Here is a 230,686-nt window from a genome sequence, read left to right as displayed (position 1 = left end):
CCCGCTGCCTGGCTTCTCCACAGAAACCCTCGCTGAAGCACAAGCTGAAAGCCTAGCCTGCCTTAATGCCATTAAGCGCGGCGAGAAAGCCGCTCCAACGTTACCTTCAGTGCAGTTTGGTTTCGACTGTGCCCAGCGCCTGTGGCCTGTAAATCTTCCCGCGTCGTTGTCGCCCTACCCACTGCTCCAAGGTGCGCCCGCGGAATTGATGCTTTCGCTGGATACTATCTTGACCGGCTGGGGGGCTTTGCCGCCGCCTAGACTCAAACTCAAGGTAGCACGCTACGCCATGGAAGAGGAGCTGGCGCTGATCGAACAGCTCGCAGCCCGGCTACCCACTACCAAGCTGATTCTGGATGCCAACGGCGGCTGGACGAGGGAAGATGCCCGGCGTTTCTGCGAATGTCTTCCCCTTGATCACATCGATTACCTGGAAGAGCCCTGCGCTGCCTTTGTCGACACCATTGCCGTGGCTGAGGCAACGGGGGTACCTATCGCCCTGGATGAAACGCTATCCCGCAGGGAAGAGTGGTATGGCCACCCCCAGATTAAAGCCCTGGTGATCAAACCCACCTTGATTGGCTCGCTAAATGCCTGCGAAGCGCTCGTTAAAAGGGCGCGAGCGGATAATCTGCGTGTAGTGATCTCCTCCAGCTTTGAATCCGATTTAGGCCTTGTGCAGCTTGCCCGTTTGGCAAGTGAGTGGGCGCCTGATGAGCCGCCTGGGTTGGATACGGGGCATTGGTTAGCTGAGCGAGTTACCTCTGCCTCCGGTGAGGTAATGACTGATAGCTTGAAGTGCCTTTATCATAACGGCTGAGCGTTTCCGCAATTAACTTCCTCCCCCGATAGCATTATCCATTGATTCGAATTCCAAATCCTCAGTTTTATTAATATCAATATTTACTGCACAAGGCCAACCTGATATTTTGAATAACAATCAGTTCAGTTTGGAGCAGATGAACTGAGATTGATGAAGTTGACGTTTCGTTTAGCCAGCTTCTTTCTATGGGTCTAGTTAGGAAAATTATACCGCCATGGAACAAGCCAAGTTGGGCGATCAGGTTGCTTGCTCTTGTAACGGAGGCCCTCACCGTATTGTCAGTGCGGCTTCGACCGCTTTTGTCGACGGCATACCCGTCGCTCGCGTTGGTGACCGTAGCTCCTGCGGTGCCAGCATCGTGACCGGCCTTGATTGGTACCCAGTTGAAGGTGCCGCGGCCGCTATTTACGGCAGCGAGACCTCATGCGGCGGGGTGGTGATTGCGGCTGCTAGTGCGATCACTGGCCAGCCGAGAGGTGGCGTAAGCACCACATCACTCCCTACCGTTCCGCCGCCGCGCTACAACCGTCGAGTGGTGTTTCGTGACGAATTCGGCGCTCCTCTGGCTCATGAACCCTACCGACTGGTGCTCGAAGGTGGTGATACAAAAGAGGGGAAAACCAACGCCCAGGGGGAAGCCGATCTTATGGATTCAGACCTTGCCGCCAAGGTGGTCGATATTCTGATTAGGGGCAACTGAAATGGCCGAGTGGCGACGTATCGCGCAAACAATTACCACCCCAGCAACGCTGGATGACCCCTTTATTGTTACGGTCCCCTGTCCGCATAGAGATCAGGCGTTGGAAGTGGCTGCCTGGATAGTCGAAGAAATACAGACCAATGTTGAATCCGAAGCCGCCCAGCGCATAAAGCAGCAGAATGCTTACAACGCGCAGGAGGCAATGGAACGTTGGCAACGGGAAGGTGAATCACTAAATAGCGTTCAGCGTCTCGCCCGTGGTATGGCAAGGCCGAAGTTTATCCAGATCGAACGACTCTCCCACAGAGCGGCCCTCGCTAGTTGGGCCTTGCTGGTAAGAGAAGGGGGAGTATGGGATCACAAACCAGATTTCCACAAAGGTGGAAAGAAGGGCGATGAGTTCGACTCTAGAGGTGTCTCAGCTTATCCGTGGCATCATAAATACCAAGGCTATGAGTATTTTTATGATATCTGGTCCAATATTCACTATGGTTATGTAGGTCGTTACATCGGCTTTTCTGAACAGACTTTATTAGACGGCGCTGGCTTGGCGCAGTATCTAGTCGATCGTATGAAATCTGATGTATCACCCACTGACCGCAGCGAAGTCAATGGGGAGGGATATCGCCGTTTTGATGATGTTACCGACCATCTTTCTGTCAGTTTAGGCATATCACTGTTCGAACGTTTTACCCCGCAACAGTTAACTGGTTCTCTGTTGATGAGTGAGGTCGCTCAGGTAGACTATCCAGAAGAACGTGGATCCAAGATAAGTCATAGCTGTCAAGGAGCTAGAAAACGTAAAGAAGAATACGAACAGAGCATGCAACGAGAAGCTGAATTGCAAAGTAGACGGAAGGCGACAAACTAATGACATTCTACCGCCGTAAAATCGTAATAATACCACTTACGATCATCTTTAGCTTTTTTGCTTGGCTAATCTATCTTTGGGCTGTAGATAGCTATCGACCCAGCCAGAATCAAACAAAGTTGTTAACAGAAATCTCTAATGAAATTCATGCCGTTATGCTACAAAAAAATTTAGACTGGGTTCAAATAAAAGATGGGCTGGTGTGGCCAGAGTCACTTGAAGGAGAAGATTTCGAAACGATTAAGGCCGATATAAGGAGTGCTGATAAAAAAATCAATGAAGCAACATTTATATATCAATGCCAAGATAAGTGCTACTTTACTGCCTATTTTTATATTGATGGTCAAGAAGATGAGTTTGTTGACGGAACTTCACGGTACTATCAGTATAATCCTGATGGCTATCTAAAGCGTATAATACCGGGTTACCCTCAAAGTGAATTTACTGAACATCTGCAATATAACCAATATGCGATGGTTGAGGAGTTTGTTCCGTCTATATCTCAGGCAGTAAAATCTGACCCTGATGGAAATAGACATTTATATCTATTTTGCGAGCCTTTAGAACAAAAGCAGTGGCACTACTGCAAAGGGTATCAAAGCAGCTGACCTTTTTAGTCGCTATTGTTTGTTAAAAATGTGCCTTGCGTTATATCTGACTTTTTGTGAGCCTTTAGGACAAGAGTGCTGGGCTTTTTGTCGAAGGGAGTATGATTGAGCGCTGTGAGTTTGTACCTCGTTTTACTTGGCAGCATAATGATGGAATCAAATCACCCTATTATGGGTGGATAAAGCATGCTATTCAGGGGGGAATCGTTACGAAGCCTCATTGTTTATACCCCTCAGAATGGGAGTGCCCAGCGTGATAGATACCTGTCCCATTCACTACTGGGCCAAAGAGACCCCTGAGCATATTGCGGTAGAGGCTGGCTCCGTGCGTCTTAGCTACCGAACGCTTAATCGCCGGGTGGCGTCTTTAGCGCAGCAACTGAAGCGGGCAGGTTTTGTGCCCGGTGATCGATTAGTTGTGCCCGCTAAAGCGGCTCTTAAATCCTTGCTGTTGGCGTGGGCCTGCCTACGGGCAGGGATTATTTTTTGTCCGTTTAACCCTGTGTTCCCTATTTCCCAACAGCTCACTCTAGCCAAACGCTTGCAGGCTGGGCGGGTTTGCCAAACGGAAAGCGACCATCATTACCCTGCCGAGCTTACACCGGTTAGCTTCGATTTTTTGACGGAAGCCGATGTGAGAGAGCCACAGGCGCTGGATAGCAACCAGCTGTGCAACACGATTTTTACCTCCGGCTCCAGCGGTACGCCCAAGGCGGTGCTGCACCGCGTGGGGAATCATTTGGCTTCTGCACGCGGTTCGGCGTCGTTTATTCCCGTTGATCAGAACAGTGGCTGGCTACTGTCGCTGCCGCTGTTTCATATTGGCGGCTACGCGATCCCGTTTCGCGTCTTTCTCGCCGGTGGGCGGCTGATCCTCGACGATGCTCCCGATACGCTGGCGGAGCGCCTTGAGCAGCAGGCAATAACCCATCTTTCCCTGGTGCCCACTCAGCTGTGGCGGCTGCTGAAGGCGGGCTTTACGCCCCAGTGCACCCAACTACGTGAGCTGTTACTAGGCGGTGCGGCGATTCCAGCGCCGCTGGTAGCGCAGATGACATCACTAGGCCTGACGCCGAAAGTTAGCTATGGGCTATCCGAGATGGCCAGCCAAGTCTGTACCGGTATCCCCACTGCGCCGGGTGTGGTCGGCAAACCGCTGCCGGGCCGTGAAGTGAGAGTGGTCGATGGTGAAATTCAGTTGCGCGGTGCGACCCTGTTCTGTGGCTATTTGAATGGCAGCGAAGTTGATCCAGCCCTCAACGACGAAGGCTGGTTTGCCGCCCGCGACAAGGGCCACTTCAATGCGGAAGGCGCGCTGGTGGTGGAAGGGCGGCTCGATAATGGCTTTATCTCCGGTGGCGAGAATATCCAGCCAGAAAGCATCGAACAGCGGTTGGTCGACCACCCCCACATCGCCCAGGCGTTGGTTGTAGCAGTGCCCCACCCCGAGTGGGGCGAGCGCCCGGTGGCGTTTATCGATTGGCACGGTGAGGCCGTCCAAGAGCAGGCGCTAAACACCTGGGTGCGTGAGGCACTGCCCGGCTTTATGGTACCCGATGCCTGGCTGGCCTGGCCGCCAGGGGTGGGCTTTAAACCCTCTCGTAAGCAGTTTGCTGAGCTGGCGCGAAAGCAGTTGGTTAATAAGTAGCCAGCTAGTGTGGTTATGCTATTCCTGGTGGTGTCAGTGGCGGCAAGTAGCGTTCAAGTAATTGAGCAGCATGCAATACCTTAAGGTCTTGATATTTGTCTGCTACAAGGTGCAAGCCTACCGGCAGCCCCTGGTTATCCAGCCCGCAAGGCAGTGATGCGGCGGGCTGTTGGGTAAGGTTGAAGGGATAGCTAAACGGCGTCCAGTCCATCCAGTCTTTATAGCGCTCGCCCGGTGGCACGTTGTGGCCCGCGACAAAGGGCGCAATGGGCATCGTAGGCGTGACCAGCAAATCATAGCGCTTATGAAACGCCGCCATCTGCGCCGTTAATTCGCTGCGCTCACGCCGGGCGGCGAGGTAGGCGGAAAGCGATACATCCTGCCCGCGCCGTGCGATATCCAGAAAACCAGGGTCGAGTGCTGCCTGCTGTTGTTCGTTGAGTTTTTCGAGCGCTTGGGTGGCGCCCGCAAACCAGAGCGTATTAAATGTCTTAAGCGGATCACTAAAGCCAGGGTCAATTCGATCTACCGTCGCGCCCAATGCTTCTAAATGGGCCACGGCTTCCTCAACCCGCTGCGCAATATCCGGTGCTACTTCTACATAGCCAAAGTCAGCGCTAAAGGCGATGCGCCAGCCGCGTAGGTCAGCAGGGGGTGGCGTTAGCCAGTCTGGCCCGAGTGGGTTGCCGGAATAGCCATCCCGCACATCCGGCTGCGCTATCACGCTAAGCATAAGCGCGCTGTCAGCGGCGGTGCGGGTCATAGGGCCTAAATGAGAAAGCGTACTCATGGTGCTGGCGGGCCACTGAGGCACCCAGCCAAAGGTGGGTTTAATACCAAAGGTACCAGTGAAGCTGCATGGGATGCGGATAGAGCCCCCAGCGTCGCTACCCTGATGAAGCAGACCTAGGTTAAGCGCAGCGGCAGCCCCCGCGCCACCCGATGAGCCACCCGGCGTGAGTTGCGTATTCCAGGGGTTGCGGGTAATGCCGTGTAGCGGGTTATCGGTGACGCCTTTCCAGCCAAACTCCGGCGAGGTGGTCTTGCCAATCACAATGGCCCCGGCATTGCGCAGATGGCGGCTGATGGGGGCATCCACTTCCCAAGGGCCATCCGGCGAGGTCGTCGTTGACCCAAGGCGTGTAGGCAAACCTTTGGTTAAGGCCAGGTCTTTAATGGTCACAGGGATGCCATCCAGCGGGCCGCAGGGCCTGCCTGCCTGCCAGCGCCGAGCGGATTCTGCTGCTAACCGGCGGGCCTCTTTGCCGTTAATACAGGTGAAGGCATTGACCTTGTGGTTATCCCGTTCAATACGCGCTAAGCAGCCATCTACCAGTGCCTCCGGCGAGAGCGATTCTTCGCCGAAACGAACCAATGCCTGGACGGCCGTTAGTGTTTCAAAGGTATCGGCCATGATTACTCACCCTTCTCAACGCCGGCCGCTTCAAGCATCGCGTGCAGTAGCACGTTACAGCCTGCATGCACGTGCTCAGGTGTCGCGCTTTCGATTTCGTTATGACTAATACCATCCTTGCAGGGAATAAAGATCATCGCGGCGGGGGCAACGCGGCCCACAAACATCGCATCGTGACCGGCACCGCTGATGATATCCATATGCGAGAGATTGAGTTTCGCGGCCCCCTGACGCACTGCATCAACACAGGCTTTGTTGAAGTGCTCAGGTGCAAAATCCGCGGTGGGGGTTAGCTCGTACGTCAGCCCGTGACGTTGGCAAATTTCCTCAACGGCAGCGGCAACAGACTGGCCCATTGCGATAAGCGCTTCTGGCTCCCAGTGGCGCATATCCAGGGTCATTTTGACCTGGCCGGGAATCACATTGCGCGAACCTGGGTGCAGCGTCATACAGCCGACCGTGCCGCGACCGTGGGGCTGATGATCAAAAGCGATTCTGTTGAGTGCTTGGGTGACTTCTGCCGCGCCCATCAGGGCATCGCGGCGTAGATTCATCGGGGTAGGGCCCGCATGGGCTTCAAGCCCGGTCAGGGTTAAATCAAACCACTTCTGGCCAAGACCACCAATGACCACACCAATGGTAGTGTCGGTGTCTTCGAGAATAGGGCCTTGTTCGATATGCGGTTCAAAGTAGGCTTTTATTTCGCTTGGCGAGACCTCATCGCTACCGCGGTAGTGAATGGCGTCCAGGGCATCGCTGACCGTGACGCCATCGGCGTCGGTGCGCGCCATCATAGCGTCAAATTCCAGCTCGCCGCTAAATACTCCGGAACCCATCATGCAAGGGGGAAAGCGGCAACCCTCTTCGTTAGTCCAGGCGACGACCTCAATGGGAGACTGCGTGGTGATGTTGTGCTGGTTCAGTGTACGAATTACCTCCAGACCAGAAAGTACCCCAAAACAGCCATCATACTTACCGCCAGTAGGTTGGCTATCCAGGTGGCTGCCTGCCATGACTGTTTTGGCGTTGGGATCGCTGCCTTCCCGACGGGCAAAAATATTGCCGATATTATCGATCCGAATCGTGCAGCCTTCGGCGCGGCACCACTGGATAAACAGGTCGCGTCCCTGGCGTTCTAAATCGGTAAGCGCTTGACGGTTCACCCCGCCTTTGGGAGTGGCGCCTAGTTTGGCCATCTCCATTAGCGACTCCCATAGACGAGCGCTGTCGGTACGTAGGTCGGTGCTATCTTTGCTTGGCGTAACGTAGGTGTTCATTTCACTCTCCTCGCAAGATTAAACGGATGCATTTTCCGTCGCTAGGTCGTGTAGCTTGGAACGGTGATTCTGAAGGTTGGGAGAATCGTTGCTGATCAGCATTTGCGCGGCCATTTCTGCTTCCAGCGCGCTCATGTGGTGCTCGGCATCGGCCATATGCTCAGCCATGACCTGCCGTACACGCTGGGTATCTTCAGCCCGGTAGGCGTTCACCAACTGGCGATGGTAGTCCTGGTTGGCGTGATCAAACTGCTTACGCTCGGGCACGTACGCTTTTTTGATCACGACCAAATCGCGCAGCATGTCGTTTAAAAACTGGCACATAAAGGCGAGCAAAGGGTTAGGGCATACACGGGCCAGCAGTTGGTGAAACTCCAGCTCTAAAAAGCGCTGGTGCCGGTGATCCTCTTCATCGCTCGCGCAGCAAGCGCAGGCCGATATATTGGCTTCCAACTGCTGGAAGTCGAGCTCGGTGAGCCTTCCCACCACTGATGCCGCCAGCTCTACTTCCAACAGTTTGCGCAACTGGTAAACCTGCCTGCCATCCAACTGCTGAAAATGCAGAAAGTTACGCAGCATGCGGCTGGCGGGTTCCATGCCTGGCTGATTAATTACCGCGCCGCCTTTAGGCCCGGTTTTTAAAGTGACTAGCCCCTCAACCTCAAGAATCTTAAGCGCTTCTCGCACCGTCGCCTTGGCACTACCGTAAAGCTCCATTAGCGCTTTTTCGTTCGGCAGGCGGTCGCCTTCTCCCAAAGACTCGGCGGCAATCCAGCGTTTAATATCATCGCTAATCAGCTCGGCAAGCTTGGGTCGGCGCCTTGAGGCTGGACCAGTGGTTGAACCAGAGGTTGAAATAGGGGCTTGAGTCATCAACACACTCCTTATCTGTGGTTAGCGCTACTGGTCACTTCTTGGGTATAGGCGGGCAAACGCTCAGGGTGGTACTCAGCATCGTAGTCGTAGCGTGCCTGGGTAAACCGTTCCACTACCGCTGTATCGCGACGGTGCAGCGCATGGCTTAGGCCAACAAACAGCACCGCATTCAACAATAGCCCCCAAATACCTGCGTGGTAACCAAAGGGTGCGCTTAGCGGGCCAAAGGTCATTAATAGCACGCAGGCAACGCCAGCCCATAACCCGGCGAGTGCGGCGGTGGGATGGGCTTTTTTCCAGGTGATGGCACCGATGGTGGGAATAACCAACTGTGCGGTGCCCGCCAGTGCAGCAATGCCAATGGTGACCAGTACTCCCGGTACGGTAAGTGCCATGATATAAGCCGCCAGGGAGAAACCCACCAACGATAGACGACCGATATAAACAATACGTGCCTGGCTTGCTTCACGGTTCACATAGCGTTTATAGATATCCATCGTGACCACAGTGGACACCGCGTGAATCTGCGAGTTAGCGGTGGACATGGCGGCCGAAGCGCCAGCCGCCATAATCAGTGAGGCAAGCAGGTAGGGGGCATACTCCATCAGCATGATGGGCAGAATTTGATCGGGATTTTCCACATTGGGCTCGAGCAGCACACCGGAGTAGCCAGACAGCACCGAGCCCACATAGGCAAAGGCTGCCAAGCCGAGTAGAAACGGCATTAAATTAAACAGCTTGCCGTGTTTGACCGAGTACATACGTAGCCAGATTTGCGGGCCCATAAAGGCGCCAATAGCGGTGATGGCAAATAGCGAGAACCACATGGGGTAGCCCATCGTGCCATTGGGCCCAGGCATGGTGAGATGGTCAGGAGAGGTTTGTTGAAGTTGACTAAATAGCGCTGCAGGCCCGCCTACTTGAGTGGAAATATAGTAGCCCGCGTACAGCATGCCGAAGAATAGCAGCGCGCCATAAATAACGTCGGTCCAGGCGATGGCGCGGATGCCACCAATCCATACGTAGATAATAATGATGAAGTAAAACAGCAGCGCGGCGAGCCAGAAAGGGATCAAACCACCGGAGGCCACTTCAATTAAGTAAGCGCCCCCGGTTAGCTGAATCTGTAAATAAGGCACGGTAAAAATTAGCGTAATTGCCGCAACGGTGATGCGCAGCGCCTCACTATTATAAAAGTCGCCTATTAAGTCTGAGGGTGTTAAATAGTTAAATCGTTTGCCTAAAAACCAAACCCGCTTGCCAATCCAGTAGTACATAAAACCAAACAGCAGGTTCCAGGCTAGCGCGGTAAGAAATACCGGCCCATTGGTATAAAAGGTGGCGTTAGAACCAAGGAACGCAAAGGCACTCCACCAGGTTGCCGCCACGGTGAAAAATACCGCGATACTGCCCATGGCGCGGCCTTGAACGAAAAAGTCTTCGCTGGTTTCTTGCGATTGACGTGCCGATAAAATCCCCACCATCAAGGGGATAATCATAAAGGCCGCAATAATTAATAAACTACCGGTCATGATTAATCCCCTTGCGATGGCTGTTGAGTGGCGTGAGCAGTTGTTGGTTCGGGGCTGCCCCAATTGGTGAAATAGGCCACCAAAAACAGTGCCGTTAACGCAAACCACCAAAACAGGTTCCAAACCAACAGAAAGGGGATGCCCATCAACATGGGCTCTATGCGGTTAGCCAGCATAATGATGGGGCTTTCCAGCATAAAGAAACTGAAAAGCATGCCGCCATAAATCGATAGCTTGAGCGGGGTTAAATATTTCATAGCGATTTAGCCCTTGGGTTATATTGAACTGTTTGTATTGAATTTGTGAGCAGTGTTTCCAGCACGCGGTGGCCAATAACGGAGCCTCTTGAAAGCTGTGTTATCGGTGCCGAGCACTGTTTGGGCGTGTTCCACTGATTTGTTGTATTTATTCGTATAAATATAATGATTAGGTGTTTTTTTAACCCACGTCAAGGACGAGGGGAATCAACAGGGGGCCTGTTACGTATGGTTTTTCTAACGTGAACAAAAGAAAAGCGTAATTTTATAAACGTGTTCGGTGGCGCATGCTGAGGCAATGACCTATAGCGATGGAGCTGGACACCATGTTTGGAATAAAAAGCAAAACGAAGCCTCAAGCTTCGCACTCTTCTTCGGACGATACGTCTTCAAAAACGGCTCTTAATCAGCACTACTGGATGCCGTTTAGCGCTAACCGCGACTTTCATGCCAACCCGCGCGTGATTACCGGGGCGGAAGGGCGCTATTACATTGATGATCAAGGCCGTAAGCTGTTCGATTCGCTTTCAGGCCTGTGGACATGCGGCGCGGGCCATAACCGCGAAGAGATTCAAAAAGCCGTGGCGGCACAGCTCGGCACCCTCGACTTTGCTCCCGGTTTTCAGCTTGCCCATCCGTTGGCGTTCAAGCTGGCGGAAAAGGTTGCCAGCCTGACGCCCGCCGGCTTGGATCATGTGTTCTTTACCAACTCGGGCTCAGAAGCGGCGGATACCTCGGTCAAAATGGCCAAGGCTTACTGGCGGCTAAAAGGTAAACCTGAGAAGACCCGCATGATCGGCCGCGCCAAGGGCTATCATGGGGTGAATATTGGCGGTACCAGCCTGGGTGGTATCGGTGGTAATCGTAAACACTACGGCCAGTTGATGGACGTAACACATCTGCCGCATACCCTTCAGGCGGGTCACGCCTACACTCGTGGTCAAGCGGAAACCGGTGCCGAGCTTGCCGATGCATTGCTCGATCAAATCGCTCTCCATGATGCCTCCACCATTGCCGCAGTGATTGTCGAGCCGATGTCCGGTTCGGCGGGCGTGATCGTGCCGCCAAAAGGCTATCTGGATCGGCTGCGCGAGATCTGTACTGCCCACGATATTCTGCTGATCTTTGACGAAGTGATTACCGCCTTTGGGCGCAGCGGCGCGACTACCGGCGCTGAAGCCTTTGGCGTAACGCCGGATATCATGAACGTAGCTAAGCAGATCACTAACGGTGCCATCCCCATGGGTGCTGTGATCGCTTCCAGCGAGATTTTCGACACCTTTATGCATGCAGGCGGCCCCCAGCACGCCGTTGAATTTCCCCATGGCTACACCTACAGCGCCCACCCGGTGGCCTGCGCTGCGGGATTGGCCGCTCTAGAAATGATGGAGCATGAGAACTTCCCCGCCCAGGTTAGCGCTATCGCGCCTACCTTTGAGCAGAAGCTGCACGCTCTAAAAGGTCGCAATCATGTCGTCGATATTCGTAACTACGGCTTGGCCGGGGCGATTCAGCTAACGCCCCGCGATGGCGACCCAACGATTCGTCCCCGCGATGCGCATATGGCGCTCTGGGAAGCGGGCTTTTATGTGCGCTACGGCGGCGACACCCTACAGTTTGGCCCGCCCTTTGGCACCACCGAGGCCGAGCTAGAGCGGCTGTTCGACGCGGTGGCGACCACCTTGGATTCGTTGGCATAAGTGACTGATCTAAACTTCAGAGAGTTTAAATATGAGTAATGTTTCCCACCTGATTAACGGTGAATTAGTTCAAAGCCAGCGCACGCTGGATGTCACCAACCCCTCAACGGGCAAGGTGATTCGCCAAGTGGCTGACGCTGATGCCGCTGACGTAGAGCGTGCAATTGCCGCTGCCCAGGCGGCATTTCCCGCTTGGCGCGATACCCCGCCCGCCAAGCGCGCCCAGGTGATGTACCGCTTTAAGCAGTTGCTCGAAGATAATGCTAACCGCTTGGTGCAACTGGTTAGCGAAGAGCATGGCAAAACTCCGGAAGACGCCATGGGTGAACTCAAGCGTGGCATTGAGAACGTCGAGTATGCCTGCGGCGTACCGGAACTGCTCAAAGGCGAGTACTCACACAACGTAGGTCCAGGTATTGATGCTTGGTCTAACTTTCAGCCGTTAGGCGTAGTGGCGGGCATTACCCCGTTTAACTTCCCCGCTATGGTGCCGCTGTGGATGTACCCCATGGCAATTGCCTGCGGCAACACCTTTATCCTCAAACCTTCAGAGAAAGACCCTTCAGCGGCGATGGCGGTGGCTGAACTGCTGCAAGAAGCCGGGCTACCCAAAGGCGTGATGAATGTGATTCACGGCGGGCGCGAAGCGGTAGAAACGCTGCTGGACGCCAAGGCCGTAAAAGCCATTTCCTTTGTTGGCTCTACGCCGGTAGCGGAAGCGATCTATAGCCGTGGCTCCGCTGCTGGCAAACGGGTTCAGGCCTTGGGCGGGGCGAAAAACCACGCCGTTGTGCTGCCCGATGCCGACCTGGAAAACGCCGCCAATACCTTAATGGGCGCAGCGTTTGGCAGTTGCGGCGAGCGCTGCATGGCGATCTCGGTCGCGGTGTGCGTCGGTGATGAAACGGCCAATCGCCTCGTCGAAACCATGCTGCCTAAAATCGCCCAACTGAAAGTTGGCCCCGGCACCAAAAAAGATCTGGATATGGGCCCGCTGGTGACCGCCGAGCACCGCGCTAAAGTGCTCAGTTTTATCGAAGATGGTGTAAGCGCTGGAGCAACGCTGGTCGCTGATGGTCGTGATCTGCAAGTCGCAGGCTACGAGGAAGGCTACTTTGTGGGTGGCTGCCTGTTCGATAACGTCACCGCTGAGATGCGCATCTACCAGGAAGAGATCTTTGGCCCGGTACTCTGCGTGGTACGGGTTGGCAGCCTTGACGATGCCATGCAACTGATCAACGACCACGAATACGGCAATGGCACCTGCCTGTTTACCCGTGATGGCGAAGCTGCCCGACGCTTTACCGATGGCGTTGAAGTGGGCATGGTCGGTGTCAATGTGCCGCTGCCAGTGCCGGTCGCCTACCACAGCTTTGGTGGTTGGAAGCGCTCGCTGTTCGGTGACCTTCACGCCTACGGCCCGGATTCAGTGCGTTTCTATACCCGCCGCAAAGCGGTTTCCCAGCGCTGGCCATCGGTTAGCGAAGCGACGCGAGCAGAGTTCTCGTTTCCCGCCAATCAAAGTTGACGTTCTAGGGTAAATAGGACATCTTCTCAGCACCGTCGCCCTGCGACGGTGCTTTTTTAGTGCCTATCTTCGACGTAAGGAACGAGTGCAGCGTGGCAAGAACCCAGGACGAAATTCGCCAGACCAACGTTAAGAAGATTCTCTTAGCCGCGGAGCAGCTATTTGCCGAAAAAGGCTACGCCGGTGCCTCTATGGGTGAAATCGCCCAGTTGGCCGATATTCCCAAGTCCAACGTGCACTACTACTTCTCCACCAAAAAAGCCTTGTACCAGGATGTGTTACTGGAGCTTTTAGAAGTATGGAAGCAGGATGCGCTCTGCTTCGAGCTCTACGATGACCCCCGCGTGGTGCTCTCCACTTATATCCGCGCCAAGATGAACCACTCTCGCAATCGCGCTCATGGCTCAAAAATATGGGCAGCCGAGGTGATGCAGGGCGCGCCTATTCTTAAAGAGCGCCTGCGTGACAACCTCTACGAATGGGCCAAGCTTAAAGAGTCAAAAATTCGCGAATGGGTGGAGTCCGGGCAGATCAACCCCGTCGAGCCTTCCTACTTGCTCTATATGATCTGGGCCTCCACCCAGCACTACGCTGACTTTGACTACCAAATCTATCTGCTCAACGACGACCAACCGCTGGATGACCTGCAGTTCGAAAAAGCTGTACAGTCGGTCACCTCGGTGATATTGCGCGGGATTGGGCTGACGGCTTAAGTTACCTATGTGCTCTAGCTGATCTGGAAAAGGGTTAATGATGGACAGTATCGGACAGCCTATTATCGGTGTTGGCGCTATTCTTATCCGGCCTGACGGAGCAGTGCTGCTTGGGTACCGCGATAAGCCCGGTGAATCGCCAAGCTGGTGCTTGCCAGGTGGCCATGTTGATGCGGGGGAGTCATTTGAGATGGCTGCTGTTCGCGAAATTGCAGAAGAAACGGGGATTTCCGAGCTGCAACGTCTGCAGCTGCTGGCAATAACCCAGCACTTGAATAGCGCAGTCTCTGTCGTGACAGGAGCAGTGCTCGCCAAGGTGAAGCAGGAAGCTGAAGCATTCGTGCTTGAGCCTGACGTATTTACTGAATGGCGTTGGTTCAGTCCCGACGCTCTGCCTGCTCCGTTATTTCCGGCAAGCCAGGCGGTACTTGCGCACTGGCTGGGAGATGAGCCGCCAACTGGCTGGCAGAAGTACCCCATCGCCCCAGCAGAGTAAATCTCGTTATGTAGAGAGCAAGCTTCCCATCGGTACCGACGTATCAAACTTATGCCGCTTACGCGACAGAAGCGTGCGGAACTTGCGCAGGTTGTCGTCGCCATAAAGCACGCGATCACAAAAGCTGTCGTATTCATCTAAATCAGCGACTGTCACGATCAATACAAAATCACACTCGCCGGTTACCTGATAGCACTGCTTCACTTCAGGGGCGCTCAGCGCTGTTGTTAAAAAACGCTGGTAGAGTGATTTGTTATCCCTCTCCATGGTGACTTCTACCACCATGTGCAAGCACTGCCCCAAGGCGTCAGGATTGAGTAGTGCTACCTCCTGCTCAATGATTCCAGCGTCGCGTAATCGATTAACGCGCTTTAAGCAGGCGGAGGGTGAAAGCCCTATCTCATCTGCTAGTGCTTGGTTGGTCAGGCTGGAGTTACGCTGAAGCTGATCAAGGATTCGTCGATCAATGGCGTCCATGAAATAAAATGTCCTTCCTGAGCTCATAAAGAACGAATAGTGATTGTTAGTGCGGAATTGAAAAGAAGATTCTGCGTGAGCCCCATTATCATAACCGTTGTTCTAAGGATGGCAACGGAGGCTTGATGCAGATAACAATTCATCATCTATTGGCTTGGATAACCCACCTATTACAAGACGCGCTGCGCGTGTACCTGACGTTGCTCAAAATCATGATTCCGGCGTTGCTTATCGTCAAAGGATTAGAGCTCTTGGGTGTTATCGGCTGGCTGGGAATGGTATTAGCGCCATTAATGAGCATACTCGGCTTGCCCGAGCAGTTGGGCGTTGTGTGGGCGGCGGCGATCTTTACCAACTTGTACACCGCCATTGTGGTATTTCTTCAAGTAGCCGGTGATATGCACTTGAGTACCGAGCAAGTAACGGTGCTGGGTGCGTTGATGCTGGTAGGGCACTCGATTCCTGTTGAAGGGGCCGTCGCCAAGCGCGCTGGCGTACCGTGGTGGGCTACGTTAGTCCTGCGCGTAGGTGGCGCTTTGCTGCTTGCTTGGCTCTTGCACTGCTTCTATTCGTATTTTGGTTTGTTGCAAGCGCCAGTAGCATTGGTATGGCAACCAAGCTTGTCGACAGCTCCAACGCTAAGCAGTTGGGCTATTGCACAGCTTGAAACGCTAGCGCTTATCTTTGTGATTATTTTAGCGCTGATTGTGCTCCTAAAACTTCTGAAAGAGCTCGGCCTGGAGCGCTGGATTCATCTTGGTTTGCTACCGCTACTCAAGCTATTAGGTATTGGCCGTTCGGCAGCTAATGTAACGGTGATTGGTTTTACGTTGGGATTAAGCTACGGCGCAGGGCTGCTGATTCGGGATGTGCAAAACGGAGTTTTGAGTAAGCGTGATAGCACGCTTACACTGTGCTTTCTCGGCCTTTGCCATAGCGTTATAGAAGACACGCTGCTGATTTTGATGCTCGGGGCCGATATAGTGGGCATTTTATGGGCAAGGCTACTCTTTGCCGTTATTGTCACCGCTATGATTGCCCGCTGGCCTGGGCTAGTAGCTCAACTAGGTGAGCCGAGTTCCCAGTAAGCCCCACGCTTTGCTCTACGGGAAATTTGTGATTCTGTAATGGTGTTTTTGTCGGTTTTAAGTGGCGTGCTGAAAAAAAAATCATACATAGCCACTATCAAAGCGGTCTTTTATAAAGTTAATAAAAGCTTTTAGTTGGCTCGTCATATATTTTGACTGGGCGTATTGCGCAATTATTTTTCCTTGATAACTGCCGCTAATATGCCAGTCTTTCAAAAGCTCTGTGACTTCGTTTGACGCTAGATGTGCCGATATGACAAAGTCTGGAAATATAGATACCCCCCTGCCTTTTAATACAGCCTCTCTTCTTATTTCGCTATGATTAACGGTCAGCGTACCTTTGATATTTATAGGAATTTTTTGATTGTTGTTCTTAAAAACCCATACTCTGTCACGAGGAGTCTCTCCAAGGCTTAAACAGTTATGATTCAAGAGGTCTTCGGGTTGACTTGGTACACCAAATTCCTGGATGTAGCTAGTGCTGGCACATAATATGAGACGACAATTTCCAAGGTTTTTGGAAATAAGCCCTTCAATTGGGTTTTCTGTGATATGTATAAATACATCAACGTCATCTCCAACCGGGTCAACTGGATGATCTGTAACTTTAAGCTGAAATGATACCTTGGGATTTGCCTGAGTAAACTCTAGAATCATAGGCATCAATACTTGTTTAGAGAGCGCTTTTGGGGCAGCTACCCTTAAAGATCCCGATATCTCGTTTTTATCAGAATGGGCGGCGGAAACTGCCATTTGGGCTGACTCCAACATATTTCGACAGAGTATGAACACCTTTTGGCCTATAGGTGTTAAACGCATTTTCCTTGTGGTTCTTTCTAAGAGCTTTTCTTCTAAGGCGGCCTCTAGGCGAGTGATGGAACGGCTGATAGATGAGGGCGCTACGCCAAGCACTTTGGCCGTTTTTGAAAAACTGCCAGATTCGACTGTTTTTACGAATACTGCCATCTCAGTCAGTAGCGGTAGTAACTTATTCGTGTCCACAGCGCAATTTTCCTTTGCATTTTTCACGTATTGTTGTTTTTAAGTTACGTACGGATACTTGTCTTGTCAATGGATGAGGTCGGGAAGGGGTCAAAAATGAAAAAAATACAAAGCCTTGGTGATTTGTATGAGATGTCAAATAAAGTTCAGCATATTTTGACTTTGTTTAGTGGCGGTTTAGATAGTACATATGTTTTAGAGTCCTTAAAAGGAGTTAGTGCGAAAGTAACGGCTTTGGTGGTTGATGTTGGCGATACTGTTGATGAAGACGAGTTATATATGATAGCTCGTCATTATGATGTTGAATTGAAAATAGTTGATGCGAAAAAAGATTTTGCTGAACAGAGTTTGGTGCGAGCGATTCAATCACAAGCTTATTACTTTGGGGATTATCCAGTCAGCTCTTCATTGTCCAGGCCTATTTTAATTCAAAAAGCTGTAGAGCTTGCCAATGAATTAGGTTGCGATGCAATCATTCATACAGCTAACCAATCTCAAAACAGCTTGCGACGTTTGAATGGAGCCTTGGGTAAAAGTGATTTTAAAGGCTTTTATGGTTCACCATATCAGTTTAGTGCTTTGTCTAGAGAGAGTAAAAAAAGCGCACTTGTGAAATCAGGATTGAAGGGTTTTGAAAGTAGAGTTGCTAGTGGTGACTCAAACTTATGGTGCAGAGAATTTGAATCGGGAGTTTTGGATGATCCTGAAAATTTTGATGTGCCAGAGTCTTTGTTTATATGGTCTATATGGAATCCAGAGTTTCATTTGTTGAATAATGAAATTAAAGTTTCTTTTGAAAATGGCTGTCCAAAAAGTATAAATGGATTGCCTTTTGATATAGTAGATATGGTTGATTTTATTAACACTCATGTAGGATCTTATGAAATTGGTCGTTACATAGGGTTTGATCATCTTGAAGAAGATGAAAAAGTGCTAGAAGTTCGTGAAGCTCCTGCGGCAACTATTTTAATGAAAGCTTATAAGTTGCTAGAAATTTCTATTCTTCCTACTGATCTTTTGAAAATTAAAGCGATGCATAATGACTTATGGACTCAGGAAGCTGTCGAAGGTCGGTGGGATAGTATGTTGCAAAAAGCTAGTTACGCTTTTATTTCTAGTGCCGCTAAAGAAATAACGGGAAGTGTGAAGTTTAAACTTTCTCGAGGGCAAGCTTTAGCTAATAGTATTGTTGCCGAAAACCCTAAGTATATAAGGGATAGAGATGGTTGGGAGATTATGACTACGGAAGAACGTTGTGTGAATTTTAGTAATAGTGGTTTTAAGTTAACTGATTTTGCCTAAGGTAAATAGCATGCATTTCCTTGAAAATGATAAGAAAGTTGTTGCTGAATTGGCTGGAAGTCTTTCAAATAAAAATTATTCTTTTGTTTCAGGCGGGCAGATAGCTAAAATTGTCGATGCCAAAGAAAAAGAGGTTTTTGAGTTTAAAAGACACTGGGACTACTTAGTCCGTGATCGTTATATGGCGGATGGAGGTCAATATCGCTATCGCCGTTATGGACAATTTTCAAAATTAGCTAAGGAAGGTCTGAATAATTACCGATATTCGTCAACGCTCACTTGAGCTGATAAAAAATTGCAAATTTAGGCACTATTTTCCCGTTCTTTGTGCATTTTTTGCCCGTTAACCGCTCATTAAGCGGAAAACGGGCGCAATAGCCCTATTCCCACAGGTATTTTTCACTGATCAGCAGGTTGCTGAACGCCGCCAGCAGGTGCAGGCGCTGGGTGTTTTTAGCAAGACCACGATAGCGAACCTTGCCATAACCAAAGACTTGCTTGATGTACCGAAAAGGGTGCTCCACCTTGGCTCGGATGCTGGCTTTGATCTTTTCGACTTTCTGTTGCTTGGCATCCAACTTCTTTCGCGTGCCAGGCCGTCTGGCAATATACCAAGAGACGTCGCAGCGGTGATGGAGCTCGTCTCGCTTTTGAATGCCCAGGTAACCGGCATCACCGAAGACGCGCTGCTCTTCACCGTGAAGCAGCTTATCGGCAGGCACAATGTCATGCACATTAGCAGCCGTGGTGTCGATGCTGTGAATCAACCCAAGTTTGTCGTCGACACCTATGTGCATTTTCATACCAAAGTGCCAGGAGCCACCTTTTTTAGTCTGGTGCATCTCCGGATCGCGCTTGCCATGTTTGTTTTTGGTAGAACTAGGCGCAGAAATGATAGTGGCATCAACAATGCTGCCTTCGCGCAACATTAGGCCGTTTTTCGTCAGGTGTTTGTTCACTTCCTGGAACAGCACCTTGCCAAGGCTGTGTCGTTCTAGAAAATGACGAAACTTGAGAATCGTCGTTTCGTCCGGCAATCGGTCTAGCTTCAAACCGGCGAAATGCCTCATGGACTCGATCTCGTAGAGAGCATCTTCCATTGACGGATCGCTCAAGTTGTAGAACAACTGCATACAGTGAACTCGAAGCATGGCAGACAATGGATACGGAGGCCGCCCGCTCTCGCCCTTGGGGTAATAACGGGCTACCTTCTTCTCCAGCTGCGTCCAGGGGATCAGCTTGTCCATCCGCTCCAGAAAGAGTTCGCGGCGAGTCTTTCGCTTTTTGTTCTGGTACTCGGCTTCGGAGAAGGTGATCTGATCCATGGCAGCACTGAACCCTATGCAGTTGACGATGTTCGTATTATCGCTGAAGGCAGAGACTTTTTCAGAGCCTCCCTAATAAAAATTTTCTTTTTAAGTTGCCACATGAAGCTTACGTTCAATCATCAGATGTTAATTCCTTAAATGGTGATGTTGAGCGTAATTTTGAACCATTACAAGATGATTTTATTAACTGTCCTTTGTTGGTTAATATCCTGATTTTATTGGCAGATATTTACGATGCAGTAGAAAAAGAATCTCGAAATTGGAATGTACGTTTGCACCCTTACCGAATCATTGCAAATGAACTTGAGACAGGGCAGCCAACTCCTGAAGGGCTGCATCGAGATGGTGTTACCTTTATTGCATCCTTGATGGTATGTAGACACAACATATCCGGTGGAACTACTAAGATTACCGACCAAAATAAAATTTTTCTCGAAGAGGTTTTGTTAAGTGAGTCATTAGATATTGTTATGGCCGATGATGAAAAAACAATGCATCAAGTTTCATCTATAAAGCCTATTGATTTAGAGGATGTCGCATATCGAGATGTTCTTGTGATCGCATTTAAACGTGAGGAGTAATAGAATGACTACGGTTGTGAGTGCTTTGAATAAGAAATTATTAAAAATTCCATTGACAGAGGTAATGTTGTTGATGGTTGCAATTTTCTGGGGAACCAGTTATGGGTTGACAAAAGATGCATTGATTTATACAAGTGTATTGCTTTTTATATCGATTCGATTTTCGATTACATTTTTATGTATGTTGCCAGTCATTATTAGAGACTTTCGCTGCGGGTTAAACGATGACTGGAAAGTTGCTATTCCGACAGGTACTGTACTATCGGCAATTTTTTTCTGCGAAGTTTATGGTGTCTTCCATACGTCTGCGTCTAATGCCGCTTTTCTAATCAGTTTGTCAGTGATTTTGACTGCTTTTGCGGAGCTAATTATTAACAAGAGACGGATAACGAACGCTCTGTTAGTAATGACACTAGTAAGCGTATTAGGTGTTCTTTTGCTAACAAGTTCAGAGGGATCCACTCTGGATTTAAATAAAGGGGACTACTTTATTTTAATGGCGGCGCTACTGCGGGCTTTGATGGTTACATTGACCAAGCGCATTGTGGAAGGGAAAGCAATAACAACATCCACCTTAACTGCCATTCAGTCATTGGTGGTTGCCACTGTCTCAATTTTGTTAGTGTTTATTTCTCGGCCTTTTTCAGATTTTGCGATACCTACTTCTCTAAGCTTCTGGTTGATAATGGCGTATTTAGTGGTATTTTGTACTCTTTTTGCTTTCTATGTGCAAAATTATGCAGTGCGTAAGACGTCTCCCACAAGAGTATCTCTGTTAATGGGGAGTGAGCCTTTATTCGGAGCTATATTTGCAGTTATATGGCTCAATGAATCTCTCTCAGCGGTACAGATGATTGGTGGTGGATTGATTTTAGTTAGCGTAGTCATCACATCCTTAAAGAAAGAGGGAGAAACGGTTAATCATATAAAGTCAACTATACCGGCTGCCGTAAACGCAAAATAGAGACACCCAATCCGATAAAAGCACTGCCCATAATGCGATTAACCCACTTCACCCGTGATGCACTGCTTAGCCAACGGGAGAGGTGTTTCGCTAGCCCACCATATAGCATTAAAACGGCGAAGGAGAGCGCCATAAAGGTGCCCACCATAATCGAGAATTGGGGAAGCAAGGCACGCTGTTTATCCAAGAATTGCGGAAACAGGGCGGTAAAAAACAGGATCGCTTTTGGGTTGCTCACGGCTACCAATGCGCCTTCACTAACGGTACGCCACCTGGGGGTTGGTTTAGTCGCTATGGTAGCGACCGCAAGGGAGGTCTTGCTCCGCCACTGACGAATGCCCAGGTAGATCAAGTAGGCTGCGCCGCCCAGTTTAAGCAGGTTGAACAGCACTTCCGAGGCGTTCAACACCACCCCCAGCCCCAAGACTGCTGCACTGGCCAGTATGAGTAGGCCAGTAATATTTCCCAGCGACGAAAGCGCTACGCGCTTGGCTCCTCCTGCCATGCCGTTGCGCACCGCGACTAGAAAAGCGGGCCCGGGGCTGGCAATGCTGACCAGTGCCACGGCAACAAAAAGCAACCAGGTGGAAAGCTGCATGGGCGCATCTCCGGACGGGGTTGAAATGACTCATCGCATTAATCCTAATGGATAACACCCGTGTAGACGACTCCTTATCAACCATTGGTAAGTTTATTGCCTCTCATTGCCTACCTGCTCTGCCATCAAACACAGCAGCTCGTACATAACGGTAGCGCCAAGCAGGGCCGTGTTACCGCTGGGGTCGAAGGGTGGGGAGACTTCCACTACATCGGCGCCGATAAGCGGTAAACCTCGAAAGCCGCGCACTAGTTGAAGTGCTTGCAGGCTGGTGAGGCCACCTACTTCAGGGGTGCCGGTGCCAGGGGCGAAGGCGGGGTCGATGCTGTCGATATCGAAGGATAGATATACTGGGCCACTGCCTACAACGCGGCGTGCTTCGGCGACCGTCGCTTCAATGCCAAGCGTATCCACTTCCTCCATAAACATCACCCGCATGCCACTGGCATCGGAGTAGTCCCAGCCTTGGGTGGTGTTTTGGGCGCCGCGAATGCCAATTTGCACCGTGCGTTTGGGGTCGATAAGGCCCTCTTCGCAGGCGAGCCGGAAGGGGCCGCCGTGGTGAAATTTGGAGCCCTGAAACTCGTCCCAGGTGTCGGTATGAGCATCGATATGAATCAAGCCTACCGGGCCATCGGCTGCCAAGCCGCGCAGGATGGGGTAGGTGATGGAGTGGTCGCCCCCGGCGCTTAGCGGAATAATGCCTGCTCGGTGAATGGCTGAGTAATAAGCGGCAATATCATCAGAGACCTGCTTAAGGTCGTAGATCGACGAAAAGCGCACATCCCCAATGTCGGCAATACGTGCCTGGGCAAACGGGTCCAGCCGGGTGACATGGTGCAGGCTGCGCATCATGCTTGACTGGTTGCGAATCTCCCGCGGGCCGTGGCGGGTACCGGGGCGATTACTCACGCCGCCATCAAACGGAATGCCGACCAGGGCAATATCAAGTTCCGCTAAGGAGTCGGCGAGCGGCGCACGCAAAAAGCTGGCTATTTCGCGATAGCGTGGTTCTTGGTGCGGTAGGTAGCTTTCGCCAGTGGCGGCATTGTGGCGAGTGCCGTCGGTGCCCTTGGTCATGTTGCTCTCCTTATCGGGTTAGGCTGGCCAAACTGGCGGCTAACAGTTGCGTGCCTGCCACGGCATCGGCGAGCTCGGTATGCTCATCTGGATGGTGGCTAAGACCGTCGCGGCAGGGCACAAACAGCATCGCCGTTGGGCAGTGGTTGGCAAGGTGAATAGCGTCGTGAAAGGCACCGGATACCAAGTGCGGTGCGCTAATGTCTAACTCCTGGGCGGCGTCATCTAGTAGGGCGGTAAGTGTTTCGGGAAACGCGACCGGCTCAACCCGCGAGAGCGGTGTCAGCGTTGCACGGCAACCTGCCCAGTTCTGCTGAGCGAGCTTATTGAATTCGGCTTCCAGCGCTTTGAGCGTTAGCGCTTCTGGGTGGCGTAAATCAATGCTGAAGGAGACGTGGTCAGGAATGGTGTTCACCGAGCCAGGACTAACGGTGAACTTGCCGATGGTAAAGCGCACCCGGTCTTCGTCATCTCTCGCGGCTTCCCTGAGCGCTGTTGCTAACGCGCAGGCGCCTTCAAATGCATCGCGACGCATGGCACGCGGGGTAGTGCCTGCGTGGTTGGCGCTGCCCGTTATCGTGACTTCAAACCAACTAACGCCCTGAATACCTTCAACCACGCCCACTGCAGCACCTGCACGCTCCAATATTGGGCCTTGCTCAATATGTAGTTCCAGGAAGGCGTGCATGGGCGTTGCCAATGGGCGGCGTGGCACACCTGCGGCGTCAAGCTCCGCCAAGCAGGTGTCTAATGCACTTCCCAGGCTGACGCCGTCGCTATCTTCAATCAAGCGCGTTTCATCCAGGCTGCGTACACCACAAAAGACCGCTGAGCCTGAAGTGCCCGGCGAGAAGCGTGCGCCTTCTTCATTTGTCCAGCTGACCAGTGATAACGGTCGGCGTGGGGTAAAACCAATGTCGTTAAGCGCGCGCAGCGCTTCAAGGCCTGCCAGCACACCCAGCGCACCATCGTACTTTCCCCCCGCGGGTTGGCTATCCAAATGGCTGCCGGTGACGACGGGCTCAAGCTCAGGGTCGCTGCCGGGAATGTCGAGAAACACGTTGCCGATGGCATCAACGCTCGCCTTTGCACCTAAGGCACTGGCCTGCTCAATCAGCCATAGCCTCGCGCGGGTATCGCTGTCATCAAGCGCGAGGCGTGCCACACCGCCATCCGAGCGAGCGCCAAATTGGGCTGCCGTTGCCAAGTCATTAGCTAAACGCGCCGGTTTTACCGCAGCGGCGATTGACGCCAGATCTGTGGGGGATCCATCGGTAGGGTGATTGGTGTGGCTCTGCATCAGGCTCTCCACAGGTGTTTGTTATTCGTAAACTTCGAAATGCAACTCGACAGGCACACAGTCCGCTCCGTTGATAGGGATTATGTCCTGTGGGCAGGCGGACATGACCACAATACAGTCCATCTCGGCGCGTAGTTCAACATAGTCGCCAGCGTTAGACACCGGCGGGCACCAGTCGACTTTCATCTGCTCATTAACGGGAATATTCATCCATAGATTGAGCGGCTGGGGCACCTCGGGGGTGTCAACGCCAATCGCCTTCATGGCTAAGCGCAGGTTGTCGGCGCAGCTATCATGATAGCCCTCGACACCCAGGGTCATATATCGGAACAGGTCGCAGGCCGCCATTAACGTGTCGTGAATACCCGGCGAGGTATCAGCTGTGAGGGTCATGATCGGGCGGCGGCGGTTACTGATTAGCGGATCGCCTACCTGGGGAATCAGCGCGCTCAACCAGGCGCGCCCGTGTTCCCAGGACATGAACTCGTTGGTGTTATCGGTGCTAAACGCCCAGGTGTCGCACACTTGAGTGCCATGGGTGTTAATAATGCGGATGGTTTGCCCTGCTTTTAAGCGTACCGCTCGCCCGCCACGGGCAGCAACTTCGTAGCGCTCGCCGAGCACTGGCGTGCCATCAGGGGAGATGGGGTTGTCTAAGCTGTGGTTGTGACCGCAGGGCTCGCTGTTACTGCGCGGCAGTTGCTCAATGCGAGCGTGGTCAAAGCGTGTGTCAGTACTCATTTGAATCTCCAGGTGTGTTGTCGTGGTGTTAGCTAATCGGTACATGTAAGTCGAATCAGTCAATATGGCGCTCGCGCCAGGTATTCAAAAACTGTTGCAGGCGCTCGCTTTTCGGCTGGCGAAACAGCGTGGCGGGCGGGCCGCTTTCGACTACCCGGCCTTGATCCATAAAGATCACTCGGTCGGCCACTTTGGCGGCGAAGCCCATTTCGTGGGTAACGATCACCATGGTCATGCCGTCGCTGGCCAGCGTTTTCATTACATCAAGCACTTCGCCCACTAGTTCTGGGTCAAGCGCCGAGGTGGGTTCATCAAAGAACATCACTCGGGGTTTCATAGCGAGCGCCCGGGCGATGGCCACACGTTGTTTCTGGCCACCGGAAAGGCTCTCAGGAAAGTGACCCGCGCGATCGGCAAGCCCAACCTGCTCGAGCATAGCCATGCCTTCAATGTCTGCATCTTGGCGTGACAGGCCATTCACCAAGCGCAGCGCTTCGGTGACGTTCTCCAGCGCGGTACGATGGGGCCAGAGATGAAAGTGTTGGAACACCATGCCCACCGGGGCGCGCACTTCATCGACGCGCTTTTCACTGGTACGAACGCGTTTACCGCCGCGGTCTTCATAGCCCAACAGCTGGCCGTCGATGTAGACGCTGCCGTGATCGTAGGGCTCTAAAAATGCCAGGCAGCGCAGCAGCGTTGATTTGCCGGAACCGGAAGGGCCAATGACGCAGACCACCTCGGACGGCGTAAGGCTGAAGTCGATGTTGGTCAGCACTTCCAAGTCGCCGAACTGTTTGCTGATGCCGTGTGCTTCAACCATCGCTTTTTGACGGGAAGAGGATGCGGGCAAGTGTGTTTCAGCCGTTGGCATGGGTCGCTCCTGGTTGGGCAGCTTGGCGCGGTTGACGATTGGCTAAGCGTTTTTCCAGCGCATAGCCTCCCCGGGCGATGAGTTCGATCATTAACCAATAGAGTAGGGCGACCGCCAGATAGGGCTCGATCACCTGAAAGGTTTGGTTAACGATGGTGGTAGCGTTTTTGGTGAGGTCGTCCACTGAGATGATTGAGATCAGGGCGGACTCTTTCACCAAAATAATCAGCTGGTTGGTACTCGGAGGAATGATTAAACGAGCCATTTGGGGAATCTGAATACGAATTAGCGTGTGCCAAGGGGAGATCCCCAGCATGCGTGCTGCCTCAAGTTGGCCTTTAGCAATCGACTTGAAGCCACCACGATAAATTTCCGCAAAGTATCCTGCGCCATACAAGCCAATGCCGGCGACTCCAGCAATCTCGGCATCCAACCGCAGGCCAATACTGGGGCCACCGTAATAAAGTAAAAACAGCAGGATCAGCAGCGGCGTGCCGCGGCAAACCTCCACATAACAGGCCACCGGGTAACCGAAAAGGCGTGGGTTAGCTAAGCGTAGCGCTGCGAGTACCAGACCGAGCGAAAGTGCCAGCAGGCAGCCTAAAAAACAGATCCATAGCGTATTCCACAAGCCTTGCAGAATCAGGCCACGTGCTTCCCATAGCAGGGCAATATCTAACATAGCGGACACTCCCCTATTCGGTGGCTAGGCCGCCGGCCATGCGGCGTTCTAAGTAAGCGCTGATTCGTGCCAGCACAAGATTGACGGCAAGATAAAGCACGGCAGCGGCAAGATAGGTTTCCAGTGGCTGAAAAGTGCGCGAAGCGATTTGCTCGCTCACCCGCATTAGCTCAGTAACCGCAATCACCGAGATCAGCGATGAATTTTTGAGAATGGTAATGATCTCGTTGGTTAACGGCGGCAAGGTAAGACGAAACACCTGGGGCATGATAATGCGCCTGCGGGTTTGCCATGCGGAGATACCCGCCATACGCGCTGCTTCGATTTGCCCAGCGGGAATATGGCTGATGCCACTGCGGAAAATTTCTGCCTGAAAGGCGGTGGTATTCAGCGTTAAGGTCAAAATGGCGGCTGAAATAGGCGCGATCTCAATGCCTATCTCGGGCAGCAAATAGTAGACCAGCAGTAGTTGCAGCAAGATGGGGGTGCCACGCCAAAAGCTGCGGTAAAGCCCACAGGGCCAGCGCACCAGGCGGTAGCGACTGGTTAAGCCAAAGGCCAGCAACACGCCTAATACCAAGCCCAGTGCGATGGCGCAAAGCGAGACCACCAAGGTGGTGGTCAAGCCCTTAAGCAGCACAGGGTAGTGGTTGAGTAAAATCTCAAACATGGTGCACCCTTAGAGAGAAGAGAATCGTCTTAGCGAACTGCGCGGCGTGTTACTCGGCCGCTGGCAGTTCTAAAGGCAGATCCATCGGGCCGCCGAACCATTTCTCTTGTAGCTCTTCCAGAGTGCCGTCTTCATTGAGGCGTTGAATTTGCTCATCCATAAAGGCATTTAGCGAGGCGCTCTCTTCGTCATTACGCCCTGCCCAACTAAAGTAAACCGGGTCACCAAAGGTGCCGACCACTTCAAATACCTCGGGGCGGGTGCGCTCGGCTTCGAGCAAATTGGGCAGGCTGTTAATCACCACATCAACGCGGCCGGTACCCAGCTCGGCGTAGGCTTCGTCAACGCCTGTGTAAGTGCGGATATCTTCAACGGGGGTGCCCGCTTCCTCAAGCTCGGCGGCCAATGCTTCTAGCGCCTCAAGTTGAGCAGAACCCGCTTGAGCGGCGGCTACCTTGCCGGCGATATCCTCAGGTGAGTTGATACCCTCTTCGCCCGCGCGTTTTAGAATTGCCATAGTGGCATCGGCAATCGGTGCGCTGAGGTGATACCGCTCCATGCGCTCAGGTGTGGCGGTGACCGAGGTGATCACGTAATCAAAGCGCTCGCGCTCAAGGCCCGGCAGAATACCTTGCCAGGGAAGATCCATACGGATCAGCTCGACCCCCTCAAGCTCGGGCATGATGTATTCCATGATATCGGCGGAGTAGCCGACAATCTCACCCTCTTCAATGTATTCAAACGGGGCGAAGCGCGCTTCAGTGCCGACAGTAAAAGTGCCGTCTGAGCGAATATCGTCAAGCAAATCACTGTGCGCAGTAGAGGCGAAGCTAACGCCAAGTAAGAGGCCTGCGGTAATCGTCGGGATGCGTTGCATGGGGATGCTCCTCGGGGTGGTGATACTCGAATCAAAAGGCGAAGGCCCGTTGAACAACAACCCCTTGAGTAAAGCAGGCGTTATGCAACAATAAAACTGCTATCTTTCGATGTTCGTACCCGTTTTATTGATGTGAATTGCACTAACGTAGAGCACTCTAATGAAACTCTCAGCTGCTGATCTTAAAAGCCTCTCTGTATTCCTTGCCGTGACTGAGCATCGCGGTTTTGCGGGCGCGCAAACGGCGCTGCATATGAGCCAGTCCGCTGTGAGCTTTCATATCCGGGCACTTGAAGAGCGGGTAGGCTTCACTGTATGCCGACGAGGGCGGCAGGGGTTTGAGCTCACTGAGCGGGGCACAATGGTGTATGAGCGTGCCAAGGTGTTGCTTGCCTCCGTTGATGATTTTGATAGCGAGATGAGCGAGCTGCGCAGCTCCGTTTACGGCACGCTGCGTTTAGGTGTTGTCGATAACACCATTATGGATGTGGATCTTGATCTGCAGGGGGTGATTGGCGAATTTCTGCGCAAGAACCCTAAAGCGCGTCTCAACATTACGGTAGGCAGTCCTGATCGCCTGATTGGTGAGATTGCCAATGGTGAAGTACAGCTCGGCATCTTACCGGAAATGGCACAAATTGAAGGCCTGCAGCATCGTCAGGTTTACACCGAAGTGCATGGAATCTATTGCGCAAAACGGCATCCGTTGTTTGCCCGTGATAGCGATCAGCTAACGATAGAAGAAGTGATCAATCACCCCTTTGTGGTGCGGCCCTATGCCAACCTGCAAGAGCTTAAGAGTTTTCCCAATGCCCAGGTGGGCGCCCATGCCTCCAATATGGAAGCCCAGGCTCTGCTGATATTGAGCGGCCACTTTATCGGTAATTTGCCCCGCTACTATGCCAACCACTGGGTGGAGCGGGGCGAGCTCAAAGCGCTGCTGCCAGATCAGGTCGAAATCGCGTCGCCGTTTTGTGTCGTTACTCGGGCGGGGCGCAGGCCATCCCTTATCGTGCGAACCTTTATTCAGGAACTGGTAGCAAGGCTTTGGCAGCAGTCACATTTGGTTGATGCGTACCAAGGAGATGAGTTGTTAGCAGTGGGTAAATCAATCAACGATAGCTGATAGGCACAGAGTAAGCTATCCCCGGTGCGCATGGCGAGAAAATTGGATTTTGTAAGACATTCGCTATTGGTTTTGTAAGAGATCTCTTAAAAACCGCTGACTGAATTGATTTTGCTAGGAAATACTGTAGGTTTTCTTGGCTTCGCTAACCGCGCTAAAGTCCCGAGCAATAAATAGCGTCGGGTGAAGACTTTTTTTTATATAAGAGCCCTTTCTCAGCAAAATGAAAAAAGGGTGATGACTCATGGCGGCATTCACTATTGATGGCGCTTATGTTTAGCCTTACTGGGTTTCAGGCGCATGCCTCTATTTATTTCGATTATTGCCAGCTTTCCTACCGTCATCTTTACAGTACTGCTAAGTGTCGCCGTTCTTTACTGGTTAGTTTCGCTATCGGGTTTAGTCGATAGCGACGTAGTCGAGGGTGATGTTGGCGAAGGAGGTTCGCTGGCATTGGGCGGTTTACTGGCAACGCTGGGCTTGCACGGCGTTCCCCTGCCGCTAGTGATTACGCTGCTGGCATTAACCGGCTGGCTGTTTAGCTATTTCGCAATGCTGTTGCTAGGAACACACCTAAACCCAGGCCTGTTGCTGTGGGTGTTTAATGGCGTCGTGCTGATATTAGGTTTTGTTGTCGCCACTATTATCACGTCCTTGCTGATTCGCCCTATGCGGCCCCTTTTTCGCCCCGCTCAGCACCTGCCTATTGAACAGCGTTTGACAGGTAAGCAATGCACGGTTCGCTCGGGAGAGGTGACAAAAGAGAAAGGCCGCGCCGATGCGCATATCGATGGTGACCATCTTATTTTGCAAGTGCGAAGCGACTCAGCGCTGGTGCGTGGTGAGCGCGCCATCATTATTCAGTACCTGTTGACTGAAGATGCGTACTGGGTGGTATCTGAAAAAGATTTTGAAGCCGGCTTAGCCGATTAATTGCCTTGGTGCAGGAGATAAAGATGGATTTGTCGTGGATCATGCCACTACTGGTTAGTGTCAGTGTGATTGTTATTGCACTGCTTGCAATACTGGCACTGTTTAAAGCCTTTTATCGAAAAATAGATCAAGGCCAGGCATTAATCGTCAATGACCTTTCCGCAACGCCCAAGGTTTACTTTACCGGGGCTATGGTGCTGCCCGTTGTTCACCGTTCCGAAACCATGAAGGTATCGGTGATCACCCTGGAGCTCAATCGTACCGGGAAAGAGGGGCTGATTTGCCGCGATAATTTGCGTGCCGACATTAGCGTAGCATTCTACCTACGCGTCAATGCCACTGCCGAAGACGTCTTGCGCGTTGCTAAATCCGTTGGCGTAGGCCGCGCCTCCGATCGCGATGCCGTTAATGAGTTATTTAACGCCAAGTTCAGCGAAGCATTGAAGACCGTCGGTAAAAAGATGGACTTCATGCAGCTCTTCGAAGAGCGCCAGCAGTTCCGCGACGCCATTGTTGAGACCATTGGCCAGGATCTTAATGGCTACATTCTCGAAGACGTTGCCATTGATTATTTAGAGCAAACGCCGAAAAGCTCGCTGGATCCGAACAACATCCTGGATTCAGAAGGTATCAAATGTATCACCGAGATTACCGCCCGGCACAATGTTGAGACCAACCGCCTGGAGCGCGACCAAGAGCTGGAAATTCAGCGCAAGAATGTATCCGCACGTGAAGCCGCATTAGAGCTTGAGCGAACTCAGGCCGATGCCGAGGCGCGTCAGCGTCGTGAAATCGAAAGCCTGGAGTCTCGTGAGCAGTCCGAAGCCGAGCAGGTGCTTCAGCAAGAACGTGCGAAAAGCGAAGCCGCGCGGATTAAAACCGATGAAGAGCTGGCGATTGCCGAAGAGAACAAGCAGCGCCAGATTGAAATGGCCACCAAGGCCCGCGAGCGTGCCGTCCAGATCGAAGAGGTGCGCATTCGTCAGGCGAAAGAGCTTGAGGATGTAACCCGTGAGCGTGCGGTAGAAATTGAACGAATCGGTATGGAAAAAGCGCTGGAAGAAGAGCGCAAAGAGATTGCCGACATTACCAGCCAGCGTATTGCGGTTGAACGCAGCGTGGCGGAAGAAGAAGAGAATATTAACGATGTGCGCAACCGCGCCGAGGCGGAGCGCCAGAAGGTCACTCGCTTGACCGCCGCACAAGCCGAAGCGGAAGAGCGCAAGCTCAAAGAGGTGCGCGCCGCGGAAGCTGTCTTCGAGCGCTCCAAGCTGGAAGCGGAAGAGGCGGTTATTCGCGCCCAAGCCGATTTGGATGCGGCTGAGAAGAAATCCGCCGCAGAAGAGAAACAGGCACGTGGCCAGCAGGCGCTTGCCGCGGCAGACGGGCTGGCAGAAGCGCAAGTGCTGGAAGCGCGTGCTCACGCCCAGCGCAGCGAAGGCTTTGCCCTTGCCGAGGTTAAAACGGCCAATGCGAAAGCTGATGAAGATGCCGGACTAGCGGAAGTGCGTATTCTTGAACAGCGCCTTGAAGCCGAGGCCATGGGCGAGGAGAAACTGGGCACCGCAAAAGCACAGGCCCGGGAAGCAATGGCCAAAGCCGAAGCCAATGGCTTGGTCGAGAAGCTGCGCGCTTACGACAATATGTCCGAAGAGGCTCGCCACTTCGAAGAGTTCCGTATGAACCTGGAAGTCCACGAGAAAGAAGTCATGGCGCAAATCGAAGCTCAGCGCATCGGTATGCTCGAAAATGGCAAGGTAATGGCTGCCGCGATGCACAATGCCAAGTTCGAGCTAATTGGTGGCGACAGCGATGTGTTTGAAAAACTCACCGCCGGGCTAGGCTACGGTAAAGCAGTACAAGGTGTGCTCGATAAGTCACCAGCGCTGCAAGCTACCCTGGCGGGCTTGGCGAATCGTGCCCTGAACGCTGACGCTGGCAAAGCCTCCGAATCTGCCTAAAGGGTAGGGTGACTCTCTATGCAGAGAGTCTCGGCCTACGTCGTTACAAGCGGCCGGTGACACCTTTCCAAGACCGCAATCGTCACCCCATTGCGGTCTTTGCTATTTCTAGTGAGCACTTTTCAGGATGAATACCTATGTCGAAGGAGCATGCTTCGGTTGAAAATATCGTCAGAGAAAGCACCGCGTTCGAGACGATACAGCGGCGGTTGAGAACCCAGGGCGGCGAACTGGGCGCGTCGATCAGTAAACTGAATGACGCCCGCGCTGACGTTTTCGGTAGCAGTAGCATGGCGCTTTTGGGTAGGGCCCGTGTTCGAACCGAAAATAACGCCATTGCTCGCGATATGGTACGCATTGGCGAGCAAATTTTGTTTGGCTTTAATGTTCAATTAGGGCTGCGCAAAGAACTGGAAGCGAGCGATATTTTTGCGCTCTACCACCTCAAAGATGATGAAGAGGGGCTTGAGTTAAGTGAAGCGCCAACGGCGAATAGCTTCCTCACCGAGAGCCGCTTTGTTCAGGATTTCAAAGAACTCCAGAAATACTACAGCCATGCCACGCTGGTTCAACTGGTCACCCTTAACAATAAGCTGCTAATTGCTTTTCAAATCGGTGAAAAACTTAGCGACCTGCGCGTCTTCCGTTGGGATTTAGCCGCCAGCGGTGAGGTGAGCCGCTATATCGATAATCGCGGCGAGCGCGACCTGATCTTTCCTGACCGCTTTGCTTTCTCCTGGCAAACCGCAGGCCGGGATATGCAGGAGCAGGGTCGCGCGCCCCATCTGAATATCCTTGATACCGTCTTCGTGGACAACCTGCGCGGACACATTACCTTCAAGATTGAGAACAACACCAGCAGCGGCGAAGGTGTCTTTAGCGACCCAGTGGAGTCAGACTCCCAGTCGCTGGACGATGCCAGCTTTGAATATGCTGATCTTGGTGCGGTGGTGCTGATTCGTATTTTGCCCTTCAATGAGCAACAGTGGCGCTACTACCTTTTCAACCGTGCTGAGCAGCACGTTAAACGTGTCGATGCCATGGCGGGCTCCGTCGTTGAGCTGCCGGAAAACCACGGCCTGATTTTTCCCTCAGGCTACTACTTAAATACGGGTGAGTTGACCACCTACGAAGTACCCGAGGAAGACCTGCGCTTCAAACGTATGGTGCGCTCGCCAAACGGCGAAGATGTTCTCTACACTTTTTATGCGCCGCAAACCGGGCAGGTAGTGCTTTATCGCTACAACTTGATCCGCAAGCAGGTCGATACCCCCATGGTGGGGCACGGGGCGGCGATACTTGAAAACGGTCACCTAGCGATTTTTTACGCTGAAGACGAGCCTACGCTGGTTCATCCTATCCAGGTATGGGCGACGCCCTTTATGTCGGAGCGCTTCCATGCCCAGGATGCGGTGCGTAACGACACGCCACTAGGCCGAATTGGTAACCCGGATCTAGTACGCGGCATTGCCGAGCTCAATAGCATCGTGCAGCTCGCTAACGAGCAGCAGGCATCAGAACGCCACTTTAACGCCATCATCCGGCGGGTTGACCGCACGCTGAACCAGTTCCACTGGATTGGTGAAGCTGACTTTGAAACCATTCACGCCGCGCTTGAACAGCTAAAGCACACCGCTGAACTGATGCTCGATGAGTATGAGAAAGTCCAGGCGATTCGTGCCCAGACAGCCCAGGCGCTAGACGAGGTTGAAAAACAGCAGGCGACGCTGCTGCGGGAGCTCAAGCCCAGTAGTTGGAAAACCCCCGACCTATTCGTTACCTACCTGAAACATTTACGCGACCATCGTGGGCGGCTAATGGCGCTGCGTGAGCGACGCTATCTGGATGAAGAGCGCCTGCAAACGTTAGAGCAAGCGCTGGATAAAGCGGAACAATCGCTGACCCAGCAGACCTTTAGCTTTCTTGCTCAGCCAGAAGCGCTGGATGGCTACCGGGAAACCCTGGCGACGTTGAAAGAGCAGGTGGGTGAGGCAGAGAATCGCCAGCAGTTGGCGGAGTGCGTGGAGCGTTATCGCGAATTAACCGCGGGCCTGGATATGATTCAAGGGCTGCTGTCGTCGATGTCCGGCGGCGATGCTATTGAGCAGACGCGGATTACCGAGAACATCTCCAGCATCTACGCCTCGATTAATCAGCAGCGCTCCGAAGCGGAGATCCGTTTAAGAGAGCAGGGGAGCGCAGAGGCTCAGGCGCAGTTTGCGGCCCAGATTCGCTTGTTTGAGCAGAGCCTGGCTAATGGTGTTGGCGCGCTGCGGGAACCTGATGACTGCGACCAGCTGATGACGCGTATCCTCGATCAACTCCAGGAACTGGAGAGTCAGTTCGGCGAATTTGATGAATTTTTAACCACCATTCTTGAGCAGCGTGAAAGTGCCCACGAGAGCATCGAAGCACGCCGCCAGCAGCTGCAGGATGAGCGTCAACGTCGCGTCTCTACCCTAACGGACGCCAGCCAGCGGATTCTGGCCAATGTGGAGCGCCGCACAGAGCGCTTTGAAACCCTCGAAGAGCTGCATAGCTTCTTCGCGGCGGATGCCATGGTCGGCAAAGTGCGCAGCATGATCGATGAGCTGCGCAATATGGGCGGCAATCTTGAGGCGGACGATATCGCCGGACGCCTGCGCTCCTCCCAAGACGCCGCCATGCGTAGCGTGCGTGACCGTTCCGATATTTATGAATCCGGTGGTGATGTTATACGCCTGGGGCCACGCCACCGCTTCAGCGTCAACCAGCAGCATCTCGACTTAACCCTGGTGCCTCGCCAAGAGCGCATCATGCTGCATCTGACGGGCACGCAGTATTACGAGCCGCTTGAGGATGAGAGGCTGACCGAGCTGCAAGACTACTGGAGTATGCTGCTGCCTTCGGAAAGCCCCGCAGTCTATCGCGCCGAGTATCTTGCTTATCGCTTTATGGACGAGTTGGCGAAGCCCGGTGCTAAGCCGATTAATGTGGAAGATTTCAGCGAGCTTCAGCGTCAGATTGCCAATTTTGCCTCGCCGCGCTACCGCGAAAGCTACGAAAAAGGCATTCACGATCACGACGCTGCACTGATCGTACGCACCTTGTGGCCAGCCCGCCAAAGTGCTGGTTTGCTAGGGTTTGGGCCGCTGCCCCGGGCGCTGGCGATGCTGTTCTGGGCCGATCGCATTCACGATGAAGACGCGACCCGTAACCTGCGCGCTCGCTGTCTATCGGCAGGCATTCTATGCCGCATTATGAATAACGACGATCTGCTAAACGCCTTGATCCAGGAAGTACAGCCGCAGCTTGATGCTTTTGTATCGGCCCAACAGATCAAGTGCTCGGTGAGTCAGATAAGCAGTGCCACTGACTTTCTGGTGCGCCAGTTGGCTGAAGAGGGCGAACGTTTTCCGGTCACCCAGTACGCCGCCAGCCTGGTGGAGAGCTTTACCACCTCCATGCAGCAGCAGGGCCACTACGTACACTTTCAAGAGGCCTTGGCGGTGGTTGCGGGTAACCCCGGCGCCCGCTGGGTGATCACTTCCCACTGGCTGCAGGCCCACGCGGGGCAGGCCAAGCAAGAGGCGCTGCTGCACTACCTGCCTGAAGCGATTGCCATGCTCAACACGGCTGACCGGCTAAGCACCGCCACCCATAATGTTGAGCTAGCCTTCATCATTATCGGCTTGCTGGGCCAGCACGGACGTCTTGAACAGCAAGAGCTCACGCTTCAGCTCGACGACTTTCAGGAGCGGCTGCGCCACCACGAGCAGGTCGTTATACGCGACTGGACGGCGTTACAAGAGCGTCGCCAGCTGATTTTACGCGAGCAGCGGGAGCGGTTGCGGCTCGAAGAGTACCTGCCGAAGCCACTCAACTCGTTTGTGCGCAATAAGCTGATTACCGAAAGCTACTTACCCATCATTGGCGATAACCTAGCCAAACAGATGGGCACGGTAGGTGATACGCGGCGCACGGATAATAGCGGTTTGCTGATGATGATCTCCCCGCCCGGCTACGGTAAAACCACGCTTATGGAGTATGTGGCGAACCGCTTGGGGCTGATCTTTATGAAGATTAACTGCCCCAGCCTTGGTCACGATGTGACCTCGCTGGATCCTGAGGCCGCCACGCACTCCACTGCCCGGGCCGAACTGATCAAGCTGAATCTGGCGTTTGAAATGGGCAACAACGTCATGCTCTATCTGGATGATATCCAGCATACGCATCCGGAGTTTTTGCAGAAGTTTATCTCGCTATGCGACGGCAGCCGGCGGGTTGACGGTATCTGGAACGGGCGCACCAAGACCTACGATATGCGCGGTAAGCGCTTCTGCATCGCCATGGCGGGTAACCCCTACACCGAAAGCGGCGACGTGTTCAAAGTGCCCGATATGCTGGCCAACCGCGCCGATGTTTATAACCTGGGCGATGTGTTGAGTGGCATGGAGGAGGTATTTGCGCTCTCCTACATCGAGAATGCCATGAGTGCCAATACGGTGCTCGCCTCTTTGGCCACACGCGGCATGGACGATTTCTACCGCTTTGTGGATATCGCCATGGGCCGCGAGGTGCCAAGCACCGACTTTGAACACGACTATAGCGCCGCAGAGCGTGAAGAGATCGTCGCGGTGCTGAAGAATATGTTTAAAGCCCGAGAAGTGGTGCTGCGCGTGAATCAGCAGTATATCGCCTCCAGCGCCCAGGCTGACGAGTACCGCACCGAGCCGCCGTTCCGCCTACAGGGCAGCTACCGCAATATGAATCGGTTGGCTGAAAAAATGTCGCCGATACTTAGCAACGACGAGCTTGAAGCCATTATTGACGACCACTATGTCGGCGAAGCGCAACTACTCACCCAGGGTGCCGAAGAGAATCTACTCAAGCTGAAAGAGCTTAGAGGCACCTTGAGCGAGGAAGAAAAACAGCGCTGGGAAGCGATTAAGCGTGAGTTCCAACGTCGGCAACTAACCGGAGGCAATGAAGAGACCGGTGCCCTAGTGGTGCGTCAATTAAGCTTAATTGCGGAGGGGGTTGGTCAATGGGGGAAGGTAAGGTCGGAGGATGGTTAATGTTGCTGGAAGAACTACCCGAACATTAATCATGAGTTATTGATTGGAGATACTTAATTGTTAAAAATCAGCCGCTGGTTATCAGCGGCTGACTAATCATTTATCTAAAAGCACTCACTCAACAGCCGAGTAAGGGTTTTCTGCCATTAAGAAAGCGCGTAAGTCGGCTTTTTGAGAGTGGTTGTGCAGCCACTCACGCACGTCACAGGCCTTTTGGTAGTCAGCATCACCAAACTTGCTGCGATAGAGCTGCTCAAAGGTGTCACTGGTTTTTTCCTGACGTATCCGCTTTTGCCAGGAGTCTGTCAGTATGCTGTTAAGGTTACCCGCAAGCCCTTCGGCGATCAGCATTTCCCACTCGCCTTTATTCAGCCACACACCGCCTACACGAGCGCTATAGTCGATCCGATGAGCATTATCTTTGGCGATTCGAAACTTGCTCATAATGCCGCCGGTCACCGGGCAAATCAGTGCGCCTACCGTATCTTCCGCCTCAACGCTCTCGACACCAGTATCATCAAATACATGTTCGGGGTGACGTTCTTTCCAGCTAATGTAATCTTCAATCAAGATCCAGTTGCCGCCGCAGTTATTGCAAGTATGACTACGGAAAAGGGCATCAAGAAAGCTGGGGACTAAGTTCCCTTGCTGGCATGCGGTACATTTCATCGGCGCGTTCCTAGTGTTAAGTTCATGATATCTTTCTCATATATAAAAGTTGTCACAAAGATTAATTAAGAGCAAGTTGTTGCGCCGAGAAAATAATACTTAAAACCTTACCGACGCTAGAAGGCTAACTTCCAGCGGGTCGCCGACCACTACCCGCGTACTGCCTCCGCTGGAGGGATAGTAAGTAGTGTCGAACAGGTTCTTGGCGTTGAGCTGCAGGTGTAAGTTGTCGCCCAGCCAGGGGGTATCCCAGCCGATAAAGGTATCGGCGACGGTGTAGGCGTCTAACTGGAAGCTGTTGTCAGCGTCGCCTTCGCGCTCACCCACATAACGAACCCCGCCGCCCAGGCGCCAGTTGCCCAGTGCCGGGCTGGTATTCAGGTCGTGAGCCAAATAAAGGCTTGCGGTATGCCGTGCGGCGTTGGTCAGCCGGTTGCCCTGGGTGCCTTCGGTATCTTTGAGCACTTCGGTGTCTGTGTAGGCGTAAGCACCCAGTAGCGAAAGCTGATCGGTCAACTGGCCGGAAACCGTTAGCTCCACACCCTGTGAGCCCGCTTCGCCTACTGTGCGGGTGACGCCGTTGTCGGAAACAGCGACATTCTCTTTACGGATATCAAATAGCGCAGCGGCTAACGAGAACTGGTCGTTCCACAGGTGCTTCACACCAATTTCGCTGCCCATACTGTGCTCGGGATCCAACGTCTTACCGGTATCACTGTCGGCGCCATTGGGCACAAAAGCCTCGCTATAGCTGGCATAAACCGACGTATTCGGAGTCAGGCGATGCAGCAAACTGACCGAAGGCAGAAAAATATCGTCGCTGATATCGGTGGCGGTTACGAAGGGTCGGCCACGGCCACCAAACTGCTCGTAGTGGGTGTAGCGCCCGCCTAGCCCCAGCGTCCAGCGGTCATTGAAGTGCCAGCGGTCATTGAGATAAACGCCGGTCGTATTAATCTCATCCAAGCGGTTGCTTCGCGAGGTGTTAAGGCTATCGCTATCCAGATTTAGACCGCCGTAGCTCATCTCGTATACATTTTGGTCGGTGACCGCTGTACCGCGATACACCTCGGCCAGATAATCCCGCTGGCGTTCATGATCCACACCGATAGTGAGATCGTGGCGCATGCCTGCCAGGGTGGCGGTGCCGGTAGTATCCCAGGCGGTATATTGCACGCGGCGGTCAAAGCCGTAGTTAGCATCGGCACGGCGGGTTAGCGCGCCGGTGTCTTCATTCACACGCAGTACCCGCGGCTGACCATCGCTGTACTGGCGGCGGTTCCAGCCGTAGGTCAATCTTGTTGACCAGTCGTCGTTGATATCCTGTTCCCACCAGGCGGTGACGGCTTCGTCGTGACCGAATACCCGTGACCAGGATTCATCAAGGCGCTGCTTACGGGATATATTGGCGGGTTCGCCGTCAATGATCACCGTGCCGCGATCCAAGTCTAAGTCGTAGTCGCGATACTCATAGGAGATCTGCGCACGACTGTCGCTACCTTCCCAGCGCAGCGAAGGGGCAATAATCGTACGTCGATCATTGCCAAAAGCGCGTGAGGAGTCTTCATCTTCATGATGGACGATAAACCGGAAGGCCAGCCCGGTATCGGCAAGCGGGCCGGTGACATCCACGCTGGCATTGCCGCCGCCCAAGGAGGTGGCTTCGGCGCTGATTTCGCGCTGCCACTCGTACTCAGGGCGTTTGGTGACCAGATTGATCACCCCGCCAGGATCCTGCTGGCCTTGAAAGAGCGAGGCTGGCCCCTTGAGTACTTCGACATGGTCCACCGTTGCCATGGAGAAGGTGCCCCGGGGCTGGCGAATGCCGTCGATCAACGTCGAACCATCGCTGTTGCTGCCGAAACCGCGTTTGATAAAGCCGTCTTCGGTGCCACCCATATTGTTGCCTTCGGTGACCCCTGCGACCATCGCCATCGCCTCAGTGAGGCTGTCGATATTATGATCGGCCATCACCTGGGCGGTGACTGTCTCTACGGTGCGGGCTTCTTCCAGAAACGACACCGGCTGTTTGCTGGCCAAACTAGAACGCTGGGCACGATAACTCTGCGGGGCCACGTCAGTGAGGCGATCCGAAGTGACGATCAGTGTTTCTGAAACTGTTTCTGAAGTGATCTCGTTGGCTTGTTGCGCGAAGGCATAGGGCAGCGGGTTCAGCAGTAGCAGCGGCGAAAACAGTGCAATGGTTCGAGAGCGGAGCATGGGCGGTATCGATCCTTTTTGTCGTCAGTGGGTGGAATGAGCAAGCGTTATTGCGCGTTGAGTGCGCCCCAGAAATGTCCCTCGCGGCTTAGCGCTGGTGGGGCGGGCAGCAGCGCGTCGAAGGTAGCGGCCGGGTCGAGGTCGGCGAAGCGTTCGGGGTAGAGCCATTGGGCAATGCGTTCTAGTGCCACAATGGCAAAGGGGCCTTGGTGGAAGCCGTGCCAGAGCGCGTAGAACTGACCTTGCTGAACGGCGTCGAGATGCTGCCAGCCGGGCAGTTCGTGGCTAAGCGAGCGCAGGTCTTGGGCAATCTCCGCATCGCTAATCCCAAGTCCCACGCTGATGCCATCTCCTGCTGTCCATTGCCCCGCGGTATTGATCACGACCTCGGGCGGGTGGCTCAGTACCCACTCGTTGCTTAGCGTCGCCGATGCGCCAGGGGCTAAGGCATCGGCAATATTATCGCCGCCCGCCCGGGCCACTAAGTCGGCAAGTCCGTTGCGTAGATTGGTGCGGCAGCAGTCAACTTTCACCCCAGGGGCGACATTGATGAGGACGGTGGGTGGGGATGCAGGAAGGTCTGCCAAGCGCCGGTCGATACGCGCCAAGCGCTGCTCAATCAGGGCAATCATCGCGCTGGCCCTGGGCGTTGCGTTTAATACCTGGCCTAAAAGGGCAAGGCTTTTGGGCGTGTTCTCCAGCGGATGACGGTTAAAGTCGATAAACAGGTAGGCAATGCCCAATTCGTCCAGTAACTGCGCCAGGGGCGAGCCTTCCACGCTGCTAGCGCGTGAGAGATCAAACAGCACCAGGTCCGGGGCCAGATTCAGTAACGCTTCGCTATCGAGCAGAGGTGTCGGTGCGCTTGAGAGCGCTGGCAGTCGGTCTAGCGCAGGCCACTGGGAGGCAAAGCGTTGTGCCATGGCGGGGTCAAACACGGTAAGGGGATAAGCCCAGCCCGCCAAGCGTGGGGTCGGGTCATCCAGTAGCGTTGCCAAGGCATACAGCTGGCGCGGTTGGGTAAGAAATAGGCGAGTTGGCGGGGCTGAGAGCGTCACCTGACGGCCTGCTAAATCGGTGACGTGTTTAGGGAAGTTCCCCGGAGGCTCACCTGCCGGGCATGTGGCAGCGCTTAACAAACTCATCCAACACAGCAAATTAATAGCCAAGCGGCGCATGTCGGTCTCCTAGGGGGTGTTCGCAGAGAGATGACTGACGCGATCGCTTAGTACCACCGGACGCCCCAGCGAGCAGCGTTCGACCCGCGCCTCTACGCCATAGGCGGCGTGCAGTACGTCGGGGGTAATCACCGTGTGAGGGTCGCCGGCAGCCAGCAGACCGCCGTTGCCAAACAGCAGCACCTGGTCGCAGAAGCGCAGTGCCAGATTGATATCGTGGATAGCCATCAGGCATACCGCCTGACGCTCTGCAATCACTGCGCGCACGGTATCGATCAGTGCCAGCTGCCAGCGCAGATCCAGCGCGCTGGTGGGCTCATCCAACAGTAATAGCGCGGGCTGGCGGGCAATCGCCTGGGCCAGGCCCACCATCTGGCGCTGGCCACCGGAGAGTTCGCTCAACGGGCGCAGGGCGAGTGAACGAATGGCCAGGGCATCGAAAACGCGCTCGATTAATGCGTCTATTTCTGTACGGCTTAGGTCGGGGCGTACGGCACGGCAGGCGCTTAGCACAGCTTCGTAGGCCACTAACGTGGTGGCCTGAGGGAGCGTTTGCGGTAGATAGCTCACATGGCGCATCCGCGCGGCGCCGCTGAGGGTGGCGAGGTCGATATCATTAAGCTGCATTTGTCCGGTGGCTGGCTGTAAGCCCGCGATGGCCTTTAGCAGGGTCGATTTACCCACCGCATTGGGCCCCAGCACCGCGACCAGCGAACCGGGTGGCAGGGTGGGTAGATTTAGCTGCTCGAAGACGCGTCGTTTGCGGTAGCCCGTCGTGACGTTGCTGAGTGTAAAACCTGCCTTCATCGTGCTCGCCCCTGCAGCATGATCAACGCCATAAAGAAGGGAATGCCCACCAGCGAGGTCACCAGCCCCACCGGCAACACCAGCCCATCGACCAGCGTTTTACTGGCGATAGAAGCAAGTGAAAGCACCAGTGCACCGGCCAGGGCGCTGCCCGGCAGGTAGAAACGGTGATCTTCACCCAGCGCCAGCCGGGCCATATGTGGGCCCACCAGCCCAATAAAGCCAATGGTGCCCACAAACGCCACCGCGGCAGCAGCAAGTAGGCTCACTCTAAGCAGCGAGATAAGGCGCAACCGCTCAACCGCAATGCCGAAGCTGCGGGCGTGTTCATCGCCCGAACGCAGTGCCGTCATTGCCCAGGCGCTGCGCAGCGAGAAGGGCAGGCAAACGGCCAGCACCGCCGCCACAATGGCTACCGTCTCCCAGGAAGCGCGGGATAGGCTGCCCATCGTCCAGAAGACTAGTTGTTGTAAAGCATCAGGGCTGGCGATGAGCTGCAAAAGCGCGACCAGAGCGTTTAGTACAAAGACCAGCGCAATACCGAATAGCACGATAATCTCGCGGCTGGCCCCATAAAGGCGCGACAGCGCATTGATGGTCAAAATCGACGCCGCCGCAAACACAAACGCCATTAAGGCGGTGGCGTAGTGGGCATTTAAACCAAACAGGGTGAGGTTAAAAACAATCACCAGCGATGCCCCGAGCGTGGCCGCTGCGCCAACGCCCAGGGTAAATGGGCTGGCCAAGGGGTTATTCAGTACCGTTTGCATTTCCGCACCGGCCAGGCCCAGGGTGGCGCCTACTAGCACTGCCATTAGCGCCGCAGGCATACGGATTTCCCAGACAATGGCCTGCTGAATGGGCTCTTGGGCATGGGCATCCAACAGCAGCGCGATTAAATCAGTAAGCGGAATATGCGCTGGGCCGCTGGCGATATCAGCGAGCAGCGATATCGCTAACGCTATGGCTAACCCTGCGACAATCAGCAAACGGGTAACAATAAAGCGCCGATAGGTGGATGCCAACGGAGCAGCAAGCGGCGAAGAGGCGGGCATTGTGAAGGTATTTCCAGGTGAGAACGCAAAGTTAACAGGCTTAGTCTTGTTTGCGACTAAAACTCATTCGTGATTGTATTTTCATCCTTTAGTCGTAGTTTTGTCAACCGCAGTGAAACCTAGCGTCGCCTGATTGCTGTGCTGCTTCCTCTATGTTCTATTGAAGGAATAGGGTTCTATTGAAGGGCTAGGGTTCTGCTGAAGGAATAGGTTTTATTTAAGCGATAGACGCTATTGACGCAGTATTTGGCCTACACTTACCTTTTGTTACAGACAAGTATCAAGGAGTTCACCATGACCGATATAGCCGCTCTGCTAGGCAGTGACGCTGATAGTTTGCTTAACCACACTTGCCAGGGTGTTAGTCGTGAGGACTTGCATCTGCCGGGCCCGGATTTTATCGACCGTGTCATGGCTGATAGCGACCGCAGTCCAGCGGTATTACGCAATATGCAGAGCTTTTTTAACCATGGTCGCTTAGCGGGTACTGGCTATCTCAGCCTGTTGCCGGTGGATCAGGGGATTGAGCACTCGGCGGGCGCCTCCTTCGCGCCTAACCCGCGCTACTTCGACCCAGCTAATATCGTTGAACTGGCCCTCGAAGGGGGTTGCAACGGCGTCGCCTCGACGCTTGGAGTTCTCTCTTCCGTGGCGCGACGCTACGCCCACAAAATCCCGATGATGTTGAAGCTGAATCATAACGAGACCCTGAGTTACCCGGCGATATACGACCAGACGCTATTTGCCGATGTGGAGCAAGCCCACGATATGGGCTGCGTGGCGGTGGGGGCGACGATTTACTTTGGCTCCCATGAAAGTCGTCGGCAAATCATGGAGATCAGCGAGGCCTTTGAGCGGGCCCACCAGTTGGGTATGGTCACAGTGCTGTGGGCCTATCTGCGCAACCCGGCCTTCAAGCAGGATGGTACCGATTATCATGCCTCCGCCGACCTCACCAGCCAAGCCAACCACATGGCTGCAACCCTTAAAGCGGATATCGTCAAACAGAAACTGCCTGAGAATAACGGCGGCTACAAAGCGGTCGGTTTCGGGCATACCCACGATAACGTCTATAGCAAGCTGACGACGGATCACCCCATCGATCTGGCCCGCTACCAGGTCGCTAACTGCTTTATGGGTCGCGCGGGTTTGATTAACTCCGGCGGTGGCTCCAAAGGGCACTCCGATCTTGGCGAAGCGGTTCGCACGGCGGTGATCAATAAACGGGCTGGTGGTATGGGCTTGATCTCGGGGCGTAAGGCGTTCCAGAAACCGATACAGGAAGGCGTGGAGCTGCTGCATGCGATTCAGGATGTCTATCTCTCTACCGACGTTACGGTTGCTTGACCGCTGTGAGCATCGGTTTTTAAAGCGGCCTTAATGTGCTGTCCTTGGCAGGTTAAAAAGCCCAAAAAATTTGCCATCCAGGCCCTTGAAAATTGATTGACCGCTCCTATTTTGCAAACTGTAGAGGCTGCTTCGGTGGAGTGGATAAGAGGCCGCCTCTTATCTCAAGTCTCACAGTCTGCTTAACGTAGGAGTGTTCGATATGTTCGATGATCTCAAGCGTTTTGAAACCGGTTCGCCTCGACAGTTTGACTGGTTTAGTCAACTGCTGGACGGCTTCTTCCCCGACGGCAATGCGATGGATATTCGCGCGGTGCCGCGAGGTAGTTTCCCCATGATCAACGTGGCGCGTAGCGATGACACCGTGCGTGTCTACGTGTTTGCGGCAGGGCTGGCACCTTCGGATCTCACTATTGATGTTCAAGATAATGTGCTGACGCTGCGTGGCAAGCGTGATGCTGTAACGGGAAGCAATGAGGATGGCAGCTCGCGCCCGATATTTCGCCGTGAGCGCGCCAGCGGTGAGTTCGTAAGGGCGATTGCGCTCCCCGACGGTTTAGATGCCGAGCGGGCTGAGGCCCGCCATGCCCATGGGGTGTTTGAGATCGTGCTGCCTAAGCGTGAAGAGCTCAAGCCGCGACGTATTGATGTTCAGGCGGCGTAAATCATGTTTGTTAACCTTGAATAAGGAGGAATAAATCATGAATAACGTTGTTCGTTCATCCAACCACTCCCCGCTTTTACAGCGTGGTGAGGAGCAACATTCTCAAGAAACCCTGCTGCCAGCGGTGGATATTATTGAGGAGTCTAACGCGCTCAAACTGGTGGCGGATATGCCCGGCGTGACTAATGAAACGCTGAAAATAGAGCTCGACAACAATGTGCTGAGCTTGGAGGGTGAGATAGCGCTGAGTATGCCCGAAGGGCTGAGCGCGCTGCACGCCGAGGTTCGCGGCCAGCGTTTTGCGCGGCGTTTTAACCTCAGTCACGAAGTGGACAGCGATGCCATTAGCGCCACTCTCGTCAACGGCGTATTGACGCTAACGCTGCCCAAGAAAGATAGCCACCGCACACGCCGTATCGAAGTGCAGGCGGCCTGAGGCCTGGCCTCCGAGTAAAAACTGAGCAAAAAGCCGAGTGTCCGCAAAATGGCGGGCACTCTTTTTTGTGAGGCGGTTGGCTATCGTTCCAGGTAAAACTCGCCTTTGCCCACCACTTTTGCATTACCGCCCACCGTCACAAGGCCGGGCTTGATCTCGCCATTGGCGGCGGTATGGATAACGCTGGGCCGCCCCATTTCAACACCCTGATGAATCTTGCAGTGCAAGGCGTCTGGCTGCAGTGACGCCAGGTAGCCCGTCAACGCTGCGGCGGCGCTACCGGTAGCGGGGTCTTCGCAGATACTGGCGTGCATACAGAACATGCGACTGCGAACCACCGTCTCTGCCCCGTCGTGTTGTTCAATCACATACAGGTAAATCTGCTCTGCACTGCTAGGCACAACAGCACTCGCCCAGGTGGTGGTTGAGATGTGTACGCTCTCTAACGCTGCCACGTCAGTTAATTCAATTAAATGAAAGGGCAGTCCGAAGGAAGCAATTACCGGATCACCCATTACCTGGTGAATGTCTAGTCCAAGTAGTTCAACGGCAGTGATACGGTCAATCGTGCTGTCTTTCAATATTGCGGGCTGGGCGGTGGTAAACGTCGCTCTTCCGTGGTCATAACTAACCGCCAGTTCGCCGATAGGGGGTTGTAGCACAACGCCTTGTTCGCGGTTTACTAGTCTCAGTTCCGCGAGCAAATGCGCGGTACCTACCGTGGGGTGGCCTGCAAAAGGCAGCTCGCGTGTCGGCGTGAAAATCCGCATCGAGTAGTGATTTGGGCCAGTGGCGGCGCTCAAAAACACCGTTTCGGCCAGGTTAAGCTCATTAGCCAGCGCTTGCATGGTACTGGCTGCCAACCCATCAGCCTCTAGAAAAACGGCCAATGGGTTGCCAGTAAACGGCTGGTCGGTAAAGACGTCGAGTAGGTAATACTCAGCGGTTTTCATAAGGCCCCTTATCTAGTGGTGTATGCTTCCAAAACGCTTTATGTCCCTCTTTGAGCGCCTGTGTACGGTCAATGCCGATATCGTCAAGTAGCCTGTCATCAAGCGCCAGTAACTGGCGGCGACTACGGCGGTAGTGACGGTACTGACGCAGTTGAGATCTTAGCTGATAGCGAAGCTGGGTGAGGCTGAAGCGTGGCATGGCTAATCCTCCGTGTTATATGCCCAACCAGATTACTCAGTGCTATCATTTGAATACAGATATAGAGTTTAATGTTTTTAGAATACAGAAGGGCGTGTTATGCCTCTGTATGGCCGATGTGGAGGTCATCTGTATCGTTATCAGGCTGCATTAGGATGAGTGTCATGACGCGCTATGAAGAAGTCGCCAGCATTTTGCGGGAGCGTATCGAGCACGGTATTTACCGTGTGGGCGATCGCCTGCCGTCTATTCGCGCGGTGTGCCAGGAACTGGACGTTAGCATTTCGACGGCCCAGGAGGCTTACCGCCAACTGATGGACGTGGCGTTGATCGAGTCTCGACCAAAATCGGGCTACTTCGTGCTACCTAGCCGCGTACCATCGGTGCTGCCGTCGGTCTCACGCCCCGCACAGCGCCCGCTGGATATTTCCCAATGGGATCAAGTGTTGGAGCTGGTAGCGACACACCGCGATGAGAGTCGACTTCTTTTAGGGCGTGGCGCGCCAAATGTAGAGTATGAATCGCTACGTCCGCTGTCGAAAATTCTTGCAGGCCTACATCGCAGTCATGACCTTGTTGGGTTTAATTACGACAAACTGAGTGGTCGACTTGAGCTTCGTCAACAGGTAGCCCGGTTGGCCATCGCTTCCGGCTGTTTGCTGCACCCAGACGACATCATGGTAACTACGGGCTGCCAGGAAGCGCTATCCATCTCGCTGCGCACGCTAACCCAGCCAGGTGATGTAGTCGCCATTGATTCGCCGAGCTTTTACGGCACCATGCAAATCCTTAAAGCCAACGGCTTAAAAGCACTGGAAATTCCCACCGACCCGCAAACGGGCATCAGCCTGGAAGCCCTGGAACTAGCGTTAGAGCAGTGGCCAATCCGTGCGATACAGGTCACGCCTACCTACAACAATCCGCTAGGCTATACCATGCCAGAAGCGCGCAAGCGGGCGCTGTTTCAGCTCGCCCAACGCTTCGATGTGGCCATTATCGAAGACGATATCTACGGCGATTTATCATTTACCCTGCCCAGGCCGCGCACCATTAAATCCTTCGATGACGATGGGCGCGTGATGCTGTGCAGTGGCTTTTCCAAAACGGTGGGGCCAGGTCTTCGGGTGGGCTGGCTGGCCCCGGGCCGCTATCGTGATCAGGCAATGCATATGAAGTACGTCTCCACCGGCGCCTCGGCGACGTTGCCGCAGCTAGCAGTAGCGGAGTTCGTCGCCAAAGGGCACTACGAGCGTCACCTTCGCTACGCCACCCGCCAGTATCAGCGCCAAAGGGATATCATGATCAGTTGGGTACAGCGCTACTTCCCCAAGGGTGCAGGCATTAGCTACCCACAAGGCAGTTTTTTGCTATGGGTGGAGCTCCCCGCCGCCGTGGACTGTGTGCGCCTCAATGAGCGCTTGGTCCTGCATGCCATTCATGTGGCACCGGGCTCGCTGTTTTCAGCCTCGGGCAAGTTCCGTCAGTGCCTGCGTCTGAGCTATGCCTTTACGTTAACGCCCGCGATTGAAGCGGCTGTACGTACGGTGGGTGAGCTGGCTACTGAGATGGTAGAGGAAGCGCAGGCGCATGAGGTGGGTATCACCTAGTTCATTCTTCATTCGAGGTACTCATGCGTCGTCATGCTCTCACCTATCGATCGTTCGGAAAGCCGCTTGAAAAATTGAGCATGGAGACAACTGACGTTCCAAGCAGGGCCAAAGGCAAGCTCAGGGTGAGGATGTTGTGTGCCCCAGTTAATCCGTCTGATTTGATTCCCATCACAGGTGCCTACTCTCATCGTATAAAGCTCCCCGCTGTCGCTGGGTACGAAGGGGTTGGCCGGGTCATTGAGGCCCCGCGAAAATACGCCTACTTGATCGGAAAGCGAGTTCTCCCATTACGAGGCGATGGCACTTGGCAGACCATTTTGGATTGTGATCCTGCTCTCGCAGTGCCCGTCCCAGATGCCATTCCTGATGTGGTCGCAGCACGTGCCTACATTAACCCTTTAGCTGCCCTAACAATACTTGAGACTTGGCCTGTAAAGGGGAAGCGTGTTCTTCTAAGTGGAGCTGGGTCGAATTGCGCTGATTATCTTGGAGCATGGGCATATCAGCACGGCGCCAGGGAAGTTGCTGGCATATACCGCTCCGAGAGTCGAGTTGCCCGCCTGGAACAGCTCGGTATCAAACCGGTGTCGATTCGAGATGCGTCGAAGATCTCGGATGTTGCGCGGGAGTCTGAGTTGGTATTTGATTCTTTGGGCGGCCCAGTGGCATCGAATATCCTGCAGTTAATGGCGCCTAACGCGATGTTTATTGCCTATGGATTATTGACCGGGCAGGCCATTCAGTTGGATACCAAACCTAGGGCTCACTATAGAAGGTTTCATCTACGCGACAGTTTAGCCAGGATGTCTGCCGAGGCTTGGCAGCATAAGTTCTCCCATATCTGGCGACTTTTGAGCCAGGCAGGTATGCCTAATTATCAAGTATTTCCTAGCCAAGGCTGGCGGCAAGCTGTCGAAAGGGCGCTTTGCCCAAGCGGCCAGAAGGTGCTTCTGGACTTCACTCTACACTTGCATGATTAGCGTCCAACCTTAGCGTTCGCCTTAAAGAGGGTGGGCGCGTCTTTATAGCGTGAGGTTGTCTGGACGCACATCCAACTGCTCTAGACGCTGCTGTAATAGACCTGGGAAACGAGCATACCAGTTCTGGTTGAGCGGAGAGGGGTGAGGAAGCGGATAAAGGGTAAAGGTCTCTGCCTCGCCCCGATCATCCTCCAGCGTCACTTCGATACTGCTTTCAAAGCGATCCTCGCGCTTCCAGAAGGTTTCCAGGCGTGCGCGTTCCTCTTTTGAGCGGCCGATACCAAACCACAGGAAGGCTTCGCGTCCTAACGTAATGAGGGTTCGTCCTTCCCAGCGGGAGATCAGAACCTCGTTCACCAGGCCGTGGAAGTGGCGTTTGACCTTCATCGACCACGCCTTGTTGCCGACGGGCTTGTAGGGCACGGTATTGATCCAGAAAAAGTGCTCGCCTACGGCTTTTGATGCTACGAAATCCGGCATTTTCTCATCATAAAGGTGCTCATACAGCGCCTTTCTGACCAATTGCCCACCAGCGCCGATAAAGGGTTCGCCATGGCGTACCTCATCGCGCCCTGGGTCGCGCCCGAAAAAGCCAATGCGCAGATTGCGTTGCCCAAGACCGATGATCGGCTCTAGGGGACCGCGCTCAAAGCGCTTGTAGACCTCGACATCGATTCCTTCGATTTCTGCCGCCAGTGCTCTGAATTTTTCCTGTTGCCTTGGGGTCAGTGACATCTTCCATGCTCCTTGCTGCAGCCGTTCGGCTGGTTCAATCAAACCACTCTTGCGCCGTACGCCATAGACACATGCCGGCGAAGTAAGCAGAGGCAATGCCCCATCCCCATAGTGCCCAGGCGGCGTGCTCAGGACTGGAAAGTATCAGTGATGCAGCACACACGCACCATAGCAGTGTGACTGCGATATTGAGTGGCATGAACAGGCGCACGCGAAAGGGGTGCAGGAACTTCATTTTAGTCACGGTGAGAATGGCTAAAACGACGATAGCGGCAAAGGTGATAAAAGGCGGTAAATCAAGAATATAAAAATAAGCGGCGGTGATGTTCCAAGCAGCAGGAAAGCCAACGAAGTAGTTGTCTTGGCTTTTCATATCGACGTTGCAGAAACAGAACATTGATGACAGCAGAACAATGAACACTGATGGCAGTGCTAAATAGGGCGGTAGTTCAATAAAGTAGTAGATAAAAAGGGCGGGAATAAAGGCCCAGGTCAGGTAATCAATCACCATATCAAGGGTCGAACCATCGAAATGGGGCAGTATCATTTTTACTTCATACTTGCGCGCCAGCGTGCCATCGATACCATCAATCATCATCGCAGCACCCAGCCATAGGAGGCAGGCGACAGGATTATTGTCGACCAGTGCAAGCAGCGCCATTGTACCGAGCAGCACACCGCTGGCGGTGAATATATGCACACTCCAAGCTTTACATCGTGAGGCGCGGGATTCTGTAGGTGAAGAGAACGATTGAACCACGTTGACCCCATTGGGAACGTGTTGTCCCCTTGCTGTTCGGTTTATTGATAAGTGCTTAAAGAACCATACCTTACTACAGGAAGATGCCCAGATAATACGCAGGTAGGTCATCTGTCTATGGCGTCTTTTGCCAAGCATGCAAGAAGTATAGTGCCTTACCCCTTTTTTGTTACACCGGTCGCTGAAACCGCTGTCTTGCCTGTTCGACCCGATCGCGGGTGATGCAACTTAGCGAGTGATCATTAAGTAGCCCCATTGCCTGCATAAAGGCAAAAGCGGTCGTTGGGCCAACGAATTTCCAGCCGCGCTTTTTCAACTCTTTGGAAAGTGCGATGGATTCAGGCGAGGTGGTCTGGGTTTGCGGCGCGGCGATTGAATCGGCGCCTGGCTCGTAACGCCAGAAGAAGGCGGCCAGCGAGCCTTCCTGTTCCACCATTGCTTGCGCCCGCTGGGCATTATTAATGACGGCTTCGATTTTACCCCGGTGGCGAATAATACCCGCGTCGTGTAGCAAGCGTTGCACGTCATCTTCGCTAAAGTGGGCAACCTGATGAAAATCGAAGTGGTGAAATGCAGTGCGGAAGTTCTCGCGTTTATTGAGAATAGTGCGCCAGCTCAAGCCCGACTGAAAACTCTCTAAGCAAAGCTTCTCAAATAGCCGCTGATCATTGTCTACTGGAAAGCCCCACTCGTTATCGTGGTAGGGAAGAAACTCAGGCGCGCCGCCACACCATTGGCAGCGAGGGTGACTATCGGGGGCAATAAAATCGGGCATTGAGCGCTCCTAAATGTGTGGTCTGAGATGTTGGTGGCTTAAGCTTAACCATGTATCGCAAAGCCACTCGCCTGCAGCTAAAAGCTCGGTTTCTGTTGAGCCCGCATAGCCGAGCACTAACCCTGGGCGCTTGTTCTCGGAAAGGTAATAGCGTGAAAGTGGAGAAAGCGTGATGCCCGCTTCACTGGCGTGTTTAACGAGCATCCCCTCTTCCTCAATAGTATCGAGTTCAGCTAAAAGATGCATACCCGCATGGCCGTCAGAAAGCTTAAGCCCGTTGGCTACCGCAGGTGTTAACGCGGTGCGTAAGCAGGCTTGGCGCTGGCGATAAGCGGCCCGCATACGGGTGATGTGGCGAGTAAAATGCCCGCTGGTAATAAATTCTGCAAGCGCCGATTGGACGGGATAGTTACCTTCACGGTGCAGTCGGGCATGGGCACGTCTGAAGTCGTGGGCAAGTGTATCAGGCAGCACCAAATAGCCTAAGCGTAAGCCGGGATAGAGCACTTTACTAAAGGTACCGACATAAATAACCGATGCCTGTTCGGCAAGACCCTGTAGAGACGGCGTTGGTGGCGTGTCGTAACGAAATTCGCTGTCGTAATCGTCTTCAATGATCCAACTACCAGCGTAAGAAGCATACTCAAGTAACGCCAGTCGCCTGGGGACTGGCATGGTAACGCCGCTGGGATATTGGTGGGAGGGTGTCACGTAAATTAGCCGAGGTGCTGGCGCCTTCTCAGGGGCAAGTGACGGGTTTAACCCTTCTTTATCGACGGGGATGGGCGTTACCGTTAATCCTGACGCCAGAAAACAGGCCTGGGCGCCGCCGTAACCCGGCTCCTCCATCCAAACCGAATCCCCATGATCGGTGAGTAGTTGAGTAATCAGTTCAAACGCCTGCTGGGCGCCTTGGGTAATCACAATCTGTTCTGGTTGGCAGCGCACCGCGCGGGAGAGTCTTAGATAGTCACAAAGAGCCGCTTTGAGTACAGGTAGACCACCGCTGGTTTGATAATCCATCCATGCCATTTCCGCGTGATAATAGTGACGCCGTAAAAGGCGCTGCCACTGCTCGCGGGGAAACAGGTCGAGCGCCGGGACGCCTGGGGCAAAGGCGCGATGGTCGTGGCTCAACGTTCCGCTTAGTGTTAATAGCTTGTTACCCCGGCTTGAGTAGCGAACAGGCAAAGGTGGCGGAAGCTCTGCTCGGGTTAACAGCGCGGGGAGGTTCGCCACATAGAGTCCTGCTCCCTGGCGGGCAATCAGTAACCCTTCCGCCAGTAGCCGATCCATGGTGGCCAGCACCGTATTACGGCTGATACCCAAAGCGCGAGCCAAGTAGCGGGAAGAGGGAAGCGCATCGCCAGCCGTCAGCTCACCGTGCTGAATCCACTCCTTAAGCGAGCAGTAAAGCTGCTGAACCAGCGTGGTGGCATCATGTGGGTTTAGCCTTAGCGCTAGCGCCTCCGCAATCCAGTCGCTGGCAGCGTCACGTCTTTTCACTGGTTCCCTCAATTTGGCGATAAGTGGCTCTTTATCATAGACCACTATAGCGGCAAGCTTTGTTGAATCACCACCCAAATGGAGCAGTCCTTATGGTTAACGTTCGTTCGGCAGTACTCAATGACTTGGAACCACTTAGTGGTTTACTCGATGGCTATCGTCAGTTTTATAAGCAACCGAGTGATATTCAGGCGGCGCGTGATTTTTTCGAGCAGCGCATGGGGCTAGGGGATTCATTCATTCTGGTTAGCGAGAGCAGTGAAGGTGCGCTCACTGGGTTTGTGCAGCTCTACCCTGGGGTTTCCACGGTGGGGTTAAATGCGCGCTGGACGCTAAACGATCTCTTCGTGTTGCCGGAGTGTCGCGATAAAGGCACCGGAAGGGCATTGATGGAAGCCGCCACCCAGCTTGCCCATGATCACGGCGTTGCACGTTTGATATTAATGACGCAGGTAGAGAACGAACGCGCCCAACACCTTTATGAATCACTGGGCTGGCAGCGTAACACCGCTTTTTACGGCTATTTACTGGACGTTAAATAATAAAAGGTTATAGATGCGTGCTTAAGTGGCATTTTCTGGCAACTTACACACATCCACCCACTCGGCATTGACCAGTTCGGCTAGGCGCTTTGGGCTTAGGCGCACGGCGCTGGTGGGTGAGCCTGCGGCGGGTAGCACTTCGTCATAGGCGTGGAGCGATTCATCGCAGTAAACCGGCAGGTCGGTGGCGAGGCCAAAGGGACAAACGCCGCCGATGGGGTGGCTGGTGAGTTCCATCACCGTCTCGGCGTCGAGCATTTTGGCCTTGCCGCCGAAGGTATCGCGAATTTTGCGATTGTCGATACGCGCATCGCCGCTGGCCACAATGAGTAGCGGCTTTTCACCGACTTTGAATGCCAGGGTTTTGGCAATTTGCCCTGGTGCTACGCCATGGGCATCAGCGGCCAATTGCACCGTTGCGGTGCTGGTTTCAAGCTTCTCAATTTTCACATCCGGTGCATGCTCGGCAAAAAACTGGCGAACGGTTTCGATGCCCATCGTGGCCTTCCTTAGTCGGTAACTTTGGTCGATTAAATGATTAATCTAACGTGCTTTTAGTGCTTTAGCCAAGCCACTGTGGCGTAGTGATCTTGCTCGGCTCACGCTGCATGATGATCTCGCCGTGGCGTACGGAAAGCAGCACTTCGCCCTGATTGCGCAGCACGCTGTAATCATCCTCGCCCTCCAACAGGTTGAAGCTGGCGGGTTTGCCGACCTCAATGCCATAACGCTCTTCAATATTGAGCGTGCGGGCGCTGTTATCGGTAATTAGTGAAAGCGCCTGGCTGAAATCTTGGTAGCCCATCATTTGGCAGATATGCAGGCCAAAATCCAGCGTGCGCAGCAGCTTGCCGTTACCCAAGGAGTACCAGGGATCGAAGATGGAGTCCTCGGCAAAGCAGACGTTAATGCCTGCTGCATTTAGCTCCTTAACACGCGTCACGCCGCGCCGCTTGGGGTAAGTGTCAAAGCGCCCCTGCAGGTGGATGCTTTCGGTAGGGCAGGAGACAAAGTTAATACCCGAGCGTTTTAGCAGCAGAAACAGCTTGGAGCAGTAGGCGTTGTCGTAGGAGTGCATCGCCGTGGTGTGGCTGGCGGTAACGCGACTGCCCAGATCGTTGAACAGTGCTTCACAGGCCAACACTTCGAGAAAGCGCGAGTTGGGATCGTCGATTTCATCGCAGTGTACGTCCACCAAACGGTCATACTTGATCGCCAGCTCGATCACCCGCTTCATGGAGGCCACGCCCAGCTCGCGGGTGTATTCAAAGTGAGGAATGCCACCGACCACGTCGGCGCCGATTTCCAGTGCTTCTTCCAGTAGTTTATCGCCACCTGGGTAGGAGAGCAGGCCATCCTGAGGGAAGGCGACCACCTGAATATCTATTTTATCCTTCAATTCATCGCGCAAGGCGCACAGGGTTTTGATGCCGATGAGGCTGGGGTCGCTGGTATCGGCGTGGGTGCGCACAAACTGAACGCCGTTGCCGATTAGCAGGTTTAGGGTTTTAAGCGTGCGCTCGCGAATATCCGCTTCGGTGAGCATGGACTTGCGTTCACCCCAGCGCTCAATGCCTTCAAACAGCGTGCCACTCTGGTTCCAGCTTGGCTCACCTGCCGTAAGGGCGGCGTCCAAATGGATATGGGGCTCAATAAACGGCGCACAAACGAGCTTGGCGCCCGCATCAATCTGGCCATTGCTCGCGGTTAGCGGCGCGTCCTGGGCGGTAATCGCTGTAAATTCGCCGTTCTCAATCTCAATACGGTAAAGCTCGGGGCGTTGGCGTAGGCGGGCGTTGATAATTTGCATGCTCATATAAAACAGGGGCTCACTTATTGTTTGGCAGTTGATGGGAGGCTATCACCCAGCGTAGCGTGCTTTAGGCGCAGCAGCACGGCGTAGCTGCCCGCGGCCACCGCCACGCCCACCAGCGGGGGCAATAACGGTGAAAAATAGGCGGCTCCGGCGCCCAGCGCATAGGCAGCTAAGCCTCGGCGGTTGAAGTCTGGTAGCTGGGCGGTCGCTAGCGCGGGATAACGGCCTTTATGCTTAAGCCAAAAGTCTGCCATGATCACCCCGCCCATGGGGGGTATAAAGGTGCCCAGCAGCACCAGAAAGGGAATCAGTAAGTTATACATGCCACCGACCGCCAGTACGGTACCTATCGCCGCACCACCTACCGTGACTAAACGGCGTTTTTCGGTACGTAGCAAATTGCAGCCCGCCACGGCGAAGTTGTAAATGGTGTTGTCCTGGGTGGTCCAGATGTTTAGAAACAGCATCAGCACGGCGATGGTGACAAAGCCCTGTGCGATCAATACATCAACAATATCCGCCTGCTGGTAGATCATGGTGCCCAGGGCACCGGTAAGCACCATTAAGCCGTTACCCACAAAGAAGGCCGCCATCGTGGCGATCACAGCAATTTTGGGTGACTGGGCGAAGCGACTCCAGTTAGTCGCTTGGGTGCCGCCGCTGATAAAGGTGCCGATAATGACGGTAATCGCCGCTGCCACGCTCATGCTCTCCGTGGGCGTTTGCTGGCTCAACCCCGCAAAGCCGCGCGCATCCACCAGCCCGGTGAAAAGGCTGATCAGGATAAACAGCATCATGGCGGGGACGGCAAAGCGTGAAAGCCAGTCCATTCCCTTGTAGCCGATCATGGCGGTGATGCAGAAACCAAAGCCAAACAGCACCATTAAGGGGATTTCCAGCCATTCAGGCATCCCGGTGGTGCGTACCAATACCAGGGCGATAGTCGCCGTGCCCCAGGCGTACCAGCCGATTTGGGTAAAGCCGAGAATAAAATCGGAGAGCTTGCTGCCTTTTTCGCCGAAGCAAAAGCGCCCCATCAGCACTGAATTGAGTCCGCTTTTACAAGCGATATAAGCAAGTGCTGCCGCGTAAGCCCCCAGTAGCAGGTTGCCAATCAGTATGATCCACAGCAGTTGGCCAATCGAGAAGGCCTGACCCAGCGTGCCGCCCGCCCACATGGTGGCGGTGAAAAACGTAAACCCAAGCAGTACTGCCGAGGTAGAAAGCAGGCCCTTGCGGGCGCTGGTAGGGACTTCACTTAAGGGATAGTCAGAGTGGTGCATGGCAAGCTCCAGGTAATATTCTCCTGTTGATATAAGCAACCCGCGTGCCAAGTCATACTCAACGTTTCACAGCGTGTTTTCCACCAATAAACCACGCATTAACGTTTCCACGATGCCGCTACTCTCATCCGCAAGAGAATGCTGCTGAGGATCCTGCAGCCAGTCGAAACAGACGCCAATCAAAAAGCCGTGAAATTGGCGTCGAGCGCTGGCCGGGGTAAGGTCGGCGCGTAGATTGCCTTCTTGTTGGGCCTGTTCAAACAATTGCTCTACTCGTGCCTCGGCGTTCTCAGAGAGTCGAGTGATCATGCAAATCCGTGGGTGCTCCTCTTCCAGTTTCTCGCAGCGGTGCAGCACGATGGTGGCTGCCCTCTGCAGTGGCAGGTCGTGGGAAATGGCTGCCAGCGAGCGTAGAGCAATCTCGCGTAAGCAGTCTGCCGGTGCTGAGCCTAGGCGTTCCACCACCTCATCGACAATTTCATCCAGAGGGACACGCACGCGTTCCAAGAGTGCATCGAACAATGCAGCTTTGTCTTCAAAGTGCCAATAAATGGCCCCACGTGTCACGCCTGCTGCCTGGGCGATGTGCGCCAAGGTGGTACGCGAAACGCCTTGGGCTAAAAAGGTGGTCTCTGCCGCGTCCAGAATGATTTCTCGGGTACGTTCGGCGTCGGCCTTACGACGGGACATAGCGGCTCCTATTATTAAAATAAGCGGTATTTTGGCAGTGATGGATAGCAAAGTCGCCAGTTGGTGATTATTATACACTTCACTGACATTCATGAATGTCAGTGAAGTGACTATATTATTCAACTCGTGTTCTGAATGCAGGTTTAAAAATCCTCACTGACCGCCATCAAGGAGCCTCTCGTGGCCGTTACTCTTCTACGTTCATTGCCCGTCATACTGGCCCTGCTCGTGCTAACGGGCTGCGAGCAACCCCAGGCGCAGTCAACTGATGCAACTCGGCCAGTAAAGTTGATCACCTTGCAGTCAGCCAATGCCGCCGCCTTGCGGCAGTTTCCGGCGCGGGTGGAAGCCTCTACGCGCAGCAATTTGTCATTTCGTATGGCCGGGGAGCTGCTAGAGCTCAATGTGAGTCCTGGCCAGCGAGTGAGCGAAGGCGAAGTGATCGCACGCATTGATGATCGCAATGTCCAGAGCGAGCTCGATAGCGCTCGCTCGCGCTTGGAGCTAGCTGAGGCAACGCTGGAACGCATGCGCTATACCCTGCAACGCGGGGCGGTGAGTCAATCCCAGTTTGATGAGTCGGAGAGTGAGTGGCGGGCCGCCCGGGCCACTTTTGAGCAGGCCCAAGAACAGGTAGAGCATACCCAACTGCGCGCCCCTTACGATGGCGTGATTGCCCAAGTCCCGGTGGATAACCGCCAGATTGTTCAGGTGCAGGAAACGGTTGCGGTGATCCAGCAGCCAGGGCAGCTAGACGTGGTATTTCATCTTCCCGAGCAGATCGTGCAGCGCATGCCACGCAGCAATGGAGCGCCCTTCGGGGATGCGTTGGCGTTCGAAGTGCGCTTTGGTAATAGCGACAAGCCTTACCTCGCCCAGTTGTCTTCCTACACCACCCAGGCAAGTGCGCAGAGCTTGGCTTACGAAGTCACGCTCACGCTGCCCCAGCCGGACGATATCACTCTGCTAGATGGCATGAGCGCCAATGTACGCTTGGATTTAAGCGCGCTGCAAACCGATCAAGCTGTCCCGCTATGGCGCCTTCCTCCGGACGCCGTAAGCTATTCGGGTGACAACCCCGAACAGGCCCAAGTCTGGCGCTTTATTGAACCCCAAAGCGTAGAGGCGGTGCCGGTTGAGGTAGGCACCTTAACCTCTCAGGGGCTTGAAGTTACGGGTAATTTATCAGCGGGGAACCGTATTGTGGCGGCGGGTGCTCACCGTTTAACCGCGGACACCAAGGTGACGCCGTGGGAAAAAGAGCAGGGGCTTTAATATGGTCGACTACTTCTTACGCCACCGCGCCGCCAGCTATTTAATGACCGTGGTGCTGCTAGCGGGCGGCGCGCTATCGTTTTTAGGCATGGGCCAGCTGGAGTTCCCCGAATTTACCATTCGCAATGCCATTATCACTACACAGTACCCCGGCGCAACGCCTGAAGAAGTCGAGCAGGAAGTCACCTCGACGCTGGAAGAGTCGATCCAGGCGATGTCATCAATCAAGCGTATTAGTTCGGTAAGCTCTGATGGCCTCTCGCAGATTACCGTCGAACTTGAAAGCACGGTACAAAACGAAGAATTGCAGCAACTGTGGGATTCGCTGCGCCGTAAAGTGCAGGATGCCCAGGCCTCGCTACCACCAGGGGCGAGTCAATCCCGCGTTAACGACGACTTTGGCGATGTATTTGGCTTTATGGTCAACCTGACCGGCGATGGTTATAGCATGCCGGATCTGGCTGACCACGCTGACTTTCTCAAGCGCGAACTTGCCCTGGTTAATGGGGTCGCGAAGGTATCGCTGAGCGGGGAGCACGAAGAGCGCATCTATATCGAAGTTGATCGCGAACGCCTGCGTGCGCTCAATATTCCGCTTTCTCGCCTACAGCAACTGCTTGAGACTCAAAATGCAGTGGCGGACTCAGGGCACCTTAAACAGGATGGCCGTCGTTTTCGCATCACGCCCACGGGCAGTGCAGCGAATATTGAAGATCTGCGCGCCCTGATTGTCAGCGAGGGCGATGGCGAGTTGGTACGGCTGAGCGATATTGCCGATGTGAGCCGTGAGCTGGCGGAGCAGCCCCAGCAGCTTTACCGCGATATGGGTCGACCGGCGATCTCGCTGGGTGTCTCTTTTGAAAGTGGTGTAAATGTGGTCGAGGTGGGCGAACGGCTAGAGCAGCGTTTGGATGAACTGCAAAACCGCACACCACTGGGCATGGAGCTAAACGTCGTTTACAACCAACCCCAGGTGGTCGATGACGCGGTATCCGGTTTCCTGGTCAGCTTGATCCAGGCGGTGGCCATCGTCATCGTGGTGCTGATGCTGTTTATGGGATGGCGCAGTGGGCTGTTAATGGGCTTTATCCTACTGATCACCATTATCGGCACCTTTATGTTGATGCGCTTTCACGGGTTACAGCTGGAAAAGATCTCGCTGGGGGCGCTGATTATCGCCCTCGGGATGCTGGTGGATAACGCCATTGTGGTCACCGAAGGTATGCTGGTGGGGTTAAAGCGCGGCAGCACTATTCGTGATTCGGCACACCAAGTGATTCGCCAAAACGCCTGGCCCTTGCTGGCGGCCACGCTAATCGCGATTGCCGCCTTTGCGCCCATCGGTTTATCGCCCGACACCACCGGTGAGTTCATCGGCTCGCTATTTTTCGTGCTGCTCTACTCTCTGCTGCTGAGCTGGATTACGGCGCTGACGTTAACACCCTTCTACTTCAAGCTGTTTTTCCGCAACGTTGCCCCCGGCGATGGTCAGGAGGATCCCTACAAAGGCGTGGTTTACCGTTTCGTAGGCCGCGTCATTATCGCCGGTATTCGTTGGCGCTGGCTAACCTTGGCGCTGATGGTAGCGGTGTTGGCGGGTGCGGTGGTCGGCTTTGGTTCGGTTAAAAATGCCTTTTTCCCGGCCTCGAATACACCGATCTTTTTTGTCGATTACCGCACACCGGAAGGTAGCGATATTCTCGAAACCCAGCGCCGCGTTAGCGAGTTGGAAGAGAGCGTGATGGAGATGCCGGGGGTTCGCCACCTGACCACCACCGTGGGCGGCGGGGCACAGCGCTTTACCCTCACCTATTCGCCGGAAGACCGCTACGCAAGCTATGCGCAGTTGATAGTCGAAACTGATGATAAAGCGACCCAGCATGACCGCATGGCCGACGTTGAGAAAGTGCTTGAGCGCGACCATAGCGATATTGACTATAAAATCGCTCCGTTGGAAGTGGGCCCCGCACCGAAAGCCAAACTAGAGGCACGCTTCTACGGCAGCGACCCGGTGGTGCTACGCCAGTTGGGCGACCAGGTGGAGGCCATGTTCCGCGATACGCCGAATATGACCAGCGTGCGCACCAGTTGGCGTAACCGCGTGCAGGCGATTGAGCCTGTCTTTCTTGAGGATACCGCGCGTAGGCTGGGTGTCTCCCGTGAAGACCTGGCCAGCACCCTTGCGCTGAGTACCAGTGGCAGTCAGGTGGGTGTTTACCGCGACGGCAGCGATCTGATTCCGATAGTGGCGCGGGCAATTCCTGAGCAGCGCCACGATGTGGATAACCTTGGCTCACTTAACGTATGGAGCGCAGAGCAAAGCCGCTACATTACCGCCGATCAAGTCATCAGCGATATCACCACACAGGTGGCGGATCCGCTGATTATGCGCCGCAATCGCGAACGCATGCTGGCGGTATACGGCGAGCCTGATCCGTTAAGCGGGGTGACCGCCGCCAGCGTATTGGCCGAGATTCGCCCAAGGGTGGAAGCGTTAGATCTGCCCTCGGGTTATCGGCTGGAATGGGGCGGTGAGTACGAGACCGCTGGTGAAGCGCAAAGTGGGCTGTTTGCTTCGCTGCCGCTGGGGATAGTGATGATGTTTATTCTCACTGTGGTGCTGTTCAATAACTTCCGTCAGCCGCTGGCTATTTGGTCGCTGGTGCCATTAACCATTATTGGCGTAGTCGGCGCGTTGTTGCTCACCGGTATGCCTTTCTCGTTTATGGCGTTGCTGGGCACACTTAGCTTGATCGGCATGGTGATCAAAAATGCTATCGTGCTGGTGGAAGAGATCAACGTGCAATTGCCGCTGCATCAGGATCGCTACCATGCGGTAGTGCGGGCAGCGGTCAGCAGAGTGAGACCGGTGTCGATGGCCGCGTTGACCACCATGCTGGGAATGATTCCGCTGATTGGCGACGCCTTCTTCGCCAGCATGGCGGTAGCGCTGATTGGTGGTTTGGGTGTGGCCACGCTGTTAACCCTGGTCGTGTTGCCGGTGGTCTACTGCGTGCTTTATCGGATTCGCGTACACCCCGATAAATAATCCTGAGAAGATTCTCTGCATCTTAGCCGTGGGCTTGATCAAGCCACGGCTAAGATATTCTTTTTACCGATATATTTTGCATGATCTCGTTGCTATATCTGCCGATGTTCAATGCTTCCGCCATTTACTCCCGCTCGCAAATAGTTTCTATTCTCATTAGTGAAAATAATTCTCAAATTAGACTAAAGTATATGTCTTTCAGGCCGATAGCAGTATCTCTTAAAAAATAATGGTCGATTTAAGTTAATCTAAAGCCGCTGGAAGTGCTCTAGCTAGATTATATAAATTGCCAAAAGCTAATGGATCTGGCCTGGAGGCATTCCGCACATGAATCGTTTACTTAGTAATCTATCAGTCAAATTGGGTCTAACCCTTGTTTTAGCCATATTTGCATTATTAATAATAATTATTGCGTTTCTCGGTCATCGAGGCGGAGAAGAAGGAAGCTCATCCCTTAGCCTGGATTTCTCATAGTACCTCAGCCAGTACCGCACTCAGGCTGTAACACCGCTAAACACCTACTGGCTCGACTTACATCGGCTACTTTTTAACCACTTTCCGTCCTTCAGACACACTTCCCCCTTTCCCCCATTGCGTCGGGCCGGGGGCGCCCGAGCAGTCAGTTCGGCACCAACCGCCTGACCAGATCGGATAGCGCCGTTTTATAGGGGTAGCTGTCACTCATCAACACCCGGATGCGGCGCGTATTGCGGAGGATGACCGCGCCTACTTTGATGAGCTTGAGCCTCAGGTTGCTTGGACTCATGCGCGCGAAGGGCGTGTGCTTCAGGTAAGTCCGTAACCGCTCGAACAGCGTATAAGCGAAGCCCGACAAGATCAGCCGCCACTGATTGGCCCACCAGTGCGTGCTGGAGGTCCGGTCAGCAAACAGGCTCAGTTGTTGATCCTTGATCCGGTTCTCCATGTCACCCCGGGCACAGTACTGCTCGTAGTAAAGCTTGAAGCCGTCATCGTAACGAGAGCTGATGATAAACCGGGGATTAGAGCCTAACTCACCTTCTTCTAGGCGGGCCACCACCCAGCGTGGGTATTTCCAGGAGCGGGCTTGATACTGGAAGCGGAACGTCCCCGCTACTTTCCCTCCCACCTGCCATTGGGTCTTGCGCACCAGCATCATGGGGACGTCCACTTCCTTGAGCAGCCGGCTGTTCTTTGCGATTCCCACGATGTAGTCGACGTGATGCCGATCACACCAGTTCAGCATCCGGGGACGACAAAAGTGGCTATCACCTCGTAACACGATGCGCGTATCGGGCCAGTATTGACGGATAAAGCGTACCAGTAAGGCGAGGATCGCCCAGCTATGGCGGCTGTCGCTGCGGTCACTGGTGCGCAGATAGCTCACCAGTAAGTGGCGCCCACAGAAGACATACAGTGGGAAGTAGCAGTGGTGATCGTAATAACGGTTAAAGAACTTGCCGGGTTGCTCGCCATGCACGGGGATGTCGGTGCCATCAAAGTCCAGCACGATCTCCTTGGGTGGTTCGTCATGCTGTTCAATGAAGTGATGCCACAGCAACTCATGGGCCTTCACTATTGCTTGCCGATCGGCGTTCTGCTCCACCCGGCACAGCGTCGACTTGCCTGCCAGCGTATCCTCTTCATCGAGCGCTGTCTGAAGGGCCTGATCATAGCGCAGGGCCTCATGGTCGTTGAAATCTTCATAGCCAGCGGCGACACCGAACACCCGCTGACGAACCAACGTGTCGAGCTTATGACGAACCTGTTCCGGTGCGCGGGGATCATGAAGCACGGCGGCCAAGCGGCGTGTTAGGCGATGCTGTTTATCGACTTCACGAAGCAGGAGTAATCCGGCGTCCGACGTAATGTGGCCCCCGGAGAAGTCGGCTTCAATTTGGCGGCGAGAGAGTGGCGAGAAGGTCAGCTTTTCAGGTACCATTTTGGAAGCGGCTGTTGGTGTTGGTTTTTGGTGTAAGGCCCTGAAACGTTAACACTTTCAGCCGCTTTCTTTTATACCCTGTGAGAAATCCGGGTTAGGGACATTTATTTTGTCCTTAAATGGTTTTAAATGGCTTTAAACCTTATGATAGAGCGGTTTTCGGCAAATGCCGCTTCTGGACGTAAGGGTTATTAATGACACGGGAAGGCGTAGGAGATTGTCACAGCCAGCAGCTGGAAGCAGTGACCGTAAGTCTCGGGAAGCGGTACCGCAAGCTAATAGCATGGGCGCACGAGGAGAATTTACTTGATGTTCTCCAGGTCATTTATCACGCCCTAGCCTGGATTTCTCATAGTACCTCAGCCAGTACCGCACTCAGGCTGTAACACCGCTAAACACCTACTGGCTCGACTTACATCGGCTACTTTTTAACCACTTTCCGTCCTTCAGACACACTTCCCCCTTTCCCCCATTGCGTCGGGCCGGGGGCGCCCGAGCAGTCAGTTCGGCACCAACCGCCTGACCAGATCGGATAGCGCCGTTTTATAGGGGTAGCTGTCACTCATCAACACCCGGATGCGGCGCGTATTGCGGAGGATGACCGCGCCTACTTTGATGAGCTTGAGCCTCAGGTTGCTTGGACTCATGCGCGCGAAGGGCGTGTGCTTCAGGTAAGTCCGTAACCGCTCGAACAGCGTATAAGCGAAGCCCGACAAGATCAGCCGCCACTGATTGGCCCACCAGTGCGTGCTGGAGGTCCGGTCAGCAAACAGGCTCAGTTGTTGATCCTTGATCCGGTTCTCCATGTCACCCCGGGCACAGTACTGCTCGTAGTAAAGCTTGAAGCCGTCATCGTAACGAGAGCTGATGATAAACCGGGGATTAGAGCCTAACTCACCTTCTTCTAGGCGGGCCACCACCCAGCGTGGGTATTTCCAGGAGCGGGCTTGATACTGGAAGCGGAACGTCCCCGCTACTTTCCCTCCCACCTGCCATTGGGTCTTGCGCACCAGCATCATGGGGACGTCCACTTCCTTGAGCAGCCGGCTGTTCTTTGCGATTCCCACGATGTAGTCGACGTGATGCCGATCACACCAGTTCAGCATCCGGGGACGACAAAAGTGGCTATCACCTCGTAACACGATGCGCGTATCGGGCCAGTATTGACGGATAAAGCGTACCAGTAAGGCGAGGATCGCCCAGCTATGGCGGCTGTCGCTGCGGTCACTGGTGCGCAGATAGCTCACCAGTAAGTGGCGCCCACAGAAGACATACAGTGGGAAGTAGCAGTGGTGATCGTAATAACGGTTAAAGAACTTGCCGGGTTGCTCGCCATGCACGGGGATGTCGGTGCCATCAAAGTCCAGCACGATCTCCTTGGGTGGTTCGTCATGCTGTTCAATGAAGTGATGCCACAGCAACTCATGGGCCTTCACTATTGCTTGCCGATCGGCGTTCTGCTCCACCCGGCACAGCGTCGACTTGCCTGCCAGCGTATCCTCTTCATCGAGCGCTGTCTGAAGGGCCTGATCATAGCGCAGGGCCTCATGGTCGTTGAAATCTTCATAGCCAGCGGCGACACCGAACACCCGCTGACGAACCAACGTGTCGAGCTTATGACGAACCTGTTCCGGTGCGCGGGGATCATGAAGCACGGCGGCCAAGCGGCGTGTTAGGCGATGCTGTTTATCGACTTCACGAAGCAGGAGTAATCCGGCGTCCGACGTAATGTGGCCCCCGGAGAAGTCGGCTTCAATTTGGCGGCGAGAGAGTGGCGAGAAGGTCAGCTTTTCAGGTACCATTTTGGAAGCGGCTGTTGGTGTTGGTTTTTGGTGTAAGGCCCTGAAACGTTAACACTTTCAGCCGCTTTCTTTTATACCCTGTGAGAAATCCGGGTTAGAGAGGTCGACCGTGCAGCAGACCAAATGCGGTCAGTTAGCCGAGGGCAGCTATCAATTGCGAACGCTCAACTTTTTTACTTGAATAGCTATGTCGCGGCTTATGAAGGTGATACTCGCGCAGCGCGTGATTACCTGACTGAAGCACAGAGCATGCAACAGGATGCTCAGGAGTACTTTTCGAGATTTGAGTCAATCGCTATTCAGACGCCCTTTGTAGAAACTTTAATAGCCAATTTCCAGAGCTTGACGGAACAGGGGTTGAGGCCCCAAGAAGTGGCGTTGGCAGCAGGTGATGAAGCACAGTTTCGCAACGCCAGAGAGACTGCCAGTGATTTAAATCAGCAGTTTATCGATGCGAGCATTGCCTATAACGATTACATGGCTGAACAAAATAAATTAATGGTTGCCGATTATGAAAACGATATGCAATTGATTGCCTATATTGATATCGCCGTACTCATAATTGCAGCATTAATGGTGCTGTTTGTGCGCATCGCTATGGTGGGGTCGATTGTAAAACCACTGAACGAGGCGGTAGGGCACTTCGAACGTATCGCCCAAAATGATCTTTCCGGCAAGGTCAACGCGCGGGGCCGGAATGAAATTGGCAAACTGTTTAGTGCCATGCAACATATGCAGGGCAATTTAGTTAAAACGGTTTCGGAAGTACGTAATAGTAGCGGCTCGATTCATATCGGCGCGCGTGAAATTGCCAGTGGCAATGCCGATCTATCGTCGCGTACCGAGCAGCAGGCCTCGTCGTTGCAGGAGACAGCCGCCAGCATGGAGCAGTTAACCGCGACCGTTAAACAAAACGCCGATAATGCCCGTCAGGCCAGTCAGCTGGCGAACGACGCCTCAAGCACCGCAAGTAACGGTGGCGAAGTGGTTGAGAAAGTTATTACCACCATGCACGGTATTACTGATAGTTCGCAAAAAGTGGCGGATATTATTACCGTTATCGACTCTATCGCCTTCCAAACCAATATCCTGGCGCTTAACGCCTCCGTGGAAGCTGCGCGGGCAGGCGAACAGGGTCGTGGTTTTGCCGTGGTGGCGAGTGAAGTGCGTAACCTGGCAAGCCGCAGTGCCGATGCCGCCAAAGAGATCAAAGCACTGATTGAGGCGTCATCAACCCAGGTGAAAGAGGGCTCGGTATTAGTCGAAAGCGCCGGTGTGACAATGCGAGATGTGGTCTCCTCGGTGCGCCGCGTGACCGATATTATGGATGAAATCTCAGCAGCGTCCCAAGAGCAGAGTTCGGGGATTGAGCAGGTCAACCAAGCGGTTGCCCAGATGGACGAGGTCACCCAGCAGAACGCGGCCCTGGTTCAAGAAGCTTCTTCGGCGGCGAGCTCACTTGAAGATCAGGCAGCGCGACTTGAAAGCGTTGTGTCGGCCTTCCGTTTAGCCGAAGGGGAGAGTCATACGCAGCATGCTCCACTAACCTCGCCGCGTTTATCCTCACAACACTCTTCACAACAGCCTGCGCTTATGCGGCCAGCACTGAGTAGCCAAAAAACGAATAGCGCTGACCAGGATTGGGAAGCTTTTTAAGCCCCAGGCTTTATTTAGCTTTCAATAGCTCAACGGCCGTTCTGCGCAAGAAAAACTGCCAGTCATAAAGATTCGCGCGGGAGAGATATCTCCCGCGCGAATCTTTATAAGTGCTTAATTTATTTAGACAGTAGTCCGCTGGCAAAAAAGTCAATTGTTAAAAAGTATGAACTCTATGTTGTAGGTTAGGTAGGGGTTGTAATATCAGCCAACCCAAAAGGCCGCTGACTCTTACTGGTTAAATAGGTTTAGGTCGGTCTCCTTTATTACCTTAAAGCAAGCCGAGGCATTGACGCATCGGTATCGAGGCTACTTATCTATGAATCGACTACTTAGTAATATCTCAGTGAAAATGAGTTTGACGCTCATACTCGCTATTTTCTCAATAATAATATTAATAATTGCTTTTCTCAGTCACCAATCGGGGAAACAGGGGGGAGAGTCCCTTGACGAACTAGATAATGTCGCCATGCATCAAATGCTGCCTCTCAACCGTACACAACGATCAGTTTCCTATACGCAGCTATTTTATTTGAATAGTTTAGACGCAGAACATGAAGGTAATACTGGCGTAGCGAGTGATTACCTCACTCAAGCGGTAACTTTTCAAACGGCTGCCCAAGAATTCTTTGCAACTTTTGAATCATACGATCCTCATGCAACTCAGCCAGAGCTGGCTGACGCGGTGATCACTGCCTTTAATAACCTTATGCAGCAAGGTCTAATCCCTCAAGGCGAAGCATTACAGGCAGGCAATGAGGCTCGCTTTCGCACTGCACAAGAACTAACCAGTGATTTGAATCAGCAGTTTATGGAGGCGAGTATAGCCTTTAATGAGTACTTGGTTGAGCGCGGCGACCAATTGATTACCAGTTATGAAAGTGAAATGCAGCTCTTTGGTTACATTGAGTTGGCAGCCCTTATTATCGCTGCATTAATGGTTCTATTTGTGCGCATCGCCATGGTCGGCTCAATTGTAAAACCGTTGAACGAGGCGGTAGCGCACTTTGAACGTATTGCCCAAAATGATCTTTCAGGGAAGGTCAGTGATCGTGGACGTAATGAGATTGGTAAGCTGTTTATCGCCATGCAGCATATGCAGAGCGGCTTGGCCAAAACGGTTTCTGAAGTGCGTGATAGCAGCGGATCGATTCATATCGGCGCGCGTGAAATTGCCAGTGGCAACGCAGATCTGTCGTCGCGTACCGAGCAGCAGGCTGCCTCGCTGCAAGAAACCGCCGCGAGCATGGAGCAGTTAACCGCTACCGTTAAACAGAATGCCGATAATGCCCGTCAGGCTAGCCAGTTAGCTAATGATGCATCGAGCACGGCCAGTAACGGCGGTGAAGTGGTTGAGCGAGTGATTTCCACTATGCATGGCATTTCAGGAAGCTCGCAGAAAGTCGCTGATATTATCAGTGTTATTGACTCTATCGCCTTTCAAACCAATATTCTGGCACTCAATGCCTCGGTGGAAGCGGCGCGGGCGGGTGAGCAGGGGCGTGGCTTTGCGGTAGTGGCCAGCGAAGTGCGTAATCTTGCGAGCCGGAGTGCGGATGCCGCCAAAGAGATCAAAGCACTGATTGAGGCGTCATCAACCCAGGTGAAAGAGGGCTCGGCATTAGTCGAAAGCGCCGGTGCAACGATGCGAGAAGTGGTCTCTTCGGTACGCCGCGTGACCGATATTATGGATGAAATTTCTGCGGCGTCTCAGGAGCAGAGCTCGGGCATTGAGCAGGTCAATCAAGCGGTCGCCCAGATGGACGAAGTGACCCAGCAGAATGCGGCCCTGGTTCAGGAGGCCTCTTCGGCGGCGAGTTCACTTGAAGATCAGGCTGCGCGGCTTGAAAGCGTTGTCTCTGCCTTCCGTTTAGCGGAAGGGGACGCGGTTGCCCATCCAGCCCCTTTGGCACCGGCCAAGCCGCAACAAGCATTGCTTCGGCCAGCACCCCGGGTAGCGCAGTCGAAAAGCGCTGCGGATAACGAGTGGGAAGAGTTTTAGGTCAACAATTCTTTCTTGTCTGACTGCTCCCCCTCTTTAGCGGCTGTTGTGAGAGGGGGAGTTTCGCGAAGTCTTAGTTATCTGATGAGCTCAGCGCCGCTGATACTTCATCGATTTGCAAGGCTAAGCTTTGCAAACCGCCCCCGGAGAGATACCACAACGCGGGTGTTAGCATGACAACCCGCGCTTTCTCGGCACCCGCTTCTAAAAGCATTTGCGCTAAGGCATCCGCGTCGGCAGGTTCATCGCCAATCGCAGCGCTGCGGTCGATCACCAGCACGATCTCTGGATTAATTTCGGCAACGGCGTCAGCAGAAAGCGGCGTAAAGGTGCGGGTACCGCGGGTTTCTGATGTCACGCTATCAGGCATCTCAAGTGCAGCTACACCCAGCACACCGTGAACCACCGCGTGCTGGTTTAACATCAGGTTGCCGCCATTATGAGTCACTACCAGAGTGCTGGGAGCGTTGCTCAGAGCTTCTCGCTGGGTTTCAATCCTGTTGTGTAGGATTTCAAGGGCTTCTTCTGCTGCAGCTTCTGCGCCAGTCTGACTGGCTAGTTCGCGCACATTAGCGTCAAAAGCGGCAAGGTAATCGTCGCCTTGCAGGCTAGTGTTTAGTAGAGGGGCGATATCGCCGAGTTCGTCTTCCCAGTCGCCCTGGCGGCCGGTGTAGAGAATCAAGCTGGGCTCGCTTTCGCTTAGGGCCTCCATATCCGGCGAGCGAAGGCCGCCGATATCGCTGTATGTTTCTTCTAAGTACTGTTCCAGATAGTCCGGCAAGCTGGATTTGGGCACACCCACCACCTGCTCGCTTAAACCTAATGCATCTAATGTATCCAGGCTGCCTAAATCAAAGGTGGCGATACGCTGGTCGGCGCTCGCGGCGGCGCTGGCCAGAAGTAGCGTTGCAGTGAGGGTTGTGAGAGCGGTTGTGGTGATAGCAGCGTGCTTCATTGGGCTTCCTTTTATGAGAATATATTCTATATGAGATGACTTCTCATATTGCCAAGGAAGTTGCCTTTTGTCGCTATTGGATCATGGAACAGCATGTTGCGCAGGACGCGACCGCCCTCATTGATTGAGGGCGGAGCACTGTGAGTGATTGTTTAAAATGACGCTTAAGAGGCGACACGGAAAGGGTTACGCGGGTCGTTATCCCAGGCTAGGAAGGGTTGGCCAGTCTCTTGAGGCACCATGGTGATGCAGTTTTCCACTGGGCAGGTGATCTGGCACAAGTTGCAACCCACGCACTCCTCTTCAATCACTTCATAGCGGCGCGCGCCGTCCTGCTCGGTGAGTTTGGCAATCGACTGGTGGGAGGTATCCTCGCAGGCGATATAACAGCGGCCGCACTCGATGCACAAATCCTGGTCGATCTTGGCGATGGTCTTGAAGTTGATATCCAGGTGTTTCCAGTCGGTGGTTTGCGGTATCGCCTTGCGGGAAAACGCCTCAATGGAGTCGTAGCCTTTTTCCGCCATCCAACGAGAAAGACCATCTTTCATCTCTTCCACAATGCGGAAGCCGTTGAGCATTGCTGCAGTGCATACCTGCACACTGCCGGAACCGAGTGCGATAAACTCCGCCGCATCCCGCCAGGTGGAGATGCCGCCAATACCGGAAATAGGCAGCGTAGGCGTCGCCGGGTCGCGGGCGATTTCCGCCACCATGTTCATCGCGATGGGTTTGACGGCGCTGCCGCAGTAGCCGCCGTGAGTACTCTGGTGGCCCACCGTGGGTTTGGCAACCATATTATCCAGGTCGATACTGGTGATCGAGTTGATGGTGTTGATCAACGAGACCGCATCGGCGCCACCCCGCAGCGCTGCCTGTGCGCCTACACGGATATCAGTGATATTGGGCGTCAGTTTCACGATAACCGGCTTGGAGTAGTGCTTTTTACACCAGTAGGTGACTTTTTCTATCAGATCAGGGTTTTGGCCCACTGCTGCGCCCATGCCGCGCTCCGGCATGCCGTGGGGGCAGCCCAGGTTGAGTTCGATGCCGTCCGCTCCGGTGGCTTCCACCAGTGGCAGAATGTACGCCCAAGCCTCTTCATTACAGGGCACCATGATGGAGACGATCAGCGCACGGTCGGGCCAATCCTTCTTCACCTGGGTGATCTCTTTCAGATTGATTTCCAGCGAACGGTCGGTAATCAGCTCAATGTTGTTAAAGCCGATCACCTCGCGGTTCTTACCGTAGTGGGCCGAATAGCGCGACGAAACGTTCACCGCAGGTGGCTCTTCGCCAAGAGTTTTCCATACCACGCCGCCCCAGCCAGCTTCATAGGCGCGTATCACGTTGTAGGCTTTATCGGTGGGCGGCGCTGAGGCTAGCCAGAACGGATTGGGCGCTTTGATTCCGGCAAAGTTAACCGACAGATCAACGCCGTTGACGACGCTGTCGCCGCTGTTTTTCTTACCTGGGAAAGAGAGAGGGGTGGTCTTCATGCGGCCTCCTGCTTAGCGGCGAGCGCTTGATGAATGGCGTGGGCCGCCAACTTGCCGTGTTGCACGGCTTGTACGGTGAGATCCTGGCCGGGTTTTACGCAGTCGCCGCCAGCGTAAACATTGGGTAGTGACGTTTGGAACATCTCATCGACGTGAATGCGTTCGCCGTCGCGAGCCAGCTCGGCGGCGGTAGTGTCGCGGAGGCTTTCGCCCTCGAAGCCTTGGCCGATAGCGGTGAAAATGGCGTCGGCGGCGATCTCGAAGGTTTCCCCGGTGGGCGTTAATCGTCCTGCTTGATCGGCGGTCTTGGCAAAGCGCATACCTGCGACACGGCCCTGATTATCCAGCAGAATCTCGTCGGGCTGCGCCCAAGTGATCATACGCACGCCGTTGGCTTTGGCGATCTCCTGCTCGTGGTCGGTGGCCGACATCGCCTCAACGCCACGGCGATAGACCAGCGTTACCTCGCTCGACCCCAAGCGCGCCATTTGGGTGGCCATATCAATGGCGGTATTGCCCGCGCCAATCACAATGCAGCGCTTAGCCACGGCGAGGTTGCCCAGGTCATCGGCTTGGCGCAGGGTTTTGATGTAGTCCACTGCGGGCATAAGACCTGGCGCATCGTCACCCGTTAGCCCCAACGCGCGGCTGGCACCCAGGCCCAAACCGAGGAATACGCTGTCGTACTGCGTGTGCAGGGTAGCGAGTTCAAGGTTGTCGCCAAGGCGCTGCCCGTACTGGATGTCGATACCGCCAATCTCCAGTAGAAATTCCACCTCTTTATGGGCGAAATCATCGGTCATCTTGTAGCGGGCAATGCCGTACTCATTGAGCCCTCCAGGCTTTTGCTCCGCTTCAAAAATGGTCACCTGGTGGCCGAACATCGCCAACCGATGCGCGCAGGAGAGCCCCGCTGGCCCAGCGCCGACGACGGCTATATGGCGGCCAGTGCTGGCAGCGCGCTTAAAGGGGTGGCTATCGAACTGCATATTGTCGGTGGCGTGACGCTGTAACAGTCCGATTAGCACTGGTTGGCACTCGGCGTCGTGATTACGTACGCAGCTGCGCTCGCAAAGAATTTCGGTGGGGCACACCCGGGCACAGCTACCGCCGAGGATATTGGCTTCCAGAATGGTTTCTGCCGCACCGTTGATATTGTTGTCGCTGATTTGGCGAATAAAGCTCGGAATATCGATATCCGAGGGGCAGGCCTCCACGCAGGGCGCGTCATAGCAGTAAAGGCAGCGCTGGCTTTCGATAATTGCCTGGCGCGAGGTTAATGGCGGGTGAAGATCGCTAAAGTTGCTTTCCAGCGTGTGCGGGTCGTAAGTGCCGACCTCTTTTGCGCTGGGTAGGTGGTTCAGTTGGCTAGTCACGGTAGAGACTCCGCTATTTTTATAGAAACAACAGTTATTAAGCGCCAGTTATCGTTTGACGGCGACGGGGGCATTAAGCTCGGCACGCTTGGCCAGCAGCTCGAACACGCCGGGGTAGGCGGGGCGTTCTAAATAGCGGCCTGCACCGCGCTCGGCGCGTAGGTCTCCGTCACGCCATACCCACTTGCCCTTGCTGATGGTGTGGCGAGCGATACCGCGCACGGTTTTACCCTCGAAGATATTGAAATCGACGTTTTGATGATGGGTTTTGGCAGAAATCGTCCGGGTGCCGTTGGGATCCCAGACCACAATATCGGCATCAGAACCGACCTGAATCGCACCCTTGCGTGGGTAGAGATTAAAAATCTTGGCGGTATTGGTAGATGTAATGGCAACAAATTCCTGGGCCGAGAGCTTGCCGGTATTGACGCCTTCGTCCCAGATGACGGCTAGGCGGTCTTCTACCCCTGCGGTGCCGTTGGGGATCTTGGTAAAGTCATCTTTACCGGCGGCTTTTTGCTCCTCACAAAAGCAGCAGTGGTCGGTGGCGGTGGTCTGCAAGTTGCCGGACTGCAGGCCCTGCCACAGCGCTTCCTGATGGCCTTTGGGGCGAAAGGGGGGGCTCATTACGTGGGCCGCTGCCGTTGCCCAGTCAGGGTGTTGATAGACACTGTCGTCAATCACCAAATGCCCAGCCAAGCACTCGCCAAACACCGGGTGGCCCTGCTGGCGGGCGTAGGCGATCTCATCCACTGCGTCTTTGGTGGAAACATGCACCAGATACACCGGCGCGCCTAGGGTCGTGGCAATGCGAATGGCACGGCTGGCCGCTTCGCCTTCCACCTGGGGCGGACGGGAGAGCGGGTGTGCTTCCGGTCCGGTAATGCCTTGGGCGAGCAGTTTCTGCTGCATGTGGTAGACCAGTTCGCCGTTTTCCGCGTGTACCGTGGGCACCGCGCCCAGCTCCAGGCAGCGCGAAAAGCTCTCCACCAGAATGTCATCGGTGGCCATGATGGCGCCTTTGTAGGCCATAAAGTGCTTAAAGCTGTTAACGCCGTGGTCGCGTACCAGGGTGCCCATCTCCTCTTTAACGCTTTCGTCCCACCAGGTAATGGCCACGTGGAAGGCGAAGTCAGTGGCGGCTTTTTCCGCCCAGCCCTGCCAGGTTTCAAATGCTTCCAGCAACGACTGGCCGGGGCTGGGGATCACGAAGTCGATAATCGTGGTAGTGCCACCCGCCATGGCGGCGGCAGTGCCGGTGTAGAAATCTTCGCTGGCTACTGCGCCCATAAAGGGCATCTGCATATGAGTATGCGGGTCGATGCCGCCGGGCATTACCAGCTGGTCGCTGGCATCGACGATCTCGCAATCAGTGGGGACATCTAAGTCGGTGCCAATAGCGTGAATTTTACCGTCGATACACAGCACGTCAGCGCGATAGGTATCTGCGTGGGTTACCACCGTGCCGCCCTTGATCAATAGGCTCATGGTTCGCTCCTGTTAGCTTGTTTCGTCAACGGAATTATTCGCCGTCTGTCAGGCGGGTGTAGGTTTCCGGACGACGGTCGCGGAAGAACTGCCAGTTGTTGCGTACCTCGCGGACCATATCCAAGTCGATCTCGTGGACCAGTAGCTCGTCTTCGGTCTCGCTGGCCTGGGCTTCGATTTTTCCGCGGGGGTTAACGATGTAACTGGAGCCGTAGAAATCGCCGATATTCCACGGTGCCTCGGTGCCCACGCGGTTGATGGCAGCGATAAAACAGCCGTTGGCGGCGGCCGAGGCGGGCTGTTCAAGTTCCCATAAATATTGGGAAAGCCCTGCCACGGTGGCGGAGGGGTTGAAAATCACCTCGGCACCGTTAAGCGCCAGTGCCCGCCAGCCTTCAGGAAAGTGGCGGTCGTAGCAGATATACACGCCGATTTTGCCGTAGGCGGTATCGAATACCGGCCAGTTGGATTGCCCCGGTTTAAAGAAGAATTTTTCCCAAAAACCGGCCACTTGCGGGATATGGGTTTTATGGTATTTGCCCAGGTAGCTGCCGTCAGCGTCGAACACCGCTGCGGTGTTGTAATAAACACCGGTTTCGGTCTCTTCATACACCGGCACGATAATCACCATGCGATGCTCAGCGGCGAGTTTTTGCATCATCTGACAGGTAGGACCTTCCGGCACCCGCTCCGCGGCGGCGTACCATTTGCCGTCCTGGCTGGGGCAAAAGTAGGGTTGGTTAAACACTTCCTGGAAACACAGTACCTGTACGCCTTGATCAGCTGCTTGCTGAATCATCGGCAGATGCGCTTCGTTCATCGCATCGCGGATGGCTTCGGGTTCCAAATCGGTGCTGGTTTTCAGACCCATTTGAATCAAGCCTATTTTCATCTTCTGCATGAGACACTCCCTCTGATGTTTGATTCTGATTGTTGATTTAAAGCGTGTTCAGGCGTTGAGAATTAATATTATAAAGCTGACTAATCTGACAGCTTTTGTTGAAAGTATCGCTGGCTTGATGGTTTTAGCAAGTCTTAAAATGCGATTTTTACAATCACGTTTAACTCTTTGAGTTTGTTTGTTTTTATTGTTCTGTGCAGGAGTATTCACTTTTTTGGTGAACCCTTGCACCGTTTTGATTGATCTGTTTTTTTATTTTAAATCATGTGGTTAATATATTTTTAATGAATGAATGTCGTGTTTTTTTGTTTAATATTGGTGCAAATATTTTTTTTGACCTAGCTTTGTTTAATTGGTTTTTGTTTGAGGTGGGAAAGACGAAAAGGTAACAAGCTAACAATAATATTGTTGTCTATAAAGACAGCTTTTTAATCAACGAGTTAGTCGCCCTGCTTTTATGGGTAGGCACACTTATTGCTTCGCTTCTAAGAGCCATGATTTCTAAGCGTCTTTTCGAACAGCTCCACTGACCGTGGGAGTGATGGACAACGCAATGCTGAGGAGATAAAAAATGACCGAAACAACCTCTCAGATGGTGGATCGAGACGGACTGATAGAGCTTGATGTAGGGGACGACGTGCGCAGTAGTTCACGTTTTAATGAGGATATTGCCCCTACCCAGGCCAGCGAGCGTACCTGGAGTAAGTGGAATATTGCGGCGCTATGGGTAGGTATGTCGATCTGTGTGCCCACCTATACCTTGGGTGGGGTATTAACCGCTTACTTTGGGTTGAGCGTGAGGGAGGCCCTATTCGCCATTCTGTTAGCCAACGTGATCGTGCTGATTCCTCTCACCTTAAACGCCTTCCCCGGTACTAAGTTTGGGATCCCGTTTCCCGTGGTACTGCGCTCATCGTTCGGTATTTTAGGCTCCAACGTGCCTTGTCTGGTACGCGCCTTAGTCGGTTGCGGTTGGTTTGGTATTCAAACCATGTTTGGCGGGCTGGCCATTCATCTGCTGCTCTCTGAGTTAATTCCCGCTTGGGCTGCGCTTGGCGGCGTGGGCGAAGTGATCGGCTTTTTTGTCTTTGGCGCGATGAACCTCTATGTGGTCATTCGCGGGGCGGAGTCGATCAAGTGGCTGGAAACCCTGGCCGCACCGCTGCTGTTAGCCGTTGGGGTTGGGCTGATGATTTGGGCGTGGCCCAACATGTCAATGACCGAGCTATTAGCTCAGCCGCCGTCGCGGCCTGAAGGGGCATCGGTGTACGGTTATTTCTTCGCAGGCTTAACCGCCATGGTGGGTTTTTGGGCCACGCTATCGCTTAATATTCCCGATTTCAGTCGCTTTGCCAAAAGCCAAAAAGATCAGATCGTCGGCCAGGTTATCGGTCTGCCGCTGACGATGTTTTTCTTTGCCGCGCTGGGGGTGGTGTTAACTGCTGCATCCGAGACGCTGGTGGGCCAGACGGTTGCTGATCCAGTACGTTTGATTGGCTATATCGACAGCCCCTTCTGGGTGGTATTAGCGATGCTATTGATCATTATCGCCACGATTTCTACCAACACTGCCTCTAATATCGTCTCGCCGACCAATGATTTTCAGAATATCGCGCCTAAATTGATTAATCAGACCCGCGGTGTACTCATGACCGGTGCGGTAGGCGTGTTGCTGATGGGCTACGATCTGCTGCAAAAAGCGGGTGTTATCCCGCCTGGGGTTTCCCTTGAGCAGATGTACTCCAACTGGCTGCTGGGCTATTCAAGCCTACTCGGGCCCATCGCGGGGATTATGGCGGTGGATTACTTCCTGATTAAAAAGCAGCGTTTGGATATACCGAGCCTGTATATGGACAGCCATGCCTATCCTGCGGTCAACATCGCGGGTTTTATCGCTTTTGGCGTCCCGGTGTTGCTCACCTTAATTTCGCTGTTAACCGGCACGATGAACTGGTTCTATGATTACGGCTGGTTTACCGGTTCGGCGCTGGGGGCCATTGTTTACTATGTGGCAAGCCAAGTGCTGGCATCGTCGCCTCAGGCGGGGCCCGCGCCAATAATGGCGAGCGAGGCGACAGAGCAGAGTTAAACAACGAAACCCGGCTTCGTGCCGGGTTTTGCTTTAGCTGCTCTTGATTAAGCGCAGAAAAGCATCAACGACGCGGTTGGGGCGTCGGTCGTGGCGGGTAATCAGTACAAACGGAATGCGGTAGTGCTGGGTAGCGGCATGCAGTGCCCGCATCTTACCTGCGGCCACCCACTGTGCAGCGACATGCTCAGGCAGAAAGCCGATAAAGCGCCCGGTAAGAATCAAAAAAGCGGCGCCCTCGCGGTCAGAGGCCGAAGCGCGCAGGCTTAGCGCATCATGCGCTTGGCGTGCCTCAACCGGTAGCGGATAGCGAGGCGAAATAGCGGCCTGCTCGGTGATATCCGCAAAGCTGAGTGTATCATCGTGTTCGGCAAATAGCGGATGGCCAGCCGCGCAGTAAAGATACGATGGCTCATCATAGAGGTGGCGCGCTTCTAAACTGGTGGGCAAGTTAACCGCTGGCACTACACCTACATGCAAGTGGCCATCCATCACGCCGCGAATAACCGCATCCGAAGGCTCCATATGAATATGCAGTGTGACCTCATGCTCTGGCGCGCTAAGCTCAGCCAGCGCATTGGTCACGTGCATGGCGGGCAGCGTCACCAGGTTGTCGGTGATGCCGATATTCAGCTCACCTTTAATCGTTTGATGCAGGGCGTTAACGTCACTTTTGAAGGTTTCAAGCGCGGTCAATAATGTTAGTCCCGCTTGATAAATCTCTTTGCCCTCTTCGGTTAAACTAAACCCGCCACGCCCGCGCTGGCAGAGCGAAAAGCCCAGCCGTCCTTCCAGGTCGTTCATATGCTGGCTAATCGCCGAACGGCTAATCCCCAGCGTGGTTTCCGCCGCGGTAAAGCCGCCGCACTCAACGACCGTCTTAAAAATACGGATGAGGCGTATCTCGTAGTCGCTCATTTGGCCCAGTGATGCCATAACAATTCCCTGGTAGTCGGCTATCAACGCATAACGTCACGCTTTTCAGTGCATTAACGGTGATAAAAACTGATATACATCCTAAAAGCGCCGCGGCACTATCGGTCAAAGCGACGTGTCAACGCGCGCTATGTGTTGTTTATGGTTACTTTTTACACTGTATCAGGTGTCCCGATGGGTTACCTGAATAAGGCTTCTATGCGATGTCCGTGACTCCCATTAATGTAAATGATGATGTTTTGAAGGCTACCAAGACCTACCGCCAGCAGCGACGTCATGTGATTGCGTTATATCTGTTAGCTCTGTTCGTCATGGTGGTGCTGTTCGGTTGGTTGCTGAGTGAACAGCATAAGCAGGAAATTGAGGCCGCCGAATCACGTATTACCGCCCGCGCTAATGTGGTCACTGAGTGGGCGAAAGGCGTGTTCGCACAAAGCGGGCAAGCGCTGTTTGGGCTTGCGGAACTGCTAGCACTACAAGGGATGCCTGAGGGTGACAATATCCAGGCGTTTCAGCGCGCATTAGAAAACTTGACCCTGTATGTCCCTATGGTGGATGCAATCGCTGTTGTGGACTCTGAAGGGCGTTTAGTGGCGAGCGGTCGCGTCAACCGAAGAGCGAATGCTGATGTCAGCGAGTCAGCGTTTTTTAATGCCTTTAAGCAAGCAGGGCAGGAGGAGCTGATTACCCCGCTTTACTGGTCTGACATTGATCAGCGCTACTATCTGTACCATGGCCGACGATTAGAGACCTCGGCCGGAGAATTTGCAGGGGTGGCCATTTCTAGCATTGTTCCTGAAGTATTTGCCGACTCGCTTGAGCAGATGAGTGTCTACGACGGCGAGAGTATTGCCCTGGTCGACCCCGGTTTGAAATTTATTGCTCGGTACCCGATACCGGAAGAGCAATTTACCACCGGCAGCCAAATTGTAAGCCCCGAAACGACCGAGTGGCTAGCCCGTGGCGAGTCTACTTGGTCAATCAATATTGACTCACCTATTGATGGCCGAAAACGGCTGTTTCGCATGCTGAGAGTAGGCGAGTATCCCATGCTGGCCGTGGTCGGTGTTGACCTTCACGAATTGCTATCGGCCTGGCGGCAGCGTGCTCTGATTTTAACGCTAGTGATGGTCGTCATTGCTTTGCTGGGCGCTTGGGGGGCACGCCACTACCTGAACCGTTTAGCGTTAGCGCATCAATTACGCCAGCGTATTGAAGAGCGTGAGCAAGCGCGTGCCGAGGCGCAAATCGCCGCTGCCGCTTTCCAAACGCACTTAGGCATCCTGATTACCGATCCCCAGGGCATCATTCTCAAGGTTAACGAGACCTTCAGCCGGATTACCGGCTACAGCGAAGCCGAGATAGTCGGTAACAACCCGCGTATGTTTAGTTCTGGCTTACAAAACTCAGCCTTTTATCGCCGTTTATGGAAGCGTGTTATCAAAACCGGTAATTGGGAAGGTGAGATATGGAACCAGCGTAAGAACGGTGAACTGTTCCCCGAGTGGCTAACTATCAGCGCGGTGTACAGCGTAGAGGGCGCATTGACTCATTACGTGGCCACCATGAGTGACATCAGCGAGCGTAAAGCCGCTGAGCAGGAGATCCATCAACTGGCGTTTTATGACACCTTAACCGGCTTGGCGAATCGGCGCCTGTTTATGGATCGCATCGGTACCGCCCTTAAAGAGCTTCAGCGCCATCAGCGTTGCGGTGCGCTGTTATTTATCGACATCGATAATTTCAAGCAAATCAATGACACTCTGGGGCACTATGCGGGAGACCAGGTGTTACAGAGCGTTGCTCGGCGGCTCGGGCAGATGCTGCGCGATACCGATACCTTGGCCCGCCTGGGTAGCGATGAGTTTGCGGTGTTGATTGAAGGCGTTGATAGCAATTACGCCCAAACTACACGGCTTGCGGAGCGTATCGCGCATAAATTGCTGGCAACCCTTAATGCGCCAATCACTCTTGCCGAAGAGAGCATCACGGTGACCGGTAGTATCGGCATCGCGATTATGGCGAGCAATGAGTACGGCGTAGATGATTATTTGCAGCAGGTGGATATGGCGCTCTTTCAGGCTAAGAGCGGTGGCCGCCATGGCGTGTGCTTTTTTAATCCTTCAATGCAGGCCGCGCTACTCGCCCATGTAAAATTAGAGGCGGATCTGCGCCAAGCCCAGGCTAGCCAGCAGTGGCAGCTTTATTACCAGCCCCAGGTGGATCATCACGGCGCGATCAATGGCGTGGAAGCGCTGCTGCGCTGGCATCATCCCGAGCGTGGCATGGTTTCTCCAGGTGATTTTATTCCGCTGTTGGAAAGCTCTGGGCTGATCAACGATGTGGGCGAATGGGTATTGGAAGATGCCTGCAATCAGCTAGCACGCTGGGCGCAGCACCCCCAGCTAAGCAAGTTGACTATCTCCGTGAATATCAGCCCGCTGCAGTTTCGCGATGAGAACTTTTTGCAGCGTGTGGAAGGCGTATTTGCACGGACTCAGGCGCCACTTCAACGGCTAAAGCTTGAAGTGACCGAGTCACTGTTTGTGGAAGCGCGTGATGACGCTCGTGATAAAATGCTGAGTCTGAAAGCCAAAGGGGTGCGCTTCTCGCTGGATGATTTCGGCACTGGCTACTCGTCACTGGCCTACTTGGCTCAGTTGCCGCTTGATCAGTTAAAGATCGATCAATCCTTTGTTCAGCAGGTGCTTGAAAGCCAAGCCAACGCGGCGATTGTTGAGAGTACCATTGTCCTGGCAGAGAGCCTCAATCTCGAGGTCATCGCGGAAGGGGTTGAAACCAAAGCGCAGCAGGCATGGCTGCTGGCCCATAACTGCCACGCTTATCAAGGCTATCTGTTTGGACGCCCGGTCACCGCCGAGGAGATTGAACGGCTAATGATGGGCCATTAGCCATCGTGGCGGGCGAGCCGACATTGCTCGATATCCAGGCTCTCTACCGTCAAGGTGTCGGGAAGAATGACTTCCAACCGGGAGTCTTGCCGCCATGCGCTGGTTTCGATGCTTAAGGTGCCAGCAGCGCGATTAAGGCGTTTCCAGCCGCTATCGGTATGAAACACGCCTTTAATGCGCGCCTCCTTGGGGAGTTCGCCCAAACATTTGGCTAAACTATCCAGCTCGAAGCGCTCGCTTGGGTGCCAGCGTAACCCGGTGCTGGTGTAGCCCAGCGAGGTGCCGGTTTCCCGTTGGGGCTTGCCGGGCGGGGGCGGAAAATCGAAGAATGACCCTTGTAAGCTGGGAGCTGCAGCCAACTGTTGATGACTGGCGGGTACGCTGATATCGAGCGCTTCAGCGCTTCCGCTTTGGGTCAGCAGCGCTATCGGTAGTTCGCCTTGCGGGACTTCCTGCACCCATTTTCGCGGTGGCCAGTGGTCAGCCACAAAAGCGTGGGCGGCGCTGAGCTGTTCGTGGGTGCTGTGGTCGAGCATGGTCAATGCCACGGCATCGGCCATATTGAGCTGATCGCGGAAGGTGTCGTGCTGTAGGGCGCGGGTGTCGTCCATTCGGCGTGGGTCGAGCGTGGCAATAATGTCGCGCACTTCCACCACCTCTTGAAAGGCTTCGCCGCGCAGTAGGTCCAGTAGGCCTGCCGGGTGGCCAAGACCAGAGGGTTCGATGATGACCCGGTCGGGCTTGCTGCGGGCGAGTAGATTGACCAGTGCCGCCTGGAGTACAAAGGCGAGCTGGCAGCACAAACAGCCGCCGGGCAGGCCTTTCACCACCACATCATCGCGGGCGTCAAACATGGCTTGGTCGATACCGATTTGGCCAAACTCGTTGACCAGAATGGCCCACTTTTCATCCACAGGCTTCTGTTCGATTAGACTGTGGATAAGCGTAGTTTTGCCGCTACCCAGAAAGCCGGTAATGATATGTACTGGCACTTTTCGTTTGGCGCTTTCTTCTGACCGAGCCAACGCCTAGCCCCCTGTCATATTCATAAAGCGTACCACCTGCACATCGCCATCGGTGGTGAAGTGGTGGCGCTCCGGCTTAAGCGGCAGGGCGTTGATAATCGCTTCTTTCAGCACCTGCATATTGCCGGGGTGGCGGCGCAGCACGGCGCGCAAATCCACCGAGTGTTCGTTGCCTAAGCAAAGCAGCAAACGGCCTTCCACGGTCACTCGAACCCGGTTGCAGGTGTCACAAAAGTTGTGGCTATGGGGGGAGATAAACCCAACGCGGCTGTCGCTATCGGCCATTTTGAAGTAGCGCGAGGGACCCGGTGTGGTTTCGGTGGTGGGGATCAGCGGGTAGCGGGTTTCGATCAACTCTTGAACATCGTCGCTGGAGTAGAAGGTTTCCGCCCGTGAGTGGTCGGAGACATCGCCCAGCGGCATCTCTTCGATAAAGCTGATGTCTAGACCTTGCTGGCGGGCAAAGGTGACCAGGTCGATGACTTCGTCGTCGTTGCGACCTTTTAAAATCACCGCGTTGAGCTTGATACGCTTAAAGCCCGCTTCCTGAGCGGCGTGAATACCGTCGATCACTTTGGCCAGATCACCGGTGCGGGTAAGCTGCTTAAAGCGCGCCGCATCCAGCGAATCCAGGCTGATGTTCAGTCGCCGCAGGCCGCTGGCGTAGAGCTGCTTGGCGTGCTTGCGCAGACTGGCGCCATTGGTGGTCATGGTGAAGTCGTTAAGCCCTGGCATGGCGCCGATCTCATCCACCAGTTGCTCTATGCCACGGCGCACCAGTGGCTCGCCTCCGGTAAGACGAATTTTCTCAACCCCAAGCTCGGTAAAGGCGCGGGCAACCATGGCGATTTCTTCCAACGTGAGTACCTGGGCGCGGGGCAGAAACGTCATCTCCTCGCTCATACAGTACACGCAGCGGAAATCGCATCGATCGGTGACCGAGATTCGCACGTAGCTAATGCGCCGCCCAAAGTCATCAATCAACTGCTGATCAGCGCGTGTTTGAGACGGTTGTTGTAAGGATCGTTGCTCGGTCATAGCCATCCCGTTAGTGGTTGTATGCTGACTACCTCGCCTGGTTGCGCGCCGTCTTGGTCGTCGGCAAGCTCAATCAAGCAATTTGCAGCCACCATCGAGGTTAAAATGCCCGAACCTTGGGCGCCGGTGCTGCGCACGTGTAGCTGCCCTTGCTCATCAGTATGGTAGATGCCGCGAATAAAATCAGTACGCCTCAAGCGGCTTTTTATAACGTCATCGGCTATCGCATTGAGGCGATGGGGCGGCCTTGTCGGCTGCCCACAAAGCTGATCCAGCAGCGGCGCCACAAACTGTAGAAAGGTTACCATGACGGCTACCGGATTGCCGGGCAGGCCAACAAACGGCGTACGTTTTGCGCCCAGCCAGCCACAGGCCATAGGGCGGCCAGGGCGCAGCGCCACGCGCCAGAAGGCCAGGCGGCCCAATTGTTCCAGCGCCGCACGGGTAAAATCAGCTTGGCCGACGGAAACGCCGCCGCTGGAGATCACCAAATCGCTCTGGTCGGCGGCCTGTTCAAGGGCTTCTGTGGTGGCTGCTAAGTCGTCCGGCAGAATGCCCAGGTCGATGACGTCGGCACCCTGTTCGGTAAGTAATCCGATCAGCGTAAAGCGATTGGCGTCATAAATGCCTGCTTTAGGTAACGGATCGCCGGGGGCAGTGACTTCATTGCCGGTGGAGAAGATCGCTACCTTCGGGCGTCGGCACACCGTTATTTCGGCATAGCCCAAGGAGGCTAAAAGTCCTAGGGATGCCGCATCAAGCCGTGCCCCCTCAGGCAGTGCCGTGTCACCTATGGCAATATCTTCACCGGCCTGGCGAACATGCTGGCCGTGTTTGAGGCGCTCAGGCGACTCAATGATCACATGCTCAGGCTGCTCATCTAGCGGTTCGCTCAGTTGTTCACTCATCACTACTGTGTCTGTGCCCGGCGGTAATGGCGCGCCGGTGGTGATGCGCACGCAGTGACCGGCTGGTACCAGTTCCCGGCGGTACTGCCCGGCCAACACCTCACCGGCAAGCGGCCAATGGGTTTGTTTGGCCCCAACACCTTCCCTAGGTAAGGCTAACGCGACGCCATCCATGGCCGCATTAGTGTTTTGTGGCACGTTAATGGGTGCCTGAATGGTCCCCGCCAAGCGGCGGCCGTGTGCCCGTGCCAAAGGGATATTTTCGCTGCCTAGCGGGCGCTCAATCAGGGTGGCAAGCGCATGGCGTGCTTCTTCCACGCTAAGCATCTGCTCGCCAAGATCAAAACAGGAGAGCGTCATCGAACCTCCTTCGCTGAGGTATTCAGCAGCGTTGCTTCCAAGTGAAGCTTCTCCTCCTCGGTATTCAGATTGGCAAACGCATCAGGGCAGTCCGACATATCGACCCGGCACCAGTCGTGACGCGCGTACCAGCGGTCAATTTTACGTTCACCTTCGGCAAGGGTGGCAGCCAAATCATCGGCGAGCGAGGTGCGTATTAACGCAACGACGGGGTGCAGTCGTTCACCGTCAAAGGCTACGGCGATGTCATGCTCGCCGTGCTCAGACGCAATACCTTCTACCATGCGCGCCACTAAATCATCGGGTAGGGCGGGAGAATCACAGGGGGTCACCAGTAACCAGGGGGTTTTTGCCGCCCTTAAGCCACTATAGATGCCCATCAACGGGCCTTTAAAGCCGCCTTCCTCATCGTCCATTACTTGATCAGCAATCACACGATCAGCAAAAAACTGGTAGGCGTCGGCATTTCGGTTGGCATTAATCAGCAGCTCGGCTACCTGGTCTTTAAGGCGTTTCACTACATGGCCGACGAGTGGCAGGCCCGCGAACGGCTCAAGCCCTTTGTCGCGACCGCCCATCCGGCGACCTTCGCCGCCTGCGAGAATCATGCCGGTGAGTTCGTGGGTAGGAATCATGGGCTTGTCTCTTTTGTTAAGCTTGCTTGGCTAGATGACCGGGCATGCGATGGCTTCGCTGGAATAGCGTCCAGCGTTAAGCGGTTGTGGGTATTGATCGCCTGGAAGTGGCGGCCTTTGGCGCGGGCGATCAGCATCACCCCAAAGCGCTCGGCCAGCTCAACGCCTTTTTGAGTAACGCCGGAGCGCGATACCAGCACGCTAATACCCATTTGCGCCACTTTCAGCACCATCTCGGAGGTTAGTCGTCCGGTGGTGTAGAAGATATCTGCGCTGGCGCTGTCCGCCTGCTGCAACCACTGGCGTCCCGCTAAGGTATCCACCGCGTTATGCCGCCCCACGTCCTCTACAAAATCAAGCACGTTGGCTTGATGGCAGAGCGCGCAGCCGTGAACGGCCCCGGCGCTGCGATACGTCTCATTGTAGGCGTTAAGGTTTTGCAGCAGTTGATTGAGCGTGGATTGAGCCAGTTGGGTATCAGGCAGCGCCGTCAGCGCGGTTTGGTCGAGCAGTTTGCCAAATACCGTGCCCTGACCGCAGCCGGTGGTGACCGTGCGGGTGCTTAAGCGTGCTTCTAAATCTTCGGGCAGGTGACGAGTAATCACTACCGCCGCTTCGACGTCCCAGTCGACCTGCACTGCCTGTAAATCGTTGGCTGCACGCAATAGCCCTTGATTGCGCAGATAGCCCACGACTAAGGCTTCCGGATCGTCGCCCAGTGTCATCAGCGTGACAATTTCACGTTTGTTGAGGTACACCGTCAGCGCTCTTTCAGCGGCGATCGCCTGCTGGCGTGCATAGCCATACTCGTCAACGATACTAATCTCGGTGGTGGCCGGTAAGCGGGCTCGGCTTATCTGCAGGGTGGGCTGAAGGGCAGGCATGGGTAATCCTCGCGAAATGGTTCTCGCAAAACGACAGGGTTGACGATGATGGCGCTGGAGATGCTTACTTGTCTACCCATTCAAGCGCTATCCTAATAAGTACCATCCTCATAAGTACTATCCAAATAAGTACTATGCTAACAAGTATTGGTCTTTCAAATGCCATCCATTCAAGGTTCAGGGTTTTTAAATATATGAGTGATAACCTACGCCCAATCAGTATTACCTTGGTGGCCGAGCCCAAGCAGGTGAAAAGTTTTACGCTGACCCAGTGGCGTATTGTTGAGCTTACACTGGGCGACCAGGGCGAGAATGTACTTAATCTGCAGCTGTCGATGACAGAGCGTGCAGCCTACCGTTTCAACCTAACCTCTAAGACGCCACGGCTATTTGTGCGTGCGGGCTTTACCGGCCAAACGCCCAAGCCGGATGCGATCACCGCCAGCCAGGACGTCGCGGCGGGCTGGATGGATGGCGAACAGCAGGTGCTGGAATCGCCAATGCCCATGGCTATTCAGGTATGGATTGAGAGCTACCTTGCCCGTCATGGCGAGGCGCCGCTGGAGATGCGCAAGAAAAAGCGTAAAGGGGCAGGGCGCGCCAAAGAGATGCCCACTAAGGAGCAGCCAGAATGAGTCGTTTAGAGCGCTGGTCGCGGCTGAAGCGTAATATACCAACGCAAAAGGACGAGCCAACCGCGGGCGCACCCAGTGATGAAGCGTCCGTGGAGTCGGATGCTGCGGCTTATCATGAGGCCGAGCAGCCGCAACCCGCATCTGAAACACCGCAAGAACCAAAACGAGCGCCAGAACCAGGCAGCCTCGATCATACCTTGCCTGACCCGGATACATTGGCCGCGGGCAGTGACTTCAGCGCCTTTATGGCACCGGGAGTCAGTGGCCCTTTACGCAGGCAAGCATTGAAACGGCTATGGGCAACCGGCAACTACAACGTCCGAGACGGCCTGGATGACTACGACGCCGACTATAATAAACTGTTGAAGCCCATGGGATCCGAGCTCGCCAGTAAACTGCGCCGTTGGACCCACAAAGTGGAAGAGGCGGTTGATAAAACATTAGACGAATCCGAACCCCCAAAAGAGGTAGCCGCCGACAAGCGGGCCGAACCCTCAACACTCACTGATAGTGACAACACTGAAAAAAATGCTTCGCTAGACGACCAGTCTGATTATTTATCTAGCCCTAAGACGAAAACATGAGAATGGCGTTAAACTTATAAAAATCAATATTTTGAGCATGCGATATGTCGCCAGCGTTGGCAGCGTTGACGGTAATCAGGTTGGCAAATATCGAATTTCGCCATACGCTGAACTTAGCTTCAACGCATTGTTATGCCACAATAGTTAAATAATATAACTCAAAATTATAATAAGAATTATTCACTGACCGTGAGAACGCATGAACCAACGAATCCAACTGGCGTCGATAGACGACCAGCGTAATGCTGAGGCTCGGGAATCGGTACGCCAGCGTATCTCCTGGCCCGCTAATTTAACGCCTGCCAATGTGACCTATCACAGCCGCGGTCATGCGCTGTTGATAGGGTCAGCAGACGACGTTTATCCAGCCGCTCGCGCGCTCCAGGGGCGCGGCTTGGCATCGTTGACGCTGCTAGTCACCGATAAAGGGAGTGACGCTGTCGATGCCCTCGGGTCTAGCGAGCCTCTGATTAGCCAAACATTGACCCGCGACCAGCTCAGCCAGCTGCGTATTAACGGTTATCTGGGAGCCTTTAGTGTCCAGCTTGATGACGGCGATTCAGTGCTGAATCTTGCTCGCGCGCTGATAGAGCGCGACGGTTTTGACCTCATCCTCGACCTTGCTGCGGCTACCCATACCCAGCGCTGGGAACTGCCACCGCCAGGTTATGTGGTGATGCAGTGGCAGAGCGTTGAGCAACGCAGCGACACCCTCGACGATTTTGTCGGGCTGGTGGGCGAATTCGACAAGCCACGCTACTTTCAAGTTAATAGTGACTTATGTGCCCACTCCACTAGCGGCAATATTGGCTGTACCCGCTGTTTGGATGTTTGCCCCGCGGATGCCATCTCCAGCATTAAGGGGCGGATTGAGTCGCATATCGAAATTGACCCCTTTCTTTGCCAAGGCGTGGGCAGTTGCACCAGCGCCTGCCCCACTGGGGCTATCGAATTCCGCCTGCCTGAAACCCGCCGCCAGCAGGATACCCTCTCCGCTTGGCTGGGCGCCTACCGCGAAGCGGGTGGTCAAGCGCCGGTGCTGCGTTTTATTACCCATGATTCCCAAGATGCTGAGCGAGCAGCGGGTGTTGTCACCGCAGGCCATATCATCGACGCTCCGCTAGAAGAGCTGGGCGCAGCGGGCCATGACCAGTGGCTAACCGCTCTGGCCGCCGGTGCCGCCGAAGTGCGTATCCAGCTGCACCCCAATATGCCTGCCCGCTTAAGCGCTTTTTTGACCGACCAGGTTGCCCAAGCCCACGCGTTGCTGGATGCCTTGGGCCATGATCGCGCGCGCGTCAAGCTGATTGAGATAGCCGATAGTACAGGCCGGGATGCGCTACCGGCGCTAACGCCGTTGACAGAGTCACCGCTTAGCCTGCCAGAGCCAGAAAAGCGTGCGCGTTTGAACCGCGTGCTGTCTCGGCTGGCCGAACTGGGTAACCCCAGCGGCGAGCGGGTTGCCGTGCCGACAGGCGCTGCCTACGGCGCCATTCAAGTCGATAGCGATGCCTGCACGCTCTGCCACGCCTGTGTCAGCAACTGCCCGACTCCGGCATTAAAGTCAGGCGGCAACACGCCCGCGCTGAGCTTCCTTGAAGCGGACTGCGTGCAGTGTGGTTTGTGTGAGCAGGCTTGCCCGGAAAATGCGATTACTTTGCTGCCCGGCTTCCTGGCATCCGATGCCCGCGAAACGCGCCACATCTGCCACGAAGAAGCTGCTTTCGAGTGCATTAACTGCGGTAAGCCGTTTGCCACCGTCAGCACGGTCGCTACTATTAAACAGAAGCTGGCTAACCACCCCTACTTTGCTGGTGAAGCGATGATCCGCCTGGAAATGTGCGAAGACTGCCGGGTAAAAGATGTTTGGAAAACCATGATTCGCGATCCCGACGCGCAACTGAAGGTATAAGCCGATGACGGATGCACTGCCCACGCTTAAAGAAGCGGATTCGCTACGCGCCGATATCTACCGGCTGTTAGCCACGCTGCTGCGCCAACCGCCGGATACTGAGTTGCTCAACTGGCTGGCAGAGCTGACAATCGAGCAGGACGGCAGCCGCTTGGCAGAGTGTTGGCAGGCACTGGCGGCAGCCGCTGCCGGTACTGAACAGAGTGATGCTGACGTTGAGCGACTTCAGCGGGCACACTTTCGCCACTTGGTGGGGGTGATTCAAGGTGATGTAGTGCCTTATGCCTCCTGGTACCGCAACGGCGAACTGATGGAAGCGGCGCTGGTGGCGCTGCGCCAGGATCTAAAAGTACTCGGCTTTGAACGCAGTGAGCATACCCGTGATCCTGAAGATCATCTGGCTGCCCTGTGTGAAGTGATGGCGATGTTGATTGATGCCGAAAGCGCAGAGCAGGGCTACTTCTTTAGCCAACATTTAGCCCCTTGGGCGGCCAACTGTTTTGCCGACCTGGGGCAGGTAGACACCGCTTTCTATGCAGCGCTGGGGCAGTTGGGTAGCGCTTTTATGGAGAGTGAGCAGGCTCGCTTGAGGGTTGATGCGGGCCATACGCCAGTGCGTATTCTTGAGCCTTAACGCAGGCTTCATAAAAGAAACAGCAAAAAAAGCAAAAAACAGCATAAAAAGACCCGCACAAAAAAGCATGCAAGAGGAGAAACCCATGCAACCGTCACACAATGCTGAGCGCCGCCGGTTTATGAAAACCGTTGGGTTGGGAACCGCCGCTGCTGGCGCCGCGGCGGCAGTCGGTCATGTCACTCTGGCACAGGCTGACACTGCCCCGGTGAAAGACGAAAAACCAACGGTTAACTACCGTGAGACTGATCACGTCCGTGCTTACTACGCCTCGCTGCGTGACTGACGGCGGAATGCCAGGAGATTTGCCATGCGCTTAACTCGCAAAACAGACACCCCCAAGGCCTCCGGGCTGGGTATTTCCCGTCGCCAGTTCCTCAAACGCAGCGGTGCAGCCACCGGCGGTGTGGCCGCCGTTGGCTTTATGGGTGCGCCCATGATGCAGCGCTCAGAAGCAGCCGACAAAACCCCCGTGCTGGACTCGCCGGTCGAGACCAAACGCACCATCTGCTCCCACTGTTCAGTGGGTTGTGGCGTTTATGCCGAAGTTCAAGAGGGCATTTGGACCAAGCAAGAACCCGCTTTTGATCACCCCATCAACCGTGGTGCGCACTGCGCGAAGGGCGCTTCGCTGCGCCAGCACGGCCACTCCACGCGGCGTCTTAAGTATCCGATGAAGCTGGTGGCCGGCGAGTGGGAACGCATGAACTGGGATGACGCCATTAACGAAATTGGCGACAAACTGCTTGAGCTGCGCGAAGAGCACGGCCCGGACAGCGTTTACTGGCTAGGCTCGGCGAAGTTCAGCAACGAGCAGGCGTATTTAATGCGCAAGCTTGCTTCGCTATGGGGCACCAACAATACCGACCACCAGGCGCGTATCTGCCACTCCACCACCGTGGCGGGCGTGGCGAACACCTGGGGTTACGGTGCGATGACCAACTCGCTCAACGATATGCATAACAGCAAGGCGATTCTGTTCATTGGCTCTAACCCCAGCGAAGCACATCCGGTGGCGATGCAGCACATTTTGATCGCCAAAGAGCGCAATAATTGCGACATCATTGTCGCCGACCCGCGCTTTACCCGCACCGCCGCCAAGGCCAACAAATATGTGCGTCTACGTCCCGGTTCAGATGTTGCCTATATTTGGGGTCTGTTGTGGCACATTTTCGAAAACGGTTGGGAAGATAACGAGTACATCAATCAGCGCGTTTACGGTATGGATGAAGTGCGCGCTGAAGTCGCTAACTTTCCGCCCAGCGTTGTAGAAGAAGTCACCGGCGTCCCTGAAGCCGAGATGTTTGATGTCGCCAAGCGCCTCTCCGACAATCGGCCTGGTTGTGTGGTCTGGTGTATGGGCGGCACCCAGCACACTACTGGCAACAACAATACCCGGGCTTACTGCATTCTTGAGCTAGCGCTGGGGAATATTGGTGTGGCGGGCGGCGGCGCTAACATCCTGCGCGGCCACGATAACGTACAGGGCGCAACTGACCTTGGCCTTGGCTGCGATTCCTTGCCGGGTTACTACGGTTTGGCGGAAGGTGCCTGGCAGCACTGGGCGCAGGTGTGGGATCTCGACTACGAGTGGCTTAAAGGCCGCTATGACGATACCGAGTACGCTGATGGTAAGCCCATGTACACCGCCGGTATTACCGTGTCGCGCTGGGTCGATGGCGTGCTCGAGGAGGACGAGAACATCTCCCAGCGTACCGCGCTGAAAGCGATGTTCTACTGGGGCCACGCGGTTAACTCCCAGACCCGCGGCGTGGAAATGCAAAAAGCGATGCAGAAGCTTGAGATGATGGTCATCGTTGACCCTTATCCCACCGTTGCCGCTGTAATGCACGACCGCAGCGACGGCGTTTATCTGCTGCCAGCGGCCACCCAGTTCGAAACCACGGGCAGTGTCACCGCGACTAACCGTTCGATTCAGTGGCGTGACCGGGTGATTGAACCGCTGTTTGAGTCCAAGCCCGACCACGAGATCATGTACCTGTTTGCTCGTAAGCTGGGCTTCGGTAATGAACTGGTCAAGAACTACCAGATGAACGGTGATGAGCCGCTCATCGACGACATTCTGCGCGAAATCAACAGCGGTATGTGGACGGTCGGCTACACCGGGCAAAGCCCCGAGCGCCTTAAAGAGCACCAGAAAAACTGGCACACGTTCAGCTTCGAGAACCTGCGCGCAGAGGGTGGCCCGGCGGACGGTGATTACTACGGCTTGCCGTGGCCCTGCTGGGGTACACCAGAGTTTAAGCACCCGGGCTCGCCCAATCTTTACGACACCAGCGTACCGGTGATGGAAGGTGGTATGGGCTTCCGCGCCCGTTTTGGTATCGAGCGTGATGGTGTCAACCTTCTTGCGGAAGGGTCAGCGCCGGTGGGCGGCGATATCGACGACGGCTACCCGGAGTTCAACGACCAACTGCTTAAAGATCTGGGCTGGTGGGACGACCTGACTGCCGAAGAGAAACAGGCGGCGGAAGGCAAAAACTGGAAAACCGACCTCTCTGGCGGTATCCAGCGTGTCACCATTGAGCATGGCTGCGCGCCTTACGGCAACGCCAAGGCACGCGCTGTAGTCTGGACTTTCCCCGACCAAGTGCCGAAGCACCGTGAGCCGCTCTACACCACGCGTCGCGATTTGGTTGAACGCTTCCCTACTTGGGACGACTTCGACTCCATCATGCGCCTGCCGACCATGTACAAAACCATTCAGGATCGCGACAACACTGGCGAGTATCCAATGATTCTCACCTCTGGGCGACTGGTTGAGTATGAAGGCGGCGGTGAAGAGACGCGCTCCATGTCGTGGCTTGCCGAGCTGCAGCAGGAGATGTTTGTCGAAATTAACCCGGCGGACGCCAACGACCTCAGCATCAAAGATGGTGACGATGTTTGGGTGGAAGGGGCAGAAGGGGGCCGTGTGAAGGTCAAAGCCCTGGTCACTCCTCGCGTCGATCGTAACGTAGCGTTTATGCCGTTCCACTTTGGCGGCATGTTCCAGGGCGAAAGCCTGCGTGACCGTTACCCGGATGGGTCTGATCCGTACATCATTGGTGAGGCGGCCAATACCGCCACCACCTATGGCTACGACCCGGTGACACTGATGCAAGAGACCAAGTGCACCATCTGCCGCATTGAGCGGGCTTAAGCTTCGACCGACCTGACAGCACGACGGTGCGGGAGCCATCCCGCACCGGCATGAGGAGAACACCATGGCTCAAATGAAATTTATGTGTGACGCAGAACGCTGCATCGAATGCAACGGCTGCGTTACCGCGTGTAAAAATGCCAACGACGTCGAGTGGGGCATTCAGCGCCGCCGCGTGGTCACGCTCAACGACGGTGAAGCGAGTGAAATGTCGATCTCAGTGGCCTGTATGCACTGCGACGACGCACCCTGTATGGCGGTTTGCCCGACCGACTGCTTCTACAAAACCGATGACGGCATCGTGCTTCACGATAAAGACCTCTGCATCGGCTGTGGCTACTGCCTTTACGCCTGCCCGTTTGGCGCTCCGCAGTTTCCCCAGCAGGATGCCTTTGGCGAACGCGGCAAGATGGACAAATGCACCTTCTGCGCGGGCGGCCCTGCCGAGAGTAAAGAAGAGGAGTACGAGAAATACGGTTCTAACCGTATTGCCGAAGGCAAGCTGCCGCTATGTGCCGAGATGTGCTCCACCAAAGCGCTGCTGGCCGGTGATGCTCAAGACGTGGCTGATATCTTCCGCCAGCGCGTTGTCCATCGCGGCCACAAAGATGGCGCCTGGTCCAATAACCCTCAGGCCAGTGCCGACAACCTAGCCTATGATGCTGCCCATAAAGGGTAAGGAGGCGTGTCATGAACCTGTTGACTGCACAGGCACCCGGTGGGGTGCCGCGCTCAGGTAAAGGGCTCGCCCTGGGCATTTGGCGTTTTATGTTGGTGGCGCTTGCTTTGGTGCTAAGCCTCGGCTTCACGCAAGTGGCGGTGGCCCAAGCAGATCCTGACCGCGAAATGACCACTGCCGCTCCTGGCATTACCGCCGACCAGTGGCGTCAGGTACGTAGTGGAGAGACCGGGCCTAACTACCGTGACTCGCGTTATGAAAGCGACTACAGCTTGATCAATGCAAGCGGTGAAACCTGGCGGCAGATTCGTAACCGCTGGGTGTCGCCGTTTGGTTTGATTGCGGTATTTGGCATGGCGGCGCTGATTGCGCTGTTCTACTTCATTGTCGGCCGCAAGGATCTGGAGGCGCCGCGCACGGGGCGTCTGCTATTGCGCTGGACGTTAATGAAGCGCGCACTGCACTGGACGGTAGCGACGCTGTTTATCATTCTGGCGCTGACGGGCATGACGCTGCTGTTTGGCAAGTTTGTGTTCCGCCCGTTGTTTGGTGATGGAATTTGGGCCTGGATGATTGCGGCGACAAAAGTGCTGCATAACTACCTGGGGCCTATCTTCGGCATTCTGCTTGTCATACTGCTGGTCAGCTTGATTAAAGAGAATATTCCCAAAAAGCACGACTGGGTATGGTTCAAGAAAGGCGGCGGTATGATTGGCAAAAAGCATGTGGATGCAGGTTTTGCCAACGGTGGGGAGAAGGCTTGGTACTGGATATTGGCTACGGTAGGTATTCTCGTTATCGCCAGTGGCTTTGTTCTCGACTTCCCCAACTTCAACCAGGGCCGTGACACCATGCAGTGGGCCAACATTATCCACGCAGTGGGTGCGTTAGGGCTCACCGCCATCTCCTTAGGGCATATTTATATCGGCACGCTGGGTACCGAAGGCGCGCTTGAAGGTATGACCACGGGCTACGTGGATGAGACCTGGGCCAAAGAGCACCATAATCTTTGGTACGAAGAGGTCAAAGACCAAACGCTATCGGAACAAGAGGTGGCGGCTCGCAAGTCAGGTGGTGATAGTAGCGAACCATCGGCAACGCGGACCAGCTGATAAGTGCTTAATAAAGTGCTTACAAAGTAGCCTAAGACACCGCCTTCTGGCGGTGTCTTTTGTTATGCTGCCTGTTAAGTTAGTGAGTAACCCAAAGGCATTTTTTTGAGAGGAACGGTTATGTCAGCGTTTAATGAGTTTGACCCGTCCACGCGCACCGAGCTCGAAGCCGCTGCGTTTCGGCGTTTGCTACAGCATCTGGACGATAACAAAGATGTACAGAATATCGATCTGATGATTCTGGCGGACTTTTGCCGTAACTGCTTATCAAAATGGCTGGTAAGCGCCGCCGAAGCGCGGGATGAAAGCCTCAACTATGAAGAGGCCCGTGAGTACGTTTATGGGATGCCTTACAGCGAGTGGAAGGAACTCTACCAGCCGCCTGCCACCCCAGAGCAGATGGCCGCTTGGGAAGCGCATCACGCCAAAAAGAAAGCTGCCAAACAAAGGTGACGTCAATGAGTGAGCCAATGGTGCCCCTCAACATCGCAGTCTTGACGGTCTCCGATACCCGCACAGAAGAGACGGATCGCAGCGGCCAGGCGCTGGTAGAACGATTAACCAGCGCCGGGCATACACTCGTTGAAAAGCGCATCGTGCCAGACGACGTCTACCGCATTCGCGCGGTGGTAGCCAACTGGATCGCCGATACGGAAGTACAGGTGGTGATCACCACCGGCGGCACCGGCTTTACCGGCCGCGACTCCACGCCGGAAGCTATCTCGGTGCTGCTGGATAAGCGCATTGAAGGCTTTGGCGAACGCTTCCGCCAGCTAAGCGGTGAAGAGATCGGCAGCTCCACCATCCAGAGCCGCTGCCTCGGCGGCTTAGCCAATGCCACGGTAGTGTTCTGCCTACCGGGCTCGACCGGCGCCTGCCGCACCGGCTGGGACGGCATTCTGGCCGAGCAGTTGGATAGCCGCCACAAACCCTGCAACTTCGCCAACCTGGTTATCCCAGGCCGGGGGCAACATGGCTGATTTGCAGCCGATATCCGCCGCGCTCAAAGCGCTACTGGCCGACGTAAGCCCCGTTGGTGCTGAAAGCGTCCCGCTGGAAGCCGCGGCTGGGCGTGTGTTGGCCGAAGCTGTTACCGCGCAGTTAGATGTACCGCCGTTTGATAATAGCGCGATGGATGGCTATGGGCTGCGCGCTGCCGATGCGGGAAAGTGGCTACCGGTGAGTCAGCGTATTGCGGCGGGCACTCCCGCCCAAGCGCTTGAGCCAAATAGCTGCGCGCGTATTTTTACCGGCGGTGAGATTCCACCTGGCGCTGACTGTGTCGTTATGCAGGAGCGGGTAGAGGTTGACGGTGAATGTGCGCTGATGCCTGCGGATATCCCTGCGGGGGATAATGTTCGTCGTCAGGGCCGGGACGTCAGGCGTGGCTCTGTGCTGCTCGATGCCGGTGAACGGCTCGAGGCAGCAGCTCTTGGCCACTTGGCAGGCCAGGGCATTACCCAGGTCAGCGTGCGCCGTCGGCCACGGGTTGCGCTGCTCTCAACCGGCGATGAAATCATCGACCCCGGTACGCCGCTTAAGGCGGGGCAGCTCTACAACTCCAACCGACCCATGCTTAAACGGCTGCTGGAGAATTTTGGCGCCGAAGTGGTGAGTACCGTTAGCGTACCGGATGATTACACCCGCACGGTGGCACTGTTAACGGCGGCCGCTGCTGAGTCGGATTTAGTGGTCACCACCGGTGGCGTGAGCGTCGGCGAAGAGGATCACGTCAAAGCCGCGCTGGAAGCGATCGGCCAGTTGGATATGTGGAAGCTGGCGATTCGCCCTGGTAAGCCGTTAGCACTTGGCCGCTTACCCCGTGACGATGGCAGTCATGCGCGGTTTGTGGGGTTGCCAGGTAATCCGGTCTCGGGGTTTGTCGGCGCCTGGCTGTTTTTACGCCCCTTACTGGGCGCAATGCTGGGCTGTCCGGCGCTAACATCACTGCCCGCTGTGACCGCGAAAGCTGGGTTTGCTACCTCCACCGGCCCACGTGAGCACTATATGCGTGTGACGCTTGAATTCACGCCCAGCGGCGTAACGGCGACGGCTTTTGATGACCAGAATTCCGGGGTGCTCTCATCCTGTATTAACGCCGATGCATTTGCGGTGATTCCGGCCAATAGTGAAATAGCCAAGGGCGATGCCATTAGCTGCTTGTGGTTGGCGGGCTAAGAAGCAGGGGCTTGAGAAAGCTAAGGGCTAAGCTTGCGTGCATCCAGCAGCAGCACCAACTGCTGCTGATCAAAGGTACAACCGCATAGCGCGGTTGAAAATCGGCGAGAAAGCAGCAGTTTAGGCAGCGGGTGGAGCGTGTCGGCGGGTAGTTGCCGAAGCGTAATGTCTCCGCTTACGCCCAGTTGCCAAGTGTTGTGGCTGTCATTAGTGGTCGTTTGAGCGTCGCGCAGAGTGAGCCAGCGGCTAGGCGGGGAGTCATGGTCGCCCCCGGCGTAGAGCAGCGAGTGAGCATTGGCGGTGCGCAAAGCCGTTGGGTGATCGGTCATGGCGAGTACGTGACACGCTTCCAGGGCTGCATGGTAAGGACCAATGCGAAACAGCACCAAGGCAACTTGGGCTTGTTCATGCAGGCCGTGACGCTGGGGCATTTTAACCCAGACCCTGCTGGTAGGCGTCGAACAGTGCTTCGGGGTCAAGCAGGGCAAGCGCTTGGCGCTCGTCTACCTGCCACAGCGCGCTAACATAAGGGCGTAACGCGGCAGGAAGCGTTTCGGGGGGAGCTTGCAGCAGGCTCTGGGTGACCTCGCAGACATCGTCAAGCTGCTCGATACGCACACCGCTACTAATTCCCGCGGCGTTGACTAGCAACATCATCCCGCTAGGAGGACCTTCCGGCGTGGGTAAATTGAGTAACTGATGCAGGCTAATGACGGACTCAATTTTACCACGCAGGTGCAGCACGCCTTCGGTGGAGGCGGGTAGCCCCGGTACGTAATAGACGGGCTGGTCGCTGGGTAGAATTTCGCTCACCGCGCTGCCGGGTAGCGCAAAACGTTGTCCGTTGAGTCGGAACAGCACTAGCTGCTGGGTCGGCTCATCAACATCGACTACCCTCTCTGCATCGTCGTGTGTCGCTAATGCCTCTTCCAAGGTCTGAGTGGCGAACGGCAGGTCATTCGCTGGGTTGTCGTGGGGCTGTTCAGGGCTCATCGGCTAGCTCCGTCGATATCACTACTTGGTTGCGCCCTTGGTGTTTGGCGCGGTAGAGCGCCTGGTCGGCGCTTAAACGCAGCGACTCGGTAGAGGGATGCGCGGGGAAACTGCTTATCCCCACGCTGAAGGTGCAGCGAAAACGAACGTCGCCTGCGTGAAAATCAACCAGTGCAAAATCCTCCCGCAAGCTGCCGATTAACGTAGCAGCTTTCTCGGCATGAATGCCTTTGAGCAGTACGACAAACTCTTCACCGCCGTAGCGGCCAATAATGTCGGAGAGCCGCAGACGGCTTTTTAGCAGTCTTGCCAAGGTGATGATTACTTGATCGCCCGCCAAATGGCCGTGGGTATCGTTAACCTGTTTAAAGTGATCGATATCGATCATTGCCAGGGCATGGGGGCTATTATCACGGTGGGCCTGGGCAAGGGTTTTATTGATCAGCTCGGTGGTAGTGCTGTGGTTATACAGCCCGGTCATGCTGTCGCGGGTCATTAATGAGCGCAGCAGACGTAGTCGTTCGGCGCGCAGCCTGACGGCAGAGACCAGTTCTTCAGGCTGTACGGGTTTGGTAAGAAAGGCTTCGACTCCCGCGGACATGGCGGAAATCTGCTTTTTGCTGTCGGTTTCACTGGAGAGATAGATAATCGGTAGCCCCAGGTATTCCGGCTGCTGACGAATAATCGTTGCCAGTTCTTCACCCGAACATACCGGCATATACACATCGACCAGCAGTAAGTCGGGGCTAAAGCGTTCCATGGCCGTGAGTGCATCGGCGGGATGGTGCACCTGATGTGCAATCATACCGCCTTCTTCAATCAGCAAGGCGTGATAAGCAGCCACCTCGGGCTCATCATCCACCACCAGTACCTTCAGCGGCTCTTCCACCGCCGGAGCGGTGAGCTCATCCACCGCCAGCATAAGATCCAGCGGTTTAACCGGTTTGGTAAAGTAGCCGCCACAGCCTGCACGAACGGCGCTCAGGCGCGAGTGAAAATCGCTGTGGGCCGACAAAACGATGGCGGGTAGTGGTTGGCCGGTTAGCTTGTTCAAGCTGGTTAGGGTTTCGGTGCCTGCGGTTTGGCCTTGGGGAAACTGCACATCCATGATCACTGCGTCAGGGCGACGCGTGAGTACGGCGTTAAAGAACGTCTCCGTATCAATAAAGTGTACGACGTCATGACCAAAGCAGCGGAGATGATGGATCAGTTGGTCGACCTGCTCGGGCTCATCGTCGCATAGGTAAATCAGCCGCTGGCGCTTATTGCGCAGCGGCTCCACCTGGCTGTTAAGTTCGAAGCTGTTGACGGCCGCCAACGCTTGCTGTTGACCGTGGTGGGAACGTAGATGCTGCTGCTCGTGACCCAGCTGGCGTAGTAGTTGGCTGATATAAGCGTCGATGTCGGGTCGGGTGGGCGTGGTAGTGAGCGCCTCCTCTGCCTGATCAGCAAGCACGGCAAGCCGCTCGAAGCCCAGTGATCTCCCGGTGCCTTTCAAACTATGAAAAAAGCGGTGTAGCTCCGGTGCTAGTCGCGTCTGTTCTTCACTCGATGTGCGGCTCTGCTGCCACAGCTCGGCGGTTTGCGCTAAGCGGGTCGGCAACTGCTCAATAAAACGCTCACGCAGCTGATTTAGCTTATCGTGCAGCGAGGGGGCTGGCTTAGACATCAAACTACCTACGTAAGTGATCGAAAGCGGCGATCCATTCCATCCATTATCCATTCCAGCGCATGTAGCACTGCTTAGCTGGCGAGTGCCTGTTTCACAGCAGTTTCCAGGTTGTCAGCCAGCTCGGCATCTTTACGCAAACAGGCATCCAGGCCCGGTGTCTGCTGTAGCGTTGCATCCGGAGTGTCCCCAGTGAGTAAAATAAACGGCAGGTGATTGTCTTGCTCACGCAGCATTGCCAATAGTGCTAGACCGCTGACAAGGGGCATGTGCATATCGCTGACAATCAGCTTGATATCACCGTGAGTGTCTAGTTGCTCGACGGCTTCCATGGCGTCTAAGGCCATCAAGGTGGCATGGCCCTGAGACTCTAGCAGTGCCGCCGTCATTTCCCCGGCAAGCGGGTCGTCGTCTACGACCAGGATAGGCATTCGCGACCTCATGGCTGTTGTGTTATTGACGCTCGTTATTAGCCCAGTAGGGCTTGTAGCGTTTCTACTAAATTATTTTGATCGAAACTGCCCTTGACGATATAGGCGTCGGCTCCGACCTCAATGCCGCGTCGACGATCAGCCTCTTTTTCCCGCGAGGTGATAATAATAATTGGCCGATCACGATAAGCCTCATTTTCGCGCAGTCGAGCAGTCAGCGCAAAGCCATCCATTACCGGCATCTCAACGTCGGTCAGTACCGCATCAAACGGCTCCGCCAGAGCTTTGGCTAATCCGTCGCGGCCATTTTCGGCCAGGGTGACGTGATAGCCCCATGCTTCGAGTACGTCTTTTTCTATTTCGCGGGTATTCAGTGAGTCGTCAACCACCAAAATTCGCTTCGCGAGAGTGGAGGATGTGCGCTCATGGCTAGGACGCTGAGCAGTGTGCCGGGTGGATTCCAGCAAAGCGGGTACATGGAGCAGGCTTACCAGCGCATTGCGCCCCATGGACACCATGCCTGAGACCAGCGGTAAATGGCGTAGATGCACCGGCAGCGGCTTGATCACCCTATCGCGTTCATCAATCAGTGAATCAATAATCAGGGCGAGCTTTTGGTGCCGCTGGTGGACGACCAACAACAGGGTGGTGTCTGTGACGGCGCTCGTCTCAGGTAGTTCAAGCAGTTGGGCAAGCGATACCACGGGCACAAATTCGTTGCGTAAAATCAGCGTGCGCTGTCCTGCGGCATCAATGAATGATTGCGATGAGCACTCTACTAACTCCGATACGTAAGGCGCGGTTACCCCGATGTTGACACCGCCAACGCTAACCAGCAGCACCCGCATCATGGCCAGCGAGAGCGGCAGGCGCAGGGTGAAGCGCGTACCGCTACCGCGTTCGCTGGCCAGCTGCAGGTCACCGTTGAGATCATCCACCACGGTGCGCTTGACCACATCCATGCCCACACCGCGCCCTGAGAAGTCGGTAATCATGCTTTTGGTCGAGAAGCCGGGCAGGAAGATCAGCTCCAGGGTCTCCTGCTCGCTCAGAGCGTTAAGCTGCTCTTCGCTGATTAGCTGCTTGGCGAGCGCTTTCTGACGCACGGCGTCAAGCGCAATGCCCGCGCCGTCATCACGCATCTCCACGACTACCCAGTCAGCGTCCTGCCAGGCTTCTATCACCAACTGTCCACGCGGTGATTTACCCGCCGCCTGGCGCTCTGCAGGCGGCTCTAAACCGTGGTCCAAGGCATTACGCAGAAGGTGAATAAGCGGATCTGACAGCCGATCAATCATCTGACGATCAAGTTCGATTTCGCTGCCGCGCACGCGGCAGTCGACCTGTTTGCCGAGTGACTGAGCCAGTTCACGGGACATATGCGCGAGAGGGTCAAACACGACGCTGAGCGGCAGCATGCGCATTTGCAGTGCTCGGTCGTGTAGGTCGCTCATCAGCGAGTCATGGCTTAAAACGCTATCTTTCAGCTCACGGTGAAAGCTGTGAAAGGGCGCTTGCTGCTCGGCAGGCAGCGTGGTACTTAGCGCTCGGGCTTGGTCAACGAGGGTATGTAAGTGGTGGTGCCCGGATAGCACTTCACCCATCAAACGAATAACATCGTCCAGCCGATCCAAGCGAACCCGCACGGTATCGCTGAGGCGTAACTCGCTCTCGGTCGCCAGCGCCGTTGAGGGAACTGGCACCGAGGTCAGCGGTGGGGGAGTGCTGGGCTGGCTTGGGGCCTGACCGTGAGCGGCATTTTCAAGGGCGCTACAGAGTGCCTCATCAGCCGCAGGTAAGTCGTCACCTGTTGCCCCTTCAGCGAGCCGACTAACGAAGTCTGCCAACCCGTCAACCGCTTGGCTGAGCAGGCTGGTAACCGTCGGCGTCGCGGTTAAGGTGCCATCGCGCAGCGCGCTGAGCAGCTCTTCAGTGCTATGTGCCAGCGCCGTGATTGGCACCAGCTTAAGCATCCGCGACGAGCCTTTCAGCGTATGCGCTGCGCGAAACAGTTCGTTGATCTGCTCGCGATCAGCGTGGCCCTGCTCCAGTGCGCGGATCCCTTCGCGCAAGCGGGGCAGGTGGTCGGCGGCCTCTTCCACGAAGCGCTGTATAAAGCGGCGAATATCCAGCGCCATATTAACCCACTCCCTGTGTGGTACTGGTTGATGCCAGCGTGGTGTTGACCGCGGCTAGGTAGCGTTCGGCTAGAAAGCGTGCATCGCCAGGCGGTAGCGGCGGGGCGATAGTGTCTAGACCGCCATTAGAGGTCGGCGCGGCGGTCAGCAGCCGGACAACGGCAGCATAGCTACGCTGGCGTTGAGCAGGCTTATCGGTCAACTCACCCTGGCGATAAAGTTCAGCTAAATAGAAGTGCGCAGGCCAACACTCCGGCACTACGTAAATGGCCCGCTTAAAATAGTCGTAGGCCTGATGGGGCTGCTGCTGCCAACGGGCGACTAATCCGGCCAAAATCAGCGCATCAATTGACCACGGCTGCTGCTTAAGCAGCGTCTTTAGTAGCTTAGCGGCCTCGGCAAAGGCATTTTGATTGAGCAAGCGATGGGCGGTGTGTAGCTGTTGGGTGATGTTGTCTGTTTGTGTGTTTTCTATTGCTGTGTTTTCCGTTTCTTGCTCAGACGGCGCATCGGGCGCTAAATCAGCGCTACTGGCTAGCTCTAACTCTTTGCTCGCGCTATCACCGACGCCAACACTGTCATCTGACTTGTCGCCCTGGGCGACGGAGTGATGGGTAGCTGTTGGCACTGCCATGGGTTGCTCTGCACGGCGAAAGTAAAAGACGCTCTGGTCTTCGACCAGTTCAAATACGCCGAGATCGTTACCCAGGGTTTCGGTGACGCCGCAGAGTAAAATACCATTCGGGGCTAGCAACTGGCCAAGCTGTTGATGAATGCGGCGCCGCGTCTGCTGGTCAAAGTAGATCGACACATTGCGAAATAGAATCACATCAAAGGGGCCGCCGGGGTTGCTCTCATCGGCATTCAATAGGTTGAATGGGCAAAAGGTTACCCACTGGCGCAATGATTCTTGAAGCTTAAAGCGCCCCTGGTAAGGGCTAAAGTAACGCGCTTTGAAGTCGGGAGAGAGGGCGCGAAACGCCATGCCGCCATAAACCGCTTGGCGTGCTTTGGCGAGGACTTGATGGTCCAGGTCGCCACCGGTGAGGGTAAACAGCGCTTTGGCCCGTTCGCCAAAGCGCTCAAACAGCATCATCGCCACGCTATAGGGCTCTTCTCCGGAGGAACAGCCCGCACTGAAGATGGATAGCGGCGGGCCACCTGCCGCTAAACGCGCAGGTAAATAGCTGTTGACCAGCCAGTTCAGGGCATCTGGCTCGCGATAAAAATAGGTTTCGTTAACCGTTAACTGACTGACAAACTGATCGAATAGCGCAGCGTCGCTGGTTAATTGTGTGAGGAGCGCAGTGGTGTCGGTGAGCCCCGTTGATGCTTGTAAGCTGGCGACCGCTCGGAATAACCGCGCTTCGGCCAAGCCTTCCAGGTGTAAGCCGCAGCGCTGATGCACCAGGGTTTTAAAGGGGGCAAAGGCGCTCATGCCAAGGGCTCCGGTCGGCTATCTAAGTAGCCGCGCACATCGCGCAGCAGCCGATCCGGAAGGCTATCAAGCGGTAATTCATACTGAATGACCCCAGCTTTAACGGCTTCCTGGTTCATGCCGTAAATCACCGAGCTGGCTTCATCTTGGGCGAAAGTGGTGCCGCCTGCTTGGTAAATAGCCCGCATGCCATTAACGCCATCTCGGCCCATGCCGGTCAAAATAATGCCCATCGCATCACTGCCATACACTTCCGCAACACTCTGCAGCAGTACATCGCAACTGGGGTGGTAAAGGGACTTCTCGGGGCTGGGTTGAAGCTGGAAACGGTGGCGGGGAGTGACACATAAATCACGCTCGGAAGGTGACAAATAGATATGCCCTGGGCGTAGCAGCTCGCCCTCTTGGCCAACACTGACCGGCATGGCACATAGCGACCCAAGCCATTGTGCCATGCCATCGATAAACCCATGACTGATGTGCTGGGCGATCACAATAGGCGCCGGAAACCCGGCGGGTAGTCTGCGTAGTACCCGTACGAGTGCTTGCGGGCCACCGGTAGAGCATGCAATCGCGACCACGTGTTGAAAGTTGCGTGGTACCCCCCTGGGCGCGTCGGGAAGTGTCGGCAAAGAAGGCATAGGCGTCAGTGTTGTACCGCGGCGGCGCAGGCGAGTGATTACCGCCACGCCGGAAAGCAGGCGTATACGCGCCAGCAAGCGCTCGGCATCGGCTCCTTCCAGGGTGGGTTTAGGCATCACCTCTAACGCGCCTACTTCAAGGGCTTGATAAGCCGTTTGAGCATCGGAACGGTCGCTGACCACCAGGATGGGCACCCCTTTGTTATACATGATCTCTTCGATAGCGCTCAAGCCGTCCATCACCGGCATGTTGAGATCCATGGTGATCAGCTGCGGCGCATGGCGTTTGGCCAGTTCCACCGCTTCGCGGCCGTTAGTGGCTTCACCCACGATCTCAATATCACCGTCTCGGCTGAGGATGTCGCGTAACACGTCGCGGGCTACTTGGCTGTCGTCGGCAATGACTACCCGAATTACGCTCATTCGGTATCCTTATCAGCGATCTTTATTTGTTAGGGTGAACTCCTGCACTAGCGCGTTTAGCTCAGCCGACATATGGATCATATCCTGGCTGATGTCGGTAATGCTGCGCACCGAGTGTGCGTTGCGTGAACTGGCCGTATCGATATCGCGCAGCGCCATTACCACCTGACTGCTGGCGGTTTTTTGCTGCTGAGTAGACAGCGATATCTGCTGGGCCGCACTGCTGGTTTGACTCGCTGCCTTAAGCAGCGCCTCCAGATCCTGGGCGGTGCTCATGCTTGCGTCAACGCCCTGCTCAATTGAGGAGGCGCCTTTTTCAGAGGCGACCACTAAGCGATTAATCGCTGTCTGAATATCATCAGTATGCGCTTCAATCTCTTGGGTAGAGTCGGTCACGCTGTCAGCTAAGCGGCGTATCTCGCTGGCAACGACCGAAAAGCGTCGGCCCGACTCTCCCGCGCTTGAGGCTTCCAGCGCGGCATTAAAGGCAATCAGCTTGGTCTGGGCGGCCAGGGTATTGATCAGCTCCATTACCTTATTAATCTGTTTGGATTTCGCCCCTAGCGTCATGATCTCTGCCAAACTCTGCTCGCTGTCGCTGCGGATATCCTGCATTTTTGACTGTAGCAGTTGCATGGCCGCGCTGCCTTTGCGGCTGCGCTCCAGGGTTTGGTTGGCAACGTCGACCACTGACTGTGAGTGGTCGGCGATTTGGGTTGACGAGGTAGAGAGCTCTTCCATGGTGGAGGTGATTTCCGCTACCGAAGAGGCCATCTCCTCGACTGCGGCGGCCATGGTTTGGCTTGCTTCATGATCGATATCGCTACCGTGCACACCGGAAAGCCCGGCGGTTTTCGCCAGCCGGTCGGCGACTTGCGTTAGTGCCTGAGCGTTCTTGGCCACTGCCGCAATCGCGCGGGAGAGACGCTCAAGGAGCTCGTTGGTTTGATCGGCTAAATCGCCAAGCTCGGCTTTGTCATCGGTGCTGACCCGCCGCGAAAGATCCAGGCTGTGGGTGATGTCCTTGAGCTGGCGCTGGAAATTAACCAGCGGACGGATCAGGCTCCCAGTCAGTGGGTAGAGCACCAGTAATCCGACAAGCAGAATGAGCAGGCCTATACCGCTGGACTCCAGAAAGCGCTCGTGGGTGGACGCCAAGTAGGCTTCTTTATCGACTTCGACCATTAGGTAGCGCTGCAGCTCGGGTAGCCAGCGCGTGCTAATCAGCAGGGCGTGGCCGTCGCGCTCAATCTCTTGTACCTGCAGCTGTTCATCACGCAGCAGGCGCTGCGACGCTTGATCTGGTAAGGACTCCGCTGCGGTTTCACTACTCGGATCGTTCTCCCCACTACGAACGAGCAACTCACCTTCGGCGCTGAGCAGCGAAGCGTGAGCGGTGTCACCTAAGCGAAAGTCGTCAATCAAGCTGGCCATTTGGGAAAGGTCCAGCCCTGCGCCGGCGACTACTAGCGGTCGACCGTTGGTGGCATTTACCGCGCTGCGGTAATTGACGTAGACAAAGGCATCATCGGGAGAAAAGGTGTCGCTATCTAAATTCAGTTCGTAAGTGTTATCGCTGTCGGTGAAATCGTAGTACCAGTCATCTTCGCTGCCAGGCGGCTGGATTGTTCGCTGAAGAAAATCACCGTTGCGAAGTTGAAAGTAGTAGCCTCGCCCCTGGTATTGAGTGGCAATAAAAACCAGCTCGGTATCTAACTGCGCCATAAGGCGCGCTAAATAGTTGGCGATATCGTTTTGTCGCTCTTCAGGCAGACCGTCGCGAACCCACTGCTCAATAAAGTAGCTATTGGCCAGACTTTCGGAAATGGCGAGATCTTGGCTGAGGCTTAGGTTCACATGAGCGGCCAGCCCTTCTACCTGTGCCGGTAGCTCTTGATTAAGCAGGTTATTCAGCCGCGCTTGGCTGTGGGAGCGCGCTTGAAGATAGAGCGCCAGGAGCATTGCGAGTGCTAAGACCGTCCCAAAAGAGAGAAATAGCCGAAGCCGTAAAGGTAGGGATTTCCAGCGCGCCATCATGTTCGCCGTTGCTCCAAAGTAAACGTGGCCCTAACGACGCTGCTCAGTAGCGCTCAGGGTGAGAAGTAGAGTGATACTTACCACTCTACTTAGGGTAGTAGCAACGATTTCAGCTTTTTTTGTGAGGGCTGTCCAGCCTATATCAGCGTGTTTTGGTACTTGCGTTTACACGATCGCGTGGGGCACGAAGCACGAGGAGTCTTTGGTAATGCGGCCAACGTCTTCGCGGATGCCCATACCGCAAGCGCGGTCACCCACCACCCAACTTCCAATTAAGGCGTGATTATTACCAAAGCGGGGCATCGGGTGGTAGGCCTGCCGAATCCATGGGCTGTCGGTGTAGGGGCCGTCCACGGCCTCGCGCTGACCGGCGGGGGTAATGAGTTCCACGTTACTGCCTTCCCGGGAGAAGAATGGCTTACGCACCCAGCCTGCTGGCAGCGGTGGGCTTTTGGCATTCTCGAAAAACGCCGGTAGCAGATTGGGATGGCCCTCAAAGTGCTCCCATAGCAGGGGCAGAATACCCTTGTTAGACAAAATCGCTTTCCAGGGCGGTTCGAACCAGTGCGTGTTTAACTGCGGGATATATTCACCGAAGGCGTCGTCGGCCATCTCCTCCCAGGGATAGAGTTTGAACAGGGCATGGATAGGCTGGTTATCCAGGTCAACAAAGTGCTCTGTCCCAGGATGCAGGCCAATATCTTCGGTGTAGATAAACGGCGCCTTGAGACCTGCTTGCACCGCCACATCCTGCAGGTAGTGCACGGTGGCGCGTTCTTCGGCATTATCTTTGATGCAGGAGAAATACAGCGTGCGCGCTTCAATGCGGTCGCCAAGGTGGGCCATGGCGTTGATCAGGCGCTCTTGAATTGAGTTGTACTGATCCGCGTGGCGGGGCAGGATGCCCTGCGCAATGGCTTGTTCAAGCCATACCCACTGAAAAAAACCCGCTTCGTAAAGCGACGTGGGCGTGTCGTAGTTGAGTTCCAGCAGTTTCGCCGGGCCGTCACCGGAATAGGCAAAGTCCATTCGCCCGTAGAGGTGCGGCTGCCCTGATTTCCACGAGTTATGGATGCTATCCCACATATGCTCGGGAAGTGCCAAACGCTGCATAAGCGCATTGGAGTGGCAGACCTTATCCACCAGTTCCATGCACATCTCATGCACCGCCTCGGTAGGCGCTTCAATATCCCGCTCTACCTGCTCCATCGTGAACTGGTAGTAGGCGTCCTCTTTCCAGTAGGGCTCCCCGTCGATGGTATGAAAATGAAAGCCCAGTTCGTGGGCCAGGGCCTTCCAATTGCTTCTTTCAGGGATATCGATTCGCAGCATGGTGATCTTTGCTGGTGGCTTAGGAGCCCCAGCCACCCCGCGCCGAGGAGCGCGAGCCAAAGCCCCGGCGTTGAGACGTGGCTTGGCGATTCTGCGCCACCGAGCTGCGCATCGCATCGTTACGCTGGGTGACGCGCTGGGTGGCCTGGTTCGAGGCGGTGTTCCAGTTGCCCTGATTTTGACGGTTGCGATACACCGGTTCCTGATACACCCGCTCAAAGGAGCGTCCCCGGTTGGTATTGGACATCATGTTGCCCATCATATAGCCCATCATAGCGGGCATAAACCAACTGCCGCCGGTGCTTCCGGTTGCGGCTTGGGACTGCTCATCGGTTGGGGCAGTACACGCGTCTTCACCATTCTCAGCTTCACACTCTTCAAGCGTGCTATAGCGCGGCACCTCTTTTAAAGAGGCTTCGTAGGCGTCTTCGCAGGCGCTGCGGGTATAGACATTCTCTGCGACGCAATCCTCAACGCTTTGAAAGCTGCGCGGCTGGTCGAACTCTATATCGGTGATCTGCTCTTCCTGGGGTGGTTGGCCACAGGCGGTAAGACCAAAAGCGCTGGCGCCCATCATTGCCAATGACAAGCGCCCGCTGCGCTTGCGGCGTGGCAAATGTGGGGTGTGATCGTGTTTAGACATGCAGGCTCTCCTTTACCACGTCGTCGTTACCAAGTCATCGAAGCGGCGTTGAGTAAGCCGACTGCCACGGCCACGCTGGCCATCAAAATGCCGTAGGCCTGGTGGCCTTCGGTGATGTGCTGCGAGAGGCTTTCGCCCTGCTTGCGCAGAAACAGCTTCACCGCGAAGAAGGTCGCCAACTGGACGATAAAGGCCACTACGCCCCAGAGCACAAAATCGATAAAGTTGATCGAGTGCGCCATCGCGCTATATAGCGGAATAGTAAAGCCTAAAATCGAGCCGCCGTAGGCAGAGGCAGCCGCTGCGTTACCTTCACGAATCAGTGTCCACTCGTGGTGCGGGGTAAGACGGCTGTAGCAGTACATAAAGGCGGCAAGTAGCACAATCGCCGTCACTAGATAGGCGATAAATGACGGCAGGCCGTAGAGATAATTCACCATGGTGGCAGTTTCCTTTTATAGCTCTTAAGTTTTGCGTTTAAAAAAACAGCTGACTGATTACATTGCGTCGATATCAACGGAGGCCACGTCCACCCCAACGTTGTGCACCACCATAAAGCTGCCTTCGCCATCACTTTCAGCGCTGAGCAGCAAGTACTCCATGCGCTCAGCGCCTTCAATGGTGCGCTCATAAAGCATCGCGTGATGAGTCACCTGCCTGGCAGCCACGCTCTCGGTGGTCATTACCTGCTCATCGAAAATCACCGGTGGCGACCACAGGCTGTCGCCGTTACCCCATACCCGCTGGAAGGAACAGCTGCGTGCCTCGTCAGTGGTCGAGGTAATCGCGACGGTTTGCGCACCGATGCTGTCGGGCAGTTTGTCGTCACCGTTGATCAACTTATCAAACTCAGCATCCGAGAGATGGGCGACACGGTAAAAGTCGAACAGCTTATATTCAAGCACCTGGCCATGCTCAATGTTGGCCTGCAGCCAGGTGTCGTTATCCAGATAGAAGCGCACCAGCTGCGCCCCTTGGCCTAGATCCACGTGGCCCACGGCGGCAATATGGTGGTAGGCGTCGTCATCCCAGCGAAACAGCGCATCAGGGTGGGCGCGCAGACCGATCAGCTTGATATTGACGCGCCCATCCAGGCGTAGGCCCTCAAGGTCCTCCTGGCTGATGCCCATGGGCAGGCCTGCGGCTACCGGGCGGCCGGTGTTTGGCTCGGGTGGCTTCTCCGTGGTAGCGCGAAAAAGTGCCTTGAGGGTATTAAACATGGCCTGACTCCCAAATCGATTTAAGCACTGACTTGCTCTTAACGCTTATTCCTGTGCGGCGTTTTTCTTCGCTTTCAGGCGCGCTAACACATCGTCTGCTTTGCGATTCTGGCCACCCACACCGGCTGCTTTCAAGCGGGCTTCCAGCGAGCTGCCGCTCTCTTCTGCGGCCATATCGTCAGCAGCCTGCATTTGCGCTGAGTTAAGCTGTTGGCGCTCTTTAATGCGCTCCAGGGATTCCATGGCGCTGCTCATGGCGCTGTTCTGACCCGAGTGGCGAGCGGCCACGGCGGATTGGGCTTTCTGCGCCGACTCGGTGGCTTTGACCACGCTCACTTGTTGCTTGAGTTGGCGAAGCTGGTTGTCGGTACCGCGAATAGCGCCGCGCAGTTTTTCGATGCTGGCGTCGTACTCGCTAATAATGGCACGTTCCGCCTCCAGGTCATCCTGTAGCGCCACCATGCGCTCGGCGACTTCCACGGCCAGCGCTTCCTCGCCTTTATCCAAAGCGGCTTCAGCGCTTTTTTCCAGCTCGGCAATTTTGCTTTCCAGCGTGTCGGCTTTATTGCTGTTCAACTGGCGCTGGCCCATCAGGCGGGTAAGCTCAGTTTTAGACTGGCTCAGGCTATTTTCTGAGTCGCGGATTTCCTGGTCTAAAATGCGCAGCGCCTGGGAGTCCACCACCGCTTGACCGGTTTCATTTGCTTTGCCACGTAGCGCCGTCATGATTTTGCTTAACATAAGAAATTTCTCTTAAAAAAGGACTGTAAAGTGCCACCGTGCAAGTGACATTGACCAATTAACTAACGTTAGGCGAAATGGGTCTGAATCAGTTCGGCAACATCCATGGCCGCACTGGCCGTGGCGTGGAGCTCGGCGCAAATTGATTCAAGTTTTGAGTCGCCAAACAATTGCCCGTAAGCCACATAGAAGTCGTGACCGTCGATCTCGACAATCCCCACGGAGGCCAGCGGTAACGCAATGCCCTGGCGCAGCAGTACTTCGTTGAGCTCAGCGGTGTTTTTAACGCTCTCCACGGCAACGATAGGTGCCATGGCGACCCACTCATTTTCGCTGCGCGACAGGGTAATCGGCAAGTTGCCGTAATCGTTAAGCTCCCAGATCAGGGTCTGATTCGTCTCATCCAGGCTGATAGTGCCCTCAGGCCACTCAAGGGGCGCATCTCCAGCGCTGTTGTGCGCTGGCTGACTGGCTAACTTATATAGCTCGGTGGCGGTGATGCCGTTGGTAACGGTAGGCGTAGTCAAGGCAATCTGCTCCATCGTTTGTTAAGTGACCTTACCTTAACATTTAGTAGAGCAAATGGTTCCTTTTCGCAAAAAAACGCCCCGCCTCTTTGCCGTATCGTGCCGGGCTAAAGAGTTGGGGCAAACGTTCAGGGATGGGTAGCGCCTAGAAGACGCGACTAAGGCGTTTGATAGGTGTCGTTGAACCGCTTGCGCAGTTCATTTTTCTGTACTTTGCCCATCGTATTGCGCGGCAGTTCATCGACAAAGAAGACCCGCTTGGGCTGCTTATACTTAGCTAGCCGACCATCTAAATGGGTGATTACTTCCTCCTCTTCAAGCTGGTTTTCTCCAAGATCAGCGCCTTGCTGGCGTACGACCACGGCGGTCACGCCCTCGCCAAAGTCGGGATGCGGCAGGCCGATTACCGCGGATTCGGCGACTTGATCGAGCTCGTCGATCACCTGCTCTACCTCTTTGGGGTAGACGTTATAGCCGCCGGAAATCACCAGGTCTTTGTCGCGGCCAACAATATGTACATAGCCCTGATCGTCGACCATGGCGAGATCGCCGGTAATGAAAAAGCCGTCGTCTAACAGCTCCTCACGGGTTTTTTCAGGCATCCGCCAGTAGCCGATAAACACATTTGGGCCGCGGATCTGCAGCATGCCAATTTCGCCAAACGGCACCTCATCGCCGCTTTCCCGGTTGGTAATGCGCATCTCCACGCCGGGTAGCGGCATGCCCACAGTGCCTGCTCGGCGGGCGCCGTCATAGGGGTTGGAGAGGTTCATATTGGTTTCGGTCATACCGTAGCGCTCAAGAATCGCATGGCCCGTTTTGGCTTCAAACGCCTCGTGGGTCTCGGCGGTGAGCGGAGCAGAGCCGGAAACGAACAGCCGCATGTTGGCAGTCGCTTCTGGGGTCAGTCGTTCGTCCTGAACCAAGCGCGTATAGAAGGTAGGAACGCCCATCATCACAGTGCCACGGGGCAACTCTTCAAAAATGACATCGGCATCGAACTTAGGCAGGAAGAGCATGCTGGCGCCCGCTATCAAGGTGACGTTGCAGGCGACGAATAAGCCGTGAGTGTGGAAAATCGGCAGTGCATGGATCAGCCGATCATCAGCGCTGAAATGCCACGCTTTGGCCAGTGTCTCGGCGTTAGAGGCGAGGTTTTTGTGCGTTAGCATGGCGCCTTTGGAACGCCCGGTGGTGCCGGATGTGTAAAGAATAGCGGCCAGGTCGCGCTCGCCAAGTGCCACGATATTCTCCCGCGGCGCTGCCGTGCGAGCGGTTTCCATTAGGCTGCCATCACTGGCGCTACCCAAGGTAGCCACCGCAGGGCAGCCGGTTTCAGCGGCAAGCGCCTGTGCCTCATCGAGTAATTTAGGGCGGCAAACAAACAGCGCGGGCTCGGCGTCATTTAAAAAGTAGCGAATCTCATCGCCGGTATAGCCCGTATTGAGGGGCAGATAGACGCCACCGATGCGCAGGCAGGCCAGGTAAAGCAAAATAGCTTCAGGGCTTTTATCTACCTGCACGGCAACGCGGTCGCCTTGCTTAACGCCTAGCTCGGTTAGCGCTCCGGCAAGCTGCGCACTGATGGTCAGCGCATCGGTATAGCTATAGCGGCGGCCATCGCGGGTAGTAATAAAATCGGCCTCTGCGCGCTCACGCATTTTGGCCGCAAAGGTTTCAAATAGGTTGTGGCTCATTTGGTGGTCTCTCCCTTGGCCAGCTTGCGGGCGCGTTTGGCGAGGTCACGCACCTCACTTGAGCAAGCAACGGTCGCCTTGGCGGTATAGTTTTCGTGGTTGCGTTCGATATCGTCCAGCACATAGAGGTAGTTGACCATCAGGCCGGCGGCCTGTTTAAAGCCCTTCTCAGAGATATCGCCCAGCCAGTTAATGCGATGAAGTTCGGCGCCGTTGCCGAGGTGAAAGCGGGCCACCGGGTTGAGCGGCAGGCCGTGACGGTTCTTCTCTTCAATCAGGTAACGGGCGGCCAGCGGGCGAATGGCGGCTTTGAGCTGCTCTTCGCGGGTTTTGTCCTGATGCCACCCCGGTGTTTCAAGCCCTTTGAGTGATTGACGCAGCGACGCGGGAAGCTGCTCATCATCACGCTGCTCCTGAAGCCACTGGGAGAAGCCAGGCACCGGCGAGAGGGTGACAAAGTATTTAAGCTGCGGTAGCTCCTGAGAGAGCTCTTGCACTACTTGCTTGATCAAAAAGTTACCAAAGGAGATCCCGCGCAGCCCGGTCTGGCAGTTGCTAATGCCGAAGAACGCTGCGGTATCGGCATCCTCGGGCTCATCGATGGCTTTTCGACTTCCAGAACTATTTCCAGAACTTTCGCCCGATAAGATCGGTTGGATACGGCTTGGCAGACCCTTGTGCAGGGCGACTTCGACAAAGATCAGCGGCTCGTCGCCAATCGCCGGGTGGAAAAAGGCGAAACAGCGACGGTCGCGGGCGTCTAGGCGTCGGCGCAGGTCGTCCCAATCCTGAATCTCGTGGACCGCTTCGTAGCGGATGATCTTTTCTAAAATTGAAGCGGGTGTGTTCCAGTCAATGCGCTTAAGCATCAAAAAGCCGCGGTTGAACCAGGAGCCGAACAGGTGGGCGAAGTCGTCGTCAATGGCCGCCAGTTCGGGCTGTTCGCGCAGTAATCCCAGCAGATCTTCACGCATTTTGACCAGCTCATAGGTACCGTCGCTGGCCAGGTTTAGGCGCCGGAAAAGCTCTTGGCGCCGCGGCTCGCAGGCTTCAAACAGGCGCTGTAGCGATGGGTTGTCGCGAACCTCCTGATAGGCCAGGTAGGCTGCGTCAATGGGGCCGGGTTCGGCCGCAAAGTCGGCCGTTAGGCGGGCAAAGAAGCGACTCTTTTCCGCCGCCGAAAGGCGCTGGTAAATCGCCAAGGCACGGCTTGCCAGTGCGATGCTAGAAGCTTCGCCATCACTTTCCAACAGCTTGTGGCAGGCGTTAACCAGCTGCCCATGGTCGGGCGTTAATGTCTCTGGATGGCGGCGGCGCAACAGCGCATCACGCTGGGTGATGTTGTTGAACAGCTCCTGCAAAAACAGCATGTTCATGGTCGAACTCCTTAACCCATGATCAAGTTAGGTAGCCAAAGCGCGATGCCTGGGAAAAGACACAGCAGCAAGATACCCAGCACCATGCACAGCGCGTAGGGCAAGCTCCCCATCAGAATATCGCGCAGCGAAATATCCGGCGCGATGCCTTTAATAATGAACAGGTTGAGGCCCACCGGTGGGGTAATCAGGCCGATCTCCAGGTTGATAGTCAAAATCACCGCAAACCAGTAGGGGTCGAAGTTAGCTGCCAGGATAATGGGTAACAGAATCGGCGCGGTCATCACGATCACAGCCACGGGGGGCAGGAAGAAACCCGCCACCAGAAGAAAGAGGTTAATGACCCCCATAAGTGCCCAGCGGTTGATCTCAAGATCAGCAATCGCGGCGGCCACAGTTTGGGTGATAAACATGGAGGAGAGCGCATAGGCGAACACTTCGGCGGTGGCGATCACCAGCATGATCATCACGCTTTCACGCAGCGAGTCGCGCATAATCAGTTTGATCGGCCCCAGCTGCCACATGCGGTAGATCAGAATAGCCAGCGCCAAGCACAAAAATGCGCCTACACCTGCTGCTTCTGAAGGTGTTGCCACCCCGCCATACAGGGCAAACAGGATACCCGCCACCACACCCAGGAAAGGTAGAACGCGCACTAGCGCTTTCAGGTTGGTATCAACATTCTGCTTAACGTTCTGTTTTAGCCGTTCGACGGACTCAGCCATGGGGTTGTTATAGCCACCGGCCATCTTGCAGGCGATCATCGTCCAGATCATAAACAGGCCCGCAAGCATAAAGCCTGGCACCACCCCGGCAATAAACAGCCGACCAATAGAGGTTTCGGTGGAAATGCCGTAGATAATCATGGTGACCGACGGTGGAATTAGAATGCCCAAGGTGCCGCCCGCGGCAATACAGCCCGCCGCCACGCCATCCGGGTAGCCGCGCATGCGCATTTCGGGAATGCCCATTTTACCAATCGCCGCACAGGTGGCCGGTGACGAACCCGAGAGCGCAGCAAAGATAGAGCAAGCGCCGATGTTGGAAACTGCCAAGCCGCCGGGCAGCTTACCCATCCATAAGTCCAGCGAGCGATAAAGATCACGCCCAGTGGGGGAGGAGGCCACCGCGGCCCCCATCAGAATAAACATTGGAATGGCGACAAAACCAAACTCGGCGATGCGGTCAAAAAAGGTTTCACCGAAGTAGGTGAGCTCGGAAAGGCCGCGATCATAGAGCAACGCCAGCAGCGATACACCGCCCAGGGCAAAAGCGATAGGGGTGCCAATGGCCATCAGCGCAATCAGCGCGATGGCGACAATAATGCCTAACGTAATGGGATCCATGCTTAGCTCTCCCCGCGCAAAATTTCAGCCACATACTGCAACGACAGCAGGGTGGCGCCGACGGCCATGGGCAGCAGGGCAGGCCAGAGCGGTGGATTCCAGACGGAACCCGTGGTCCAGCCGCCGTGGAGCGCCTCAAATACATATACCCAGCTGGCATATGCCAGGGCGGCACAAAAACCCAACCCAAACAGCGAAGCGATCAGCCGCATAATGGTGCGGGTAATACCGCCCAGGGCATCGGGAACAATAGTGATGGCGACATGGCCGCCGGTCATCAGTACATAGGGGCTGCCCATTAACATCGCCGCCGTCACCGAGAAGATGGTGAATTCGGTCTGCCAGCTGGTGCTCATCCCCAGTAAGTAGCGAATAAAGACCATCTGGCAGATCACTAATACGCCAGCGATAAACATGGCACAGGCCAAATAGGCGGAAAGCCGCGAGAGCTTATCCATAACGCGAATGTAGCCGCCGATGATGCCCCCTCGCACGGGGGCTTCGTGAGTCGTTGTGGTTGCCATAATTCCCTCATCCAGCACAGTAAGCATCAGTGTTAAGCGACCATCCAAAGGGATGGTCGCGCGCGCCGTTAGGCGTTGCTTACTCGACGGCCAGTGCCGCATCAATGATGGCTTGGCCGTTGGGAACATTGTCGGCAAAGTTTTTGTAGGAGGTTTCGCGAGCGATCTCGAGCCAGGCGTTATAATCGTCCTCGCTCATGCTGACCACCTCCACGCCATTCTCTTCGTAGAGGTCGACCATCTCCTGATCAATGGCGGCGGCCTCTTCAGCGAAGAAGGCTTCTGCTGCTTCACCGGCTTCCATCAGCGCGGCTTGCTGCTCTTCGTTAAGGCCTTGCCACACCTGCTCGGAGATCAGAATCGGCTCGTACATAAACCACAGCGCGAAGTCGCCCGGTTCGGTTAAGCATTCGACCTGTTCGTAGAGGCGGAAGGAGATAAACGACATCGACGAAGTGTTAGCGGCGTCCAACACACCGGTCTGCATGGCGGTGTAAACCTCCGAGGAGGGCATTGAGGCGATGGAAGCACCGGCGGCTTCCAACATTTCTTCAAAGGCAGGCCCTGCGGCGCGCAAGTTTTGTCCCTCGACGGTATCGGGAGAAGTAATGCACTGCTCGCTAGAGGCAAACCCGCCCGACAGCCACGCATCTGAAAGCACCCGCGCGCCACCGTCCAGAATCACCGCTTTGATCATCTCCATGTATTCGGAGTCATTCAGGCGCTGCGCGTGGGCTTGGTTGCGCACCAAGCCCGGCATTAGGGTGGCAGAGAACTCAGGGTGCCGACCACTGGCATAATCCAGCGGCAGTGAGGTGATATCCAGGCGCCCCCGGGCGATAGCGCCCCACTGTTCGCGGGCTTTAAACAGCGATTGGCCAGGATAGACTTCGATGGTCAGGCCAACGTCTGCATCAGCTACGTGGCGGGCCATCATTTGGACCATTTCATCGCGAACATCCCCCTGGCCACCGGGGAATTGATGCGACGCGCGGAGTACGGTATCCGCAGAGGCGTGGGATGCCGCTATAGCGAGACTTAGGGCGGCAGCAGTTGAGATCAAATAGCGTTGCATGTGGCGTCTCCAACGGTTGTTGTTGTGGTCTTGGATTGGCTTTTTGTATCTATCAGGCGAGCTGATATATATATCAATAGGCGCTACGTATGCTAATGTCAACTATATGACAACACTCAATGGTTAAGATCAGTCGCGATCCAAGGAGGTAAAACATGACGGGCACCAAGCGATCCAACGCTCAGCGCTTAAGGGACTCCCTTGAAGATGACATCATCAATGGCCGCCGTTTACCGGGAGAACGCCTGGATCCAGAAGCCTTGGGCCGTGAGTTTCAGGTTTCGCGAACACCGGTGCGCGAAGCCTTTCAACAGCTGGTTGCCAGCGGCCTGGTGACGGTTTCGCCCAAAAAAGGCACCTTTGTGGCGAAGGTGGGGATTGATCAACTGATCGAGATGTTTGAGGTGATGGCGGAACTTGAAGGCATGTGTGGCCGCCTGGCGGCACGCCGGATCACCGAGCAGGAACTGGCCGCATTAAAAGACGCCCACCAGCGTTGCGAAGCGGCGGCCCAGGCGGGCGACAGCGACGAGTATTACTATGAAAACGAAGGTTTTCACGACTGTATCTACACCGCGAGCCACAACGCTTTTCTGGCCAGTGAAGCGCGCCAGTTGAAGCAGCGCTTAAAGCCCTATCGGCGGCTGCAGTTGCAGGTGCGCCAGCGGGTAAATAACTCCCTCAGTGAGCACCAAACCATCGTGGAAGCCATTGAGCGTGGCGATCCTGCAGAAGCGCAGCGAGCACTGAGCGACCATGTGTTGATTCAGGGCGAGCGCTTTAGCGATTTCGTTTCCAGCGTACGCAGGATGGAGGCACCGTTAGAGAGAACGGGCTGATTCATCTTATAGCTTATTGATTGATATGCCTGTATCGGTTGAGTCGCGGTTGTCTTCACGGAGCATGGTTTTTCACAAAGGTTTTTTGAGAAAAGCTATTCAGAAAAACAGGGCGGCAAACGATGTTTCCAACTGGGTAAGATTGATTGGTAGGCTTGACCAAGTTGCAATAGCGCTAGTTCGGCTCGATGGGGTGCGATTACCTGAATGCCCATCGGTAGGTCGTTATCATTAAAGCCCGCAGGTACGTTTAATACAGGGCAGCCTGAGAGAGAGCCAGGTATGACAATTTGCATCCATCGGTGATAGGTATCCATAGGTTTGCCAGCGATTTCATTTGGCCACTGCGTTGTCACAGGAAAGGGGAAGCATTGTGCGCTGGGCAGCATGACATAGTCGTAATGCAAGAACAGTTTATTTAGCTCTGTATACCACTGGCTGCGCGTCACATTGGCTTTATGGACATCCAGGGCAGACAAGGCAAGCCCTTGTTCTATTTCCCACTGCGCTTCTGGTTTCAATAAACGGCGCTTTTCAGGGGCTTGATAAGTGCCTAACAAGTTACCGGAAATAGCCCATTGCCGCAGTGTCAGCCAGCTTTCCCAAAGTGATTCCATCGACATCGGCATATCAGGTTGCTCAATGGTGCAGCCAATCTGTTCAAACTGTTTAACTGCGTTTTCGCATAGCTCAAGTACACCGGATTCGAGCGGCAACTCTCCCTGCCAATCGCCAAGCCATGCAATACGTTTACCACGCTGGCAAGCGTTCAAAGAGCCAGAAAGGTTGGTTAAGGAGTCGGTCATAGAGAGTGGAGCACGTGGATCGTGACCAGATTGCGTGACCAGTAGGCGTTGAAGGTCTTCGATATTTCTGGCCATAGGGCCTTCGGTACTCAACTGATGCCCAAAAAGATCGGGTGCTGATGCTGAAGGAATGCGCCCAAATGTAGGTCTAAGGCCGTATAAATTTTGATAAGCAGCCGGGTTACGTAAAGAGCCCATCATATCGCTACCGTCGGCGACCGGTAACATGCGAAGTGCCAGGGCTACCGCGCCTCCACCGCTTGAGCCACCGGCGGTTAGATGTGGGTGATAGGCATTGCGCGTCGCACCGAAAACAGTGTTGAAGGTTTGGGAGCCAAAGCCGAATTCAGGGGTATTGGTTTTTCCTATGATAATGGCGCCATCGCGCTTAATCCGTGACACCATAATCGTATCAGTGTCAGGTATTTGGTTGGCCATAAGGGGAGAACCAAGCGTCGTCCTTATACCTGCTGTAGAAGATAAATCCTTGATGGCTTGAGGAATCCCGTGTAACCAACCGCGAGATTGCCCTTTAGCAAGTTCCTTATCTAATTGCGTGGCTTCAGCAAGCAGATCATCAGTGTCGCGCAATGAGACAATCGCGTTAACAATAGGATTGAGTAGTGAAATATGGGCGAGATAATCCGCGATTACCTCTTTGCAACTAATATCACGTGAGTGAATCGCATTCGATAGTTCTATCGCATTCATCCCAACGGTAGGAGGCATGCTATAGGCCTTGGGCCAAGGAAGAGGTTCGGGTAGTGAAAGCGGGGAAGGTGAAAGTATATTCATCGGTGAGAAATATCCATTTTTTGCTAAGTTATATACTTCATAAGCTATAATGGATATTTAAGGGGCTGGCAAGCTGTAAGCTGTCATGGTGGCCCCGTTAGATAAAACAGGCTAATGAATACTCTTCGAATAGCGTATCTAGCGAAATGTCCATATCGGTGGGGTAATCGTCCTTGCCGACATAGGGCGCAGCGCTGACACTCTCTCTAATGCTTCGATTCCCCGTTAGCGGAGAGAGACTGTGACTCGCCATGTTGCTCTATTTGCCTACCCCGACTGCCAACTGCTGGATGTCAGCGGCCCCTGGCAGGTGTTTGCCAGCGCCAATGCGCTAAGCCCCCAGCCGTTGTATCAGTTGACCCTGGTCGCCGATGCCGTTGGCCCGGTTGTCACCAACGGCGGCCTAGCCGTGCACGCTACGCACACCTACCATCAACTTACCCATTTACTGCCCCTGGATACGCTGTTGGTGGCGGGCGGCAGCGGCGTGATACAGCAGCGTGAAATAACCGCAGTGAAGCAGGTACTTTGTGAAGTGGCCCCAGAGGTACGACGGCTTGGGTCGATCTGCTCCGGGGCATTTTTGTTAGCCGCTGCAGGGTTGCTGGATGGCTGCCGCGTCACCACCCACTGGCGTCATGCACCTCAACTGGCGGATGAGTACCCCGCGTTAAGCGTCGAACCCGATGCGCTGTATATCGAAAACAACGGCCGCTACACCAGCGCCGGTGTAACGGCGGGGATTGATTTGGCGCTTTCGCTGGTAGAGGCAGATCACGGTGCTGATCTGGCTGGCCGAGTGGCCCGTGAGCTAGTGGTGTTTTTACAGCGCCCAGGAGGGCAGTCGCAGTTCAGCGAGATACTGCGACACCAACAAGAGGCGGGGCCGCTGCGCCGTTTGCTGGATCAGCTCCACGCCGACCCCAGCGTAGATCACGGGCTTGAGAGCATGGCCGACCTGATGGCGGTCTCCCCGCGCCATTTAACCCGGCTATTTAGGCGCTACTTAAATACCACCCCCGGCGCTTACCTGACCCAGCTACGCCTTGAACAAGCGCGTTTGGCGCTGCTCAACGGGCGCGAAAACGTATCCCTCGAGCGCCTGGCACAACGCTGGCGGCTGGGCGGCGCGGAGCAGCTGCGCCGCCAGTTTCAGCGTTACTACGGCGTATCACCCTCGGTATATCGCCAGCGCTTTGCGTCTTCCCATACAGATGATTCTATTCAGGAGAGCGTTTCATGCCTTTAACCGTCACCCTATTGTCGCTCTGCCAGGCGCTACTGGTTACCGGTAATGTCTTACTGATTGCCGTTTCGCCGCTGATTGGGGCGTCTTTGGCGCCAAGTGCGTCCTGGTCGACCGCGCCGGTCGCCACCCAGTGGCTGGGGCTGATGTGTGCCACCATTCCCGCCTCGTTAATTATGGCCAGGCTGGGCCGGAAGCGCGGCTTTATACTGGGCAACCTTGTGGGACTGGTGGGCGCACTGCTCGCCGTGCAGGCGCTGATCGGCGAGCGCTTTGGGCTGTTCTTGCTGGCAACCTGGCTGATTGGTATCGGCATTGGCTTTGGTCAGCTCTATCGCTTTGCCGCGGTGGAAGCTGCCCCTACGCCGATGCGTGACCGGGCGATTGGTTTGGTGATGGGGGGCGGTGTGCTGGCTGCATTTGCCGGGCCGTGGTTGGCCAGAGTGAGCCGTGAGCTGGGGGAGGTGCCGTTTCTGGGCAGTTTTGTGGGCTTGGCAGCGCTTTACGCACTGGCGCTGGTGGTGCTGATGCTGACGCAACTGCCGCCTGCATCCCGCACCCACGGTGAAGGCACCGCACTGCCGCTGGGTAAGATACTCTGCCAGCCTGGATTTATTGTGGCGGTGAGCGCGGCAATGGTCGGGTACGGCGTAATGAATCTGGCCATGACCGCCACACCGCTCGCCATGGCGGGGGCGGGGCACCACTTTAACCACGTTTCAATGACCATTCAGTGGCACGTGGTGGCGATGTTTCTGCCCTCGTTCTTTACTGGCCATTTGGCCACCCGCTTCGGCGCTAAGCAAGTCATTGTGGCCGGCTGCCTGCTGCTGGTGGCCAGTGCCTTGGTCGCTCAGTTGGGTATCGGTTTAGCCGGTTTCAACGTGGCGCTGATTTTGCTGGGCTTGGGCTGGAACTTTACCTTTTTGCCCGCCACCGGGCTGCTTACCGAGAGCTACCGTCCGGTGGATAAAGCGCGTACCCAGGCCGCCAACGAGTTTTTAGTCTTTGGCACCGCCGCGATCACTGCGTTGCTCGCTGGGCCCTTGGTCAGCGGTTTAGGCTGGGCGACGCTTAACCTAGTGTTGATCCCCGTTGCGTTGGTGCCCCTGGCAGTGCTGTTGAGGCAGCGAAAAAGCAGCATGGCAGCATCGAAAACTTGAAACAGTATCGAAGCACTATGCAGATAGGCCCTTCAATTAGACTTAATTGTTTGAGTTAAACGGCAAAAGGTTATAGTAAGTCACTTGGCTCGGTTTAATGTCTCTCGGCTTTAACTTTTTGGCAGATGCTTTGATAGCAAGGTGGCACTATGACTACCCACGCTTTATCACCGGGCTTGTCCAGCCGAGATGGCGCTCGCTCTTCTCATGTTGGCACACTTACCTCTGCTGGCAGAGCGCCTGCCTCGCGCTCGTTGGAAACGCCCGCTTATGTTAAGCACTACGATCGCCAGTTATCTCATTTGGATGATTGGTTAGCCATTATTGCCCTGGTGGGTAAGGTGGCCAGTCGCAGTGGGGGTAACGGCGTTTTGGATCGTGTGACGGAAGTCCAAGACCGGTTTCGTCTCTTGCGCGTTCAACTTGCCGAGGCATTGATCGAAGAGCATGCCCGGGAATACGAGATGGTGCTGGGAGGTAGGGCGGCGATCGCCGTCGATATGCTGGTGCGCAATCTATTTGAGCGTTCCGCTGATATTGGTTTTTTGTCAACGGATAGCACCCTGTGCGCTTACATGGAGAGCCAGCCAGGAGAAATCGATATTCAACAGCACTTAGCCCGCTATATTGCTAAATATTCAGTTTATGATGACGTCATGCTGCTCGATATAGAGGGCACCCTCCGTACCAGTCTAAACTTCCCAGAAGGTAACTCATTGTGTGACGCCGCCTTGCAGCAAACACTGCTGGAACTGGGTAGCGGTTACATTGAATATTTTGCGCCAATCTCTTTAGCGCCCCACCTGAAACAGGCCCTGCTGTTTATTGCCCCTATCGTTCAAGGGGAATCGAACAAGCGTTTGGGTTATCTTGCGCTGAGCTTTCACCTTGATGAAGAGGTGCGCGGTATTTTCGAAGAGGTAGCGGATGGAGCGTTCGAACTTGCGCTGTTAGATAGCCATGGCCGAGTGGTTGCTTCCAGCTTGCCCTCGTTAGCGCTCAATGCGTCGCTCTATGAAATAGGCGCCAGTGGCGTAGACGTCATGATGTTAGATGGAAAACACTACGCCTGTCGTCAGGTGACGGGGTCTCCTTACCAGGGGTATGCGGGATTGGGTTGGCGCTGCCTCGCACTCACTGAGCTATCAAAAGATGCGCTGGTAAAGCGCAACGCACATACCGTTTCAGCCGAAGTCGAGGTGGTAAAAGGTAAGTTAAGCAGTATTCGCTATCAGGCGAGTATGATTGCGCAGCAGCTTAATCTGGCAGTTATCAATGGCCATATTGTGTCGGTTCGCCATAAGGCATTAGAGCTGGTACCTGTGTTAAATCAGATTCGTGAAGTTGGCATCTTAACGGATCGGTTATTTGAAGAGTCGATTTCCACCCTGAGTCAAGGCATGAGTTTAACGGCCATAGCAGATGCCTCCATGCGCGCTTTTAGCATGGTGAGCATTATGGATCGCAACCTTTATGAGCGTGCAAATGATGTGCGCTGGTGGGCACTGGATGAGCGAATTCGCAGGCAATTAAGCCCAGCCTCAACAGGCGATGAGCAAGCGCGCAGGAAGCTATCAGAGGTGATTGGCTCTATTAACCGCCTCTATACCGTTTACACCAATATTTTAGTGTTTGATCAGCAGGGCGTTATTATCGCTGTTTCTGACAGTAACGTTTCAAGCTTGGTGGGAACGCACGTGCCTGAAGCCCTGCCGCTGGCAGCGTGCTTAACGACTGATTCTGACCAGGGTTATGTCGTGTCAGCATTGCTAGAGAGCGTGCTATATGCCGGTGGCGCCACTTACCTTTACTGTGCACCGGTGATGGACTTTACTAGCCACACCATCGTCGGTGGCATTGTCACCGTATTTGATGCGACCCCAGAGTTTCGCCAGATCCTAGCGGACAATCTCCCCGCTGGCGGGGCACCGTTGCCGCCTCCTTTTGCTCTTTTTGTCGACGCTGAAGGCCAACTGATCTCTTCTACACTGCCCGATATTTCATTGCCTCTACTGCTGGGTGACAGCTATGCAGAAGTGCTTAGTTTACGCAATGGAGAGCGCTGCTTTAAGCAATTAGAGTTTGAGGGCAACCGCTATTTATCCGCTATGGTCGCATCGACAGGCTACCGCGAATACAAGCGCAGCGATCATTATCGCAACGATGTCATCGCTATCGCCTGCCTACCTATTATCTGATTATTATCCGCTTAAAAATCCCCCGGCGCGCACTGCAGGCAAGTAAGCCCGAGCGCGCGCCACTGGGCGACCACAGCGTCACGGTCATCCAGCACTAGCCAAGGCACAAAGCCGTCGCTGCGCATGCGCTCCAGTAACGCCTCTTTTACCGCTTCATCATCCACATGGTCATCGCCCTCAGGGCGCAGGTACATGGCATCAAAGGGGATGGTGTGGCGCTCTAGCCAGCGCTGGGTATGCTCACGATGGCTATCCGGGCGGCCGCTGCAAATCACGATCTGCTGGCCTTGGGCCTTCAGTATCTTGACCAGCTTGGCCACCGCTTCGATCACCGGTGCTTCGGCCATATGGGCAAAGAAGGGCTCCCACTGTTTCTGGCTGCCCAGCACCCAGTCACTGACCTGGTGGGGGTGAAACTCGGCTAAGGTGCCGTCAACATCAACAATTACTGCGGACATGCAAAACTCCCTAAACTGGAACGGGTGACTAGACGTGAAGGAGCATATAAACGCTGGGCAGTGCAGAGACGCTCGCCTAGCAGTCCATGCCACGCGCTTAATGCGTTATCGCTAAAAGGGGTAAATAGCGGCACCACTTGAGTGGCGCCCAACTGATCGGCGAGCGCCACCAGGTGCGACGCACGTAGGTGAACATTCCAGCGCTGCCAGCTGATTTGGCCTGCCGCTAGCTCGGCGCGGCGGTCAGGGGTCAGATAACCTGTGTGAAGTAGGTGGTGGTCGGGCCACTGTTCCGGCGTATCGCTGCGATCGCACATCAACTGAAGGGTTGGCGGGCAAGCGTTTTGCCGCGCTAACAGCGAGCGAATCGAGTGGTCGAGCCCAGGCCGACGCAGTGTTGCAGGCAGAGCCAAGAGCGCGGCCAGGTTGTCGCGAATCACCGGGTCGATGGCGAGCGTTAACTGCCGCCGGTCAGCCTCTTTCGCCAGCCAGAGTGCCATCTCCAGAGCGCGGCCGGTTTCCGGCACCGGAAATGCCAGCGGCTGATCAAGGCGCTCACTAATAGCCTGAACACAGTACGCTTGGGGCTGGTCGTAACTGCCGTAGGAGGCATCCAGTAGTGCAATAGCCGCTTTCGGCGGGGTATCAAAAGGAAACACAGACGACTCAAAGCAGGCGTCGCCGCTATAGAGTACGCCGTTGCCAACGGCTAAATGTAACCATACACCACCTAGCGAGTGCCCCGCCTGGCCGGTGGTAACGGTGATGCCTTCCACCTCTAGCGTGCCGCGTTCGGGCAGTGGGTGCCAGGGGCGGTTGTGAGGCAAGGCCTTGGCTACCAGCGGTGTGCAATAAAGTGGCACGTTCTCCGCTAGCTCGGCCACGCCGCCGATATGGTCGATATGGTCATGGCTGATCAGTACGGCATCCACATCCAGGTTGTTCGCCCAAGTAATGGTGTCATCCGGGTGGAGTGCACCGCCTGCATCCAGCAGTAGGCGTTTTCCCTGGGCTTCTACCACTATCGCAGCAGGCCCTTTGGCGCCTAAACCACTGAGAATCTCGATAGTGACACTCATTGGTCGGGCTCCAGGCACCAGCCCTGCTGAAGGTCGACGGCAACCTGGCTACCCAGGTCAGGCGCGGTGTGGTGGTAGGCCAGCAGTGTTTCCCCACTGGACAGGCGCAGTGTGAGCTCATAGCGCTCGCCGCGGAAAATCACGTTTTCCACCTGTGCGGCAAGCTGGTTATGAGTGGGAGTTGCGGGGGAAGCGATTGCTGCGCTGATCTGAATATGTTCCGGGCGCACCAGCACGCTTTGGGTTCGTTCGGACTCGATGGTGTTCAGCCCGCGCATCAGGGCCGCGCCCTCAAGGAGCTTCCCTGGATGTCCGGCGGCGACCTTTAATTGGCTGCCCTGGCCGATAAAGCCCGCTACCCAGGCGGTTCTCGGTTGCTGGTAAAGCGTTTCGGGGGCGCCCCACTGAACCAGCTTGCCCGCTTTCATCACGGCGATTTTGTCCGCCAGTGCCATGGCTTCGGTTTGGTCGTGGGTGACATAGACCAGCGTGGCGCCAGTGCGCTGGTGAAAATCGCGGAAGCTGTGCTCCATGGTGGCGCGCAGGTGCCGATCAAGGTTGGCCAATGGCTCATCCAGCAGTACCACCGAAGGGTCGCTGACCAGGCAGCGCGCGAGAGCGACGCGTTGGCGCTGGCCGCCACTGAGGGCCTGGGGCATGCGATCGGCGTAGGCATCGAGCTCCACCAGGGCCAGGGCCTGCTGCACCTTTTGGTGATACGCCGCCCCGCGCAGGCCACGCAGTTTGACCGGGTAGCCGACGTTGTCCGCCACGCTCATATGCGGCCAAAGCGCATAGGACTGGAACACCATGGCCATATTGCGCTGCTCGGGAGGCACATGGGTATCGGCGCTGGCCAGGGTGCGATTGGCTAATTGGATCGTGCCGTCGTTGACGGTTTCAAACCCCGCCAACATGCGTAGCATGGTGGTTTTGCCGCAGCCACTGGGGCCGAGCAGGGCGACAAACTCGCCTGGATTGATCGTCAGCGACAGCGCATCAACGGCCGTCTGTTCGCCAAAGCGCTTGGTAACACGATCGATCGATAGCCCTGCACTAGATGGCACTGCCATGCCTAACTCTGCCATGGAATGACTCCTTTAGGTAAACGCGGCGCCAGTAAACTGAGTGTCAGCATCAGCGAGGCGACCATGATCACCACCAGCACTGACACCGCAGAGGCCAGCACGCTTTCGCCGCCTTCGTCGAGGTTGAAAATCAGCACGCCGAGGGTTTCGTTACCGGCGCTCCAGAGCAGCGCGGAAACGGTCAGTTCGTTGACCGCCAGCAGAAACACCAGCAGGCCGCCTGCGAACAGCGCGGGCGCGACCAGGGGTAAAATAATGCTGCCCAGGCGCCGCCAGGGGCCTGCACCCGCGAGCTGTGCCGCCTCTTCAAGGGAAGGATCCAACTGCGCCAGGCTGGCGGCGACAGGCTTAACGCAAACCACCAGAAAGCGCGCCAGGTAAGCGATAAAAATCAGCCCCAGGGTGCCGTAGAGCGCCACATTGATAATCGGCAGCGGGCGAACAAAGAGCAGGATGCAGGCAATGGCCAATACCACGCCGGGAAGCGCATAGGGAATCTCGATGGCACTGAGTACCACACCCCGCCAACGTTCCGGCAGGCGCTGTAGCCGGTAAGCCAATGGCAGACTGAGCAGCATCAGCACCACCGCCGCGCTGCCCGCCAGCCACAGGCTGTTGTTCACCGCTCGCCATGTGGCGCCTTGGCGACCCATCACTTCGGCGTAAGCGTTCAGAGTGGCGGTCTCAGCGTTTAACGGCACGCCCATGGCGGGTACCAGCGAGCTGATAATGAGCGCAAGCAGCGGTGCGACCAGAATAATCAGTAAGATACCAACGAGCGTGGCGGTCACCAGAGAGCGCCAACTTCCCAGGGTGAAATCGTGTGAACGCCCACTATGGCCGCCCAGCCCGAAGCGGCTGCGATTCATCAACTGCTGCTGCAAGGCCACCCCGGCCAGTGCCAGTAACCCAATCAGCAAGGAGAGCGCAGCCATCTCTGCCAACACCCCGGTGCCGAAGTTGGCCATACGCTGGTAGATCAGTGTGGGCAGCACGTAATAGCCTGCGGGAATACCCAGCATGGCGGGGATGCCAAAGTTGCCCAGGCTGGAGATAAACGCCATCGCGCCCCCGGCGATCAAGCCGCTACGGGTCACGGGTAGAATAATGTGACCCCACACCTGGGTCTGTTTGGCACCGCTAATGCGGGCGGCTTCAATAAGCTCTCGGGGTAGCGAAAGCAGGCTGGTGCGCAGGGCTAAAAACACCAGCGGTGCGCTCTGGATACCCAGCAGTAAGGCGATACCTTCAGCGGAGTAGAGTGGTTGCGGGCTGCCCAGTGGTGGCGCCAAGCCAATGCTTTTCAGTAGCGGGCTGGCCGGGCCAAAGAGCTGCAGCCAGCTCAAGGCGGTAACCTGGGGCGGAATCATCATCGGCAGCATAAAGCAGAACACCAGCCACGCTTTGCCGCGCACATTGGTGAGCGTGATGGCAAAGGCGAACAGGCTACCCAGGATCAGGGCGATCAGCATGCCGAGCCCCGAGGTATACAGGCTATGCCAGAGTGCTCGCCAAGTGCTGGCACTGTTGAGTACCTGCCATAGCGGCGACTGGCGGCCTTGGGTAAGGTCGCTCAACGCTTCGAACAGCAGGCGCAGGCTGGGTGCCAGGCTCAGCAGTACAATGGCGATCAGCAGGCTTGAAAGCAGCCAGCGGTGCTGGCTGCCGTACTTATCATAGTTGAGAGCGGGCGTCATGATTACCCGCCGAAGAGGTCGCTAAAACGCTGTTTGAGTTCTTCTTCCTGCGCCAATGCCTGCTCGGTATCAACCGGCATCAGGGTAATGCTATCGCGCTCGGGAAAGCCTTCCGGTGGGGCGACGTCGTTGTGGGCAGGCAGGTAGCCCTGCTGGCTGACCAGTTCCTGGCCCTGCTGGGAAAGCACGAAATCAACAAACTTTTGCGCGGCATCGACATTCTCTGCGCCCTGCATAATAGCGACCGGCTCGGTTACCGCGCTCACGCCCTCTTCCGGAAACACGAATTCGACCGGCGAGCCTTTGGCGGCTTCACGAATCGGCAGGAAGTCCACCACGATGCCGTAGGGCTTGGTGCCCGCGGCCACGGCGTTAAATACGCCACCATTGCCACCTTGTGCTTCGGTGCGATTGTCGTGCAGGGCGTCGTAGTATTCGGCGCCTAATTCTGGGTTGGCACTAATCGCCGCCATATGGATCAGAGCCGCGCCGGAGTAGAGCGGGCTGGGCATAGTGACCAACCCTTCGTAGTCAGGCCCCAGCAGGTCTTGCCAACTTTGCGGCTGATGCTCGGCGCCGATGTTATAGACAATCCCGGTGGTGATCAGCTTAGTGCCGTAGTAGTAGCCTTCTGGGTCATACAGGTCAGCGTCATAGGCTTGGCGCTCATCGCTTAGGTAAGGCTGTAAATGGCCTTCTTGCTTGAGTGATTCCATGGTCATGCTGTCGGCAATCAGCAGCACGTCAGGGTTGCTCACCCCGGCTGAAAGCTCCGAGCGCAGCCGTGTCATCAAGCGCGTGGTACCGTCGCGTACCCACTCCACTTCAATATCGGGATAGGCTGCTTCAAAGGCGTCAACGGTTTGCTGTGCATCGCTATTGGGCTGGCTGGTGTAGAGCGTTAGCGTTTCGTTCGCCGCTACCTGAGCCGAAAGGGAAAAGCTGGCTACCGCGACGGCAGTAGTAAGGGCAGATGTCGGAATAGATAACAGGGGGCGCTTCAACATGGGTAAACCTCCAGTGAGTGAACCCCACCTAAGCTACTGTCATCTGCTTACAACAAAGTGACACTATGCTTTCGTTCAACATTTTGTGGCTTTCGTTTGCTGCACTTTTTGCTTTCGTTGTGCCGAGAGGGGTTATGCGCCAGTTCGAACGTCGACAACAGCTGTTACAGCGAATCCACTCACAAGGGCGCCAGTCGGTAGACAGCCTGGCAGGCGAGTTTGGGGTTTCTGTGCAAACCCTGCGTGGGGATATTCGACACCTGGCCGATAAAGGTCTGGTGCTGCGCCGCCAAGGTGAGGTGCTGCCGTTTCCCGAGCAGGAAAATATCGGCTACGACCAGCGTCAGATTGTGAACGTGGCGGGTAAACGTCAGATTGCGGCGCGGGCAGCGAGCTTGGTACAGGATCATCAAGCACTGTTCTTAGGCACGGGCACCACGGTTGAGCAGCTGGCCGATGCGCTGAGTGATAAGCAAGGCCTGCATATCATGACCAATAACCTGCATGCGCTGATTAAGCTGTGCCAGTTGAAGTGTGAGTTAGTGGTGGCGGGTGGACGAGTGCGTCGTCGTGATCAGGATGTGATTGGCGGCGATGCCTGGCGCTTTTTTCAACGCTACCGTGCCGATGTGGGGATTGTGTCGGTGGGGGGAATGGATAGCCATGGCCAGCTTTATGACTACAACGACGACGAAGTGATGGCCCGAGAGGCGCTGTTGGCCCATGCCGGTTATCGCGTGTTAGTGCTGGATAAAACCAAGTTCGACCTGCCACTACGCTGCGCCGCGGGTCAACTGGGTGATTATGATGCCGTGGTGACCGATGTGCCGCTGCCAGATAAGCTTCGCAGCCCGTTGGCCGCCCAAGGCGTTCGGTTTCTGGGTTAGGGCGAACGCTAACTGTGCCAGTATGGGGCTAACGGCAGCTTTTAAAAACGACAGCATACAAAAGAGGAGCGTTATTAATGTTAGACAACCTAAGCCATAGTGCCCTGGCTGGTCAGCTCTGTGGTTTGGTGGCTCTGGTGATATGCGTAGTGGCCTTTGCCAGTAAAAACGACGATCGCCTCTTGGTGTTACTGATTTCCGCCAATGTGGCTTTTGCGCTGCAGTTCGTATTCTTCGAGAGCTGGACAGCGGCCGCGCTAACGGTTTTGGTGATAGTGCGGATTGTTCTGGCTCGCCGTTATTTGGGAAGTAAGGCCGTGATGACTGGCGTCTTGCTGGCCAGCGGTATCGCTGCAGCCTTCACGTGGCAAAGCTGGGTAGATATTCTGCCGGTGGCGGCCATGGTACTGGGAACCGTTGGCATGTTTCTAATGCGCGGCATTGCCATGCGGTTTTTTTTGGGGCTGGCTGCCTTCGCCTGGATGCTGAACAACCTGCTAATTGGCACGATCGGCGGTACTGTTGCAGAAGGGCTGATCGTCGTCACCAACATCATCACCATTATTCGCTTAGTGCGGGCCAAGCGAAAATATCCTGATGTGTTTGAGGGGGGAGAGGAGCCTGGTGCTATAACCAAAGACGGTCAGGCCTAACACCTTAGCTCTGTGCATTCTGCGTTAACCACTGGCGTTACTGCTATGCTTTAAGATTGTCTTTGAACATTTGTTTTTGAGCAATTTTTTGAACATAAGGGAGATAGGTGACCATGGCAGGTGGATGGGCGAAAGATGGCGCCGAACAAGAGCAGATGGAGAGCACACTGGAAGATGCGGTGCAGCGTGCTCGTAGCCAACTACCTCGTGGCGAAAGTCTTGAGACTTGTGAGGAGTGTGGCGACCCCATTCCGGAGCCGCGCCGTAAAGCGATTCCGGGCGTTCGGCTGTGCGTGGTGTGTCAGGGTGAGCTAGACAAAAAACAGTCGGCCTTTAGTGGCTATAACCGTCGTGGTAGTAAAGATAGCCAGCTACGGTGAACGGGCTTGTATTTCACGGATTTAATGCGCCTCGTTAATACAGGCATTACTGAAAAAGTGATGTCTCTTCAAACGTTAGCTGAAGCTGCCAATGCTAAGCCTTGTACGTCTAAGCATCCTGGTCTGTGTCCGGCAACTGCTTAAAATAGACATAGCGGTGAAGACGAATCGCCGGACGAATCAGCAGTTGGATGCTGCCAATCACAAATAACCACACGCCGACGGTTTGTACGGCACCCTGGTAAAAAAAGCAGATACTGCCGATCGTAAACCAAATGCCCAGCATGAAATCGTTGATCATGCTCAACACTTCATAGCGTTGATGCACTACTAACTCACGATGCCCAATGATGAAAGTCCAGTCGTTAGTCACCGGATTCTGTTGGCGCTGCATCGTAAGCCTCCTTTTTTGAATGGTCATTTAATGAAAGTTTGGGTAAGTTTTTGTTTAAAATTTACACCAAGATTCATTTTAACTAAATGTTATTGTGGCACACTATCGTCGTACTCGAACATGATGGTTGGCTTCTGGTGTTTATTAATGATGCATGAAAGCCGTGAGTAATTGGGTAAGGCATTGAGGGCGAGTAATGGTCAATGACACGCTGCTGACAGCGGTGGAAAGCGAGTTGGGAAGAGGGTTTGGGCGGTTACGTTTTGCTGATCAAGTGGAAGCGCGTTTTGAAGCTGATACTCAGCGCCAGCGCAGTCGTCAGATGGTAGTGTCGGGGCTGATATCGGTGGTCATCTACTGCTTGTTTTTGATTAACGACTACAGCTTCCGACCGGATACTTTCACCACGGCGCTTATGTTAAGGGTTGGGGTGATGCTGCCTTTTGGTTTGCCGATCCTGTGGTGGGTTTCCCGTGGGGTGTCAGCAGCGCAACGTGAAACATTAATGGCGAGTACAGTAATCGTTGCAACGGTGATTTCATGTTTGATAGTTGCGGAATCCACCGTTCCTTACTCTTACCTGGATGTTTTCTCTTTCGGCCTTATTTTATTGGTGGGTAATATTGTTTACTCATTACGGTTTAGCTATGCCTGTGTGTCATCCGCTATTAGCATATTAATAATATTGGTTTTTGTTTTACCTTATGAACCAATGCCGCCAGAGGTGAAACGGCTAGCGATGTTTACTATCATCGCTCAGGCGCTATTTACCTTGGTGGCAAACTATCGCTTCGAGCAGAGCGAGCGAACCTCTTACCTGCATGTGTTGAAAGAAAAGCTCCGGGCGGGCTATTACTTACAAGACAATCAAAAGTTGACGCGGATGTCGGTCACCGATTCCTTAACGAATCTTGCCAATCGACGCCAGTTCGACGCAGTTTTGCCTATCCGGTGGCAGGAGGCTGCCGATAAAGGCCTCTGTTTAGGGCTGATGGTTATCGATATCGACCATTTCAAAGCTTACAACGACTACTATGGACATCCCCAAGGTGATGTCTGTTTACGGCAAGTGGCAAAAGCTATGCAGGCCAATAGCCGTGATTCCGATTTAGTCGTACGCTTTGGCGGCGAAGAGTTTTTAGTTCTGATGACCAATGCAACACCTGAGGCGGCAAAACCAGCGGCAGAGCGAATACGGTGCAGTGTGGAAGCCTTAGGGATTCCTAACCACGGTGTCTCGGCGCATAGCATTGTTACCATTAGTGTTGGTGTTGCGGTGCTACGCCCCACAGTAGGCCTTACACCCGCCGACTTGCTGTTAAAAGCGGATGAAGCGCTTTATGAAGCTAAACGGCAGGGCCGCAACCGTATCAGAGAGGCTAGTTTGGTTGATTCACCCTCCTCTGATGACGCTGTTGGTGGCTTAGGTGTATCAGCACGATAGTTGCGGGCAGTGCGGCCAATAATACATTTAAACATTCTGTGAGGGATGACCTTTGGAGATTGATCAACATTACCGCGCACTCAGCGTCGACACCCTATCCGAGCGATTGGGTGGTATTGAGGCGGTGGCTAGTCGAGTGGGCGGTGAACCCGCCAACTGGGAGATTCGCGAAGTAGGTGACGGCAATCTCAACCTGGTGTTTATTGTTTCCGGTGACGTGGGCAGTGTAGTGGTTAAGCAGGCGCTTCCCTATGTTCGCATGGTGGGCGAAAGCTGGCCGCTACCGATCTATCGCGCCCACTTTGAATACTACGCTTTGATTCGCCAAGCCAAGCGGGCGCCGGGAATAGCCCCTGAGGTCTACTACTTCGATAAACCCCAGGCGCTGTTTGTGATGGAGTATTTGCACCCCCACACTATTTTGCGCCGCAAGTTAATCAACGGAGAGCGAGTCGCTCAACTTGGCGAAACCATCGGCCAATTCTGCGCACGCACGGCATTTAGAGGCTCGGAGCTTTCGCTGAGCAGCCCTGAGAAAAAAGCGGATGTGGGGCTGTTCTCCGGCAACGTAGCAATTCCTGCCATCACCGAATCGCTGGTGTTTACCGACCCCTATTACGGCGCCGAAATGAACCATCACACGCCGGAGCTTTCGCCGGTGGTAGATGAGCTGCGTCGTAATGCGCGGTTAAAAGCCAAAGTGCAGCGGCTGTTGATGAAGTTCACCGCGAACACGGAAACCATGCTGCACGGTGATTTGCACTCCGGCTCGATTATGGCCACTGATACCGACGTGCGGGTCATTGACCCCGAGTTTTCTCAGTACGGGCCGATGGCTTTTGACCTGGGTATGGCGGTGGCCAACTTTCTGATGGCCTACTTCAGCCAGCCTGCTCACCGACAAGAAGGTGAGCTTGATGAGTATCAGGCGTGGATTCTTGATGTGATCGAGGCGTGCTTTAGCCACTTTGATGCCGAGTTCCGCAACCTGTGGCAAACCGAGCGGACGGGCATTCTATTTCCCAAATCGCTGTTTGAAGAGCAGGGCAATAGCGCCGACGACGCTTGTGATGCGCTGCTTGAAGAGATCCGCCTGGATGCGCTGGCCTACTGCGGCATCGAAATGCACCGCCGTGTTTTATCACTGGCCCACAACGCCGACTTTGAAGAGATAGAAGACACTGGACTGCGCGCCAAGCTTGAAGCGCGCAATGTGCTGATGGGTCAAACGCTGATTATGGAGCCGGAAGCCTACAGCGATCTTGCCGCGCTGGCGGATTTAGCCAGGGCTTATAACCAGCAAGAGGTGCTGTAAGCGGTTTACAGGAGAGTTAGAACGAGCAGGCAGGGCCGGAACAAGCCGTAGCGGGGGTCTTTCGCCATGGATGGCGAAAGTAGCGCCCAGGGATGGGTTTACAGCGCCCCCGCGTAGGTTTGTTCCGGCCCTGCCTAGGCTTACAGCAGAACTATTTAAAGCTGATCCAGGCGATCAAACTTCCCGGCGATATCGCTTTCGGTCCAGTGGGGCACCCAGCCTTCCACGTTGTCGAAGAAACGTAGCGCGGTGAATTCTGGCGCTGGGCCCATATCGAACCAGTGAGGGGTGTTAGCCGGTACGCTAATCAGGTCGTTGCGGGTACATAGAACCTGATACACCTTGTCTTCAATGTGCAGGCAGAACAGCCCCTGACCTTTGACGAAGAAGCGCACTTCATCTTCGTGGTGACGGTGCTCGTTCAAGAACTTTTGACGCATGGCCTCTTTTTCTGGATGTGTAGGCACCATGTGCAGCACGTCGACGGTTTGGTAGCCGTCCTTGGCTTTTACCCGGTCGATATCTTGCTGATAAAGCGTCAAGATATCTTCCTGGGTGGCATCAGCGGCAATCTCGCCTGGCGTGGCCCAGCGCTCAAAAAGCACACCCACCTTGTTTAGCTCAGTAGTAATCTGCTCGCCGTCAGTGGTGTCGATCAGGGCATCGTTAGGGTTTTGATCAGCAAATACTTTCAGTTGCGACATCGTAAGCTCTCCTAAAGCGCAATTTCATCAAAGCGAGTAACGCAAGCATGGGTGTTGCCAGGCTGGGTACCTTCGCGCACCAACTGCAGGGTTTGCATGCCTGCCTGTTTGGCGGCGTCCAGTTCTTCGACCACGTCCGACAAGAACAGCACCGCTGCTGGCGGCAGGTCAAGCTCGGCGACAATACGCTGATAGGCAGTAGCCTCGCGCTTATGGCCAATATGGGTATCGAAGTAGCCGCTAAACAGCGGCGTTAAATCACCCTCATCGCTGTAACCAAACAGCAGTTTTTGGGCCTGTACTGAGCCCGACGAATAAACGTACAGCGCCTTGCCCGAGTCCTTCCACTGACGCAGGGCAGGGGCTACATCGCTATAGAGATGGCCTTTAAAGTCGCCGCGCTGGTAGCCATCGGCCCACACCATACCTTGCAGTGCTTTCAGCGGAGTTACTTTTTGGTCAGTCTCGATCCAATGTAGTAACTGCGCAATGATTGCTTCCAGCGTGGCATCAGGGGCACCCATTTCACTGCGCACGGCGTCGATCTGCTCGGCGACGGCTGGGGTTTCTGCATTAGCGCGTAAGAAGTCGGGCAGCTTGGCGTGGGCGTAGGGAAACAGCACCTTATGAACGAAGTTAATATCCGTGGTGGTGCCTTCAATATCGGTCACAATGGCGCGAACAGTTGAATTACTCATTTAAGGCTACTCATTTAAGGCTACTCATTTAAGACTGCTCATTTAAGACTGCTCATTTAAGACCAGCGACTCTCTTCAAGAACACAGGCAAGTAAAAACTCAATCGCTTCCAGGTGGCGGCGACAGCTGGCAATACTATCGCCCACGGCATAAATGCCGTGCCCTGCGACCAAAAAGCCCCAGGGCATTGGCCAGCCGCTGCGCACGTGCTCGGCCAGTTCTTCCATATCCTGGGCGTTGGGCACCACCGGTAACGTAATGGTAGCGTCGTGGGTAACGTTGCCCGCTAGCGCCTTTTGCATCTCAAAGCCGCTTAGCTCGATGCCCTGGGGGAAGCGACGCGAGAGTACCGTGCTGGCTACCGTATGGGTATGCAACACGCAGGTAATGGTACTGTCCAAGCGGTAGAGCGCGGCATGCAGGTCACTCTCTGCGCTAGGCTTGCCGTTGCCTTCAAGCACTTTGCCATCAAGGTCACACAGCAGCAGGTCATCGGCCTGAATGCGGGTTTTATCCCGGCCAGAAGCGGTGACAAGATAGCCCGCCTCGGTACGGGCGGAAAAATTACCGCCAGTGGCTGGCGTCCAGCCTTGCTGCGCCGCCCATGAAATGGCGGCCAGCAGTTCAGTTTGTAGCGTCATCATAGGATCTGCGTCGCCTCTTCTAGTGGCAGCCATTCTATATGATAAGCTTCGCGGCTGATAAGCCGTGTAGCTGTTCCGATCAAGTGCTCAAGGAGTCCATCGATGCCTCATCTTCAATCACGCAGTTTGCGGATCTATGCCGACCACCTTGAGTATTTGGATCAAACCCAACTGCCCCAGGCGGAGCAGTGGGTGCGCTGTGACTCGCCAGAAGAGTGGCAGGTAGCGGTGAAAAGCTTAGCGATTCGCGGCGCGCCGTTGATTGGTTTGAGCGCCGCTTTCGTGCTGGCCCAATACGCCGCTCGCCATCCACAAAATGATTGGCAGTTGGTAAGTGATCGCTTACGCGCCACGCGTCCCACCGCAGTTAACTTAATGTACTGCCTGGATGCCATGGAAGCCTGCTTTGAGCAAGGCGCCAACGCCCTGGCCGAACGTGCCGCTGAACTGTTTGCAGAAGACCGTGCGCTGTGCCAACGCATGGCTGAGCGGGGCGCTGACTTGCTGAAAACGGGTGACCGTGTGCTGACCCACTGCAACACTGGCGCCCTGGCCACCGCCGGGGTGGGTACGGCCATTGGTGCGCTGGCAGTGGCCAAGCAGCGCGGTGTAGAGCTGCATGTGTTTGTGGATGAAACCCGTCCGCTGCTCCAAGGTGGCCGCTTAACCGCCTGGGAAATGGCCGACCTGGGCATTCCCTACCAGCTAATTACCGACAGCATGGCCGCCAGCCTAATGGCAGCAGGGAAAGTCGACAAAGTGATGGTGGGCGCCGACCGTATCTGCGCCAACGGCGACTTTGCCAATAAAGTGGGTACTTACATGCTGGCGGTGATCGCTCACTACCACCAGGTGCCGTTCTATGTGGTGGCTCCCTACACTACGGTTGATCCCGCTTGTGCTACTGGTGCGGACATTCCTATTGAACAGCGCGACCCCGCTGAGATCCGCGGCGTCGCTGGTGCCTTTGGTGAGGTTACCTGGGCACCCGATAATGCACCGGTATGGAACCCGGCCTTTGACGTCACTCCCGCCAAGCTCGTGACGGCTTGGGTGTTGGATACCGGCGTATTTGATGCCGCCGCGATAGCACGCGGCGAACACTGCCTGAGGCGCGGCGAAAATTAGGAGCGAAAGTTAATCGCTAGCCCAATAGCGTTAGCTCATAGACATGGCGGATATGCTGACCATCCCAGTCATAGCCAAGATGCCGTCCTTGCCTTGTGGCGGAGAGCACGGGCGGCCGTAGCACAGCGGCACACTCGCCTTCAGGGTCTCGAACGCTAGGGTAAACGATGCCGTCCGTGTGTTCCTCCCAGGCTTTTCTCCCCAAGGTTTGCCCAGCTGCCCAGCTATCCGGTCTGAGAAGCGTTTGGGCCGCATCCTGTCGGCGTAAATCAATTAGTTGGCCCGTTAAATCTGACAGATAAACACGCTGCTGAAGCATCATGGGCGGTTCGTTTGACTCCCCCATAAAGCGCTCTGCGTGGTAAACGGTTTCGGCAATGGCGGTGGCTTCGGTGAGTGCGCAGTAGTAGGCGCCAAAGGTGCCATCGCTAAAACGCGAACCGGTCGCGGGGAAGTGGCTGAAGGCCGCCATGACGGGCGTCCAGCCGGGGCCGTAGCGACGGTCGTCATCACGAACCAAGTGAATAGCTCCCGCTTCCTCACGTAGCCTTGCGGAGGTTTCACCCTCCAGCTCATTGAGTAAGTCCCAGTCATCAGCGTTGCTGTTGACGCCTTCGAATAAATCAATGGGAGGGAAACGCGAGGGAATAACGCGGTAACTGGGCCGCCACGTAACGTTGCTCAACGGGAATGTCACGCATGCCCCCCACCACGCGCTGCATCTAAATGCTGGCGAACAACGTAGAGGTCGGAGACGTGTCCATTTAACAGACGCTCCATTGGTGTGTGGCCAGCAAAAAGAGGGTTACGGTTGGCTCGCTGCAACCAACTGTTAGCCGCTTCTTTATTGGGCAACAGTATATGCAGTGCTTTGTAGATGCCGAGAATCAACGACATCCGCTCCAGATGATTAGCATCCAGGCGGGCATTCTCTGGTGCCTGCTTCCAACGCCGATAGGTGGAATCAGGCACCCCGAGTAGCAGAGCGGCTTCGTTCTCTTTCAAACCCCATGCGTGTGAAATGTTGGGGTAGGTGCGCATCGCAGCGGCTCCCATTTCGCGGCGTTTGTCGGCGGTTTTGTGTTGAATAGCCATCTATTGTCCTCCTCACTTATGTATAGATTACGCCAAGTGAGCGAATTTTGAAAATATCGACCATTTGAGCTTTTTTATCCCCGGTGCGCTGGTTCAACTGCTTTGCTCGGTTTCCTGATGCGTCAGAATGACATCCAGAAAGCCCTCGCCGTAATCCGTCAATTTGCGCGCGCCGATGCCGGAGATCGCGCCTAGTGCCGCTAGGCTTTGGGGTTTCTGCTCGACCATTGCAGCCAGGGTGGCGTCGTGAAAAATCACATAGGCTGGTACGCCCTGGGCTTCGGCCAGTTCCCGGCGGTGCTGGCGCAGGGCTTCCCACAGTGGGCCGTGGCCCTGGGGCGCAGAAGCGCTTTTGCTTCCCCGTCGCGCGGTTTTGGCTTTGCTGGGTTTGTTGCTTGGCTTGCGCAGAGTGAGGCTCTGCTCGCCGCGCAACACCGGCTTGGCATTGGCAGTGAGCTTAATGCCGCCGTGCCCCTCCATATCCACGCTTAAAAAGCCGCTGGCAATCAGCTGGCGAAAGAGCGCTTTCCACTCGCTGGCGGAGAGGTCTTTGCCTATGCCGTAGGTGCTGATTCGGTCGTGGCCAAAGCGGGTGATGCGCTCGTTGCTTTTGCCTAGTAGCACGTCCACGAGATAGGTCACGCCGAAACGCTGCTCGGTGCGGTAGACACAGGAGAGCGCCTTTTGTGCCGCCACGGTGGCCTCCCAGGTCTCGGGTGGGGTGAGGCAGTTGTCGCAGTTGCCGCAGGGGGCGTCCAGATGATCGCCAAAGTAGTGCAAAAGCGCCTGGCGACGGCAACTGATGATCTCACATAGTCCCAGCATGGCGTCGAGCTTCTGCTGTTCGATGCGCTTTTGATGGTCAGCGGCGCTGGAGTCCTGCTGCATCTGGCGCAGCGTGATCACGTCTTGAAGGCCGTAGGCCATCCAGGCATCGGCGGGCAGGCCGTCGCGCCCGGCGCGGCCGGTCTCCTGGTAGTAGGCTTCGATGCTCTTGGGCAGGTTGAGGTGGGCGACAAAGCGCACGTCCGGCTTGTCGATGCCCATGCCAAAGGCGATGGTAGCCACGACGACCACGCCATCTTCACGCAGAAAGCGGGTCTGGTGGTGCTGGCGCTGCTCCGGGGGAAGCCCCGCGTGGTAGGGCAGTGCCGTCAGCCCCTGGCGCTCCAGCCAGGCGGCGGTCTCCTCCACCTTGCGCCGGGAAAGGCAGTAGACGATACCCGCCTCGCCGTCGTGGTGCTCGCGAATAAAGCGCAGCAGCTGTTCCTTGGCGTTACCCTGATTCTCGGCGATATGGTAGCGAATGTTAGGTCGGTCAAAGCCGCTGTTGTAAAGCGCCGCCTCCTGGAGCTGCAGATGCTCCATGATATCGCCCCGGGTGGGCACATCGGCAGTGGCCGTGAGGGCGATGCGCGGCACTTGGGGAAAGCGCTGGTGAAGCTGGGAAAGCTGGCGATACTCTGGGCGGAAATCGTGGCCCCACTGAGAGACGCAGTGGGCTTCATCAATGGCGAACAGCGCAATCCGGGTCTGCTCCAGCAGCATCTGCATACGCGGCGTGGCCAGCCGCTCGGGCGCGACATACAAAAGATCCAACTCGCCCGCCCGCAGGCGGTTTTCCACATCGACCGCCTCGTGATAATCGAGGCTGGAGTTCAGGTAGGCCGCCTTGACCCCGTTCTGCTGAAGTGCCGCTACCTGATCCTGCATCAGCGCGATCAGCGGTGAGATCACAATCGCGGTGCCTTCGCGCAGTAGCGCTGGGATCTGATAGCACAGCGACTTGCCGCCGCCGGTGGGCATCAATACCAGCGCATCGCCACCAGCAATTACATGCTCAATGATAGCCTGCTGCGGGTCGCGAAAGCTGTCGTAGCCAAATACCTCCTGCAGCACCTTCAGGGCTGTTGGGTGGGTGTCGCCGTGCATCAATGCTCTCCCGTGTCTCATACTTAAGAGAGAATTGTGCACGAAAAATGTGAGGGGCGTCAGCCTAGCGAATCCCGGCCCTTAAAAACGACTGCACGAACTGGCGCTGGAAAAGCAAAAAGGCAATGAGCAGTGGGGCGATACTTAACAGCGTGGCGGCGCTAACGGTGGCCCAGTTAACCCCAGTTTCTGGCGCAGAGAAAACGCCTAACCCCACCGTTAACGGGCGGCTCTCTACCGAGTTGGTAACTACTAGCGGCCAGATAAAGTTGTTCCAATGGTGACTAATTGAGACCAGCCCGTAAGCAAGGTAGGTGGGCTTGGCTAGCGGTACGTAGACCTTCCAGAGAATTTCCAGCCAGTTGCAGCCTTCGATGCGGGCGGCGTCTTCCAGCTCCCTTGGGATGGTTTTAAAGGTTTGGCGGAGCAGAAAAATACCCAAGGCGCTGGCCACATAGGGCAGGCCAATCCCGGTGATGGTGTTGATCAGTCCCAGCTCACTGGCGATGCGGTAGTTCTCGACAATCAGCACTTCGGGGAACACAAAGAGCTGAATCAGCACCAGCATAAATAATATGTTCTTGCCGGGAATCGGAAAGCGCGCAAAGGCAAACGCTGCCAGGGTACAGACCACAAACTGACCGATCACCACCCCTGTCACCAGCGCAAAGGTGTTCAGGTAGTAGCGGGCAAAGGGCGCTTGAGACCAGGCGTTAGTGAAGTTCTCCAGTGTCAGCGGGGCGAAGAGCTCAAAGCTCACCATAAACTCGCTGGGGTGGAAGGCAGCCCAAAAGGCATACAGCAGTGGAAAAATCCAAATAATCGCTAGTAGCCACGCGGCCACTGTTTCCAGCGCTGGAATTGAGACGAAACGGGAGCGGGGCGCATAGGTAGTAGTCGACTTCATTGATAGTGCGTCCTGCGATCTAAAATCGTGAACTTAAGCGTGGCCACTACCGCGAGCACCAGTAGAATAACCACCGTAATGGTGGCAGCCGTGGTGCGGTCAAAGAACGAGAACGCATTCTCGTAGACGTAATAGAGCAGCAGGTTGGTGGCGTTGTTGGGCCCGCCCTTGGTCAAGATAAATAGGTGATCGACTACCCGCACCGAATTGATTAGCGCATTGATCAGCACAAATAGCGTGGTGGGCATCAGCAACGGAAAGGTGACCCGCCAGAAGAAGCTCCAGCGACTAGTGCCTTCTAAGTCAGCTGCCTCTTTTAACTCTGGTGGCATACTCTGTAGCGCCGCCAAGTAGAAGATCATAAAAAAGCCGGCTTCTTTCCACACCGACATCACGATCACCGAGCTTAACGCAACGCTGGGATCGCCCAGCCAGTTCACCCCGGAAAAGCCCAGCATGCCGAGCAGTTTATTGAATAGGCCAATCTGCGGCGCGTAGAAAAACATCCAGATATTGGCCGCGGCGATCATGGGTAGAATCGTCGGCGTAAAGTAGGCCATGCGCACAAAGCCCCGCCCGCGAAGCTTGCCATTGACGAACAGCGCCATACCCAAGGCCAGCGCGATAGACGTAGGAATCGTACCGACGGCGTAGATTAAGTTGTTACGGGCTACTTTCCAAAACGTCGGGTCATCGAACAATACCTGATAATTTTCAAGGCCTACGAATTCAGTGGGTGCACCGCGAAAGCCGGGTAAAAACAGGCTGTTAATGACCGTGGTAACGGTTGGTAAATAAGCAAACGTCGTCAGCAGTAGCGCAGCGGGAAGCAGCAGAAGCGCGCCGTAGAGCTGCATTTTGCGGTGGTTGGTGAATGACATAGAGACGTACCGCACGTTGGAAAAGCCGGGGCATGCCCCGGCGAAGAGTAAAATTCTAACGATTAGCGGGCGTAGCGGCGCAACACGCTGTCGGCCTCTTGCTGCGCCTGACTAAGCGCTTCTTGCGGCGTCATTTGACCGGTTAATGCCGCCTGCACGGCGTTATCCAAGGCGCGGCGAATGCGGCCACCCTGGTAGGTGGAAAGCTCCGCCGTGCCGTGTTCAAGCTGGTCGCGGGCGACCGCTGCTGGCGCGAACTCTTCCACGTAGCTTTGCAGCGCGTCGGTCTCATAAGCGGCGGGGCTAACGCCCATATAGCCCGTCTCAATTGACCAAGCTGCTGCGCGCTCGGGGTCTGTCATCCAGCGAATAAAGGTCATTGCTGCGCGCTGCTCTTCTTCAGTGGCGTCTTCAAAAATATAGAAGTTTCCGCCGCCGGTGGGGCTGCCGCGCTGGGTTTTCATCGGCAGCATGGCGACGCCAAAATCAAAATTGGCTTCGCTGCGTACGGCTGTCAGGTTGCCCGTGGTGTGCCACATCATTGCCGTGGACTCTTCAAGGAAGTTCTGGCGCAGGGTGCCCCACTCGATGGTGCCGTCGGGCATGGCGTTATGCTCGGTGGCCAGTGACACCCAGTACTCCAGTGCTTCAACCGCTGCGGGGTCGTCGAAGTAGACCTCGGTGCCGTCTTCGCTCATTAGCCGATGGCCGTTCTGAAAGGCAAAGGCCTGGAACATCCAGTAGGGGTAGCCAGTCGACGGCACCATCACGCCCCACTGCTCGCCGTTGGCGGCTTTGCGCACGGTCGCGGCCATCTCGGCCATCTCTTCCCAGTTTTCCGGGGGTGTTTCGGGGTCTAGGCCGGCGGCTTCAAAGGCGTCTTTGTTCCAGAACAGTACGATGGTGGAGCGCTGGAAGGGGATGCCGTAGGTTTTGCCATCCAGTTGGCCATTTTCCATCAGCCCTGGATAGAAGCCATCGAGCCATTCACGCTCTTCATCGGTTTCAACCAGGTCGTCAAAGGCGACGATGGCGTTCTGCTCAATCAGCTCGTACAGATCGATGGAGAACATGACCGACAGTTGCGGCGTTTCACCCGCTTCCATTGCCGACATGGCGCGCACGCGGGTGTCGTCGTAGTTACCGGCGTAGATCGCTTCCACGTTGATATCGGGGTATTCGCTCTCAAACTCTTCCACCAGGTTATCAACGACGTCGGTGAGAGCACCGCCCACCGCGACCGGGTAGTACATGGTCAGATCGACGCTATCCGCGTTTACCTGGGCGGCGCTTAACAAGCCCGCTGCCAGGGCGGTCATTGCAAAAGGGGTACGCAAACGCATAAGAGACTCCGCAAGTGTCAATACTGCTGTCAGTGTTGGAAAGAGCCCACCGCCGGTGGACGAGGAACGCTTCGAGATGAGCTGGGTAAGGGGGTCGGTGTCAGGTCGTCCCGCCGCAGGCCGTCGGCATCGAAAAGGTGTGTATTCTTTGAAGTCCAATAGAGGCTGCATGGCTGGCCTGTCAGTGCCTGCTTGCCGCTAAGCCGCACGCGTAGGGTGTGCGACCCCACCGCGACATAAGCAATGGTGTCCGCTCCCAGATACTCTTCACTTAATACGTTTGCGGGTACGCCGGAACCGGGTGCGATTCGCAGCTCGACATCTTCCGGGCGGATGCCCAAGTGGCCACCAGCGGCATCCAAGGAGGCTACGGGGGTACTCGGTTCGCCTTCGATAACGGCACCCTGTTCACCTTTAACGAGTGGTAGCAAGTTCATCGCGGGGCTGCCAATAAAGCTAGCGGCAAAAGCGCTAGCGGGGCGGTTATAGAGCTCGTCTGGGGTGCCGTCCTGCACGATTTTGCCATGCTGCATCAGAATCACACGATCGCCCATGCTCATGGCTTCCACCTGGTCGTGGGTAACGTAGATAACCGTCATATTCAGGCGGTTCTGTAATGCTTTGATTTCCCGGCGCATGTCGCTGCGCAGCCGGGCGTCGAGGTTGGATAGCGGTTCATCCATCAGGCAGATAGGGTGTTCGGAAATAACCGAGCGCGCCAAAGCAACCCGCTGGCGTTGGCCGCCGGAAAGCTGGGCAGGTTTGCGATCTAGGTACTCGGTTAAATCGACCAGTTCGGCGACTTTCGCCAGTCGCTGGCGCTGTTCATCTTTGGGAACTTTGCGGCTGCGCAGGCCAAACACGATATTGTCGGCAACGCTTAAGTGCGGAAACAGGGCGTAGGATTGAAATACCATGCTTAGCCCACGGTCGCCGGGCGGCAGGCGTGTGACGTTGCGTTCGCCAATATGAATTTGGCCGTCGCTGGCTTCTTCCAAGCCTGCAATCATGCGAAGCGTGGTGGATTTACCGCAGCCTGAAGGGCCGAGCAGAATGACAAACTGCCCTGGGGTCACATCAAACGAGATACCATCGACAGCCGCAGAGGCGCCCCAACGTTTAGTGACGCCCTCTAAGCGTATTCGCGATTGGTTTGACATAGCACACACATCACCGGCTGTTGGTTGTTATTGGTTCAGCTTGTGTTGAAGGTGTTGCCGTTTCATGACACTTACATGGATGGTTGATGACAGCCGTTGTGTCAAGCAGAAAATCACCTGGCGACTTTGATGCCATAGCGCTGAAGCCTGCGCACCACGCTGGATTGGCTGATGCCCAGCCGCTCGGCAATGGCGTAGGTGCTGGGGAGTGTGTTGCACAGCTCTTCAAGCGTTTCACGCTCCAGCCGCGCTAGGTATTGCTTGAGGGTTTCCTGGGGCTCGAGTGCTACTGCCGACCTTGCTGGCGAGGCGCTCGGCAAGTTGGCCGGATGCTGTTCGGCGTGAGGGAGTGTGGTGGGCTCCTCGATTTGATCGGTGGGGCTGGAAAGCCAGGCTCTCTCTAGCCAGTTCTCCAGCTCGCGGACGTTACCCGGCCATTCGCTGCCCATCAGCGTCGACCAAACGCGGGTATCAAGAATTTTTTGCCGGCCATAGCGCTGGTTGAGCCGGTTTAAACACGCTTCAACCAGGTCGGGGATATCCTCCCGGCGGTCACGCAGCGGCGGCAGGGTGACCGGGATCACATTGAGGCGGTAGTAAAGATCCAGACGGAAAAGTCCGGCCTCTACTTGCTTGCCCAAATCCTGATTGGTCGCCACGACCAAGCGAAAATTGACCTTGCGTGATCGGGTGTCACCCAGTCGGGTCAAACTACCGTCCTGGATCACCTTGAGCAGTTTGGTTTGCATTAGCAGCGGCAGCTCGCCTATTTCATCCAAAAACAGCGTGCCGCCCTCGGCCTGCTCTAACAGCCCGGCTTTGCCCTGGCGAGCGGCACCGCTGAAAGCGCCGGGCTGGTAGCCAAACATCTCGGACTCAAACAGATTCTCTGGAATCGCCGCACAGTTAACGTCAATAAAGGGGCCGTCACAGCGCTGGCTCCAGCGGTGTAGCTGCTTGGCAAAGGCGGTTTTACCCACACCTGATTCACCCAGCATCAGCACGTTGGCATCCGAAGGGGCGACCCGCTTAAGCAGTAGCGCAATTTCACGCATCACGCTGCTGCGCACCTGCAAATTGTCCAGGGCGTCATCCAACGCCTGCTCTTCCGCGTCTGGCGCTGCCTGACTGCGCTTTAAGTGTTCGCTAAAGCGTTTTTGTAGCAGCGCATACTCGTCCTGCAATAGCTGCAAGTCGGTTAAGTCCCGCGAGCGGCTGATAATGCGCTCCAGCTTGCCGTCGACGAATACAGGGTAGGCTTCGGCGATCACCCGGCGGCCCGTGCCGGTGACCTGCATAATCTGCGCAGGCCGACGGGTGCGCATTACTTCCATGGTGATGGAGGGCTTGAGCACCCCGGCCGCTTGCAGTTGCTGCACACTGCTAGAGAGCAGCTCCTCTCTGGATACCCCGTAAACCGCTTCGGCTCCTGGGCTAATATCGACTATTTGCCCATCGCCACTGACGATAAAGAAGTGGTCGTTTGCGGTCTCCACAATGGTTCGCAGCACGCGTTTATCTATTTCACTCATCGCAGCCGACTCCTCTGAGTGATTCATTTATGAATCTTTGATTCAAGAATGAATTAAAAAAGCACCTGGCTGATTCATTTTTGCATCGTTCGGTCGCTAATCCCACCACTTTATAGGCATCTACGACTTGGCATGGTCTGTGCAATGTCTTTAGAAGAGTAGTGAAAAGAGCTAGGCCAATACCTACACCATGCTCACCGCCAAAAAATATAGGAGATGTGTATGTCGGAGTTTAATCAGCCCCTGGGCGGCAACACCATGCCGCGCTTTGCAGGCCCTGCCACCATGATGCGCCTGCCCACCCAAGAGACAGCCGAGGGTCTGGATGCGGCATTTATCGGTATTCCCATGGATATCGGTACTTCAAACCGCCCCGGTACGCGGCTTGGGCCGCGCCAGATTCGCGACGAGTCGCGCATGCTGCGCCCCTACAACATGGCGACCCGCGCAGCGCCCTTTGAAAGTCTGCAGGTGGCCGATATCGGCGACGTGCCTATCAACACCTTTCATCTGCCAAAAAGCGTCGACATCATCACCGCCTTCTATGACGACGTGCTCAAGCACGATTGCATTCCGCTGACCCTGGGTGGGGAGCACACCCTGACGTTGCCAATTCTTCGCGCCATGGCCAAAAAACACGGCCCGGTGGGGCTGATTCATATTGATGCCCACGCCGATGTCAATGAGCACATGTTCGGCGAGCCAATTGCCCACGGCACGCCGTTTCGTCGCGCCCAGGAGGAGGACTTATTGGCCCATGGAAAGGTAGTGCAAATCGGACTGCGCGGTACCGGCTATGCCGCTGAAGATTTTGACTGGTGTCGCGACCAGGGCTTTCGCGTCGTTCCCGCCGAAGAGTGCTGGTATCGCTCGCTAGCGCCCTTGATGGCCGAGGTGCGTGAGCAGATGGGCGATATTCCGGTGTACATCAGTTTCGACATCGACGGCCTGGATCCTTCTGTTGCCCCCGGCACCGGCACGGTGGAAATGGGCGGGCTGACCTCTACCCAAGGATTGGAGCTGGTTCGCGGTGCCGCTGGGCTGAATATTGTCGGCGGCGATCTAGTGGAAGTGTCACCACCTTATGATCCCAGCGGCAACACCGCGCTGATGGGCGCCACGCTGCTGTATGAAATGCTCTGCGTACTGCCGGGCGTTAAACACAGCGAGTGACGCCGACCAAATGGCTAACAAAGAAATAGCGACTAAATAAAAAAGTACTGACCTAGCTACGCCGCCAGCCACCTCCAATAATCACTTCCAATGGGTGACCCCTATGTCGTATAGCAACGTTAAATCGGAACAGCCGACCTCGTCGGCACCGATACCCCGCGCGCACTTACTGAAATTTATCATTCCATCGCTAATTGGGGTGCTGCTGTTTCTCGTCCCTTTTCAAGTGGGCGATACCATCAATATCGGCATGGGGCTCATGGCCGATAGTCTGCAGGCTTTGCTGGGCTCGGCGCTGCCGGCCATTGCTGTCGTTGTGCTCTGCCTGTCGGTGGTAGCGACGATTTACACCAAGCTAGCTAACCCTTCCTGGGCCAAAAAGGGCATGCTGCACGAAATGTTTCATGTTGGCCCGGTGTGGCTTGCGATGCGCGTATTAGGCGCGCTTTTTGCTGTGATGACCTATTTTCAGTTCGGGCCTGAGTTCGTGACTGCTTCCTTTACCGGTGGCGTGATGCTCAATGACCTGGCGCCGGTACTGCTCACCTTCTTTTTCTTTGCCGCGCTGCTGCTGCCGTTTCTGGTCGAGTTTGGCTTTATGGAGTTCATCGGCAGCATGGTACGTAAGCCGTTTCGGGTGATTTTTAACCTGCCGGGGCGCAGCGCCATCGATGCCACTGCCTCCTGGATGGGCTCGGGCACCGTCGGCGTGCTGATCACCACGCAGCAGTACGAGCAGGGATTCTATAACCGCCGGGAAGCCTCGGTGATTGCCACCAATTTTTCCGTGGTGTCGATTGCGTTTGCGCTGCTCGTTACCAGCTTCGTGGATATCAACCACCTGTTTGTGCAGTTCTACTTTACGGTGGTGGTGTCCGGATTGATCGCTGCGGTGATTGTGCCTCGCCTGCCGCCGCTGTCGCGCAAATCCAATGACTATTACGAGCCCGTAGGCTGCCAGTTGAGCGAAGAGCGCACTGAAAAAGTGGGCCTGTTTCGTTACAGCTTGGTTCAGGCCACTAATCGTGCCGCTGGAGCTCCTGGGCCCCGTGAGCTGGCACGTTTGGCGCTCCTCAACGTGATGGATATTTTCCTCGGCTTACTGCCCTTGGTTTTTGCTATTGGTACGGTGGCACTGATTCTGGCGGAATTTACCCCGCTATTTACCTGGCTTTCCTACCCCATGGTACCGGTGCTTGAGCTGCTGCGGATTCCTGAAGCAGAGGCGGCGGCGCCTGCCACTCTGGTGGGTTTTGCCGATATGTTCCTGCCCGCGGTGCTGGCGACCAATATCGAAAGCGAACTCACCCGCTTTGTGATTGCCTGCCTGTCGCTCACCCAGTTGATCTACATGTCGGAAATTGGCGCACTGCTGCTCAAGTCGAAAATCCCTATTAAGCTCTGGGAGCTGGTCGCCATCTTCCTGCTGCGTACGGCCATTACGCTGCCGATCATTGCCTTTATGGCCCATACGTTTTTCTTCTAAGGGGCCTGTAATGAACGCTGATGCAACGAATACTGATGTAACGAGCAATCAAGCGACGATGACCTGTGCCGAACTGCTGATTCACCTGCTGCGCGATACTTACGGGGTGCGTACCTTGTTCGGTATCCCCGGTGTGCACACGGTGGAGCTTTACCGCGGCCTGGAAGGCAGCGATGTGAGGCATGTCACGCCACGCCATGAGCAGGGCGCAGGGTTTATGGCCGACGGCTATGCCCGGGCCAGCGGCCAGCCGGGTGTGTGCCTGATTATCACCGGGCCGGGGATGACCAATATAGCGACCGCCATGGGCCAGGCCCTGGCGGACTCGATCCCCATGCTGGTGATCTCCAGCGTGAATCGTCGCGATACGCTGGGCATGGGCCAAGGGCGGCTGCACGAGCTGCCCAGCCAGCAGCAGATGATCAGCGGCGTGGCGAGGTTCAGCCACACGCTGCTGAACGCCAATACGCTACCCGAGGTGCTGGCCCGCGCCTTTGCCGTGTTCAACGGCGCGCGGCCGGGCCCGGTGCACATCGAAATTCCCATCGATCTGTTCAATGCACCGGTGAACGCGCCGGTGAGTTGGCAGGCGCCTAGGCTTTACCGCGCCGCGCCTGATCCAGAAGGGCTTGCCGAAGCCGCTCGCTTGTTACACGCGGCGAAACAGCCCCTGGTGCTATTAGGCGGTGGCTGCGTTTCAGCCCCAGAAGCAGCGCGAGCATTCGTCGACAAGCTAGATGCCCCCACGGTGACCACGATCAACGCCAAAGGCCTGCTGGGCCGTGACCACCCGCTGGATTTGGGTGCCAATGCAGCGTTGCCCGCGGTGCGTGAGCTGGCGGCCAACGCCGATGTGATTCTGGCGGTGGGCACCGAACTTGGCGAGACCGATTACGACGTTGTGTTTGATGGTGGCTTTCATCTCAACGGCACGTTGATTCGTATCGATCTCGACCCAGAGCAGTTGGTGCGCAATCAGCGCGTAACCCTGGGTTTAGTCGGCGACGCTGGGCGTAGCCTTGAGCTTCTTCTTGACCACCTCTCCGAGCCGCTGAAGCGCCAAGGCACTGAGCGAACCGCTGCCGTATTGAGCGCATTGAATCTGGAAAACGATCCGGCCTTTAGCGACTTTGTGCCGCTGTATGCAATGCTTGCCGAGCACCTACCTGATGCCATTCTAGTGGGCGACTCCACCGCACCGGTATACGCCGGCAACCACCTGGTCAGCCAGCCCGCGCCCAGGCGTTATTTCAATGCCTCAACGGGTTACGGCACCTTGGGCTATGGTCTACCGGCGGCGTTGGGCGCACAGTTAGCGCGAGCGGATCTGCCGGTGGTGGCACTGGTGGGGGACGGCGGGGTGATGTTTACGCTCTCGGAAATCGCCACCGCCGTAGAAGAGCGCCTGCCCGTGGTGATTGTGCTGTGGCATAACGCTGGTTACGAAGAGATTCGTCGCTATATGGATGCCAACGGTGTGGCGCGCCTGGGCGTGGATATTCAGGCGCCCAATTTCCTCACCCTGGCCGAGGGCTTTGGTTGTCCCGGCGTACTGGTAGAAAGCCCCGCGGAACTTGCCAAGGCGCTCGCCAACCGGGAAACCAGCGGGCCTCTACTGATCGAAATTGACGCTACTGCCTGGCAGAAAAACCTGATGTCACCAGGAGATAACAATGAAGAATAACCATGTGCTCGGCCAGGACACCCTATCTGCCGACGACGTTGAACACAGCCTTGGGCTGCCGGGAACCTTTGCCCTGTGGCTCGGCGCCAACGTGGTGGTCACCACCATCCTGACCGCATGTTTTTAGTCCCTGACCTGACCTTTCAGCATGCGATGTTGCTGATATTGATCGGTTCAGCGGTAGGGATTATCCCGCTAGTATTGATCGGGGTGATGGGCCAGCAAACCGGCATGACCACCATGGTGCTGGCGCGGGGCACCTTCGGCAGAAAAGGCGCTAATTTCCCCGCCTGGGTGAATCTATTGGCGCTGATTGCCTGGAGCTGGATCCAGGCGCTGCTCGCCGGCATGAGTCTGGACTACGCCGTGGAAAGACTGACCGGTTACTCCAATGTCGCGCTCTTCACAGTCATCTGTGAATCACTGGTGGTGCTGATTGCCCTGCGTGGCCATCTGGGGATCGAGAAAGTCGAGAAGATAGCGGCCTTGCTGATGCTGGGGCTCTCGGCGGTGGTGCTGTTCGCGCTTAATCGCCATTACGATCTGCCAAGCATCACCCAGCTGGAACCCGAAGGCGTGTTGGGCGGCGGCGTGGTGTTCGATATTGTGGTCGCGACGGCTTTTTCCTGGATTCCATTGGCGGCGGACTACAACCGCCACTGCCGCTCGCTAAAAGCCGCTGTGGTGGGCACCTGGGGCGGCTACGTGGTGGCAACGCTGGTAGCGATGGGCCTGGGCGCCACGGTGTCAGCGCTGTCAATCAGCGTGGGTATGGAGCCCACCTACGACCCGACGACCCTGCTCAGCGGCTTCGGTTTCGGCCTGCCCGCCGCCCTGGTGATTTTCTTTTCGGTGCTGACCACCAACGTGATGTGCGTCTACAGCGCGACGCTTTCATTCATGAGCGTGCGTCCCAATGTGCCGTTCTGGAAACCGGCGTTGATCATTGGCGTGGTATCGGTGGTGGGCGCGCTCATCCCTGGCATTCTCGATCAGTTCCAGACCTTTCTGTTGATTATCGGCAGCGTCTTTATTCCGGCCTTTTCGCTGATGATCGTGGATTACTACCTGCTGGGTCGCCAGCGTTATACCTCAGCACAGCTGATACAGGCTGAACATAGCCTTCCCGCCTTCAACTGGCTGGCGCTGGGCAGCTACGCGGTCGGGGCGTTACTGGCTTACTACTGGAACTGGGTCGCACCACTTGATTTTGGCGCGTCGCTGCCGGTATTCGTGATCACTGGCGCGCTCTATTTCGTGGTCAGTAAGGCAGTTGCCGGGAAACGGGTGGCTGCATGAGCCTTCAACGTATCAGTGAAAAGCAATGGTACCGTACTACCCCTAAGGCGGACGGTATCACCCTAGTGGATGAACCGTGGATCAAGCCGTTTTATCGCTGCAATATCTGGCATGTGCAGGGCAGCAAGCGCGGCATGGTCGTGGACTTTGGGCTGGGCGCAGTGCCGCTACGTCAGCACGTGGCGCAGCTTGCCGAGCGTGACCTGCTGGCGGTTGCCAGCCACACGCACTTTGACCATATCGGCGCCGCCCACGAGTTTGGCTGTTGCCATGTGCATGCCGCTGAGGCGGACATCCTGGCCTCACCCGATAACACGAGCACCCTGGCTGACCAGTTTCTCAGCGATGACATGTTTGAGGCGCTACCTCCCGAACCCTATTCGCACACGCGCTACCGCATCACGGCACCGCAGCAGGTGTGCCCGCTGGCGGATGGCGAAATACTGGACTTGGGGAACCGTCAGTGGGAGGTGATCCATACGCCGGGCCACTCCCCCGGCGGCATCGCCCTGTGGGAGGCGGCCACCCAGACGCTGATCTCGGGCGATCTGATTTACGATGGCCCGCTCATTGAAGACCTCTGGCACAGCGATCTTACCGACTACGCTGCCAGCATGCGGCGGCTGCGCAAGCTGCCCGTCCGCACCGTCCACGGCGGCCATTTCCCCAGCTTTAGCGGCCAGCATCTCACAACGCTCATCGATGATTGGCTTCGCCAACACGACCTCTAAAGGAGCCACGATTATGCCCATGACCTCCCAGGCCGATTACCCTTCGGTTGTTGACCACCAATTCATCAACAACCAATGGGTGCCCTCGGCGGGCACTCGCCTGCTCGACGTAATGAATCCTTTCCGCGAAGAGCGGATTGCCCAGGTTACGGCAGGTGACGCCGCGGATGTCGACGCCGCCGTCAAAGCCGCAAAGCTGGCGCAGCCCGCCTGGCAGGCGCTGGGCGGAACCGCACGGGCTAAATACCTTGAGGGGTTTGCCGATGCACTGGCAACGCGCCGAGACTCGATTATCACGCTTTCAGCGACCAACAACGGCAAGCCGCTTGCAGAAGCGGAGATCGATCTAGACGATGCCATTGCCTGCTATCGCTACTACGCCGGGCAGGCCAAGGCACTGGATGCCCGCCAGGGCGAATTGGTCAGTGTGGAAATGGAAGGCGTCGAGGCGCGTACCTATCACGACCCCGTGGGCGTGGTAGGGCTGATTGCGCCGTGGAATTTCCCGCTGGTGACCAGCGCCTGGAAGCTGGCGCCCGCCTTGGCGGCCGGTTGTGCCGCGGTGCTTAAACCGTCCGAAGTTACGCCGCTCCCCGAGCGGGTGCTGGCAGAAATAGCCCTAGAGATTGGCCTACCTGCTGGGGTGCTCAACCTTCTAAACGGCGACGGTGAGGGCATCGGTGCACCGCTGACCAACCATCCGGATGTGGATAAAATTTCCTTTACCGGCAGCAACCGCGTCGGTGAAGCGGTGATGCAAGCGGCAAGCGCCCGTACCGCCAGCGTTTCTCTGGAACTAGGCGGAAAGTCACCGATTCTGGTGATGGAAGACGCCGACCCCGCCCAGGCCGCCGACTGGGTAATGGCCGGTATCTACTTCAACGCCGGGCAAATCTGTTCGGCGACCTCGCGTTTATTGGTGCACGAAGACGTGGCCGAAGCACTCTACACAGCCCTTGCCGAGCGTATGGATGCGCTGACGCTGGGCGACCCGGTTGCCGAAGGTACGGATTTAGGACCGTTGACCAGCGCCAAGCAGCGCGACGCCGTGCAGCGCTATCTGGATCTGGCCGAACAGGAAGGGCTAACGGTCGTGCGCGATGCGCAACACCGCACGTTGCCCGCTCAAGGCTACTTCCTGTCCCCCACGCTTTATCGCGATGTACCGGTGGAAAGCCGCTTGTGGAAGGAAGAGATTTTTGGCCCGGTGCTCTGCGGACACAGCGTGGCAAGCGAAGCCGAGGCGGTTCAGCTTGCCAACGACAGCGTCTTTGGTCTGGCAGCCACGGTGATTAGCGGCGACCCCGAGCGGGCAAAACGCATTGGGCGGCAACTGAAAGCGGGCAGCATTTGGTACAACAGCGAGCAGCTGGTGCTCCCCGAAACCGGCTGGGGCGGCTTCAAGCGCAGCGGCATTGGGCGTGAACTAGGCCCTTGGGGGCTAAGTGCTTATCTGGAAGTGAAGCATGTGATTGGGCCTGCCTAACGATTAGACGTGAGCTTTAGGCATGAACTTATGGCATCGCATAACGCTGAGTCGATTTCCCGGCTTTTACCACCTGCCCCGGCACATCATGGCCGATAAGGTCGGGAAGGGTGGCGGCGACCTCAAGTAGGGCATCCAAATCGACGCCGGTATCGACGCCCATGGCCTCAAACATATGCACCAAATCTTCGGTGCATACATTACCGCTGGCGCCGGGGGCGAAGGGGCAGCCGCCCAGCCCGCCTAGTGATGAGTCAAAACGGCTAATGCCCGCCTGCCATGCCGCTAGCGCGTTGGCCAGCCCCATTCCGCGGGTGTTGTGGAAGTGCAGCGTGAACGGTGTTTCTGACCAGCGCTTAAGCACTGCTTCACACAGGCGTTTGACCTGCGAAGGGTTGGCCATACCAGTGGTGTCACAGAGAGTAACTCCCTGAATGCCAAGGCCGATAAGTTGTTCAATGAGCTCAAGTACCCGCGCTTCGGGCACTTCGCCTTCGAAGGGGCAACCGAAGGTCGTGGAAAGCGATGCATTGATAAAAACGCCGCTACCCTGTGTCAGTTCCAAAATAGCTACGAACTGTTCAAGGGATTGTTCCGGCGTCATGCGCAGGTTAGCCAAACCATGGCTATTACTGGCAGACATCACCAGATTGATCTCATCCACTTGGCAGGCCAGCGCCCGTTCGGTGCCTTTTACGTTGGGTACCAGTACGGTGAGATCGACGCCCTCCCGGCGTTGAATGCCGGTCACCACCTCAGCGGCATCACGCAGGTTGGGGATCGCTTTAGGCGACGTAAACGACGTTGCTTCAATACGTCGTAGCCCGGTGGCGGAGAGCGCATCGATCCAGCGAATTTTGTCTTCTGTGGGCACAAAGCGTGCCTCTATCTGCAGGCCGTCCCGGGGAGCAACTTCGTTGATCTCTATCTTGGCGGGGCAGGGTGATAACTGGCTCATAATAAACTTCCTAGATAATGCCCGCTTGGCGTAGTTTGGCGCGGGTTTCGTGGTCAATGCCCAGCTCATCCAAAACATCGTCGGTATGCTGGCCAAGCGCCGGGCCGCCGCCGCCAAGTCGCCCAGGGGTAGCGCTAAGCTTAGGCAACACGCCGGGAACTTTGAGCGGTTTGCCGTTGGGGCGGGTAAAGGTTTGAATCATCTCGCGGGCTAAATAGTGGGGGTCATGGGCGATATCTTCTGCAGTGTAGGGGTAGCCTGCGGGAACGCGGGCCTCATCCAGGGCTTGCAGAATGGCATCCCGAGGGCGATCTTCCGTCCACGCCTGAATCGCCGCATCAATCATCTCGGCTTGCTGGCTGCGCCCATCGTTATGGGCCAGCGCCGGGTCGTTGGCGAGGTCATCGCGACTAATCACGCCCATCAAGCGCTTGAAGATGCTGTCGCCGTTACCGGCAATCAGCACATAATCGCCGCCCTGGCATCGGTAGGCGTTTGATGGGGTAATGCCGGGCAGGGCGCTGCCGCTGGGTTCGCGCACCTGGCCGCTGGCATCGAACTCCGGCAGCAGGCTCTCCATCATCGCAAATACTGATTCATACAGGGCAACGTCGATCTCTTGGCCCAGGCCGCTGCGGGTGCGCTCCTGAAGAGCGAGTAGTGTACCGATGACGGCGTACAACGCGGAAAGCGAGTCGCCGATGCTCACGCCCACGCGCACGGAAGGCTCCCCCGGCTGACCGGTAAGATAACGCAGCCCGCCCATGGCTTCGCCAATCACCCCAAAGCCAGGCTTGTCGCGGTAGGGCCCCGTTTGCCCGTAGCCGGAAATATGCACCATGATCAGCCGCGGGTTGAGTGTGGAGAGCGCTTCCCAGCCTAGCCCCCAGTTGTCTAAGGTGCCGGGGCGGAAGTTTTCCACCACTACATCGGCCTCGGCGGCGAGTTGGCGCACCAGGCCTTGCCCCTCTTCGCTGCGTAAATCCAGCGCCACAGAGCGCTTGTTGCGGGTTTGCACATGCCACCACAGCGAGGTGCCTTCTTCCAGCATTCGCCATTTGCGAAGTGGGTCGCCAGTGCCGGGCGGCTCAATTTTAATCACATCGGCACCGAATTCGCCCAGCAGCTTAGTGGCGAATGGCCCCGCAATCAGTTGGCCAAGCTCGAGCACTTTTAAGCCCTGTAGCGGAAGCTGGCGCGCTTCGGAAGCATTCATTAAGGCTCTCTCTTATCATTGGTGTATCACTACTTGTCAGCATGCGTGAGCTGATCAGGGGCGACAATTAGGCAATCGGTAACAAAGGGTTCGTGGCTGGCGAAGGTGTGGGCTACCATAGTGAGCTTGCTTTAAAGGAGTCCGTTACATGCGCCGCTTCGATTTCGTCACCCTTAAACTGTTTATCTCCGTAGCGGATGAGGGGCGTCTGACGGCGGCTGCCGAGCGCGAACATTTGGCGCTTGCCGCGGTGAGCAAACGTATAAGCGACCTGGAAGCGCTGGTGGGCACAACGCTGCTCTATCGTCGCCCTCGAGGCGTGGAGTTGACCCCCGCAGGCCAAGCATTTCTACATCATGCTCGGCGTATTATGGATAACATTGAACGCCTTAACGCAGAGCTTAGCGAATATGGTGAGGGCGTGCGCGGCCATGTGCGCATTCACTCCAATACCTCGGCAATTATTGCCTTTCTTCCTCAGGATCTCAGCGCCTTTTCCCGCCTCTATCCGGAAATCAAAATTGATCTACAAGAGCGGGTCAGCAGTGAAATCATTGCCGCGGTTCGCGATGGGCTAACCGACATTGGCATTTTCGCCGGGCATGTGGCGGCGCCCGACCTGCAGCAGCTCTCCTATCGGCATGATCGGCTAGTGTTGATGACGCCCATTGACCATCCCTTGGCAGAGCGTGAAAGCATCGCCTTTAACGAAGCGCTGGCGTTTGATTTTATCGGCTTACAGCAGGACGCTTCGCTGCAATCGCTATTGAATGAAAAGGCCAATCTGGCCGGCAAAGCGCTGCATATGCGCATTCAGGTACGCAGCTTCGACGCTATTTGCCGCATGATTCACCACGGCATGGGTGTGGGGGTACTTCCCGAGCAGACCATCTATCGTGATCTGGGCGATTTGCAGCTCAAAAGCATTCCGCTCAGCGATCCATGGGCTCAGCGGGAGTTGGTCATTGGCATGCGCCGTTACGCCACGCTTCCAGTCACAGCTCGGCATTTAGTCGACCACCTCACCCAACATAGCCGGAATGGGAGCATACTCTAAAGCCAAGCCATCGTATTTGACGAAGCCAGCCTTCTCGAACGTCGATTTGAGACACTGGGCAGCTTGTTTCAAGATCAAACCAGCATCACACCCAATAACGACAATCGTAGAGAGTCCTCCCATGCGGAAACAACTACTTGCCACGCTGGCTACCCTAGGCATGCTAACGACGGCCCCGTTCGTCTTGGCTAATCCGATCGAAATTCAAGTCAACAACACTATGAGCGAAGGCGGTTCGGAAAGCGCCGCCGTTGAACGCTTTGCTGAATATTTAGAGGAACAGGCACCAGGCCGCTTTGAAGTGCGTCCTTTTTTAGCCGGTTCTTTGGGCGGTGAGAACGCCGTGCTGGAACTGCTGAATCTGGGCCAAACCCAGCTCTCCATTACCGGTGGTAACTGGCGCCAGCAGTATGCGCCTGAATACGACGCCATTACGGTTCCCTTTGTGTTCACCACCTGGGATGAAGTAGACGCCTATATGGAGAGCCCTTCCGGCCAAGCGCTGGTTGAGAAAGCAGAAAGCCAGGGTGGCCTGAAGTATTTTGGTTTGCAGCACCGCGGGCCCCGCCACATGACCGCTAACAAGGAGATACACACGCCGGCTGATCTGGATGGTTTCCGCCTGCGCCTGCCTTCGCTGCCAGTATGGCTGGAAGTGTGGGAAGAGATCGGCGCTCAGGTAGTGAACGTGCCTGCGCCAGAGATTTATCTCGCCATGCAAACCGGCCAGGTAGATGGCCACGAGAACTCGCTCTCCTCCCCCTATACCCGTCGCCTATGGGAAGTACAGGACTACCTGATTATGACCAGCCACGTACAGTTTCCGTGGAGCTGGGTGGCCAGTTCGCGCTGGTGGGATGGCCTAGAAGCCGATGACCAGGCATTGATTGAAGAGGCGATCGACGTAGCTCGTCAATACGGTTCAGAGCAAGAGCGTGAACTTGACGAGTTCTATCTGGAAGCACTTCAGGATGAAGGGATGACCGTCATTGAGCCGGATGTGACGCCTTTCCGCGAAGCGGCGTTACCGGCCATCGATCGTGTTATGGCTGACATGGCCGACGGTGTGCGTGAAGATGCGCTGGGTAACGACAGCGAGTAAAGCGTGCTGGCCAGAAATCGCGGCGGCCCCATGGGGCCGTCGTTGTAGTTTCATAGACGACCAAAAAGACGTCAGGGTAAGGAGTTCTTCTGTGGAAGATGCGGTAGCGCCCAGTAACGGGCCAGATCGAATTGCTTTCTACACGCTGCGCGGCGTCACCCGGCTATGCGATGGGGTGGGCGTAGCGTTAATGGCGGCCATTCTGCTGCTAATCGTGGCGGCCGTTATTGCCCGTGACCTGCTGGGGCTAGGTATGCCCTGGACCGAAGAAGTGGCGTCAATGCTGGCGATTTACGCGATTGGCTTTGGCTCATTATCGGCGTGGGTGCGCAGCGAGCACCTGGTGGTAGATCTGTTTAGTCACAAGCTCTCAGGGCTGGGTAAAAACATCCAATATCGGCTCACAGCGCTGATTTCCTGCGGTTTTTTTCTGCTCGCTGCGTGGGGCGCATGGATCATGTCGGATATGAGCGCCAATAATAAAACGGTCTCGTTAAGCATCAGTTTTAGTTACCTCTACTACGGTGTTTTCTTCAGCTTTGCGGGCATGGCGCTGATTGCTCTGTGGCAAACCCTGCGTGGACCGGTGGCGTGGTTGGAGGCCTCCCTCGAAGAGGAGCGTACAGAGGAGATAGCCAAACCATGACCGAACTACTGATTTTTGTCGGCGGCTTGTTAGTGCTAATGGCGATTGGCTTGCCGGTAGTCGTCGCTATTGGCGTCACCTCGTTTATCGCCTTGGTATTTACCGGGACTGGCGGTTTACCTGTCGAGCTTTTGCCGCTACGTATGGTGCAAACGCTCAATAACTTTACGCTGTTGGCGATTCCGCTGTTTATTCTGGCCGCCAATATTATGAATATCGGCTCCACCACTACGCGGATTTTTGATTTCGCCACTGCCTTGGTGGGCTTTACCAAGGGCGGCCTTGGCCATGCTAACGTAGTGGCCAGTTCCATCTTTGCCACCATGTCAGGCACCGCTGTGGCTGATGCCGCAGGCCTTGGTAGCATCGAAATCAAGGCCATGAAAGAGCGTGGCTATGCGCTGGATTACTCCACAGGTATCACCGCTGCCTCCAGCGTTATCGGGCCGATTCTACCGCCCAGCATCGCGCTAGTCGTCTATGGCTGGCTGGCCAATGTAAGTATTGGCGGGCTGTTTATGGCGGGGCTGCTGCCGGGTATTTTGATGGCGCTGCTGCTGATGGGCATGACGGTTCTGCTGGCAACCACGGGCAAGGTGGTGATGCCCAAGCCAACACCCTTTGATGCCTGTGAAGTGGCCCGCACTGGTAAGCGTGCAATTCTGCCGTTGATGATGCCGGCGATTATTGTCGGTGGCATTTGGGGCGGCTTTTTCACGCCGACGGAAGCTGGTGCGATTGCCTCGCTCTATGCGGTCATTCTGGGTGGCTTGATCTATCGGGATTTGAATTGGCGGGATCTCTACAGTGCCTTCCGCCGCACCCTGATGTTTAGCGCGGTGATCCTGCTGATTATTGCGGTATCCAGTTTTTATGGCTGGATTCTGGTGCGCATGGGCATCCCCCAGGCGTTGGCGGGCCAGGTCGCCAGCATCGATATGCCCATGTTTGCACTGCTGCTCTGCTTTGCGCTGTTCTTTCTGCTGATTGGCTGCTTTATGTCGGTGATTGAAAGCATCCTGATTTTCACCCCGATTGTGGTGCCAGCGGCACTCAGTGCCGGATTAGATCCCGTTCACTTTGGTATCGTGATGGTGATTACGCTTTCGGTGGGGGTGATTACGCCGCCCTTCGGCACCGTGCTGTTTTTAATGGTGGGCATTACCCGGCTGCGCTACGGTCAGGTCGTTACGGCTATCATGCCGTTCTTACTGCCGATTATCGCCACTATTTTGTTACTAATCGCTGTGCCGGGGTTAGCCACTTGGCTACCAGATATTATGGGGTATTGACCATCGACTTTGCCTGTTGGGAAAGCCCCGCAGGCAAAATCCTGCCTGGATTCATTAGCCCCTTGGGGTCGAACAGTGCCTTAACACCGCTGACCATCTCTAGCTCAATCGGCGATAGCCGCGCCAGGTAGGGTGCCTGTTTGGTGCGGCCAATGCCATGCTCGGCGCTGATGCTGCCGTGGAAGTCGTCGAGCACTTCAAACAGCTGTTCCTCCAGATCATGCAGGTGGGCTTTCTTATCACTGTTCGCCATAGCGATAGGCGGCAGAATATTGAAGTGCAGATTGCCATCGCCTACGTGGCCGTAGGCGATAATTTCGCACTCGGAAGAAGCGGCCATGACCACTTCGGTTGCACGTGTGACGAAGTCGGGAATTGCCGAGATAGGAACTGAGATATCGGTGCGCAAGTGCTCGCCGCGCCGCCGCTGGCCTTCCAGCATGCTTTCGCGGAACTGCCATAGCTGGGCGGATTGAGTGTCGCTAGAGGCCAGGGCGCCATCCAGCACCAGCTCGCGCTCCATGCCGGTTTCCAGCAGTTGTTCCAGCATTGCACCTAAATCTATCGGGCCCGTAGCCGCAACTTCCATTAGCACGTACCAGGGGTAGGCGCTCTCCATCGGGTCGCGCAGCTCAGGCGTTGCTTCGATCGCTAGCTCAATGCAGCGGCGGGGGATCAGCTCAAAAGCGGTCAATAGGTCGCAGCAGTCGCGGCGAGCCAAACCGTAAAGATCAATCACCGCCTGAACAGAGGGCAGGCCAAGCAGTGCGGTACGGTTTTGGGTCGGGCGCGGTGAGAGCTTGAGCACCGCGCCAGTGACGATGCCCAGGGTGCCTTCGCTGCCTAAAAACAGCTGTTGAAGGTCGTAACCGCGGTTGTCTTTATGCAGCGCGTTCAGGCTTTCCCAAACGCGCCCGTCGGGCAGGACTACTTCAAGCCCCAGCACCAGCTCGCGCATCATGCCGTAGCGCAGCACGTTAAGCCCACCTGCGTTGGTGGCGATATTGCCGCCAATCTGACAGCTGCCTTGTGCGCCTAGCGAGAGCGGGAAGTCGCAATCATGCTCAGCTGCCGCTAGCTTAACGTTCTCAAGAATACAGCCCGCGTCTACCGTGATGGTGAAGTTAACCGGGTCAATCGCGCGCACGCTATTTAAGCGCTCTAAGCTGATCACCAGTTCCTGACCATTAGCGGCGGGCAAGGCACCTGCCACCAAACCGCTATGGCCACCTTGGGGCGTCATGGCGACGCCTTGCTCATAGCAGCGCTTAACGACTTCGGCGACGTCCAAGGTACTGGCCGGGCGGGCCACGGCCAACGGCATGCCTAATGTGTCGCCCGCCCAGTCGCTGACGTAGCGGGCCATGGCGTCCGGCTTGCGCAGCAGACCGCGCTCGCCGAGCAGGTGGGTCAGTTCATCTAAAAAGGTGGTCGTCTCGGTCATTAATGCTCTTCCTGCCAGGCCGCGCCCTCTGGGAAGCGGTGCTGTGCTTGGGACGCAGCGTGCATGGCAATACTGTAACCCGGCGCCTCGGGTACCTGGTAGCGGCCTCGGTTGATGACCACCGGGTCGATAAAGTGCTCGTGAAGGTGATCCACATACTCAAGCACACGGCCCTCAAGGCTACCGGATACTGCGATGTAGTCGAACAGTGAGATATGCTGGGTATATTCGCAAAGCCCAACGCCACCACCGTGAGGGCAAATCGGTACGCCAAACTTGGCGGCCATCAGCACCACTAGAATGACTTCGTTAAGCCCACCCAGGCGTGCTGCATCGAGCTGACAATAGTCGATGGCATCGGCCTGGAAGAACTGCTTAAACATCACTTTGTTGTGGCAGTGCTCGCCGGTGGCAACACCAATCGGCGCGACGCGATGGCGGATCTCTGCATGGCCGAGAATATCGTCAGGGCTGGTGGGCTCTTCAATCCACAGCGGGTCAAATTCCGCTAGGCGGCGCATTTTGGTGACTGTTTCGTCGACTTCCCACACCTGGTTGGCGTCCATCATCAGCACGTTGCCCCAGCCGATCTCATCGCGTAGTAGGGCCGCCCGGCGGGCATCCTCTTCGATATCGCCGCCGATCTTTTGCTTAAAATGGGTCCAGCCTTCCGCCAGCGCTTCCCGGGCCAGGCCGCGCACTTTCTCGTCGCTGTAGCCCAGCCAACCCGCGGAGGTGGTGTAGGCAGGGTAGCCATCGCTGCGCATTTCGGCTTCCCGGGCGGCTTTGCCGGAGGATTGGCGGCGCAGTAAACAGATCGCTTCTTCCGGGGTTAGCGCATCGGTGACAAAGCGGAAATCGAGGCAGCGCACCAGCTGTTCCGGCGTCATATCTACCAGCAGTTTCCACACCGGCTTGCCTTCGTTTTTCGCCCACATATCCCACACGGCGTTAACGATGGCGGCGGTGGCTAGGTGAATCGCGCCTTTATCGGGGCCGATCCAGCGCAGCTGACTGTCGCCGGTAATTTCCCGCCAGAAGGTGCCCATATTGTCGGTAATTGAGGCAAGTGACCGCCCTTCAATCAGTGGTGACAGCGACTGCAAGGCGGTGACGACAATCTCGTTGCCGCGACCAATGGTAAAGGTTAACCCATGCCCTTCAGGGCTGCCGTCATCGGTGTGCAGGATGACGTAGGCGGCGGAGTAATCCGGCGCGGCGTTCATGGCATCCGAGCCATCCAGAGAACGCGAGGTGGGAAAACGGATATCCTGAATCTCGACGCGAGTGATGGTTGTCATTGTGCTCTCCTTGGCGTTGAGGTGGGTGGCGTACTGATTGATAAGAGGAGTATTAGCGGCGTGCCAAGTGGCGCATCAGCTCGCGAATACCGTAGGTCCAGGGCGGCAGCTGATCGCTTCTACCTACCTTATTGACCAGGGCGCCCAGGGCCGGGGTGGCGATAGTGACGCGGTCATTCATATGATGAGTGAAACCTTGGCCCTTACCGTCGCGATCCTGAATGGGCGAGAACATAGTGCCGAGGAACAGCATAAAGCCGTCCGGGTATTGGTGGTGGTCGCCGATGGTTTGGCTGACCAGATCCAGCGGATCGCGGCTAATTTCGCGCATATCGCTCTCACCCTGGAGTAGAAAGTCATCATCTTCACCCTCAATACGCAGCGATACCTGGCAGTTGCGCACGCTATCGATATCGAAATGGTCATCAAACAGGCGAATAAACGGGCCAATAGAACAGGAGGCATTGTTATCTTTTGCCTTGCCGAGTAACAGCGCACTGCGACCTTCAACGTCACGCAAGTTGACGTCGTTGCCTAAGGTCGCGCCACGCACCTGACCACGGCTATCGACTGCCAGGACAATTTCCGGCTCGGGGTTATTCCATTGAGATGACGGGTGTAAACCTACCGGGGTGCCAAAACCCACCGAGGAGAGCGGCTGAGCTTTGGTAAATACCTCCGCGTCGGGGCCGATGCCAACTTCCATATATTGCGACCAGCCGCCGCGGGCCTGTAGCGCTTTTTTAAGCGCCATCGCTTCTTCAGAACCCGGTGCAATCTTGGAAAGGTCGCTGCCGATCAGTGCCTGCAAGTCGTCACGCAGCTCGTCAGCACGGGCGGGATCGCCACCTGCTTGCTCCTCAATTACTCGCTCCATCAGGCTGACTGCAAAAGTGACGCCACACGCTTTGACCGCCTGCACATCGCAAGGGGCGAGCAGGTAGGGCGCTTGCGCTGGAGACGACTGGGAATTAGCCAAGAGTGTTTCCAAACTGCCCAGCGGCTTACCTTCTGCGCGTTTAACAACTTCCAGCAGGTCGTCGCGTTCAAGCAGGTCGGCCATGGTCGGGCCAAGCTCGGTGATATCAATGACTTGGCTATCGTGCACGGTAACCAGTGCGGGGCCAGCATGCGGGCTATCCAGCCATACACGGCCAACCAGCAGCGCGTTATCCAGGTCATTGGGAACGGCGTCAGTCAGGGAAAGTGGGTTCATGCGTGCCTCCTGTAGTAATAATGGAACAGTGATAATGGAACAGTCATAAGTGAGTCGTTAAAAATGGTGCGCGACTGGCGGTTGGTGCGCCATCGCCTATCCTGTTATAGATATCGTGTTGTATGACAGGTATGCCAGTTCATGCCTTACTCTAGCGCACCGCTCTATTTCGGGTCGATAGGTAAATCTGTCTAGATGACGGCGACTCCACCGAGCACGGCGTTCAACAATAAAAGCAAAAAGCATTAAGGAGAATTTCATGTTAGACGAGTGGAAAGGCAAGCGAGTATTGATTACCGGAGCTAGCCGCGGCATCGGCGCCGCCGTGGCTAAGCAGTTGGGCGCGCTAGGGGCCTACGTGGCGGTGCACTATCACAGCAGTGAAGCGCCCGCCGAAGCGGTGGCACAGGCTATTCGTGATGCAGGTGGCGACGCCTTTACCCTTACAGCGGATGTCAGCCACAGCAGTGAAACCCAAAAGCTTGTTGACGATGCTGCCGAGCGGTTAGGCGGTTTGGATCTGTTGATTAATAACGCTGGCGACATGATGAAGCGCGTTGGTTTAGACGATATGAGCGATGATCTTTTTGATCAGGTCATGGATCTCAATGTGCGCTCCGTGGTCATGGCCAGCAGAGCGGCGCTGCCGCATTTTCGCCGCGCAGGGAGAGGGAATATTATTCACACCACGTCGATTGCCGCGCGCAACGGTGGCGGGGGTGGTGCCGGGTTATACGCCTCTGCCAAGGGGTTTGTAAGTACGATAACCCGCAATATGGCGAAGGAACTGGCGGGCGATAATGTTCGGGTTAATGCCGTGGCCCCCGGCACGATTGCAACTGACTTTCATGACCGCCACTCCAGTGAGGCTCATTTAGCCGCTGCTCGGGCGTCGATTCCTATGGGCCGTTTGGGTACGGCGGAAGAGTGCGTGGGTGCCTATGTCTTCCTGGGCACCGATGCACTTAGTGGCTACGTTAACGGCCAAATCATTGAGGTTAACGGCGGGCAGCTAATGCCATGACTATCTCAACGTCCGAATCGAATCAGCGCTACGACATTGTTATTACCATGGGTGACCCTGCGGGCATTGGCCCGGAAATTATTTGTCGCGCATTGAGTGCCATGTCGGCTGCCGAGCGTGCCAGCGCCATGGTGGTCGGCGATCCGGCTATTTATCGCCGTGCGGCGGCGAGCATTGGCGCTGAACTGGCGTTTGTGCCACTCGACCAGGTAGAAAGCGGGCACGACTGTGTGGCCGTCGGGGTGGTGGAGGTGCCCAAAGGAGTCGAAATTCCCGATGGACAAATCAGCGCCGGTGCAGGCGATATGGCGTTTCGTTGCGTTCAGAAAGCCGTTGATCTGGTGCAGGCGGGGCGCGCGCAAGTGATTGTCACCGCCCCATTGAATAAGGCGGCGCTGCACGAAGCCGGGCACCATTACGATGGTCACACGGGCATGCTCGCCTCGCTGACCGGTGCGCCCTCGTCGTTTATGCTGCTGGCCTCCGAGACGCTCTCGACCCTGCATGTTTCCACTCACGTGTCGCTACGCGATGCGATCGATAGAGTGACCCCAGAGCGCATCATCGCCACAGTGGAGGCGGGACACGCGCACTTGGTCGCGCTAGGCATGCAGGCGCCGCGTATCGCCGTGGCCGGGCTCAACCCTCACTGTGGCGAAGGGGGGATTTTCGGTGACGAGGATAGCCGATGCATAGCCCCCGCGGTGGAGCGTTTGCGCGAACAGGGTTTTGATGTGAGCGGGCCGATCTCGGCGGATACGGTGTTTTACCGCGCTTCGAAAGGCGAGTTCGACCTAGTCATTGCCCAGTATCACGACCAAGGCCATATTCCCGTCAAGCTGATCGCCTTTGATACTACAGTGAATGTCAGCCTCGGCTTGCCACTTCAGCGCACTTCTGTGGATCACGGCACCGCCTTCGACATTGCCTGGCAGGGCAAAGCCGATGCCACCAATATGGGCTCGGCGATTACCTATGCCCGGCGACTAGCCAGAGGCGCCAAGGCATGAGCGACTGCCGATTGGCGATTATTGCCGACGATCTATCTGGGGCGCTGGATACCGCGGCACCGTTTGCCGCGCGGGGTGGTGATGCCCGCGTGGTGATTAGTCTGGAGGCGTTAGCGGCGTCGCTGGAAAAATGGCAAGGCCAATGGCCAGACGTAATCGCCGTGAATACTGAATCCCGTCATTTGCAGGCTGAGCAAGCCGCGTTGCGGGTGAGTGAGGCGGTTCGATTATTAACGTGCGTCACCCCAAAACAGTGGTTTAAAAAGGTCGACTCGACTCTGCGGGGGCAGGTGGTTGCAGAGTGCACGGCAGTGAGAGAAGCGCTTAGCCTCCCTTTGCTGCTGGCGCCTGCGGTGCCGGCACAGGGGCGAACAGTGCGCGATGCCCTGGTGTGGGTAAATGGGGTTCCTCTCGCAGACACTGCCTACCAGCAGGATGCTCGATCGGCGCCGCTGGTCGGCCCCATTGATCAAGCCTTTTCCCCCAGTGGGCTACCCCTTCAGCGCTATCAGCCTGGGCGAGAAGCACCTTTTCCCAGCGCTGACTGCATCGCCGATACTGAGAGCGACGAAGAGCTCTCAGCCCTCTATAACGAATTAATATCTGCTGGCGAAAGCCGCGTGATGATAGGGGCGGCGGGGCTGGCAACGGCCATCGCTCAGCACAGCTTTGGGTCTTCTGTTGCGGACTTTCGCTCGCTGGGTAATGTTGCCGCAGTGCTGTACGCCGTAGGCTCTAGAAGCCCTCGCGCTGCCGAACAGCTCGAGCAGCTGTGTAAACAGTGGCCCGATTTAGCCGTTATAAAAGCGTACCAAAAGCCTGGTGATGCTTCCTTGGCTACCCATGATTTAGGTGCCTGTGTGGTAGTGCCAGGCTGCAAGGAGTGCACTCTCACAGCGAGTGAGGTGGCGCAAGCAATGGCTGTTCAGGTAGTAAGTATTATCTCAACGCGGAACGCAGATGAGAGTCTGCTGTTTTTAACTGGCGGTGATATCGCCATGGCCGGGCTCACTCAGTTGGGGGTAAGGTATATCTCCGTTGAGACGGAGTGGTCGCCGGGTGTGGCGTTGGGTTATTTGGATGGCGATCCCGTTCGTAGAGTGATGACCAAAGCAGGCGGGTTTGGTGACCCGCAGCTACTCGTGCGCTTACACCATCAACTCAGTTCGCGGCTGGCATCATCATAGGCATGACGAAAATCCTTAGCTGGATAGTTGCGCGATTGCAGGCGACCAACTAGGTTTGAAGCTGGTGGTATGATACGTATACAGCACTATGATCGGTTACGTTGGCAGCCGCCGCTTAAATAATAACCAATAAATCACAATAAACAGCAGCACATCACAGTAACCAACAACAAATCTAATGGTTATGAGGAGTACACGATGAGCCATAAAAGCCCGCAACATCTCCGTATGTCCCGTCTGCTAACCGCCACGCTGATCGCTGCAGGCATCGGTTTTGCAGGTGCCGTTCACGCTGCCGAAAACCTCCGCTTTGCCCATGTTTATGAAACCTCGGAGCCCTTCCACAAATGGGCGCTGTGGGCCGCCGATGAGATCGAAGAGCGTACCGACGGTCGCTATACCATGCAGGTGCACCCCGCCTCTTCGTTAGGCAAAGAGGAGGATATTAACGAAGGGCTTGAACTGGGCACCGTGGACGTTATTTATACCGGCACCCAGTTTGCTGGCCGCTCCTATGGGCCCATTGGTATCGCGGGTGCTGCCTATATGTTCCGTGATTTCGATCACTGGCAGGCCTTTGCTGACAGCGACCTGTTCCAAGAGATTGCCCAGGGCTACCAGGACCAAACCGGCAACGTACCGATGGCGCTCAACTATTACGGTGAGCGGCATGTCACTTCCAATGAGGCGGTCAACGAGCCTGCTGATATGGAAGGCCTGAAAATACGCGTGCCCAACGCGCCGATGTACATGATGATGCCGGAAGCGGTCGGCGCCAATCCCACCCCCATTGCCTTTGACGAGGTCTATCTGGCCTTGCAGCAGGGCGTGGTGGATGCCCAGGAAAACCCACTGCCGACCATCCGTGCCAAGGCCTTTCATGAGGTTCAGGACTACATCAACCTAACCGGGCATATTACCGACTCGTTAATCACTATTGTGGGTGGGCCACGCTGGAACCAGCTCTCAGAGGAGGATCGTGAAATATTCCGCGAGGTTTTCCAGGAAGCCGCCGAGAACAACACCCAGGATATTCTCAAATCCGAGGAAGAACTGGTGGCGTGGTTCGAGGAGCAGGGTAACACGGTCAATGAAGTGGATCGTGAGCTCTTCCGTGAGGCGGTTATGCCTGCCCATAACGGCGATGCTGCCACCTGGGATGAGGAAACCTACGACCGTCTCCAGGCTATCGGCCAATAATCCAACCCTTTGATAACACTCCGCTCCTTTGAGCGGAGTGTTTGGAGTGTTGTGCCATGAGTGACACACGCGAAGACATCCCGCCTGTCGTCGATCCAATGGTCGATTTTGAATCCGCCTTTGATGACACCCCGTTCAGGCTGAGTGATTACCGGATTGAGGATTTGGCGACCCTAATACTGTTCTGGGCGCTGATTTTAGTGGTATTCGCCCAGTTCTTTAGCCGCTATGTAATGGGTGACTCAATCGGCTGGACGGAAGAGATCGCCCGCTACCTGCTGATTGGGGTTGGGTTTATGGGCAGTGTCATGGCCGCCCGCAATGGCAGCCATATTATGGTGGAATTCTTCTACCACTATATGCCTGCGTGGCAAGCGCTTTTGCTGGAGCGTCTAGTAAACCTCATCAGCCTTACTTTCTATATAGCGATGGCGTGGGTGACCTATCAGCTGGCATCGCGCACCAATAGTTTGATGGTGTCTATCGATCTGCCCAAAAGCATCATCTATTTCACCGTGTGTGGGGCATTTGTATTGATGGCGATGCGTACCGTTCAACGGCTCTATCTCAAGTATCAACACCGCAACGATGATGTTTAAAGAGTGCTTTTCACCCCGCCATTTTTATTAAGAGGCCTGCTATGTCTCGATTAACTGTGATGCGCTGGCAAAAGCCACTCGTGTCGCCGCTGCTGGCGGCCCTTGCGGTGCTTGGTTGCGTGATCTTGCCGCTGATGGGCTACCATCTTGCGTTTCTGTTTTTCGCGCTGTTTACCATGCTGGTGCTCGGTGTGCCCATCGCTATTAGTCTGGCGGGCTCCTGCTTGATGTTTGTGCTGATCACCGGACAAGTACCCAATATTGTGGTTGCCCACCGCATGATTAATGGCATTGACAGCTTTCCGCTGCTGGCGATTCCCTTTTTTATCTTTGCCGGTAGTTTGATGAACAACGGCGGGATTACTGAGCGCATTTTCAATTTTGCCAAGGCGTTAATGGGTTGGATGCGTGGCGGGCTTGGGCACGTAAATGTTGGCGCCAGTATCGTATTCTCTGGGATGTCCGGGGCGGCGGTAGCGGATGCCGGTGGCCTTGGCATGATCGAAGTAAAAGCCATGAAAGACGCCGGTTACGATGAAGAGTTTGCGGTAGGCATTACCGCCGCGTCATCAACTATCGGGCCAATCATTCCGCCTAGTCTGCCGATGGTGATTTACGGCGTGATGGCCTCCGCCTCGGTGGGCCAGCTGTTCGCAGCGGGTCTGGTTCCTGGGCTGCTAATGGGCGCCATGCTGATGCTGATGATCTTTATTATCTCGCGTCGGCGCGGCTATCAGCGCGATGCGGTCTTCTCGATGCGGGTGCTAGGCCATACCTTTAAGCGGGCTTTCTTATCGCTAATGACGCCGGTTATTATCGTTGGAGGTATTATTAGTGGTGCTTTTACACCCACCGAGGCGGCAGTGGCCGCGGTGTTCTATGCGCTGCTACTGGGCGTGGTGGTTTATCGCACGCTGACTTGGCGCAAGCTACTCAAAGTCAGCATGGACACCATCGAAACCACCGCCGTCATTCTGTTCATTGTCTCTTCAGCGTCGATCTTTGCCTGGATTCTCACCAGTAATCAGGTCACTCAGAACGTGATTGCCCTAATGGGCCCCTTTGCCGACAGCAAGCTTGCGGTGCTGATGATGGCGAACATTGTGCTGATTATCGTCGGCTGTTTTATGGAAACCATCGCCGCGATCACTATTTTAGTGCCCGTTTTGCTGCCGATGGCGGTAGCGGTGGGGGTAGACCCGGTGCACTTTGGGGTGATTATGGTGCTCAACCTGATGATAGGGTTGCTGACCCCGCCGGTGGGCATGGTGCTCTACGTGCTCTCGCGGGTCTCCAATGTCAGCTTTGAGCGCTGCATGCGCGGCACCATGCCGTTTCTTATCCCCTTGGTGGTCTGCCTGCTCTTGGTCACCTTTATTCCGGCGATCTCCATGTGGCTACCCACACTGATTTATCGTTAAGCACTGTCGAGAACGGTTTAATATTAAGACCAGGAGTACGTGGCCCATGACTGATCCGTCGCCAGAGTTTCGCGTCGCGCGCGAAGACCTTGATCGCTTTATGCAAGCAGCACTTGCGGCTGCGGGAGCTGATCAGGCATCGGCAGAGGCCGTAACCCGCGCCCTGGTCACGGCCTCGCGGATGGGCACCGACAGCCACGGTTTGCGGCTGCTGCCCCACTATTTGCAGGCGCTTAAAGGTGGGCGCATTAATGGCTCGCCTAACATGCAATTTCACCAGCGCTTGGCCGCAACGGGGTTTTTAGACGCGGACGATGGGCTAGGCCACCTGGCGGGTTATGCCGCGATGGAACACGCCATCGCAATGGCGCAAGAGGTTGGCATGGGCGCTGTCGCCGTGGGCAACTCTTCCCACTTTGGTGCGGCGGGCTGCTATGCCTTAGCGGCGGCTGAACGCGGTTATCTGGGAATGGCGTTTTGTAACTCCGACCCTTTCGTGCTGCTGCATGACGGCGCCAAGCCGTTCCATGGCACCAACCCCATCGCCTTTGCTGCACCGGTAGCGGGTGAGGCGCCGTATCTGCTGGATATGGCCACCAGCTCGGTACCATGGAATCGCGTGCAACAGTACGCTGCTATTGGTCGTGAACTGCCGGATCAGGTAGCCGCCGATGCTAACGGGCAGGTAAGCCGCGTTCCCAGCGAGGTGGCAGCTCTGCTGCCGTTAGGAGGCAGCGCCTTCGGCTTTAAGGGCGCCGGGCTGGGTGGCATGGTGGAGATACTGAGCTCAATGCTATCGGGTATGCAGCACGGCTTTAAACTTCTCCCCATGGGCGGGCCAGATATGGCCACGCCGCGTGGAGTAGGGCATTTTTGCCTGGCCATGAACCCCGATGCGTTTGTAGACGAAGGCACTTTCGCACGCGGGCTAGCTGAGTACTTGGCCGACCTGCGTACTCAGCCTTCCGCCGAGGGTGCAGAGGTGCTAGCACCAGGTGATCGCGAATGGCGCTGCCAGAGCAAACGCGATGCCGAAGGCATTCCGCTCGATTCCGCCAATCAGTTAGCCTATGCCGAAATTGCTAAACAGTACCTAATAGCGCCGCTCACTCAACTCTGTTGAAAGCTGGTTTGAAGGATAATGTCTAAAAATGCAGTAAAATGGCGGAAAATTCCAGGTTAACCAGGGGTGACTGCCTATGAGCAGATACCGGATCGAGCGAAAAACGCTGTCCGAACAGGTCGCTGAGCAGCTCGAGGCGGAGATCCTCGAAGGGCGGCTGAGTGAAAATGATCAACTGCCTTCAGAGCGGGAGTTGATGGAGCAGTTTGGTGTTGGCAGACCAGCAGTGCGCGAAGCGCTGTTCCATCTTCAGCAACTTGGGCTAATTGCCATCAACAGCGGCACCCGTGCCAGGGTGATTCGCCCCACTGCCGAGGCGGTGATGGCCAGGCTCTCCGGGGTGACCCGGCAACTGCTTTCCAAGCCCGATGGCCAGCAATATTTTCAAGAAGCGCGGGCCATGTTTGAAATTTCATTGGCGCGCTATGCCGCGCGTAATGCCAGTGAGGAAGATTTGGCCAGATTGCGCGATGCGTTGGCCGATAATCGCGATGCGATTGGGGACGAAGCGCGCTTTAAACGCTCTGACAATGATTTCCATGGGGTGCTGGCAAGCATTGGCCGAAATCCCATATTTGATGCCATGCATTTGGCGCTATCGGAATGGCTGGACGACCGACGTGCCCAGGTGCTGCAACAAAAGGATGAGGACAAAGCTGCCACCGCCGCGCATACCGAGATCATTGAGGCCATTGAGTCCCGTGACCCAGACGCAGCCGAAGCGGCGATGCGGCGCCATCTCGACCGCCACTACGGCACCTACATGCAGCTCAAGAAGCGCCTCGCGCCTGATTGACCTGGCGTGTTTTGCAGCTGCTTTTGCTGTTAGAGAGACACGCCACGCTTCCAGGGAATAAAGTCGTACTGAGCAAGCGACACCGCACGTGGCCGGTAGCGTCCAGATGCCGTCTCGATGCACATCTCAAGCAAACGATCGGCTAATTCGCCGATCGCCACCTCGCCGCGAATGATTGGTCCGGCATCAAAGTCGATGACGTCGCTCATACGTGTAGCAAGTGTCGAGTTGCTGGCGATTTTGAGCACCGGCGTAACCGGGTTACCGGTTGGCGTGCCCAGCCCCGTGGTGAACAGGATCAGGTTGGCGCCGGAACCGGCCAACGCAGTGGTTGATTCCACGTCATTGCCCGGCGTGCACAGCAGACTAAGGCCCGCGCGTGTTTGTGGTTCGGTGTAGTCGAGCACGTCGACCACCGGGCTGTCGCCGCCTTTCTTGGCCGCGCCAGCGGATTTCATGGCATCGGTGATCAGACCGTCACGAATATTGCCAGGTGATGGGTTCATGGAAAAATCGGCGCCGACCAAGGCCGCATGACGCTGATAAGCCGCCATCAGTTCGCTAAACCGCTCTGCCACTGAATCATCACTGCAGCGGGCGATTAGTTCGTGCTCTACGCCACACAGTTCCGGAAACTCACTGAGAATGCCGCTGCCGCCCAGCGCCACTAAGCGGTCGATGACCGCACCGACCAGTGGGTTGGCGGACAGCCCGGAAAAACCATCTGAGCCGCCGCACTCCACGCCGATGCTGAGTTTTGACAGCGGCGCCGGGGTGCGCTCTACCTGGTTGGCGGTGGCTAGGCCATCAAAAATGGTGGTCAGCGATTCGCGTATCAGTGCGGTTTCACTCTGACTGGCTTGCTGTTCAAGGTAGTGTACCGGACGCAGGCCTTGGGGATCGCGAGCCTGAACCGCCGCTTTGATCATGTCGATCTGCGCCTTCTGGCAGCCAAGGCTGAGCACCGTAGCACCGGCCACGTTTGGGTGGCAGATATAACCGGCGAGTAGCTGACAAAGTGCCTGGGCGTCGCCATCCGTGCCGCCGCAGCCGAGAGTGTGGGTCAGAAAGCGTACCCCATCGACATTCGGAAACAGTCGTTCGCGAGGCGGTGGGGAGGGTTCGCCCGCATTGCCATGCAGCAACTCCCGGGCTAACTGCTTGTATTCACGGAAAGGATCTTCACCCAGCGCGTCGGCGACGCACTGACGTAGCACCTCAATGTTGCGGTTCTCGCAGAATACCAGCGGAACGACCAGCCATACGTTGGCGGTACCGACCTTCCCATCCGGGCGGTGGTAGCCATCGAAGGTGGCGCCCTGAAAATGCGCGACGTCAGGCGCCTGCCAGCTACCGCGCTTGGCTTGAGGCGTCGAGCTGGCGGTGCTGTGTTCGACGTTCTCGGTGGTAACGGCCGCACCCTGGGCGATGGAGCGGGTGGCACGTCCCACAGTGACGCCGTACATGATCACAGTGTTGCCAGGCTCAAGGGCCGTCAGTGCGAACTTGTGCTTATGGCGAATCGCCTCGGTGAGCGTGATGCGCTGGCCGTTGTCGGTGACGTCAGTGCCAGCGGGCAAATCCTTCAGGGCGACGCGAACATTGTCGGCGGCATGCACACGTAGGGTGCCCAGCTGGCCGCTGTCACTGGCAATGGTCTGGCTCATGGCAAGGCTCCAGCGTTGTGGGTTAGCGAGGTTTCGCCGCCTCCTGACTCAGCGCTGCTGGTCGGCTACGACGGTCTGGTGCTGCTCACCGAGCCCTTGGATACCCAGGCGCATGCGCTGGCCGGGTTTTAAGTAAACCGGCGGCTGTTGACCCATGCCGACACCGGGCGGCGTGCCGGTGGAGATCACATCGCCCGGCTGTAGGCTCATAAAGCGGCTTAAGTAGCTGATCAGAAAAGGAATCTGATAGACCATGGTGCGGGTGTTGCCGTCCTGGTAGCGCTTGCCATCCACGTCGAGCCACATGTCGAGCTGATGGGGGTCTGCCACCTCGTCGGGCGTGACTAGCCACGGGCCTAGGGGGCCGAAGGTATCGCAGCCCTTGCCTTTGTCCCAGGTGCCGCTGCGTTCGAGCTGGAACTCGCGCTCGGAGACATCGTTGACCACACAGAAGCCAGCAACGTGCTGCATGGCATCGGCTTCGTCGATGTAGCGCCCGGCCTTGCCGATCACCACACCAAGCTCTACTTCCCAATCGGTTTTCTCGGAATCGCGGGGAATGATCACCTCATCATTCGGGCCGCAGATGGCGCTGGTCCATTTATTGAAGATCACCGGCTCCGGGGGAACCTGCGCGCCAGTCTCGGCGGCATGATCCGAGTAATTCAGGCCAATGCAGATGAACTTGCCCACACCCGCAACGCAGGGGCCAATGCGCGTATCGGCGGTTATCTCAGGCAGGCTCGTGGCATCCAGCGCAGCAAGCCCTTCGAGGGTGCGGCGGTCAAGAGACTCTCCGGACAGATCGGTGATATGGGCCGACAGGTCGCGGATTACCCCATTATCATCCAGCAAGCCGGGCTTTTCATGGCCGCGCGGGCCGAAGCGTAATAGTTTCATCGGTCGGTTCCTTGGTTTACGTGATCAGATCAGCCAGCCACCGTCGATAATCTGGGCGGTGCCGGTGGTATAGGCGGACTCATCAGCGGCCAGGTAAGTGGCCAGGGCGGCAATTTCTTGCGGGCTGCCCAGACGCCCTTGAGGCTGCCTGGCGATGAATTCGGCGTAGACATCATCTTCTTTTCGCCCCTGCCGTTTGGCTTGTTCGCCAATGCGTTGGCGCAGCGAGGGCGAGTCCACTGTGCCGGGGCAGATGGCGTTGCAGCGAATTCCCTGCCCGATGTAGTCGGCTGCCACTGATTTAGTCAGGCCAATTACCGCCGCCTTGGTAGTGCCGTAGGCGCAGCGGTTGGGCACCCCTTTGAGGCTTGAGGCCACCGAAGCCATATTGATGATACTGCCGCCGCCGTTGTCGAGCATGGCCGGTAGAAAGGCGCGAATCATGCGCATCATCGCCATCACATTGAGTGATAGTGAGAGTTCCCAGTCATCGTTGCTGCCATCCAGCAGCGAGCCATTAGCCACGTAGCCGGCGCAGTTGAAGAGAATGTCGATAGCGCCTAGCTCGGCGGCTAGACCCTGAATGGCGGCCTCATCCAGTACGTCGAGTCGGCGCGTGGTGATGCCTTTGACGTTGGCCAGTTCGTCGAGACTTTGGGCATCGATGTCGGTGGCAATGACCCGTGCGCCCTCGGCGGCGAAGTGCAGCGCTGTGGCCCGGCCAATGCCTTGGCCTGCGGCAGTGATCAGTGCCGTCTTGTCTTTAAGTCGCATGGCGGTTCCCGGTGCTATTGTTATTGATTCAGTACAGTTGTTAACCCGGTACTGCTGTTGATCCGGTGATGATCGCTTGTTGATTGCTACTTTGATGACGAAAAGTCATATGGTATGACAGGATGCTAGCATGACATTTAGCTAAGTATGGCCTAGTTACTGACAGTTGCCAATATTCTGAGAGGCATTATGAAACGCAAAAGGGACAGCCGAGGCCGTCCCTGTCATTGCGTTTGAGAATTTACTGTTAAGCGGTGAATGAAGGGGAAGGCCCCAACGTTGAAGGCGATTACTCCGTCATCGATGATTCAGCAATGCGCTGAAACTCAGCCACTAGGTCTTCACCAATGCGTGGGGCCCACTCTTCGTAAACCGGCTGCACGGCTTCCTGGAAAGCGGCAATCTGCTCGTCATCAAGACGGGTAATTTGCATGCCGCGCTCTTCAAGTTGATCCCGCGCCCAGTCGTCGTACTCGCTGGAAAGCTGGATTTCGTAATCCGCGGCTTGCATCGCCGCTTCCTGTACAAGCGCTTGATACTCGGGGTCGAGGCGATCCCAGGTACGCTGCGAGATCATCTTGATAAAGGGTGTGTAGACGTGGCGGGTTTCGGAACCGTAGTCCTGAACTTCATGGAAGTTGGAAGTCAGGATGGTGCTCCAGGGGTTCTCCTGGCCATCGACAACGCCCTGTTCCATGGCGGAGAAGAGTTCACCAAAGGCCATGGGGGTCGGATTGGCGCCCAGGGCTTCCCAAATCGCCAGGTGCACCGGGTTTTCCATGGTGCGAATCGACAGGCCACGAACGTCTAGGCCTGCCACATCCTCTGGAGAGGAGACTTCCCGCGCGCTATTGGAGAGCTGGCGGAAGCCGTTTTCAGAGAATGCCAGGGCTTTCAGGCCGGTGCCATCGAAGGCGTCGAGCATCTCCTGGGCAGCATCGCTACGCATGGCCTCGATAGCCGCCTCCCGGGTAGGTAGCAAGAAGGGGAGGTCGAAAACCGCTAGCTCTTCAACATACCCGGTAGCAGGGGAAGACGACGGGTAGGTCATATCCAGCGTACCGGTCTGCAGCATTTCCATCATCTGCACGTCGTCGCCAAGCTGGCTGTTGGGGAAGATGTTGACGGTGATACGGCCTTCACTGCGCTGGTCAAGAATATCCGCGAAGTACTGGCTGGAGATGTACTGAGGCGAGCTTTCCGCTAAGCCAAGCCCCATGCGTAATGTAACGCTGCCATGATCGCCCACCGTTTCGCCTTCGATTTCAGGCGGGTCGGAAAGGTCGGGTGTTTGCGCGTAAGCGATGCCTGAGCTGAGCAGTGTGGCGCCGGTCAATAATAGGGTGCGTTTCCAAAGATGGTGCATAGTCGTCACTCTCCTGGCGTGCTGCAGACCGTTTCGCTAAGGGGGCTTCTAAACGAGCTGCAGCGTGGTTAATTGTTGTTGTATGTCAGCGGTACTCACCTATTAACGATGTGAGCGCCGCCACCCTTAGATGTGAATGTGTAACGTTTTTTATATATGTTCAACATATACTTTTGTATGTGTCGACGCCGCAGAGAAGAAAGCGTACCTTCATGGCGACTCTCCCCTACATTTAAGGGAGCTTACTTAATCGATTATGTTGGTGGGGCAGTTTGAGTGCCTAAAGCGCGCCTACTGACTTGTTCTATTTACTTTAGGCGTGGAGAGACACCATGGCCAATTTTCAACGAATAACGCCTGAGCAGTTGCGTTCACGCTACTGGTTCGATAACCCCGATCACCCCGGCACCACGGCGCTATGCATCGAGCGCTACCTGAATTACGGTATTACCCTGGATGAACTGACCAGCGGTAAGCCGATTATTGGTATTTGCCAGTCGGGCTCGGATTTAACCCCCTGCAATCGTCACCATATTGACTTGGTTAAACGGGTGAAAGACGGCATTCGCGCGGCTGGCGGGGTGCCGTTTGAATTCCCCATGCACCCTATTCACGAGAATGTACGGCGCCCCACCGCCGCGCTGGATCGTAATCTTGCCTACTTAGGCATCGTCGAAGTGCTGCACGGCTACCCGTTAGATGGTGTGGTGTTAACGACTGGCTGCGATAAAACCACGCCGGCTGCGCTGATGGCGGCGGCAACGGTGAATATCCCCGCTATCGTGCTCTCCGGTGGGCCGATGCTCAACGGCTGGCGCGGTGCCGAGCGGGTAGGCTCGGGGACGATTATCTGGGAGCTTCGCAAGCGCCTGGCCGCGGGAGATATCGACTACGCGGAGTTCCTCTCTCGCGCTAGCGACTCGGCACCCTCGATTGGCCACTGCAACACCATGGGCACCGCTTCCACCATGAACTCTATGGCGGAAGTGCTGGGCATGAGCCTGCCGGGGTCGGCGGTGATTCCCGCGCCCTATAAAGAGCGCGCCATGGTGGCCTACGACACCGGCACGCGGATTGTCGATATGGTCTGGGAAGACCTGCGCCCGCTGGATATTCTGACCCGGGAAGCGTTTGAGAACGCCATCGTGGCCTGCTCGGCATTGGGTGGTTCATCCAATGCGCCGGTGCATATCAATGCGATCGCCCGCCATTCGGGCATTGAATTGGATAACGATGACTGGCAGCGGCTGGGCCATGAAATCCCTTTGCTTGCCAATGTGATGCCCGCCGGTGCTTTCCTTTGCGAAGAGTTCTACCGCGCCGGGGGTGTGCCCGCGATCCTCCATGAGCTACACACTGCCGGTAAGCTGCACGGCGAGGCGCTAACGGTCAATGGCCGCTCCATTGGCGATAATTTGCAGGGCCGTGAAACTCAAGACACTAATGTGATTTGTCGCTATAGCGACCCGTTGGTGGATCATGCGGGCTTCCTCAATCTCAAGGGCAATCTATTCGACTCGGCGCTGATGAAAACCAGCGTGATCTCGCGGGATTTCCGCGAGCGCTTCCTGAATGACCCCAATGACCCGGAAGCCTTTGAGGGCAAGGTGGTGGTATTCGATGGCTCCGAGGATTACCACGCCCGCATTGATGATCCAGCGCTCAACATCGACGCTCGTACCATTCTGGTAATGCGCGGTGCTGGCCCGGTAGGCCACCCTGGCGGTGCCGAAGTGGTCAATATGCAGCCGCCGGAGGCGCTGATCAAACAGGGCATCGAATCGCTGCCGTGCCTGGGCGATGGTCGCCAGTCGGGTACTTCCGGCTCACCGTCGATTCTTAATGCCTCCCCGGAAGCCGCTACCGGGGGTGGCTTGGCGCTGCTGGAGAGTGGCGACCGACTGCGGGTCGATCTCAAGCGCGGTGAGGTGCAACTGCTGATCGAACCCAGTGAACTGGAAGCCCGCCGGGAGCGTTTAGCCCAGCAGGGCGGCTACCGCTACCCTGGCCACCAGACGCCTTGGCAGGAGATCCAGCGCAGCATGGTCGAACCGCTGGACCGCGGTATGACATTGGAACCCGCCACCAAGTACCGCGATGTGGCTCGCCAGCATCCGCCCAGGGATAATCACTGAAGAGACGAATACTAAAGATGAGTCGTTGGAGTACCTTATCGCATCGCCAGCAGGGACTACTATTGACCGCTGGCGGGGCGCTGATCATGGCCCCGGATGCCCTGCTGATTAAAGTGGCCGACCTGCCTGATGCCGAGATATTGATGTGGCGTGGCTTCCTTTCGGGCTTAGGTTTTCTACTGATCGCCCTGATGCGCTATGGCCGCGGCACGCTGGCAGCCTACCGTCGCTGTGGCTGGACGGGTATCGCCGTGGCGCTGCTGTTCAGCCTGACCACCTGCGGTTTCGTGCTGGGCAACCAGTACACCAAGGCGGGCAACGTACTGATGATACTGGCCAGTTCGCCGTTAATCGCTGCCGTGCTCTCCTGGATCATCCTCAATGAGCGTCTGCCCCGACGCACCTGGCTGGCGATATTGCTGTGCATGGTGGGCGTCGCCATGATCGCCCTCGATGACGCGGGCGCAGGTTCTTGGGTCGGAAACGCTTTCGCTTTGATGGCGGCAACGACCCTGGCGATTAACTTTACCCTCTGCCGTACGCGGCCGGGGGTGGATATGAGCCCGATGCTGGTGTTCAACGGCCTTATTGTGGGTAGCACCGCAGGGCTGTTTTGGCTGGCGGGCAGCGAGCCAACCCTGCCTGCAGCCAACCAGCTTGCTGTCGTTATCCTGCTCTGCCTGATTATTGTGCCTTGCGGCGTGACGCTACTGCAGCGTGGGCCGCTCTATCTGCCCTCCGCCGAAGTGGGCCTGCTAATACTGCTGGAAGTGGTGATAGGCACGCTGTTGGCCTGGTGGATTCTGGCCGAAAAGCCCGCGCCAATGGCCATGGTTGGCGGCGTTCTGGTGCTGGGCACACTGGGTGCTAAAGGCCTCTATGAACGGCGGCTGGAACTGAAACAGCGGGCGGGGCTCGATGCTACGCCGTCGATAACAGTCGACCGGTCAAGTACGGTATGATTGACAGGAATCGAAATAGGGTCTTATCGCAGTGACGTCATCTCCTAGTAAGCCAGTAGCTCGCCCCAGTATTGCCGAACATCTCGCCGAGGAGATCTTTGGTGGGCGCTATCACCCCGGTGACTTAGTACCCCGAGAAATGGATCTATGCGAACGCTTTGCGATCAATCGCTCAGCGGTGCGTAGCGATCTTCGCCAACTGGTCGATGCCGGGATTATTGAGCGGATTTCTGGTCATGGTTCCAAGGTGCGCGAATACTCAGAATGGCATATTCTTGATGCCCAGGTGACTGACTGGCTGACCCGCTACGCTGCCCCCAACCCGGATATTCAGCGCGAGATTCTTGCCTTCCGTCTGGACGTTGAGCCCTATGTGGCGATGACCGCCGCCAAGCGGGCCAAGGCGCGTGATTTAGTCGCCATCGAAGAAGCCTTTGAAGGGCTAGGGCAGAATTTACGCAACGCCACCTGCGAAGAGGAGCGGCGGCTGCACAGTGAGTGTGATGTCGCTTTTCACGAGGCGATCTTCAAGGCGACCCACAATATTGTCTGGGCGCAGCTATCACATATCCTGCGACCCTCCATCTACATGCTGATTTCCATGTCCAACGAGAACGCCCCAGATCCTGAAGAGAGCCTGGAGCGTCACCGTCAACTGATGGAGAGCATCCGGCTGCGCCGCCCCCGGGAGGCGTTTTTAGCGTCCCAAGCGGTGTTGGCAGGTACCGCCGCAGCGCTAGGGCTTGAGCACAGCGTTAGCTCATTAGGGCGCAGCGTTGAGTTGCCCCACACCAACTCCTGACCCCATTTTCAATGGTAAATAACAAAGGCCAGCGTATGTCTGACTTCAACCTCGGCTTAGTGGGCGTGGGCAAAATCGTCCGCGACCAGCACCTCCCGGCAATAGCCGCCACCCCGAATTGCCATCTTGTCGCCTCGGCGGATCCCTTCGCCTCGCTGCCGGATCTGCCCGGCTATCAAAACCTGGAAGCGATGCTAGACGCCCACCCTGAAATTACCGCTGTCTCAATCTGCACGCCGACCCATCTGCGCTACTCCCAGGCGCGGGCCGCACTGATGCGCGGCAAACACGTGTTGCTTGAAAAGCCGCCGGGGGCGACGCTTAGCGAAGTAGAGGACTTGATTGCCACCGCGGCCCAGCAGGGCGTTAGCCTATTTGCCGCCTGGCACTCGCGGTTTGCCCCCGGCGTTGCCCAGGCCCAGCAGTGGTTAGCCGAACGGCAGGTGCAGCGGGTAGAGATCGAGTGGAAAGAGGACGTGCGGGTGTGGCACCCAGGCCAAGCGTGGATCTGGCAGCCGGGTGGCATGGGCGTGTTTGATCCCGGTATTAATGCGCTGTCGATTGCGACCGCCATCTTGCCCCAGCCGTTTTTTCTACAACAGGCGCGACTGCTGGTGCCGAGCAATGCGCAAACTCCGATTGCGGCGAAGCTCACCTTTACTGATCCACAAGGCGCGTCGATCGAGGCCGATTTCGACTTCCTACAAAGCGGCCCGCCGACCTGGGATATGCATATCGAAAGCGATGGCAGCCGCTTGAGTCTCACTAAGGGCGGCTGTCGATTGGTCATCGACGATGAACTGGTCATTGAAGAGGAGGAGCGCGAGTATCAAGGTTTATATGCGCGCTTTGCCGAACTGATCGCAAACAAACGCAGCGAGGTTGATGTTGCCCCGCTGCGTCAAGTCGCCGATGCGTTTCTATACGGTCATCGTGAAACCACCGACGCCTTCGTTGAGTAACGTCTTGAGTGACGCTCGTTTATTCACGCTTGCCATCGACCAGGCGGGATACCCCACAAGGGTTGCCGTCACGAATGGCCTCGGGCAGTAACCCTTCCGGCAGCGCCTGGTAGCAGACCGGGCGCAGGAAGCGGAAAATCGCCGCGCTGCCCACCGAGGTCGTGCGGGAATCCGACGTCGCCGGATAAGGGCCGCCGTGTACCATGGCGTGGCACACTTCCACCCCGGTTGGCCAGCCGTTGGCCAGAATCCGACCCGCCTTGCGCTCCAGGGTGGGCAGCAGTCGTTTGGCAGTCGCCAAGTCACCGTCGTCCATCTGCAGGGTAATGGTTAGCTGGCCTTCGGCCTGGGCCGCGACCCGCTGCATCTCGTCGACATCGGCGCATTCGATGACCAGCGAGCTGGCGCCGAACACTTCAGCTTGCAGGGCCTCATCGGCCAGGAAGTCGGCCGCGCTTGCGACGAACAGCCCTGCTTGGCAAGGGTTAGCCGACTCACCTGCTTGGCCGCGCGCGACCTCGGTGACCTTGGCATGGCTGGCCAGCCGATCAACGCCCTGTTGGTAGGCGTCGTGAATGCCTGGGGTGAGCATGGTCTGAGCAGTGCTGCCCTTGACCCCCTCACCGGCCGCTTCAACAAAGGCATCCAACTCGGCGCCCTTCAGCCCGATGACCAAGCCAGGATTGGTGCAAAACTGTCCGGCACCCATGTTAAGCGAGCCTACGAAGCCTTCAGCGATCTGCTTACCACGCGCCTTGAGCGCTTCCGGCAGCAGAAACACCGGGTTGATAGAGCTCATCTCGGCATACACCGGGATCGGCTGTGGCCGCGCCTGAGCAGTGGCCATTAGCGCCGTGCCGCCGCCGCGTGAACCGGTAAAGCCGACCGCCTGGATGCGCGGGTCGGCGACCAGCGCCTGGCCAATCTCTTTGCCGGAACCAAACAGCAGCGAAAAGACGCCTTCGGGCAGGTTGCACTTGGCAACGGCGCGCTGAATGGCGCGACCCACCAGCTCAGAGGTGCCGGGATGGGCGGAGTGGCCCTTGACCACCACCGGGCAGCCTGCGGCCAGCGCCGAGGCGGTGTCGCCACCGGCCACGCTGAACGCGAGTGGGAAGTTGCTGGCACCAAACACGGCCACCGGGCCCAGGGCAATATGCCGCTGGCGCAAGTCGACACGCGGCATCGGTTCACGATCCGGTAGGGCGGGATCGATGCGCACATCGAGCCACTCGCCAGCCCTAACCACGTTGGCGAACAAGCGAAGCTGACCACAGGTACGGCCGCGCTCGCCCTGCAGGCGCGCTTCGGGGAGGCCAGTTTCGGCGACGCCCCGCTCGGTCAGCTCTTCGCCGATCGCCTCGATCTCGCTAGCGATGGTTTCGAGGAACACCGCCCGGTCTTCAAGCGAGGTTTCGCGGTAAGTGGCGTAGGCCGCTTCGGAAAGTTCACACGCTTGCTGGACCTCGGCCTTGCTGCCGCCAGGGTAGGCGGGAGCTAAGGTCTCGCCTGTGGCGGGATTGACGGCTTGAATGTCAGCCTGTTGGCCGCTGATGGCCTGCTGACCGATCAGTAGTTTACCTTCCAGAGTCATACTTCCTCCTGCTGGGGTGGTTAGAGTACGTTAAAGCGACTTTACGCTTATGGCCGGTGCGTCTGCTTCCACCCTTAGCGGGTTGCGCAGGGCGCGGCCAAACTGATTGATTTTGATCTCAAAGCGATCGCCTTCGCGGACCTTAATGCCGTCGGCGAAGCTGAGTGTTGCGGTGCCGAAAAAGTGCACATGGACGTCGCCGGGTCGGCGGAAGCCCGGGTATTTAAAGTGGTGGTACTCCAGGTTAGCCAGGCTATGGGCCATATTGGCCTCGCCGGTCAAAAAGGGTTTCTCCCACACTGTTTCGCCACTGCGTTGAATACGACTGATGCCTTCAAGATTTGCGGGTAGTTCGCCGATCAACAACTCGGGCCCAAAGCTGCAGGCGCGCAGTTTGGAGTGGGCCAGCCACAGGTAGTTGAAGCGCTCGGTGACGTGGTCAGAGAACTCGTTACCCAAAGCATAGCCGACTCGCCAGGGTTGGCCATCGGTGCCAATCACATATAGGCCCGCCAGCTCCGGCTCCTCGCCCGCATCCTCGGCGAAGGCGGGGGAGGGAATCGCTGCTTCCGGCGCTACCACGCACTGGCCATCGCCCTTGTAGAACCACTCCGGCTGGGCACCTAGCTGGCCGGCGCCGGGTTTGCCGCCCTCCACGCCCAGCTTGAACATGCGCATGGAGTCGGTCATATCCTCCTCCGCGGCCTGGGCTTTGGCGTGCATTGCCGAGCGGGTATCGGCACTGCCCAGGTGGGTAAGGCCGGTGCCGGTCACCAGGCAGTGGGCCGGGTCGCTATGCGTTAGCGGCGGTAGCAAGCGCTTAGCGTCGACCAGCGCTTGATAATCAAGGCGGGTATCGGTCAGTGCATCCGTCACCATCTCGCTAAGTGGCTTACCGGCGCTAATGGCCCGGTTGGCCAGGGTGTAGGTGTCGCAGTCGAGCAGTCTGACCTGCTCTTCGCTCTCGACCAGGGCGGCGCGAACCTGGCCGTCGTGGTCACATTGAATCAGGCGCATGGTGATCTCCTTATGAAGCCCAGTTTAGTCGTTATCAGAGCGGCCAAATGGCCAGTTGCGGCCACATCAATAGCGCCGCGAGTACGCATAGCTGAATGGCCATAAAGGGGAGTACGGACAGGTAGATATCCTTCAGGCTGATATCCGGCGGTGCCACGCTTTTAAGGTAGAAAGCAGCGGGCCCGAAGGGCGGCGACAGGAACGATACCTGCATATTCACGGCGAACAGAATGCCGAACCAGATGGGGTCGAAACCCAGCTGAATAACGATGGGCAGAAAGATCGGCAGGGCCAGCATGGCGATCCCGATCCAGTCGAGAAATAGCCCGAGTACCAGCATGATGGCCATCATTACCAGGATAATCACAATCGGCGCGACGTCGAGCCCGAGAATCAAGCTCGACACAAAGCGGTTGCCCCCCATCAGGTTGTAGACGCCTACCAGGGCGGCGGCACCGATGCCGATCCAGATGATCATGCCGCAGGTGTTCATGGTTTGCCCCAGGCTATGGTGCAGCATGCCGGGGGTGAACTCGCCGCGCACAATGGTCGCGAGTAGAACGCCGAATACGCCCATGGCCGCCGCCTCTGTGACCGAGGCAATACCGCCGTAGATAGTGCCCAGCACGAGAAAGGCAATCAGCCCTGGTAGCAGAATCGCTTTGACCGCGTCCAGCTTATTGGCGAAAGGGTTGTCCTGGGTGTCTTTATCCAACGGCGGGCCCAGCGCAGGGTTTTTCAGGCAGCGTACCAGCACATAGGCGATATAGGAGCCCATCAGGATGATGGCTGGGGTAACGGCCGCGGCGAACAGATCGGCAATCGATACGCTGGCGATCAGCCCGTAGATAATCAGCACGATGGACGGCGGCATCATGGTGCCCAGGGCGCCCCCGGCGCATACCACGCCAATGGAGAGGCGCTTGTCATAGCCCAGGCGCAGCATTTGCGGCAGCGCCAGAATCCCCAATAGCACGATCTCCCCGCCGATAATGCCCGAAAGGGCGGCCAGGAAGAACGCCACCACGATGGTCTGCACCGCCACGCCACCGGGCAGGCGGCCAGCGAAAACGCGCATGGCATTGAACAAATCCTTGGCAATGCCAGAGCGGTCCAGCAGCGATGCCATCAACACAAACATGGGTACCGCCACCAGCGAATACTCGGTGATAAACCCATAGACGCGGCTGGTGACCAGCGGCAGTGCCGCCTCACCGAACCAGCCGAAGGTGAACGCCATGGCCACCAAACCTGTGATAAACGCCAGCGGCAGACCGGTAACCAGCAGCGCGAAAATTGCCCCTACCATGAGGATCGTTGCGGTTGAAATATCCATCAGCGCTCCTCCTCGGTGCGGGGCTTCGCCTTAAGCGATTGCCATAAATGCAGCGAGGCTTGCAGGGTCATCAACACCAGGGCGAACAGAATCATGCCCTTGACCATGGCGGGAAAGGGCGGATTCCAGGAGGTGCCGGAGCGCTCCAGTGACCACTCGCCGAGCGGGTTATGCGACGCTCCCCAGAACATATGAAAGGCGGCATAGCTCATTGTCAGGCAGAAAATCAGAGTGAGCAGGTCATTGAAACGATCCATCCAGCACTTTAACTTTGGCCCGGCGCTGTCGTAGAGCACCTTGACGCGGATATGGCTATTGCGCGCCATGGCCGCTGGGCCGCCCAGCACAAAGATAACCGCGATCAGGAACACCACGGTTTCGTGTACCCAGGAGGTGGGGTTGTTGAAACCGTAGCGCATAAAGACCTCGACGACGCTGATACCCATTGCCACCAGCACCAGCCAGGAAACGGCACGACCGCCCCGTGCAATCAAGCGGTCTAAGGCATTGCGTTCAGGGGCTACTTCCTCAACCGTTTCTAAGATCTCGGGAAGATCATGGGTGGGCGGCGAGCGGTATTGATTGTCAGGTGTTTTTTGAGACATGGCGCGACTCTACGCGCATCGCTCGGGGGCTCCCGAGCGCTGCGTTGGTTAGGTTAATGAAGCCGAGTTGAGAGCAGAGAACAAGGAGTTAGAGCAGATTGCGCGAGCGCAAAAAGGCGGTCGCCGAGTCATAGATCTTCTGGGTCATCTCATTTTCACCCGCCCACTCTTGCCACTCCTGCTCAGCCGCGGCGCGGAACTTACGGCGCTCCTCTGCTGGCAGGTCGAAGGGATGAACGTCAGGGTCTTCCTGAAGCCGCTGCAGGGTCTCGATATCCTGCTCTTTGAGGCGGGCAATCAGGTCGTAGGCCATGCCGTCGAAGGCGGTATTTAGCGTCGTCTGTAGCTCTTCGGGCAGGCCATCCCAGATGTCCTTATTGATCGATACGGCGATCATGGGCATGGAGTGAAATCCTGGGTAGAGCGGGTAAGGAGCGAAGGCGTGTAGGCCCATGGCGTCGTTATTCGAGAGCACCGTGGAGTCAGCAGCGTCGATCACGCCTTTTTCCAGACCGGTATACACCTCAGAGCCCGGCAGGTTAACCGGCGTGGCACCAATGCGCTCGAAGATGTTGTACACCATGCCTTGGGGGGCGCGAATCTTTAGCCCTTCAAAATCGGCGATGGATTCGATGGGCACCGTGGAAGGCACCGACTCCAGCGGAAAGGTCGCTGCGCTGATTAAGTGCGCGCCGTAGGGCTCGACCAGTTCGTTGTAGAGCTCTTCACCGCCGCCGTACTTCATATATTCCAGGAAGTCGTAGGGGTTCTGCCAAGCGCCGACGAGGTTGCCGAGCATCCCGAAAGCGGGATCTTGGCCGGAGAAGTAGCTAGGGTCGGTCATATGACCCTGCAGAATCCCGGAGCTCACGGCGGTCAACGTTTCGGTCGGTCCAACCACGGAGTTAATCGGCATTACTTCAATCTCGACGCGACCATCGGTCATCGCCGTGATTCTCTCGGCCCACTCCTGCTTGATCTTGAAACTGGGCTCGCCCGAGGTTTCTGACGCCTGAAATTTCCATTCGTACTCGGCCGCTTGAGCCGTCGAAAGCCCTAGCAGCAGGGCTGAGCCAGTGAGTAGCAAGCTGTATTTGGATTTGAGCATGGCACTATTCCTCAAGATTCTTGTTTTTGAAAGCGTGTGGTTAACGCTGAAGTGCAACGGGCAATGACCCATGCGGGAGGGTAATGTTGAACATTAAAAACAATTGTTCAACATATACTTTTGTATGGTCGACTAGATTGGCGAGGAGTTTTAGTGTCTTGCCCAAGCGGACGAAGGCTGCGACTTTGACTTTCTGGTCGGTTGTAGGGGGCTGATGTACCGCGCCAGTCGCACTAACTGGACTGGGCAATAATCTCGCGCAGGGTGCTCATTAGCGCGGCGGCACCGGGTGAGAGCCGTTGATGACGCAAGCTCACCAGCCCATAGGGCTGAACACTTAGCGTCTCGCTGAAGGGCAGCAGGTGAAAGCGTTGCGGTGGGCAGAGCAGGTCGGCGGCTTCCCGGGTGGTCACCGTGATGGTGTCGGATTTATCCACCAGCGCCAGCGATAGCAGCAGATCGGCGGTATCGACGATCTGATGCGGTGGTGCAACCTGATGGTGCAGAAACAGGCTATCCACCCGCTGGCGCATCAACGCGCCGGTGGGCTGTAGCGACCAGGGGAAGCCCGCCATATCCGCCAGACTGAGCGGTTGTTTACCGGCTAGCGGATGACCTTGGCGGCATACGAAGCAGAGCTCCTCCTCACCAATTTCCTCAAATACGAAGCGCTCGGCATCGACGCCTGCGGGAATACGGGTAATCGCGAAATCCAGCTCACCTTCGAGCAGGCGCGGTACCAACACCTTGCTGACATCCACATCCACGCTGATCTTTAGCCCCGGTCGGTCGCGGTGCACCCGCTCAATCGCGCTGGTAAGCAACGTGACCGCCGGGGCCATTACCGTACCGACCGCTACCGTGCCCGCATTGCCTTCGCCGAGGGCGTTCAACTCCTCACCGGTATGACGTAGCGCTGAAAGCATGCTGTGGGCGTGACGAATCATAATCTCGCCGTACCAGTTAGGCGTTAGCCCTCGGGGGTGGCGATCAAACAGGCGAATACCCAGGTTGGCTTCCAGGTCGCTGAGTAGTTTTGAGGCGGCGGGCTGGCTCATATTGAGCTGGGTCGCAGCGCGATGCAGGTTGCGCTGCTCATCCAGGGCTAAAAATAGCTGAAAATGGCGCAACTTTAGTCGCACGTCTAAAAACCAGTTCTCGCCGAGAACGCCCATAGAATAAGCCCTGAGTTGTTATTGATACTTAGAAGTATATCGATAATAAGGTGTTTGTATATTGGTTGGTTATGAAAGACGTGGCTACTGTAGTGACTGAATAGGCGTTCCAATAACAACAACGATCTCCACCAGGAGGAAAAGCATGCCACTCATAAATACTCAGGTAGGCGCTCAGAAACATAGCGCGGGATCAACGCTGCTGCTAAGCGCCGGTATCGCCCTGCTAATGATTAGTGCAGCTCAAGCACAAAGCGAGACTCAGGCGACAGCGGGAAATGGCGCCGAAAACGGCGTTGAGAAATCGGTGTTTGGCCACTTGCCCGATGGTCGTCAGGTCGATGTTTACCAATTTACCAACGCCAACGGTATCGAACTGCGGGTGACCAACTACGGCGGCATCATCCTGTCGCTGAAGACCCCCGATATGAACGGCAAATTTGACGATATAGCGCTGGGTTTCGACTCCCTGGAAGCGTACCTTTCCGATGAGTACCGTCAGGCAAATCCCTATTTCGGTGCCATCATCGGCCGTTATGGTAATCGTATCGCAGGTGGCCAATTCCCCCTTGATGGGGAAAGTTACTCGTTGGCTACCAACGATGGCAGCAATCATCTGCATGGCGGCGATCAGGGCTTCGACAAAGTGCTGTGGCAAGCCGAACCCTTTGAAAACGAAGCGGGCACTGGATTGGTGTTGCGCTATACCAGCGAAGATGGCGAAGAGGGCTACCCTGGCAGGCTGGAGACTGAAGTCACCTATACGCTGACCGATAATGACGAACTGATGGTGGATTATCGAGCGGTGACCGACAAAGCCACCCCGATTAACCTCACCCAGCACAGCTACTTCAACTTAAAAGGTGAAGGCAGCGACACCATTCTTGATCATCAGTTGATGATCAACGCCCCTGAATTTACCCCGGTTAACGACAGCCTGATTCCCACTGGCGAGATTCGCTCGGTAGACGGCACGCCGTTCGACTTTACCCAGGCGATTCCCATCGGCGAACGCATTGAGCAAGACAATGAGCAGCTCGCCTTCGGCGGCGGTTATGACCACAACTTTGTGCTTGCCCGCGATAACGCGGCAGCGGATGAACTGGTGCTGGCTGCCAAGGCGTGGGAGCCGCAGAGCGGACGCATGGTGGAAATCACCACCACCGAACCCGCGATCCAGTTCTATTCCGGCAACTTTCTTAACGGCGACCTGACCGGTAAGCAGGGGCAGGCTTACGGACACCGTTCTGGCTTTGCGTTGGAAACCCAGCACTACCCCGATTCTCCTAATCAGGAGGCGTTTCCCAGCACGATCCTAGAGCCAGGCGATACTTACCGCTCGCGTACGGTATACCGCTTTTCGGCGCAACAGAATTTTGATTCATAATCCACCATGGGATGCGAATAAAAAGATCGAAATCTCAATAAAAACAACGCTAAAAATCGCAGGAGCACAACAATGAAATTGACTAAGACATTCACTCGTTTAGCCCTTGGCAGCGCCATCATGATGGCTTCACTGGGATCCGTCCATGCCCAGGAGGACGAGGTAAAAATCGGCTTCATCGTTAAAAAACCGGAGCAGGCCTGGTTTATCAATGAACAGGAAGCGGCCACCGCAGCAGGCGAAGAGCTTGGCTTCGAAGTGGTGCGCCTTGGCGGTGAGGATGGTCAGGAAGTACTCAGCGCGATTGATAACCTTTACTCACAAGGCGCTCAAGGGTTTGTAATCTGTCCGCCGGATGTACGGCTGGGGGCAGCCATCATGAACCGCGCCGAGCAGTACGACATGAAAGTGATCACCGTCGATGATCAGTTTGTGACCTCCAGCGGTGAGCCCATGGAGGGCGTGCCGCATCTGGGAATGTCGGGCACCAAAATTGGGCGTCAGGTGGGCGAAGCCATTAACGCCGAAATGGAAGCGCGGGGCTGGAACCCCGATGAGGTTGCTGCGCTGCGCATTACCAATAACGAACTACCTACCGCCGTTGAGCGTACCGATGGCGCTACCGAGGCGCTGTTAGCTGCAGGCTTCCCGGAAGACAATATTTTTGATGCGCCCCAGCAGAGTACCGACACCAGCGGGGCTTTCTCAGCCGCATCGCCAGTGCTTTCCCAGCGTGGCGATTATGAGCACTGGGTGATCTATGCCCTTAACGAAGAGAGCGTGCTCGGCGGTGTTAGGGCGACCGAGCAATATGGCTTAGCGCCGGAAGATGTGATCGGCGTGGGTATCAATGGCTCCGGCGCCGCCTTTGCCGAGTTTTCCCGGGATAACCCCACTGGCTTTCACGGCACGGTAGCGGTCAGTTCCACCATGCACGGCCGCCAGACCGCCGAAGACCTCTACCGCTGGATTAGCGAGGATCAAGAGCCCCAGGCCAACACTGAAACCTCCGGCACGTTAATGACGCGCGACAACTGGGAAGAAGTGCGCGCAGCGCTCGGTCTATAAAGCGCTTGGTTGGCAATGAAAGAGGCCTGTAACGGGCTCGCTGTTACAGGCCATCTGTGGAGTATTCATGCATGTCTGATGCTTATTTACGGTTCGACGGGATTAGCGTGGTGTTCCCCGGGGTGCGCGCGCTGGATGGGGTGAGCTTTGCCGCCCACGCCGGTCAAGTGCATGCGCTAATGGGTGAGAACGGCGCGGGTAAATCCACCCTGCTCAAGGTGCTCAGTGGCGTTAACCGGGCAGCCGAAGGCGCGCTATGGATCGATGGCCAGCGCCACGTATTCAGCAACGCCCGGGAGGCGCTGCGGGAAGGCATCGCGATTATCTACCAGGAGTTGACGCTCTCGCCCAATATGTCGGTGGCCGAGAATCTGCTGCTGGGCCAACTGCCCACACGGCAGGGGTTTGTTAACCGCCGCGAGTTAAAACAAAAAGCCCTGGCGATTCTGGCTGATCTTGGCGAGGGGGAGATTCACCCCTCGACCAAGGTGCGCGAGCTCTCCATCGGCCAGCAGCAGATGATTGAGATTGGCCGCGCACTGCTGCGCGACGCCAAGGTGATCGCTTTTGACGAACCCACCAGCAGCCTCTCGATTCAGGAAATTCGCCAGCTTAAGCGTATCGTCCAACGGCTGCGCGATGAAGGCCGGGTGGTGCTCTACGTGACTCACCGCATGGAAGAGGTGTTCGAGATGTGTGATGCGGTCACCATCTTCCGCGATGGCAAGCACATCCGTACCCACGAGGATATGTCGGCGCTCAATCACGACCTGCTGGTGAGCGAAATGGTCGGTCGAGACATCGACGATGTTTACGGCTACCGGGCGCGTGAACAGGGTGACGTGGTCTTGAACGTGGAGGGAATTCAGGGGCGTGGTTTAAAAGCCCCGGTAAGTTTCTCCGTTAAGCGCGGTGAGGTGTTCGGACTGTTTGGTTTGGTGGGCGCCGGGCGTAGCGAGCTGCTGCGACTAGTGTGTGGGGTCGAGTCCCCTAAAGCCGGCAGCGTAACCTTTAACGGTGAGTCACGACGCTTTAAAAGCCCCGGCGAGGCGATCCGCGCCGGGATTGCCATGTGCCCGGAGGATCGTAAGTCTCAGGGGATTTTTCCGGTGGCCAGCGTGGCCGACAATCTCAATATCAGCTGTCGGCGCTTTTTTAAACGTTGGGGCGTTTTCCGCCACCCCGGTCGCGAACGGCGCAATGCCGAAGCCTATATCCAGCAACTCAGCGTTAAAACACCCGGCCCACGAACGCCCATAGGCAAACTCTCAGGGGGTAACCAGCAAAAGGTGATTCTGGCCCGCTGGCTCGCCGAAGAGATTGACCTGTTCGTGATGGACGAGCCGACCCGAGGGATCGACGTAGGCGCACGGCGAGATATTTACTCGCTGCTCTACGACCTGGCCGAACAGGGCAAAAGCGTGGTGGTGATCTCCAGCGACCTGGCGGAAGTCAGCTCCATCTGTGACCGCATCGCCGTGATGCGCGACGGTGAGCTGGTGGAGGTGCTGCCGCGGGAGTCGGCCACGCCGGAACGTCTACTGGGGCTGGCGCTACCTGCCTAAGTCAGTTTTTTACACGCTATTGGCTCTTAAAAGAAGAAGCTCAGGACAAACACCATGACAACTAACAACGCAACCCAAGGTGAGACGACACCTGCCCGCCCAGCGGGGCGCCAGGGGCTGATCAAACCGCTGCGCACGCTGCTGGATACCTCGGGACTGATCGCGATTTTCTTGCTGCTGTTTGTGGCATTAGCCGTCCTCATCCCCGATTTTCTGACCGGCCGCAATATGGTCGGGCTACTGCTTTCGATTACCCTGATCGGTAGTTTGGCCACCACCATGATGCTGGTACTGGCTCTGGGGGAGGTGGATCTTTCGGTGGCCTCCACGGTGGCCTTCGCGGGGGTGGTCGCAGCGGTGGTGACCTCCAGTACCGGTAGCGTGTTTATCGGCGTGATTGGAGGCATTGTCGCCGGGGGCGCGGTGGGTGCCTTTAACGGCCTGGTGATTGCCAAATTCGGTATTAACTCGCTGATTGCCACCCTGGCCGCGATGGAGTTTGTGCGCGGTCTGGCCTATATCACCTCCGGCGGCGACGCGGTGATGATTACCGTGCCGGGCTTCTTTGACCTGGGCAGCGCCTCCTTCCTCGGCCTAACCCTGCCAGTATGGACGATGCTGGCCTGTTTCGTGATCTTTGGCGTGATACTCAATATGACTGCCTTTGGGCGCAACGTTTTGGCTACCGGCGGTAACTCGGAAGCCGCCGCACTGGCCGGGGTTAATGTCCGTCGCCTCAAGATTATTGTTTTTGGCCTCCAGGGCGTAGTGGCAGGTGTCGTGGGTGTACTGCTGGCGTCGCGCATGGGGCTGGGCGACCCCAATACCTCCATGGGCCTGGAACTGGCGGTAATTTCTGCCTGTGTACTGGGTGGCGTGGCGCTATCCGGCGGCGTGGCCACGATTACCGGCGTGGTGGTCGGGGTGCTGATTATGGGCTGCGTGCAGAACGCTATGGGGCTGCTTAACGTACCTACCTTTTACCAATACCTGGTGCGCGGCGCGATTCTACTGCTAGCAGTGATGTTTGACCGCTGGAAACACACTCGCCGTCAGCGGGCCTAACACTACATCTCGATGCCTTTTTCACCATGAACTTTTTCACCGATTTTTTCCGGAGAGACCTCTATGTCTGATCGCAAGCCGCCCCTACGCTCTGCCCAATGGTTCGGCACCGCCGATAAGAACGGTTTTATGTACCGCAGTTGGATGAAAAACCAGGGCATCCCCGACCATGAGTTTCAGGGCAAGCCAATTATCGGTATCTGCAATACCTGGTCGGAGCTGACCCCCTGCAATGCGCATTTTCGTAAGTTGGCGGAGCACGTGAAGCAGGGCGTACTGGAAGCGGGGGGCTATCCGGTAGAGTTCCCGGTGTTCTCCAACGGTGAATCCAACCTGCGCCCCACCGCCATGTTTACCCGCAATCTGGCGAGCATGGACGTGGAAGAGGCGATTCGTGGTAATCCCATCGATGCGGTGGTGCTGCTGGTGGGCTGCGACAAAACCACTCCGGCGCTTTTGATGGGCGCGGCGAGCTGCGATATTCCCACCATCGTGGTCACCGGCGGACCAATGCTCAACGGCAAGCACAAGGGCAAGGACATTGGTTCCGGCACCGTGGTGTGGAAGCTCTCCGAGCAGGTCAAAGCCGGTGAGATATCGTTGCACGACTTTATGGCCGCCGAAGCGGGCATGTCCCGCTCCGCCGGTACCTGCAACACCATGGGCACCGCCTCCACCATGGCCTGCATGGCCGAGTCGCTGGGCACCTCGCTGCCGCACAATGCAGCGATTCCGGCGGTCGATTCTCGCCGCTACGTGCTGGCGCACCTCTCCGGCAATCGGATTGTCGAGATGGTCAACGAAGATCTGCGGCTATCTAAAATACTCACCAAGCAAGCCTTCGATAACGCCATTCGTACCAACGCCGCCATCGGTGGCTCCACCAACGCGGTGATCCACCTCAAGGCCATTGCCGGGCGGATCGGTGTCGATCTGACCCTGGACGACTGGAGTCGGGTAGGGCGCGGTACCCCCACGGTGGTGGATTTGCAGCCTTCGGGGCGGTTTCTGATGGAAGAGTTCTACTACGCCGGTGGGCTACCTGCAGTGCTCAGGCGCCTGGGCGAGGCCGACCGGCTGCCGTTCAAGGATGCCTTAACCGTCAACGGCAAAACCCTCTGGGAAAACGTCCAAGACGCCCCGTTGTATAACGACGAAGTGATCCGGCCGCTGGATAATCCGCTCACCACGGATGGCGGCATATGCGTGGTGCGCGGTAACCTGGCGCCCAACGGCGCGGTGCTCAAACCCTCAGCAGCGACGGCGGAACTGATGCAGCACCGCGGCCGTGCAGTGGTGTTTGAAGACTTCGACGACTACAAGGCGCGCATCAATGACCCTGACCTGGACGTGGAAGCCAACGATATTCTGGTGATGAAGCACTGCGGTCCACGCGGCTATCACGGTATGGCGGAAGTGGGCAATATGGGCTTGCCGCCCAAGATCCTCGCCCAGGGCATCACCGATATGGTACGTATTTCTGATGCCCGCATGAGCGGCACTGCCTACGGCACCGTGGTGCTGCACGTTGCCCCGGAAGCCGCCGCCGGTGGCCCACTGGCCGCGGTGCGTAACGGTGACTGGATTGAACTTGACTGCGAAAGCGGCCGACTGCATTTGGAAATCAGCGATGAAGAGCTGGCTTCGCGACTGGCTGAGAGCGACCCCACCGCCGCCTCAACGCTGATCGCCAGCCAGGGCGGCTACCGTCAGTTGTACATCGAGCGAGTACTCCAAGCCGACGAAGGCTGCGACTTCGACTTTCTGGTGGGTTGCCGCGGGTCTGACGTGCCGCGTCATTCGCACTGATTAACTGTAAAGGAGTCGCGATGGCCGCCAGACTGGCCGACAAGCATATTCTAGTGACCGGGGCCGCCACCGGCATTGGCCGTGCCGTTGCCGAAGCCTGTGTCCGCGAAGGTGCCAAGGTTGCCTTGCTGGATAGGGAGGGCGATAGCGTCGAACGGCTGGCAGCCCAGTTGCGTGGTGAAGGTCACCATGTGCAGAGGCTGGTCGCCGATATTGCCGAACGTACGGCGGTGGAAGCCGCCGTGGCGCAGGCTCGCAAGCTCTTCGGCCCCTTAACCACCCTAGTCAATAACGCAGGAATGAATGTTTTCCATGAGCCACTTGCCATGCCGGACGAGGCCTGGCAGCGCTGCTTATCGGTGGATTTGGAAGGCGCCTGGCACTGTAGCCGGGCGGTGCTGCCCGATATGCTGAAGCAGGGCGGAGGCGCCATTATTAATATTGCCTCCACCCATAGCTTCTCGATTATTCCCGGCTGTTTTCCCTACCCGGTCGCCAAGCACGGCTTGATCGGTTTGACCCGAGCACTCGGTATCGAATATGCCTCCCGCGGCGTGCGGGTCAATGCCATTGCGCCGGGCTATATCGCCACCCCGGCGGTAGAAGCGCATTGGCAAACTTTCGACAATCCTGTCGCAGCGAAAGCCCGCATCGAAGCACTGCTGCCTCCAGGGCGGTTAGGGAAACCCGAGGAAGTGGCCATGACGGCGGTCTTTCTAGCCTCAGATGAAGCGCCCTTTATCAACGCAAGCTGCTTAACGATTGATGGTGGGCGCAGCGTGGTCTATCACGACTGACGATTGTTATGCCCGTTGAGTGTTTGCAAGGAGGGGGGGTATGGTGAGAAGGGAGTTTAGAGGCTATTCATAAGTTTAAAGGTTAGTATTCGGTTTTTCTTCAGAGAGTTCAATCTCTTGAGTAGATTTTCTTGGCAAAAAAATACCCTTTATACAATCTGGATTAATGATGGCAAGTTGAATATGGTTTTCAGAGAAAAATCTTGCACCATCGTACAGTGGATCGCCTTCGATAAAAGCGGCCCTAACAGAATCAAAGGGTTCGCCCTGTTCCTTGGCCAAGGCACATGCATAACGAATCACAGCACAATCAAGCTCACGGGCTTTAAAATCAAAATCTGTTTTTCCAAACGATCTATTCTCAGGCAGTGGTGTACCTTCTGCCTCTAAATCATCTTTTAGCTGCTGATAAGCTTCTTTAAGAAAATCATTATATTTTTGGTCAAGCAAATCCAGGCAGTTGCCGAGCTCAATTACTGCGCCCAGTACAAAGGGATCTTTAACATTAGAAGCAGCCCGCTGGCTATCTTGAAGGGCATACTGATGCGCTCTTTCAAGATTATTTTCCCAAAAGTAAACGCCATTGCCCAGCCAATCATACTTATTATTACTGTGTTTGAATTCAGATTTTTGGTTCAGGATACTGATGGCAATATCTTTATCTAACCCATGAAAACCATAGACAATTGTCGGTTTTGATGAATACATTAGGTCTTAACGTGTGCCGTATGGTTGCCTTTAGACTTAGATGGACTGAAAAAACGCTTATCAAGACGCCCTTGTGAATCAAGGATGTGCGCATCTTTAAGCAATTTCATTCTTTGCTCATGAGTGCGGTTCTGCCCAGCTGCCTTAACTTTTTGTGTCAATTGATGAATAGACATAAAATACCCCCTTGTACATTTTCATGCTAATCGACCTTTTGGCTACAGGCAAGTAGCCGATCCGGACTTAGCCTGGCTATCTAACAGCGTCTCGCCATCGGTGGCATTTAGCGCCATGGCGATGCCGCCCATGCAGGTCATGTCGCGATCCCAGGCGCAGCTTTCGATGCGCGTGGTGCCCATCAGCTCGGCCACCAGGGCTTCGTTAAGGGTGCTGTGCATGGCGGCCTGCATGGCGTCAAAGCCGCGCACGCCGGAACCGGTAATCAACACCAGATCAGGGTTGAACAGTGCCAGCACATTGGCGATACCGACCCCCAGTGCGCGGCCCGCCTCGGCGTAGATTTCCTGGGCCACGGAGTCACCTTGTAACGCCAGCTGGGTTAGCGCCTGCATTTGCTGTTCGGAGGGGTGCGCGCTGTCGCCGGGGGGAAGCGCTAAATGGTCGGCGGCGGCGCGATAGAGTGCGTAGTCGCTGGCGTAGGCTTCGATACAGCCGCGTCGCCCGCAGGCGCACAGGGCGCCGTCGGGCTGATATTTGCTATGTCCAAACTCGGCCGCGGAGCCATTGGCACCCAGAAAGGGCACGCCGTTAATCAACACCGACATACCGATACCGTAACCCAGCATAATGACCACCAAGTTGGGACAGTCGGCATAATCGGGCTGTGCCGCCAGCACGCTAGCGATGCAGTTGGCATCGTTTTCTAACAGTACGCTACAGTGAAAACGTTCTGCTAAACGCGCCGATATCGGGGCGTTACGAAAGCTTAAAGCGGGTGACCAGATAATCGTACCGCTTTGCGACGACACCACGCCCTGCACCGCCAAACAGATTCCCGCCAAGCGTTGAAAACCCTTTAGCTGCAGTGCGCAGACAGCGCTGATCTTTTCTTCAAGCAGTGCTTCCAAGTCGTCGGCGCTCAACGCCAAGGTGGTCACTGCGTGGTGCTCGCTATGGCGTACTTGACCTGAAAAATCACCCACCACCAGCTGGATCTCATTGATCGACAGCTTGATACACACTACGCAAGCGGCATTCGGGTCGAGTTCGATCAAGGTTTTTGGTCGACCCCGTCCGGTAGGGCGGGGCGCTTCGGGTGGTCGTTCACTGATCAAACCCTGCTGGAGTAGCTCTGCGCTGATCGAGGTGACGGTGGCAGAGCTAATGCCGTTGAGTGTGCCTAGATCGATGCGAGCAACCGGCCCTTGGTCACGCAGGGTGCGGATCACCGCCAAGGTATTGTCGAGGCGGCTGGTATCAGTCGACGGAAGGGCCATAGGGTCGCCGTTAGGGTTGGTGGAGAAAATTGCAGTGATTCAAACTATCTAGCTAGCGCCCTCATCGTGGGGCGTTAGTGCGATTGTCAAAATACGACCTAAGTTGCATATGCAGATATTTATTTTAGCACCTAAAGTAAATAAAGCATCACGCTAAAGCAATCGATGTTGATAAGCCTCCAACACAATAACAACAGACATTATCAGGTGGCCCCATGCTGTTATCAGCGCGCAAACTGTGCCGCTCGTTTGGCGAAAACCAAGTGTTATTTGACGTTGATCTCGACCTGCAGGCGGGGGAGGTACACGCTCTGCTAGGCGAGAACGGCGCCGGTAAATCGACCCTGGTCAAAATCCTTGCTGGGTATCTTCGTCCTACTTCGGGCGACGTCTTAGTAGACGGCCAAAATAAGCAATACCGCTCCAGCGGAGAAGCAGAGGCCGACGGCGTGGTCATGATCCACCAGGAACTGGCGCTGGCGGAACAGCTCAGCGTGGAGGAGAACATCTTCTTGGGCCGCGAACTGCGCCGTGGGCTGTTTCTGGATCGGCGTGCCATGCGCGAACATAGCCGGGCGGCGCTGGCAGAGCTTGAAACTGACGTTGACCCACGCGCTAGAGTGAAAGACTTAAGCACCTCTGATCAACAAATGGTCGAGATCGCCAAGGCCATCACCCGCGATGTGCGTGTGCTGATTATGGATGAGCCCACCGCCACCCTGACCGAAAACGAAGTGACAGTGCTGTTCGCGCTTATCGCTCGCCTGCGTGAGCGAGGCGTGGCGATTCTGTATATCTCCCATAAGCTGCGTGAAATCGAGCAGATCGCTGATCGCGTGACGGTACTGCGCGACGGCCACTTGGTGGATAGCGGCCCGATGGCCGGGCGCAGCAAAGAGGAGCTGGCGCGGCTGATGGTGGGCCGGGAAATCACTGAAATGTACCCACCGCGTACACAGCTGGCGGAGGATGCGCCGGCGGTACTGGAAGCGCGGGACTTCGTAGTGCCCGGTGCCGTGAAGCAGGCCAGCTTTACCCTACGGCGGGGCGAAGTGTTGGGATTTGGCGGCATTGTGGGCGCCGGACGCACTGCGCTGATCGAAGCGGTGCTGGGCCTACGCGGCAAAAGTGCAGGCCAAGTGCTGCGCAACGGCCAGCCGGTGGTGCTGCGCCACCTGCGTGATGCGGTGCATCAGCGGATTGCCTATTTGACTGAGGATCGTAAAGGCAAAGGCCTGGTGCTCAATATGGATTTGCGTTCCAACGTTACGCTGCTCAATTTGCGCGCTCACTGTCACCCTTTGATCGACCGCCGCCGCGAGGAGCAAGCCTTCCAGCAGGCCATCCAGCGCTTTGATATCCGCCTGCGAACGGCCGCGCGCACTGCCGCGGAGCTCTCCGGGGGCAACCAGCAGAAGCTGTTGCTCGCCAAGGTAATGTCCATCGACCCCGAAGTCGTGATTATCAACGAGCCGACCCGGGGCATTGATGTGGGTACCAAGCACCAGATCTACCACTTTATCCATGAATTAACCGAAGCAGGCTGCTCGGTCATCTTGATCTCTTCTGAGATGGGCGAGTTGATCGGGCTTTCTCACCGCGTGGCGGTAATGTGCGCAGGCGTACTTACCGGGGTGCTTGAAGGTGAGGATATTAATGAACAAGAAATTATGCAGTACGCATCCGGCATTAAGGGAGTAGAGGTCGATGAGCAGCGTCATGGCTAATAACAAAACGACTAATAAAGCGGCTAACAAAATGATCAAGCAAAAAGGCTTCGCCATAGACCTGAAAACCTGGGGGCCTTTTGTAGCGTTGGTGGTGTTAGCGCTGCTGGGTGTGCTGATTAATCCGGCTTTTCTAGGGCTGGATAATCTCTCCAACATGCTTACCCGCAGTGCCTTTATCGGCATTATTGCTATTGGCGCTACCTTTGTAATTACCGCCGGCGGGTTGGATCTTTCGGTAGGGGCAATGGCGGCCTTTATTGCCGGGGTGATGATTATTCTGATGAACAGCCTGGTCGAGCAGTTCGGTGCCGGTGTCACCACCGTGCTACTGGGTGTCGGTGCCTCGCTGCTGCTGGGGCTGTGCGCCGGCTTTATCAACGGCATGGTGACCACCAAAGGCAAGATCGAAGCCTTTATCGTCACCCTTGGCACTATGGGAATTTACCGCTCGTTGGTCACTTATCTCGCCGATGGCGGCACCCTGACACTGGACTGGGCGGTGCGCGATATCTATCGCCCGGTGTATTACGGCAGCTTCCTGGGCATCACCATTCCGGTGTGGGTATTTCTGTTTGTCGCCATTATTGGCTACATCCTGCTCAACTACACGCGCTTTGGGCGCTACTGCTTTGCCATCGGCTCCAATGAACAAGTCGCCGAATACAGCGCCATTCATGTGGATCGTATCAAGACCATGACCTACATGCTGCAAGGCGTGTGCGTGGCTTTGGCGACGATTATCTATGTGCCTCGGCTGGGCTCTGCTTCAGGGGCTACCGGGGTGCTCTGGGAGCTGGAGGCAATTGCCGCGGTGATCATCGGCGGCACCATGCTTAAGGGCGGCCATGGTCGCATCTGGGGCACTGTGGTGGGCGCCATTATGCTCACCATGATCGGCAATATTCTCAATTTGACCGACGCCATCTCTAATTATCTCAACGGTACGGTGCAGGGGATCATCATCATTGTGGCGGTCTACCTGCAGCGTGCCTCGTGGAGAAAAGCAGCGCCTTAAGGCACTGAAACGAATGTAAAAACCAAAAAAACGTTCGCAACATCAACCCTTAGCAGCTCGCAACACAGCAAGTAAAAACAGCAAAACAATTACAAACACGAAAGGAGCATCACTATGCGAACCATCAAGACAGCAGTGAAGGCCTGCGTCACTACTGCAGCACTCACTTCAGCAATAGGGCTCTCCGGCGCCGCCGTTGCCCAGGAGTACACCATCGGTGTCTCCATTCCCGCCGCCACCCATGGTTGGACGGGGGGCGTTAACTACCACGCCGAAGAAGCCAAAAAACGCCTTGAGGCGCTCTATCCCGATATAGAGATCACCATCTCAACCGCGGGCACAGCAGGTGAGCAGGCCAATGATCTGGAAGACCTGGTATCGCTACGCAACATCGACGCGCTGGTGGTGCTGCCGTTTGAATCTGGCCCGCTGACCGATCCGGTGCGCCGGGTTAAAGAGTCCGGGGTGTTCGTCACCGTGGTAGATCGAGGACTGACGGAAGAGGGGATCCAGGATCTCTATGTAGCGGGGAATAACCATGAACTAGGCCGCGTTTCCGGCGAGTACATCCGCGAGCGCCTTGATGATGAAGGCGACATTGTGGTGCTGCGCGGTATTCCCACGGTGATCGATGATGAGCGGGTGCAAGGCTTCCAAGAGGCGATTGAAGGCTCCGAGGTCAACATCCTCGATATGCAGCACGCCAACTGGAATCGCGATGATGGCTTTGAAGTGATGCAGGACTACCTGTCGCGCTTCGACAATATCGACGCCGTCTGGGCCCAGGATGACGATATCGCCCTGGGCGTCATCGAAGCGGTGCGCCAGGCGGATCGCGAAGATGAGCTGTTTATCGTCGGCGGCGCGGGTATGAAGGACATCATCAAGCGGGTCATGGACGGCGATGAGCTGGTGCCGGTAGACGTGCTTTATCCGCCCGCCATGATCGCCACGGCGATGGATCTTACCGTGCAACACTTCGTCTCCAACGGCCCTGTGTTGGGTGAGTACATTCTGGGCTCGCCGCTGATCACCCAAGAGAACGCCGAGCAGTACTACTTCCCCGACTCTCCGTTCTAAACACGGTCTGATCGCGTACTGATAGCGCGTACTGATAGATAGGCGCGGGTAAAAAGCATTCCTCCCACCCGCGCTTATCTACGCAATTAATCAACGCTTTATTGAGAGAGTCCTATGAAAACAATCAAAGGGCCAGCGCTCTTTCTCGCCCAATTTGCCGGTGATGAAGCCCCGTTTAACACGCTTGAAAGCATTGCCGCCTGGGCGGCGGGGCTAGGCTATCAGGGCGTGCAGATTCCCAGTTGGGATGCGCGCATGATCGATCTAAGACGCGCCGCCGAGAGCCGCACCTACTGCGATGAGATCAAAGGCATCCTGGCCGAGCACGGCTTAACGCTCACCGAGCTTTCTACCCACTTGCAGGGCCAACTGGTCGCCGTGCACCCAGCTTATGACGAGATGTTTGATGGCTTTGCAGCACCGGAGGTGCGCGGTAATCCCAAAGCACGCCAAGCGTGGGCCGTTGAGCAGCTAATGTTGGCTGCCAAGGCATCGCAAAATCTTGGCCTAACTGACCACGGCACTTTTTCCGGATCCCTGGCGTGGCCGTTTATCTACCCTTGGCCCCAGCGCCCTGCGGGCTTGATCGACACTGCGTTTGACGAGCTGGCCAAACGCTGGCGCCCGATTCTGGATGCTTTTGACGAAGCCGGGGTAAATCTCTGCTACGAAATCCACCCCGGCGAAGACCTCCACGACGGCATCACCTTCGAGATGTTCCTTGAGCGGGTCGGCAACCACCCGCGCTGCCACATTCTTTACGACCCCAGCCACCTGATTCTGCAGCAGCTCGACTACCGCGGCTTTCTGGATGTGTACCGCGAGCATATTCAGATGTTCCACGTTAAGGACGCCGAGTTTAACCCCAGCCCCAAGCAGGGCGTTTATTCCGGCTATCAGTCATGGACAGAGCGTGCTGGCCGCTTCCGCTCCCTGGGCGATGGCCAAATCGACTTTAAGTCGATCTTCTCGTGGATGGCGGCCAACGACTACCACGGCTGGGCGGTGTTGGAGTGGGAGTGCTGCCTGAAGCACCCGGAAGTTGGTGCCCGTGAAGGCGCGACCTTTATTCGTGACCACATTATTGAAGTCACCGAACGGGCATTCGACGACTTCGCCGACGGTGGCTCTGATGAGGCAGCCAATCGGCGCATCTTAGGTCTTTAGCGATTTGGGCCTCCACTAGACGACAGGACAAAGCGATATGAGCAATCAACAAGACACGCCGCGTCGGCTGCGGTTGGGCATGGTGGGCGGCGGCCAGGGCGCTTTTATTGGCGGCGTGCACCGCATCGCCGCCCGGCTGGATGACCACTACGAGCTAGTGGCCGGGGCCTTTGCTTCTGACCCCGAGCGCAGCCGAGACGCCGCGGCGGAACTACACGTCGCCGATGATCGCGCCTACCCCGACTACCAAGCCATGGCCGAAGCGGAGCGCAAGCGCTCGGATGGTATCGACGTGGTCGCCATTGTGACCCCCAACCATGTGCACTTCGACGTAGCGCGCACCTTTCTTGAAGCGGGCTTTCATGTGATCTGCGATAAGCCGATGACGATCACCCTGGAAGAGGCGCAAACCCTTGCCGAGCTGGTGGAACGGACGGGATTGTTCTTCGGCTTGACCCATAACTACTCCGGCTACTCGCTGGTACGCCAGGCGCGAGAGATGGTCGCCAGCGGTGAGCTGGGCGAGCTTCGCGTCGTTCAGGTGGAGTACCCGCAAGATTGGCTCTCCACCCGCCTGGAAGAGAGCGGCGTCAAGCAAGCCGAGTGGCGCACCGACCCCAAACGCAGCGGCCCGGCGGGCTGTTTGGGCGATATCGGCACTCACGCCTACCACTTGGCGCGTTATGTCACGGGGTTGCAACTGGAATCACTCGCCGCCGATATGCACACCTTTGTGGAAGGCCGTGCGCTGGATGACAACGTGCATATGCTGCTGCGCTTTAAGGGCGGTGCCCGCGGCATGCTGTGGTCGAGTCAGGTCGCGCCGGGTAACGAAAACGGTCTACAGCTTCGCGTTTATGGAAGCCTTGGTGGCCTTACTTGGCGCCAGGAAACCCCCAACCAGTTACTGCACTCACCGATAGGAGAGCCCACGCGCATCTTAACTCGCAATGGCCCAGGTTTAGGTACAGCTGCGATGGCAGCAGCGCGCATTCCCGCGGGGCATCCGGAAGGTTATCTCGAGGCCTTTGCACAGCTTTATCGCGATTTCGCGGTGCAAATTCACGCCCGCCAACACGGTGGCAGCCTTGAAGCGCTGGCCGCGCCCACGCCGGGTGTGGCCGACGGCGTTGACGGCCTGAGCTTTATCACCCGCGCGCTGGCTTCGTCCGCTGCCGGCGGGCGGTGGGTGGATGTCTAGAGCACGCTAAAACACGCAAAAGAGAGAGGTGAGAAACCCTATGAATCAGCACTCAGCGCGCTATGTAAGCCTTGAACAGCGTGTGGTCTTTATTACCGGCGGTGGCAGCGGCATCGGCGCCGCGCTTACCCGTGCCTTTCATCATCAGGGCGCACGGGTGGTGTTTGTCGATATTAACGACGCCGCCAGTGAGGCGCTGGTCGATGAGCTCCGCGCCGATACCGGCGAGGCGCCGTTGTATTACCACTGCGATATTCGCGACGTGGCTAGCCTGCAGCGGGTTATTGCCGAGACCGGCCAAAACGTCGGGCCTATTCATACGCTGGTCAACAATGCCGCCAGCGACGACCGCCACGACTGGCGGGAGGTGGATGTGGCCTATTGGGATGAGCGAATGTCGCTCAACCTGCGGCCGATGTTTTTTGCCGCCCAGGCGGCAGCTGAACAGATGATTGAGGCGGGCGGTGGCTCGATTATTAATTTTGGCTCGGTCAGCGTGCAGATGGCGCTGGGTGGATTACCCGCTTATGTCACCGCCAAAGCGGCGGCGCACGGCCTGACCCGCAGCCTAGCCCGGGAGCTGGGTGAGCACAATATCCGCGTTAATACCTTGGTGCCCGGTTCGGTGATAACCGAACGCCAGCTCGAAAAGTGGATTAGCCCTGAGGATGAAGTCGCCATTCAACAACGCCAGTGCCTAAAAATGCGTCTTGAAGCCCAGCATATCGCCCCCGCCGTGCTGTTTTTAGCCAGTTCTGAAAGCCAGGCGATTACCGGCCAGGAGTTGGCGGTGGATGCCGGCTGGGCATGAGCCCGCTAACGTTGAAATAATATTAGGAGAACATTATGCAGGTAGCTAACAATGACAACGTGTCCTGTTCACGTCCGCGTTCCTTAGCGCTAGCCATTGCCGTTACTGCTGCTTTGAGTTCAGGCGCAGCGGCGGCTGAGACCACGGTGACAGTATTAAGAATTGAGAGCAGCAGCGCTGAAAAGGACTACTACAACGAAGTGGTTGCCGAGTTCGAGTCGCAGCACCCTGAGGTTAATGTCGAGTTTGAATATCTTGCCAACGAGGCCTATAAAACGCGCCTGCCCACCATGCTGCAGTCCAGCCAGCGCCCGGATATCTATTACACCTGGGGCGGCGAAGGGCTGCGCGATCAGGTGGATGCGGGGTTTGTCCGCGACTTAACCGAGCCGATGCGCGATGGCTGGCAGGATATTTACCCTGAGTCCGCAGTGCGCGCCTTTACCCTGGATGATCGTGTCTATGGCGCGCCGCTCTACGCCACAGTGGTGGGTATCTGGGCGAACACCGCGCTAACGGAGCAAGCGGGGGTCGATGTAGAAGCGATTAAGACCTGGGCGGATTTTGAAAACGCCGTGGTGGCGCTGCGGGAAGAGGGCATAACCCCGCTGGTGGTCGGTGGTCAGGATGGCTGGCCGCTGCACTTCTATTGGGGCTCTTTAGTCACCCGCCTAGCCGGTGGCGAGGGCATCGAAGCGGCCAAAAGCGGTGACAACGGTGGCTTTAACGGCGAACCCTTTGTACGTGCTGGTGAAATGCTGCAGTCGTTGGTTGAGCTTGACCCTTTTCAGTCCGGCTTTATGGCCACTTCCTACGAGCGTGCCAGCGGCATGTTTGGCGATGGCGAGGCCGCCTTCCACGTAATGGGCGACTGGGATTATCTTCCTTCCAAGCAGCGCTCAGTCAGTGGTGAGGGTGTACCGGATGACGACTTGCAGTTTATTCCTTTTCCAGAGGTCGAAGGTGGAGAGGGCAACGCACAGAGTTTTGGCGGCATGAACGGTTTTGCAGTCACCCGCGACGCGCCCGACGAAGCGGTTCAATTCCTGCGCTTTTTACTCAATGCGGAGAACCAGCGTAAAGCGGCGGCGACGGGGATCTTTGTGCCGGTCGCCGAGGGCTCGGCCGAAGCGCTTGAAACTCCTTATGCCCGCCGGGTTGCAGAAATTCTTGATGAGTCCGAGTTCCATCAAGTGTTCCTGGATCAAGCGCTGGGCACCTCCGTTGGTGCGACCATCAATGACATTAGTGGCGATCTGGCCCAAGACGTTATCACTCCGGAAGAGGCCGCCGCCCAAGTTGATGAAGCCTGGCAGTTTAGATGATCTCCCCGCTAAAAGAGCACGCGCGTTTTCGCTCGTGCTCATCGATTTTCTGCCTCGGAGTTTGCCATGACCACGCTTGACCGAACCGCCGTGCCGCGGAGAGGGAATGCTGACCGGGTGAAGAAAGGCTTGGTGAGCGGTAAATTCACCGCGCTATTAATCCTGCTTCCACCGGCGTTAATCCTTTTTTCGCTGTTCGTCATTCTGCCGCTAGCGGATGCCGTCTATTACAGCGGTTTCTCCTGGAATGGCTACGGTGCGCCCAGTGACTTTGTCGGCTCGCAAAATTATCAGCGCCTGCTGGATCACTCGGTGTTTCATACCGCGCTGTGGAATACCGCCAAACTGATACTGGTATCGCTGCTGATCCAGATGCCACTGGCGCTGGGGCTGGCGCTGCTGGTGTACCGTAAAACGCCCACCAACACTCTGTTTAGGCTGGTGTTTTTCCTTCCCTATATCCTGGCCGAAGTGGCCGCTGGGCTTATCTGGAGCTTTGTTTTCGACGGTGACTACGGCATTACCAGCTCGCTGCTGCATGCCATGGGTCAGGAGTCGGTGTATGTGTTGGCCGATCACCAATGGGCGTTTCCAGCGATTATGACTGTGATCGTTTGGAAGTACTTTGGCTTCCATATGATGATCTACATTGCTGCCCTGCAGGGCGTGCCCAAGGATCTTGTCGAGGCCGCCAAGCTGGAAGGGGCAAAACCAAGACAAGTCGCACTCTTTGTACAAATCCCGCTGATTAAGCATGCCATCGTGGTGAGTGGTTTCTTTGCCATTATCGGCTCGCTACAGATCTTCGACATTATTATCCCGATGACCAACGGTGGCCCGTCCAACTCGACCCATACCATCGTTACCTACCTATATAGCTTCGGTCTCTCACGACTCAATATTGGCTTTGGTAGCGCCGCTGCGGTGGTGCTGTTTGTGCTCGCTATTGGGATCGCCTTCTTCTACCAACGCACTACGGCCAAGGGGAGTAAGGCATGAAAAGTATCACTACCCGTAACACGCTGCGCGTGATCGTCCTGATTGTGGTGGCAAGTGTTGTTATTGGCCCGCTGTTAGCGGCGTTCTTCGGTGGCTTTAAGGGCAATTCTGAGCTGCGCACCAATCCGCTGTGGCTGCCCGATAGTTGGGATGCGGGCAATTACATCGGCATCTTGCTGGATGGCAACTTCTGGCGCTACTTGGGTAACTCGTTTTTCATCTCGTTAATGACGGTGTTCTTAACCCTGGTGGTGGGGGCCGCTGCTGCTTACGTGTTTTCGCAGATCCGCTTCTTCGGCGCCAAGATGATTCTCTCCTATCTGCTGCTCGGCCTGATGTTTCCCTTTGCGGCGGCCATTCTGCCGCTGTTTATCAAGGTGCGGGATTTGGGCCTGCTGGATACCTATTGGGCGGTGATCCTGCCCCAGACGGCGTTTGGTTTGTCGCTAGCCATCCTGCTGTTTAAGGCCTTCTTTGACCAACTGCCCAAAGAGCTTTTTGAAGCCGCTTACGTCGATGGGTGCAGCTATTTACGCTTCTTCTGGTCGTTCACGCTGCCGCTCTCGACCCCCATTCTGGCCACGGTGGGCGTGTTTGTGTTTGTGCAGAGCTGGAACAACTTCCTACTGCCGTTAGTGGTGCTCAACGACCGCTCTATCTACACCTGGCCACTGGGCATGATGCAGTTCCAAGGGGAGTACCTTACTCAGTGGAACATGATTCTAGCCTTCGTGACTTTGACCATCATTCCGGCGGTTATTTTCTTTCTCGCCGCCCAGAAGTACATCGTGGCTGGCCTGACCGGCGGCTCGGTTAAGGGATAAAGGAGGATCCATAATGAACGATGTTATTCATAACCCGATTCTGACCGGGTTCAATCCTGACCCCTCTATTTGTCGAGTAGGCGACGACTACTACTTAGCCACATCGACCTTTGAGTGGTACCCCGGCGTTCAGATCCACCACTCCCGCGACCTGGCTAACTGGGCGCTGGTCACACGGCCCTTGAACCGTGCCAGCCAGTTGGACATGCGCGGTAATCCGGACTCCTGTGGAATCTGGGCGCCCTGCTTAAGCTACGCCGACGGGCTGTTCTGGCTGGTCTATACCGACATGAAGCGTTATGAGGGGAACTTCAAGGATGGACATAATTACGTGGTGACAGCGCCGCGTATCGAGGGGCCCTGGAGCGATCCGGTCTACCTGAATTCAAGTGGCTTTGACCCTTCACTGTTTCACGATACCGATGGCCGCAAGTGGCTGATCAATCTGCAGTGGGATTATCGCCAGCGGGAAGGGCGGGATCGCTTCGGCGGCATTGTGCTGCAAGAGTACGATCTTGAGCAACGCCGCTTAGTGGGCGCCATTACGACTATCTTCACGGGCACCGAGCTGAAGCTGACGGAAGGGCCGCATCTTTACCGGCGTAATGGCTGGTACTACCTGCTGGTGGCGGAAGGCGGCACGGGCTACCAGCACGCGGTCACCATGGCGCGCTCTAAAACGCTGACAGGCCCTTACCAGTTACATCCCAACAATCCACTTCTGACGAGTCAACATGATCCTGAAAACCCGCTACAGCGTGCGGGCCATGCGGATTTGGTCGATAGCCCTGAAGGCCATAGCTCTGAAGGTAATAGCTACCTGGTGCATTTATGTGGCCGCCCCTTACCGGGTACCCGGCTTTCACCGCTGGGGCGCGAGACCGCTATTCAGCGGGTGGAGTGGGGGGCTGATGGTTGGCTACGGCTCGCCAATGGAGGCAATACCCCGGCGTTAAAGGTCGCCGTGAGTGGCGTTACACAAAAGCCCCCTGCGCAGGAGGAGCACTACGATTTTGAAACAGACACGCTGCCCGCTGCGTTTCAGTGGCTGCGCACCCCCTACCCTGAACGGCTCTTTTCGCTTACCGAGCGGCCCGGCTACTTGCGCCTATTTGGCCGTGAGTCGGTCGGTTCCTGGTTTGAGCAGGCGTTAGTGGCCCGGCGCCAGGACAGCATTTACTGCAGTGCCGAAACGACGCTTGAATTTGAACCCGAGGATATTCAGCAGTTTGCCGGGCTGATCGCCTACTACAACCGTTTCAAATTCCATTATCTGGCGGTGACCCTGAATGACACAGGCGACAAGGTGCTGAGCATTATCAGTTGCCTGGATGATTGGCCTAACGGGAATCTGGAGATAGCTGATGCGAGCGTGCGCCTTGCCCCTGGCACCACGATTCGGCTCGGGCTGGATATTCACGCCCGGGAGTTGCGCTTTCGCTATGCCCAAGGTGGCGAGGAGTGGCAGCCGATTGGGCCCGCTTTAGACGCTGGCCTGCTCTCCGACGAAGGCAGCGGTCGCGCCCACGGCTACTTCACCGGCAACTTCCTGGGCATGGCTGCCCACGACATTAGCGGCCGCGGCACCCCCGCCGATTTCCAGGCGTTCTGTTATCGCCGCGCCCCTCTTTCAGAGACGAGATAAGCTCATGGCTGAAGTAACACTACGCAATATCGAAAAGACGTTTTATGGCAAAACCACGGTAATCCCAGACTTAAATCTGCATATCGAAGATGGCTCTTTTACCGTGCTTGTCGGGCCTTCCGGCTGCGGCAAGTCCACACTGCTGCGCATGATCGCAGGCCTTGAAACCGTGACCCAGGGAACGATCACTATCGGCGGGGAGGATGTCACCACCGCCGAACCTAGCGACCGGGATATTGCCATGGTCTTTCAGTCTTACGCGCTTTATCCGCACATGACGGTCGCCCGCAATATCGACTTTGGTATGCGTCTGGCAAAGGTGCCCGCCAAAGAGCGCGAGGCTAAAGTTGCCGAGGCAGCACGCCTGCTCAATTTAGAGGATCTGCTGGAGCGTAAACCCGCCGAGTTATCCGGTGGGCAGCGCCAGCGGGTGGCGATAGGGCGCGCCATTGTGCGCAGCCCCGGTGTGTTTCTGTTCGACGAGCCGCTCTCGAACCTGGATGCCTCGTTACGTAATCGCATGCGGGTCGAACTGGCCGAACTCCATCAACGACTCGAAACCACCATGGTGTATGTCACCCACGACCAGGTCGAAGCGATGACCCTGGCCGACTGCATCGTGGTAATGAACGCCGGGCAGATTGAGCAAATGGGCAAGCCCATGGCGCTTTACCAGCGCCCTGAAACACTGTTTGTCGCTGGTTTTATTGGCTCGCCGAAAATGAACTTAATCGAAGGGCCGCTAGCGGCGGCCTATGGCGCCACCACCCTAGGAATCCGGCCCGAGCATCTAGAGGTAAGCCGTGATCAGGGTGAGTGGAAAGGGCGTGTGCGGTTCATCGAGAAGCTCGGCGCTGACGCCTTTGCCTATGTGGACAGCGAGCAGGCCGGCCCGCTCACCGTGCGTCTCTCCGGCGATGTCGAACTGAGTAATGGCGACACGCTGTTCATTACTCCGCAACAGACCCAGCTTCACGCGTTCGATGCCGGCGGACAGCGGCTGCCTGACGACGCGGTTCAACAACGCTCAACCAGTCGCGAGAGCACGCTACACCATTAGCTACTACCAATTTTTCAGCCATCAATAGGCACAAAAACGCTCAATAACAAAGCCAAGGAGCTAGACAATGACACAACAAAGAACGCTAAGCCGCTCATCGTATATTCTGGTGATTTGCTGTATTGCCGCCATCGGCGGTTTCCTGTTCGGCTTCGACAGTGGCGTGATCAACGGCACGGTGGATGGCCTACAGGCCTCTTTTAACTCTGATAGTGCGGGCACGGGGTTCAATGTCGCCTCGATGCTGCTGGGCTGCGCGATCGGGGCTTTCTTTGCCGGTCGCCTGGCGGATCGCTTTGGCCGTCGCACGCTACTGATCGTGGCGGCGGTGTTCTTCCTGATTAGTGCCTGGGGCTCAGGCGTTGCCGGTAGTTCTATGGAGTTTGTGTTGTATCGCATCCTCGGTGGGCTTGCCGTAGGCGCCGCCAGCGTGATGACCCCGGCTTATATCAGTGAAGTAGCGCCGTCTGCTTACCGTGGGCGACTAGCTACCATTCAGCAGGTGGCGATTATCTCTGGCCTGTTTATGGCCTTTCTGAGTAATTACGTCTTGGCCTATGTGGCGGGCTCGGCCATGTCAGAGCTATGGTTTGGCTTCGCAACCTGGCGCTGGATGTTCTGGATTGAATTGATACCGGCTTCTGTTTTCCTGGTGGCATTGTTGTTTATTCCTGAAAGCCCGCGCTATCTGATCAGCACCGGTAAGCAGGGTGAAGCCCGCCGTGTGCTTGGGTTAGTGATGCCGGAGCGCGATGTGAGCACTAAAATCGATGAAATTAACACCACCCTGGATCAGGATCACAAGCCACGGTTAAGCGATGTGATGAATCGCACCACTGGCAAGCTGCACGGAATCGTTTGGGTAGGGATTGGCCTGGCGGTTTTCCAACAGTTGGTGGGCATTAACGTCGTTTTCTACTACGGCGCGGTGCTATGGCAGTCGGTGGGTTTCTCCGAAGGCGATGCGCTGCTGATCAACGTGATCTCGGGCGCCGTGAGTATTGGCGCTTGCCTACTGGCGATTGCGCTGATCGACAAAATTGGCCGCAAACCGCTGCTTTGGGGTGGTTCGGTGGGCATGGCGGCGACGCTGGCGTGTCTTTCCTATGCGTTCTCTACGGCGTCGATGGTGGATGGCAGCCTACAACTATCCAGTGATATGGGCGTATTTGCGCTGCTATGCGCCAACCTCTATGTGCTGTTCTTCAACGCCTCTTGGGGGCCGGTGATGTGGGTCATGCTGGGTGAGATGTTCCCCAATCAGATGCGTGGTTCGGGGCTGGCGATTGCTGGTCTTTTCCAGTGGCTGGCCAACTTCGGTATCACCATGACCTTCCCGATTATGCTGGCGTCTATCGGGCTGTTCGGCGCCTACGGTTTCTATGCGATCAGTGCCGTTGCCTCTGTCTTTTTCGTTATTTACTTCGTCAAAGAGACGCGCGGAAAAGAGTTGGAAGCGATGGCCTACGAGTAACTCTGCTAGATTGCCCCGATTGCCTGTTCAATCGGGGATCATGTGCCTATTTTAAACAGTACAAGGCTGGTTTTTATTAATAAAATCAAAAGGTTGGTTTCTGTTTTAAACATATAAGAAGTTGTTTAATAATGGTTTTTATTTACTGATGCCATGAGGTGGCATGGTGGCTGCAATGGATGGGTTGAGAGCGTAACAGGAAGGACGACCTGACGCTCTTACACGTTAAACCCAGTGCGATGCTCGCACAGATGTTTAAGTAGCAACGTTTGATAGGAGCAGTATCATGATGAAGACGGAATCTCTCAAGAAACTTGGCATCCTAGGTGTATCATTTGGCCTAATGGCCAGCCCACTTGCTTTTGCTCAAGTGGACAGCAGCGACGAGTACGAACCGACCCCGCAGGAAGAAACGACGCAGGATGATCAAGGCACCGACAACAGCTACGACACTGAGCAAGATAAAGGTTCGGATGTAGGTACTGAGTACGAAGAGGAAGAGCAAGAATTCACTTACGAAGAAGAGGAAGAGGAGCAAGAAGTCCCCGCCACTGATGAAGAGGAGGATGACTCCGGGTGGTAATTGCAACTTTTTAAGGACTCACTTTTCTCGGGCTCATGGATGAGCCAACAGATGCCTCGCCAACTGCGGGGCATCTTTGTGTGTGGCCGTTAACACTGTCAACCCAAGCGGGCGATATCATTTCACGCTAAAGTGTTAAGCACCTTTACGCTTAACCATTGACTACGGTGCTCACAAGGATGTCTCAATGCCCCTGAAATGGATGCCCCTGAAATGGACAGACAAGCCCTATCTGCCCAAGGCCGAAGGCCGCATAGAGGCGATAGATTTAGCCCGTGGCCTCGCCATTGGCTTAATGATTATAAGCCACGCGGTCAGTGGATTGGTGGGTATTCGCAATGTGCCTGACTGGGGCATGGTGCCTGTTCATTTCCTGACTAAATTCTCCTCGTCGCTATTTATTATGGTGTTTGGCATTGCGCTGGCGGTGGCGTTTCTCTCCCATACCCAAAGTGATGACTGGCCGAAGCGACGCTTAAAGCTGTGGTTACGCGCCGTGGAGGTGTGGTTCTGGTACAAAGCGCTGCTCGTTATTGAAATGCTGCCGTTCTATCCGCCCAGCGAAATTGTCGATGCCCTGCTCTACGGCCGTTTCGCAATTTGGGTCGAAATTTTAGGCTTCTACGCCATTGCCCTGTTGTGGGTGCCGCTGATTCTGCCCCTGTGGGCGCGGGCGCCGCTGTGGAGCCGACTCGCCACGATTGGTGTGTTAATTGCGCTGACCGTTTGGCTGCAGAGCCTCACTTTCGGGGGTAATGATATTCTGAAAGCCTTGCTGGTAGATCACGAAGATCATTACACCTGGGGGCAGATAAGCCGCGCGCCAATGATTCTAGTGGGCCTTTTGATCGGTGAAGCATTGCTACGCTGCTACTTTGAGCCCGCCACTCGCCGACGCTTAGTGCTCACGCTGTTGGGAGTGGGTGCGCTAATGGTGGCTGGGTTTTATGCGTTGGCGTTTGCCAGTGGCGATGTCCACGCGGCAATGCTGGCGATTGCCAATAATGCGGGTAAACATCCGCCAGGGCTGCAGTTTATGTTGTTTAGCTTAGGCGGTGCGCTGGTGCTGTTAGCGCTCGCGCTTGCTGGCGGCGCTAAAGCGGCAAAGGTTTTAATGCCGCTGACAATTGTTGGCTCTAACGCCCTCATGGCGTTTATTTTCCATATTGTGATGATCTTTCTAGTGCTGCGCTTTCTGTGGGAAGGCGAGGGGATGTATAGCTATCCACAGGCACTCGGCGTGGGCGGGTTGTTGATACTTGGCGCCGCGGGGTGGATTTGGTTGACCCGCTGGATGGCTAGACACCGCTAATCACTACTCATATTTCTGGAGCTTACGATTTGCGACACTGGATTCAACGTGGACTGGTTGCCATAACGCTGTTCATAGCGCTGCCTGTCCATGCAGAGAACTACGATACAAATTGGTACTATGAGGTAGATAAACAGAGCACCTGGCAGGGAGACTTAACCGCACGTCTACAGGCTATCGAGGGTGTGTTTGAGGGCGAATTGGGCGTTTATGTGCAGAACCTTGCCAGTGGCGAAGCCTACTCCTGGCGCGCCGACGATCCTTGGTACTTAGCCTCGCTGATTAAAATACCGGTGGCGGCACAGGTGCTCGCCGCGCGCCAGGCGGGCACGCTGACGCTGGATGAGCGGTTAACGCTTGCACGGAGTGACTTTGTCGATGGCGCAGGGCCTACCAACTGGCACGACCCCGGTACGCCTATCTCGATCCGTTACTTAATGGAGCAGATGATTACCGTCAGCGATAACACCGCTTCCGATATGTTGATTGATCGCGTGGGACTTGATGCGGTGAACCAACGCGCCCGAACCATGATCGCGGCCAGCGGCGGCAACCCCGATGAGATTGGCCCTATCTCTAAATTAGTGGGAGTACGCCAGGGGGTTTACGGAGAGCTGCACCCGGATGCACGCGCGCTTGGGGGCATGGATTTTATCGCCCTGCGCCAGCATCCGGTCAGCCAGCGTGGGCAAGCGTTAGCTCGGGCGTTGGGAGTCAGTACAGAGTCTTTCACGCAGCCGGATTACGATCACGCTTTCGATGCTTACGAAGCCACCGGTGAAAACGTAGGCACTCTAAGCGCCTTTGGCGACCTGCTCGCCAGTTTGCACCACGTTCAACAAGGACGTGCCATGGACGATTTAGATGCCGAGCAGCGGCAAACGTTATTGGCGCTAATGCAGCGAACCCGTTCCGGCAAACAGCGTCTTAAGGCAGGCCTGGGAAGCGGTATAAGCTTCGCCCATAAAACCGGGACCCAGCAGCGCCGCAGTTGCGATGCGGGCATTGCCGAGAGCGACAACGTTAATACTGCAACAGAAGGGCCGTGGGTAATTGTCAGCTGTACTCGCGGGCCTTTGGCGGTAAGTGCCCACGAGCGAGCCTTGGCCAGCGTGGGTGAAGCGTTGCGCTATAGCGGTGCTCTCGGTAAGCCGTGATAAACTATTGCCCTTTTAAAAGTGACACACCAGAAAGAACATCACACTCGTCAGGAGAAAATTATGACACGCGCCAGCGCCCGCCACATTTTGGTAAGCAGTGAAGAGCAGTGCTTAGCACTGAAAGAAGAAATTCAAAATGGCCGCGACTTTGCCGAAGTTGCTAAAGAGCATTCAAGCTGCCCCTCCAGCCGTCAGGGTGGCGACCTAGGCAGCTTTGGCCCCGGTCAAATGGTGCCCGAGTTCGACAAAGTCGTCTTCAATGACGAAGTAGGCCAAGTCCACGGCCCGGTAAAAACCCAGTTTGGTTACCATCTACTGGAAGTTACCGAACGCTCTTAACTTTTCCTAACAAAACGCTCTTAATTCTGCCTAAGAAGGCCGTCAAGCGTCGCGGTTGTTAGACCGCGGCGTGAGGAGTACGCCTTGAACGACCCGATTATTACCATTAACGGCCTGAATAAAACCTACGAAGGTGGCTTTCAGGCGTTAACCCATGTTGATTTAACGATTCAGCGCGGCGAGATATTTGCTCTGCTTGGCCCCAACGGGGCGGGCAAAACCACGCTCATTAGTGTGGTATGCGGTTTGGTCAATCCCACCGCTGGCCATGTGCTGGTAGATGGTTTCGACAATATTACCCACTACCGCCAGGCCCGGGAGCTTATTGGTTTAGTGCCTCAAGAGCTAACCAATGAAGCGTTTGAAACTGTCTGGAATACCGTTAGTTTCAGCCGTGGCTTGTTTGGCAAAGCCCCTAACCCAGCGCATATCGAAAAAGTGCTCAAGTCGTTAACGCTTTGGGATAAGCGCAACAATCGCTTAATGACGCTCTCGGGCGGTATGAAGCGGCGCGTGCTGATCGCCAAAGCGCTCTCCCACGAACCGCGCATTCTGTTTCTTGATGAGCCCACCGCTGGGGTTGATGTAGAACTGCGCCGCGAGATGTGGGAGGTAGTGCGTCAGCTGCGCGATAACGGTGTCACCATTATCTTGACCACCCACTACATCGAAGAAGCCGAAGAGATGGCTGATCGCATCGGCGTTATCAATCGTGGTGAGCTGGTGCTGGTGGAAGAGAAAGCCGCCCTGATGAGTAAGCTGGGCAGTAAACAGCTGACGCTTAATCTGCACAGCCCGTTAACCGAGATGCCCGCCACACTGCAGCGCTTTGAGCTTAGTCTTGCGGCGGAGGGGTATGAGTTGATTTATACCTACGACGGCAGCCAGGAGGAAGACGGCCACGCGATTTCAGAACTGTTAACTGTCTTAGAGCGGGAAGGTATCACCTTTAAAGACCTGAATACCCGGCAGAGTTCGCTTGAAGATATTTTTGTCGACCTGGTTAACCCAAAGGAGCGTGCATGAACCTTCACCCTGTTCGCGCTATCTACATGGCGGAGATGGCCCGCACGCGCCGCACGTTGCTGCAAAGCATCGTCTCGCCGGTGATCTCCACATCACTCTATTTTGTGGTGTTTGGTGCCGCGATCGGCTCACGCATCAGCGAGGTCAACGGCGTTAGTTACGGCGCTTTTATTGTACCGGGTCTGATTATGTTGATGCTGTTGACCCAAAGCGTCTCAAACGCCTCTTTCGGCATCTTTTTTCCCAAGTTTTCCGGGAGTATTTACGAGCTGCTTTCGGCGCCTATCTCGCATTTAGAGATTGTCATTGGCTACGTAGGCGCGGCGGCCTCGAAATCGATTCTGCTGGGGGTAATTATTTTGGCGACCTCGGGCTTGTTTGTACCGTTGGAAATCGCCCACCCGTTTTGGATGTTGTTCTTTCTGGTGCTGACGGCTGTCACCTTTAGCCTGCTGGGTTTTATCATCGGCATTTGGGCCGATGGCTTTGACCGCCTGCAGCTGGTGCCGCTGTTAGTGATCACCCCGCTGACCTTTTTGGGTGGCAGCTTCTACTCCATTGATATGCTGCCGCCGTTTTGGCAAACCATTACCCTGGCAAACCCCGTGGTGTATCTGGTGAGCGGCTTTCGCTGGAGCTTTTACGGCATCAGCGACGTTAGCCTGGCCGCAAGCGTGGGCATGATTGCGCTATTTCTCGTAGCTTGCCTGGGTACTATCGGCTGGATTTTCCGTACCGGATATCGTCTTAAACCCTGATTGCCATCCAGCTTGCTATTCACTCCTCACTCTTCACCATGGAGCGCTAGTAGACCCTTATGCCGTTACTGCAAAGTATTGTGCACCGCCTTGACCCGACGCTTGACGGTGAGCGTTTGACCCTCACCGCCGCCCCCCAGTCAGAACAGGCTAATACCAGCGACGACTCGGTAATGGCGAGCTTGGTGGGTGCGCTCAACGACACCTACAATACCAAGCCCAAAGGCTGGGGGCGCTTTGCCGAAGAGGGCGAGCAGGCCGGGCCGTTGGCTGTGTGGCTACGTGACTATCTTGCCGGTGAGCAGAGCTTTGTTGAGCTGTCAGTGGCACTGGCCGAACGGCTCGCCAAACAGCTTCAAGAGCAGCTGTCAGTGAGTGGTTACTTAGTGATCAGCCACCAGCGTCAGGGCGATACCGAAACGCTGTTGATGGCTTTGGTGCACCAGCGGGAAGGGATCGGTATTAACGATGATCACCACGCGGTGCCCGCTGCCCAGCTTAATACCAGCCAGCTTACCCTGGCGGCGCGGATTAACCTCACCCAGTGGCAAAGCGATGCCCCGAATGCGCAGTACGTTTCGTTTCTCAAAGATCGCGGCGGTAAAAAACTCGCTGAGGGCTTGGTCGCGCTGCTGGGGATGGAAGAGGGTGTCGATGCCCCGGCTGAAACCCGCACGTTGCTGAAAGCGTTTAGCGACTACGTCGAGAAAGAGGATTATGACGACGAGGTGAGTCGTGAAAAAACCGATACGTTGGTGGATTACGCCAACGAGCAACTGCGCCGTGGCGAGCCGATGACCCTGGAAGAACTTTCCGGGTTGGTTAACGAGCAGCAGCCGAAAGCATTTTACGAGCATATTCGCAACGCCGATTACGGGCTCTCGCCGGAGATTCCTCCAGATAAACGCACTTTAAGCCAGTTCCGCCGCTTTACCGGGCGCGCCGGTGGCGTCTCCATCAGTTTTGACTCCCACCTGCTGGGCTCAAGCATTGAGTACGATGCCGCCCAGGATCGCCTGATTATCAAGCAAGTACCCAAGCAGTTAAGAGAGCAGCTTACCAAGAAGGATTGAGGTAAGGACGACGCTGTAGCTACCTAGGAGCCCCCTATGCTAAACGCCATTAGTGATTTTTTTCAGCGCACGCTGGCACAACCCGAACAGCGCGAAAACCAAACGTTGACCCTGGAGCTGGCTACCGCGGCATTGTTGTGTGAAATTGTTCGCGCTGACTACGATACCACCGACGAAGAGCTTACCGCCCTGCGTATTATGCTTACTGAGCGCTATCGGCTAAGTGCAAGCGATGTGGAAGAGCTGATGACACTGGCCCAGGCGGAGGTGGATGAAGCCGTCGATCACTACCAGTTCGTAAGCCTTATTAAAGAGCACTATGATTACGACCAGCGCTGTGGATTGGTCGCGCAGATGTGGCAGTTGGCCTGGGCCGACGGCAATGTCGACCCCCTAGAGGAGCATCGTATTCGCCGTTTGGCGGACTTACTCTATGTTAGCCACAGCGACTTTATCCGTACCAAACTGCAAGTAGAGGAGCGCAATAACCACGATGCATAACCGCAACGAAGACTCGAATTTAATGGACCTAATTAGCTCGATAGAGCACATGGAGCAGGATGCTTCTCGAGTTAGCGTTGACGATGTCGTTCATGCCGTGGGGCGCCGCTCTTTTGGGCCGCTGCTGCTGGTGGCTGGGTTAATTACGCTCACCCCCATTATTGGTGATATACCCGGCATGCCAACGTTAATGGCCGCGCTGGTGCTGCTGGTTTCCGTGCAGCTGCTGGCAGGGAGTGAAGCGTTCTGGTTGCCTAGATGGCTGCTTAAGCGTTCGCTTTCCCGGCAAAAGTTCGATAAAGGCATTCAGTTGATGAAAAAGCCAGCCCGCTGGATTGATGGGCTGTTGCGGGTACGCTTACCGTGGCTAACGGGCTATATCGGTATCCGCGTGACGGCTATCGTTTGCCTGCTGATTGCCTTAGCCATGCCGCCTATGGAGTTTATCCCCTTTTCGGCCAACGGTGCGGGGCTGGCGCTTACGCTGCTAGGGTTAGGCTTGGTCGCCCGCGATGGGGTCGCACTATTGCTGGGGTTTGCGCTGTTCGGCGCCACCTGTGCTTTCATCACGATGAGCTTGATATAACAAAAGGAAAGTCGCCATGACAGACACTTCGCCACCCACTCCACCCACGCCACCGGAACAACAGGGAAACTGGGAACGGCGTATAGAAACGGCGCTGTGGAACTCGCGATTTTTGGTGATGCTGGCGGTCGTTCCCAGCCTACTGGGATCGTTAATGCTGTTTATCGTCGGCACCGTCGATATTTTTAAGGTGGTCATCGACGTAATGAGTTACTACCTACTGGGCGGCACCCAGAATATCCACGACAGCCTGGTGCCCGATATCATTATTGCGGTGGATATCTATCTGATTGCCATCGTACTGCTGATTTTCGGCTTGGGTGTTTACCGGTTATTTGTTTCCCGCATTGATCAAGCCGAAGAGAGCAATTTGCGTCATCCTTTTAATGTTGCCTCGCTAGACCAACTGAAAGATAAAATCGCCCGAGTGGTAATTTTGGCGGTGATTATTGAGTTTTTCCGCGCGGTGGTCGATATCCGCTTTGCCACGCCCCTGGAAGCCATCTATTTAGCGCTTTCAGTCTTAGCGCTGGCGGCGGCCCTCTACTTGATGAGCCTTGGCCACAAAGGCGAGTAAGGCACGTAAAAGCGCAGAACTAGTCACCATTCTCTGCTAATAAATCGGCCACCAGGCTATTTAACTGCTGTTGAAACTGCCCGCCCGGCGAGGGTGGGGTCGGGTCTGAGGTGATCACTACGGTCATCTCCCGGTCCGGAATAACAAACAGTGCCTGGCCGCCATAGCCGCGCCCGTAGTAAGCATCTTCCCCTGCCAGTTGAGTGATAAACCACCCGTAGCCGTAACCGTCGCCTGTCCAGCGTGATGTGCCCCGCGGTTGCCATGACGCTTCGACCCAGCCTTCCGGCAGAACCCGCTCGCCATTGCCGGCTTCATCAAATACGGTGCCATCATTACGGTACAGTTCGCCCACTTCAATCAGCGCCCGCGGGGATAGCTGCATATCATTACCACCAAAGTAGATGCCTTGGGGGTCGCGTAACCAAGGGCGGATGGTGATATTGAGCGGATCGCCCAGTAGCCTCTGAGCAAGTGCGTGGGTCGTCTCGCCGCTGGCATGGGTGAGCGCGGCGGAAAGCAGATGGCTGGTGCCGGTGGAGTAGAGCATTCGTCCACCTGGCTCATCCACGAACGGGCGCGTCATAGCATCGTTCACCCAGTTAGCGCTGGCCACCCAGGCACTGTAATTGCCGCCAGATGTCCGCTCTAGCCCCGCCTGTAAGGCGAGTAGATGCGCCACGGTGATCTCGTTAACGCGCGGGTCGGTGCCACTCGGTAAGTGATCGCCAAATAGCGCCACCATGGGCTGATCAGCAGATTCGACAATCCCTGCTTCAATTGCCGCGCCGGTAATGGCCGCCAGCACGGTTTTGGACAGTGATTTAATGTTGGCAGGTGAGGCCACCCCCGGCCCACCCTGGTGCAGCTCGTGGATAATCTCGCCATCGTAGGCCACTACCACGCTGTGCACGCGGTTTAGCTGGCTGGTTTGCTGATCTAATGCCTTTAATGCACTCGCAGAGGGTGCATTTGCAGCTGCATCAGAGGTAGAGAACAACGACGTAACAGCAAACGAAACAAGTAAAGCAGTGGCGCGCATCGCAACACCCTCAGTATAAGTGGCAAAGGTTCGAGGTTTAGACGTAGAAGAGGTTCCACAACCGAGAGCCGCTAGAAGTAAGATCAGGTAGTACTTTCCGAGTCTGGAACCATGCTTCTGTGAATTAAAAGATCATATTTGGTCTTTTATAATCTTTTTTAGTGTATATTGGATTATAAATGAGCCATTATTTAGAGGTTTTCTATGGCCCTAACTCACGCTCTACTTGCTCCTGGCGAACTGTCTCAGCAGGTCGGTGCCAATGCACGAGAAGCACGACTGGCGAAGAATCTTTCCCGTAAAACCTTGGCGCAGATGGCGGGTGTTTCCGAGTCCACCATTAAACGATTCGAAGCCAGTGGGCAAATAACTCTCGATGGTCTAGTGCTCATTGCCACAGCGCTGGGCGCCACACGCCAAATTGCCGAGCTATTCAAGCAGGAGCACCCCATCTCACTTGAAGAGATCAAGCAGACAGGGCGTACCCGGGGTCGAAAATGAAGCGTATCAACAGCGTAGAGGTGCTGTTAGCAGGCAGTCCTGTGGGGGAGCTGGTCGCTAGCCGACAGGGCATCTACTTTGCCTATCACCCCCATTGGGTGGCGGAAGGCTTCAATTTGTCGCCTCTGAACATGGATTTTACTACCCAACCACAGAAGGCGCCGGATGCACTCCTTTTTGCTGGTCTACCAGGAGCATTTGCTGACTCGCTGCCTGATGGCTGGGGAATGCTGCTCATGGATCGCTATTTCCTTGCCGAGCATGGAAAAGACCGGAGAGATATTTCTCCTCTTGATCGGCTGGCTTATATGGCCGACAGGGGAATGGGGGCATTGGAGTATCGTCCCGTTATTGAGCGTACCGCTGACGAAGATAATATTGACCTAGCCCAACTCTATCAGGCAGCAAACGCTGTTTACGAAGGTGAAGCCGTGGCCACTCTTGATGCTCTGCGTCTGGCCGGAGGTTCCCCGGCAGGTGCCCGACCCAAGGTGATCGTTGCATTATCTTCTGATGGTAAGCAGTGCAGTACAGCTTTTCAGGAACTTCCTGCGGGTTATCAACATTGGCTAGTGAAATTCCGTGCGCCAACCGAGCATCGCGACACCGGCGCCATCGAATACGCCTACTCGATGTTGGCAGAGCGTGCTGGGGTGCAAATGGCCGCGAGCAAGCTGATTGAGATCAACTCCTCAGCGGAAACCGAGCGATTCTTTGCTACTCAGCGTTTTGATCGTAACGGTAATCGCAAAATCCATATGATGACCGCTAGCGGCATTCTTTATGCCGATTACAGCGCCCCATCGCTGGACTATTCAGATCTACTCAAAGCAACCAACGCTTTCACCCGCCACGCAGAAGACGTTGAACGCATGGCGAGGTTGATGGTGTTCAACGCCCTTACCCACAATCACGATGACCACGCTAAGAACTTCGCTTTTTTGTATGACCAAGGTCGATGGACACTAGCTCCGGCTTATGACCTGACTTATGCCCCTGTCCGGGGCTACGCAGATGAGCATACAACATCTTTCAGTGGGGTTGGCCTGGCTACACGTAAAAAGCTCAAACAGGTTTGTGCCCCTTTCAGGTACTTAACTCCTGAACTCTATATTGAGCAAACCCTTGATGCTCTTTCCGAATGGTCGTCCCTTTGCCGTGAATTAGAAATCGATGCCAAGCAGCAGAAAATGATTCAGCGAGCATTCGACGAGAACCGCCAGCGTCTCGGATAACGCTATCAATGCGGCCACGCTAATACAGCCACTTTCCAAGAGGGAAATGCCGCGACATTACGCAAAAACAGAAAAAGCCTGCTAGGATGGTAGTGTTGATTCATGGGCAAGCAAGCCTTTGATTTCCCTGAAACGCAATAAGCAAGGAGTGCCCTATGCGTAATATTATCTACATTATTGGTCTGATCGTGGTTGTGCTGTTCATTCTTTCGATGCTCGGCCTGCGCTAATATCTAGGCACTGGCTTCAAAAAACACGCCAATAAAAACCGCCCGAAGCGTTCGCTTGCGGGCGGTTTTTTATGAGCCTCTGTTATGGGCTTTTTTGGATCGGCTATTGTGTTCAGCAGTGCTTGGCAACAGCAGGTGTTAGGCGCAATCAGCAGCCCCCTGGCCAAACATATCAAACATTATTTCGCGGCCAAGGCGAGTCAATACAAAGCGGCCATACTCATTGAAGGTGGCGGCTTCACTGGCTTCCATTACTTGTTGACAGGTTGCCCAAGTGGGCGCTGCTGCACTCAGCGTGAGCAATTCACGACGGGCTAAACCGCGCTGGGGCAAGGTAATGGTTTCGAGCACATGGCCATTATCGTAGAGCAGCTCAGCGGCAATCGATAAGCACTGGCGAAGGCTGCGTTGAACATTCGCGGCTGTTGATAGCCCACTAGATGCTTTGGATGAGGGCTCTTGCGTGAGTTCTGAAGTCATAAGTCCCGGAGTCATAGCATGTTCTCCTGCGGTCAGCACCAAATCGGGCTTGTTGCAGTGCATTATAAACCAAGGTCAATGTTAGACCAAGGTCTATAATTCAGAGCGGATCTTCTAATATCGAGCTCATCAACGCTAAGCCAATGTGCTACGCTCGCTGTTACGTATTTTAGTGAGTTAATAAGTCATGCAGATCAGTGTATTCGGAACCGGTTATGTCGGCCTTGTTGCAGGCGCTTGTTTAGCCGATGTCGGCCATCAAGTCACCTGTATGGATGTTAACGCTGAGCGGATTGATCAGCTTAATGGTGGAGAAGTGCCGATTTTTGAGCCTGGGCTAAGCACCATCGTTGCCCACAACGTCGCGGCGGGCCGGTTACGCTTTACCACCGATGCTGCCCAAGCGGTAGCGGATGGCGAGCTGCTGTTTATCGCCGTGGGAACGCCGCCTGATGAAGATGGCAGTGCCGACCTACGCTATGTGCTAGAGGTAGCGCGTACGATCGGCCAGCATATGGATAGCTATAAGCTGGTGATTGATAAATCTACCGTGCCCGTGGGCACCGCCGAAAAAGTCCATGCGGTTATCAGCGATGTACTCGAACAGCGTGGTACATCACTCGCGTTTGACGTCTGTTCGAACCCTGAGTTTATGAAAGAAGGGGCTGCGATCGAAGACTTTACCCGCGGTGCGCGGATTATCGTCGGCACCGAAAGCGAGCGTGTGAAAGCGCATATGCAAGAGTGCTACGCCCCCTACAATCGCAACCACGAAAAACTGATGTTTATGAGCGTACGGGCCGCCGAACTGACCAAATACGCCGCCAATGCCATGCTCGCCACCAAAATCAGCTTTATGAACGAAATCTCTAATCTCGCCGAACGGCTTGAAGTGGATGTGGAAGACGTGCGGCGAGGAATCGGCAGTGACCCGCGCATTGGCTACCACTTTATTTACCCAGGCTGTGGCTACGGCGGCTCCTGCTTTCCCAAAGACGTTCAGGCACTAGAGCGCGCCGCGCGCCAGTTAGGTTATACCCCGGAACTGCTCAGTGCTGTTGAAGCGGTTAATTTACGCCAAAAGCAAACGCTGTTCACAAAACTGCAAGATAACTTAGGCAATCTAAGTGGCAAGACCATTGCCGTGTGGGGGCTAGCCTTTAAGCCCAACACCGACGATATGCGTGAAGCCCCAAGCCGCACATTGATGGAAGCGCTTTGGCAAGCGGGTGCTAAGGTGCAAGCCTTTGATCCCGAAGCCATGGCGGAATGCCGCCGTATCTATGGCGAACGGGATGACTTAATGCTCGCCGGTGATCGCATTCAGGCAGTCAAAGGCGCCGATGCGTTGGTTATCTGCACCGAGTGGAAAGAGTTTCGCAGCGTCGATTTCGCTTGGTTAGCCGACCAACTGGCGGAAAAAGTCGTTATCGATGGGCGTAATTTGTACACGCCAATGGCTGTTGAAGAGGCAGGTTTGCGTTACATAGGGGTGGGGAGAAAGAGCAACTAGAAAGACCCACTAAAAGATGAACTTATTATCGTCATTTTTCTGAGTAATGGGTGTATCTATTACGTTTAGTTACTTGAAGTAACGTCTTAATACGAAAAGATGAAGAAGAAAATTTAAGTTATTCTTCACCTAGCCGAGGTTTTAAGGTAATTGTATTAAAGAAAAGTGCTACGCATCGCTTAATGAAGGAACGCTAATTGAAAGCAGCAAGCGTAGCTAAATGTATTCAAAAAAGGCATTGGTCTTATGGCTGCTATTACATCACTAGGCATCGGTTCTGGCTTGGATCTGAATGGCTTGCTGGAGCAATTAAAAACGGCAGAACAAGCAAAGCTTGAGCCTATTGCGGCACAGCTCCAATCTGAAGATACGAAAATATCTGCCTATGGTAAGTTGCAAAGCGCGCTTGAGCAGTTTCAAAGCTCAGCCGAAGCACTCAATGATGGGGCGTCATTCGAGAGCTTAACAACCAATGTAGAAGGCAGTGCCGTTGGCGCTGTTAGCAGCAATGAGGCCCAGCCAGGTCAGTACGAAGTGCAGGTCGGCCAGTTAGCTACAGCCAGTAGCCTAGTAACAGAGCGTTTGGAAACAGCAGATGAAAGCATAGTGACTGGGGAGCAGTCATTAACCTTTACTCTTGCTGACGGAGCTATGGATCCCATTACCATTGCCGATGGCAGTTCCCTCGAAGATATGCGTGATGCTATCAATCAACAGAGTGATGGCCGCTTAAGCGCCTCTATTATCAACGACGGTGAAGGGTATCGTCTTGCAGTAAATTCAACGGAAACGGGTGCGGACGCGAGTATTGAAAGCACAAACTTTTCAGACATTCTTGCGGGCGATGTACAAACGACTGATGCCCAGGTAGTTCAAGCGGGGCAGGATGCAGAGTTTAACGTCAATGGAATCGATATTGTTAGCCCTACCAATCAAGTGGAAGGCGCTATTCAAGGCATTACCTTAAACCTTGCTGAGGCTGGTGCGACGAGCACTGTAAGCGTTGAGCAGGATGATGAGGCTATCCGCGAGCAGATCACGGCCTTTGTTGATGACTTCAACACGCTCAAGGACACCATTACCAGTTTGACAGCGTTTGACGAAGAGACTGGTCAGTCGGCGGGGTTGAACGCCGATGCCGCGACCCGCGCGGTTGAACGAGAGCTTCGTCAAACAATTAGCAGTGTTGTCGGCGGCGATGGCTTTAGCGTGTTGTCGGATATAGGTATTTCACTTCAAGTGGATGGCAAGCTGGAGATTGACGAAGATAAGTTAGATAGCATTGTTGCTAATCAGCCGGATCAGCTAGCCAATTTTTTTGCAGGCGATAGCGAAGAGGGTGGCATGGCAGGGCAAATAGCCTCATCGCTGGAAAGCTTGGTGGGAACAGGTGGCCGCCTTGAAAGTGCCGTTGATTCGTCTGAAAGGCGCTTTGCTTCGTTAGAAGACCGCTATGCGACAACGGAAAGCCGTATCGAGCAAACCGTTGAGCGTTATCGCACACAGTTTCAAGCGATGGACAGCATGGTAGCGCAAATGAACTCAACCAGTGCTTATCTGACCCAGCAGTTTGCAGTGCTTGATCAGCAAGGTTAAGTTAGGCTGATAAGCTAGCTAAATTAATAGTTTACAAGATGCCCGGCACAGTGTGTTGGGCATTTTTCTTTGCAATGCTTTAAAAACAGCTTAAAAAAGGCATTAACTCTAAAGTTTGCTCCTCCGCAGCCGATAGATTACCTAGACACCTTTCTCTACTTCTTATAAGGAATGAACCCCATGGCATCGATCACAGCACTCGGTGTAGGTTCTGGATTAGATCTTTCAGGTTTGGTGGATCAGCTAAAAGCGGCCGAACAGCAAAAGCTTGTGCCTATTCTAGAGCAGAAAAGTGCTCAGCAAACCAAAATTTCAGCTTATGGGCGCCTTGAATCAGCGATGGATCGCGTGCAAACCTCTATTGCTGCGTTGAACGATGCCGCTACATTTAAGCAGCAAAAAAGCACCGTGACGGGCGATGGCGTATTGGCGACCGCAGGCGAAACCGCTAATGCCGGGCGCTATGAAGTAACCGTTACCCAACTGGCTCGCGCAGGCAGCGCTGCTTCCAACAGCGTAGCGCTAGACCAAGAGGTAACAGCAGCCGATGCGACGCTAACGCTTAACTTTGGTGCTGGCGGAACACAAACAAGCTACGACGTTGCTATTTCAGCGGGCAGTACGCTGGCGGATGTTCGTGACCAGATCAATGCGGATAAAGAGGCTGGCGTAACCGCTTCTATCGTTAATGATGGCACTGGGTACCGCTTAGCGCTGAGCTCAAAAGAGACGGGCCAAGATGCTTCACTGGAGGGCTTCTCAGGCTTAGCGTCGCTGACCATGGATGCAGCCACCCAGCGTTCAGGTCAGGACGCTGAGCTGAATGTTAATGGCATTACTATCACCAGTAAAACCAACCGCGTTGAAGAGGCCATCCAAGGCGTAACGCTTGATCTCACAGAGGCCTCTGGAGACCCCGTTACGCTGGTGATTGAGCGTGATGATGCGTCGCTAAGAGAAGCCATTGACGAGTTCGTTAAAAACTATAACGAAATGAAATCCACCGTTGGCCGAATGACCGCATACAACGGCGAAGGCGAAACGTCTGGCGAGCTAGTGGGTGACCGCACCGTGCGCACCATTGAAGACCGCCTACGCCGGGATATTACTGACAACCTCGGCACCGGCGATATTTCACGCCTTTCACAACTGGGCATAGCCATTGATGAGAAGGGGCGATTAAAGGTCGACGAGGATAAGTTGGACGATGCAGTAGCCAACAACCCAGAGGGGCTATCTGCCTTCTTTGCGGGCGAAACCGAAGAAGGCGGCTTTGCTGGGCGCTTAAACGCCACGCTTGAAGGCATTACGGCAGAAAACGGCATCATTCAAAGCTCAGTGACTAGTGCTGAGCAGCGGGTTGACAGCCTGGACGAGCGTAAGCTTCGTATGGAGGCTAGTATCGAGCGCAGCACAGAGCGTTACCGTAAGCAGTTTGGGCAATTGGATGGTTTGATCGCCCAAATGAACTCTATGAGCAGCTACCTCTCCCAGCAGTTCAGTATGCTGGGCAACATGCAGAACAACAATTAAGAAAGTAGTTCAGAGTGCAGTTGAAATAGTTACAGTAAGTTACATAAAGAAGCGTAATTTTTCTAAAGAATTTGGCGGGCCTGCCGTTAATTAACATAACGGCGACGCAAGCGCCGCTAAGCAGGCCAATAGGCCAGTTAATCTTCGAGGAGCACTCACATGTCTGTAATCAACACTAACATTACTGCCCTGATCGGCCAGAATAACCTGTCCAACTCTCAGTCTATGCTTGCCAAAGCGCAAGAGCGTCTGTCCTCTGGCCTGCGCATCAACAGCGCTTCTGACGATGCTGCTGGTCAAGCCATCGCCAACAAGATGACAGCCCAGATCAAAGGCATGGATCAGGCTAGCCGTAATGCTAGCGACGGTATTTCCCTGGTACAGACCATGGAAGGCGGCCTTGACCAAATCAACGACAACCTGCAGCGTATTCGTGAGCTAGCGGTACAGGGTGCCAACGACACCAACGCCAAAGAAGACCGTGCTGCAATTACTACCGAGATCAACGAACGTTTAGCAGAGATTGAACGTGTATCGGGCAGCAACAACTTTAACGGCACTAATCTGCTAAACGTTGCAAGTGGCGCTGGCGCGACTCTTAATATTCAGGTTGGTTCCAACACTGAAGCTGAAGATGTTATTAGTGTTAATAGGCTTGATGCCACGGTTAGCGGACTTGGTTTAGAAGACACTGTATCTGGTGCTACAGCAGTGACCGCTGGCGAATTTACAGTTGCAGATGCTTCAGGTGCAGGTGCCACTCACGAAGAGTTCAAGACTTTAGTTGATGCGGTTGATAGAGCAACTGAGTCGCTGGATACCAGTCGTGCAACCTTGGGTGCTACTCTGAACCGTTTCGACTCGGTGATCGATAACCTGGCGACGACGTCTACCAACCTTTCTGAAGCTCGTTCACGTATCGAAGATGCCGACTACGCAGTAGAAGTGTCTAACATGAC

209 protein-coding genes and 1 pseudogene (2 of these 210 cut by a window edge) are annotated in these 230,686 nt (G+C 55.7%); 108 read left to right on the top strand and 102 right to left on the bottom strand.

Features of this window, described 5'->3' with window-relative positions; genetic code table 11:
- The 5 genes from menC to U738_RS12575 all read left to right on the top strand — a co-directional run.
- Window positions 1-820, top strand: the 3' portion of a protein-coding gene (gene menC, locus U738_RS12595; protein WP_035580990.1) for an o-succinylbenzoate synthase. 122 nt of this gene lie to the left of the window's left edge; the window shows 820 of its 942 coding nt (coding positions 123-942); its start codon lies off the left edge, out of view; it ends in the stop codon at window positions 818-820.
- A gap of 217 nt (window positions 821-1,037) precedes the next feature.
- Window positions 1,038-1,523 (top strand): PAAR domain-containing protein, encoded by a 486-nt coding sequence (locus U738_RS12590; protein WP_035580987.1) that lies wholly within the window; start codon window positions 1,038-1,040, stop codon window positions 1,521-1,523.
- 1 nt (window position 1,524) lies between these two features.
- Window positions 1,525-2,394 carry a polymorphic toxin type 44 domain-containing protein gene (locus U738_RS22690; RefSeq protein ID WP_050713034.1) on the top strand — a complete coding sequence of 290 codons (870 nt, stop codon included), beginning with the start codon at window positions 1,525-1,527 and terminating at the stop codon, window positions 2,392-2,394.
- Window positions 2,394-3,002, top strand: coding sequence for a hypothetical protein (locus U738_RS12580; RefSeq protein WP_035580984.1), 609 nt, complete (start codon window positions 2,394-2,396; stop codon window positions 3,000-3,002). Before U738_RS22690 ends, U738_RS12580 begins: the two co-directional genes overlap by 1 nt.
- 253 nt (window positions 3,003-3,255) lie before the next feature.
- Window positions 3,256-4,650 carry an AMP-binding protein gene (locus tag U738_RS12575; RefSeq protein ID WP_197671976.1) on the top strand — a complete coding sequence of 465 codons (1,395 nt, stop codon included), beginning with the start codon at window positions 3,256-3,258 and terminating at the stop codon, window positions 4,648-4,650.
- A 13-nt stretch (window positions 4,651-4,663) separates the two neighbouring features.
- Here the strand turns inward: U738_RS12575 and U738_RS12570 are convergent, their stop codons facing one another.
- The 5 genes from U738_RS12570 to U738_RS12550 are packed head-to-tail and all read right to left on the bottom strand — an operon-like array spanning window position 4,664 to window position 10,006.
- Window positions 4,664-6,064 (bottom strand): amidase, encoded by a 1,401-nt coding sequence (locus U738_RS12570; RefSeq protein WP_035580978.1) that lies wholly within the window; start codon window positions 6,062-6,064, stop codon window positions 4,664-4,666.
- A gap of 2 nt (window positions 6,065-6,066) precedes the next feature.
- Window positions 6,067-7,341 carry a Zn-dependent hydrolase gene (locus tag U738_RS12565; protein ID WP_035580975.1) on the bottom strand — a complete coding sequence of 425 codons (1,275 nt, stop codon included), beginning with the start codon at window positions 7,339-7,341 and terminating at the stop codon, window positions 6,067-6,069.
- Window positions 7,342-7,359: 18 nt separating this feature from the next.
- Window positions 7,360-8,214, bottom strand: coding sequence for a FadR/GntR family transcriptional regulator (locus U738_RS12560; protein ID WP_035580972.1), 855 nt, complete (start codon window positions 8,212-8,214; stop codon window positions 7,360-7,362).
- Between the two features lie 11 nt (window positions 8,215-8,225).
- Window positions 8,226-9,749 carry a sodium:solute symporter family protein gene (locus U738_RS12555; RefSeq protein WP_035580970.1) on the bottom strand — a complete coding sequence of 508 codons (1,524 nt, stop codon included), beginning with the start codon at window positions 9,747-9,749 and terminating at the stop codon, window positions 8,226-8,228.
- Window positions 9,750-9,751: 2 nt separating this feature from the next.
- Window positions 9,752-10,006: a hypothetical protein gene (locus U738_RS12550; protein WP_035580967.1), complete on the bottom strand. Its 255-nt coding sequence runs from the start codon at window positions 10,004-10,006 to the stop codon at window positions 9,752-9,754.
- A gap of 326 nt (window positions 10,007-10,332) precedes the next feature.
- Here U738_RS12550 and U738_RS12545 point away from each other — a divergent pair, with 326 nt between their 5' ends.
- The 4 genes from U738_RS12545 (at window position 10,333) to U738_RS12530 (ending at window position 14,443) form a co-directional block, all read left to right on the top strand.
- On the top strand, window positions 10,333-11,706 hold the full coding sequence (locus U738_RS12545; protein WP_035580964.1) for an aspartate aminotransferase family protein: 1,374 nt from the start codon (window positions 10,333-10,335) through the stop codon (window positions 11,704-11,706).
- A gap of 31 nt (window positions 11,707-11,737) precedes the next feature.
- Entirely contained in the window at window positions 11,738-13,234 is a 1,497-nt protein-coding gene (locus U738_RS12540; RefSeq protein WP_035580961.1) for a CoA-acylating methylmalonate-semialdehyde dehydrogenase, read from the top strand.
- A 92-nt stretch (window positions 13,235-13,326) separates the two neighbouring features.
- A complete protein-coding gene (locus U738_RS12535) occupies window positions 13,327-13,947 on the top strand; it encodes a TetR/AcrR family transcriptional regulator (protein ID WP_035580959.1) in 621 nt (206 codons plus the stop codon).
- 37 nt (window positions 13,948-13,984) lie between these two features.
- Window positions 13,985-14,443, top strand: a complete 459-nt coding sequence (locus U738_RS12530) for a nucleotide triphosphate diphosphatase NUDT15 (RefSeq protein WP_050713036.1) — start codon at window positions 13,985-13,987, stop codon at window positions 14,441-14,443.
- A 6-nt stretch (window positions 14,444-14,449) separates the two neighbouring features.
- Here U738_RS12530 and U738_RS12525 read toward each other — a convergent pair whose 3' ends face one another.
- Window positions 14,450-14,920 (bottom strand): Lrp/AsnC family transcriptional regulator, encoded by a 471-nt coding sequence (locus U738_RS12525; protein WP_035580957.1) that lies wholly within the window; start codon window positions 14,918-14,920, stop codon window positions 14,450-14,452.
- A gap of 125 nt (window positions 14,921-15,045) precedes the next feature.
- Here U738_RS12525 and U738_RS12520 point away from each other — a divergent pair, with 125 nt between their 5' ends.
- Complete coding sequence (locus U738_RS12520) at window positions 15,046-16,008, top strand: membrane protein (RefSeq protein ID WP_035580955.1); 963 nt, start codon at window positions 15,046-15,048, stop codon at window positions 16,006-16,008.
- An 81-nt stretch (window positions 16,009-16,089) separates the two neighbouring features.
- Here U738_RS12520 and U738_RS12515 read toward each other — a convergent pair whose 3' ends face one another.
- Window positions 16,090-17,010 carry a LysR family transcriptional regulator gene (locus U738_RS12515; protein WP_035580954.1) on the bottom strand — a complete coding sequence of 307 codons (921 nt, stop codon included), beginning with the start codon at window positions 17,008-17,010 and terminating at the stop codon, window positions 16,090-16,092.
- A 96-nt stretch (window positions 17,011-17,106) separates the two neighbouring features.
- Between U738_RS12515 and U738_RS12510 the strand changes: the two genes are divergently transcribed.
- On the top strand, window positions 17,107-18,312 hold the full coding sequence (locus U738_RS12510) for an argininosuccinate synthase-related protein (protein ID WP_035580952.1): 1,206 nt from the start codon (window positions 17,107-17,109) through the stop codon (window positions 18,310-18,312).
- 10 nt (window positions 18,313-18,322) lie between these two features.
- Window positions 18,323-18,595, top strand: coding sequence for a 2OG-Fe dioxygenase family protein (locus U738_RS12505; RefSeq protein ID WP_035580950.1), 273 nt, complete (start codon window positions 18,323-18,325; stop codon window positions 18,593-18,595).
- Between the two features lie 97 nt (window positions 18,596-18,692).
- Here U738_RS12505 and U738_RS12500 read toward each other — a convergent pair whose 3' ends face one another.
- Window positions 18,693-19,637, bottom strand: a complete 945-nt coding sequence (locus tag U738_RS12500) for an IS5 family transposase (RefSeq protein WP_035576486.1) — start codon at window positions 19,635-19,637, stop codon at window positions 18,693-18,695.
- A gap of 92 nt (window positions 19,638-19,729) precedes the next feature.
- Between U738_RS12500 and U738_RS12495 the strand changes: the two are divergent.
- Both U738_RS12495 and U738_RS12490 read left to right on the top strand, forming a co-directional pair.
- Window positions 19,730-20,221 (top strand): annotated as a pseudogene (locus tag U738_RS12495) (2OG-Fe dioxygenase family protein); the annotation flags it as partial.
- A gap of 4 nt (window positions 20,222-20,225) precedes the next feature.
- Entirely contained in the window at window positions 20,226-21,185 is a 960-nt protein-coding gene (locus tag U738_RS12490; protein WP_051912769.1) for a DMT family transporter, read from the top strand.
- Here U738_RS12490 and U738_RS12485 read toward each other — a convergent pair.
- The 8 genes from U738_RS12485 to U738_RS12450 form a co-directional block, all read right to left on the bottom strand.
- Entirely contained in the window at window positions 21,157-21,783 is a 627-nt protein-coding gene (locus tag U738_RS12485) for a LysE family translocator (RefSeq protein WP_035580946.1), read from the bottom strand. The genes U738_RS12490 and U738_RS12485 overlap by 29 nt on opposite strands.
- A 93-nt stretch (window positions 21,784-21,876) precedes the next feature.
- Window positions 21,877-22,863 (bottom strand): agmatinase, encoded by a 987-nt coding sequence (gene speB, locus U738_RS12480; protein ID WP_035580944.1) that lies wholly within the window; start codon window positions 22,861-22,863, stop codon window positions 21,877-21,879.
- Window positions 22,864-22,873: 10 nt separating this feature from the next.
- Window positions 22,874-24,163 carry a M20 family metallo-hydrolase gene (locus U738_RS12475; protein WP_035580942.1) on the bottom strand — a complete coding sequence of 430 codons (1,290 nt, stop codon included), beginning with the start codon at window positions 24,161-24,163 and terminating at the stop codon, window positions 22,874-22,876.
- A 21-nt stretch (window positions 24,164-24,184) separates the two neighbouring features.
- Window positions 24,185-24,904 carry a DUF1989 domain-containing protein gene (locus U738_RS12470; protein WP_050713039.1) on the bottom strand — a complete coding sequence of 240 codons (720 nt, stop codon included), beginning with the start codon at window positions 24,902-24,904 and terminating at the stop codon, window positions 24,185-24,187.
- Window positions 24,905-24,959: 55 nt separating this feature from the next.
- Window positions 24,960-25,778, bottom strand: a complete 819-nt coding sequence (locus U738_RS12465) for an amino acid ABC transporter ATP-binding protein (RefSeq protein WP_269449322.1) — start codon at window positions 25,776-25,778, stop codon at window positions 24,960-24,962.
- The gene (locus tag U738_RS12460) at window positions 25,765-26,460 is read right to left on the bottom strand and encodes an amino acid ABC transporter permease (RefSeq protein ID WP_035580940.1); all 696 of its coding nucleotides are present in this window, start codon (window positions 26,458-26,460) and stop codon (window positions 25,765-25,767) included. The genes U738_RS12465 and U738_RS12460 overlap by 14 nt, the downstream gene beginning before the upstream one ends.
- A gap of 13 nt (window positions 26,461-26,473) precedes the next feature.
- On the bottom strand, window positions 26,474-27,130 hold the full coding sequence (locus tag U738_RS12455; RefSeq protein WP_035580938.1) for an amino acid ABC transporter permease: 657 nt from the start codon (window positions 27,128-27,130) through the stop codon (window positions 26,474-26,476).
- 49 nt (window positions 27,131-27,179) lie between these two features.
- On the bottom strand, window positions 27,180-28,007 hold the full coding sequence (locus U738_RS12450) for a transporter substrate-binding domain-containing protein (protein ID WP_035580936.1): 828 nt from the start codon (window positions 28,005-28,007) through the stop codon (window positions 27,180-27,182).
- 160 nt (window positions 28,008-28,167) lie between these two features.
- On the opposite strand from U738_RS12450, the gene U738_RS12445 reads away from it, so the two are divergent.
- From U738_RS12445 to U738_RS12430, 4 genes are all read left to right on the top strand, one after another.
- Window positions 28,168-29,133 carry a LysR family transcriptional regulator gene (locus tag U738_RS12445; protein ID WP_050713041.1) on the top strand — a complete coding sequence of 322 codons (966 nt, stop codon included), beginning with the start codon at window positions 28,168-28,170 and terminating at the stop codon, window positions 29,131-29,133.
- 300 nt (window positions 29,134-29,433) lie between these two features.
- Complete coding sequence (locus U738_RS12440; RefSeq protein WP_035580933.1) at window positions 29,434-30,066, top strand: hypothetical protein; 633 nt, start codon at window positions 29,434-29,436, stop codon at window positions 30,064-30,066.
- Between the two features lie 23 nt (window positions 30,067-30,089).
- Window positions 30,090-32,027 (top strand): hypothetical protein, encoded by a 1,938-nt coding sequence (locus tag U738_RS12435; protein WP_035580930.1) that lies wholly within the window; start codon window positions 30,090-30,092, stop codon window positions 32,025-32,027.
- 137 nt (window positions 32,028-32,164) lie between these two features.
- Window positions 32,165-37,084, top strand: a complete 4,920-nt coding sequence (locus U738_RS12430; protein WP_035580927.1) for a DNA repair ATPase — start codon at window positions 32,165-32,167, stop codon at window positions 37,082-37,084.
- A 114-nt stretch (window positions 37,085-37,198) separates the two neighbouring features.
- Here U738_RS12430 and U738_RS12425 read toward each other — a convergent pair whose 3' ends face one another.
- From U738_RS12425 to U738_RS12405, 5 genes are all read right to left on the bottom strand, one after another.
- Window positions 37,199-37,753 (bottom strand): zf-TFIIB domain-containing protein, encoded by a 555-nt coding sequence (locus U738_RS12425; protein WP_035580924.1) that lies wholly within the window; start codon window positions 37,751-37,753, stop codon window positions 37,199-37,201.
- A gap of 99 nt (window positions 37,754-37,852) precedes the next feature.
- Window positions 37,853-39,973, bottom strand: coding sequence for a TonB-dependent siderophore receptor (locus U738_RS12420; protein WP_035580921.1), 2,121 nt, complete (start codon window positions 39,971-39,973; stop codon window positions 37,853-37,855).
- A gap of 47 nt (window positions 39,974-40,020) precedes the next feature.
- A complete protein-coding gene (locus U738_RS12415) occupies window positions 40,021-41,151 on the bottom strand; it encodes an ABC transporter substrate-binding protein (RefSeq protein ID WP_035580918.1) in 1,131 nt (376 codons plus the stop codon).
- A gap of 9 nt (window positions 41,152-41,160) precedes the next feature.
- Window positions 41,161-41,958 (bottom strand): ABC transporter ATP-binding protein, encoded by a 798-nt coding sequence (locus U738_RS12410; protein WP_035580915.1) that lies wholly within the window; start codon window positions 41,956-41,958, stop codon window positions 41,161-41,163.
- On the bottom strand, window positions 41,955-43,013 hold the full coding sequence (locus tag U738_RS12405; RefSeq protein ID WP_035580913.1) for a FecCD family ABC transporter permease: 1,059 nt from the start codon (window positions 43,011-43,013) through the stop codon (window positions 41,955-41,957). The genes U738_RS12410 and U738_RS12405 overlap by 4 nt, the downstream gene beginning before the upstream one ends.
- Window positions 43,014-43,307: 294 nt before the next feature.
- On the opposite strand from U738_RS12405, the gene U738_RS12400 reads away from it, so the two are divergent.
- From U738_RS12400 to U738_RS12390, 3 genes are all read left to right on the top strand, one after another.
- Window positions 43,308-44,360: a class I fructose-bisphosphate aldolase gene (locus U738_RS12400; protein WP_035580910.1), complete on the top strand. Its 1,053-nt coding sequence runs from the start codon at window positions 43,308-43,310 to the stop codon at window positions 44,358-44,360.
- Window positions 44,361-44,562: 202 nt separating this feature from the next.
- Window positions 44,563-45,024, top strand: a complete 462-nt coding sequence (locus tag U738_RS12395; protein ID WP_035580907.1) for an Hsp20/alpha crystallin family protein — start codon at window positions 44,563-44,565, stop codon at window positions 45,022-45,024.
- A 37-nt stretch (window positions 45,025-45,061) separates the two neighbouring features.
- A complete protein-coding gene (locus U738_RS12390) occupies window positions 45,062-45,460 on the top strand; it encodes an Hsp20/alpha crystallin family protein (RefSeq protein WP_035580904.1) in 399 nt (132 codons plus the stop codon).
- An 80-nt stretch (window positions 45,461-45,540) separates the two neighbouring features.
- Here the strand turns inward: U738_RS12390 and U738_RS12385 are convergent, their stop codons facing one another.
- Window positions 45,541-46,413 carry a PhzF family phenazine biosynthesis protein gene (locus U738_RS12385; protein ID WP_035580900.1) on the bottom strand — a complete coding sequence of 291 codons (873 nt, stop codon included), beginning with the start codon at window positions 46,411-46,413 and terminating at the stop codon, window positions 45,541-45,543.
- Complete coding sequence (locus U738_RS12380; protein WP_035580898.1) at window positions 46,400-46,612, bottom strand: DUF1127 domain-containing protein; 213 nt, start codon at window positions 46,610-46,612, stop codon at window positions 46,400-46,402. Before U738_RS12380 ends, U738_RS12385 begins: the two co-directional genes overlap by 14 nt.
- 164 nt (window positions 46,613-46,776) lie before the next feature.
- On the opposite strand from U738_RS12380, the gene U738_RS12375 reads away from it, so the two are divergent.
- Both U738_RS12375 and U738_RS12370 read left to right on the top strand, forming a co-directional pair.
- Window positions 46,777-48,219 carry an aminotransferase-like domain-containing protein gene (locus U738_RS12375; protein WP_035580895.1) on the top strand — a complete coding sequence of 481 codons (1,443 nt, stop codon included), beginning with the start codon at window positions 46,777-46,779 and terminating at the stop codon, window positions 48,217-48,219.
- A 23-nt stretch (window positions 48,220-48,242) separates the two neighbouring features.
- Window positions 48,243-49,202 carry a zinc-dependent alcohol dehydrogenase family protein gene (locus U738_RS12370; protein WP_035580893.1) on the top strand — a complete coding sequence of 320 codons (960 nt, stop codon included), beginning with the start codon at window positions 48,243-48,245 and terminating at the stop codon, window positions 49,200-49,202.
- Between the two features lie 42 nt (window positions 49,203-49,244).
- On the opposite strand, the gene U738_RS12365 is transcribed toward U738_RS12370, so the two are convergent.
- The 4 genes from U738_RS12365 to pdxR form a co-directional block, all read right to left on the bottom strand.
- Window positions 49,245-49,937: a uracil-DNA glycosylase family protein gene (locus U738_RS12365; RefSeq protein ID WP_035580890.1), complete on the bottom strand. Its 693-nt coding sequence runs from the start codon at window positions 49,935-49,937 to the stop codon at window positions 49,245-49,247.
- Between the two features lie 34 nt (window positions 49,938-49,971).
- On the bottom strand, window positions 49,972-50,697 hold the full coding sequence (gene pcsA / locus U738_RS12360; protein WP_369333473.1) for a phosphatidylcholine synthase: 726 nt from the start codon (window positions 50,695-50,697) through the stop codon (window positions 49,972-49,974).
- Between the two features lie 169 nt (window positions 50,698-50,866).
- Window positions 50,867-51,472, bottom strand: a complete 606-nt coding sequence (locus tag U738_RS12355) for a DNA-3-methyladenine glycosylase I (RefSeq protein WP_035580885.1) — start codon at window positions 51,470-51,472, stop codon at window positions 50,867-50,869.
- 9 nt (window positions 51,473-51,481) lie between these two features.
- Window positions 51,482-52,978: a MocR-like pyridoxine biosynthesis transcription factor PdxR gene (gene pdxR / locus U738_RS12350; RefSeq protein WP_035583525.1), complete on the bottom strand. Its 1,497-nt coding sequence runs from the start codon at window positions 52,976-52,978 to the stop codon at window positions 51,482-51,484.
- 92 nt (window positions 52,979-53,070) lie between these two features.
- On the opposite strand from pdxR, the gene U738_RS12345 reads away from it, so the two are divergent.
- Entirely contained in the window at window positions 53,071-53,520 is a 450-nt protein-coding gene (locus tag U738_RS12345) for a GNAT family N-acetyltransferase (protein WP_035580883.1), read from the top strand.
- A gap of 21 nt (window positions 53,521-53,541) precedes the next feature.
- Here the strand turns inward: U738_RS12345 and U738_RS12340 are convergent, their stop codons facing one another.
- The 4 genes from U738_RS12340 to U738_RS12325 all read right to left on the bottom strand — a co-directional run bounded on the left by U738_RS12340 (window position 53,542) and on the right by U738_RS12325 (window position 57,309).
- A complete protein-coding gene (locus U738_RS12340; RefSeq protein ID WP_035580882.1) occupies window positions 53,542-54,018 on the bottom strand; it encodes a YbaK/EbsC family protein in 477 nt (158 codons plus the stop codon).
- Between the two features lie 64 nt (window positions 54,019-54,082).
- Window positions 54,083-55,336 (bottom strand): cytosine deaminase, encoded by a 1,254-nt coding sequence (gene codA, locus U738_RS12335; RefSeq protein ID WP_035580880.1) that lies wholly within the window; start codon window positions 55,334-55,336, stop codon window positions 54,083-54,085.
- Window positions 55,337-55,353: 17 nt separating this feature from the next.
- Complete coding sequence (codB, locus tag U738_RS12330; RefSeq protein ID WP_035580877.1) at window positions 55,354-56,619, bottom strand: cytosine permease; 1,266 nt, start codon at window positions 56,617-56,619, stop codon at window positions 55,354-55,356.
- 66 nt (window positions 56,620-56,685) lie between these two features.
- On the bottom strand, window positions 56,686-57,309 hold the full coding sequence (locus U738_RS12325) for a TetR family transcriptional regulator (protein WP_035580874.1): 624 nt from the start codon (window positions 57,307-57,309) through the stop codon (window positions 56,686-56,688).
- Window positions 57,310-57,489: 180 nt separating this feature from the next.
- Between U738_RS12325 and U738_RS12320 the strand changes: the two genes are divergently transcribed.
- Together U738_RS12320 and U738_RS12315 are read left to right on the top strand one after the other, a co-directional pair.
- Window positions 57,490-58,584, top strand: a complete 1,095-nt coding sequence (locus tag U738_RS12320; protein ID WP_050713050.1) for an efflux RND transporter periplasmic adaptor subunit — start codon at window positions 57,490-57,492, stop codon at window positions 58,582-58,584.
- 1 nt (window position 58,585) lies between these two features.
- Window positions 58,586-61,633, top strand: a complete 3,048-nt coding sequence (locus U738_RS12315) for an efflux RND transporter permease subunit (protein WP_035580870.1) — start codon at window positions 58,586-58,588, stop codon at window positions 61,631-61,633.
- A gap of 619 nt (window positions 61,634-62,252) precedes the next feature.
- Here U738_RS12315 and U738_RS12310 read toward each other — a convergent pair.
- Both U738_RS12310 and U738_RS12305 read right to left on the bottom strand, forming a co-directional pair.
- On the bottom strand, window positions 62,253-63,554 hold the full coding sequence (locus tag U738_RS12310; RefSeq protein WP_035580866.1) for an IS1380 family transposase: 1,302 nt from the start codon (window positions 63,552-63,554) through the stop codon (window positions 62,253-62,255).
- 500 nt (window positions 63,555-64,054) lie between these two features.
- Complete coding sequence (locus U738_RS12305; protein WP_035580866.1) at window positions 64,055-65,356, bottom strand: IS1380 family transposase; 1,302 nt, start codon at window positions 65,354-65,356, stop codon at window positions 64,055-64,057.
- Between the two features lie 123 nt (window positions 65,357-65,479).
- Between U738_RS12305 and U738_RS12300 the strand changes: the two genes are divergently transcribed.
- The gene (locus U738_RS12300; protein WP_081899094.1) at window positions 65,480-67,012 is read left to right on the top strand and encodes a methyl-accepting chemotaxis protein; all 1,533 of its coding nucleotides are present in this window, start codon (window positions 65,480-65,482) and stop codon (window positions 67,010-67,012) included.
- Window positions 67,013-67,331: 319 nt separating this feature from the next.
- Complete coding sequence (locus tag U738_RS12295) at window positions 67,332-69,014, top strand: methyl-accepting chemotaxis protein (RefSeq protein WP_035580863.1); 1,683 nt, start codon at window positions 67,332-67,334, stop codon at window positions 69,012-69,014.
- 73 nt (window positions 69,015-69,087) lie between these two features.
- Here the strand turns inward: U738_RS12295 and U738_RS12290 are convergent, their stop codons facing one another.
- The 5 genes from U738_RS12290 to U738_RS12270 all read right to left on the bottom strand — a co-directional run bounded on the left by U738_RS12290 (window position 69,088) and on the right by U738_RS12270 (window position 75,233).
- Window positions 69,088-69,969 carry an ABC transporter substrate-binding protein gene (locus U738_RS12290; RefSeq protein WP_035580860.1) on the bottom strand — a complete coding sequence of 294 codons (882 nt, stop codon included), beginning with the start codon at window positions 69,967-69,969 and terminating at the stop codon, window positions 69,088-69,090.
- Between the two features lie 164 nt (window positions 69,970-70,133).
- A complete protein-coding gene (preA, locus tag U738_RS12285; protein WP_035580859.1) occupies window positions 70,134-71,468 on the bottom strand; it encodes an NAD-dependent dihydropyrimidine dehydrogenase subunit PreA in 1,335 nt (444 codons plus the stop codon).
- A complete protein-coding gene (locus tag U738_RS12280) occupies window positions 71,465-72,844 on the bottom strand; it encodes an NAD(P)-dependent oxidoreductase (protein WP_035580856.1) in 1,380 nt (459 codons plus the stop codon). The genes preA and U738_RS12280 overlap by 4 nt, the downstream gene beginning before the upstream one ends.
- Before the next feature lie 48 nt (window positions 72,845-72,892).
- Window positions 72,893-74,332 (bottom strand): dihydropyrimidinase, encoded by a 1,440-nt coding sequence (gene hydA / locus U738_RS12275; RefSeq protein ID WP_035580853.1) that lies wholly within the window; start codon window positions 74,330-74,332, stop codon window positions 72,893-72,895.
- A 34-nt stretch (window positions 74,333-74,366) separates the two neighbouring features.
- The gene (locus U738_RS12270; protein WP_035580851.1) at window positions 74,367-75,233 is read right to left on the bottom strand and encodes a nitrilase-related carbon-nitrogen hydrolase; all 867 of its coding nucleotides are present in this window, start codon (window positions 75,231-75,233) and stop codon (window positions 74,367-74,369) included.
- A gap of 571 nt (window positions 75,234-75,804) precedes the next feature.
- Here U738_RS12270 and U738_RS12265 point away from each other — a divergent pair.
- Complete coding sequence (locus U738_RS12265; protein ID WP_035580849.1) at window positions 75,805-77,322, top strand: NCS1 family nucleobase:cation symporter-1; 1,518 nt, start codon at window positions 75,805-75,807, stop codon at window positions 77,320-77,322.
- A 33-nt stretch (window positions 77,323-77,355) separates the two neighbouring features.
- Here the strand turns inward: U738_RS12265 and U738_RS12260 are convergent, their stop codons facing one another.
- Window positions 77,356-78,258 (bottom strand): LysR family transcriptional regulator, encoded by a 903-nt coding sequence (locus U738_RS12260; protein WP_035580846.1) that lies wholly within the window; start codon window positions 78,256-78,258, stop codon window positions 77,356-77,358.
- 203 nt (window positions 78,259-78,461) lie between these two features.
- Here U738_RS12260 and U738_RS12255 point away from each other — a divergent pair, with 203 nt between their 5' ends.
- On the top strand, window positions 78,462-81,170 hold the full coding sequence (locus U738_RS12255; RefSeq protein WP_035580843.1) for a bifunctional diguanylate cyclase/phosphodiesterase: 2,709 nt from the start codon (window positions 78,462-78,464) through the stop codon (window positions 81,168-81,170).
- Here the strand turns inward: U738_RS12255 and U738_RS12250 are convergent.
- Genes U738_RS12250 through U738_RS12230 form a run of 5 tightly spaced genes read right to left on the bottom strand, consistent with a single transcriptional unit; the run spans window position 81,167 to window position 86,020 of the window.
- Window positions 81,167-82,162, bottom strand: coding sequence for a CobW family GTP-binding protein (locus tag U738_RS12250; RefSeq protein ID WP_235208645.1), 996 nt, complete (start codon window positions 82,160-82,162; stop codon window positions 81,167-81,169). The two genes, U738_RS12255 and U738_RS12250, sit on opposite strands and share 4 nt — an antisense overlap.
- 36 nt (window positions 82,163-82,198) lie before the next feature.
- On the bottom strand, window positions 82,199-83,233 hold the full coding sequence (gene moaA / locus U738_RS12245) for a GTP 3',8-cyclase MoaA (protein WP_051912816.1): 1,035 nt from the start codon (window positions 83,231-83,233) through the stop codon (window positions 82,199-82,201).
- Complete coding sequence (gene moeA / locus U738_RS12240) at window positions 83,230-84,501, bottom strand: molybdopterin molybdotransferase MoeA (protein WP_035580837.1); 1,272 nt, start codon at window positions 84,499-84,501, stop codon at window positions 83,230-83,232. Before moeA ends, moaA begins: the two co-directional genes overlap by 4 nt.
- Window positions 84,498-85,136 carry a molybdenum cofactor guanylyltransferase MobA gene (gene mobA, locus U738_RS12235; protein WP_035580835.1) on the bottom strand — a complete coding sequence of 213 codons (639 nt, stop codon included), beginning with the start codon at window positions 85,134-85,136 and terminating at the stop codon, window positions 84,498-84,500. The genes moeA and mobA overlap by 4 nt, the downstream gene beginning before the upstream one ends.
- Window positions 85,133-86,020, bottom strand: a complete 888-nt coding sequence (locus U738_RS12230) for a formate dehydrogenase accessory sulfurtransferase FdhD (RefSeq protein ID WP_035580832.1) — start codon at window positions 86,018-86,020, stop codon at window positions 85,133-85,135. The genes mobA and U738_RS12230 overlap by 4 nt, the downstream gene beginning before the upstream one ends.
- Before the next feature lie 194 nt (window positions 86,021-86,214).
- On the opposite strand from U738_RS12230, the gene U738_RS12225 reads away from it, so the two are divergent.
- From U738_RS12225 to U738_RS12175, 11 genes are all read left to right on the top strand, one after another.
- Window positions 86,215-86,655 (top strand): DUF3305 domain-containing protein, encoded by a 441-nt coding sequence (locus tag U738_RS12225; protein WP_050713058.1) that lies wholly within the window; start codon window positions 86,215-86,217, stop codon window positions 86,653-86,655.
- A complete protein-coding gene (locus tag U738_RS12220) occupies window positions 86,652-87,239 on the top strand; it encodes a DUF3306 domain-containing protein (protein ID WP_035580828.1) in 588 nt (195 codons plus the stop codon). Before U738_RS12225 ends, U738_RS12220 begins: the two co-directional genes overlap by 4 nt.
- A gap of 199 nt (window positions 87,240-87,438) precedes the next feature.
- The gene (locus tag U738_RS12215; RefSeq protein WP_035580826.1) at window positions 87,439-89,151 is read left to right on the top strand and encodes a 4Fe-4S dicluster domain-containing protein; all 1,713 of its coding nucleotides are present in this window, start codon (window positions 87,439-87,441) and stop codon (window positions 89,149-89,151) included.
- Between the two features lie 4 nt (window positions 89,152-89,155).
- Window positions 89,156-89,785 (top strand): TorD/DmsD family molecular chaperone, encoded by a 630-nt coding sequence (locus U738_RS12210; RefSeq protein WP_035580825.1) that lies wholly within the window; start codon window positions 89,156-89,158, stop codon window positions 89,783-89,785.
- Between the two features lie 85 nt (window positions 89,786-89,870).
- Window positions 89,871-90,071, top strand: a complete 201-nt coding sequence (locus U738_RS12205) for a twin-arginine translocation signal domain-containing protein (RefSeq protein ID WP_050713060.1) — start codon at window positions 89,871-89,873, stop codon at window positions 90,069-90,071.
- A gap of 24 nt (window positions 90,072-90,095) precedes the next feature.
- The gene (locus tag U738_RS12200; protein WP_035580822.1) at window positions 90,096-92,948 is read left to right on the top strand and encodes a molybdopterin-dependent oxidoreductase; all 2,853 of its coding nucleotides are present in this window, start codon (window positions 90,096-90,098) and stop codon (window positions 92,946-92,948) included.
- 64 nt (window positions 92,949-93,012) lie between these two features.
- Window positions 93,013-93,627 carry a formate dehydrogenase FDH3 subunit beta gene (gene fdh3B / locus U738_RS12195; RefSeq protein WP_035580821.1) on the top strand — a complete coding sequence of 205 codons (615 nt, stop codon included), beginning with the start codon at window positions 93,013-93,015 and terminating at the stop codon, window positions 93,625-93,627.
- 11 nt (window positions 93,628-93,638) lie between these two features.
- Window positions 93,639-94,739, top strand: coding sequence for a formate dehydrogenase subunit gamma (locus U738_RS12190; protein ID WP_035580819.1), 1,101 nt, complete (start codon window positions 93,639-93,641; stop codon window positions 94,737-94,739).
- Window positions 94,740-94,859: 120 nt separating this feature from the next.
- The gene (locus U738_RS12185) at window positions 94,860-95,192 is read left to right on the top strand and encodes a DUF1244 domain-containing protein (RefSeq protein WP_035580816.1); all 333 of its coding nucleotides are present in this window, start codon (window positions 94,860-94,862) and stop codon (window positions 95,190-95,192) included.
- Window positions 95,193-95,197: 5 nt separating this feature from the next.
- The gene (gene moaB, locus U738_RS12180; protein ID WP_035580813.1) at window positions 95,198-95,719 is read left to right on the top strand and encodes a molybdenum cofactor biosynthesis protein B; all 522 of its coding nucleotides are present in this window, start codon (window positions 95,198-95,200) and stop codon (window positions 95,717-95,719) included.
- Complete coding sequence (locus U738_RS12175) at window positions 95,712-96,917, top strand: molybdopterin molybdotransferase MoeA (protein WP_035580811.1); 1,206 nt, start codon at window positions 95,712-95,714, stop codon at window positions 96,915-96,917. Before moaB ends, U738_RS12175 begins: the two co-directional genes overlap by 8 nt.
- Before the next feature lie 20 nt (window positions 96,918-96,937).
- Here U738_RS12175 and U738_RS12170 read toward each other — a convergent pair whose 3' ends face one another.
- The 19 genes from U738_RS12170 to dctP form a co-directional block, all read right to left on the bottom strand.
- Window positions 96,938-97,348 (bottom strand): hypothetical protein, encoded by a 411-nt coding sequence (locus U738_RS12170; RefSeq protein WP_035580809.1) that lies wholly within the window; start codon window positions 97,346-97,348, stop codon window positions 96,938-96,940.
- Between the two features lies 1 nt (window position 97,349).
- Window positions 97,350-97,910, bottom strand: coding sequence for a chemotaxis protein CheW (locus U738_RS12165; RefSeq protein WP_035580806.1), 561 nt, complete (start codon window positions 97,908-97,910; stop codon window positions 97,350-97,352).
- Complete coding sequence (locus tag U738_RS12160) at window positions 97,900-99,579, bottom strand: diguanylate cyclase (RefSeq protein WP_035580804.1); 1,680 nt, start codon at window positions 99,577-99,579, stop codon at window positions 97,900-97,902. The genes U738_RS12165 and U738_RS12160 overlap by 11 nt, the downstream gene beginning before the upstream one ends.
- A 74-nt stretch (window positions 99,580-99,653) precedes the next feature.
- Window positions 99,654-100,010 (bottom strand): response regulator, encoded by a 357-nt coding sequence (locus tag U738_RS12155; RefSeq protein ID WP_035580801.1) that lies wholly within the window; start codon window positions 100,008-100,010, stop codon window positions 99,654-99,656.
- A 38-nt stretch (window positions 100,011-100,048) separates the two neighbouring features.
- Window positions 100,049-102,148: a hybrid sensor histidine kinase/response regulator gene (locus U738_RS12150; protein ID WP_035580799.1), complete on the bottom strand. Its 2,100-nt coding sequence runs from the start codon at window positions 102,146-102,148 to the stop codon at window positions 100,049-100,051.
- A 1-nt stretch (window position 102,149) separates the two neighbouring features.
- Window positions 102,150-103,586: a CheR family methyltransferase gene (locus U738_RS12145; RefSeq protein ID WP_035580796.1), complete on the bottom strand. Its 1,437-nt coding sequence runs from the start codon at window positions 103,584-103,586 to the stop codon at window positions 102,150-102,152.
- A complete protein-coding gene (gene cheB, locus U738_RS12140) occupies window positions 103,583-104,650 on the bottom strand; it encodes a chemotaxis-specific protein-glutamate methyltransferase CheB (protein WP_035580794.1) in 1,068 nt (355 codons plus the stop codon). Before cheB ends, U738_RS12145 begins: the two co-directional genes overlap by 4 nt.
- Before the next feature lie 12 nt (window positions 104,651-104,662).
- A complete protein-coding gene (locus U738_RS12135) occupies window positions 104,663-106,687 on the bottom strand; it encodes a methyl-accepting chemotaxis protein (RefSeq protein WP_035580792.1) in 2,025 nt (674 codons plus the stop codon).
- Window positions 106,688-106,852: 165 nt separating this feature from the next.
- Window positions 106,853-108,019 (bottom strand): glutathionylspermidine synthase family protein, encoded by a 1,167-nt coding sequence (locus U738_RS12130; RefSeq protein ID WP_035580789.1) that lies wholly within the window; start codon window positions 108,017-108,019, stop codon window positions 106,853-106,855.
- 19 nt (window positions 108,020-108,038) lie between these two features.
- Window positions 108,039-108,662 carry a DUF1190 domain-containing protein gene (locus U738_RS12125; protein ID WP_035580786.1) on the bottom strand — a complete coding sequence of 208 codons (624 nt, stop codon included), beginning with the start codon at window positions 108,660-108,662 and terminating at the stop codon, window positions 108,039-108,041.
- Window positions 108,663-108,688: 26 nt separating this feature from the next.
- Complete coding sequence (locus tag U738_RS12120) at window positions 108,689-109,102, bottom strand: DUF350 domain-containing protein (RefSeq protein ID WP_035580785.1); 414 nt, start codon at window positions 109,100-109,102, stop codon at window positions 108,689-108,691.
- Between the two features lie 57 nt (window positions 109,103-109,159).
- Entirely contained in the window at window positions 109,160-109,882 is a 723-nt protein-coding gene (locus U738_RS12115) for a DUF2491 family protein (RefSeq protein WP_035580783.1), read from the bottom strand.
- Window positions 109,883-109,927: 45 nt separating this feature from the next.
- The gene (locus U738_RS12110) at window positions 109,928-110,623 is read right to left on the bottom strand and encodes a PspA/IM30 family protein (RefSeq protein ID WP_035580781.1); all 696 of its coding nucleotides are present in this window, start codon (window positions 110,621-110,623) and stop codon (window positions 109,928-109,930) included.
- Between the two features lie 68 nt (window positions 110,624-110,691).
- Window positions 110,692-111,150 carry a DUF2170 family protein gene (locus U738_RS12105; RefSeq protein WP_231896802.1) on the bottom strand — a complete coding sequence of 153 codons (459 nt, stop codon included), beginning with the start codon at window positions 111,148-111,150 and terminating at the stop codon, window positions 110,692-110,694.
- 158 nt (window positions 111,151-111,308) lie between these two features.
- On the bottom strand, window positions 111,309-112,847 hold the full coding sequence (locus U738_RS12100) for a malonate--CoA ligase (protein WP_035580775.1): 1,539 nt from the start codon (window positions 112,845-112,847) through the stop codon (window positions 111,309-111,311).
- A complete protein-coding gene (locus U738_RS12095) occupies window positions 112,844-114,223 on the bottom strand; it encodes a malonyl-CoA decarboxylase (protein WP_035580770.1) in 1,380 nt (459 codons plus the stop codon). The genes U738_RS12100 and U738_RS12095 overlap by 4 nt, the downstream gene beginning before the upstream one ends.
- An 11-nt stretch (window positions 114,224-114,234) precedes the next feature.
- Window positions 114,235-115,569 (bottom strand): TRAP transporter large permease, encoded by a 1,335-nt coding sequence (locus U738_RS12090; protein WP_035580767.1) that lies wholly within the window; start codon window positions 115,567-115,569, stop codon window positions 114,235-114,237.
- A 2-nt stretch (window positions 115,570-115,571) separates the two neighbouring features.
- A complete protein-coding gene (locus U738_RS12085; protein WP_035583517.1) occupies window positions 115,572-116,093 on the bottom strand; it encodes a TRAP transporter small permease subunit in 522 nt (173 codons plus the stop codon).
- A 79-nt stretch (window positions 116,094-116,172) separates the two neighbouring features.
- The gene (gene dctP, locus U738_RS12080) at window positions 116,173-117,168 is read right to left on the bottom strand and encodes a TRAP transporter substrate-binding protein DctP (protein WP_035580764.1); all 996 of its coding nucleotides are present in this window, start codon (window positions 117,166-117,168) and stop codon (window positions 116,173-116,175) included.
- A gap of 155 nt (window positions 117,169-117,323) precedes the next feature.
- Between dctP and U738_RS12075 the strand changes: the two genes are divergently transcribed.
- Window positions 117,324-118,007: a GntR family transcriptional regulator gene (locus U738_RS12075; RefSeq protein WP_035580761.1), complete on the top strand. Its 684-nt coding sequence runs from the start codon at window positions 117,324-117,326 to the stop codon at window positions 118,005-118,007.
- 95 nt (window positions 118,008-118,102) lie between these two features.
- Here the strand turns inward: U738_RS12075 and U738_RS12070 are convergent, their stop codons facing one another.
- Together U738_RS12070 and U738_RS23335 are read right to left on the bottom strand one after the other, a co-directional pair.
- Window positions 118,103-119,542: an amidase gene (locus U738_RS12070; RefSeq protein ID WP_035580759.1), complete on the bottom strand. Its 1,440-nt coding sequence runs from the start codon at window positions 119,540-119,542 to the stop codon at window positions 118,103-118,105.
- 163 nt (window positions 119,543-119,705) lie between these two features.
- Window positions 119,706-119,861, bottom strand: coding sequence for a hypothetical protein (locus tag U738_RS23335; RefSeq protein WP_157693152.1), 156 nt, complete (start codon window positions 119,859-119,861; stop codon window positions 119,706-119,708).
- On the opposite strand from U738_RS23335, the gene U738_RS12065 reads away from it, so the two are divergent.
- The 3 genes from U738_RS12065 to U738_RS12055 all read left to right on the top strand — a co-directional run bounded on the left by U738_RS12065 (window position 119,850) and on the right by U738_RS12055 (window position 124,215).
- On the top strand, window positions 119,850-120,857 hold the full coding sequence (locus U738_RS12065; protein WP_035580756.1) for a GlxA family transcriptional regulator: 1,008 nt from the start codon (window positions 119,850-119,852) through the stop codon (window positions 120,855-120,857). The genes U738_RS23335 and U738_RS12065 overlap by 12 nt on opposite strands.
- Window positions 120,848-122,017, top strand: a complete 1,170-nt coding sequence (locus U738_RS12060; RefSeq protein WP_035580753.1) for an MFS transporter — start codon at window positions 120,848-120,850, stop codon at window positions 122,015-122,017. Before U738_RS12065 ends, U738_RS12060 begins: the two co-directional genes overlap by 10 nt.
- A gap of 149 nt (window positions 122,018-122,166) precedes the next feature.
- On the top strand, window positions 122,167-124,215 hold the full coding sequence (locus U738_RS12055) for a cache domain-containing protein (RefSeq protein ID WP_035580751.1): 2,049 nt from the start codon (window positions 122,167-122,169) through the stop codon (window positions 124,213-124,215).
- A gap of 11 nt (window positions 124,216-124,226) precedes the next feature.
- Here the strand turns inward: U738_RS12055 and U738_RS12050 are convergent, their stop codons facing one another.
- Genes U738_RS12050 through U738_RS12030 form a run of 5 tightly spaced genes read right to left on the bottom strand, consistent with a single transcriptional unit; the run spans window position 124,227 to window position 129,544 of the window.
- A complete protein-coding gene (locus U738_RS12050) occupies window positions 124,227-124,673 on the bottom strand; it encodes a phosphatase domain-containing protein (protein WP_035580748.1) in 447 nt (148 codons plus the stop codon).
- The gene (locus U738_RS12045) at window positions 124,661-125,752 is read right to left on the bottom strand and encodes an MBL fold metallo-hydrolase (RefSeq protein WP_035580746.1); all 1,092 of its coding nucleotides are present in this window, start codon (window positions 125,750-125,752) and stop codon (window positions 124,661-124,663) included. The genes U738_RS12050 and U738_RS12045 overlap by 13 nt, the downstream gene beginning before the upstream one ends.
- On the bottom strand, window positions 125,749-126,840 hold the full coding sequence (locus U738_RS12040) for an ABC transporter ATP-binding protein (protein ID WP_035580743.1): 1,092 nt from the start codon (window positions 126,838-126,840) through the stop codon (window positions 125,749-125,751). Before U738_RS12040 ends, U738_RS12045 begins: the two co-directional genes overlap by 4 nt.
- Window positions 126,828-128,537 (bottom strand): ABC transporter permease, encoded by a 1,710-nt coding sequence (locus U738_RS12035; protein WP_035580740.1) that lies wholly within the window; start codon window positions 128,535-128,537, stop codon window positions 126,828-126,830. The genes U738_RS12040 and U738_RS12035 overlap by 13 nt, the downstream gene beginning before the upstream one ends.
- Window positions 128,538-128,539: 2 nt before the next feature.
- Window positions 128,540-129,544: an ABC transporter substrate-binding protein gene (locus U738_RS12030; RefSeq protein WP_035580737.1), complete on the bottom strand. Its 1,005-nt coding sequence runs from the start codon at window positions 129,542-129,544 to the stop codon at window positions 128,540-128,542.
- Between the two features lie 134 nt (window positions 129,545-129,678).
- On the opposite strand from U738_RS12030, the gene U738_RS12025 reads away from it, so the two are divergent.
- The 3 genes from U738_RS12025 (at window position 129,679) to U738_RS12015 (ending at window position 131,464) form a co-directional block, all read left to right on the top strand.
- A complete protein-coding gene (locus tag U738_RS12025; protein ID WP_035538847.1) occupies window positions 129,679-130,431 on the top strand; it encodes a DeoR/GlpR family DNA-binding transcription regulator in 753 nt (250 codons plus the stop codon).
- Window positions 130,432-130,508: 77 nt separating this feature from the next.
- A complete protein-coding gene (locus U738_RS12020) occupies window positions 130,509-131,084 on the top strand; it encodes a YgjV family protein (RefSeq protein WP_035580734.1) in 576 nt (191 codons plus the stop codon).
- Window positions 131,085-131,197: 113 nt separating this feature from the next.
- Complete coding sequence (locus U738_RS12015) at window positions 131,198-131,464, top strand: DksA/TraR family C4-type zinc finger protein (RefSeq protein WP_035580731.1); 267 nt, start codon at window positions 131,198-131,200, stop codon at window positions 131,462-131,464.
- A gap of 109 nt (window positions 131,465-131,573) precedes the next feature.
- Here U738_RS12015 and U738_RS12010 read toward each other — a convergent pair whose 3' ends face one another.
- Window positions 131,574-131,858 (bottom strand): YrhK family protein, encoded by a 285-nt coding sequence (locus U738_RS12010; RefSeq protein WP_050713075.1) that lies wholly within the window; start codon window positions 131,856-131,858, stop codon window positions 131,574-131,576.
- Between the two features lie 223 nt (window positions 131,859-132,081).
- On the opposite strand from U738_RS12010, the gene U738_RS12005 reads away from it, so the two are divergent.
- Window positions 132,082-133,302: a GGDEF domain-containing protein gene (locus U738_RS12005; RefSeq protein ID WP_235208644.1), complete on the top strand. Its 1,221-nt coding sequence runs from the start codon at window positions 132,082-132,084 to the stop codon at window positions 133,300-133,302.
- Window positions 133,303-133,354: 52 nt separating this feature from the next.
- Complete coding sequence (mtnK, locus tag U738_RS12000) at window positions 133,355-134,617, top strand: S-methyl-5-thioribose kinase (RefSeq protein WP_035580725.1); 1,263 nt, start codon at window positions 133,355-133,357, stop codon at window positions 134,615-134,617.
- 155 nt (window positions 134,618-134,772) lie between these two features.
- Here the strand turns inward: mtnK and U738_RS11995 are convergent, their stop codons facing one another.
- The 3 genes from U738_RS11995 to mtnB are packed head-to-tail and all read right to left on the bottom strand — an operon-like array spanning window position 134,773 to window position 136,663.
- Entirely contained in the window at window positions 134,773-135,321 is a 549-nt protein-coding gene (locus U738_RS11995; protein WP_035580722.1) for a 1,2-dihydroxy-3-keto-5-methylthiopentene dioxygenase, read from the bottom strand.
- A gap of 11 nt (window positions 135,322-135,332) precedes the next feature.
- The gene (gene mtnC, locus U738_RS11990; RefSeq protein ID WP_035580720.1) at window positions 135,333-136,019 is read right to left on the bottom strand and encodes an acireductone synthase; all 687 of its coding nucleotides are present in this window, start codon (window positions 136,017-136,019) and stop codon (window positions 135,333-135,335) included.
- 56 nt (window positions 136,020-136,075) lie between these two features.
- Window positions 136,076-136,663 (bottom strand): methylthioribulose 1-phosphate dehydratase, encoded by a 588-nt coding sequence (mtnB, locus tag U738_RS11985; RefSeq protein ID WP_050713078.1) that lies wholly within the window; start codon window positions 136,661-136,663, stop codon window positions 136,076-136,078.
- Between the two features lie 102 nt (window positions 136,664-136,765).
- Between mtnB and mtnA the strand changes: the two genes are divergently transcribed.
- A complete protein-coding gene (gene mtnA / locus U738_RS11980) occupies window positions 136,766-137,791 on the top strand; it encodes an S-methyl-5-thioribose-1-phosphate isomerase (RefSeq protein WP_035580717.1) in 1,026 nt (341 codons plus the stop codon).
- A 16-nt stretch (window positions 137,792-137,807) separates the two neighbouring features.
- On the opposite strand, the gene U738_RS11975 is transcribed toward mtnA, so the two are convergent.
- The 8 genes from U738_RS11975 to U738_RS11940 form a co-directional block, all read right to left on the bottom strand.
- Window positions 137,808-138,488, bottom strand: a complete 681-nt coding sequence (locus U738_RS11975) for an RES family NAD+ phosphorylase (protein WP_035580714.1) — start codon at window positions 138,486-138,488, stop codon at window positions 137,808-137,810.
- Entirely contained in the window at window positions 138,485-138,886 is a 402-nt protein-coding gene (locus tag U738_RS11970) for an MbcA/ParS/Xre antitoxin family protein (RefSeq protein WP_035580711.1), read from the bottom strand. The genes U738_RS11975 and U738_RS11970 overlap by 4 nt, the downstream gene beginning before the upstream one ends.
- A 93-nt stretch (window positions 138,887-138,979) precedes the next feature.
- Complete coding sequence (gene recQ, locus U738_RS11965) at window positions 138,980-140,818, bottom strand: DNA helicase RecQ (RefSeq protein ID WP_035580708.1); 1,839 nt, start codon at window positions 140,816-140,818, stop codon at window positions 138,980-138,982.
- 64 nt (window positions 140,819-140,882) lie between these two features.
- The gene (locus U738_RS11960) at window positions 140,883-141,725 is read right to left on the bottom strand and encodes a carbohydrate ABC transporter permease (protein ID WP_035580705.1); all 843 of its coding nucleotides are present in this window, start codon (window positions 141,723-141,725) and stop codon (window positions 140,883-140,885) included.
- Window positions 141,722-142,606 carry a carbohydrate ABC transporter permease gene (locus U738_RS11955; RefSeq protein ID WP_035580701.1) on the bottom strand — a complete coding sequence of 295 codons (885 nt, stop codon included), beginning with the start codon at window positions 142,604-142,606 and terminating at the stop codon, window positions 141,722-141,724. The genes U738_RS11960 and U738_RS11955 overlap by 4 nt, the downstream gene beginning before the upstream one ends.
- A gap of 62 nt (window positions 142,607-142,668) precedes the next feature.
- Entirely contained in the window at window positions 142,669-143,949 is a 1,281-nt protein-coding gene (locus U738_RS11950) for an ABC transporter substrate-binding protein (protein ID WP_035580698.1), read from the bottom strand.
- A gap of 29 nt (window positions 143,950-143,978) precedes the next feature.
- The gene (locus tag U738_RS11945; protein WP_035580696.1) at window positions 143,979-145,109 is read right to left on the bottom strand and encodes an ABC transporter ATP-binding protein; all 1,131 of its coding nucleotides are present in this window, start codon (window positions 145,107-145,109) and stop codon (window positions 143,979-143,981) included.
- 113 nt (window positions 145,110-145,222) lie between these two features.
- Entirely contained in the window at window positions 145,223-146,641 is a 1,419-nt protein-coding gene (locus tag U738_RS11940) for a sigma-54 interaction domain-containing protein (RefSeq protein ID WP_035580693.1), read from the bottom strand.
- A 222-nt stretch (window positions 146,642-146,863) separates the two neighbouring features.
- Between U738_RS11940 and speB (U738_RS11935) the strand changes: the two genes are divergently transcribed.
- The 7 genes from speB (U738_RS11935) (at window position 146,864) to U738_RS11910 (ending at window position 154,500) form a co-directional block, all read left to right on the top strand.
- Window positions 146,864-147,814, top strand: a complete 951-nt coding sequence (gene speB, locus U738_RS11935; protein WP_035580690.1) for an agmatinase — start codon at window positions 146,864-146,866, stop codon at window positions 147,812-147,814.
- Window positions 147,815-147,917: 103 nt separating this feature from the next.
- Window positions 147,918-149,300: a YjiH family protein gene (locus U738_RS11930; RefSeq protein WP_035580687.1), complete on the top strand. Its 1,383-nt coding sequence runs from the start codon at window positions 147,918-147,920 to the stop codon at window positions 149,298-149,300.
- 10 nt (window positions 149,301-149,310) lie between these two features.
- Window positions 149,311-150,984 carry a 5-guanidino-2-oxopentanoate decarboxylase gene (locus U738_RS11925; protein ID WP_235208643.1) on the top strand — a complete coding sequence of 558 codons (1,674 nt, stop codon included), beginning with the start codon at window positions 149,311-149,313 and terminating at the stop codon, window positions 150,982-150,984.
- Complete coding sequence (locus U738_RS23595) at window positions 150,974-151,111, top strand: hypothetical protein (protein WP_231896805.1); 138 nt, start codon at window positions 150,974-150,976, stop codon at window positions 151,109-151,111. Before U738_RS11925 ends, U738_RS23595 begins: the two co-directional genes overlap by 11 nt.
- Window positions 151,060-152,283 (top strand): purine-cytosine permease family protein, encoded by a 1,224-nt coding sequence (locus U738_RS11920; protein WP_231896806.1) that lies wholly within the window; start codon window positions 151,060-151,062, stop codon window positions 152,281-152,283. The genes U738_RS23595 and U738_RS11920 overlap by 52 nt, the downstream gene beginning before the upstream one ends.
- Window positions 152,280-153,014: an MBL fold metallo-hydrolase gene (locus U738_RS11915; protein WP_035580685.1), complete on the top strand. Its 735-nt coding sequence runs from the start codon at window positions 152,280-152,282 to the stop codon at window positions 153,012-153,014. Before U738_RS11920 ends, U738_RS11915 begins: the two co-directional genes overlap by 4 nt.
- Window positions 153,015-153,027: 13 nt before the next feature.
- Window positions 153,028-154,500, top strand: a complete 1,473-nt coding sequence (locus U738_RS11910; protein ID WP_050713085.1) for an aldehyde dehydrogenase family protein — start codon at window positions 153,028-153,030, stop codon at window positions 154,498-154,500.
- A gap of 28 nt (window positions 154,501-154,528) precedes the next feature.
- Here U738_RS11910 and U738_RS11905 read toward each other — a convergent pair whose 3' ends face one another.
- Together U738_RS11905 and U738_RS11900 are read right to left on the bottom strand one after the other, a co-directional pair.
- Window positions 154,529-155,458 carry a hydroxymethylglutaryl-CoA lyase gene (locus U738_RS11905; RefSeq protein ID WP_035580683.1) on the bottom strand — a complete coding sequence of 310 codons (930 nt, stop codon included), beginning with the start codon at window positions 155,456-155,458 and terminating at the stop codon, window positions 154,529-154,531.
- Between the two features lie 10 nt (window positions 155,459-155,468).
- A complete protein-coding gene (locus U738_RS11900) occupies window positions 155,469-156,674 on the bottom strand; it encodes a CaiB/BaiF CoA transferase family protein (RefSeq protein WP_035580680.1) in 1,206 nt (401 codons plus the stop codon).
- Between the two features lie 148 nt (window positions 156,675-156,822).
- Between U738_RS11900 and U738_RS11895 the strand changes: the two genes are divergently transcribed.
- The 4 genes from U738_RS11895 to U738_RS11880 all read left to right on the top strand — a co-directional run bounded on the left by U738_RS11895 (window position 156,823) and on the right by U738_RS11880 (window position 160,771).
- Complete coding sequence (locus tag U738_RS11895) at window positions 156,823-157,731, top strand: LysR family transcriptional regulator (RefSeq protein ID WP_035580677.1); 909 nt, start codon at window positions 156,823-156,825, stop codon at window positions 157,729-157,731.
- 121 nt (window positions 157,732-157,852) lie between these two features.
- Complete coding sequence (locus tag U738_RS11890) at window positions 157,853-158,833, top strand: TRAP transporter substrate-binding protein (protein ID WP_035580674.1); 981 nt, start codon at window positions 157,853-157,855, stop codon at window positions 158,831-158,833.
- Between the two features lie 91 nt (window positions 158,834-158,924).
- On the top strand, window positions 158,925-159,479 hold the full coding sequence (locus tag U738_RS11885) for a TRAP transporter small permease (RefSeq protein ID WP_035580671.1): 555 nt from the start codon (window positions 158,925-158,927) through the stop codon (window positions 159,477-159,479).
- Window positions 159,476-160,771 (top strand): TRAP transporter large permease, encoded by a 1,296-nt coding sequence (locus U738_RS11880; RefSeq protein WP_035580668.1) that lies wholly within the window; start codon window positions 159,476-159,478, stop codon window positions 160,769-160,771. Before U738_RS11885 ends, U738_RS11880 begins: the two co-directional genes overlap by 4 nt.
- Here U738_RS11880 and U738_RS11875 read toward each other — a convergent pair.
- From U738_RS11875 to U738_RS11865, 3 genes are read right to left on the bottom strand one after another with little or no spacing between them, the layout of a single operon-like run.
- The gene (locus U738_RS11875) at window positions 160,758-162,215 is read right to left on the bottom strand and encodes an FAD-binding oxidoreductase (protein ID WP_035580665.1); all 1,458 of its coding nucleotides are present in this window, start codon (window positions 162,213-162,215) and stop codon (window positions 160,758-160,760) included. The genes U738_RS11880 and U738_RS11875 overlap by 14 nt on opposite strands.
- A complete protein-coding gene (locus U738_RS11870; RefSeq protein ID WP_035580661.1) occupies window positions 162,215-163,516 on the bottom strand; it encodes an L-fuconate dehydratase in 1,302 nt (433 codons plus the stop codon). Before U738_RS11870 ends, U738_RS11875 begins: the two co-directional genes overlap by 1 nt.
- Before the next feature lie 52 nt (window positions 163,517-163,568).
- Window positions 163,569-164,732 (bottom strand): fumarylacetoacetate hydrolase family protein, encoded by a 1,164-nt coding sequence (locus tag U738_RS11865; protein WP_035580659.1) that lies wholly within the window; start codon window positions 164,730-164,732, stop codon window positions 163,569-163,571.
- A 259-nt stretch (window positions 164,733-164,991) separates the two neighbouring features.
- Between U738_RS11865 and U738_RS11860 the strand changes: the two genes are divergently transcribed.
- From U738_RS11860 to nanR, 8 genes are all read left to right on the top strand, one after another.
- Window positions 164,992-165,756 (top strand): SDR family NAD(P)-dependent oxidoreductase, encoded by a 765-nt coding sequence (locus U738_RS11860; RefSeq protein ID WP_035580657.1) that lies wholly within the window; start codon window positions 164,992-164,994, stop codon window positions 165,754-165,756.
- Window positions 165,753-166,766: a 4-hydroxythreonine-4-phosphate dehydrogenase PdxA gene (gene pdxA / locus U738_RS11855; RefSeq protein ID WP_035580655.1), complete on the top strand. Its 1,014-nt coding sequence runs from the start codon at window positions 165,753-165,755 to the stop codon at window positions 166,764-166,766. The genes U738_RS11860 and pdxA overlap by 4 nt, the downstream gene beginning before the upstream one ends.
- Window positions 166,763-167,953 (top strand): four-carbon acid sugar kinase family protein, encoded by a 1,191-nt coding sequence (locus U738_RS11850; RefSeq protein WP_035580652.1) that lies wholly within the window; start codon window positions 166,763-166,765, stop codon window positions 167,951-167,953. Before pdxA ends, U738_RS11850 begins: the two co-directional genes overlap by 4 nt.
- A gap of 198 nt (window positions 167,954-168,151) precedes the next feature.
- The gene (locus U738_RS11845; protein WP_035580649.1) at window positions 168,152-169,153 is read left to right on the top strand and encodes a sialic acid TRAP transporter substrate-binding protein SiaP; all 1,002 of its coding nucleotides are present in this window, start codon (window positions 168,152-168,154) and stop codon (window positions 169,151-169,153) included.
- A gap of 56 nt (window positions 169,154-169,209) precedes the next feature.
- Complete coding sequence (locus U738_RS11840; protein WP_035580646.1) at window positions 169,210-169,752, top strand: TRAP transporter small permease; 543 nt, start codon at window positions 169,210-169,212, stop codon at window positions 169,750-169,752.
- A 41-nt stretch (window positions 169,753-169,793) separates the two neighbouring features.
- The gene (locus U738_RS11835; protein ID WP_035580644.1) at window positions 169,794-171,173 is read left to right on the top strand and encodes a TRAP transporter large permease; all 1,380 of its coding nucleotides are present in this window, start codon (window positions 169,794-169,796) and stop codon (window positions 171,171-171,173) included.
- Between the two features lie 46 nt (window positions 171,174-171,219).
- Window positions 171,220-172,296 (top strand): Ldh family oxidoreductase, encoded by a 1,077-nt coding sequence (locus U738_RS11830; protein ID WP_035580641.1) that lies wholly within the window; start codon window positions 171,220-171,222, stop codon window positions 172,294-172,296.
- 76 nt (window positions 172,297-172,372) lie between these two features.
- A complete protein-coding gene (gene nanR, locus U738_RS11825; protein ID WP_035580639.1) occupies window positions 172,373-173,092 on the top strand; it encodes a transcriptional regulator NanR in 720 nt (239 codons plus the stop codon).
- Window positions 173,093-173,121: 29 nt separating this feature from the next.
- On the opposite strand, the gene U738_RS11820 is transcribed toward nanR, so the two are convergent.
- The 4 genes from U738_RS11820 to U738_RS11805 all read right to left on the bottom strand — a co-directional run bounded on the left by U738_RS11820 (window position 173,122) and on the right by U738_RS11805 (window position 177,799).
- Window positions 173,122-174,759 (bottom strand): UxaA family hydrolase, encoded by a 1,638-nt coding sequence (locus U738_RS11820; protein ID WP_035580636.1) that lies wholly within the window; start codon window positions 174,757-174,759, stop codon window positions 173,122-173,124.
- A 48-nt stretch (window positions 174,760-174,807) separates the two neighbouring features.
- Complete coding sequence (locus U738_RS11815) at window positions 174,808-175,659, bottom strand: fumarylacetoacetate hydrolase family protein (protein ID WP_035580634.1); 852 nt, start codon at window positions 175,657-175,659, stop codon at window positions 174,808-174,810.
- A 24-nt stretch (window positions 175,660-175,683) separates the two neighbouring features.
- On the bottom strand, window positions 175,684-176,433 hold the full coding sequence (locus U738_RS11810) for an SDR family oxidoreductase (protein ID WP_035580631.1): 750 nt from the start codon (window positions 176,431-176,433) through the stop codon (window positions 175,684-175,686).
- Between the two features lie 289 nt (window positions 176,434-176,722).
- Window positions 176,723-177,799 carry a TRAP transporter substrate-binding protein gene (locus U738_RS11805; protein WP_035580628.1) on the bottom strand — a complete coding sequence of 359 codons (1,077 nt, stop codon included), beginning with the start codon at window positions 177,797-177,799 and terminating at the stop codon, window positions 176,723-176,725.
- A 332-nt stretch (window positions 177,800-178,131) separates the two neighbouring features.
- Here U738_RS11805 and U738_RS11800 point away from each other — a divergent pair, with 332 nt between their 5' ends.
- Genes U738_RS11800 through U738_RS11785 form a run of 4 tightly spaced genes read left to right on the top strand, consistent with a single transcriptional unit; the run spans window position 178,132 to window position 182,660 of the window.
- Window positions 178,132-179,934, top strand: coding sequence for an IlvD/Edd family dehydratase (locus U738_RS11800; RefSeq protein ID WP_035580627.1), 1,803 nt, complete (start codon window positions 178,132-178,134; stop codon window positions 179,932-179,934).
- 17 nt (window positions 179,935-179,951) lie between these two features.
- Window positions 179,952-180,896: a DMT family transporter gene (locus tag U738_RS11795; RefSeq protein ID WP_035580625.1), complete on the top strand. Its 945-nt coding sequence runs from the start codon at window positions 179,952-179,954 to the stop codon at window positions 180,894-180,896.
- A 31-nt stretch (window positions 180,897-180,927) separates the two neighbouring features.
- Window positions 180,928-181,698: a FadR/GntR family transcriptional regulator gene (locus U738_RS11790; RefSeq protein WP_035580622.1), complete on the top strand. Its 771-nt coding sequence runs from the start codon at window positions 180,928-180,930 to the stop codon at window positions 181,696-181,698.
- 35 nt (window positions 181,699-181,733) lie between these two features.
- Window positions 181,734-182,660 (top strand): Gfo/Idh/MocA family protein, encoded by a 927-nt coding sequence (locus tag U738_RS11785; protein ID WP_035583506.1) that lies wholly within the window; start codon window positions 181,734-181,736, stop codon window positions 182,658-182,660.
- Between the two features lie 19 nt (window positions 182,661-182,679).
- On the opposite strand, the gene U738_RS11780 is transcribed toward U738_RS11785, so the two are convergent.
- The 6 genes from U738_RS11780 to U738_RS11755 form a co-directional block, all read right to left on the bottom strand.
- Window positions 182,680-184,254, bottom strand: coding sequence for an aldehyde dehydrogenase (NADP(+)) (locus U738_RS11780; RefSeq protein ID WP_035580619.1), 1,575 nt, complete (start codon window positions 184,252-184,254; stop codon window positions 182,680-182,682).
- A gap of 30 nt (window positions 184,255-184,284) precedes the next feature.
- The gene (gene araD1, locus U738_RS11775; RefSeq protein ID WP_035580617.1) at window positions 184,285-185,271 is read right to left on the bottom strand and encodes an AraD1 family protein; all 987 of its coding nucleotides are present in this window, start codon (window positions 185,269-185,271) and stop codon (window positions 184,285-184,287) included.
- A 34-nt stretch (window positions 185,272-185,305) separates the two neighbouring features.
- Window positions 185,306-186,607: a TRAP transporter large permease gene (locus tag U738_RS11770; protein ID WP_035580615.1), complete on the bottom strand. Its 1,302-nt coding sequence runs from the start codon at window positions 186,605-186,607 to the stop codon at window positions 185,306-185,308.
- Entirely contained in the window at window positions 186,607-187,212 is a 606-nt protein-coding gene (locus tag U738_RS11765) for a TRAP transporter small permease subunit (protein WP_035580613.1), read from the bottom strand. Before U738_RS11765 ends, U738_RS11770 begins: the two co-directional genes overlap by 1 nt.
- 88 nt (window positions 187,213-187,300) lie before the next feature.
- Complete coding sequence (locus U738_RS11760) at window positions 187,301-188,320, bottom strand: TRAP transporter substrate-binding protein (protein ID WP_035580611.1); 1,020 nt, start codon at window positions 188,318-188,320, stop codon at window positions 187,301-187,303.
- A gap of 233 nt (window positions 188,321-188,553) precedes the next feature.
- Window positions 188,554-189,495 carry a LysR substrate-binding domain-containing protein gene (locus U738_RS11755; RefSeq protein ID WP_035580609.1) on the bottom strand — a complete coding sequence of 314 codons (942 nt, stop codon included), beginning with the start codon at window positions 189,493-189,495 and terminating at the stop codon, window positions 188,554-188,556.
- A 145-nt stretch (window positions 189,496-189,640) separates the two neighbouring features.
- Here U738_RS11755 and U738_RS11750 point away from each other — a divergent pair, with 145 nt between their 5' ends.
- The 6 genes from U738_RS11750 to U738_RS11725 all read left to right on the top strand — a co-directional run bounded on the left by U738_RS11750 (window position 189,641) and on the right by U738_RS11725 (window position 197,186).
- Window positions 189,641-190,882, top strand: a complete 1,242-nt coding sequence (locus tag U738_RS11750) for an aldose epimerase family protein (RefSeq protein WP_035580607.1) — start codon at window positions 189,641-189,643, stop codon at window positions 190,880-190,882.
- Window positions 190,883-190,954: 72 nt separating this feature from the next.
- On the top strand, window positions 190,955-191,950 hold the full coding sequence (locus U738_RS11745) for an arabinose ABC transporter substrate-binding protein (protein ID WP_035580605.1): 996 nt from the start codon (window positions 190,955-190,957) through the stop codon (window positions 191,948-191,950).
- Window positions 191,951-192,021: 71 nt separating this feature from the next.
- Entirely contained in the window at window positions 192,022-193,515 is a 1,494-nt protein-coding gene (gene araG / locus U738_RS11740; RefSeq protein WP_035580603.1) for an L-arabinose ABC transporter ATP-binding protein AraG, read from the top strand.
- Window positions 193,516-193,569: 54 nt separating this feature from the next.
- Window positions 193,570-194,580, top strand: coding sequence for an L-arabinose ABC transporter permease AraH (araH, locus tag U738_RS11735; protein WP_035580601.1), 1,011 nt, complete (start codon window positions 193,570-193,572; stop codon window positions 194,578-194,580).
- Window positions 194,581-194,643: 63 nt separating this feature from the next.
- Window positions 194,644-196,389, top strand: coding sequence for an IlvD/Edd family dehydratase (locus U738_RS11730; protein WP_035580598.1), 1,746 nt, complete (start codon window positions 194,644-194,646; stop codon window positions 196,387-196,389).
- A 20-nt stretch (window positions 196,390-196,409) separates the two neighbouring features.
- Entirely contained in the window at window positions 196,410-197,186 is a 777-nt protein-coding gene (locus U738_RS11725) for an SDR family oxidoreductase (protein ID WP_035580595.1), read from the top strand.
- Between the two features lie 75 nt (window positions 197,187-197,261).
- Here the strand turns inward: U738_RS11725 and U738_RS11720 are convergent, their stop codons facing one another.
- The 3 genes from U738_RS11720 to U738_RS11715 are packed head-to-tail and all read right to left on the bottom strand — an operon-like array spanning window position 197,262 to window position 199,351.
- A complete protein-coding gene (locus U738_RS11720) occupies window positions 197,262-197,894 on the bottom strand; it encodes a hypothetical protein (protein WP_035580592.1) in 633 nt (210 codons plus the stop codon).
- The gene (locus U738_RS23470; RefSeq protein WP_022521938.1) at window positions 197,894-198,070 is read right to left on the bottom strand and encodes a hypothetical protein; all 177 of its coding nucleotides are present in this window, start codon (window positions 198,068-198,070) and stop codon (window positions 197,894-197,896) included. The genes U738_RS11720 and U738_RS23470 overlap by 1 nt, the downstream gene beginning before the upstream one ends.
- Window positions 198,071-198,112: 42 nt before the next feature.
- On the bottom strand, window positions 198,113-199,351 hold the full coding sequence (locus U738_RS11715; protein WP_035580589.1) for an ROK family transcriptional regulator: 1,239 nt from the start codon (window positions 199,349-199,351) through the stop codon (window positions 198,113-198,115).
- A 215-nt stretch (window positions 199,352-199,566) separates the two neighbouring features.
- Between U738_RS11715 and U738_RS11710 the strand changes: the two genes are divergently transcribed.
- The 22 genes from U738_RS11710 (at window position 199,567) to U738_RS11605 (ending at window position 221,597) form a co-directional block, all read left to right on the top strand.
- The gene (locus U738_RS11710) at window positions 199,567-201,078 is read left to right on the top strand and encodes a sugar ABC transporter ATP-binding protein (RefSeq protein WP_035580586.1); all 1,512 of its coding nucleotides are present in this window, start codon (window positions 199,567-199,569) and stop codon (window positions 201,076-201,078) included.
- Entirely contained in the window at window positions 201,071-202,096 is a 1,026-nt protein-coding gene (locus U738_RS11705) for an ABC transporter permease (RefSeq protein WP_231896807.1), read from the top strand. The genes U738_RS11710 and U738_RS11705 overlap by 8 nt, the downstream gene beginning before the upstream one ends.
- Before the next feature lie 114 nt (window positions 202,097-202,210).
- The gene (locus tag U738_RS11700) at window positions 202,211-203,176 is read left to right on the top strand and encodes an ABC transporter substrate-binding protein (protein ID WP_035580580.1); all 966 of its coding nucleotides are present in this window, start codon (window positions 202,211-202,213) and stop codon (window positions 203,174-203,176) included.
- Between the two features lie 114 nt (window positions 203,177-203,290).
- Window positions 203,291-204,343 carry a sugar phosphate isomerase/epimerase family protein gene (locus U738_RS11695; RefSeq protein WP_035580577.1) on the top strand — a complete coding sequence of 351 codons (1,053 nt, stop codon included), beginning with the start codon at window positions 203,291-203,293 and terminating at the stop codon, window positions 204,341-204,343.
- Window positions 204,344-204,380: 37 nt separating this feature from the next.
- Window positions 204,381-205,544 carry a Gfo/Idh/MocA family protein gene (locus U738_RS11690; RefSeq protein ID WP_035580574.1) on the top strand — a complete coding sequence of 388 codons (1,164 nt, stop codon included), beginning with the start codon at window positions 204,381-204,383 and terminating at the stop codon, window positions 205,542-205,544.
- Between the two features lie 40 nt (window positions 205,545-205,584).
- The gene (locus U738_RS11685; RefSeq protein ID WP_035580572.1) at window positions 205,585-206,355 is read left to right on the top strand and encodes an SDR family NAD(P)-dependent oxidoreductase; all 771 of its coding nucleotides are present in this window, start codon (window positions 205,585-205,587) and stop codon (window positions 206,353-206,355) included.
- Between the two features lie 35 nt (window positions 206,356-206,390).
- Entirely contained in the window at window positions 206,391-207,680 is a 1,290-nt protein-coding gene (locus U738_RS11680) for an ABC transporter substrate-binding protein (RefSeq protein ID WP_050713098.1), read from the top strand.
- Between the two features lie 66 nt (window positions 207,681-207,746).
- Complete coding sequence (locus tag U738_RS11675; RefSeq protein ID WP_035580569.1) at window positions 207,747-208,679, top strand: carbohydrate ABC transporter permease; 933 nt, start codon at window positions 207,747-207,749, stop codon at window positions 208,677-208,679.
- A complete protein-coding gene (locus U738_RS11670) occupies window positions 208,676-209,503 on the top strand; it encodes a carbohydrate ABC transporter permease (RefSeq protein WP_035580566.1) in 828 nt (275 codons plus the stop codon). Before U738_RS11675 ends, U738_RS11670 begins: the two co-directional genes overlap by 4 nt.
- Before the next feature lie 13 nt (window positions 209,504-209,516).
- Complete coding sequence (locus U738_RS11665; RefSeq protein WP_035580563.1) at window positions 209,517-211,148, top strand: glycoside hydrolase family 43 protein; 1,632 nt, start codon at window positions 209,517-209,519, stop codon at window positions 211,146-211,148.
- A gap of 4 nt (window positions 211,149-211,152) precedes the next feature.
- On the top strand, window positions 211,153-212,208 hold the full coding sequence (locus tag U738_RS11660) for an ABC transporter ATP-binding protein (protein ID WP_035580560.1): 1,056 nt from the start codon (window positions 211,153-211,155) through the stop codon (window positions 212,206-212,208).
- A 67-nt stretch (window positions 212,209-212,275) separates the two neighbouring features.
- Window positions 212,276-213,682 (top strand): sugar porter family MFS transporter, encoded by a 1,407-nt coding sequence (locus tag U738_RS11655; RefSeq protein ID WP_035580557.1) that lies wholly within the window; start codon window positions 212,276-212,278, stop codon window positions 213,680-213,682.
- A gap of 286 nt (window positions 213,683-213,968) precedes the next feature.
- Window positions 213,969-214,265, top strand: a complete 297-nt coding sequence (locus U738_RS11650; protein WP_442905674.1) for a hypothetical protein — start codon at window positions 213,969-213,971, stop codon at window positions 214,263-214,265.
- Between the two features lie 187 nt (window positions 214,266-214,452).
- Window positions 214,453-215,577: an acyltransferase family protein gene (locus U738_RS11645; protein ID WP_035580554.1), complete on the top strand. Its 1,125-nt coding sequence runs from the start codon at window positions 214,453-214,455 to the stop codon at window positions 215,575-215,577.
- Window positions 215,578-215,606: 29 nt separating this feature from the next.
- Complete coding sequence (locus U738_RS11640; protein ID WP_035580550.1) at window positions 215,607-216,734, top strand: serine hydrolase; 1,128 nt, start codon at window positions 215,607-215,609, stop codon at window positions 216,732-216,734.
- 63 nt (window positions 216,735-216,797) lie between these two features.
- Window positions 216,798-217,076, top strand: a complete 279-nt coding sequence (locus U738_RS11635) for a peptidylprolyl isomerase (RefSeq protein WP_027956943.1) — start codon at window positions 216,798-216,800, stop codon at window positions 217,074-217,076.
- A gap of 84 nt (window positions 217,077-217,160) precedes the next feature.
- Complete coding sequence (locus U738_RS11630; protein WP_035580547.1) at window positions 217,161-218,102, top strand: ABC transporter ATP-binding protein; 942 nt, start codon at window positions 217,161-217,163, stop codon at window positions 218,100-218,102.
- On the top strand, window positions 218,099-218,860 hold the full coding sequence (locus tag U738_RS11625) for an ABC transporter permease (protein ID WP_035580544.1): 762 nt from the start codon (window positions 218,099-218,101) through the stop codon (window positions 218,858-218,860). Before U738_RS11630 ends, U738_RS11625 begins: the two co-directional genes overlap by 4 nt.
- A 59-nt stretch (window positions 218,861-218,919) precedes the next feature.
- Window positions 218,920-219,933 (top strand): nucleoid-associated protein, encoded by a 1,014-nt coding sequence (locus U738_RS11620; protein ID WP_035580542.1) that lies wholly within the window; start codon window positions 218,920-218,922, stop codon window positions 219,931-219,933.
- A gap of 36 nt (window positions 219,934-219,969) precedes the next feature.
- Complete coding sequence (locus U738_RS11615) at window positions 219,970-220,434, top strand: tellurite resistance TerB family protein (RefSeq protein ID WP_035580539.1); 465 nt, start codon at window positions 219,970-219,972, stop codon at window positions 220,432-220,434.
- Entirely contained in the window at window positions 220,427-221,020 is a 594-nt protein-coding gene (locus tag U738_RS11610) for an exopolysaccharide biosynthesis protein (protein WP_035580536.1), read from the top strand. Before U738_RS11615 ends, U738_RS11610 begins: the two co-directional genes overlap by 8 nt.
- A gap of 16 nt (window positions 221,021-221,036) precedes the next feature.
- On the top strand, window positions 221,037-221,597 hold the full coding sequence (locus U738_RS11605) for a YqhA family protein (protein WP_081899093.1): 561 nt from the start codon (window positions 221,037-221,039) through the stop codon (window positions 221,595-221,597).
- A 19-nt stretch (window positions 221,598-221,616) separates the two neighbouring features.
- Here U738_RS11605 and U738_RS11600 read toward each other — a convergent pair whose 3' ends face one another.
- Window positions 221,617-222,639: a serine hydrolase domain-containing protein gene (locus U738_RS11600; protein WP_081899092.1), complete on the bottom strand. Its 1,023-nt coding sequence runs from the start codon at window positions 222,637-222,639 to the stop codon at window positions 221,617-221,619.
- A gap of 204 nt (window positions 222,640-222,843) precedes the next feature.
- On the opposite strand from U738_RS11600, the gene U738_RS11595 reads away from it, so the two are divergent.
- Window positions 222,844-223,140: a helix-turn-helix domain-containing protein gene (locus U738_RS11595; RefSeq protein WP_035580535.1), complete on the top strand. Its 297-nt coding sequence runs from the start codon at window positions 222,844-222,846 to the stop codon at window positions 223,138-223,140.
- On the top strand, window positions 223,137-224,375 hold the full coding sequence (locus U738_RS11590; protein WP_035580532.1) for a type II toxin-antitoxin system HipA family toxin: 1,239 nt from the start codon (window positions 223,137-223,139) through the stop codon (window positions 224,373-224,375). The genes U738_RS11595 and U738_RS11590 overlap by 4 nt, the downstream gene beginning before the upstream one ends.
- Window positions 224,376-224,743: 368 nt before the next feature.
- Here the strand turns inward: U738_RS11590 and U738_RS11585 are convergent, their stop codons facing one another.
- Window positions 224,744-225,085, bottom strand: coding sequence for a hypothetical protein (locus tag U738_RS11585; RefSeq protein ID WP_035583496.1), 342 nt, complete (start codon window positions 225,083-225,085; stop codon window positions 224,744-224,746).
- A gap of 187 nt (window positions 225,086-225,272) precedes the next feature.
- On the opposite strand from U738_RS11585, the gene U738_RS11580 reads away from it, so the two are divergent.
- From U738_RS11580 to U738_RS11565, 4 genes are all read left to right on the top strand, one after another.
- Window positions 225,273-226,598 (top strand): UDP-glucose dehydrogenase family protein, encoded by a 1,326-nt coding sequence (locus tag U738_RS11580; RefSeq protein WP_035580530.1) that lies wholly within the window; start codon window positions 225,273-225,275, stop codon window positions 226,596-226,598.
- Between the two features lie 246 nt (window positions 226,599-226,844).
- The gene (gene fliD / locus U738_RS11575) at window positions 226,845-228,194 is read left to right on the top strand and encodes a flagellar filament capping protein FliD (RefSeq protein ID WP_035580527.1); all 1,350 of its coding nucleotides are present in this window, start codon (window positions 226,845-226,847) and stop codon (window positions 228,192-228,194) included.
- A 180-nt stretch (window positions 228,195-228,374) separates the two neighbouring features.
- A complete protein-coding gene (gene fliD, locus U738_RS11570; RefSeq protein ID WP_035580524.1) occupies window positions 228,375-229,727 on the top strand; it encodes a flagellar filament capping protein FliD in 1,353 nt (450 codons plus the stop codon).
- A gap of 159 nt (window positions 229,728-229,886) precedes the next feature.
- Window positions 229,887-230,686, top strand: the 5' portion of a protein-coding gene (locus U738_RS11565; protein ID WP_035580520.1) for a flagellin N-terminal helical domain-containing protein. The gene runs 88 nt beyond the window's last position; the window shows 800 of its 888 coding nt (coding positions 1-800); it begins with the start codon at window positions 229,887-229,889; its stop codon lies beyond the right edge, outside the window.

The organism is Halomonas sp. TG39a (genome assembly GCF_000744395.1).
Classification (GTDB): Bacteria; Pseudomonadota; Gammaproteobacteria; order Pseudomonadales; family Halomonadaceae; genus Vreelandella; species Vreelandella ventosae_B.
This window is presented reverse-complemented; position numbering and strand designations above follow the sequence as displayed.

Bases quoted from the DNA above. Each gene is read 5' to 3' on its own strand.
- U738_RS11850 (WP_035580652.1), top strand. From the start codon at position 166,763: ATGAGCGACTGCCGATTGGCGATTATTGCCGACGATCTATCTGGGGCG.
- U738_RS12210 (WP_035580825.1), top strand. From the start codon at position 89,156: ATGACGGATGCACTGCCCACGCTTAAAGAAGCGGATTCGCTACGCGCC.
- U738_RS11910 (WP_050713085.1), top strand. From the start codon at position 153,028: ATGCCCATGACCTCCCAGGCCGATTACCCTTCGGTTGTTGACCACCAA.
- U738_RS12380 (WP_035580898.1), bottom strand. From the start codon at position 46,612: ATGCCACGCTTCAGCCTCACCCAGCTTCGCTATCAGCTAAGATCTCAA.
- U738_RS11915 (WP_035580685.1), top strand. From the start codon at position 152,280: ATGAGCCTTCAACGTATCAGTGAAAAGCAATGGTACCGTACTACCCCT.
- U738_RS11905 (WP_035580683.1), bottom strand. From the start codon at position 155,458: ATGAGCCAGTTATCACCCTGCCCCGCCAAGATAGAGATCAACGAAGTT.
- U738_RS11615 (WP_035580539.1), top strand. From the start codon at position 219,970: ATGCTAAACGCCATTAGTGATTTTTTTCAGCGCACGCTGGCACAACCC.
- moaB (WP_035580813.1), top strand. From the start codon at position 95,198: ATGAGTGAGCCAATGGTGCCCCTCAACATCGCAGTCTTGACGGTCTCC.
- U738_RS12055 (WP_035580751.1), top strand. From the start codon at position 122,167: ATGACTACCCACGCTTTATCACCGGGCTTGTCCAGCCGAGATGGCGCT.
- U738_RS12590 (WP_035580987.1), top strand. From the start codon at position 1,038: ATGGAACAAGCCAAGTTGGGCGATCAGGTTGCTTGCTCTTGTAACGGA.
- U738_RS12555 (WP_035580970.1), bottom strand. From the start codon at position 9,749: ATGACCGGTAGTTTATTAATTATTGCGGCCTTTATGATTATCCCCTTG.
- U738_RS11945 (WP_035580696.1), bottom strand. From the start codon at position 145,109: ATGTCAAACCAATCGCGAATACGCTTAGAGGGCGTCACTAAACGTTGG.
- U738_RS12355 (WP_035580885.1), bottom strand. From the start codon at position 51,472: ATGCCCGATTTTATTGCCCCCGATAGTCACCCTCGCTGCCAATGGTGT.
- U738_RS12090 (WP_035580767.1), bottom strand. From the start codon at position 115,569: ATGGATCCCATTACGTTAGGCATTATTGTCGCCATCGCGCTGATTGCG.
- U738_RS12370 (WP_035580893.1), top strand. From the start codon at position 48,243: ATGCGTCGTCATGCTCTCACCTATCGATCGTTCGGAAAGCCGCTTGAA.
- U738_RS11890 (WP_035580674.1), top strand. From the start codon at position 157,853: ATGCGGAAACAACTACTTGCCACGCTGGCTACCCTAGGCATGCTAACG.
- U738_RS11925 (WP_235208643.1), top strand. From the start codon at position 149,311: ATGAACGCTGATGCAACGAATACTGATGTAACGAGCAATCAAGCGACG.
- cheB (WP_035580794.1), bottom strand. From the start codon at position 104,650: ATGAGCGTAATTCGGGTAGTCATTGCCGACGACAGCCAAGTAGCCCGC.
- U738_RS11655 (WP_035580557.1), top strand. From the start codon at position 212,276: ATGACACAACAAAGAACGCTAAGCCGCTCATCGTATATTCTGGTGATT.
- U738_RS12010 (WP_050713075.1), bottom strand. From the start codon at position 131,858: ATGCAGCGCCAACAGAATCCGGTGACTAACGACTGGACTTTCATCATT.
- moaA (WP_051912816.1), bottom strand. From the start codon at position 83,233: ATGACCGAGCAACGATCCTTACAACAACCGTCTCAAACACGCGCTGAT.
- U738_RS12375 (WP_035580895.1), top strand. From the start codon at position 46,777: ATGACGCGCTATGAAGAAGTCGCCAGCATTTTGCGGGAGCGTATCGAG.
- U738_RS11725 (WP_035580595.1), top strand. From the start codon at position 196,410: ATGGCCGCCAGACTGGCCGACAAGCATATTCTAGTGACCGGGGCCGCC.
- U738_RS11750 (WP_035580607.1), top strand. From the start codon at position 189,641: ATGCCACTCATAAATACTCAGGTAGGCGCTCAGAAACATAGCGCGGGA.
- U738_RS12035 (WP_035580740.1), bottom strand. From the start codon at position 128,537: ATGACGCCCGCTCTCAACTATGATAAGTACGGCAGCCAGCACCGCTGG.
- mtnC (WP_035580720.1), bottom strand. From the start codon at position 136,019: ATGAGTAATTCAACTGTTCGCGCCATTGTGACCGATATTGAAGGCACC.
- U738_RS11795 (WP_035580625.1), top strand. From the start codon at position 179,952: ATGAGTCGTTGGAGTACCTTATCGCATCGCCAGCAGGGACTACTATTG.
- U738_RS11900 (WP_035580680.1), bottom strand. From the start codon at position 156,674: ATGAATGCTTCCGAAGCGCGCCAGCTTCCGCTACAGGGCTTAAAAGTG.
- dctP (WP_035580764.1), bottom strand. From the start codon at position 117,168: ATGCAACGCTATTTGATCTCAACTGCTGCCGCCCTAAGTCTCGCTATA.
- U738_RS12435 (WP_035580930.1), top strand. From the start codon at position 30,090: ATGGATTTGTCGTGGATCATGCCACTACTGGTTAGTGTCAGTGTGATT.
- U738_RS11730 (WP_035580598.1), top strand. From the start codon at position 194,644: ATGTCTGATCGCAAGCCGCCCCTACGCTCTGCCCAATGGTTCGGCACC.
- U738_RS11940 (WP_035580693.1), bottom strand. From the start codon at position 146,641: ATGAGTGAAATAGATAAACGCGTGCTGCGAACCATTGTGGAGACCGCA.
- U738_RS12475 (WP_035580942.1), bottom strand. From the start codon at position 24,163: ATGCAGAGCCACACCAATCACCCTACCGATGGATCCCCCACAGATCTG.
- U738_RS11880 (WP_035580668.1), top strand. From the start codon at position 159,476: ATGACCGAACTACTGATTTTTGTCGGCGGCTTGTTAGTGCTAATGGCG.
- U738_RS12340 (WP_035580882.1), bottom strand. From the start codon at position 54,018: ATGGGCATCGAAACCGTTCGCCAGTTTTTTGCCGAGCATGCACCGGAT.
- U738_RS23470 (WP_022521938.1), bottom strand. From the start codon at position 198,070: ATGTCTATTCATCAATTGACACAAAAAGTTAAGGCAGCTGGGCAGAAC.
- U738_RS12415 (WP_035580918.1), bottom strand. From the start codon at position 41,151: ATGCGCCGCTTGGCTATTAATTTGCTGTGTTGGATGAGTTTGTTAAGC.
- recQ (WP_035580708.1), bottom strand. From the start codon at position 140,818: ATGCACGGCGACACCCACCCAACAGCCCTGAAGGTGCTGCAGGAGGTA.
- U738_RS12070 (WP_035580759.1), bottom strand. From the start codon at position 119,542: ATGCCTCCTACCGTTGGGATGAATGCGATAGAACTATCGAATGCGATT.
- U738_RS12390 (WP_035580904.1), top strand. From the start codon at position 45,062: ATGAATAACGTTGTTCGTTCATCCAACCACTCCCCGCTTTTACAGCGT.
- U738_RS12465 (WP_269449322.1), bottom strand. From the start codon at position 25,778: ATGCCAACGGCTGAAACACACTTGCCCGCATCCTCTTCCCGTCAAAAA.
- U738_RS11690 (WP_035580574.1), top strand. From the start codon at position 204,381: ATGAGCAATCAACAAGACACGCCGCGTCGGCTGCGGTTGGGCATGGTG.
- U738_RS12050 (WP_035580748.1), bottom strand. From the start codon at position 124,673: ATGTCCGCAGTAATTGTTGATGTTGACGGCACCTTAGCCGAGTTTCAC.
- U738_RS11835 (WP_035580644.1), top strand. From the start codon at position 169,794: ATGTCTCGATTAACTGTGATGCGCTGGCAAAAGCCACTCGTGTCGCCG.
- U738_RS12300 (WP_081899094.1), top strand. From the start codon at position 65,480: ATGCGGTCAGTTAGCCGAGGGCAGCTATCAATTGCGAACGCTCAACTT.
- preA (WP_035580859.1), bottom strand. From the start codon at position 71,468: ATGAAGACCACCCCTCTCTCTTTCCCAGGTAAGAAAAACAGCGGCGAC.
- U738_RS11930 (WP_035580687.1), top strand. From the start codon at position 147,918: ATGTCGTATAGCAACGTTAAATCGGAACAGCCGACCTCGTCGGCACCG.
- U738_RS11675 (WP_035580569.1), top strand. From the start codon at position 207,747: ATGACCACGCTTGACCGAACCGCCGTGCCGCGGAGAGGGAATGCTGAC.
- codB (WP_035580877.1), bottom strand. From the start codon at position 56,619: ATGCACCACTCTGACTATCCCTTAAGTGAAGTCCCTACCAGCGCCCGC.
- U738_RS11685 (WP_035580572.1), top strand. From the start codon at position 205,585: ATGAATCAGCACTCAGCGCGCTATGTAAGCCTTGAACAGCGTGTGGTC.
- U738_RS12265 (WP_035580849.1), top strand. From the start codon at position 75,805: ATGACCGAAACAACCTCTCAGATGGTGGATCGAGACGGACTGATAGAG.
- U738_RS12060 (WP_035580753.1), top strand. From the start codon at position 120,848: ATGCCTTTAACCGTCACCCTATTGTCGCTCTGCCAGGCGCTACTGGTT.
- fliD (WP_035580527.1), top strand. From the start codon at position 226,845: ATGGCTGCTATTACATCACTAGGCATCGGTTCTGGCTTGGATCTGAAT.
- U738_RS11665 (WP_035580563.1), top strand. From the start codon at position 209,517: ATGAACGATGTTATTCATAACCCGATTCTGACCGGGTTCAATCCTGAC.
- U738_RS12290 (WP_035580860.1), bottom strand. From the start codon at position 69,969: ATGAAGCACGCTGCTATCACCACAACCGCTCTCACAACCCTCACTGCA.
- U738_RS12165 (WP_035580806.1), bottom strand. From the start codon at position 97,910: ATGAGCCCTGAACAGCCCCACGACAACCCAGCGAATGACCTGCCGTTC.
- U738_RS12450 (WP_035580936.1), bottom strand. From the start codon at position 28,007: ATGCAACGCATCCCGACGATTACCGCAGGCCTCTTACTTGGCGTTAGC.
- U738_RS12345 (WP_035580883.1), top strand. From the start codon at position 53,071: ATGGTTAACGTTCGTTCGGCAGTACTCAATGACTTGGAACCACTTAGT.
- U738_RS11895 (WP_035580677.1), top strand. From the start codon at position 156,823: ATGCGCCGCTTCGATTTCGTCACCCTTAAACTGTTTATCTCCGTAGCG.
- mtnA (WP_035580717.1), top strand. From the start codon at position 136,766: ATGCCTCATCTTCAATCACGCAGTTTGCGGATCTATGCCGACCACCTT.
- U738_RS12160 (WP_035580804.1), bottom strand. From the start codon at position 99,579: ATGTCTAAGCCAGCCCCCTCGCTGCACGATAAGCTAAATCAGCTGCGT.
- U738_RS12015 (WP_035580731.1), top strand. From the start codon at position 131,198: ATGGCAGGTGGATGGGCGAAAGATGGCGCCGAACAAGAGCAGATGGAG.
- U738_RS11645 (WP_035580554.1), top strand. From the start codon at position 214,453: ATGCCCCTGAAATGGATGCCCCTGAAATGGACAGACAAGCCCTATCTG.
- U738_RS12440 (WP_035580933.1), top strand. From the start codon at position 29,434: ATGCCTCTATTTATTTCGATTATTGCCAGCTTTCCTACCGTCATCTTT.
- U738_RS12020 (WP_035580734.1), top strand. From the start codon at position 130,509: ATGTTAGACAACCTAAGCCATAGTGCCCTGGCTGGTCAGCTCTGTGGT.
- U738_RS11635 (WP_027956943.1), top strand. From the start codon at position 216,798: ATGACACGCGCCAGCGCCCGCCACATTTTGGTAAGCAGTGAAGAGCAG.
- U738_RS11760 (WP_035580611.1), bottom strand. From the start codon at position 188,320: ATGCTCAAATCCAAATACAGCTTGCTACTCACTGGCTCAGCCCTGCTG.
- U738_RS11620 (WP_035580542.1), top strand. From the start codon at position 218,920: ATGCCGTTACTGCAAAGTATTGTGCACCGCCTTGACCCGACGCTTGAC.
- U738_RS12295 (WP_035580863.1), top strand. From the start codon at position 67,332: ATGAATCGACTACTTAGTAATATCTCAGTGAAAATGAGTTTGACGCTC.
- U738_RS11780 (WP_035580619.1), bottom strand. From the start codon at position 184,254: ATGACTCTGGAAGGTAAACTACTGATCGGTCAGCAGGCCATCAGCGGC.
- U738_RS12170 (WP_035580809.1), bottom strand. From the start codon at position 97,348: ATGCCCCAGCGTCACGGCCTGCATGAACAAGCCCAAGTTGCCTTGGTG.
- U738_RS12510 (WP_035580952.1), top strand. From the start codon at position 17,107: ATGAAAAAAATACAAAGCCTTGGTGATTTGTATGAGATGTCAAATAAA.
- U738_RS12410 (WP_035580915.1), bottom strand. From the start codon at position 41,958: ATGAAGGCAGGTTTTACACTCAGCAACGTCACGACGGGCTACCGCAAA.
- U738_RS11720 (WP_035580592.1), bottom strand. From the start codon at position 197,894: ATGTATTCATCAAAACCGACAATTGTCTATGGTTTTCATGGGTTAGAT.
- U738_RS12550 (WP_035580967.1), bottom strand. From the start codon at position 10,006: ATGAAATATTTAACCCCGCTCAAGCTATCGATTTATGGCGGCATGCTT.
- U738_RS11845 (WP_035580649.1), top strand. From the start codon at position 168,152: ATGAGCCATAAAAGCCCGCAACATCTCCGTATGTCCCGTCTGCTAACC.
- U738_RS12470 (WP_050713039.1), bottom strand. From the start codon at position 24,904: ATGAGTACTGACACACGCTTTGACCACGCTCGCATTGAGCAACTGCCG.
- U738_RS12200 (WP_035580822.1), top strand. From the start codon at position 90,096: ATGCGCTTAACTCGCAAAACAGACACCCCCAAGGCCTCCGGGCTGGGT.
- U738_RS12175 (WP_035580811.1), top strand. From the start codon at position 95,712: ATGGCTGATTTGCAGCCGATATCCGCCGCGCTCAAAGCGCTACTGGCC.
- U738_RS11950 (WP_035580698.1), bottom strand. From the start codon at position 143,949: ATGCGTTTGCGTACCCCTTTTGCAATGACCGCCCTGGCAGCGGGCTTG.
- U738_RS23595 (WP_231896805.1), top strand. From the start codon at position 150,974: ATGAAGAATAACCATGTGCTCGGCCAGGACACCCTATCTGCCGACGAC.
- U738_RS12425 (WP_035580924.1), bottom strand. From the start codon at position 37,753: ATGAAATGTACCGCATGCCAGCAAGGGAACTTAGTCCCCAGCTTTCTT.
- U738_RS11860 (WP_035580657.1), top strand. From the start codon at position 164,992: ATGTTAGACGAGTGGAAAGGCAAGCGAGTATTGATTACCGGAGCTAGC.
- U738_RS12030 (WP_035580737.1), bottom strand. From the start codon at position 129,544: ATGTTGAAGCGCCCCCTGTTATCTATTCCGACATCTGCCCTTACTACT.
- U738_RS12205 (WP_050713060.1), top strand. From the start codon at position 89,871: ATGCAACCGTCACACAATGCTGAGCGCCGCCGGTTTATGAAAACCGTT.
- U738_RS11970 (WP_035580711.1), bottom strand. From the start codon at position 138,886: ATGGCTATTCAACACAAAACCGCCGACAAACGCCGCGAAATGGGAGCC.
- U738_RS12540 (WP_035580961.1), top strand. From the start codon at position 11,738: ATGAGTAATGTTTCCCACCTGATTAACGGTGAATTAGTTCAAAGCCAG.
- U738_RS12405 (WP_035580913.1), bottom strand. From the start codon at position 43,013: ATGCCCGCCTCTTCGCCGCTTGCTGCTCCGTTGGCATCCACCTATCGG.
- U738_RS11820 (WP_035580636.1), bottom strand. From the start codon at position 174,759: ATGAGCCAGACCATTGCCAGTGACAGCGGCCAGCTGGGCACCCTACGT.
- U738_RS11695 (WP_035580577.1), top strand. From the start codon at position 203,291: ATGAAAACAATCAAAGGGCCAGCGCTCTTTCTCGCCCAATTTGCCGGT.
- U738_RS12420 (WP_035580921.1), bottom strand. From the start codon at position 39,973: ATGCTCCGCTCTCGAACCATTGCACTGTTTTCGCCGCTGCTACTGCTG.
- U738_RS11680 (WP_050713098.1), top strand. From the start codon at position 206,391: ATGCAGGTAGCTAACAATGACAACGTGTCCTGTTCACGTCCGCGTTCC.
- U738_RS12570 (WP_035580978.1), bottom strand. From the start codon at position 6,064: ATGGCCGATACCTTTGAAACACTAACGGCCGTCCAGGCATTGGTTCGT.
- araG (WP_035580603.1), top strand. From the start codon at position 192,022: ATGTCTGATGCTTATTTACGGTTCGACGGGATTAGCGTGGTGTTCCCC.
- U738_RS12190 (WP_035580819.1), top strand. From the start codon at position 93,639: ATGAACCTGTTGACTGCACAGGCACCCGGTGGGGTGCCGCGCTCAGGT.
- U738_RS12225 (WP_050713058.1), top strand. From the start codon at position 86,215: ATGAGTGATAACCTACGCCCAATCAGTATTACCTTGGTGGCCGAGCCC.
- U738_RS12505 (WP_035580950.1), top strand. From the start codon at position 18,323: ATGCATTTCCTTGAAAATGATAAGAAAGTTGTTGCTGAATTGGCTGGA.
- U738_RS12085 (WP_035583517.1), bottom strand. From the start codon at position 116,093: ATGGCAACCACAACGACTCACGAAGCCCCCGTGCGAGGGGGCATCATC.
- U738_RS12325 (WP_035580874.1), bottom strand. From the start codon at position 57,309: ATGTCCCGTCGTAAGGCCGACGCCGAACGTACCCGAGAAATCATTCTG.
- U738_RS11585 (WP_035583496.1), bottom strand. From the start codon at position 225,085: ATGACTTCAGAACTCACGCAAGAGCCCTCATCCAAAGCATCTAGTGGG.
- U738_RS11865 (WP_035580659.1), bottom strand. From the start codon at position 164,732: ATGAACCCACTTTCCCTGACTGACGCCGTTCCCAATGACCTGGATAAC.
- U738_RS12310 (WP_035580866.1), bottom strand. From the start codon at position 63,554: ATGGTACCTGAAAAGCTGACCTTCTCGCCACTCTCTCGCCGCCAAATT.
- mtnB (WP_050713078.1), bottom strand. From the start codon at position 136,663: ATGATGACGCTACAAACTGAACTGCTGGCCGCCATTTCATGGGCGGCG.
- moeA (WP_035580837.1), bottom strand. From the start codon at position 84,501: ATGACGCTCTCCTGTTTTGATCTTGGCGAGCAGATGCTTAGCGTGGAA.
- U738_RS11770 (WP_035580615.1), bottom strand. From the start codon at position 186,607: ATGGATATTTCAACCGCAACGATCCTCATGGTAGGGGCAATTTTCGCG.
- U738_RS12365 (WP_035580890.1), bottom strand. From the start codon at position 49,937: ATGTCACTGACCCCAAGGCAACAGGAAAAATTCAGAGCACTGGCGGCA.
- U738_RS11870 (WP_035580661.1), bottom strand. From the start codon at position 163,516: ATGACAACCATCACTCGCGTCGAGATTCAGGATATCCGTTTTCCCACC.
- U738_RS12525 (WP_035580957.1), bottom strand. From the start codon at position 14,920: ATGGACGCCATTGATCGACGAATCCTTGATCAGCTTCAGCGTAACTCC.
- U738_RS12150 (WP_035580799.1), bottom strand. From the start codon at position 102,148: ATGGCGCTGGATATTCGCCGCTTTATACAGCGCTTCGTGGAAGAGGCC.
- U738_RS12445 (WP_050713041.1), top strand. From the start codon at position 28,168: ATGAAACTCTCAGCTGCTGATCTTAAAAGCCTCTCTGTATTCCTTGCC.
- U738_RS12260 (WP_035580846.1), bottom strand. From the start codon at position 78,258: ATGGCATCACTGGGCCAAATGAGCGACTACGAGATACGCCTCATCCGT.
- U738_RS11580 (WP_035580530.1), top strand. From the start codon at position 225,273: ATGCAGATCAGTGTATTCGGAACCGGTTATGTCGGCCTTGTTGCAGGC.
- U738_RS12145 (WP_035580796.1), bottom strand. From the start codon at position 103,586: ATGAGCGCCTTTGCCCCCTTTAAAACCCTGGTGCATCAGCGCTGCGGC.
- U738_RS12545 (WP_035580964.1), top strand. From the start codon at position 10,333: ATGTTTGGAATAAAAAGCAAAACGAAGCCTCAAGCTTCGCACTCTTCT.
- U738_RS12215 (WP_035580826.1), top strand. From the start codon at position 87,439: ATGAACCAACGAATCCAACTGGCGTCGATAGACGACCAGCGTAATGCT.
- U738_RS12130 (WP_035580789.1), bottom strand. From the start codon at position 108,019: ATGCTGCGAATCGATATCCCTGAAAGAAGCAATTGGAAGGCCCTGGCC.
- U738_RS12185 (WP_035580816.1), top strand. From the start codon at position 94,860: ATGTCAGCGTTTAATGAGTTTGACCCGTCCACGCGCACCGAGCTCGAA.
- U738_RS11800 (WP_035580627.1), top strand. From the start codon at position 178,132: ATGGCCAATTTTCAACGAATAACGCCTGAGCAGTTGCGTTCACGCTAC.
- araD1 (WP_035580617.1), bottom strand. From the start codon at position 185,271: ATGCGCCTGATTCAATGTGACCACGACGGCCAGGTTCGCGCCGCCCTG.
- U738_RS12075 (WP_035580761.1), top strand. From the start codon at position 117,324: ATGACGGGCACCAAGCGATCCAACGCTCAGCGCTTAAGGGACTCCCTT.
- codA (WP_035580880.1), bottom strand. From the start codon at position 55,336: ATGAGCATGCAAATTATCAACGCCCGCCTACGCCAACGCCCCGAGCTT.
- U738_RS22690 (WP_050713034.1), top strand. From the start codon at position 1,525: ATGGCCGAGTGGCGACGTATCGCGCAAACAATTACCACCCCAGCAACG.
- U738_RS11815 (WP_035580634.1), bottom strand. From the start codon at position 175,659: ATGAAACTATTACGCTTCGGCCCGCGCGGCCATGAAAAGCCCGGCTTG.
- U738_RS12490 (WP_051912769.1), top strand. From the start codon at position 20,226: ATGACTACGGTTGTGAGTGCTTTGAATAAGAAATTATTAAAAATTCCA.
- speB (WP_035580690.1), top strand. From the start codon at position 146,864: ATGTCGGAGTTTAATCAGCCCCTGGGCGGCAACACCATGCCGCGCTTT.
- U738_RS11590 (WP_035580532.1), top strand. From the start codon at position 223,137: ATGAAGCGTATCAACAGCGTAGAGGTGCTGTTAGCAGGCAGTCCTGTG.
- U738_RS11700 (WP_035580580.1), top strand. From the start codon at position 202,211: ATGCGAACCATCAAGACAGCAGTGAAGGCCTGCGTCACTACTGCAGCA.
- U738_RS12520 (WP_035580955.1), top strand. From the start codon at position 15,046: ATGCAGATAACAATTCATCATCTATTGGCTTGGATAACCCACCTATTA.
- U738_RS12385 (WP_035580900.1), bottom strand. From the start codon at position 46,413: ATGAAAACCGCTGAGTATTACCTACTCGACGTCTTTACCGACCAGCCG.
- U738_RS11600 (WP_081899092.1), bottom strand. From the start codon at position 222,639: ATGCGCGCCACTGCTTTACTTGTTTCGTTTGCTGTTACGTCGTTGTTC.
- U738_RS11710 (WP_035580586.1), top strand. From the start codon at position 199,567: ATGCTGTTATCAGCGCGCAAACTGTGCCGCTCGTTTGGCGAAAACCAA.
- U738_RS12395 (WP_035580907.1), top strand. From the start codon at position 44,563: ATGTTCGATGATCTCAAGCGTTTTGAAACCGGTTCGCCTCGACAGTTT.
- U738_RS12100 (WP_035580775.1), bottom strand. From the start codon at position 112,847: ATGAGCCACAACCTATTTGAAACCTTTGCGGCCAAAATGCGTGAGCGC.
- nanR (WP_035580639.1), top strand. From the start codon at position 172,373: ATGAGCAGATACCGGATCGAGCGAAAAACGCTGTCCGAACAGGTCGCT.
- fdh3B (WP_035580821.1), top strand. From the start codon at position 93,013: ATGGCTCAAATGAAATTTATGTGTGACGCAGAACGCTGCATCGAATGC.
- U738_RS11605 (WP_081899093.1), top strand. From the start codon at position 221,037: ATGACAGACACTTCGCCACCCACTCCACCCACGCCACCGGAACAACAG.
- U738_RS11830 (WP_035580641.1), top strand. From the start codon at position 171,220: ATGACTGATCCGTCGCCAGAGTTTCGCGTCGCGCGCGAAGACCTTGAT.
- araH (WP_035580601.1), top strand. From the start codon at position 193,570: ATGACAACTAACAACGCAACCCAAGGTGAGACGACACCTGCCCGCCCA.
- U738_RS11955 (WP_035580701.1), bottom strand. From the start codon at position 142,606: ATGTCATTCACCAACCACCGCAAAATGCAGCTCTACGGCGCGCTTCTG.
- U738_RS12095 (WP_035580770.1), bottom strand. From the start codon at position 114,223: ATGAACATGCTGTTTTTGCAGGAGCTGTTCAACAACATCACCCAGCGT.
- U738_RS11805 (WP_035580628.1), bottom strand. From the start codon at position 177,799: ATGCACCATCTTTGGAAACGCACCCTATTATTGACCGGCGCCACACTG.
- U738_RS12230 (WP_035580832.1), bottom strand. From the start codon at position 86,020: ATGCCTGCCCTTCAGCCCACCCTGCAGATAAGCCGAGCCCGCTTACCG.
- U738_RS11670 (WP_035580566.1), top strand. From the start codon at position 208,676: ATGAAAAGTATCACTACCCGTAACACGCTGCGCGTGATCGTCCTGATT.
- U738_RS11705 (WP_231896807.1), top strand. From the start codon at position 201,071: ATGGCTAATAACAAAACGACTAATAAAGCGGCTAACAAAATGATCAAG.
- U738_RS12255 (WP_035580843.1), top strand. From the start codon at position 78,462: ATGTCCGTGACTCCCATTAATGTAAATGATGATGTTTTGAAGGCTACC.
- U738_RS11715 (WP_035580589.1), bottom strand. From the start codon at position 199,351: ATGGCCCTTCCGTCGACTGATACCAGCCGCCTCGACAATACCTTGGCG.
- U738_RS11785 (WP_035583506.1), top strand. From the start codon at position 181,734: ATGTCTGACTTCAACCTCGGCTTAGTGGGCGTGGGCAAAATCGTCCGC.
- U738_RS11960 (WP_035580705.1), bottom strand. From the start codon at position 141,725: ATGAAGTCGACTACTACCTATGCGCCCCGCTCCCGTTTCGTCTCAATT.
- U738_RS12455 (WP_035580938.1), bottom strand. From the start codon at position 27,130: ATGTTTGAGATTTTACTCAACCACTACCCTGTGCTGCTTAAGGGCTTG.
- U738_RS11755 (WP_035580609.1), bottom strand. From the start codon at position 189,495: ATGGGCGTTCTCGGCGAGAACTGGTTTTTAGACGTGCGACTAAAGTTG.
- U738_RS11650 (WP_442905674.1), top strand. From the start codon at position 213,969: ATGATGAAGACGGAATCTCTCAAGAAACTTGGCATCCTAGGTGTATCA.
- U738_RS12155 (WP_035580801.1), bottom strand. From the start codon at position 100,010: ATGCCTATCCTGGTCGTAGACGACGACCCGCTTGCCGGGGAAATGACG.
- U738_RS23335 (WP_157693152.1), bottom strand. From the start codon at position 119,861: ATGGCGAGTCACAGTCTCTCTCCGCTAACGGGGAATCGAAGCATTAGA.
- U738_RS12110 (WP_035580781.1), bottom strand. From the start codon at position 110,623: ATGTTAAGCAAAATCATGACGGCGCTACGTGGCAAAGCAAATGAAACC.
- U738_RS12485 (WP_035580946.1), bottom strand. From the start codon at position 21,783: ATGCAGCTTTCCACCTGGTTGCTTTTTGTTGCCGTGGCACTGGTCAGC.
- U738_RS12270 (WP_035580851.1), bottom strand. From the start codon at position 75,233: ATGCAGAAGATGAAAATAGGCTTGATTCAAATGGGTCTGAAAACCAGC.
- U738_RS11875 (WP_035580665.1), bottom strand. From the start codon at position 162,215: ATGACCGAGACGACCACCTTTTTAGATGAACTGACCCACCTGCTCGGC.
- U738_RS12530 (WP_050713036.1), top strand. From the start codon at position 13,985: ATGATGGACAGTATCGGACAGCCTATTATCGGTGTTGGCGCTATTCTT.
- fliD (WP_035580524.1), top strand. From the start codon at position 228,375: ATGGCATCGATCACAGCACTCGGTGTAGGTTCTGGATTAGATCTTTCA.
- U738_RS11610 (WP_035580536.1), top strand. From the start codon at position 220,427: ATGCATAACCGCAACGAAGACTCGAATTTAATGGACCTAATTAGCTCG.
- U738_RS12430 (WP_035580927.1), top strand. From the start codon at position 32,165: ATGTCGAAGGAGCATGCTTCGGTTGAAAATATCGTCAGAGAAAGCACC.
- U738_RS12025 (WP_035538847.1), top strand. From the start codon at position 129,679: ATGCGCCAGTTCGAACGTCGACAACAGCTGTTACAGCGAATCCACTCA.
- U738_RS11765 (WP_035580613.1), bottom strand. From the start codon at position 187,212: ATGTCTCAAAAAACACCTGACAATCAATACCGCTCGCCGCCCACCCAT.
- pdxA (WP_035580655.1), top strand. From the start codon at position 165,753: ATGACTATCTCAACGTCCGAATCGAATCAGCGCTACGACATTGTTATT.
- U738_RS11995 (WP_035580722.1), bottom strand. From the start codon at position 135,321: ATGTCGCAACTGAAAGTATTTGCTGATCAAAACCCTAACGATGCCCTG.
- mobA (WP_035580835.1), bottom strand. From the start codon at position 85,136: ATGATTCCTACCCACGAACTCACCGGCATGATTCTCGCAGGCGGCGAA.
- U738_RS12125 (WP_035580786.1), bottom strand. From the start codon at position 108,662: ATGTCTAAACACGATCACACCCCACATTTGCCACGCCGCAAGCGCAGC.
- U738_RS12460 (WP_035580940.1), bottom strand. From the start codon at position 26,460: ATGTTAGATATTGCCCTGCTATGGGAAGCACGTGGCCTGATTCTGCAA.
- U738_RS11840 (WP_035580646.1), top strand. From the start codon at position 169,210: ATGAGTGACACACGCGAAGACATCCCGCCTGTCGTCGATCCAATGGTC.
- U738_RS12115 (WP_035580783.1), bottom strand. From the start codon at position 109,882: ATGTTTAATACCCTCAAGGCACTTTTTCGCGCTACCACGGAGAAGCCA.
- U738_RS12400 (WP_035580910.1), top strand. From the start codon at position 43,308: ATGACCGATATAGCCGCTCTGCTAGGCAGTGACGCTGATAGTTTGCTT.
- U738_RS11625 (WP_035580544.1), top strand. From the start codon at position 218,099: ATGAACCTTCACCCTGTTCGCGCTATCTACATGGCGGAGATGGCCCGC.
- U738_RS12045 (WP_035580746.1), bottom strand. From the start codon at position 125,752: ATGAGTGTCACTATCGAGATTCTCAGTGGTTTAGGCGCCAAAGGGCCT.
- U738_RS11595 (WP_035580535.1), top strand. From the start codon at position 222,844: ATGGCCCTAACTCACGCTCTACTTGCTCCTGGCGAACTGTCTCAGCAG.
- U738_RS11660 (WP_035580560.1), top strand. From the start codon at position 211,153: ATGGCTGAAGTAACACTACGCAATATCGAAAAGACGTTTTATGGCAAA.
- U738_RS12565 (WP_035580975.1), bottom strand. From the start codon at position 7,341: ATGAACACCTACGTTACGCCAAGCAAAGATAGCACCGACCTACGTACC.
- U738_RS12135 (WP_035580792.1), bottom strand. From the start codon at position 106,687: ATGATGGCGCGCTGGAAATCCCTACCTTTACGGCTTCGGCTATTTCTC.
- U738_RS12500 (WP_035576486.1), bottom strand. From the start codon at position 19,637: ATGGATCAGATCACCTTCTCCGAAGCCGAGTACCAGAACAAAAAGCGA.
- U738_RS12315 (WP_035580870.1), top strand. From the start codon at position 58,586: ATGGTCGACTACTTCTTACGCCACCGCGCCGCCAGCTATTTAATGACC.
- U738_RS12580 (WP_035580984.1), top strand. From the start codon at position 2,394: ATGACATTCTACCGCCGTAAAATCGTAATAATACCACTTACGATCATC.
- U738_RS12220 (WP_035580828.1), top strand. From the start codon at position 86,652: ATGAGTCGTTTAGAGCGCTGGTCGCGGCTGAAGCGTAATATACCAACG.
- U738_RS12040 (WP_035580743.1), bottom strand. From the start codon at position 126,840: ATGGCAGAGTTAGGCATGGCAGTGCCATCTAGTGCAGGGCTATCGATC.
- U738_RS11810 (WP_035580631.1), bottom strand. From the start codon at position 176,433: ATGCGACTTAAAGACAAGACGGCACTGATCACTGCCGCAGGCCAAGGC.
- U738_RS12120 (WP_035580785.1), bottom strand. From the start codon at position 109,102: ATGGTGAATTATCTCTACGGCCTGCCGTCATTTATCGCCTATCTAGTG.
- U738_RS12305 (WP_035580866.1), bottom strand. From the start codon at position 65,356: ATGGTACCTGAAAAGCTGACCTTCTCGCCACTCTCTCGCCGCCAAATT.
- U738_RS12560 (WP_035580972.1), bottom strand. From the start codon at position 8,214: ATGACTCAAGCCCCTATTTCAACCTCTGGTTCAACCACTGGTCCAGCC.
- hydA (WP_035580853.1), bottom strand. From the start codon at position 74,332: ATGAGCCTATTGATCAAGGGCGGCACGGTGGTAACCCACGCAGATACC.
- U738_RS11745 (WP_035580605.1), top strand. From the start codon at position 190,955: ATGAAATTGACTAAGACATTCACTCGTTTAGCCCTTGGCAGCGCCATC.
- speB (WP_035580944.1), bottom strand. From the start codon at position 22,863: ATGACCAAGGGCACCGACGGCACTCGCCACAATGCCGCCACTGGCGAA.